Here is a 230,686-nt window from a genome sequence, read left to right on the forward strand (position 1 = left end):
TCCCCCGGACACTCCCGCACGAACCGGCCAGACCCCGACCACGCCCCATACGAACACCCCAACAACGACACCGGCGCCGACGGCTCCCCCTCAGCCCCCGCCGGAACCACCTGCACCTCAGAACCATCCAACGGCACCCGCACAAGATCCGTACTCGTCGCCACCGTCACCACATCCGCACCCGCAGACGCCTGCTGCAACACCGCCGAACCCGCCCCAGCAATCTCCGTCGAAAAACCACCCGGAGACGACACGACGCCCGCCTGCCGGTCCAGCACCACCGGAACATCACCGACCGCCGTGATCGAGGGCTTACTGTCCTTCTTCAGCCCCTCGACCGCCGTCTGCGTCGGCTCGAGAGGATCGCCCTGCGCATCCACCGGAAGCGTGAACACGGCAGATTTCGACGGAGAGACTCCGTATACCGTGCCGTCGTCGCCGACCACGACATCCGCGTTCCGCCCGAGTTCGAGCACCGGTTTCGCACTGACGAACTCGAAGCCCGAGAGGCCGGTGACCGGTTCGACCCACAGATCGCCGGACTCGCGGTCGAGGATCGCCACGGTCTTGGCTCCGAGGTCGACCTTGCCGTCACCGGGGATGGACGTGGCGTCGCCGAGTGTCACGCGGGCGGGATCGACAGCCGCGACCGTCGATTCCTCGCGGTTGACCACGATCACGTTGGCTTCGTCCTGGACGATGTCGAAGTTCTCGCCAGTCGTCCGCAGGCCGCCGTCGAGCAGCGTCGACTCGTTGTTGAAGTGCCCCACGAGAAGATTCGACGACTTCGTGACCCAGACGCCGCCATCGTTCAGATCGACCTCGGTCGTGGGGTTGCCGTCATAGGTCAGCGCGAGAGTCGTGATCGCCACCGCCACCGCAGTGACCACGGCGGTGGACGCGAGCGTCTTCGGCCGCGCACGGACCCAGCTCAGCACCTTCATTCGACGATTCCTCCTGGACGGCTCTCGGCGGATCGGGACGCAGGCGCGCCGCATTCAGCGCAGGGCGTGCCCGCGCCATCTTAACCACGTCGCCTGGATGCCACGCGATGGGGAGAACTCCCCATCGACGGCTCAGGCTGTGCGCCAGCAGCCCTCGACGTGATCGTCGACCATGCCAGCGGACTGCATGAGCGCGTACATCGTGGTCGCCCCGACGAAGCGGAATCCTCTCCGACGCAGCTCCTTGCTCATCGCGGTCGACTCCGCCGTCACCGCCGGCACATCGGCGAAGCTGCGCGGGCGCGGGCGGGGCGTCGGTGCGAACGACCACATCAGCCCGTCGAGCTCGCCGTCGGGCATCTCCGACACCAGTGCGGCGTTTCCGATCGTGGCGAGGATCTTCGCGCGGTTGCGGATGATCCCGGCATCCGCCATCAGGCGTTCCACGTCGTCCTCGGTGAACTGCGCGACGACGTCCGGCTCGAATCCGGCGAACACCTCGCGGAATCGCGGCCGCTTGCGCAGGATCGTGATCCAGCTGAGTCCGGCTTGGAAGCCCTCGAGCGCCATCTTCTCGAACAGCGCGCGGTCGCCGTGCAGCGGCCGGCCCCACTCCTCATCGTGGTAGCGCTCGTACTCGGCATCCGATCCGACCCAGGCGCAGCGGGCGCGGCCGTCTGAGCCGGTGGCGAGGGAGGTCATGATCCCAGCGTAGGCGGACCGGCCGACACGGGCGCCCGCGCGCTCAGGCCTTCTTCTTCGCCTTCAGCGCCTTCTCGGACACCGGTGCCGTGCCGGATGCCGCGAGCTCGGCGTAGTAGGCGCGGGCCTCGTCCTGACGCTGCTGCTCGATGCCACTGGCGATCGGTGCCCGCAGGTGCTCCGGCTCGTAGCCGAAGGCGTCGACGAGGTCGAGCGCGTGCGGGCGCAGCCGCCGGCACAGCCGGTCGATGTAGCTCGACACCGCAGCCGCACGCTGGGTCGACAGCCGTCCGTGGATGATGTGCCAGGCGAGGTGCTTCTCGATGAGCTGGAGCCCGAACAGGTCGCGCAGCCAGGTGAGCACCTGCTTGGTCCCGGCATCCTCTACACCGCGAACAGCATCCGTGAACGCCTCCCACTGGAGCAATTCGCCGTGCGCGCGTGCGGCTTCGATGAGCTCGGCCTGATTCTCGTTGAAGAGCCTTTCGCCGAGCACCTTGTCCTTGCCCGCCGGGCGCAGACGCCCCGCGATGTCCGCGACCATCTGCTGCACGCGATCGGCCAGCAACTCGTGCTGCTGCTCCTCGCGCAGGCCGTTCTCGACGGAACGCGCCGTCGATCCGAGGTCGGCGACGGCCTGACCGAGCTGGCGGAGCCCTGCTCCGTGGAACACCTTGCCCGCGGTCTGCGCGGCGACGAGCTTCGCCAGCGCCGCAGCATCCTTGCCCCGGAACTGCTTGGCGTAGTCGGTGAGCAGCCGCTTGCCGACCAGTTGCAGCAGGACGTTGTTGTCGCCCTCGAAGGTGACGTAGATGTCGAGATCCGCCCGGAGCCCGACGAAGCGGTTCTCGAACATGAACCCGGCACCGCCGCAGGCTTCCCGTGCCTCCTGCAGCGTGTCCAGCGCATGCCAGGTGGACAGCGGCTTGAGGGCCGCGGCCAGGGTCTCGAGGTCTTCACGATCATCGGGGGTGTCGGTTCGGCCGGAGAAGACCCCGTCGAACTTCTGCAGGAACTCGTCGTGCGCGAAGATCTGGGCATAGGTGGTCGCGAGCCGCGGAAGCAGACGGCGCTGGTGCTTGCCGTAGTCGAGCAGCACGACCTCCTGGCCGTCCGCCCCGTCGAACTGGCGGCGCTGAGTCGCGTAGGTGATCGCGATCTTCAGCGCGAGTGCGGATGCCCAGGACGCCGCGCCGTCCAGGGAGACACGACCCTGGACCAGAGTGCCCAGCATGGTGAAGAAGCGACGACCGGGGCTGTCGATCGAGCTGCTGTACGTGCCATCAGGAGCCACATCGCCGTACTTGTTCAGCAGGTTGGTGCGGGGGATGCGCACGTGGTCGAAGCTGAGACGGCCGTTGTCGATGCCGTTGAGTCCGCCCTTGAGGCCGTCGTCCTCACGGCCGATGCCGGGGAGGTCGTTGCCGTCCTCACCGCGCAGGGGCACGTAGAAGCAGTGCACGCCGTGGTTCACGCCGTTGGTGATGAGCTGGGCGAACACGGTGGCCGCGATGCCGTGCAGTGCAGCGTTGCCGAGGTATTCCTTGGTCGCCGCGCGGAACGGCGTGTGGATCACGAACTCCTCGGCCTCGGGGTCGTAGGTCGCCGTGGTGCCGACGGCGGCAACGTCCGAACCGTGCCCGATCTCGGTCATCGCGAAGGCGCCGGGGATGGAGAGGTCCATGACGCCGGGGAGCCACTTCTCGTGGTGCTCGGCTGTGCCCAGCTGGAGGATCGCGGAGCCGAACAGCCCCCACTGCACACCGGACTTGATCTGCAGGCTGGGGTCGGCCGCGACGAGCTCCTCGAAACCGGCGATGTTGGCGCCATTGTTCTCCTCGCCGCCGAACCGCTTCGGGAAGGCGCGGTGCACGGCGCGGTTCTCGACGAGCAGGTGCAACTGGCTGAGCACGCGTTCACGGTGCTCGTCCTTGCCGAGCTCGTCCTGGCGCCAGAACGCCGAGTCCTTGATCATCTCGCGCGCCTCACGACGAGTGTCGGCCCAGGTGCCGAGCAGCAGGTCGTTCACGCGGTCGATGTCGATGCGCGGAGAGTTCAGGGCCGCGGAGGCGGCGTGCGGGCGGACGGCAGCGTCAACCATGGATGTTCCTCTCAGAGGGAATCAGGATTGCTTCGATGGTAGGACTCCTCCAACAGGGTTGAAAGCCGTGTGTGACTATCCCCCAAGAGCGAGGGCTCCCGTGCCCGTATGCGGTTGTCCCTTCCCCACATTCGCCCCGCCCAGGGCGGGCGTACGGTGGAGGCATGCGTGCCAACTACCGGACAGCAGCGGTCAATCGAACGGGCGCCGATGGCGTCAGTTCCGTCCCTGGTGGCCTGTCCGTCTCCGTCGCCTCACCTCTCGGCCCGGATCCGGATGCCGCCGCGACCAACCCCGAGCAGCTGCTGGCTCTCGCCTGGGCGACATGCCTGAACGGTACGGCGCAGGTCATCGTCGCGGGGGCGCACCGAACGGCGGTGCGCGTCGAGGTGGAACTGCGCCCGGCCGCCCCTGGGCCCGGGTACGAGTTCCACGTCCACGCGCATCTGTCCGCCGAAGGCCGTTCACTGTTCGAGACGCAGGAGATCCTGGATGCCGCGCATGCACGCTGCCCGGTGTCCAAGCTGCTGCGCGATGCGGCCACGACGAGCGTGCACGCGGAGGAGTACGTTCCCGACTGACCGTTGTCAGCTCAGTGCCGCCTGCGGCGGCGGGGTCGTCTTCGCCGCGTCCCACCGTCTGACCGCTCCGGTGCTCAACCGCATCCAGGTCCGGTCCCTGATGAAGATCGAGTCGATCGCGATCATGGTGAGCGAGAACCACGGCAGCCCCATGAGCACCGCGATCCCGATGTGGAACGAGAGGATGCCGATCAGCCCGATGAGACGCGTCGGACGGGTCAGCAGCATGAGGGGGAAGGCCACCTGCAGCAGGATGGAGCCCCACGTGGCCGCGACGACCATCGGCCCCCAGGACGTGACGAGATCGCTCAGCACCGGCCAGGTGCCGAATCGAGCCGTGTGCAGCGGGTCGTAGACCGCCCACCCCTTCGCCCAGGGATCGCCCCCGGCTTTGTAGAGGGCACCGGATGCGTAGACGAAGCACACCTGCGCCGTGAGCGCGACGAGAGCGAGGTTGTGCAGCATCGTGCCGATCAATGCCGGCTGGCTGCCCGGAGCGAACCACTCGCCCTTCTTCGCCCGCCGTCGCGCGTCGATCGACCATCGTGCGGCCGGATCGGCGAAGAACAGCAGAATGAGGGCGATGCGGAACATGTTGTCGCCCTGGTCGCCGACCATGTCATTGGCCTCGATGAAGCCGACCCACAGGCAGAAGAAGATCGGCAGGACGATGCGGAACCGCCAGCCGATCGTGAACAGCACCGCGAGAGCGATCAGCAGCACGTACAGGAGCGTGTAGAGCGCGGCGTTGCCCATGACCGCGTGGAAGGCGCTGAACATCCAGATCTTCGGGAAGTCGCTCACCGGCTCGGCGAGCTCGCCGTTCCACGCCGAGCCAGGGCCGAACGTGTACAACCGGGTGCCGAAGTTCGACGCCAGCAGCCCGAGAGCGGTGATGCCGAAGAGGATGCGGGTGACGGCGAGACCGTAGAGAGCCTTCTTGCCGTTGAACAGCCAGTCGTCCACGAAGGCCGAGATACGATCGATGGCCGAGATCACCATCGCCCACAGGCCGGAGATCATGGACCCGGCGAAGGTCAGGAGGCGGGCAGGCACAGAGGCGCTCATTTCTGGGTGCTCTCGAACTGGTGGCGGAAGGTGTCGCCGAAGTCGTCGCGGCTCTGCCCCTCCTCCTCGATGGGTCCCCGCCAACCGGTCGTCGAGAACGTCGGATCAGGGCGCTGCGCGCCTGGGTCGTTGCGCTCGGCATAGGGCACGACGTTCTGGCGGCTGACGCGGTACTGGACCTTCACGACGTCGTCGCCCCAGATCGCGTAGGCGACCTGGGTCGCGTAGGCCGTGGAGAGATGCTCCTCGCGCATGTAGGCCTCGGTGGACGCGCCCTCGTCGAGTTCCTCGAACGAGCGCACCATCCACTCCTCCCAGTCCTCGGCGGCGAAGTCGAGTGCGGCGACGGCCTGCTGCTTCTCGTCGAGCTTGTTGTAGGCGTTCATCTGACCGCTCGCGACCTCGCTGGACTGGATGCCGGCGCGGGGCGGGAACAGGTTGTACCGGATCATGGACAGCTCGACGTCTGTGGCGCTGACCCATCCGGTCTCGACTTCTTCGCCGTCCTTCTCGATCACGGCACGTACGTTGAAGTGGTAGTCGCCGTTGATCGGCTCCGGCGCGAAGACACTCCACGATTGCCCGAAGAGCGGGAGCATGTAGCCGGACAGGACCTCCTGCGACGGGATCTCCCGCAGCGCCGAGTACGGCGCGATCCACAGGAACGACGCGAAGATGTGCCAGAGCGTCAACAGGCAGGCGGCGAACGCGATGAGCCTCACCCACCAGGTCGGGCGCGGTCGTGGCGCGGCCACCGCGGCATCCGTCGACGGCGCTTCCCGCGCTTCGTTCCGCTCATCGATCTTCGTGCTCATGCCTCATCCGTTTCATCACTGAAGGTCGGGGCCGTCCGCAGGACGACCCCGACCTTCACAGTGTGCCGTGCTCTTACTCTGCCGCGGCGACCGCTCGCCGTGATCGGGCGACGAGCGCTGCGCCCAGACCGAGCATGAGGAGCAGAACTCCCAGCGCGATCCAGCCGGACGGCACGTCCGAACCGGTCGTGGCGAGGCCGTCGGCGACGACCTCGAACGTGCCGGCGACGCTGCCCGATTCAGCACCCGTCAGGGTCACGGTGTGCGTGCCCAGATCGGTTCCGGCCGGGATCGTCCAGGTGAACGTCACCGTGCCCTCGGCATTGGCGACCTGGGTCCCCAGTGCGACAGTCGAGGACGACATGACACCTGTGACGGTCTCGCCCGGAGCGAAGCCCGTGCCGATGGCGGTCTGCTTGTCACCGCGCTCGAGCTTCGGAACCTTCACCGTGATTCCGAGCTGGCCGGCCGGGTCGGCGTCAGCGGAAGCATCAGCCGAAGCGGTTGCCGTGGCGCTCGCCGAGGCGGTTGCCGTGGCAGCAGCCGCAGCATCCGCCGTCGCAGTGGCCGAAGCGTCCGCCGCAGCGTTGGCCGAAGCCGCAGCCGACGAGGTCGCCGTCGAGGATGCCGAAGCAGCCGCAGCTGCGTTGGCGTTCGAATCCGCCGCAGCCGACGTGTCCGCAGCCGCGCTGGCCGAGTTGTCCGCCTGAGCCGAAGCCTGAGCGGCGACAGCCGCGGCAGCGTTGGCAGCAGAGGTCGCGTCGACCGTGGCATCCGCCGTCGCGTCCGCCGTCGCAGCGGAAGCCGCAGCGGCCTCCGCATCAGCGGTCGCAGCGGCATCGGCCGCCGTGGATGCGTCTGCCAGAGCAGCCGCGACCGCAGCAGCCTGAGCGGCGGCGTTCTGGTCGCTGTCCGCCTGCGCCGAGGCCGAAGCCGAAGCGGTGGCGTTCGTGTTGACCTCAGCAGCCGCAGCCGGGTCAGCGTCTGCCGTTGCCGACGCAGCCGGGTCAGCATCCGCCGTCGCCGACGCAGCCGGGTCGGCGTCCGCGTCGGCCGCAGCCGTCGCCGATGCGTCGTTCGACGACGTCGCCGTCGCAGCGACCGCAGCAGCGGCAGCCGTATCGGCCTCCGCAGCGGCGGTGGCATCAGCGGCCGTGCTCGCCGAGTTGTCCGCCTGAGCCGCGGCCTGAGCGGCGACAGCCGCCGAAGCGTTGGCATCGGTGGTCGCATCGGTCGACGCAGCGCTGGTCGCATCAGCCGTCGCAGCAGACGCCGCAGCGGCTTCCGCATCGGGCGTTGCAGCCGCATCCGCAGCCGTGGAGGCGTCAGCCAGAGCCGCCGCGACCGCAGCAGCCTGCGCTGCGGCGTCGTTGTCGGCGTCCGCCTGGGCGGATGCCGCAGCCGAAGCCGTGGCGTTGGTGTTGACCTCGGCCGCAGCGGCCGGATCGGCGTCCGCGTCGGCGTCTGCCGTGGCGGCCACCGATGCATCGGTGGACGAGTTGGCGATCGCCGCGGCCTCAGCTGCCGACGATGCGTTGCCATTCACCGCAGCGGAGCCTTCTGCAGCCGTGTCGGACGAGGCGTCGGCCAGAGCGGCAGCCTGAGCTGCCACCGCGGCGTTCGCATTGGCCGCCGACGTGGCGTCGGACGTCGCGGTGGCCGACGACGTCGCGGTGGCCGCTGCAGAAGCCGCGGCCTGTGCCGTGGAATCCGCAGCCGCCGTTGCGTCCGCCGTGGCGTCGGCGTATGCCGCTGCCTGCGCCGCGACGTCTGCGACAGCATCCGTGGTGGCGTCGGCGTTCGCGGAAGCGGATGCCGAAGCGGCCGCGTTCGCGTTCGTCGAAGCCTCGGAGGAGGCGTCGGTCGAGGAATCCGCCGTTGCGGCAGCCTGAGCCGCCACCGACGAGTTCGCGTTCGCGAGGGCTGTTGCCGCAGCGGCGACATCGTCGGAGGCATCCGCCTGTGCCGCCGCCTGTGCTGCGACCGAAGCCTGCGCGTTGACGTCCGTCGTCGAGTCGGCCGAAGCAGCCGTCGATGCGTCGGCGGTCGCTGCCGCCTGTGCCGCGATGTTCGCGTCGGCGTTCGCCGCCGCAGTCGCCGCGCTCGTCGCGTCCGCCAGCGCTGCGGCTTCTGCCGCCGCCTGTGCGGACGGGTCGCCGTCAGCCGTCGCGTCCGCCGACGCGGATGCCGAAGCGGCCGCGTTGGTGTTCACGTCGCCCGGGTCGCCTGCTGTGACCTCGACGGTGTCCGTGGCCGTCACGTCACCAGCAGTACCGGTGATCGTGAAGCCCGTACCCGGGGTGGTATCGGCCGGAACGGGGTACGTCGTGGTGAACGCACCGTCGCCGTCCGTCAGGACATCGACCGCCGTACCGATCGGCGCGTCATCCGCGTCCGTCAGCTGCAGCGTGACCGTCGTGTCCGCCGGCCAGCCCGTTCCGCTGACGGCGAGGTTGCCACCGGCCGGGACCGTGTCCGCCGCGTCGATCGCCGGGACCGCAGCCGCAGGTGCGACCTCGATCGTGTCCTGTGCGGTGTTGCCCGCGCCATCGTCGCCGATCACGGTGTACTGGGTGCCGGGCGTTGCGGTTGCCGGGATCGGCAGCGTTGTTCCGGCCGGGAACGCGCCGCTCGCATCCACGACGACGGGTACGACATCTCCGATCGGGGCGTTGGTCGCCGGATCGAACAGCTGAACATCCACCGTCGAGCCCGGGGCCCAGCCGCTCGAATCGATGGCTGTCGTGCCACCGGCCTCGACGGGGCTGCTCGCATCGAGCACCGGTGCGGCATCCGCGGCCTTGACCGTCGACGAACCGAGTTCGATGGCGACGTCCGCGATGTTCGGCAGAACGTTGATGGAAAGCGCGCGGACCGTGAAGCTGTCCACGCCGAGATCGCCCGTGACGGGCTGCTCGTTGATTCGAATCTGCGCCACTTCGGTGAGAACCGGGTCGAGCGCGTTGTCGAGCAGATCGGTCACGAGCGGCTGGATCACCGTCATGAGTGTCGGCTGCAGGTCGGCCAGGACATCGGTCACTACCGGCTGAAGAGCTCCGCCGATGTCTGTGACGAGGCCCGTGAGCGCGTCGATGATGGGCTGCAGCACAGTTCCGACAGGGATGCCTGCAACGTTGATTCCGCTTGTGTCCACGACGGGCTCGTCGTACTCGGCGTCGCCGAGGAAGCCGCCGATGGTCCCCGTCACTGTGACCGGCGCGTCTACCAGGGCGCCGACGATCGGCAGGCTGATGTCCGCCTGGATGTCGACGACCACCTCGACGCCGTACAGGCCGGCCGTGATGATGTCGACCACCTTCGAGACGAGGGAGTTGTCGCCTGCGCCGACGATCGCGTCGCTGACGCCGTCGAGAATCGAGTTCACGGTCGTGCTGTCGAGCACGTCCGTGTTCGCCGGCAGGTCGTTCAGGCTGGCGACCCCGTATCGATCCATCAGGATCTGGGCGAGGTCGACGTCGATGGTCCCGTTGCTCAGGTCCACCGACAAGGTGCCTTCGGTGTTCTCGAGAGGCGCGTTCAGCAGCGCGGTGCGAACTTCCGCCACCAGCGACTGCGTGTCGATGGAGAGCTCGTTCAGCTCCGCGTTGGTCAGTGGCAGCGCCCCGATGACGGACAGGACTCCACCGACCAGCGTCTCGATGTCTCCACCGTCACCGAGGAGATCCTGGATCGGCTGCAGCGCCGTTCCCAGCGTTTCGTCGACCGTGTCGACCAGGCCACCTACCAGCGGGCTGGAGATGTCGAGCTGCAGGTCGGCCACGGCGTACTCGCTCGCGGTCGTCGTCCCGTTCTTCTGCGCCGTCGAGCCGAGCGCGCCGAGCTGGATCGCGGCGTTGCTGAGCAGCGTGTCGACCGCTTCGTCACCGATCACCTGCGAGAGGAGGCTGCTCACATTCAGTTCGGCAGGGGCGAACCCCTCACCCGCTGCAGCATCGACGTTGAGCGATCCGTCTTCGTTGATGATTCCCGACGATGCAACCGAGTTCGTCAGCGTCGGGGACGCACTGCGGCTGGAGATCGTCCCGAGATCACCGAGATACAGGAGACCGTTTCCGCCCTCGGTCGGGGTGATGAGCGGAAGCGTGACCGTCCCCAGGTTCAGGTCCGCGAGACCGCCGAGAAGTGTGAGATCCAGATCATCGCCGTTCGGGCCGGCGTCGTCCGGGTTCGCCGACTGCGAATACGCCGATCCGACGACATCGAGTCCGAGCCCCTCCACGAAGATGCCATGTCCGTGCGAGGCCGAGATCTCGTCGGATTCGATCACATCGCCCATCGCTGCGGTCGGAGCGAAAGCGCCGCCCAATACGACTGCCGCGGCGGTGAGACCCCCGATCGCAACTGCTGCGACTCTGCGCTTGCGCAGAGCTATCCCCTTGTCATTCATTCAGTGCCCTCCCGTGATGCGGACGATGCCGCGTCACAAGACCCTCCCCAGGCGTCGACCCCTCGTCGACAGAGCTCGTGTACCGGTCAGTATTGCGGTATACCGGGCGACTGTCCAGCCAAAACACAGGAAACGGCTCGCTGCTCGTGAACGACGAAGGCGCATCCGCGGAACTCCGCGGATGCGCCCTGTGGCTTGTACCGAATTGTTACGGTCGGCCGACCATTCGAATCACTCCTGGGCGCCGGCCTCGACATAGCTCAGATCGTTGACCGTCTCCACCGACCACTCACCGTCGTCGTACACGAGCTCGCTCACGGCGGCATTGTCGATGCCCGAGGTGACCTCGCTCAGGTCGGCCCCCAGCATCCCGAGCGCCAGCGTGATCGTGATGCCGCTGGAGACGACGAGCACCTCGCCGTCGCCGTCCTCGGCCGCCTGTTCGCCGATGTCCTCGAGCGCGGCGACCGCTCTCTCGCCGACCTCGGCCGAGGTCTCGGCCGGCAGGTCGGTGTCCGCAGAGCCGGCGGCGACGGCATCCAGAGCTTCGGTGAACTCCACGGAACCGAACATCGCACCGACGTCGGCATAACCGAGCTCCGCCGCGGCGAACGACCACATCTCGTCGTTGCCCGCCCCTTCGAACCGACCGAACGCGGCCTCGCGCAGCCGCTCATCGCGAACCGGCTCGATCTCCTGACCGATCGCGTCCAGGACGATGGTCGCGGTACTGAAATGACGCACCATGTCGGCCGAGTACGCGGCGTCGAACTCCACGCCCGCATCGGCCAGACCGACGCCGAGGTCTTCGGCGACTTCCTCGCCGTCGGCGACGAGCGGGCTGTCGGCCCAGCCCTGAGCGCGTTCCAACTCGTTCAGCATGGTCTCGCCGTGCCGCGTCAGGAAGATCCGGGCACTGGACGAGCCCGCGGCCTCCTCGGACTCTGCCGGTGCGCTCGATGCGCAGCCGGCGAGACCGGCGACGAGCACGAGGGCCGTTGCTCCGGCCAGAACCGGGCGCAGGGGAAGACGTGAGGTCATGGAGATTCTCCTTCGAATCGATGTATGCAGAAACAGGAATGAATCGGCTACAGGTCGAGTCCGTGCCCGAAGCGGAACAGCGGATCGGCCGTGTCGAACGGCACGTCCGGCTTCGACGCCTCGACAGCCGCCATCGACCGCGGCAAGTCGAACGGCAGCCGACCCTTCGGTGCCGCGGCGCCCGTGAGCACATCCAGCAGGGCCTCGGCCGAAGCACCCCAGTTGACCGTCACGGATGCCGCGGCATCCACGATCTCGGTCAGGATCGCCGGCCGATCGACGAGCACGTCAACGATCGTCGGAACGGCGGCCGCCACCGAGCGCACGTGGTCGATCACATCCTCGCCGAACGCGAGCGACCCCGCATGGAAGAAGTTCTCGAACGCCGTAGCGCGCTCCTCGTACGGAGCCTGCAACCGCAGCACCGCGACGTCGGCCTCGGCCGGCGTCGCGACGACCTCGCCATAGGATGCCGCGACCTCCGGTGCGATCCCCTCGACGTAGAGCTTCCGGCCCCGCGCGACCGGCAGAACGCCGTCGTTCGTCAGCACCGTGAGGGACGCGCGCTGCGCAGCGTCTCCCGCGGCACGGAAGTCGGCGCGGCCCACGATCGCATCTGCGGCGTCCTCGTCCACGAACGGGTTCTCGAACAGTCCCAGCTCGAACTTCTCGCGCAGGATCCGCCGTGCCGAGGCATCCAGACGGGCTTCGGAGACGGTGCCGTCCACGACGAGCTCGATCAGCAGCTCGGGGCACGCCTCGCCGCCGAACTGGTCGGCCCCGGCATCCAGAACCTTGGCGACGCGCTCCTTGGGCGAGAGCTCCTCCACGCCCCACGCACGCGCGGGGTGGTGGTCGCCGAAGATCTCGGCATCCGTGATGAGCCCCCAGTCGGTGCAGACCAGACCGTCGAAACCGTAGCGCTCACGCAGGAGTCCCGTGATGACGGACTTGTTGAACCCGAAGCCGACCTCTTCGTACTCGGTGCCCACCGGCATCCCGTAGTACGGCATGATCTGGCGGGTGCCTGCCTCGAACGCCGCCTCGAACGGCTTCATGTGCAGTTCGAACTGCCCGCCCGGGTAGACCTGCTCGCGCCCGTAGGCGAAGTGCGGGTCCTCGCCATCCTTCTGCGGACCGCCGCCGGGGAAGTGCTTCGTCATGGTCGAGACGGAGCCGACTCCGAACGATTCGCCCTGGAAGCCGCGGATGTAGGCGGCGCCGAGGCGACCGGCCAGCTCCGCATCCTCGCCGAACGTCGCTGTCTGACGGGCCCAGCGCGGCTCGGTGGCGAGGTCGACCTGCGGGTGCAGCGCGACCCGCAGCCCGACCGCGGTGTACTCCTGGCGCGCGATGTCTCCGAAGCGCTCGACGAGTTCCTCGTCCCGGATCGCCGCGAGTCCAAGCGTTTCGGGCCACTGCGAGAACGGACCGGCCATGATCGCAGCGCCGGGGTTGTCGCTGAACGAGTGGCGCGGATCGGTCGACAGGGTCACCGGGATGCCCAGACGAGTGGATGCCGCCAGACGCTGCAGCTCGTTCTGCCACACCGCGATCTCGCGCGCGGTCGGAGCGGCCCCGAGCAGGTTGAAGTGGGACATCTTCCGCCCCTCGACGAACTCGCGCGCCGACGGCAGGCCGAACGCCGGGTTCGCCTCGTCGACGTCCGCGATCGCGATCATGGTGTGGAAGAAGAGTCCGGCCTTCTCCTCGACGGTCATCGCGTCCAGCAGCAGCTGCACGCGCTCGTCGACCGAGAGCGAGGCGTCCAGCCACGGGCGGTCGACCGCGGCATCCGCCGTGTCCTGCTGGTTCATGACGTCCGTCATCACTTGACTCCCTTGATCCGGTAGACGAGCACGGCACCGGCGAGCGCGACGATAGCGCCGAACAGATACCAGGTGGTGTAGCCGCCGAGCGGCGTCGTCGCGCCGATCGCGATGATCGTCGGCGCGATCGCCGGGGCGATCGACTGGGGCAGGGCGTTCGCCATGTTCAGGACGCCGAGGTCCTTGGCCGTGTCATCCGGGTTCGGCAGCACCTGGGTGGCGAGGGCGAGATCGACGGAGAAGAACGATCCGGCACCGAGGCCGATGATGGCCTGGCCGACGATGATGAACGCCACGCTCGGTGCGAAGGCCAGCACGACCAGACCGACGACCATGATGGCGCCGGCGATCGCGACGAACGGACGGCGCTTGCCGAACTTGTCGGACAGGATCCCGCCGAGGGGCGAGCTGATGACCATCGCGACCGTCGAGGCCACATTGGCGAGCAGAATGATGCCGATCACGTCCTGCTCGGCGAGATGGAAGCTCTCGGTGAGGTAGCGCGGAAGGAAGGCCGCGATGCCGGCGTAGCCGAACATCACGAAGAACTTCGTGAGCCAGGTCCAGCCGAAGTCCGGGTTCTTGCGCGGGTTGAAGACGAACGAGCCGAAGAACGTGCCGATGGTGAACTTGTCAGCGGGCTTTCCTGCGAGACGCCGATCCTTGAGCACGAGCACGAACAGCACGGCGAGAACAAGCGCGATCGCCCCCGGGACGACGAAGCGTTCGAAGTCGCCTGGGAGGAAGTTGACGATGAAGCTTCCCGCCAGGATGCCGAGCGGAGTGGTGATCCCGACGATGCCGGAGACGGATCCGCGGCTCTCCACGGGCACCTGATCGGGGAGTGTGGCGTTGGCCGCCGCGAGCACCGCGTTCAGCGATGCCTGCACCAGGCACCACGCGATCAGCACCATCCACACAGACGTCGCGACGCCGATCAGCGCGAGGCCGCCGAGCCCGACGATGGCGCCGCCGAGGATCCACGGTCGGCGCATGCCGAAACGGGACGTGGTGCGGTCGGAGAGGCGGCCCGCGAGCGGGTTGGCGATCAGAGCGAAGAGCGCACCGACCCCGAAGACGAGTCCGATGTTGCCGTTGATGTCCGCCGGATTCGGCGTGATGTGCTGGATCTTGAACGCCATCGACACGAGCACAGGCGTGAGCACGGCGAGGTAGACGCCGAAGTTCGCTCCGGCGAGCGCTGCTGCGAAGCCGCGCGGCGTGTTCTGCGGGGTGGTTCCCGGCGCCTTGAAACCGGTGGTGCCGACGGCCGCGGCGCTCGCGGCGGATGACATCTCTGTCATGGAAGTGGATCCTCTCGGGTGTGCCGCTTGTCCTCTGCGACGCGGCTGCATTCAGAAGAATACATGAAACCGGACCGTTTGGTAACTGAAATCCGTCTTCTTGGTAACGCGTGCTCGATAGGATGCCGGAGGGAGGACCGGATGATCGTTGCCGTACCGCGGGCTCGCAAGGCGAGCACCGAGCAGACGCGCGCGCGCATCGTCCTCGCCGCGCGAGAGCTGTTCACCGCCTACGGCTATCGCTCGACATCGCTGCGCGGAATCGCGGTGACAGCCGGCGTCAGCCACCCCGGCCTCCTCAAGCACTTCGCGACCAAGGACGAACTGCTCGCGACGGTGGTCCAGAGCCTCGAGGATGTGAACGCCGAGGTGTACGAGGATGTCGTGGCCGCCGGCGAACCCGGGGCGCTCCCGTTCATCGAGATCGCCAAGCGCAATGAGAAGACCCGCGGCTACCTCGCCATGTACGCCGCGCTCATGGGTGAGGCCTCGACACCATCGCATCCCGCGCACGACACCATGCGCGAACGCTACGCCCGCCTTACCGCGCTGACGGCGGAGGCGATGGAGGATGCCGTGCTGCAGGGCACCGTCGCCGACGACCGCGATCCGGTCGGCGAAGCGGTGCGGATGACGGCAGCGTGGGACGGCCTGCAGCTGCTCGAGCAGTATCTGCCGGAGCGCGTCGACGTCGTCACGAGACTCGAGCAGCACGAGTCGATGTGGGCGCTGCCGGTCGGCTGGCGCTCCCCCGACGACGACGCCACAACTTCCGAGACGGCGGCGTTCCGCCCGCTGGCCGAGTTCTTCCCGGCTGAGGACGATACCGGCTACGCATCCGGTCGGCTGAAGAGGGCCAGGATCGTCACCGATGCGATGACGCTGTTCGCCACCGAGGGCTACGGCGACACGAGCCTGCGCGAGATCGCGGAGAAGGTCGGAGTGTCCAAGTCGACGCTGATGCATCACTACCCGACCAAGGAAGCGCTGCTCGGCGCCGTCCTTGCCGCGCGTGATCGGACGATCCGATCACGCCCGTCGTACACGCCGGCGGCCACTGCCGCCGCGGAGCTGCGGGCGATGCCGGGCGGAGCAGCTGAGAATGCGAAGACCGCGCCCGGTCTGGTCGAGGTGTACGCCGTGCTGTCCTGCGAGGCCGTGCCGGTTTCGCACCCGGCGCACTCGTACTTCGAGCAGCGCTTCACGCGCACGATCGATCAGTTCGCCGAGCTCTTCCGTGCCGCACAGGCCGAGGGCGCGATGCCCGCGCATCGGGATCCCGAGCATGAGGCGATCTGGCTGACCGCACTCTGGGACGGCCTGCAGTACCAGTGGCTGTACGACCGGGATGCCGTCGATGTCGCCCAGCACCTCGCAGCGCACCTGGATGACGTGCTGCCGGGGACGTGACCGGCGGGCTGGTCAGGCCGCGGCGATCACCGCGAGCACGGCGTCGCCGTAGGCATCGCGCTTCTTCTCGCCGATGCCGGTGATGCCGTCGAGAGCAGCGATCGACGCGGGACGACGCTCGGCGAGCGCACGCAGCGTCGCATCGCCGAACACGATGTAGGCGGGCACGCCCTGCTCGCGCGCCGTCTCGGCCCGCCACGCGCGCAGCGCCTCGAAGAGCCCCTGATCGCCCTCGGCCACGGATGCCGCCGCCGCGGACTTGCGCACCCGCGCAGTGCTGACACGGCCGATCGTGTCCTTGCGCAACGGCACGGGAGTCTCGCCCTTCAGGACCCCTGCCGCGGCATCCCCCGGCGCGAGCGTTCCGTAGTCGCCCTGCGCGACCAGGATGCCGCGGGCGAGAAGCTGCCGGACCACGCTGCGCCAGTCCTGGTCCGACAGATCGGCGCCGATGCCGTAGGTCGTGAGCTGCTCGTGCCCGAACTTGCGGATGCGGTCGTTCGACGCACCACGGAGGATGTCGATCAGGTGACCGGCGCCGAACGCCTGGTTGCGCTCGCGCTTGAGACGCACGATCGTCGACAGCAGCTTCTGCGCGGGGATGAGGCCGTCGAAGGTCTCGGGGTGCTCGAGGCACGTGTCGCAGTTGCCGCACGGCTGGGATTCCTGCCCGAAGTAGCCGAGCAGATTCTGCCGGCGGCATTCGACCGTCTCGCACAGGGCGAGCATGGCGTCGAGGTGCTGGCCGAGGCGCATCTTGAAGGTGCGATCTCCCGGACTCTGGTCGATCATCCGCCGCTGCTGGACGACATCCCCCAGGCCATAGGCCATCCAGGCGACCGACGACTCGCCGTCGCGGCCGGCGCGACCGGTCTCCTGGTAGTAGCCCTCGACCGACTTGGGCAGGTCGATGTGCGCGACGAAACGGACATCCGGCTTGTCGATGCCCATCCCGAACGCGATCGTGGCGACCATGACGACGCCGTCCTCGCGCAGGAACCGCGCCTGATTGGCGGCGCGCACCTCGGCCGGAAGGCCGGCGTGGTAGGGCAGGGCGTCGAACCCCTGGGCGGCGAGATAGTCCGCGGTCTGCTCGACCGACTTGCGGCTGAGCGCGTAGACGATGCCGGCGGGGCGCCCGTCGGCGGGAAGCTCGTCCATCGATCGGATGAACGACACGAGCTGCTTGCGCGGGTCGACCTTGGGGACGATCCGGTACTGGATGTTGGGGCGATCGAAGCTCGCCACGAAGTGCTGCGCGCGACCGAGATCGAGCCGTTCGGTGATCTCCTTGTGCGTGGCGTGCGTCGCGGTCGCCGTGAGCGCCATGCGCGGCACTCCGGGGAAGCGTTCGCCGAGATCGCCGAGGGCGAGGTAGTCGGGGCGGAAGTCGTGACCCCACTGCGACACGCAGTGGGCTTCGTCGATCGCGATGACGCTGAGCGTTCCGCGTTGCAGCAGCGCCGTGGTCGCGGGACTGGACAGCCGTTCCGGGGCGACATAGATGAGGTCCAGCCGGCCTTCGATGTAGTCGCGCTCGACCTGTGCGCGCTCGGTCTGCGACTGCGTCGAGTTCAGGTACGCCGCGTTCACGCCGTTGGCGCGCAGCGCATCGACCTGGTCGTGCATGAGGGCGATCAGCGGGCTGATCACGAGCCCGGTGCCCTCGCGCACGAGCGCGGGCACCTGATAGGTCACCGACTTGCCGCCGCCGGTCGGCATCAGCACGACGGCGTCGCCGCCGGCGATCACCCGATCGACGATCGCGGCCTGGTCGCCGCGGAACGCGTCGTACCCGAAGACGGTGTGCAGAGCGTCGAGCGCCGTCGGAAAGCGCGACGGCGTCGCCGCGGGGGCGGAGTTCGTCGCGGGTGCCGCGCTCGCCCGGGACGCACCCACTGGAGTCGACGGCCCCGGGCCCCAGTCCAGTGGCGGCTCCCAGCCGTCCGCCGGCGGCTCGAAGTCCATGGGTTCGGGCGGGTAGGCGTTATCCCACGGCTCATCCGCGTACGGCAGATCCTCGTAGGGGTCACGGGGCGTCTGCGGCATCCCTCCAGCGTAACCGGCCGGGCCGACACCCGCCCGAGCCGTCCACAGGCGTCCTAGGGTGGACGCAGACGGAAAGGAGCCGCGATGACCGACACCGCAGTCACCCGCAACGACGAGGCCTCCCGCTACGAGATCCGCCTCGGAGACACCCTCGCCGGGTTCGCCGAGTTCGAGCGCCGCCCGGACGAGATCCGCTTCACGCACACCGAGGTCGATCCGGCGTTCCAAGGCAAAGGGCTGGCCGGCATCCTCGCCGCCGAGGCACTGGCGGATGCCGCGGCATCCGGCGAGACGATCGCACCGTACTGCCCGTACATCGCCGCCTATCTGAAGAAGCACGACGTCGAGGGCGCGTCGATCCGCTGGCCGCAGGTGCCAGGCGCATGATCGGCAGGCGCAGCATCCCGCTCGAACCGCGTGAGGTGCCGCTCGGCGGCGTCCGCGCGATGAACGTGCTGCGCACGCTGCCCCACAAGGATCTCCCCACGGTGGGCGCCTGGTGCTTCCTCGACCGATTCGGCCCAGGGCCGGTGCGCATGCGCGTCGAACCACACCCGCACATCGGCCTGCAGACGGTGACGTGGCCGCTGGTCGGCGACATGCGGCATCGTGATTCCGTCGACAGCGACGTGACGTTGCGACGCGGTCAGCTCAATCTGATGACGGCCGGCAACGGTATCTCGCACTCGGAATACTCGCTCGGCGAAGATCCCATCCCGCTCGATGCCCTGCAGCTCTGGGTGGTCCTGCCCGAGTCCGTCCGCCGCGGCGGCGGCGGTTTCGAACAGCACACGGCGCTTCCGACCGTTGCGCTGGGTCAGGATGCCGCGGCGACGGTCGTGCTCGGCGAGTTCGCCGGTGTCCGTTCCCCCGCGACCGTCCATACGCCGATCGTGGGCGCCGAGATCTCGGTGCCGGCCGGCAGCACGGTCGCGCTGCCCCTGCGTCCGGAATGGGAGCACGCCGTGGTGCTGGTGGACGGCGACGTGCAGGTCGAGGAGGTCGTTCTGGAACGCGACCTGATGCTGTATCTCGGCGACTCGCGCGACGCGGTGTCGGTCACGAGCGAGACGGGTGCGCTGCTGTTCCTGCTCGGCGGGGAGCCGTTCGAGGAGGACCTCGTGATGTGGTGGAATTTCGCCGCGCGCACGCACGAGGAGATCGTCGACGCCCGCGAGGACTGGGAGGCGGGCTCCGCGCGCTTCGGGCACGTCGTCACGCATGGGGACGAGCGAATCCCGGCGCCCGAACTGCCGCACGTGCGGCTGATGCCGCGCCGACGGCGGATCTGAAGATCCGAGACGTCCGAGCCCGCGGATCTGAAGATCTGAGACGTCCGAGCCCGCGGATCTGACCGCACGCGACCGGCAGGTCGGCCGGCCTGACCTCACCGGGCCCGACAGGCGCGGCAAGCCCGGCAGGCCCGGCAGGCGCGGCAAGCCCGGCAAGCCCGGCAGGCCCGGCGTACCGGACATCACCGGATCGGCGGACCAGATCCATGCCGCGGACCTCACACCGCTGACCGCACTGGTCCGGCAGACCTGTCCCCGCGCCGCAGATCTCCCCGGCCAGGCCGGCAGATCTGACCCCGGGACCCGAACCCCGCGGCGCCGTCAGGTGAACATGACGCGGGGTGGGGGTTCGTCGATGTAGGTGCGTCCGGTGGGGCTGGTCCAGGCGATGACGCCGTCGGGGAGTTGGGTGACGGACCATCGATGTCGATCGGGCAGGTCGGGGTGCTTCAGGGTGTGGTGGTTGACGCAGAAGCAGCACAGGTTGCACAGTTCGGTCGCCCCGCCCTTGGCGTGGTCGTGGTTGTGATCGATCTGACACCGTCGCGCGGCGCGTTGACAGCCGGGGAACCGGCAGCGCTGGTCGCGCGCCCGAAGGTACCGTTTCATCGACGCGGACGGGGTGTACGTGTCGGTGATCGTGAGCATTCCGGCCGGGTCGAGGAACAGGCGCGTCCACAGTGGGGTGCGTGCGGCGAGGGGGCGGACGTGTTCGGGGAGCATCGGGCCGAATCCGTCCAGGTGCGCCATCTTGTCGTCGTCTCCGGCAAGGGTGGTGGCGGCGATGGTGACCTGGATGGTCGCGCGGATCGCTTCGGCGGGGGTGCCGGTGGCGCTGCCCAGTTCGCTCGCGACGAGCAGTTCGAGCATGACGTCCGCGCGGATCTGGTCGAGGGTGCGGTCGTCGTTCTCCGCCGGTCCGACCGCAGGGCGTTGGGCGATGATCTGCTTCGCGGTCTCGGTCGCCCGGTCGTAGGCGGCTTGGATGATGTACTCCGGACCGGAGAGCACGAGCTGGCCGACGCCGTCATCGAGCGGATAGGTGCGCGCCTGCCGAGACGACAACGCGGCCCGGTGCCGTTGCGCGACCGTGGCCGGCGCGATCGACGCGGCGATCGCCTTCACCAGGACCAGGGTGCGGCCCGGACTCTCGGACACCGCGACCTCCAGCGCCCGCCCCTGATACTCGGTCACCTCGACATCCGACCGGGCCGACAGGGCCGATGCGCCTTTCACGATCGCGTCGGCGTGGCGGGACGTGATCGCCCCGTCCCGCAGCGCCCGCCAGACCAGCGGGAACTCGCGCGTCAACGTGTGCGCGCGGTGCAGCATCGCATTCGCGGTCCCGGTGGAGAGGTGCGAGACCGCCGCGAGCTCGGCGACCAGCGACCGCAACGAGATGTCATGATGCGCGGATCCGAACGGATCCTCGTCGAGCAGCATGTCGAACCGTTCGGCCAGCAACCGGGCCCGCTCGGCCTCCAACGACGCAATCTGCGCGTTCACCGACTCGAACGATTCCAGCAGCGCGTCCTCGCGTGCCGTTCGATCCTCAGTGATGAATGCCATACTCCAGTTTAGAACATAGATGCGATTAAAGGCAAGGGATCGGGCCGGTTTTTCTCGAACGGATCTGAGAAGCTCGGCACGTTTCGACTCCGGCGGCCCTGCGTCCTCGCTCAAGAACGGAGGGGAAGGGGCGGCTCCGCCGTCCTCGCTCAACGGACGAGCGGGCAAGCGGGCGAGCGGGCGAAGCGCGCGAAGCGGGCGAAGGCGGCGCGCGGGCGAAACGGGCGAAGGGGGCGAGCGGGCGAAACGGGCGAGCGGGCGAAGAGGGCGAAGAGGGCGAGGACGAAGAGGGCGAAGGCGAAGAGGGCGAGGGCGAAGGGCGTTCACTCGACGAAGCAGGTCGGGCGACCCCGCCGTCCGCGCTCAGCGAACGAACGGGAAGGGACAGGTCCGCCGCCCCCGCTCGACGAACGACGGAAGGCCCTCGCTCAGCGAACGACGGAAGGTCCCTGCTCAACGGACGAGAAAGGCGGGGCGGATGCCGCAGCACCCGCCCCGCCCCTCTCGTACTGCTACTGCGCGTCGACCGTGACGACAGTGCGCACCGCGGAATCGCCGTACTGCACGACGCCGAGGTAGCGCGTGCCGGCGGCCAGACCGGACCACGACACGTCGTAGCTGGTCGGCACTCCCCGCACGGCATCCAGCGGATTCGGCGTCGCAGTGAACCCGCCCTCACCGGCTGGCTGGACCGCGGCGTAGGACATGTCCCACGTCATCGGACCGGTGGTGGAGTAGATGTTCGCGACCACGCGGTACGTGCCGGCCGTCGGTGCCGCGACCGTGACCTGTTCGTCCGCGGAACCGGTCGCCGACTGCCACACCTGGTAGTAGCGCAGGTCATCCGGGCTCACGACGCGGTACACCGTGAGGTCGAGATCGCTGCCCTCGTCATCCGACGAGTCGAGGTCGAACCGCGCGAGCGTCGAGCCCTCCGGGACGTCGACGATCCACGACACGTTCTTGCTCGCGTCGCCGGAGTTCTCGTCGCCCGAGTGACCTGCGACCGGGTTCGCCTCGTCGAGCAGCAACTGGAACGGCGTCAGACCCGACAGAGCGAGCGGCAGCTCGCCGGTCAGACCCGGCGTGACCTCCACGGTGGCGCTGCCGTCGATACCGGTGCCCGCGACCTCGGCCGGAGCGTCCGCCGTCACCGGGAACACGGCGATCGGGGATCGGACCTCGCGGTCCTCGCCCGTCCAGGTCAGGGAGCCGGTGGCCCACTGCTCGACCGGGGCGTCGACGTTGTCGACGGTGACCGTGAAGGTCGCCGTCTCGCCCGCGGCGCCGAACGTGAGCGTGGACGGCTCGACGGTGACGTCGAGACCGGCGACCTCGGCGGATGCCGTGTAAGTGCCCGCCGCGGTCGACGTGACGGTCCGCGTCACGGTCTGCTCGCTGGTCAGCGTGCCGATCGAGATCGACGCGAGGTTCAGGTCGCTGCCGTCGATCGGCTCGACGCCGTCGAACTCGGCGAGCTGCTTGCCCTCGAGGAAGGCCGCCCAGTCCGCAGGTCCGTTGAGGTACAGCATCCCTGGGTCGAAGAACCGGGTCGGCTCGACCTGTCCAGCGCCCTGCTCGAACGGGTCCGTGTTCTCCGATCCGTCGGCGAGCACGGTGTTGGACGCGGTCGTCATCATCGCGGACTTGATCTCCGACGGCGCGGCATTCGGCCGCTCCGACAGGTACAGCGCCCCGAGACCCGTGATGTGCGGGGCCGCCATGGACGTTCCGGAGAGGATGCCGTAGGTCGGCGCCGCGCCGGCCGCGTTGTGCGTCGCCGCGAGGATCGCGACACCCGGCGCCGCGATGTCCGGCTTCATGACGTCGGTGCCGTCGGCGTACGTCGGGCCTCGACTCGAGAAGCCGGCGATCTGCGGCGTCGGGGTCTCCTCGCCGGTGGTGTTCTCGCCGACAAGCGTGATCGGCAGATCGGTACCGCCCTGCACGTATGCGAGCACGGCTTCGCGGTGCACCGATGCGAGGTGGACGGTCGGCACCACGTGGAAGTCGTTGTCGAGCGAGTCGGATCCGCCGGGGACGTTCACGAGCACCATGCCGATGCCACCGGCATCCTTCACGACCTGCGACTTCTCGGCACGTGCGTTCTCACCGCGGTCGCAGACCACGATGTGTCCGGCGATCTTGGCGGGATCGAGCGTGCCGGGGAGGCATAGCCCCGCGCCCTCCCCCGCAGCCGCATCCCCGGCGTAGATCGACGGGCCCGTGACGCTCTCGCCGAACGGGACCGACACACTGGCTCCGGCCTCGGCGAAGCCATCGAACGTGACGGTTCCCTCCCAGGTCGGGATGGTGGATGCCGCGACGGTCGTGTACCAGGGCGACGCGTGGTCGGCGGTCGCCGCATCCGGACCGTCGTTGCCCGCGCTCACGGAGACGAACACGCCGGCCGCAGCCGCGTTGAAGAACGAGATGTCGTCCGGCGCGAGCACGGTGGTGGCCGCCCCGCCGCCGATCGAGTAGTTGATGACATCGACGCCGTCGGCGACGGCCTGGTCGATCGCTCCGATGAGGTCGCTCAGGGCGCAGATGTCGTCGGTCGTCACGAGCGGGTCGGGCCCGACGTAGCAGGCCTTGTAGGCCGACACCTTCGCCGCCGGCGCGACACCCGAGATCGTCCCGAAGTCGACACCCGAGACGGATGCCGAGACGCCGAAGTTGCCCGCCGCCGTACTGGCGGTGTGCGAGCCGTGTCCGTCGCCGTCGCGCGGTGAGAGGTAGTCGTACTGGAAGTCGAATCCCGCGGCCTCGGCCCCTGCGGAGAAGTACTGCGCGCCGACGAGCTTGGTCGAGTAGTCGTGCTTGTCCCACTCCTGGCCGTTGACGATCGCGCTGCGGAACGTCCCGCCGTCGGACTTCTCGAAGAACACGTGCGAGCCGTCGCTGTACGGCTGACCCTTGCTCTTCTTGTGGTCCTTCTTCTTCAGCTTGTCGCCCGCGAACGACGGGTTCTCCGGCGCGATGCCGGTGTCGATCACGCCCACCACGACGCCCTCGCCTGCATGATCCACGCCGCCGGTCTGCTCCCACAGTCCGCCGGAGCCGGTGGCGTCGTCGCCGAGGCCGAGGAAGTCGGTGGACGACACCGCATCCGGATGCCGGATCTCATCCGGGAAGACACCGAGGACGTCCTTCGAGGCGCGCAGCTCATCGACCTGGGCACCCGTGAGGTCGGCACTGAAGCCGTTGAGCGTGACCTGGTAGGTCACATCCGGTGCGACACCGGCATCCTTCGCGAGCTTGCGCTGCTCGTTCTTCAGATGCGCGATGTACTTCTGCGAGTTCGCGGACTGCGCGTCGAGCTGGTCGCCCTTGTCCGGCTTGGTGGAGCGCAGCCCCGCGACATCACCGGGGTACGTGGCAAGGGGGTCGCCCTTCATCACGACGATGTAATGGCCGGGCGCGCCTCCGACGGGCGCGGGAGATGTCACCTCCTCAGTTGCGAAGCCTGCGGTGGCAGTTGATCCGACGAACAGCACGGCCAGGGTTGCGGCCGCTGCCAGTCGGAGAGGGGTTCGTCCCATGGGTCTCTCCTGATGGTCGAGGCGCGACATCGTTGCCGCACCGTCGCTCACGATAGTGAGAACCGGGGACACCGCACCAGCGACCAACGTCTACATTCGAACGGCGCCGGGCCGCCCTCGCGCAGATAGGCTGGCTCGGTGCCGAAGAGTTCCGTCCTGTCCACGCGAGTGCTGCTGGTCTGCGCGGCGATCGGGGTCGCGACGGGCATCATCGGCGGGGTCGCCGGGCTTCTCACGCCGGTCGTGCTCCTCGCCGCACCGTGGGCCTATGGACTGCTGCTCGGCTCGCACGTGCTGCCGGGCATCATCGCGCAGGAAGTGCTGCGACGCCCTCTGGTGGCCCTGCTCACCCACGTCTTCGCGGCCCTGATCTCGAGCGCCTTCGCCCCGATGTGGACGCTGCGATTCCTGGGCACCGCTCTGCTGTTCGGCGCGATCCAGGAGGGCGTGGCCGCGCTCACCCGCTACCGCGCCTGGGGCGCGTGGCGGTTCTTCATCTCGGCCGGCGCGATCGGCATCATCGTCGCCGTCGTGGTGTTCTTCGCCGTCGACCTCGGGCAGTTCCCGCTATGGGCGCAGATCTCCTACCTCGTCATCGGCATCCTGGGGCCCGTGGTCTGGACCGCGATCGGTCTCTCGATCGGTGCGGCACTGCGCCGGGCCGGCGTCGCCGAGCGGCGCTGACACCGCCCCGCGTGCGGCCCCCGGCGTTCTGCGCTACTTCTCTGCGTTTGCGACAGGTACTTTCAGTCGCATTCTCAGAGAAGTGCAGCAGAACCCTCGTGCCGACAGCGGGACGTGCGAGTCAGGTAAGGCTGGGCTAAGTTAGAGGCGTACCGATCGCCGACCCGGGGGTCATCCGTGCGCACACCAGCGCCCCTGCTTCGCGTGCGTGACCTCTCGCTCACCCACGCCGGTGCCGTGCACCCTTCGCCTCGCGACGTGTCGTTCGAGATCGACCCTGGCGAGGTCGTGCTCGTGCTCGGGCCGAGCGGGTCGGGCAAGTCGACGCTCACCCTGGCGCTGAACGGTCTCATCCCGCAATCCGTGCCCGCCGACATCACCGGCGTCGTCGAGGTGAACGGCCGCAGCACGGCGAGCACGCCCGTGGCCGAGCTCAGCACGGACGTCGCCATGGTCTTCCAGGATCCGGATGCCCAGCTCGTCACGGGCACCGTGCGGGACGAGGTCGCGTTCGGGCTCGAGAACCTGCTGCTCCCGGTACCCGAGGTGCTCGCGCGCTCCGAGGACGCGCTGCGCCGCGTCGGACTCTGGGAGCGCCGCGAGTGGAACCCCGACCGGCTGTCCGGAGGCGGACGCCAACGGCTCGCGATCGCGTCCGCGCTCGCGATGGGCTCGCCGCTGATCGTGCTGGACGAGCCGACGGCGAACCTCGATCCGCAGGGCATCGACGACGTGTACGACGCGCTCAGCGACCTCATCGCCGCGGGCGGGAGGGCCATCGTGCTCGTCGAGCACAACCTGGACGCCGCGATGCACTTCGCGACCAGGGCCATCGTGCTCGATCGCGACGGCGCACTCGCCTTCGACGGCCCGGTCGGAGAGGTCCTGCGGGAGCACACGGACGAGCTGATCGCGATGGGCGTCTGGCTTCCGGCCGCGACATTGGCGGGTCGGATGCTGCGGGACCGCGGCATCCTGAGCACCGACGTGCCGCTGCCGCTGACCCCGGAGGAGCTCTCCCGCGCGCTGAGCTCTCGCTCGGCAAGCGAGGACACCCCCACCCGCTCGTTGAGTGAGGACGACGAAGTCGACCGAGACGAAACGGACTCGATGCCGCTCGGCAGCTCAACGAACGAAAGGGGCTCAGCGAACGACGGGGCGAGCGAGATTCCCCTCATCCGGGCCCGCGGACTCACCGTCCGCCGCGGGAGGAACGAGATCCTGCACGGCGTCGACCTCGACATCCCGGCCGGATCCCTCACCGCGATCGTCGGCGCGAACGGCGCGGGCAAGACGACGCTCATCCAGGCACTCGCCGGCGTGGTGCCTCCACCGAAACGGCAGGTCGACGTCGATGGGCTCGACCCCGCCACGGCATCCCCGCGCGAGCTCGCCGGCCGCATCGGATTCGTCTTCCAGAACCCGGAGCACCAGTTCATCGCGCACACGGTCTTCGACGAGCTCGCGCACGGACTCCGCCTTCGACAGGCTCAGGGGGCGAGGGCCGACGAGTCGGAGATCGCCGAGCGCGTGGGTGAGATGCTCACGCGGTTCGGTCTCGAGCACAAGGCCGACGTGCACCCGTTCCTGCTCTCCGGAGGCGAGAAGCGACGACTCTCGGTCGGCACGGCGCTCATCACGCGCCCGAGCGTGCTCGCCCTGGATGAGCCGACGTTCGGACAGGACCGCGCCCGCGCCGCCGAGCTGCTCGGACTGCTCGACGGTCTCCGCACCGACGGAACCACGATCGTCATCGTCACGCACGACCTGCAGCTGGTCGCCGACCGCACGACGCACACGGTGATCCTCGCGGACGGTCGGGTGCACGCGGCCGGACGGACGGCCGAGCTGTTCGCGACCGACGGCGTCTTCGAATCCGCGGGGCTGCGCCTTCCTGCATTTCAGCGCGCGCTCCCCGCGCGTCTCCGGGCTCTCGTCGCCGAGGGAGTCCGATGACCATCACCGCCCCCACCCGCACGATCGATCCGTACGCTGCGGTCGCCCCCGCATCCGCTCGGCACTTCCTGCACCACCTGAACCCGCTCTCGAAGGTCGCCGCCGTCCTGCCTGCGATGCTGCTGCTCGTGTTCGTCCGCGACCTCGTCACGCCGGCCGCGTTCCTGCTCCTCGGCTACGCGCTCATCCTCGTCGGCGCCCGCCTCACCCGGCGAGCCGGCCTGCTGCTGTTCGCCGGTGTGCCTGCAGGGCTCATCGCGATCGGGTTCGGCTTCTCGCTCTGGGTGGATGCCGCGCAGGTCGACGCCACCGCGCCCGTCCTGCAGATCGGCGGATGGACGCTCTACGCCGGAGCGCTGCAGATCGGATTCGCGACCGCGCTGCGCCTGGGTGCGATCCTCGCGCTCGCCCTCATCGGCGGCCTCACCACGACCGGGCCGGATCTCGTGCGCGCCAGCGTCCAGCAGTTGCACGTCCCCTACCGGATCGGCTACACGGCGCTGGCCGCGTACCGCTTCGTCCCGCGATTCGGGCACGAGCTCGCCGTCATCCGCGCCGCGCATCGCGTGCGCGGACACCACGGCGGCCGCGGCCCGTTCGCGCGCATCGCGCGCGGCTGGGGATACGTCGTGCCGCTGCTCGCCGGCGCGATCCGGCACGCAGAGCGCGTCGCGCTCGCGATGGATTCGCGCGCGTTCGGCGCCCACCCGACGCGCACCGAGCGGCATCTCGTGCCGTTCCGCCTGCGCGACACCGTGTTCATCGTGGCGTTCATCGCGGCATCCGCTGCGATCTTCATCGCGACCTTCCCCTGGCAGTTGTACTGAGAGGAACTCATGGCCTACTCCAAGATGGTCAAGCCGGCATCGTCGGACCTCACCCACCTGACCGTGCTGCGCACCGAACGGCTGGCCCCGCACTGGATCCGCGTCACGCTCGGCGGCGGCGAGATCGGGAAGTTCCGGCCGATGGGCTACGACCAGTGGTTCCGGCTGTTCCTGCCGATCGGCGGCGAAGCCGGCCTCGAGCGCGTACCGGCGAAGGCGAACAAGGCACTCGGGTACTTGAAGTTCCTGCGCATCCCGGACGGCGAGCGCCCGGTGATGCGCAACTACACCGTCCGCGCGTATCGTCCGGCGACGGCTGGATCGGATGCCGAGATCGACGTCGACTTCGTCCTGCACGGCTCAGCGGCCGACGGCACCGCGGGTCCGGCGTCGCGGTGGGCGGAGACCTGTCAGCCCGGCGAGCACGTGCTCATCATCGACGAGGGCCTGACCTTCAACCCCGAGCGCGGCACCGACCGCGTGATGCTCGTCGGCGACGAGACCGCGCTGCCCGCCATCGCCGGGATCAGCGCCTCGCTGCCGTCGACGGCGACGGGAACCGCGATCATCGAGGTGCCCTCCGAAGAGGATGCGCTGGAGTTCCCGCATCCGGCCGGACTCGAGGTGGTCTGGATCGTCCGACCGCATGACGTCCTGCCCGGCACGCTCGCGCTGGCGAAGCTGCGCGAGACCGATCTGCCGGCCGTGCCGTTCCACGCGTACGGCGCCGGGGAACAGGCCCTCGCGTCCGGTGTGCGCAAGCAGCTCGTCTCCGAACGCGGTGTCGACAAGAACCAGGTGAGCTTCTGCGGCTACTGGAAGATCGGCGCGGCATCTCCGGCATCCAAGGCCGCGCGCGAGGCCGCCGCGGAGCCGCTGGCATGAGCGGGCAGGGTGCGGCCCCGGTCGTGAAGAAGAGATTCCCGACGGCACTGCTGCTGACGTGCGCGGCCCTGGGCGTCGCCGGAGCACTGCTGCTCGCTCCGGCGAACTGGCTCTCGACGCTGCTGAGCGGGCCGGCACCGTTCGCGAGCATGGCGTTCTCGGGGTTGTGGATCCTGCCGTCCGTCATCGCGCTGCGCCTGCTGCAGCGTCCGTTCGTCGGGCTGCTGGTCGGGCTGATCGGTGGTCTCGTACTCATACCTTTCTCGGGCGCGGGATTCTCGACCGTGCTGACGAACGTGATGTGGGCGCTGCCCGCGGAGCTGCCGTTCCTCGTCGTGCTGTACCGGTACTGGGGGACGTGGATGCACTACCTCGGCGCTGTGATCATCGGCGTCGTCTACCCGATCACGGCGTGGGCGTGGTTCAACCTCGGCGCGATGACGGTGTGGGCCCAGGTCGCGTTCTTCGCGATCACGATCGCCAGCTGCATCGGTGCGACCGCCCTCGGCATCCTCATCGCCGACCGCTTGAAGGCCGCCGGCGTCGGCCGACGGCGCTGACCCGGCACGATCCGCGCAGGAAAGAAGGAAAATGCCGGTCCTGGAGTACCAGAACCGGCATTTTCCTTCTTTGTGGAGCGTACGACACGCACTCAGCGCAGCTTCTTGCGATAGACCGCGATGGCGCCGAAGTAGGCGACCACCAGGATCCCGACGAGCCAGGCCAGCGCGACCCAGATGTCGGATCCGACGGGCTGCTCGGAGAACAGCGCCCTGATCGTGTTCACGATCGAGGTGACCGGCTGGTTCTCGGCGAACCAGGCCACCGGCCCCGGCATCGTGTCCGTGGGAACGAACGCCGAGCTGATGAACGGCAGGAAGATCAGCGGGTAGCTGAACGCACTCGCCCCGTCCACGGTCTTCGCGGAGAGTCCCGCGATCACGGCAACCCAGGTCAGTGCCAGCGTGAACAGGATGAGGATGCCGGCGACGGCCAGCCACGCCCCGAACGACGCTCCGGTGCGGAATCCCATCAGAAGCGCGACGCCGATGACGATCGCGATCGAGACGATGTTCGACACCAGGGACGTGAACACATGCGCCCAGAGGACACTGGACCGCCCGATCGGCATCGACTGGAACCGCTCGAAGATGCCGCCCTGCATGTCCAGGAACAGCCGGTACGCGGTGTACGCGATGCCGGATGCGACCGTGATCAGCAGGATGCCCGGGAGCATGTAGTTGATGTACGACTCGTCGGTGCCGGTGTTGATGGCCCCGCCGAACACGTAGGTGAACAGCAGCATCAGAGCGACCGGTGTGACCGCCGTGGTGATGATGGTGTCCGGGCTGCGCAGGATGTGCCGCAGCGAGCGACCGGTGAGAACACCGGTGTCTGCGAGGGCGTGCGAAGTCATGATGCGTTCCCTTCGGTCTGCGCTGCGGAGGCGTCCTCGCCGACGAGGGCGAGGAAGACCTCTTCGAGCGTTGGCTGCTTCTCGACGTACTCGACCTTGGCGGCCGGCAGCAGGCGCTTGAGCTCGTCGAGCGTGCCGTTCTGGATGATGACCCCCCGATGGAGGATCGCGATGCGGTCGGCGAGGTGCTCGGCCTCGTCGAGGTACTGCGTGGTGAGCAGCACCGTGGTGCCGTTCTTGGCGAGTTCGCGCACGGTGTCCCACACTTCGATGCGCGACTGCGGGTCGAGACCCGTGGTCGGCTCGTCGAGGAAGATGATCGGCGGGTTGCCGACCAGGCTCATGGCGATGTCGAGTCGGCGGCGCATGCCACCCGAGTACTCCCCCGCCTTGCGCCCACCGGCATCCGTGAGGGAGAAACGGGCGAGCATGTCGTCCGCCATCCCGCCGGGGTTCTTCAGGTGGCGCAGCTTCGCGATCAGCACGAGGTTCTCACGCCCGGTGAGCACCTCGTCGACCGCGGCGAACTGCCCGGTCAGGCTGATCGACTCGCGTACGTCGTTCGGTGCCGACGCGACGTCGAAGCCGTGGACGGATGCCGTGCCGGCATCCGCCTTCAGCAGCGTGGAGAGGATGCGGACCACCGTCGTCTTGCCTGCTCCGTTGGAGCCCAGCAGGGCGAAGATGCTGCCGCGGGCGACGTCGAAATCGACGCCGCGGAGAACCTCGAGATCCTTGAACGACTTGCGGATGCCGCGGACCTGGATGGATGCCGTGGTCATGATCGCTTCTCCTTCCCGATGGCCTCGTCGAACGCCTTGTTCAGACGAGCGCGTTCCTTGTCGATCCATTCCTTGCCCTGGTAGGACTTGGCGAACGTCTCGGTGAAGTCCACCGGGTCGTCGCCGATGATGTCCTGCACCGGGGTGCCGTCGACGGCCGCGCGCTCCCAGAGGTCGACCAGGTCGGTGAACATCTGGGTGATGGTGTCGCCGTTGGTGATGCCCCCGTAGTACATGAAGTACCGGTGCATCGCGGTCGCGGCCGTGCGGTAGGGCTCGGGGAGCGCCTCCATGCGGGCCTTGTCCTGCTTGTACTGCTTCTTCTGCTCGAGCGATCCGGTGATCGTCTCGATCCACTTCGATGCCATGATCAGTTCCCTTCGATGGTCGTGCTGTCCGTGCTGCTGATGTCGGTGTGGCGGAGCCTGTCGATGCGCTCTGCGAGGAAGCTCCAGGTCCTCCAGAACTCGGCGAGCTGCTCTCGGCCCTGCGTGTTGACCGAGTACACCTTGCGCGGCGGGCCCTTCTCGGACGGGACCTTCTCCACGTCCACGAGGCCCTTCTGCTCGATGCGGACGAGCAGCGCGTAGACGGTGCCCTCCGCGATGTCCGCGAAACCCTGGTCCCGCAACCGCGCCGTGATCTCGTATCCGTACGCGGACTGCTCGGCCAGGATCGCGAGCACGATGCCTTCGAGCGAGCCCTTCAGCATCTCCGTCATCTGGTTTGCCATGCGATCACCTCCGATCTACTCTGTGTCGCTGACTACCAGTACAAAGTAACACTGAGTACCGGTACTTGGCAACACTGAATAGCAAAAAATTCTTCGCGAAGTCCGCAGACGCGAGAACGCCCCGAGATCCGAAGATCTCGAGGCGTTCTCGTCAGGGGTGAGGCGTCAGCGTTTGCCGACGATCTGGCGGCCGACGAGATCCCGCATGATCTCGTTGGTGCCTCCGTAGATGCGGTGGACGCGGGCGTCGGTGAAGGCGCGGGCGATCGGGTACTCCATGATGTAGCCGTATCCGCCGTGCAGCTGCACTCCGGTGTCGAGCACCTCCCACTCGCGCTCGGTCGCCCAGAACTTGACCTTCGCGGCATCCTCAGCGGTGAGCTTGTTGTCCTTGTAGGCGAGCAGTGCCCGGTCGATGTAGGCCCACATCGCGTCGGTGGTCGCAGCCATGTCGGCGAGGCGGAAGCGCGTGTTCTGGAAGTCCGCGATGCGCTCGCCGAACGCCTCGCGGTCCTTCGTGTACGCGACGGTCCAGTCCAGGGCCGCCTGCGCGGCGGCGGCCGCGGCGACGCCGATCGACAGCCGCTCGAGCGGCAGGTTGAGCATCAGCTGGATGAACCCCTGGCCCTCCTTGCCGCTGATGAGGTTCTCGTCGGGGATGAAGACGTCCGTGAAGCTGAGCTCTGCGGTGTCCCAGCCGTGAAAGCCCATCTTGCTGAGTTTCTTGCCCTGGTCGAAGCCCTCCATGCCCTTCTCCACGAGCAGCAGACTGAACGCGTCGGGACGGTTGCCCTCGCCCGTCTTGACGAAGGTGACGACGACGTCGGCCGTCGTGCCGGACGAGATGAAGGTCTTCGCGCCGTTGAGGATGTAGCCGCCGTCGACCTTCTTCGCGTTGGTCTTGATGCCGCGCAGGTCACTGCCCGCGCCGGGGTCGGTCATGGCGAGCGCGCCGAGCACCTCGCCGGTGGCCATCCGCGGCAGCCACTTCTCCTTCTGCTCCTGCGTGCCCATGTGCACGAGGTACGGCACGGCCAGGTCGTCCTGGATGCCGAAGGCACCCGCGAGGGACCCGGCACCGGCCGCGATCACCTCTTCCATCACAATGGTGCGGAACCGGTAGTCCTGCAGCATCCCTGCGCCGCCGAACTCCTCGGGGACCGACAGGCCGATGAGCCCCGCTTCGCCCGCGGCGAGCATGGTGGGGCGGTCGATCTCGCCCGCGGCATCCCACCGCTCGATGGCCTCATTCGAGACGTGTCGCTTCACGAAGTCCTTCACGAGATCGCGGAATGCCTCGTGGTCCTCGTCGTAGATGTCGCGTTCCATGCCGTCCTCCCGAACGTCGTCGTTGCTGCCGCGATTCTATGCGGATGGCGGGCGCGAAGGCAGCCGATTGTGGGATGCGTTCTCACAATCAGTGGCACCGGGTTCCGCGGTTGTGGGGAGTGACCAGACGGGAGGATCAGCCCACGTAGCCCGGGGCGGCCGGAAGCCCGAAGAACTCCTCGAGCGTCGCGTATCCGCCCGCATGATAGGCGGCGGCGAGCTCGGGGCCGATGTAGCGCAGGTGCCACGGCTCGGGCGAGTAGCCGGTCACAGGCGTCTCGCCCTCGAGGTAGCGGACGATGTAGCCGTACTCCCACGCGTGCGCGTTCACCCAGTCGCTCTCGCGGGTGCCGCCGAAACCGTGGATGCCGCCGCAGCCGCTGCTGCACGCGACGACGTCGAGCGCGAGACCGGTCTGGTGCTCGCTGAACCCGGGCCGCGCGGACACCTCGTCGGCAGCGGGCTGCCCTGTTGCCTGGACGTGATCGGAGTAGGTGTTCTCCTGCATCCCATATGAGCGGTAGCCGTTGTTCATCCCCAGGACGCCGGCCCCGGCATCCGCCAGCGCGCCGGCGAGCGCGTTGATCGCCTCCGCCGGTTCCGTGCGCACGGAACCGGCTGTCGTCGTGGTCTGCAAGCGGGTGTCGACAAGCCCGGTCGGCGTGAACTCGGGTGCGAGCGGGCGGGCTTTGTTGACCACGACCCAGATGCGGTTCGGATCGTCGAGCGAGATGCAGGGCGCGTTGCTCGCTGCGACCGCCGCACGGAACGCCTCGCCGCCGCCGAAGGCGGCGATCGTCGCCTGATCGTCGCCCGCGGCGACCGCGGCCTGCACCGCGGCATCCGAACAGGGGTCGGCGGCGACGGTGGCTTCGACGGCCACGGCGGGAAGCTGCTGGGCGGCTGCCGGAACAGGCGGCTCGACCTGCACGGGAGCAGGAACGTCGGCGAGCGCCCACAGCGACCCGAGCGCCGTCACCGCGACCCCGATGGGCAGCGCGAAGGCCAGGGCACGGGGTCGCGGCGCGGCATGTCGGGGTGCCATCGCCTCGCTCATCCGTCCATTGTCTCCCGTGGAGCTGGATGCTTCGACTCGAGCGACTTCCGAGATTCGATTCTCGGTACGAAGACCTTGCGTTTCTTTCGTTGCTTTGTTCTAATGAAGTCATGCGATGGCAGGGGCAGAGGATCGACGACGCGGACGAGTCCGCGCTGCCCGGCCTGGAGAACCGCAGTGGGATCGTCCGATCGGTGACGACGCCCGAGTTCGCCGGGATGACGTTCCACGAGGTGCTCTCGAAGTCCGCACTGAACAAGGTTCCCGGCTCATCGCGGATGCCGTTCTCCTGGACGATCAACCCGTATCGCGGATGCAGTCATGCGTGCGTGTACTGCTTCGCCCGAGGGACGCATCAGTATCTCGACCTCGACGGCGGTGCGGACTTCGATTCGCAGATCGTCGTGAAGACCAACGTCGTTGAGGTGCTGCAGCGCGAACTGAGAAAGGGCAGCTGGGAGCACGAGATCGTCGCACTGGGCACGAACACCGACCCGTATCAGCGCGCGGAGGGACGCTACAAGCTGATGCCGGGAATCATCCAGGCGCTTGCCGACTCCGGCACCCCGATGTCGATCCTGACCAAGGGCACGCTCATCCGACGAGACATCCCGCAACTGATCGAAGCGGCGAAGCGCGTACCCGTCGACGTGCAGATGTCGATCGCGATGTACGACGACGACCTGCAGAGGACGATCGAGCCGGGCACCCCCACGACCCAGGCGCGCCTCGACACCGTGCGCGCGCTGGCGGATGCCGGGTTCGCCGTGACCGTCTTCCTCATGCCGATCATGCCGCACATGACCGACTCGGTCGCGGCGATCGACGCGGCCCTCGCACGCATCAAGGCAGCCGGAGCCGCGCGCGTCATCTACGGCGCCCTGCACCTGCGTCCCGGCGTGAAGCCGTGGTTCATGCAATGGCTCGGCGAGCAGCGTCCCGACCTCGTCGCCTCCTACCGCGGGCTCTATCCCGGTGTCTCCGCCGAGGCGCCGAAGGGCTACCGGCAGTGGCTCGCGAAACGGGTCCGACCGCTGATCCGGATGCACCGGCTCGACGGGCGCGACGAGGACGACCTGTACGCGGCGAGCGCTAGAGGCACGCGCACGCTGCCACCTCGTCCCGTCGTGGGGCCCGCGGCATCCTCGCACGCGGCATCCGCTCCCGCGGACCAGCCGATGCTCTTCTGAGTCGACCCCACGGCGTGCACGCTCTCATCGGGCGCGTAGGCTCGAGAGCTATGGCTATCGGCGCGATGATCCACACGTTCACGGTGCAGCTCGCCGACATGGATCGCGGGGTATACGAGGAACTGACGTTGCGGGTGGCGAAGCATCCGTCCGAGACCGACGCCTACATGCTGACGCGTGTCCTCGCCTACTGCCTGGAGTACACCGACGGGATCGGGTTCAGCGAAGGGCTCTCCTCCACCGAGGAGCCGGCGGTCGTCGTGCGCGACCTCACCGGCCGCATCACGGCGTGGATCGAGGTCGGAGCGCCGGATGCCGAGCGCATGCACTACGGCAGTCGACTCGCCGATCGCACCGTCGTCTACACGCATCGCGCCCCCGCGAAGGTGGTCGCCGCGTGGGAGGGCAAGCGCATCCACGATGCCGACGGTATCCGCGTCTACGGTTTCGATGCCGGCTTCATCGACGCCGGCACCCGCGTGCTCGAACGGCGCAACACCGCGACCCTGACCATCACTGAGGCGCAGCTCTACCTGGACCTCAACGGCACGTCGCTGTCATCGGCGGTGCACGAGCACCGGATCGGCTGACACGCGGTCGCGAGACTTAAGCTGCGGGGTGAGACTTGCCTGGGCAGGCCAAGCCTCACCCCGCAACGTAAGTCTCGCGGGGATGACGCGAGGGTCAGGCGGTGAGATCCGACGCGGTCGGAACGCGACCGGCGATCTCCTCGATGACCTCGTCGCCGACACGGGCCTGCTCGAAGGGCGCATCGATCTCGGCGCGCTGGAGGAGCTCGGTCATACGGCGCTGACGCTGACGCGTGATCAGGGTCACGACGCGACCAGAACGACCGGCACGACCGGTGCGACCGGAGCGGTGCAGGTACGTCTTGTACTCGTCCGGAGCGTCGGCCTGCACGACCAGGTCGATGTCGTCGACGTGGATGCCGCGGGCTGCGACGTCCGTCGCCACGAGGACCTGAACCTTGCCCGACGTGAGCCGAGCCAGGTTGCGCGTGCGCTTGGCCTGGTTGAGGTCGCCGTGGAGCGAGACCGATGCGATGCCGGCATCCTCGAACTGCTCGGAGAGCATGTCGGCATAGGCCCGCGTGCGTGCGAACACCAGGGTCTGCCCCTCACGATCGACCAGCGCGTTGAGCACTTCTGCCTTGTCGCGGTGCTCGATCACGAGCACACGGTGCTCGATCGTGCTGGTCTCCTGGTTCTCGCCAGCGACCTCATAGACCGCCGGGTCCACGAGGAACTCGTCGACGAGGGCTGCGACCTCGCGATCGAGGGTCGCCGAGAACAAAAGCTTCTGGCTGCCTTCGGCGGTGTGGCGGAGGATCCGCTGCACCGGCTCGACGAAGCCCAGCTCGCACATGTGGTCGGCCTCATCAAGGACGGCGATCCGGCAGTCCGACAGATCGAGCTTGCCCTGGTTGATGAGGTCCTCGACGCGGCCCGGGGTGCCGATCACGATGTCGACACCCTTCTTGAGGGCGCCGACCTGTCGCCCCTGCGGCACGCCGCCGTAGATCTGGGTCGTGAACAGGCCGACGCTGCGCGCGATGGGCTGGATCGTCCGGTCGATCTGCAGGGCGAGCTCGCGCGTCGGAGCGAGGATGATCGCCCGCGGGGAGCGGCCGAACTCGCGCTTCTTGCCGGCCTGCGATTTCAGGATGCTCTCGACCAGCGGAGCGCCGAACGCGATCGTCTTGCCGGAACCGGTACGGCCACGGCCCAGGACGTCGCGCCCTGCGAGTACCGCCGGGATGCTGGCGGCCTGGATCGGGAACGGCGATACGGCGCCCATGTTCACCAGCGTCTCGACGATGTTGGAGCCGAGGCCCAGGTCGCCGAAGGTCACATTCTCGACCTCGGCGGCCTGCACCGTCTTCGCCTCGAGACGCTCGTGGACGACGTCCTGAGCCTGCTCGGCGGACGAACCGGTCGCCGGACCCGTCGACGCGTTCCAGTTGTCACGGCTCGGTCGCTGCTCCGTGCGGCGCGGGCGGTCATCGTTCGTGCGGGGGCGCTCCTGACGGTCGCCGTTGTACCGAGGACGCTCGGCACCGCCACGGTTGTACGACGGGCGGTCGCCGTCACGACGCGGACGGTCGGCACCGCGGTCGTTGTTGTACGACGGACGGTCAGCACCACCACGGTTGTACGACGGACGGTCGCCGTCACGACGCGGACGGTCGGCACCGCGATCGCTGTTGTACCGCGGACGCTCAGCACCACCATCGCGGTTGTACGACGGACGGTCAGCACCGCCACGGTTGTAAGACGGACGATCGCCGTCACGACGCGGACGCTCCGCACCGCGATCGTTGCTGTACCGCGGACGCTCAGCACCACCATCGCGGTTGTACGACGGACGCTCAGCACCACCCTCACGGTTGTACGACGGGCGGTCACCATCACGGTTGTACGACGGACGCTCAGCACCACCACGGTTGTACGACGGACGATCGCCGTCACGACGCGGACGCTCCGCACCACCATCACGGTTGTACGACGGGCGGTCACCACCACGGTTGTAAGACGGGCGGTCACCACCACGGTTGTACGACGGACGGTCAGCACCACCACGGTTGTAAGACGGACGGTCGCCCTCACGACGCGGACGCTCGGCGCCACCATCACGGTTGTACGACGGACGGTCACCACCGCCACGGTTGTAAGACGGACGGTCGCCGTCACGACGCGGACGCTCCGCACCGCGGTCGTTGTTGTACGACGGACGGTCACCATCACGACGCGGACGGTCGTCGTTGTACCGGGGGCGCTCGCCACCACGGTCGTTGTTGTAGCGAGGACGGTCGCCGTCGAAGCGACGTTCTCCGCCGGTGAAACGCGGACGCTCTGTCGATCCGCCGCGCTCGTCGCGGTGGTGCGGAGCCTCTCGACGTCCGGACTCGGCGCGGCCACGGATCGAACGGGCCTCATCGCGGCCGGCGCGCTCCTGTGCGGTCCAGCGCCCCTTGGGCGCTCCCGACTCGGCCTCGGGGCGGTAGCCGCGGTGCTTCGGGCTCTTGTGAGCCGGGCCCGAGGGGCGCGACGAGGAACGGTCGTCACCGGCATCCGAACGCGCCGGACGTCCGTCGTTGTGACGATCGTGGAACGAGGTCTTCTTGGCGTATCGCGGCTCGAAGTTGCGAGCGGGGCGACCGCCCTTGGGCTTGCTGCTCTTGGGCATGGGGTGGGTCCTTCTGGGTTCTCGACACGAGAACAGCCATCTGGGCGCGCACGCGCAGACAGATCCGGACATCCGTCGGCCGGGGCCATTCATGTGATGGTTCATGCGCGTCGAACGACGCTCACCATCGGCCCCTGGACTCACACTTCACACAAGAATCGCCCGCGCCGATGCGCGGCTGTCCGAAGCCGACCTTCCCAGCGTACCGTGCCTGCCTGGGAAGGTCCCCCGTACGATGTCGGGGTGACCTCTCTCTCCCCCACCGGTACTCAGATCCATCTGCAGCGCGGCGCCGTCACCGCACAGATCGCCCAGGTCGGAGCATCCCTTCGGTCGCTGACCGTCGAAGGCACCGGCCTCGTCCCGACCTACCCGCTCGGCGAGCCGACACCGTCCTGCTCCGGCGTCGTCCTCGCCCCCTGGCCGAACCGAGTCCGCGACGGCGTCTGGGACGACGAGGGCAGCACCCGTCGACTCGCGATCACCGAACCCAAGTTCGGCAACGCCAGCCACGGGCTGCTGCGCTTCGCCGCCTACGACGTCTCGCAGTCGGACTCCTCCGCCACGCTGCGTGCGACGATCGTCCCGCAGACCGGGTGGCCGTACGAGGTCGGCACGAGCGTGACGTACACCCTCACCGACACCGGCATCGCCGTCGAGCACGTGCTCGAGAACCGGTCGGATGCCGCGGCCCCCGTCGCCCTCGGCACCCACCCGTTCGTCACGATCGACGACGTCGACCCGCACGATCTGGTGCTCACGGTGCCCGCCGCGACGCAGATCGAGGTCGACGATCGCATGCTGCCGACGGGCACCTCGGCCGCGCCGGCCGCGCTGCGCGACGGCGTACGCCTGGGCGACATCGTGCTCGACACCGGCTTCGCCGATCTGATCCGGGATGCCGACGGCACCGTGCGCCATACCCTCACGGCACCGGACGGTCGCCGCGTCACGCTGTGGCAGGGCGAGGGCTTCGACTACGTGCAGGTGTACACGACGACGTCGTACCCCGGGCAGCCCCTCGCCGTCGCGATCGAGCCGATGACGGCGCCGGCGGATGCGCTGAACAGCGGCCTCGGCATCCGCCGACTCCTGCCCGGCGAGAGCTGGACCCTGCGCTGGGGTATCGAGCTCGGCTGAAGCGGCACGCCCCCGGATGCGTGTCCGGGTTCATGCGGGTGCGATCCACTCGAACCCGCACCAACCCGGACGCGCCCCCGGCGACGAAGTCGCGCGCGCAGGCTCAGTGCAGCGGGTTCGCCGGCGGCAGGCCGCCCTGACGCTCACGCAGTTCGCGGCGCGTGCGCGCCTGCTCGCTCTGGTCGACCGATGCGGCCACAGCGGATGCCGCAGCAGCAGCGGCCGCAGCAGCAGCCGCCGCGGCCGAGGCGGCTGCGGCCATCGCCGAGTGCGCCGACTGGCTCGAGTAGGACGGCTCCTCCTCGTAGTGAGTGAGGTGATGAGTCCGCTCGGACCGCTCCAGCTCGGTCGACGACTGCGGCGGAACCGGAGCGGCGAATGGCAGCGCAGCGGACGGTGCAGAGGCCGATGCCTCGTCCGCCCTGGCATCCTGCGCTGCGCCTGCCCCCACGACCGCCAGAGCGCTCACCAGAGGGTCGGCGGCAGCTCCGGTCGCCGGTCCTGAGGCATCCGGGCCTGCCTCGGGCGCAGGACCCGCAGGGCCCTCGTCCCCCTCACCACGCACGACGCGCTTGGCCGCACGGCGCTCCTTCGCCCCCTCGACGAGGTTGTAGAGGGTCGGCAGCACGATCAGCGTCAGGACCGTCGAGGAGACGAGCCCGCCGATCACGACGATCGCCAGCGGCTGCGAGATGAACCCGCCGTGGCCGGTGATGCCGAGCGCCATCGGCGTGAGCGCGAAGATCGTCGCGAGAGCCGTCATGAGGATCGGACGCAGACGCTTCTCACCACCCGCCATCACGGCATCCCGTGCCGACAGACCCTTCTCGCGGTACTGGTTCACGAGGTCGACGAGCACGATGGCGTTCGTCACCACGATGCCGATGAGCATCAGCACACCGATCAGCGAAGCGACGCCGAGGGGCACACCCGTGACGATCTGCAGCAGGATCGCGCCCGTCGCCGCGAACGGCACAGACACGAGCAGCAGCAGCGGCTGACGCAGCGACTTGAACGTCGCCACCATCACGACGTACACGATGAGGATCGCCGCGAGCATCGCGAGCCCGAGCTGCGAGAACGAGTCGGCCTGCTGCGAGGCGACGCCGCCCACCTCGGCGCTGGCACCGTCGGGCAGGTCGACCTCTTCCAGCGCCGTGTTCACCGAGGCGGTCGCCACGGCGAGGTCGTCGGATGCCGGCGGCACCGTGACCGTGGCCGTCCGGCGTCCCTGCTGGGTCGTGATGGACGTCGGGCCCTCACGTTCCTCGACCGTCGCGACATCCTGCAGCTGGATCATTCCGACCGGCGTCGGGATCGCGAGCGCGCGCAGCGCCTCGACCGTTGTCGGCGGCTCAGGGTCGGCGAGGTAGATCGTCAGCGACGTGCCGTCCAGTTCGATGGATCCCGCCTGCTGCGGCTGCATCGCGCTCGACACGATCGACCCGACCGCGACCTCGCTGAGTCCCGCGGCGGCCGCGGCATCCCGATCGACGACGACGCCGATGTACGGCAGCGAAGCCGCGAGGTTGTCGGTGACGGTGCCGATGCCGTCGCGCCCGTCGAGCTCGGCGGTCACGGCATCCGTCGCCTCCTGAAGTGCGTCGGCATTCGGAGCCGAGATGTCGACCTCGATGTCGCTGCTGCCGAATCCGGCAGAGGCGGCCACCGAGATCTCGCCCACGCCGTCGAGGTCGTCGACGGCCTCCTGCACGTCGGCGCGCAGCTGCTCCTGATCGACATCCGGGTCGGTCTGGATCGAGTAGTTGATGCCGGCGCCGCCCGAGAAGGCATCACGCAGCGACGACCCGCTGGAGCCGATCGAGACCTGCACGGTCTCGATGCCGTCGACGTCCATGAGCGCGTCCTCGACGACCACGGCCGCCTCGTCCTGCGACTCCAGGCTCGCGGTCGGGCCGAGATCCTGCGTGACGGTCATGGTGTTCTGACCGGAGTCGCTGAGGAAGTTGATCTTCATCAGCGGAGCCGCCGCGAGCGTCGCGCCGAGCACGACGACGGCGAGAACGACCGTGATGCCGGAGTGCTTGAGCGTCCAGCCGAGGATCGGACGATACGCCTTCTGCAGCGCCGTCGGGGGCGCGTCCGGGTGTTCGGGGTCGATCACCTCGCCGTGCTCGTCGAGCAGCGGCTTTCCGGGGCGGAGGAACCAGTACGCCAGCACCGGCACGATCGTGAGCGCCACGAGCAGCGACGCCGCCATCGCGATCGTCACGGTCATGGCGAACGGCCGGAACAGTTCGCCGACCATGTCGCCGACGAACACGATCGGCAGGAACACCGCGACGGTCGTGATGGTGGATGCCGTGATCGCACCCGCCACCTCGCGCACGGCGAGCACGATCGCGCTCATCTTGTCGGCGTCGCCGACGTAGTGCCGCTTGATGTTCTCGATCACGACGATCGAGTCGTCCACCACGCGCCCGATCGCGATCGTCAGCGCACCGAGGGTGAGGATGTTCAGCGTGTAGCCGAACGCCTGCAGACCGATGAACGTGATCAGCACGCTGGTCGGGATCGAGATCGCCGTCACGAGGGTCGAGCGGATCGACAGCAGGAACACCAGGATGATGATGACCGCGAACACGAGACCGAGAAGGCCCTCGGTTGCGAGCGTCTCGATGGACTGCTGGATGAACGGCGCCTGATCGAACACGACGGTGAACTCGGCATCCGGGAACGCCTCCGAGATGTCGTCGAGCGCCGCGAGCACCCCGGAGGAGACCTCGACGGTGTTCGCGGAAGGCAGCTTCGTGATCGAGATCGTGATGGCGTCCTCGCCGTCGACACGGGAGATCGACGTCACCGGATCGGTGTCGAGCGCGACGCTCGCGACATCGCCGATCGTGGCATCGGTGCCCACGAGCGGCAGAGCGGCGATCTCGTCGACGGAGGTCAACTTCGCGCCCGTCTGCACCGTGAAGGTGTCATCGCCCTCGGTGATCTCACCGCCGGGGAAGAGGACGCCGTTCTGCTGCAGCGCATCGTTGATCGCCTGCGTGCTGACGCCGCGCTCCATGAGCGCCGCATCGTCCGGTGTGATGGTGACGCGCTCGCCGACGCCGCCGACGATCTCGGCCGCGTTGACGCCATCGACGTCCTCGAGGTCTGGGACCGCGACGTTCTCGAGATCGGCCTGAATGGTCTGCGCGTCGTCGAACCCGGTGACGGCCACCTGGATCACCGGCAGATCGTCGATCGACACCGACAGCACCTGCGGCTCGACCTCGTCGGGCAGCTGTTGAGATATGCGGTTGATCGCCTGCTGCATCTTCTGCTCGGCCGTCGCGAGGTTCTCGCCGTATGCGAAGGTCGCCTGCACGATCGAGGCGTTGGTCGTGCTCGTCGCGGTCGTGGATTCGAGCCCCGGCACTCCCTGGATGGCCGTCTCGATGGGCGTGGACACGTCGTTCTCGACCACCTCCGGCGACGCACCGGGGTAGCTCGTCATGACGATCAGCGCCGGCAGCTCGAGCGAGGGGATGAGCTCCTGCTTGAGGTTGTTCAGCGCGAGTCCGCCGAAGACGGCGGCGACGATCGTGATCAGTGCGATCAGTGCACGGTTCTTCAGACTCAGGACGGCGAGTTTCGACAAGGCTGTTCTCTCTCGGTCGATCAGACGGATGCTGTGGGTGACGGTGCCGACGCCGGTGAGCGGAGGATCCCGGCGAGGGCGTCGCGGATGAGCTCTTCGTCGAGCGGCTCGTCGTGGATCTGTGAGTGCCACAGTACGCCGTCGATGAAAGCGGCGGCTGCCCTGGCGCGATCCACTCCGTGAACGGGCGCGATGAATCCGACGACCTCGTCGGACCAGTGCCGCGCGAGTTCGCGCACCCGCGGATCGTGGACGGCGGCCGTGACGACGGCGCGTTCGGCCTGGATGCTGCGCGCCTCGGCCAGCGCCTGGCTGATCAGCCGCGCGAGGATGCCGGGGGTGACGCCCTCGGCGACGACGGTCTGCCGAGTGGCATCGATGCGCAGATCGACCTCGGTCGCGAGCGCGTCGAGTGCGGAGTCCCTGAGGTCGTCGAGCGTGGCGAAGTACTGGGTCGTGGCGCCGAGAGGAACGCCGGCGCGGGCCGCGACCTTCCGGTGGGTGATCGCGTCGACGCCGATCTCGACGATCAGTTCGGCTGCGGCATCGACGATCGCGCGGCGGCGCGCCTCGGGGTCGCGGCGGCGGCTGCCTGCGGTCACATCGACCCCCTGAGATCCAGTCCTGTACTTTTGTACAGTTTCACACGGCGAGGCTTGAGAGGATGCTGTGAGTCAGCGGCACTCGACCGAATGCCGCACCGAGAAGACCGCCTAGACCCAGAGCGATCCGATGGCGAGACCGGCCCCCGCGGCGAGGACCGACGATGCGAACGTCCCGAGCAGGTGCAGCACCGACACGCGTCGGGCCCCGTCGCGCCACAACCCGATGCTGTCGAGCATGGCCGTGCTGAACGTCGTGTACCCGCCGAGGAAGCCGGCGCCGACGATGAACGCGGCACCCGGCAGCGCTGCTGTCACGGCCCCCAATGCGAACGACCCCGTGATGTTCACGATCACGATGCCCCACGGGAACGCCCGTTGGATGCCGGGGCGCATCGCCTTGACCCCGGCGGTGACGCCGACGCTGACGAGATATCGCGCGGCGGCACCGAGGCCGCCGGCGAGCGTCGCGAGCAGGAAGACGAGCGGGGTCACGTCGCCGCTCCCGATCGCGCGAGGCGGATGCCGGCGACAGCCGCCGCGACGCCGAGCACCAGGCTCAGGGCGGCATACAGGAGCGCCAGGACCGGAGCATCCGTCCAGAGCTGGATCGACCCGACTGTGAAGGCGCTGTAGGTGGTGAAGCCACCCAGGACTCCGGTGCCGAGGAAGATCCTGAGATCGGCCCTGCTCGTCGGCATGTCGGCAGGCCACCCCGTCAGGATGCCGATGAGGAAGGCACCGACGACGTTCGCGGTGATGATCGCGAACGGGAAGCCCCCGGCATCCGGGATCAGCAGGGTCAGGCCGAGCCGAGCCGCGGTGCCGAGCGCACCTCCGAGCGCCACGAGCAGGGCACGGCGGAGATGGATCACGTTCGACACTGTAGTTCTCTCCCGACGGCTCGCCTCTGCGTTCCACCGACCTGCAGGAAAGTCAAGGCTGTGGAGCAGGCGCAGCCCTGCCCGTTAGCTGAACCCATGATGCCGCTGTGGAAGGTCGACCAGCCCGCACCCGGATCGGCCGCGTTCGACGCGGGCGACCGCCACGATGTCGTGATCGTCGGGGCCGGTCTGACCGGACTGACGACGGCCGTCATGCTGACCCGTGCGGGGATGGACGTGGCCGTGATCGATGCGGGCGAAGTCGCCCAGCTGGCGTCCGGCGCGAACACCGGGAAGCTCTCGCTGCTGCAGGGAGAGCGGCTGGCGTCTCTCCGGCGGCACCACCCGGCGGCTCTCGTCCGGGCGTACGTCGACGCCAACCGCGCGGGCCTCGAGTGGCTCACCGCGTTCGCCGAGCATACGGGCGTGAGCTTCTCCCGGCGCACAGACCATTCCTACGCCCAGACGCCCGCGGGGCTCGATGCCGTGCGACGTCAGCACGCCGCCGCGCGAGAAGCCGGGCTGCCGACTCGGCTTCTGGCCGCCGCGGATCTGCCCGATCCCCGGTTCCCTCTCGCTGGCGCTGTCGCCCTGGACGATCAGATCGCGATCGATCCGATGCGGCTGGCTCGGAGGCTCGCCCAGGAATTCGTCGCCGAAGGAGGCACGTTGCACACGGGCATCCGCGTGACCGGTGCGCATGCGCTCGGCTCTGCGCACGTGGACACCGGGAACGGACCGCTGTTCGCCCGCCACATCGTGCTCGCGACCGGCACCCCGATCATCGACCGCGGCCTCTACTTCGCGAAGACCCGCGGGCTGCGGTCGTACTGCGTGTCCTTCCGGCTACCAGGTGCCCCACCGCAGGGAATGTTCATCTCGGTCGACGGGCCGACGCGTTCGATCCGGCCGGTGTCGACGGCAGACGGCCCTGCCGACGCCCAGCTCGTCGTGGGCGGCAACGGCCATCCCGTCGGCCGGTCGAGCGACGAGTCGGCAGCGCTGGACGATCTCGTCGCCTGGACGCATGAGCACTTCCCCGGCGCCGAGGAGACGCACCGGTGGTCGGCGCAGGACTACGAGTCGCACAATCTCGTCCCCTTCGTCGGCGGGATGCCCCGCGGGCTCGGACGCATCCGGTTCGCGACCGGGTACGGGAAATGGGGCCTCTCGAATGCTCCGGCGGCCGCACTGCGCATCACATCGGAGATCCTCGGAACGCCGCGGCGCGAACGCCCGACGTGGATGACGATGATCGGAACGCGGCTCACAGTCCCGGCGGACATCAGTCGCGGCGCCGCCGAGGGCGGCCGAGTGGCTCGTGCCCTCGCCGGCGGGTGGCTCCGTGCCGAACGTCGGCGAACCCCCGTGCCGCGGCCGGCCGAAGGCACGGGCACGATCGCCCATCGCGGCGGCAGGCCCGTCGGCATCTCGACGGTCGACGGAGTCACCCGCGCCGTCGACGCGGTGTGCCCGCACCTGGGCGGCGTCCTGGACTGGAACGACGCCGAATGCACCTGGGACTGTCCGCTGCACGCGTCGCGCTTCCGCGCGGACGGCACTCGCATCGAGGGCCCTGCGCTGCGCGATCTGCAGCGCCTGCCCCGGTCGTCCGCCTGAGATCACCCCTGTGGACCGGCATCCCACCCGGTCTGCGGCGTCTCGCACGTCTCGCGGAAGACGAACTGCGAGGCGAGCCGGCGCTGACTGCTGGACCAGTCGATCGCAGGCCTGCGCTGTTCGGGAGGCAGGTATCCGAGTCGGTACACCGCCATCAGCTCCAGGTCGTCCGGCACGCGGAGCAGTCTGACGACCTCGTCCCAGCGTCCGGGGACCTCCATCGGGAAGGAGATGAACTGGATGCCCATGCCGAGTTCGACCGTGGTGAGCCAGACGTTCTCCATCGCCGCCCCCATGCTGAACACCGAGTAGAACGACGACAGCTGCCCCGGCCGGTACTCGCTGCGGTCGAGCATCACACCGAACAGCAGCGGCGATCCCTCGACGAGTCGGCGGTTCTCGGCGCCGAGCGTCTTGGGCACGCCGAGCGCATTCATGAGCGTCTGCCCGCGCTTGGTGAAGACCTGGCCCGTGAACGGCCGCAGCGGCGCGGGCAGCCTGTCGAACAGCATGCCGCTGCGCTTCTCGTCCATCTCGGCCTGGCTGAAGCGGAAGTACGGCTTGTACCGCTCGAAGAAGGTGCCGTTGGACATCGCCTCCGTCATGCTCTCGCCGGAGATGCGGGCGATCTCGCGGATCGTGTCACGACTCTCGATCACGACGAAGCGCCAGGGCTGACTGTTCAGCTGAGACGGCGCGCGTCCGGCCGCCTCGATGAGCAGCCTCTGATGCTCGTCCGAGACCGGGTCGGGGAGGAACGCGCCGTTCGTGGTCTTGCGGCGGCGGATCGCGTCGAGCAGTTCCATGCGGCTCACTTCCTTCTGTCGGGGTCGACCGCCAGAGCGACACCCGCCGCGAAGAACGGCGCGGCCGAGAGCGCCACGAGCGGATGCCGGCGCCCACGGGTTCCGGCGAACGGGATCGCGACCAGCGGGAGGACCGCGGGCGCGAGGCCCAGCGCCGCGCGACGACTCGATCCGCGAGGTTCACCCCAGAGCGCCGAACTGAGCGCGACGGCGGTGGACGCAGAGGTCACGATGAACAGCGCATGATGCAGCCACCGAAACCGGCTCGTATCGATGATCCTTCCGGCGACGGCCGCGCCCAGCGCGCAGTTGAGCAGGTAGCTCAGCGCGGCCATGGCGAACACCGGCGGTGTCCTGGCGCCCCGGCGGTTGTCGCGCATGACTCGACCATAAGCCTCCGTGCGCGACCAGGCATGACGCGCACGGCACGTCCTCGATTCCCATCGCGAGGTGGAACGGCGAGCGGGAAGGGCGCTGACGCGGTGTCCCGCGTATTCCCCTCCCGCTCGCACGCCTCGCCGTGCCTACAGGTTCGCCTCCGCGTATATGCGGAGCGCGTCGCGGACGAACTCGGCGCCGGCGGTGCCACCGTCGCTCGTCGCGTAGTTCGCGCCGAAGCGCGGGTCGGCGACGTACATCTCGCCGAGCCCGATCACGTAGCCCTTGACGTCACCGCCCGGTACGGCGGCCGGCGTGCCGGGCACTCCCGTCAACCACTCGACGTGACGGGCGGCGATCGCCTGAGCCTCGTCGGATGCCGGATCGATGCCGCTCTCCGCGGCGGCGATCCAGTCGCGTCCGAGATCGGACACCAGCTGCTGCCAGTCGGCCCGCTCGGCATCCGTCATGCTGCGCCACCAGCGGTCGCTGTCGGCGTAGGCCTTCTTTCCCCAACGGTCCTCGACCTCCTCCTTGTATCGGGTGTGGTCGAAGCCGTCGAACATGTTCTCTGCCATGAGTTCTTCACCTCCTTTCAATGCGTCGATGGTGGATACGACCGACGCGATCTGCCGCGTCAGCCTGGTCTGCTCCTCGCGCAGCAGCGCGAGATGCGTCTCGAGGGCGGACGCCTCGGCGCGCTTCGACGAGCTCAGCGAACCTGAGTTCGAGCTCAGGGAGCCGTCGTCGAGCACCTCGGCGATCTGCGGGAGTCCGAGGCCGAGCTCGCGCAGCAGCAGGATCCGCTGCAGCCGGACGAGTGCCTGCTCGTCGTAGTGCCGGTAGCCGTTGTGCGCGATGCGCGTCGGCGTCAGCAGCCCGATGTCGTCGTAGTGACGGAGCGTCCGGCTCGTCGTACCGGCCAGCCGTGCGATCTCCTGGATCGACCAATCGCGTGTGCCCACGGCATCCTCCTCTCGTTGCGATATCTCCACCGTAGAAGTTGACGCTACGTCAAGGTCAAGCCCATTCAGAGAGAACCTGTTGACAAACTCGAGATATATCGTGTTACTCTCTCCATACGCGATATATCTCGATATCGCATCGACTCAGGAGAACAGACATGACCGAGAAGTGGCTCATCGCCCCCGGCGAGGAACGCGTCATCGACATCGCCCAGGCGACCAAGCTGAAGATCGGCCTCGTCGGCGGGCAGGTCGACGTCGTCGCGCACGACGAACCCGGCATCCGCATCGAGGTGCACGGCGTCACGATCAAGGATCTGCGCGTCGAATCCGACGGCACGCAGATCGAGATCGACCACCCGCAGATCGGCTGGGACAACTTCCTCGAGGTGTTCCGCAACTTCGGATCCGGCGGGCCCAAGGCCGAGGTCAGCGTCGCAGTGCCACGCAGCATCGCCCTGAATCTCGGCGTCGTCAACGCCGGTGCACTCATCTCGGGTCTCACGAACGACGCGAAGCTGAACACCGTGTCCGGCGACATCATCGTCGACACGCACACCGGCGATCTGTCGGTGAACACGGTCTCGGGCGACGTGCAGATCCGCGAGCTCACCGGCTCCGTCAACGCGAACAGCGTCTCGGGCGACGTCGCGGTGACGGGCTCCGTCCGCAAGATCACGATCGACACCGTCTCCGGGGCGATCTGGGCGGATGCCACGGGCAACATCAACACCATCAACCTGAACACCGTCGCGGGCAACAGCACGATCCGTCTCGAGGAGACCCTCCCGGCGAACTACGTGATGCGCTCGATGAGCGGTCGCGTCATGGTCGACGGCGTCGACCGCGGCTCGTCCGGCCCGACCAACTACACCGGCTCGGCCGGCGAACTCGCCGGCAGCTTCGTCGACATCCGCACGAACTCGGTCTCCGGCGACATCACGGTGCTGCGTCAGCCCGTTCGGACCGTCGCCGACGACGCGGAGTGGGAATCATGAGTCCCGCGGTCTTCTCGCACGGCGATCTGCGCCTGTATCTGCTGTCGCTGCTCGCTGAGTCCCCGCAGCACGGCTACGGCATCATCCAGGCACTGACCGACCGCACCGGCGGGACGTACACGCCCAGCGCCGGCACGATCTATCCGCGGCTCGCGAAGCTCGAGGAAGAGGGCCTGGTCACCAAGACCGTCGACGGCCGCACCACGATCTACGCGATCACGGATGCCGGACGCGCCGAGCTCGCCTCCCGCGAAGACGACCTCGCCGGGATCGAGGACGACCTGGCCGACTCGGTCCGGTTGATCGCGAACGAGGTGCGCCAGAGCGTGCAGGAGGCGATGAAGAGCCTCCGCGCCGACCTCGCCGCGGCCGCGAACGAGGAGCGCAAGGGCTCCTCGTCCCGTCAGCGCTCGACAGGTCCCGACGATCCGCGCGTCGCGAGCCGCGAAGAGCTCGGCCGAGCGGATGCCGTGGTCAACGCCTTCCGGGCGCGCATCCGCAGCGATCTGCGCACGCATGTCGCGCGCGGCGGAGTGCTCTCGGCATCCGTCGTCAGCGATCTCGAGGACGCACTGGACACGGCCGCCAAAGCCGTGACCCGCGCCCTGAAGGACTGAGCTCTACTCGGTCCAGATCTCGGCCTGGTCGTCCGGCACCGGCTCATCCAGCGGGACGACCAGGATCGAGCGATGCTGCCGGTGCGCGAGGCGCGCGGCGACCGAACCGGTGAAGAACTCGCGGATCGACTCGCCGATGCCCCGCTTACGGGTGCCGATGACGATCAGCTGCGCGTCGAGCTTGCCGGCGAGCTGCTTGATCGCGAGCGCCGGGTCGCCCACGAGCTGGCGGGAGGTCCAGGTCAGCCCCGTGCCCTCGAGCGCCTTCGTGGCCGCCTCGGTGACGTGCTCGAACTCCACAGCGCCCGTCTCGATGTTCATGTCGATCGGGGCGGAGTGCACATAGCCGTCCGGGTCCTCGTACGTCACGAAACGCGTGACGTCGACGTGAACGACGACCAGGGGGGCGCCCAGGAGCGTCGCGTAGCGGATCGCCTCGTGCAGCACCCGCGGGTTCTGCTCGGGCTGCACGCCCACGATCACGGACTTCTGCAGCTCGCTGTTCTGGACGACTTCTTCGGACGACGTGGAACCGGCATCTGACATGCGGATCGTTCCCTTCCCCGGGTCTCGAACGGCCAGTGACTCTGGCCATCGTGCTATCCTGAATGCTACTCTTACCGGCCTTCAGCCGGTGTCGTGAATGCGCGGGTCTCAGCCGCCCGCAGCTTAGATCGTGAGGGGGTCTCGCGCATGGGCCGTGGCCGTCAGAAGGCGAAACACACCAAGATCGCCCGCGAACTCAAGGCGTACAGTCCTTCGGTGAACTACTCCGCGCTCGAGCGCGAACTGGGTCATCCGAGCGACTCGGACGAGAACGCCTACGTCGACAAGTGGGCCGACGAGTACGCAGACGAAGACGAGGACGAACTCGAAAAGGCATAACGCCCGAGTTCGATCATCGATGACCCCGTCGCACCGCGGCGGGGTCATCGTCGTACCCGCGAGCATCCCGTTCGGGATGGAAGGATGCTGTCATGCCCCGTGTCGTCGCCCTCTATCGTCATCCGGTCAAAGGATTCACCCCAGAACCGCGGGACGAGCTGCTGATCCAGCCCGACGGCCGGGTCGCCGGCGACCGCGTGCTCGCGTTCCGTTTCGCGGATGCCGCGACACCGGACGACCGCGACGGGCTGGACTACTGGCCGAAGTCGCAGGGCATTGCGCTGGAGTCGTTCCCCGCGCTCTCCCGGCTCCGGTTGTCCTACGACGACGCGGCGCAGCGGGTACGGATCCTGCACGAGGACGCGACCCTCGTGGACGCCGGTCTGGACGACGCCGGGCGCCGCGAACTGTCGGACGCGGTCACCGCGTTCGTCATGGAGTCCGCCGAGGCGAAGCGCCTTCGGCGTCCCGGGCGGCTGCCGATCGTCCTGGTCGGCGACGGTGCGCGTTCCCGATTCCAGGATCGTGCGCGCGGCTACGTCTCGGTGCACAGCACCGCGAGCGTGGCCGCCCTCGGCGAAGCGCTCGAGCAGGACATCGACGACCGCCGGTTCCGCTCGAACGTCGTGATCGACGGGGTCGGGGCCTGGGAGGAGCTCGACTGGATCGGCGAGGTGCGCATCGGCGACGTCCGGTTCTCGGTCGACGGCCCGATCGTGCGCTGTCTCGCCACACATGCGAACCCGGACACCGGCATCCGCGATGCGCGGGTGCTGACAACTCTGACGTCGCACATCGGTCAGGAGGAGCCGACTCTCGGCCGCCTGCTCGTGCTGCCCGGCGTCAGCGGCGCCGTCGACGACGACAGCGGCCGTGGCGGCGTCATCCGCGTGGGCGACGAGGTCGTTGCGGGCTGAGCACGAGATCTCATCGTGCACAGCTGCGAGCAGCACTGGCATGACCAAGACGGGCTCTGATCTCCGGCGGGGATTCAGGAGCCGACGAACTCCTCGGCATCGCCGAATGACGGGCGTTCGCGGATCTCGACCGCATCACCGAGACCTTCGACGTCGAACACGACGATCTCGTTGTCGCCTGCCCGCCAGAGCGGGGCAGGGGCGTACAGCGTCTCCTGCGGCCCGATCTCCCAGTAACGCCCGAGCAGGAAGCCGTTCAGCCAGACCATGCCCTTCGTGCCGCCGGGGAACGCGAGCCACGCGTCGCACGGCTCCGCGATGCCGAAGTGCGCGACCGCGATGCCGTCGCGCCCTGGGGAGCGGTCCGTGGTGTCCGGCCGCTCCTGCGGCATGATCCGGTGCCGCCATCCGTGGACCAGCCGACGCCCGATCATCACGCCGCGCATGATGCCCTTGCCCTCGCCCGTGTACGGCCCGTAGTTGATGCGGCCGAGGCTCTCCACGACGATCGTGAGCCGGGCATCCCGACGGGCCGTCGGCAGGACGAGCGACGTCGCACCATCCCTTTCCAGAGTGCCGAGCCGCTCGTCGTCGAGGTACACGACAGCGCGGTCGTGCAGCCCGTCGACCGTGAGCGTCGCGCCATCGACGAACGAGACGTCGGCCTCGTACACGACGAACCCGTCCTCCGCGCCCAGCTGCTCGAACGTCTGCGGCCGCGGAGTGCGGGCGCCGACCGTCGGCAGAGCGTGCAGGTGATCGAGCGCCGATACGATCGGCCTGAGCACCGCAGATGCCGCCGGCAGCCGCCTCGGGTCGGCGGGGATCTCCGGCAGCGCTCCGCTGTGAAGGGGCGCGAACAGGGCACGCAACACGTGGAATTTGTCGTTCAGCGTCCCGTCTTCACCGATCGGGGCGTCCGAGTCGTAGCTCGTGACGGTCGGCTGAAGGACGCGATCGTGGTTGGCACCGTTCCACAGCCCGAAGTTCGTGCCGCCGTGTGCCATGTAGATGTTCACCGAGCCGCCGGCGTCGAGCAGCTCGCGGACGACACTCCCTGTGCTGTCCGCGGACCGGACGTGATGACGCTCGCCCCAGTGGTCGAACCAGCCACCCCACAGCTCGCTGCACATCAGCGGTTCATCCGGACGACGCAGTGCGACGGCCTTCGACGCACCGGATCCGAACGTGAAGGTCGTCATCGCACCCGCAACGCTGCCGTGCTCGACCATGTCCGCGGTCGTGCCGTCCGCCGTCATCAGCATCTCGACGACTCCCCGCCTGCGCAGCCCGTCACGCAGATGAGTCAGGTACTCCGCGTCGCTGCCGAACGAGCCGTATTCGTTCTCGACCTGGAAGGCGACGATCGGCCCGCCGTGCGCGGCCTGCAGCGGAACCAGCCGCGGAATCAGCTGGTCGTACCAGCGGTCGACCGCGGCGAGATAGGCCGCGTCGCTGGTGCGCAGGGCGCTGGTCCGACCCGACAGCCAGAACGGGATGCCGCCGTTGGACCACTCCGCGCAGATATAGGGGCTCGGACGCATGTAGACATCCAGACCGATCTCGCCGGCGATCCGCACGAACCTCTCGATGTCGCGCCAGCCATCGAAACGCACATCGCCCTCCGCCCGCTCGTGGAAGTTCCACGCGGCGTAGGCATCGACGGTGTTCGCTCCCATCGCGGCCAGGCGGCGCAACCGGTCCTCCCACTGGTCGGGATGCACGCGGAAGTAGTGGACGGCACCGGCCAGGACCCGGTGCGGGCGTCCGTGGCGCATGATCGAACCGTCGTGGATGGCCAGCGCAGGGTCTGGAGAATGGGCCATGGCGCTCCTCGTCGAGTGTCTGCTCAGAGTACTCGGCGCGGAGCCCCGCATGGCTCATGCCCGGCGGCGGATCACCCCGTCACCGCGGCGCGGTCGACCGTGAACTGCTGGGCACGGCCATCCGGCGTCGTCACGGTGATCTCGGCGACACCGCTCCCGCCCGGGAAGACCCGCAACGCGAGCCCGTCGAGGTAGTCGTAGTCGGGCCGGTCGACCCGAGCACCCCACGGCAGGACCGCGCCGGGGCGGACGTAGAGCGGCAGGGTCGTGAAGTCGTGCGTCTCCCGCATCCAGCGACCGCCTTCCACGCTCTCGCCCGTGAACAGGCTGGTCCACGTTCCGGCGGGAAGGTAGAAGTCCACCTCGCCCGATTCCGTGAACACCGGCGCGACGAGAAGGTCATCGCCCAGCATGTACTGGCGATCGAGATGGGCGACGGCGGGGTCGGCCGGGAACTCGAACGACATCGGACGCATGAGCGGCACGCCGGTACGCGCGGCATCCAGGCCCGCCTGGAACAGGTACGGCATGAGACGCATCTTCAGGTGTGTGAAGATGCGCGTGACCTCGACGGCCTCCTCGTCGAAGGCCCACGGCACACGGTAGGACTTCGAGCCGTGGAAGCGAGAATGGCTGCCGAGCAGTCCGAACGCGGTCCAGCGCTTGAAGACGGCCGGATCCGGGGTTCCCTCGAACCCGCCGATGTCATGGCTCCAGAACGCGAATCCGCTCATGGCCAACGACAGCCCGCCGCGGAGCGTCTCCGCCATGGAGGGGAACGTCGACGTCGAATCGCCGCCCCAGTGGACAGGCATCGTCTGGCCGCCGGCGGTCGCCGAACGCGCGAACAGGACCGCCTCGCCCTCTCCGCGTTCCTCGACGAGCACCTCGTGCACCGCCTTGTTGTAGAGGTGCGCGTAGAGATTGTGCATGCGCGACGGGTCCGATCCGTCGAAGTAGTCGACCTCGAGCGGAATCCGCTCGCCGAAGTCGGTCTTGAAGCAGTCGACGCCCTGCCGCATCAGCCGCCGCAGGTGCTCCTGATACCACGCCGTCGCATCCGGGTTGGTGAAGTCGACGAGTCCCATGCCCGCCTGCCACATGTCCCACTGCCACACCGAACCGTCCGGCCTGGTCACGAGGTAGCCCAGCGCGGCCGCCTCCGCGAACAGCGGCGAGCGCTGGCCGATGTAGGGGTTGATCCACACGCACACGCGGAGATCCCGCTCGTGCAGACGGGACAGCATTCCCTCCGGGTCAGGGAACGTGCGCGGATCCCACTCGAAATCGCACCAGTTGAACTCGCGCATCCAGAAGCAGTCGAAGTGGAACACCGAAACCGGCAGCTCGCGCGTCGCCATCTCATCGATGAACGACGTCACGGTCGCCTCGTCGTAGTCGGTGGTGAAGCTCGTCGAGAGCCACAGACCGTAGGACCACGCCGGCACGACGGGCGGCCGGCCGGTGAGGGCGGTGTAGCGGGTGATCACATCCTTCGGGCTCGGCCCCGCGATCACGAAGTACTCCAGCGCCTCCCCCGCCACCGAGAACTGCACCCGTTCAACCGTCTCGGATCCGATCTCGTAGGAGACATGGCCGGGGTCGTTGACGAGGACGCCGTATCCGCGGTTGGAGAGATAGAAGGGGACGTTCTTGTACGCCTGCTCACTCGACGTGCCGCCATCCGCGTTCCAGACATCGACCGATTGTCCGTTCTTCACCAGCGGACCGAAGCGTTCGCCGAGACCGTGGATGAGCTCGCCCACCCCGAGATCGAGCTGCTCATGGACGAAGGTGCTCGGCCGTGCCGTCGAACCGTCCGCCTGCGGGGGGAGCACGATCCCCGGGTCGACCTGCGCGCCGGGCGCCAGGCGCACATAACCCTGCGCCTTGTGTCCGCTGCCGGTCACCCGCCGGCCGTCGATCTCGAACGACAGGTTCCAAGGGGCTCCCCGCGCGATGCGCGCGGTCAGGGCGCCGCTGGTGAGCACGCCCCCCTCGTCGGTGAGGGATGCCGTGGCGCCGGCGTCCACGCGATTCCCGGCGAGCGGGAATCCGCCGTGCCACCGGCCGCCTTCGTGGTGTGCGACGCGCACCCGGATGACCCCCTCCATCGGCGAGGAGAGCGTCACCGTCAGCACCGGCCGGTTGAGCGTGTCACCGCGCCTGCCGATGGCGGCGGTCGGAGCGGTCACGACCAGCCCCTGCCCGTCCGCTGCGACATCCGTCTGCCAGATGTCATAGGCCTCCTGCGCGTACAGCGCTGTGACACCAGGCCTCAGCTGCCAGAAACCATCGGTGAACTTCATCGCTTCTCCCCTTCGACGGGTCGGGGATCCGCATGCAGATCGACCGCAGAACCCATTTTGTCAAGTCATGAAACAATATACCGACGAGAGAAGGCCGACGCGAACCAGGGCGGCGCAGAACCTCGTCGCGTCCCGCGTCAGACGAGGAGGCGACGCATCGCCGCGACGGCCGCGCCGCGCGCGTAAAGGCCGAAGTCGAAGGCCGGCCGTTCGATGAGGACCTCGTCCGGGTAACCCTCTTCGAGGAACTCCGCGAGCGCGGCACGCACGCTCCGGGGCGCGATCTCGAGCATGTCCGTCCCCTCGCCCATCACGGCGATGACTTCCGGGTCGAACGCATTCACAGCTTCGGCGATCGCAGCGCCCAGCGCCCGACCGGCGTCCTCGAAGGCCGCGCGTGCCAGGGCATCCCCCGCGCGTGCGCGCTCCAGCACCTGCTCGTATCCATCCGCTCCCGCGTTGTGCGCGATCGCCGGCATGGTCACGAAACTGTGCACGCAGTCGACATGGCCGTTGCGGCACACGCGACCGTGGCCGCCGATCCGTGTATGTCCGACGCGACCGGCCCGACCGTTCGCCCCGAGGTGGAGGTCGCCGCCGAGGACGACACCCGAACCGATGCCCGCGCCCACACCGTAGACCACCAGCGACGAATGCCGGGCATGCGTTCCGAACCAGTGATGCGCACCGGCGAGGGCATGGACGTCGTTCACGATCGCTGCGGGCAGATGCGCCGCCGATGTCACGAGATCCGCCAGGCGGACCGCGTTCCACCCGAGGAAGTTCGAGTGATGCAGAACTCCTCCCCCCTCGTTGGTGTCCGAGACGTCACCGGCCACAGCGATCCCGATCGCGACGATCTCGCCGCCGTCGACCGGCGGAATGGACCGGGCGATGAGGTCGACGACATCGGTCACCTCGCGACTGGGCAGGGGGTGCTCGGCTTCGGCCACGACCCGCGCCTGCAGGTCGGTCACGACGAGATACATCGTGTCGGCGGTGAGCTTCACACCGGCGAAGTGGGCCGCATCAGGGCGCAGCCGGAGCATCTCGGCGGGCCTCCCCCGCGATCCGGAGATGTGCAGCGCCCCTTCCAGCACCAATCCGCCGTCGATCAGACCGCGTGTCACGCGGGTGAGACTCGTTCGCGACAGCCCGAGCCGCTCGGCGATGCGCACACGCGGCTGCTCACCGTGGAGCAGAAGCTCGAGGAGAACCCGGCGCTCGGTGTCGGGAAGACCAGGCCAGTACTCGACGGCCGGTGAGGGGACGGACACGACGACAGCCTAGCCGGGGGACGACGACGGTCGCCCGGTCGCCCCGGCGAGTGCGCTCCGCACGCGCTCGGCATGACGGTCGATCAGATCGCCGCGGCCGACCTGCGCCAACCACGCGGCATGCAGATCCCACAGCCGGATCGCGTCTTCAGGGCGCGCACCCAGCAGGTCATGCGATTCGGACGGATCGCTCCGGACGTCGAAGAGCTGGACGCCGTCACCGGGGTCGGTGTGCTCGACCACGCGGATCCCTCGTGCATTGGGGTCATCGCCGTGCGTGACGCGCAGCTTGAGATCACCGTTGCGCACGGCCGCCTGGAAGCCGCACTCCCAGTGCAGCTCGTCCCTCGTCCGCTCTCCGGAGCGCAGCTGATCCGCTTGATCGACGCCGTCGATGTCGAGCGAGGCGACGTCGTACCCGGCCGCGGCCAACAGCGTCGGATAGAGATCCATCGAGCTGATGATGCCGTCCCGAGTGCCGCCGCCGCTCCACTCCCCTGCTGGCCAGCGCACGAGGAACGGGACACGCACTCCGCCCTCCGCGAGCGTGTACTTCGTGCCGCTGAGCGGCGCGTTGCTCCCGTAGTTGCAGGTCGAACCGCCGTTGTCCGTCAGGTACACGACGATCGTGTTCTCTGCGATGCCGCGGTCCTCGAGTCGATCCAGCAGCGCTCCGATCTCCCGGTCCATCAACTCGAGCTGAGCGAGGTAGTACTCGCGCCCGCGTTCGAGGCGGGGAGAGATCGCCCCGTCGTACCAGTCCGCATACGTGACACCGCTGGACTGGTCCCAGTCATCGCGTACGGGCAGGCCGCGGCGTTCCAGCTCCTCCGGCGGCAGCTGCCAGCAGAAGTTGTGCACCGCGTTGAACGCGAGCATGGCGAAGAACGGCGCACCGTCATCGTCCGAGATGAACTCCTGCGTGCGTCGCCCGAGCTCCGCGGTCAGGAAGCCCTCCAGCTCGACCTCGTCGCGCCCCTCGAACATGGGCTGCACGGCCATGCGCCAGTTCCCTTCGGGTCCGTACTCGTCGACGGCATCCTTCGTATGACGCAGATAGTGCAGTCGTCCCTGCTGGCGGCCGGCGAGGCCGTAGTACGACACGTCGAAACCGTGCTCTGGCGGGCACGCGCGATCACCGGGTTCATCCTGACCGTAGTGCACCTTGCCGAAATAGCCGGTGCGATAGCCCTGCTCGCGGAACCGCTCCGCGAGCGTCGTCCTTTCGTCGGGGAACCGCGTGTCCAGGAACCAGGTCGATCCCCACCGTGCGGGGTGCGCGCCGGAGATCAGCGCGGCGCGTGATGGATTGCAGATCGGCGCCGCCACGTACGCGTCGGAGCAGGAGATCCCCTCCGTCGCCAGCCGATCGAGCGCGGGCGTGCGCACCTCGGGATCGTGTCCGAGGATGCCGCGGTCCGCGTACCCGTGATCGTCCGACAGGATGAGCAGGATGTTCGGTGCCGTCATCGTCACGCCACGGATTCTATGACGACGCTCGCCGCCTGATCCTCGCGCACGACGGCGACTCCACCTGGGGCGATCACGAGGCCTTCGGCCAGATCGCTCGCCGTGAGCAGATCCGTTCCGCCACCGCGCACGCGGACCGGCTCGCTGCCGTGGTGCAGGAGGAAGAGGTAGTCGGCCTCCGCTCCGCGGCGCCGAACCGCTTCCACGCCGAGTTCTGCGGAACCCGCCAGCGTCGGACCGGCGCCCACTGCTGCGGCCTGCGCCGTGAGGAACGCGTCCCGTGAGGTCTGGTCCAGGCGGGCCGAGAGGTACACGGCGACGCCGTCGCCGACCGCGGATTCGGTGACCGCGGGCGCACCGGCCAGCGGGCCTTCGGCGTAGCGGTGCACGACCGCTGCGCCGGTCGCCTCGACGCGTTCGGTCCACTCCTCTGCCGTCAGGCCGTCGCTCAGGGCGAGCTTCTCCCCTGGCGCGAGCGGCAGGATCTCATCGACACGGATGCCGAGCAGCTCGCGCAGCACGCCGGGATATCCACCGCCGAGCACATGCTGGTTCTCGTCCGCGACACCCGTGAGATAGGAGACCAGCAGTCGACCGCCGGCGTCGACGTAGGCACGCAGCCAGTCGGCGACCACGGAGTCCATGGCGTAGAGGGTGGGGACCACGAGCAGTCGATACTGCGAGATGTCCGCACCGGGGCGTACGAAGTCGGTCGGGATCCCGGCGCGCCAGAAGGACCGGTGCGTGGCCCGCGCTTCGTCGGAGTAGTTCATCGACTCGTTCGGCAGGTGCGGGGTCTCCAGCGCCCACCAGCCCTCGGCATCCCACACGATCCCCACCTGCGCGTCGACGAGGGGGCCCGACGCCGGCGGCTGGGTGACCTCGGCGATGGATTCGAGGGCGGCGCCGAGCTGCACCACGGTGTCGAACCCGCGACTCGTCCCGCCGCCGTGCGGCACGAGCGCGCCGTGCCACTGCTCAGACCCACCCGCTGCGGCCCGCCACTGGAAGAACAGCGAGCTCTGCGCCCCTCGGGCGATGTAGCCCAGGGAGTTGCGGATCATCCGATCCGGGGCCTTCGCGAACGTGCGATTGCCGACGCGGATGCCGGTCGCGTTCTGCTCCATCAGGACCCACGGCCCGCCGGCCCAGGATCGGGTGAGGTCAGAGCCGTACGCGACGTGCGCCTCGGCATCCGGGCCCACCGTGTCGAGATAGTGATCGATCGACACGATGTCCTGCGCGTCGCTCCAGGACCACTGCTCGAGGTGGTTCCAGGTGGGCAGCATGAAGTTCGTGGTGACCGGCGCCGGCGAACCCGACGCGCGGATCTCGTGCTTCTGCTCCTCGAAGGCGGCCAGCATCTCATCCGAGGAGAAGCGTCGGAAATCGACCACCTGGGTCGGATTGTGCAGATACTGGGTCGCCATCGGCGGCTCGATCTCGTCCCACGATCCGTAGCGCTGCGACCAGAAGGCCGTGTACCACGCCGCGTTCAACGCCTCGAGCGAGCCGTACCGAGCCTGCAGCCAGCGGCGGAAGGCCGCTGCCGCATGCGGACCGTAGTCGAGCGTGCCGTACTCGTTGTGCAGATGCCAGCCGCGCAGGCCGGGATGCGCGCCGTACCGGTCGGCGAGGAAGCGTGCGATCCGGCGGGATGCCTCGCGGTAGGCGGGGGCGCTCACGGCGTAGGTGTCGCGCGATCCGTGGCGCAGCCGGACGCCGTCGGGCCGCACGGGCAGCGCATCGGGATGCGCGAGGCTGAACCACGGCGGCGGTGATGCCGTCGGGGTCGCCAGGAAGAAGCCGATGCCGGCTTCGTCGAGCAACTGGATGATCTGATCGAGCCAGCCGGCGTCGTACTCTCCCTCGCGGGGTTCGAGCATCGCCCAGGAGAAGACACCGAGAGTGACGGTGTTCACCCGTGCGCGCTTCATCAGCGAGATGTCGTCGAGCCAGACCTCCCTGGACCACTGCTCGGGGTTGTAGTCCCCGCCGAAGAGGAAGCTGCGGGGTGCGAATGCGGTGCTCATCCCTTGAGCCCTCCGCTCACGAGGTCGAGGCGCCAGTAGCGCTGCAGGACGAGCATCATGATGATCAGCGGGATGATCGAGACCGCCGCTCCGATGATCGCGAGGCTGTACAGCGACGGCGTGCCCGAGCCCTTCGAGAGCAATGTGTAGAGGCCCACGGTGAGCGGGTACATCCGCTCGTCCGAGAGCATGATGAACGGCAGCAGGAAGTTGTTCCAGATGCCGACGAACTGCAGCAGGAAGATCGTGACCATGCCAGGCACCATCATCGGCAGTGCGATCGAGGTGAAGATGCGGTAGTCGTTGGCGCCGTCGATCCGCGCGGCCTCGATGGTCTCCGACGGGACAGCGGAGGACGCGTACACTCTCGCGAGGAAGATCCCGAACGGCGAGATCAGCGATGGCAGCAGCACGGACCAGTAAGTGCCGGCGAGTCCCATCTGGGACATGAGCAGGTACTGCGGGATCGCGAGGGTGATGCCCGGCAGCAGCACGCCGGCGAGGATCGCGTAGAACCAGATCTGGCGCCCCGGGAAGTCGTACTTCGCCAGCGCGTAGCCGGCCATCGTCGAGACGAGCGTGGAGAGCACGGCCCCGCCGATGGCGTAGATGGCGCTGTTGTACGCCCACATCCCGAACTGCCCACCACCGTAGGCGAACAGGTCACCGAGGTTGTCGAGCAGGCTCGTCCCCGGGATGAAGGTGAACGTCGTGAAGAGCTCGGTGTTGGACTTCGTCGACGCGATCACGACCCACAGGACCGGGACCAGGCAGTAGAGCGCGCCGAGGATCAGGACGGCGCTGGCGATGACGGGGCGCTGCTTCGCCCCGCGCCGTCCGATGCGGGAGTCGCGAGCGATGCGTGCGCCGGTGGCCGGGCGGGACGCGGTGGCGGGCGGTGCCGTTGTGGTGTTCATTCGTTCCATCCGAATGCTCGACGCTGCGTCACACGCAGCAGGATGACGGAGATGACGAGCGTGCCGAGCGCGAGGACGACCGACGACGCCGCGGCGAGCGACAGGTCATCCCGCGTGAACGCGTCACGGTAGATCTTCATGAGCGGCACCCAGGTCTGGGAGATCTCGTTGGTCATGGGGCGCAGCGTCGTCGGCTCGCCGTACACCTGGAGCGTCCCGATCAGGGAGAAGAGACCGGTCAGCACGAGCGCCGGCGCCACCAGGGGCACCTTGATGCGCCAGGCGATGTTCCACTCCGAGGCGCCGTCGATGCGTGCGGCCTCGTAGACCTCGGTCGGGATGCCGCGCAGCGACGTGTAGATGATGATCATGTTGAAGCCGATGGCGCCCCAGATCGCGATGTTCGCGACGGACGGGTACAGGCTGGCTCCGGAGAGCACCACGACGTCCGGCAGCCCGAACTGATTGAGGATCCAGTTCAGCGGGCTGGTGGAGGGCAGGTAGAGGAAGCCCCACAGCAGCGACGCGATGACGCCGGGAACCGCGTACGGGAGGAAGATCGCGATGCGCGAGAACTTCGCCGCACGCACCCGGGGCAGATCCAGCAGCAGCGCGAACAGCAGCGCGAGGCCGAGGGTCAGCGGGACGGCGATGAGGCCGTAGATCGCGAGTCGTCCGAATCCGGCGAGGAACTCGGGATCGGTGAACGTGCGGATGTAGTTCTCGAATCCGACCCAGGTCTCGGCGCGGACCCCGAACGGGCCCTCACCGCTGACGCGCATCCCGCGGAAGCTGAGGATGATCGCGTATCCGATCGGGATCGCCAGGAAGGCGAGGAAGAGGATACCTGCCGGCAGCAGGAAGACATAGGGTACGACCCATCTCGATCGAGGGGTCTTCCGCCGCGCAGGGGTTCGGACGTCTGCGGCAACACTCATTTTCGGGCTCCTTCGGGGGCGGGGTGCCGGCGGCATGACCGCCGGCACCCGCACGATCACTCCGCGGTGACGTCGAATCCGGACGTCTTCATGTCGTCGACGACGACCTTCTCCGTCTCGGTCAGCGCCCCGGACAACGGCGTCCCGTTCGTCACGGCGGCCGACATCGCGTCCTGGAAGGCGCTGGAGGCCACGTTGACGTTCGGGCCCCAACTGATCTCCGGGATGGTGTCCTCGGCGATCTGGGCTGCGATCTCCCAGTAGTCGTCCTGCTGCGGCATCAGCGCGGGCGCGTCGGCATCCAGCGTGAGCTGCTGCCCGGCGAGCGAGGCCGGGTACTGACCCTCCTCGATCTGGATCTGCGCCGCCTCCTCGGACGTGCCGATCCAAGCGGCGAACTCCGCCGCTGCTTCGGCGTGCTCGGACGAGGTGGTCACGACGGCCGCGGATCCGCCCTGGAACGCGACGGCGCTGTCGCCCTCGGTCCACTGCGGCAGCGGAGCCATCGCCCACTGGCCGGCCATGTCGGACGCGACGCCGTTGATGACGCCTGCGGCCCAGAGTCCGGCGGGCCAGGAGAGGACGTTGCCCTCGTTCAGGCGCGCGTTCCACTCGGGCGTGAGCAGCGGCTCAGCCAGCACGAGGTCGCGGTCGATGAGGTCCTGCCAGTAGTCGGCGACGGCGACGGAGGCCTCGTCATCGAAGTCGACGGTCCACTGATCGCCGTCGACGGTCCACCATTCGGCGCCGGCCTGCTGCGCGAAGCCGGCGAAGCCGCCGAACTCGGCCGGTGCGAAGGTCGTGATGTAGGCGTCTGGGTCGGCAGCACGCACCTGCTCTGCCGCGGTGGCGAACTCCGCCCATGTCGTCGGGACCTCGATGCCGAGTTCGGCGAAGCGCGCCTGGTTGTAGGTCAGCGCCTGGGGGCCGGCATCCTGCGGGACGCCGTAGCTGGTCCCGTCGAACGTCGCCTGGCTCCACACACCCGGTGCGTACTCCTCGGCGAGGTCGCCGGTGTACTCGCTGATGTCGGCGGCGACGCCGGCGACGATCATCGCCGGCAGCGTGTTGTACTCGACCAGCGCGACGTCCGGGGCGTTGTTCGCACGCTGAGCGGTGACGAGCTTGGCCGACGAGTCGCCGCCGCCACCGGCGTCGGTGTGCTTGACCTGAATGTCGGGGTGCGCCTCGTTCCAGGCATCGACGAGCGGCTTCTGGGTGGTTCCCCATGCCCAGTACTCGAGCGTGATCGGACCGTCGGCCGTGTCATCCGACCCGCTTCCGCCTGCGCAGCCCGTCAGGGCGAGAGCGGCGACGGCGACGGATGCCGTGATTGCGACCAGCTTGCTGCGTTGCATTCTCTGAATCTCCCTCGATGTGATCGCCGATGCGCGGAATCACACTCGCGGTGATGCGCCCAAGACCGGCTCCGCCATTATGTACCGCTGCGGAACAAATAGTCAATTCGCGTGCTCCGCAGGCCGATCCGCGGGTCGGAAGATGCGAAAGGAACCGCGAGAGGCGTCGCCTCCCGCGGTTCCCGTGATCGCCGGCTGAGCCGCGGCTCAGGCGTAGCGGCTGTCGTCGATCGGAGACGGTGCGGGTCCGAGCGCGTCCACTTCAGCCCAGAGCGCGTCGGGGATGGGCGTGTCGACGAGCTCGTCGGACTGCGCACGCCGCCCCGGCCTCGCGACCCCGACGACGGTCGAATCCACGAGAGGCGAACGCAGCGAGTACTGCAGGGCGACCGCGGCCAGTGGGACCGCGTGCGCGGCGCACACGCCCTCCAGCCGCTCCACCCAGGCGAGCAGGTCGGCCGGCGCGGGGCTGTAGTTGTACAGCGCGCTGCCTCGTGCACCGGTCACCAGCAGACCGGATCCGAAAGGAGCGGCGTTGAAGACCACCATTCCCCGCTGCCGCGCGTCGGCGAACACCGTCGCCGCCGACTGATCGACCAGGGTGAAGCGGTTGTGTATCAGCACGGCGTCGAAGACACCGGTTGCGACGTAGCGCGCCATGAGCGGCACGGGCGCCGCGGCCACACCGATGGCATCCACGCGTCCGGAGTCGCGCAGCTCGATCAAGCCGGCGACGGCTCCCTGCGGCCCCATCGCCTCGTCAAAAGTCACCGTGTACGGATCGTGCAGGTGCAGCAACGGCAGTCGCTGCACACCGAGTCGCGCCGTCGTCTCGTCGAAGGAACGCAGCACCCGGTCGCGATCGAACACTCCCGTGTCGGGCTCGCAGTCGACCTTGGAGATGACCTTCCCCGCCGAACCCGCACCGATCCGATCGATGGCGAGTCCGAGAACGGCCTCCGACCGTCCACCCGCGTAGTTGTTGGACGTGTCGACGAAGCCGTGGCTGCTGGTGAGCAGATCGATCGCGGTCGCGATCGCCTGCTCCTCCTCGGGCGAGCCCGGTTCCGTTCCGCGGCCGAGGCCGGAGGTACCGAGAGTGAGCGGAGTGACGGTGAGAGGCATGGCATCCGTTTCGTGTCGCAGGTCGAACTCGAACCTATCAATGACCCCGCGGCCAGGCACGCCATCCGTGGACGCACCCCGCTGCTCACCAGCGACCGTGCCTCAGCTCCCACTCGTCCTCGACCGTACGGCGACGTGCCGCGATGAGGCCGAACGGGATCACGACCACCACCACGGCCGCCAGCAGGAGGAGCGGCGCCGTCCAGGCATCCGTCGCATCGTGCAGCGTACCGACGAGGAACGGGAACGCGGCAGCCAGGAGGTACCCGATGCTCTGCACGAAGCTGCTCAGCCCGACCGCGCTCTCGGACGTGCGGGCGCGGATGCTGATGAGCACGAGCGCCAGCGGGAACATCATCGGCAGCAGCCCGAACAGCGCGACCCAGATCCACACGGTCACCGCGTTCGCGAAGAGCAGCAGCCCGGCGAGGCCGATGAGGCCGCTCACCGCGGCGACGAGGAAGATCGCCCTGGTCGCCTGGAACCGCACCACGAGCACCGGCACAAGCAGCGACGATGGCAGCCCCATGAAGGCGAACAGCGAGAGCAGCAGCCCCGCGGTCGTGGCATCCACGCCGGCGACACCCGTCACGATGCTCGGCAGCCAGGCGAACGAGACGTACGCCATGGTCGACGAGGTGCCGAACACGATCGCGATCGACCAGGCGAGCGGCAGCCGTGCGAGCCGTGCGAACACGCGCGCACCGGTCGGAGCGATCTGAATCGGGCCGGTGGCGAGCGCGACAGGGTCGAGTCGTCCGTCGGCATCCGCCGTCGACGGAGCCGACACGGCATCCGGCACGGCATCCGGCACCACCGTGCGGGCACGCACGAGCATGACGATCCAGGGGATGAGACCGGCGAGCGCGAACACGCTCCACAGCCCGAGCGAGAGCCGCCAGCTCGCGGCATCCGCGACGGGAACCGCGATCAGCGGAGGCACGAACGTCGACACGGACATCACGGTCGTGTAGAGCGTCATCATGAGCCCGAGCAGATCGGGGAAGTACTTCTTCACCAGCGGCGGAACGAGGATGTTGCCCATGCCGACGCCCGCGAAGATCAGCGCGGTCGTCAGCATCAGCGTCACCGCGTCGACAGACAGCGCGCGCAGCAGGAGGCCGACGGTGATCGCGGAGAGCGCGATGAGCATGACGCGCTCCAGCCCGAGACGTCGTTCCAGCGACGGCGTGGCCAGTCCGAAGATCGCGAAGCACACCGGCGGCGCCGTGCCGATGAGCCCGACCACGGTCGACGACAGCGGGAAGTCCGCCGCGATCAGGTCGATCAGCGGAGACAACGAGGCGACCGCGGAGCGCAGCGAGAAGGCGCACAGCACGATGCCGAGGACGGCGAGCGCCCGTCCGCGCCAGAGCGGACGTGCACTCACACCGGGATTCACGACGTCTGCGTGCTTTCCACCCAGCTGAGGTACTCGTCCGAGACGGTTCCCGTGACGTACTGGCCATCGAACGGGCTGAGGTCGAGCTCGGTCAGCGCCGAACCCTCGGTGATCGCCGCCTTGAGGTCCTCGACCTCCTGGTAGACCAGGTGGTCGCAGCCCAGCGCCTCGGCGATCTCGGGGATCGTGCGTCCGTACGCGACCAGTTCATGACGCGACGGCATGTTGATGCCGTAGACGTGCGGATGCCGGATGGGCGGAGCCGCGGACGCGAAGGTCACCGACAGCGCACCGGCATCCCGTGCCATCTGGATGATCTGCTTGCTGGTGGTGCCCCGGACGATCGAGTCGTCGATGAGCAGGACGTTCTTGCCCTGGAACTCGGTCGACATCGCGTTCAGCTTCTGCCGGACGCTCTTCTTTCGCACCGCCTGGCCGGGCATGATGAAGGTGCGGCCGACGTAGCGGTTCTTGTAGAACCCCTCGCGGTACTCGATGCCGAGTTTGCGGGCGACCTCCATGGCCGCCGGGCGCGAAGAGTCCGGGATCGGCATGACGACGTCGATCTCGTCGAGCGGGACGTGCTTGGCGATGGTGTCGGCGAGCTTGTCCCCCATGCGCAGACGCGACTCGTACACCGAGATGCCGTTCATGATCGAGTCGGGTCGGGCGAGGTAGACGTATTCGAACGCGCACGGGGCGAGCTGGGTCGCGGGGGCGCACTGGCGTGTGAAGAGCTCGCCCTCGCTCGTGATGAACACGGCCTCACCGGGTTCGACGTCGCGGACGACCTCGTAGTCGCCGTTCTCGAGCACGAGCGATTCGCTCGCGACGACCCACTCGTCTCGTCCCTCGGCACCGGGGACCGTCGACGGGCGCTTGCCCAGGATGAGAGGACGGATGCCGAAGGGATCGCGGAACGCCAGCAGACCGTATCCGGCGATCACGGCGATCACGGCATAGGCGCCCTCGATGCGCTCGTGCGTGCGGGCGACGGCTTCGAAGATGCGCTCGGGGTCGAGATCGACCAGCGACGTGGTCTCCTGCAGTTCGCCTGCGAGCACGTTCAGCAGGAGCTCGGTGTCGCTCGAGGAGTTCAGGTGGCGACGGTAGCGGTGCGCCATGTCGGCGGTGAGCTCGCGCGTGTTGGTGAGGTTGCCGTTGTGGATGAGGATGATGCCGTACGGCGCGTTCACGTAGAACGGCTGAGCCTCCTCCTCGCTCGAGGCGGTGCCCTTCGTGGCATAGCGGACGTGGCCGAGGCCGACGTTGCCGAGGAGGGACCGCATGTCACGCGTGCGGAACGCCTCGCGCACCATGCCGGAGGCCTTGGCCATGTGCATGACGCCGGTCGACTCCGCCGTGGCGATGCCTGTGGCGTCCTGCCCCCGGTGCTGCAACAGCAGCAGAGCGTCGTAGATGTCCTGGTTGACCGGGGCGTTCCCGACGATTCCGACAATGCCGCACATGGGGTGTTACTTCGCTCCGTCCGCGTATGCGCCGACCAGGCGCACAGCTCCGCCGTCGACGCCCTTGGCGCCCTGTTCGAATTCTCCGGCCGGGCGTGCGCCGGTGGAGACCGTCGCGACCTGCCAGGCCGGGATGCCGTCGCCGGCGAGCGCGCTGATCGCGGCATCCTTCTGTCCCGCGTCGACGACCGCGAGGAAGCCGATGCCGAGGTTCCAGGTGCCCTCCGCCGACTCCAGCGTCGAGCCGGCGATGTCGCTGAGCACGCGGAAGACGGGGCTCGGCGACCAGGTCGAGCGGTCGACCTCGGCCCAGCTACCCACGGGGAGCACACGCGCGAGGTTGGCGGCGATGCCGCCACCGGTGACGTGGCTGAGCGCGTGCACCGCCCCACCGATGGTCTCGATCAGACGCAGCAGCGGCAGGGTGTACAGGCGGGTCGGCTCGAGGAGCACCTCGCCCCACGTGGTGCCGAAGTCGGCGGCGTTGTCGCCGTAGCCGATGCCTGCGCCGGCGACGATGTGCCGCACGAGCGAATAGCCGTTGGAGTGCAGCCCGCTGGAACCCAGCGCCAGCACGACGTCGCCGTTCTCGACGCGCTCAGCGCCCAGCACGGCATCCGCTTCGACGATGCCGGTGGCGGCACCTGCGACGTCGTAGTCGCGGGGGCCGAGGAGTCCGGGGTGCTCCGCGGTCTCGCCGCCGACGAGCGCGGTGCCGGTGGCCTTGGCACCGTCGGCGATGCCGCGGACGATGTCCGCGATGCGCTCGGGCACCACCTTGCCGCAGGCGATGTAGTCGGTCATGAAGAGCGGCTTCGCGCCCACCACGACGATGTCGTCGACGACCATGCCGACGAGGTCCTGGCCGATCGTGTCGTGCTTGTCGATGGCCTGCGCGATCGCGACCTTCGTGCCGACGCCGTCGGTGCTCGTCGCGAGCAACGGCTTGCGATAGCTCAGCAGCGCCGACGCGTCGAAGAGGCCGGCGAATCCGCCGACACCGCCGAGCACTTCGGGGCCGTGCGTCGCGCGCACGGACGACTTCATGAGTTCGACGGCGAGATCACCGGCAGCGGTGTCGACACCGGCTTCGGCATAGGGATTGGTGGGAGAGGCAGCCACCCCTCAAGACTACCGCCGCGGACGGGCCGGGGAATCCGCGGATGCCCCGGGACTCCGAGTCCTCCTACGATGGGTCTATGTCCGAGAAGCCGCAATGGCTCATTCGCGAGGATGCGAGCGTCCCGGTGCTCGTCGCGCTCGCCCTGCGCCAGGAGCTGGGCATCCGCGTCCCGGAGGATCTGCCCGTGCTGCGCGACCTGACGGTGCGCGCTCCGGATGCCGTGGATGCCACGCCCGCGCTCGAGGAGCAGTGGCGGGCCTACTGGGACATGACGGTCGAGCCGCGTGCGCACCCGGCATCCGTTCCGCTCGAGCTGGTGGACGGATTCGACACCCTGGTGGCCCTCCCCCAGGCCGGTGCGGAAGAGCTGCGCACGGCGATCGCGCCGCACGCAGCGGCGGCGCTGACGTATGCGCGCGACGCGCACCGCCGGTACTCGGACACCATGCGCAACTCGACGGGCGGCGATGCCTATCGGGCGTATGCATCCGCGATCGCCGAGTTCGAGCGCGACATCGGGCGCCGCGCGCACTCGTTCGAATTGAACGTGCAGGTGCTGCCGTTCTCGCAGCGCGGGATCTGGTGGATCGGGGCGCTCACGGTCGCGGTGACGGACGGTCTGCGGCGGGATGTCGTGGCGTTCGACACCGCGATCCGGCCGGTGATCGCCGAACTCGCCTGAGGCTCAGGCGGTCTCGTCGTCGGTGGTCACCGTCTCGTGGTCGACCCGCACGACGCGGTCGTGGCGCCGCGCGGTGCGCTCGAGGACGAGCGCCGTGACGCCGCCGAGTGCGAGGCCGATCGGCACCGTCCACAGCAGGGCGAAGCCGAACACCTGGCCGGGAGGGTAGACGACGCCCAGCGCCGCGGACTCCTCGTAGCTGCCGACCATCGTGATGATCCCGGCCGCGATGACGCCGAGGACGATGCCGAGGCCCATGAACACACCGAACCGCGGCACGCGCCGGACGGTCGCCTCGACGGTCTCGTGGGAATCGGTGGAGTTCATGCCTCTATTCTCCCACCGTGCGGCTGTGCGCGTGCCCGCGTGCGGTTCTCACGGCCGCAGCGGCAGCAGGTCGGCGAGATCCGCCCGGATGCCGGAAGCGCTCACCCGTCCGGATGCCGCGGCATCCGCCCAGCGCTCTTGCCCGGTGGCGACGGCGATCCAGGTGGCGGCGTCCATCTCGACGACGTTCGGCGGCGTTCCGCGCGTATGCCGCGGCCCCTGCACGACCTGCACCGCGCCGAACGGCGGCACGCGCACCTCGACGCTGTTGCCAGGAGCCTTCTCGTCGAGCAGCTGCAGCAGGTACCGCACCGCGGTGGCGAGATCGGTGCGGGCGGGGGCCGTGCCCGTACCGTGCGCGGCACCGACGGCGGCGAGCGCCGCCCGCCCCGCCACGATGTCGATCTTCCGCGCCATGGTTCCCACTCTAGATTCGCGAGACTTCTTCTGCCCGGTGACACGTGCCCTGGCAGGTTCGGTCTCACCCCGCAGCACAAGTCTCGCGAGCTACGTCGAGGGGTCGCGCACGAGCCGGACGAAGCGCACGACCAGGTCGTCCGCTCCGTCGGCCAGCGAGATCCGCAGCCGGGCCGCCTCGCCCGAGACGGCGCCGTCCGGCAGCGCGACGGTCGCCGTGCGCCACGCACCGCTGCCGATGCGGTCGACCTGGGCCGACGCCCCGGCATCCGTGTCGATCGTGAACGAGCCGGATCCGGCGTCGAGGTAGGTCACCTTGAGCACCGTGTCACCGGTCGTGGATGCCGCGAATCCAGGGTCCACCTCCAGCACGAAACCCGTGTCACCGGCGGCGGTCTTCGTCGTCAGCCCTTCGTGGGCCGTGCCGTTCTCGGCTTCGACCTCGCCCGCATGGACATCGGCGTCGGTGCGGTGGGCGACCGAACCCGGTTCATCCACCTGGACGAGCCAGCGTTCGAGGTTGCGCACCCAGGGCTGAGCGTCCCATTCGCGCGGGAAGTCCTCGTCCGACCAGAAGGTGTCCTCGGCGTCGCGGAACGCCGCCCAGGCGTCGGCCGAGGTCTCGGCCGTCGCCCCGAGCGAGAGCCGCGTCCAGTCCCAGTGCTCCGGATGCTCGGCGAGATACGAATCCTCCGGCACGACGTACAGCCAGTTCACGCGCAGCTGCAGCGCCTTCAGATTCGCCTGGCGGACCGCGTAGTACGGGTCCCTCGTCGCGTACCCGCAGGCGTCGAAGCACTCGTTCTCGGTCGCGACGATCCGATTCCCGGCGTGGATCGGCAGCGATTCGTCGACCACGAGATGGCCGTCCGGCTGCACGGCGGAGCCGAAAGCGGGCGCTTCGCTCAGGTGGAAGTTCGACACCTCGGTGATGCCGTTGCGGATGCCGAGACCGTCCTCGACGGCATCTGCGGCGAGCAGGTCGTCGGCCGAACCGAACGGCCCCCAGGGGTAGTCCTCGCCGGTGAAGACGAGCTTGTCGGCGTTCGCGCCGAACAGGTCGACGAGGTCGGTCCAGGCGTGGTCGTACCAGTCGAGGTAGGTCCGCTCGTCGAGATCGCCGGCGTCCACGGCATCCGACACGATGTCGTAGTCGAACTCGGCCCAGTCGAACGCGCCTGGCACATAGACGAAGCGCAGGCGCGGATCGTCGGCGAGGCCGAGGTCGACGAAGACCGCACGATAGGTGTCGAGCAGATGGTCCCACACGCAGGCGTCCCAGATCGGCAGATGCTCCTGGCCGTCGTCGTCAGGACCATGGGTCGAAACACCGCAGGTCTCGGCGACCCAGTCCGGGGCCCACGTCTCGCCGCTCGCGAACAGCCGCATCCAGAAGTCGCCGGGCTCGGCGAGCTGGTCGTCCAGGGAAGCGAGGTCCATGCCCTGCGCCTCCCCGGTCGCCGCACGTTCGACGGGCCCGCCCTCGGTCGGCTGCAGTTGCGCCCACGTCACGTCGACCGCGTGCACGAGGACCTGGTCGACCTCGCTCGTCTCCTCGGAGAAGAATCCGGAGTTCTGCGCGGGACGGACGGATGCCGGGAGGCTCCAGTCGTCGCCGTCGACGATCGTGACGCCCGAAGGTCCGGCATCCACGAAGTCCGCTCGGGGTCCGACGTCGGCGCTCACGTCGAGCGGCGCGCCGGTGGGCAGCGGATCGGAAGTCGGTGCGCACCCGACGAGCGCCACGGCCAGGACTCCACCGGCCACGAGCATCCGAGCGGTGCGCGCGGCTGTCCGCGTCATTGCTCATCGCCGAGGACCACGACCGACCACGCACCGAGCCCGTACTCGCTCGTGCTGGTCGCATCGACGCGGAGCGCATCTTCGAGGGCGTGGGTCAGGAGATGCGGGCTGTCCGCGCAGACGAGGTCGTCGGCCCCGGTGCTGCGCGTCTCGGCTGCTCCGCGCACTTCGACGCTGACACTCATCCTCTCCTCGCCGAAGCACGAGAACTCCACAGCCGTGACGTTCACCGCCGATGCGAAGTCGACCGCGATGCCCTCGGCGTCCTCGGCCGACGGGGACGACGACGCGATCGTCGGAGCCCCGGCCATGGTGGCGAGCGAGTCCGGGCGATCGGATGCGCTCTGCTCCTGCATCCAGCTGCTCACGGCGTCCGCGTCCGGCGGCTCCGGGGTCGACTGGCACCCGGCCAGGCCCAGTGCGACGGCAGTGAGGGCGACGACGAACGACAGGCGCTTCATGCAGCGAGCCTAACCGCGCACGACCAGGTGTCGGCGCCGCGTCGTAGGCTCGGAGAATGACCGATCCGCAGCATCCCGAGGGGGCGCGCGCCCAGCTGCTGGCGGCGACGGCGGCACACGACTGGGGCGGCCCGTTCCCCCGGCTCGCCGACCCCGACGCCGCTCGCGAGGCGGCGGTGCTCATCCTGTTCGGCGTGCTCGACAGCATCCCGTCGCCGATTCCGGATGCCGCGGTCGCCCGCGACCTCGACGTCCTGCTGCAGCGGCGAGCGCCCACGCTCTCCTCCCACCCCGGCCAGGTGTCCTTTCCCGGTGGCGGGCGCGAGGACGCCGATGCGGATGCCGCGGCGACCGCCCTGCGCGAAGCGGAAGAGGAGACCGGGCTCGATCCGGCCGGTGTCGAGGTGCTCGCGACGCTGCCCGAGATCCCCTTGGCGGCGAGCAATCATCGGGTCACGCCTGTGCTGGGCTGGTGGCGTCGGCCTTCCGATGTCGCCGCCGTCGATCACGCCGAAACGGTCGAAGTGTTCCGGGTCCCGGTGGCGCAGCTCCTGGATCCGCAGACGCGGTTCACGTCGGTCATCGAACGCGGCAGCATGCGCTTCAGCGGGCCGGCGTTCGACGTCGACGGCACGATCGTGTGGGGCTTCACCGCCATGGTGCTGGATGGGCTCTTCGAGGCCTGCGGCTGGAACGTCCCGTGGAATCGCGGCGACGAGCGACCGGTCACGGTCTGACCGAAACGCGGCCGGCCCGGCTCGGTAGGCTGGAGGGGTGAAGATCCTCGTCCTCGGTTCCGGTGCCCGTGAGCACGCGATCATCCTCGCCCTCCGGGCGGAGAGCGCGGAGCATGAGATCTTCGCCGCCCCCGGCAATGCCGGCATCGCGCAGGATGCGAGCCTCGTGTCTCTCGATCCGCTCGACGGCGCCGCGGTCACGTCGTTCGCGAACACGCACGCGATCGACCTCGTCGTGATCGGCCCCGAGGCGCCCCTGGTCGCGGGTGTCGCCGATGTGCTGCGCGAGCGCGGCATCCCGGTGTTCGGCCCCGGCAAGGCTGCCGCGCAGCTCGAGGGCTCGAAGGCGTTCTCCAAGCGGATCATGGATGCCGCCGGCGTCCCGACCGGCCGCGCCGTGCGCGCGGCGACGATCGCCGATGTCGAAACCGCGCTCGACGAGTTCGGCGCGCCCCACGTCGTGAAGGCCGATGGGCTGGCCGCGGGCAAGGGAGTCATCGTGACCTCCGACCGCGCCGAGGCGCTCGCGCACGCCGCGCACTACCTGCCCGAGGGCCCGGTGCTCGTGGAGGAGTTCCTCTCCGGCCCCGAGGTCTCGCTCTTCTTCCTCAGCGACGGCGACACCGTGCGCGCTCTGAGCCCGGCGCAGGACTTCAAGCGCGCGTACGACGGCGACGAAGGTCCCAACACCGGCGGCATGGGCGCGTACACCCCGCTGCCCTGGTTGGCCGAGCAGTTCGGCAGCGAAGCGGACTTCGTCTCGCTCGTCACCGAGCAGGTCGCCCTTCCGGTCATCCGGCAGTTGGATGCCGAGGGCACGCCGTTCATCGGGCTGCTGTATGCGGGGCTCATCCTCACCTCCTCCGGCGTGCGCGTCATCGAGTTCAACGCCCGGTTCGGCGACCCCGAGACGCAGGTCGTGCTGCCGCGCCTGGTGACGCCGCTGTCCGGGCTGCTGTTCGCCGCAGCATCCGGAACCCTCGAGGACCAGCCGCAGCCGGAGTTCTCGGATGACGTGGCGATCACCGTCGTCCTCGCGAGCGAGGGATACCCGGAGGCACCGCAGACCGGTCGGCCGATCGAAGGACTGGCCGACGCGGCATCCGTCGACGGAGTGCGGATCGTGCACGCCGCGACCGCAGGACCGGACGCCCCCGGCGGTGACCTCCTGGCCACCGGCGGCCGGGTGCTGAACGTCGTCGCGACGGCATCCGATTTCGCCACCGCGCGCGCTGCGGCCTACGACGCGATCGGGCGGATCACGCTCGAGGGTGCGCACTTCCGCACGGACATCGCGGCGCGCGTCGCCGAGTAACTCCGCTCACCGCCCCGCCGCCCGGCCCGTCGGGGTTCTGCGACACTTCTCTGAGTTCGCGACAGGAACTTTGTGTCGCATCTGCAGAGAAGTGGCGCAGAAGCCGGCAGGGCCGGTGCAGGCAGGCGACAGTCGTCAGTCGGCGAGGTTGAAGCTCCGGGGCAGGATCTCGGGGCTCAGCGCATGCTCGACCGCGAGCAGACTCGCGCCCCGCACCGCGGCCTCTCCCGCCGTGACCGACTGCACGATCGCGAGATGCTCGGTCGCGAGCGGCATCGAATGCCGGTACACGACCTCGCGGACCCCGGCGATCAGGTGCTCGCCGACGCGCGCCATCGTGCCGCCGATCGTGATGACCGATGGGTTGAGCAGACTGACGGATGCCGTGAGCACCTCGCCGAGATCGCGACCCGCCTGGCGCACGGCCTGAATCGCCTCGAGGTTGCCCGCCTTGACGAGCGCGATGACGTCATCGCCGTCGGCCGCCGCGACACCGCGCTCGCTGAGCGAGCGGGCGATCGCGGGACCGGAGGCCAGTGCTTCGAGGCATCCGGTGTTCCCGCAGTGGCATGGCACGTCGGCGCCGCGTGCGACGCGCACGTGTCCGAAGTCACCGGCGATGCCCTGCGCACCGCGCAGCAGGCGTCCATCGGAGATGATGCCCGCCCCGATGCCGGTGGCGACCTTGACGAAGATGAGGTGGTCGGTGGTCGGCCAGGCTGCAGCGCGCTCCCCGAGCGCCGACACGTTGACGTCGTTGTCGACCAGCACGGGGACCTCGAGGTGCTGCTGCACCCACCCCGGCACGTCGAAGCCGTCCCACCCTGGCATGATCGGCGGCTTGGCCGGCCGCCCGGTGGCGTGCTCGACGGGCCCCGGCACGCCGACGCCGACGGCCGCGACGCGGTCGTGACTGAGACCGGCCTCGGCGATCAGCTCGGTGGCCGTTTCGGCGAGCCAGGAGAGCACGGGCTCCGGACCGAGCGATACGGCGAGCCTGCCGGTGCGCTCGGCGAGCACGGTTCCCGCCAGGTCGGTCACGGCGACGGTCGTGTGCGACGCCCCGATGTCGGCGGCGATCACGACCCGCGCCGTCGGATTCAGCGCGAACTGCGATGGGGGCCGTCCGCCCGTCGATGCCGCATCGGCCACCGGAGTGATGAGCCCCGTGCGCATGAGCTCGTCCACACGGGCGGCGACCGTCGAGCGGGCCAGGCCCGAGCTCTTCGCCAACTCGGCGCGAGTGCGCGGTTCGCCGTCGCGCAGCAGCTGGAACAGCTCTCCGACACCGGCGGTGTTGATGTTGCCTGCCATTCTCACCCTCACCGCCCGTGAATCCTGGTCATCGACCGATCACGTCAGCGCCTGTTCATTTCTGCTTCGGAACCGAGAAGTTTACGCCTCCGACTGTCATCCCCTCGCCCGGACGCGGACGGGCCCGCCCCACCCGACCGACGGCGAAGCGCTGCTGCAGCAGCACGGCGACGACGATGATCACGCCCTTCGCGACAGCCTGCGCGGAGGAGGTGAGATTATTCTGCACGAACACGTTCGACAGCGTCGCGAAGATCAGCACACCGAGCACGGTGCCGGTGATCGTGCCTCGCCCGCCCACGAGCAGCGTGCCGCCGACGACCACTGCGGCGATCACATCCAGCTCGAGCAGCGTGCCGTGCGTCGAGGTGCCTGCCGTCGTGCGTCCGAGGATCATGATGGCGGCGATCCCCACCGTCAATCCGACGAGCGCGTACAGCCACAGAGTGTGCCGCTTCACCTTGATGCCGGCAAGACGTGCGGCCTCGGGGTTTCCTCCGATCGCGACCGTGCGTCGGCCGAACGTCGTCCGGTTGAGCAGGAACCACCCGGCGATGGCGACGACGACGAAGATCCAGATGAGGATGTCGACGCCGATCAGGTCGACGTTCATGGCCTTCACGAAGTCGCGGTCGCTCAGCACGAGCGTGCGATTGTTCGCGAGGATCTCGGCGAGACCGCGGGCACCGACCATCATCGCCAGGGTCGCCATGAACGCCGCGACCTTGCCGTACGCGATCACGACTCCGTTGATGAGCCCGGCCCCCAAGCCGACGAGCAGTGCGACGATGACGATCACGATCCAGTGCGTCGAGCTCGCGATGTCCTGGATCGCCTTGAGCGACGCGACGACGGACGCGAGCGCGAGCACAGCACCCACCGACAGGTCGATGCCACCGGCGATGATGACGAACGTCATTCCGACGCTCACGACGCCGACGATCGACGCCTGCCGCAGGATCACGAGCGCATTGTCGAAGTTCAGGAAGTTCGACGACGTCGTGGCACCGACGATGATGAGCACGACCAGCGCCAGGACAAGTCCGAGGTTCCGCCCGAACGAGCCGGACAGCAGCCTGTGCATCCGCGATTCGGTTTCGACCGGGGCGCTGCCGGGCGAGGTGGGGGTCTGAACGCTCACGCGGCGACTCCTTTCATGACGAGGTCGAGCACGCCGTGCTCGTCGATCTGTGAGGCGGGAACGGTGCTGAGGACACGACCGTCGCCGATGACGAGGACCGAGTCCGACAGGCCGAGGACTTCGTCGATCTCGCTGGAGATGACGACGATGGCATGGCCGGATGCCGCGAGTCGGCGGATCAGCGCATAGATCTCGGAGCGCGCACCGATGTCGACACCGCGCGTGGGCTCATCGAGCAGCAGCACGGAGCTGCCTCGCACGAGCCAGCGTGCGAGCAGGATCTTCTGCTGGTTGCCGCCGGACAGCGTCGCCGCCGGGCGATCGGGATCGGCCGGCCGGAGCTCGAGCGCCGCGATCTGCTCCTTCGTGACGCCGCGCTCGCTGCGCTCGTCCAGCCACGGGCCCTTCGCGAAGCGGGCGAACGACGACAGCGTCACGTTCTTGAAGATCGGCTCACCGAGCACGAGGCCCTGGGATTTGCGCTCCTCCGGGCTGAGTCCGACTCCGGCGGACACGGATGCGGCGACCGATCCGCGCGGGAGCGCCTTCCCTGCGACCCTGACGGTTCCGCGTGAGGCCCGACGGGCACCGTAGATCGTCTCGATGATCTCGCTGCGCCCGGAGCCGACCAGGCCGGCGAGCCCGATGATCTCTCCCGCGCGCACCGAGAACGACACGTCCTCGAACACCCCATCCAGCGCGAGACCGTCGACCTCGAGCAGCACCGGCGCATCGGAGGCGACGGGTTCCGCCGGCGGGAAGACGTTCTGCACGGACCGTCCCGTCATGTACTTGATCAGCTCGGCAGTGGGGGTATCGGCCACGGGCAGGTTGCTCGCGACCGTCGAGCCGTCCTTCAGGACCGTGATGCGGTCGCCGATCTCGCGGATCTCCTCGAGGCGATGAGTGATGTACACGACGGCGATGCCCTGGGCCGTCACCTCCCTCACGACGGCGAACAGATTGCGCACTTCTTCGGAGTCGAGCACCGCGCTGGGCTCGTCCATGATGATGAGCTTCGTGTCGTGCGACAGGGCACGCGCCATGCTGACGATCTGCTTCTCGGCGGCGCTCAACGTGCCGACCTCGGCGTGCGGCGACATCGAACCGTGTCCGAGGCGGCGAAGCAGGGCTCGCGTCTGCTGGATGAGCTGGCGCCGCCGGGTGAACCCGAACCGATCGAACTCATGCCCGAGGAACACGTTCTCGGCGACCGTGAGTCCGTCGACGACGTCGAGCTCCTGGTACATCGTCGAGATGCCGAGTGAGATCGCGGCCTGCGGGTTCTCGATCTCGACGACATCACCCTGCCAGCGGATCTCACCGGCATCCGGCTTGTGGACCCCTGCCAGCGTCTTGATCAGCGTCGACTTGCCTGCGCCGTTCTGGCCGAGCAGGCAGTGCACCTCGCCGGGCCGCACCTCGAGCTCGACACCGCGCAGCGCGCGCACGCCGACGAAGCTCTTCTCGACACCGCGCATCTCGAGTAATGCCGAAGCATGGTCATCTTTGATCACGCGATGAACATAACACGCTCGATTGCCGAACGCGAGAGGCCAGTCGAGGGAGGCCGACTCCAGCCAGGGATCGAATCGCCCCGCCATTTCGCCGCTTTCGTCCGGCTTTTCACCATCCGACCACTTGTGCCAGTGGCTGAACAAAAGCTGTTCAAACCACGGCGGGTTCTGCTAACTTGACCCACAGCGCCGGTGCGCACCGATGGGGGTCTCGGATCCCTGCTCGCACCGCACGCATCTGCATCACATTTCAAGGAGGAAAGACATGCACGGCATGCGCAAACGCGGGCTTCGCCCGCTGATGGTCGGAGCGGCGGCGCTCTTCGCCGTCTCCCTGTTGGCCGGATGCACCAGTGACGGCACAGAGGGCGAAGAGAGCACAGGCGACCAGGGCACCACGAGCGAGGAGAACACGGCATCCGGCGACACGGTCGTCATCGGATGGTCGGGCCCTGAGGCCGACCACGGCTGGCTCGGCGCCATCAACTCGGGCGCGATCAACGCGGCGGAAGGCTTCGACGATGTCGAACTGCGCCAGGCCGAGGGCACGAACGACGCGAGCCAGCAGATCGCGGCGGTCGAGCAGTTCATCAACGAAGGCGTCGACGCGATCGTGCTCCTGCCGACGGACGGCGCGGCGCTGACCCAGGTGGCGCAGAAGGCGATGGATGCCGGCATCCCCGTCATCAACGTCGATCGCGAGTTCTCGAGCACGTTCGCGTCGCGCGCCACGATCCTCGGCGACAACTACGGCATGGGCGTCAGTGCGGGCACCTACATCTGCGAGCAGCTGGACGGTCAGAGCGACGCCGTCGTCGCCGAGATCGCCGGCATCGACTCCCTGCCGCTGACGCAGGACCGGTCGCAGGGCTTCAAGGATGCCCTGGAGGAGTGCGGCCTGGAGGTCGGCCCGCGCGTCGCCGCGGACTTCACGGTCGCCGGCGGCGAGAGCGCGACGTCGCAGCTGCTGTCGGCCAACCCGAAGATCGACGCGATCTGGAACCACGACGACGACCAGGGCGTCGGCGTTCTGGCGGCCATCGACGCGGCCGGACGCGATGAGTTCTTCATGGTCGGCGGCGCGGGCAGCGTCAACATGATGGACCACATCAAGGCCGACGACACCGTCGTCAAAGCCACCGTGATCTATCCGTCGACGCAGGCGGCCGATGGCATCGCGCTGGCACGGCTCGTCGCCCAGGGCAAGACGATGAGCGACCTCGTCACCCCCAGCGTCCCGTACCGGATCGTGCTGGATGCCCCTGTCGTGACCAAGGACAACGTCGACGAGTTCATCGATCTCGCGTTCGAGTCCTGATCCACTTGCGGGGCGAGCGCTTCGGCGCTCGCCCCGCGCTGTCCCCGGGAGGAAAGATGACCACCGAACTGCGCGTGGCGATGATCGGTCACGGATTCATGGGGGCGGCGCACTCCACCGGGTGGCGTCAGGCACCCGCTGCCTTCGACCTTCCGTCGGTCCCCCGGACGGCGGTGCTCGTCGGCCGCGATGCGCAGACGACGGCCGCGTCCGCCCTCAGTTGGGGGTGGGCGGAGACGTCCACCGATTGGCGCGCCGTCATCCACCGCGATGACATCGACGTGGTCGACATCGTCACGCCGGGTGATTCGCACGCCGAGATCGCGATCGCCGCTCTCGCCGCGGGCAAGCACGTGCTGTGCGAGAAGCCGCTCGCGAATTCGGTCCGCGAAGCCGAGGCGATGCACCAGGCCGCACGGGATGCCGCAGCCCACGGCATCCGGGCGATGGTCGGCTTCACCTATCGACGGGTGCCGGCGGTCACCCTCCTGCGCGACATGATCGCGGCGGGTCGCATCGGAACAGTCCGGCAGGTGCGCACGAGCTACCGCCAGGACTGGCTCTCCGATCCGGAATCGCCGATGACGTGGCGGCTCGACAAGGATCGCGCAGGCTCCGGCGCACTCGGCGACATCGGCGCGCACATCGTCGACATGGCGCAGTTCGTGACCGGGCAGGCGCTGACGCAGGTATCCGCCGCGCTGCAGACGATCGTCCCCGAGCGCCCGGTACTCGCCGAGGCGATCGGGCTCGGCGGCACCGCCGGTGGGGAGCGAGGGAAGGTCACGGTCGACGATCTCGCCCTGTTCCACGGGCGATTCGACTCTGGTGTGCTGGCGAGCTTCGAGGCCACCCGGTTCGCCACCGGGCGCAAGAACGCCCTCGACATCGAGATCTCCGGAGATGCCGGTGCCCTGCACTGGAACCTCGAGGACTTGAACGCCCTCGAATTCTACGACGCCACGCGTCCACCGCTCGAGCAGGGCTTCACCCGGATCCTCGTGACCGAGCCCGAGCATCCGTACCTCGAAGGATGGTGGCCGGCCGGGCACATGCTCGGGTACGAACACGGCTTCTCGCACCAGGCGAAGGACTTCATCGAAGCGATCGCGAACGGCCACGATCCGCATCCGACGTTCGCCGAGGGGCTGCACGTGCAGCGCGTGCTGGATGCCGTGGAGCGCAGCGCCTCCGCGCGTGCGGTGTGGACCGAGGTGTGAGTCCGCCGCGGTTCATCGCTCCACCCCGGGGTTTGCGACACCTCTCTGTAAATGCGCCATGTGTTTACTGTGGCAATTGCAGAGATATGCAGCAGAACCTGGTTGGCGGTGGCCCCCGAGCGGCTAGAGCTCGATCCAGTAGCGGCGCAGCCTGGGGTGTCCGGCCTCCGCGGCATCGATGACGTCTTCGAGTTCGCCGCCGGCGCCCTCGATCGTTCGGTAGGAGCCGGGGTTGTCGTCGTCGCACGTGAGCATGACGCGCTCGAACCCGTCTGCCCTCGCGATGGCGAGCACTTGGCGCAACGCGTTCTTGACGATCCCCTCACGACGACGCGACGGGATCACCGAGTAGCCGATGTGCCCGCCGAACCGGCGCAGCCAGTCGTTGAGCTCGCGCCGGAAGGCGATGAAGCCGACGACCTGATCGGCCTCGACGATCCAGAAGAAGTCGCACGGCACGTGGCCGTCCGGCAGCTGCGCGTCGGGGTCCGCGTAGCGCCGCGCCTTCTCGACGAATGCCTCGCAGGCCGCTCGGTCGGGGACGAAACCGGCCTCGTATCCGCCGCCGTCGATGTGGCCGCCGTCGAACTCGGCGACTGCGGCCGCCCAGGTCTCGAAGAGGTCGACGGTGGGGCGCACGAGTTCGATCGTCATCGCTTCAGCACACCAGATGCCACGTTCGGGCGCAAATGAGGGATGCTCAGGCGCTGATCTTGGGCCGGCCCCGCAGGAACAGCACCGCCACGACGCCGAGCAGGATGAACGCCGCCGGGAGCAGCATCGTCTGCGCCATCGCGACGCCGAACGGCTCGGCCACGGCATCCGGCAGCGCGGCGCCGCCGAAGCCGCCGGGAGCGTCGGCCGCGCCGGGAAGGTTCGCCTCGATCCGGCTCTGCATGAAGGCGGCGATCGCGGCGGACCCCAGCACAGAGCCGATCGTGCGCATCGTGTTGTAGATGCCGGCTCCGGCTCCCGCCTGTCGCGGCGGGAGGTTGCGCGTCGCCGTGGTCGCCAGAGGGCCCCACATGCCGGCGTTGCCGATGCCGAGGATCGCGGAGGGGATGAGCATCCACAGCACGTCGGTGTCGGTGTCCATCATCAGTGCGAACAGGAACAGCGATACCGAGACGAGCAGCAGACCGGGCACGAGCATGAGGCGCGGATCGATGCGATCGAGAAGCTTGCCGGCGAACGGCGACAGGAAGCCTGCCATGAGTGCCATCGGGATCATCAGCAGCGCAGACTCGGTCGGGGTGAGCCCGCGCGCGAGCTGGAGGAAGAACATCAGCGGCAGCGACTGCGCCGTCACGGTGAAGCCGACGGTGACGATCGCGATGTTCGCCCAGGAGAAGTTGCGGTCGCGGAACAGCTCCAGCGGCACGAGGGGTTCGTTCTTCGTGCGCGCCTGGTACCAGATGAACAGACCGAGGACGACGACGCCGGTGACGATCAGGCCCCACACCGAGATCGGCCCCCAGATCATGCCCCAGTCGTACGCCTCGCCCTCCTGCAGGCCGAAGACGATGAGGAAGAGGGCGATCGCGCTGAGGAAGACGCCGGGGATGTCGAAGCGGTGCGGATGCGTCTCGAGCTTGGGCACGTAGATCCACGCCAGCACGAACCCGGCGATGCCGACCGGGATGTTGATGAAGAAGATCGACTCCCAGCCGAAACCGTCAACGAGGAATCCGCCGGCCAGCGGCCCCACGAGCATCGCGACGCCTGAAGCACCGCCCCACAGCCCCATCGCGGCCCCTCGACGTTCGGGCGGGAACGTCCGGGTGATCACGGCCATGGTCTGCGGCGTCATGAACGCCGCTCCCAGCCCTTGCACGGCACGCGCCGCGATCAGGCCCTCGAGCGTCGTCGACAGGCCGCACCAGAGGGATGCCGCGGTGAACACCGCCAGGCCGATCAAGTAGATGTTCTTCGGCCCGAACCGGTCGCCGAGGCGTCCGGTGATCAGCAGCGGGACGGCGTACGCGAGCAGATACGCGCTTGTCACCCACACCACGCGGTCGAGGTTGTTCGTGTCGGGATCGAGTGCGGCTTTGATCGCCGGGTTGGCGACCGAGACGATCGTCGTGTCCACGAGGAGCATGAAGAAGCCGATGACCATCGCCCACAGGGCGGGCCACGGGCTGCGCGGCCGGTGGCCGATCGCGTACGTACCTGTGGACGATGTCTGCTCTGGGGTCACTCGGCAAAGCTACACCCGGGGTCGGACGTCGGTGCCGGCGCGGGTCACCCCAGGATCGTCCGCCGCTGCGGTTCCGTCAGCGGCCGGTCCGCATAGGCGAGCCGTACCGCCGAAGGGTTGGGATTGCCGGCATCCGGGCCCCGGTGCACCAGTGTGAGACCGAGCTTCTCGGCGACCGCGACGGAAGCGCGATTGTGCTCGACCATGAAGGCGACGACGGGTACGTCGGGCCGGACGCCGCCTGCTGCGCCGACCGCCGCGCGCGCCGTCTCGGTCGCGTAGCCGTGCCCGTGCTGGTCGGCCGAGATCCGATACCCCAAGTTCCACACGGCCGCATCTCCATGGCCGATCAGCGTGCACCCGCCGTTGCCGATGACCTCGCCGGTGTCGCGGCGCCGGATGATCCAGGACGCGAGGCCCGCGGCATCCCATCCGCTGATCCAGCGCTCGACCAGCCGTTCCGTCTTCGTACGGTCGACGTGGCGCAGACTCGGGTAGTGCTCCCACACGCGCGGATCCGAGTAGATCTCGTGGATCGCATCGATGTCGACGTCGACGGGGCGGCGCAGAATCAGGCGATCGGTGAGCATCGTGTCGTCCATCGCGTTCGAGCGTATTCGAGCGCCGACACGTTCTGGGATGATGGCCTGGTGAGCGAAGCGATGCGAATCCCCGGCTGGCGGCACGTGTACTCCGGCAAAGTCCGTGATCTGTACGCCTCGGAGGACGCCGCGGACCCGCGCATCCTCGTCGTCGCGAGCGACCGCGTCAGCGCGTTCGACTTCGTGCTCTCCCCCGGCATCCCCCAGAAGGGCGCGCTGCTGACCAGCCTGAGCCGCTGGTGGTTCGCGCAGCTGGACGACGTCCCGAACCACCTCGCCGACGGCGAGCTTCCGGCATCCGTCGCCGATCGCGCGATGCTCGCGCAGTCGCTGGAGATGCTGCCGATCGAGTGCGTCGTCCGCGGTTACATCACCGGGTCCGGATGGCTGGAGTACCAGGAGAGCGGCACCGTCTGCGGCATCCCGCTGCCGGCCGGACTCGAGAACGGCGATCGCCTGCCCGAGCCGCTGTTCACCCCCGCGTACAAGGCGCCGATGGGCGAGCACGACGAGAACATCACGTTCGAGCGGACCGTCGAGCTCGTCGGCGAGGCCCGCGCGACCGAGCTGCGCGACGCCTCGCTGCGCATCTACGCCCGCGCGGCCGAGATCGCCGAGACCAAGGGGCTGATCCTCGCCGACACCAAGTTCGAGTTCGGGACGGATGCCGAAGGCACCCTCCGCCTCGCCGACGAGGTGCTGACGAGCGACTCGTCGCGGTACTGGGATGCCGAGGCGTGGGAGACGGGCACGACGCCGTCCGAGCGCATGGCGAGTTTCGACAAGCAGATCGTGCGCGACTGGCTGGCGTCGAACTGGGACAAGCAGGGCGAGCCGCCCGCACTGCCCGAGGACATCGTCCAGCGCACCGCCGACCGCTATCGGGAGCTTCTCGAGCGGTTGACCGCGTAGGCCCGCGCTCCCAGCGAACGCCCAGGAATCGGTAGTGTTGCCCCAGCATCCCTCGCAGCCCCCGATCCCTGAGGAGCCCCCATGCCCGTGTGGAAGATCCACGGCGACGGCCGCACCGTCGCACCCGGCCAGGTCGTCAAACCCGAAGAGCGCCTGAGCTGGCCCGCGACCATCGCGATCGGCGCACAGCACGTCATCGCGATGTTCGGCGCCACCTTCCTCGTTCCGATCCTCACCGGTTTCCCGGTCTCGACCACCCTGCTGTTCTCGGGCATCGGAACCCTGCTGTTCCTGCTGCTGACGCGCAACCGCCTGCCCAGCTACCTGGGTTCGTCGTTCGCGTTCATCGCGCCGATCACCGCGGTGAACGCGGGCCAGACGCTCGAGACCGGCGCACAGATCTCGCAGGCCCTGGTCGGTGTGGCCGCGGCCGGCATCCTGCTCGCCGGGATCGGCTTCCTCGTGCAGGCCGTCGGCGCCGGCTGGATCGACAAGCTCATGCCGCCCGTCGTCGCCGGCTCGATCGTCGCGCTGATCGGCTTCAACCTGGCACCCGCGGCCTGGAACAACTTCCAGCAGCAGCCGGAGCTGGCCTCGGTGACGCTGATCGCGGTGATCCTGTTCAGCGTGCTGTTCCGCGGATTCCTCGGCCGCATCTCGATCTTCCTCGGCGTGATCGTCGGATACATCGTGGCCGCGTTCACGGGACAGGTCGACTTCTCCGCCGTCGGGGATGCCGCGTGGGTGGGCCTTCCCGACTTCCACCTCGCCGCGATCACCGACCCGGCCGCCTGGGCCCTGGTGCCGATGTTCCTGCCCGTCGTGCTCGTGCTCATCGCCGAGAACGTGGGCCACGTGCGGGGTGTGGCGACCATGACCGAGGACCCCTCGATCAACAAGCACACCGGCCGCGCGCTCATCGCGGACGGTCTCGCGACGACCATCGCCGGCGGCTTCGGCGGCTCGGGCACGACGACGTACGGCGAGAACATCGGCGTCATGGCCGCGACCCGCGTCTACTCGACCGCCGCGTACTGGGTGGCCGGCATCGTGGCGATCCTGCTCGCCTTCTCGCCCAAGGTCGGTGTCATCTTCAACACGATCCCCGCAGGCGTCCTGGGCGGCGTGACCACCGCTCTGTACGGTCTCATCGGCGTGATCGGGATCAAGATCTGGGTCGACAACCGCGTGGACTTCTCGCGCCCGGTGAACCAGTACACGGTCGCGGTGTCGTTCGTCACGGCGATCGCCGGGTTCGCGATGGGCTGGGGCAGCTTCCAGCTCGGCCCGATCGTCATCGGCACGATCGCGGCGCTGCTCATCTACCACGTGGGCAACGCCATCGCCCGCTGGCGCAAGACCGGCGCGGACGACGGCGGCCCCATCCCCGCGGTCGGCCCGCTCGGCGGCGACCCGGAGTAGCCTGCGGCCCGCGCATCGGGGCGCGCGGGCCGCGGCACACGCGGCCCGCGGCATCCGAACGGGAGGACGACCCGCGATCCGGAGGATCCGAACGGCCCTTCGGCTCCTCCGGATCGCGCATTCTCCTCCGGAACGGATGCCGGGATCAGGCCGGAATCCGGCGGATGAACGAGGTCACACCACGCGGAACCGGATGCGGGCACCGGGCGGCAGCTGGCCGGCGGTGTCCAATGCGGCATCCGTGAGCGCGGCGACGATCGGATAACCGCCCGTGATCGGATGATCCGGACCGAACAGCACCGGCTGCCCGTCCGGGGGCACCTGAACGGCACCCGTGACAGCGCCCTCGCTGGGCAGCTCACCCTGGATCGCGCGCTCCAGCGGCACGTCGCCCTGCAACCGGACGCCCACCCGATCCGAACGCGGCGTGACCAGCCATTCCTGCCTCACCAGCACGTCGAGCGCCTCCGGGGTGAACCAGTCATCACGTGGGCCGAGCGTGATCGCGAGCTCGACACGCTCGCCCGGCGCGGGAAGCTCCCGGGGCATGACGACGTCATCGACCGCCGCGACCGCGTCCCGTCCGACCGCGACCACATCCCCTTCGACCAGCGGCGCCGGTCCCAGCCCGGCCAGGGTGTCCGTCGCCCGGCTCCCGAGGACGGATGCCGCGGCCACCCCGCCGCGCACCCCGATGACGTAGCGGATGCCGCGTTCGGGGTGCCCGAGGTGCACCTCGTCGCCTTCGGCCGTCGCGAACGGGACGCCGTGCGCGATCGGATGCTCGGTTCCGTCCGCGGTCACGAGGCCGAGGTCCCCCACCGCTCCCGTGACGACCGCGACGCCGGAACCGTGCAAGCGCAACACCGCCGACCCGACGCACTCGAGAACCGCCGCGGTCGACGCATTGCCGACCGCCCGGTTCGCGTCGCGCAGTGCACGACGGTCCGCGGCCCCGGACGAGGAGACGCCGAGAGCAGCGAAACCGCGCCGACCGGCATCCTGGACGAGCAGCTGCAGCGGTGGACGCACGACCTCGATGCCCGCGATCGGACGACCGGCGTCATCCGGCGCGGCCGCCGCGCCCCGGAGCGCCTGCGCAGGACGCGGGCCTCCCGCTGCCACGACCTGTCGCCCTGCCTGCTCGAACAGCACCCGCGTGCCGGGCGACAGCAGCGCCGGCGGATCGCGATCGATGTCCCACATCACGGCATCCGTGCGCCCGATGAGCTGCCACCCGCCCGGGGTCTCCCGCGGATACACCCCCGTGAAGGGACCGGCGAGCCCCACCGCCCCCGCTGGGACACGCGTGCGCGGCGTCGACCGACGCGGCACGTCGAAGAAGGGGTCCCCGCTGACCGCGTACCCGAAACCAGGCGCGAACCCCGAGAACGCGACATGCCACTCGGCCGCGAGGTGCCGCCGCACGAGTTCATCGGGCGACACCGAGAGCAGCCGTGCGGCCTCCTCGAGATCCTCCCCGTCGTAGTGCACCGGGACCACGACCTCTCGCGTCGGCATCGCCTGCTCGGCATCCGTGATCGTCGCCTCGAGCGCGGCGACGAGCGCGTCGGCAGACGTCCGGAACGGGTCGAAGCGCACGAGCACGGTGCGCGCACCGGGAACGCGCTCGACGACGCCCGGCACGCCTGTCCACGCGAGGTTCCACCGCATCGCCTCGTCGAGGTCGCGCGCCTCGACGAGCAGCGCACGATCGGATGCCGTGAGGACGCGCATCAGCGACGCCTCCGTCCAGGTCGCGAATCGTGTCGCTCGGGCAGCGCCGAAGCGACAGAATTCGCGACCCGAACCGCCACCGCACCCGCACCTCGGACAGCGCCCATTTCACACCTCGACGAACGGCGCGATGACGACGCCGTCCGCCTCGAGCCGGCGCCGGACCTCGGCAGCCATCTCGACTGCGCCTGGGCTGTCGCTGTGCACGCAGATCGACTGCGCGGATACCGCGACATCCGTCCCGTCGACCGCGCGGATCACGCCGTCCGCGGCAAGACGCGTCATGCGCTCGGCGACGGCGGTGGGGTCGTGCAGCACGGCATCCGGTTGCGTCCGCGGCACGAGCCGACCATCCGGAAGGTACGCGCGATCGGCGAACGCCTCGGCAGCCACCGCGAGTCCCGACCGCTCCGCGACATCGAGCACGACGCCGCCGGCCGGCCCGAGCAGTACCAGCCCTCGATCGATCGCTCGGATCGCGGCGACGACGTCCCGCGCCTGTCGCTCGTCGCGCGCGATCGTGTTGTACAGCGCACCGTGCGGTTTCACGTACGCGACCGTGCCGCCCACGGCCGAGGCGAGACCGATCAGCGCGCCGAGCTGATACTCGACGTGCGCCTGCAGCGTCGCCGAGTCGACGTCCATCGGAGAGCGCCCGAAGTTCTCGTAGTCCCGATAGCCGGGATGCGCTCCGATCACGACGCCCGCGCGCACGGCCGCGGCGAGCGTGTCCCTGATCCCCTCCGGGCTCCCGGCGTGGAAGCCGCAGGACACGTTCGCACTCGTGACGATCTCCAGCATTCCCGCGTCGTCGCCGACGATCCGGTCGGGCGTGTTCTCGCCGAGATCGGAGTTGAGATCGATCGCCCTCACTCGGCATCCAACCCGTAGAGACCGAGCACCCAGCCGCGCGCCGCGTCGAGCGGGAAGGCCCCGCCTGCGGCGGCGTACTTGAGCACGACGCCTTCGAGCGTCGTGCGGAGCATGACCTCCTCCAGCAGGGGATCCGCCGCCCCCCGCTCCACGAAGATCGCGCGCACGGCCAGCTCGGCGGCTGCGACGTCCTCGGCGTTGCGGGCAGCCGCCTCGGCGAAGAAGCGCAACTGCGCCGGATCCTGCTGCATCGTCAGCACGGCACGGTGCAGAGGAAGGTTGCCGGATGCCGCAGCGAGCGAACTGTCGATGATGCCGCGCAGGCGGTCATCCGCCGTGCCGGCGCGTGCCTCGGGGAATCCGATCAGCAGGCGGAACCACCGGTCCACGATCTCGCCGACGAGTTGGTCCTTGCCGCCGAAGTGGTAGTTGACCAGGCCCTGCGCGACCCCCGCTCGGCCGGTGATCTCTGCGATCGTCGCGCCGTGCACACCGCGTTCGGCGAACAGCTCGATCGCCGACGACAGGATGCTCTCCCGTGCACGCTCACGGGCGGCACGGTTCTGCTCCACGGAGCGCGCCATCCGGCATCCTTCCGGTCCATTTCCTATTCCCCCGGCTTCCCGCTATCGTACTCACTGAATGAGTGTTCAGTGATGCGCGCGTCGTCGGGGAGGGGCGTCCCGTGCATGAGCGAGCATCGGGCTCGGGGTCGAGTCCGCGAACCGCGTCGCACGGCACGTATCGGAGGGATACCGGGCATGACGCGGTGGATGCTTCGCCGCTGACCTCATGATGAGGATGCTCGATCTCCACCGGGGGCGAGATCGAGCATCCTCGAAACCCTCACCGCGAGACGTATTCTGCGAGGCGAGACAGCGCTGGGCAAGGCAGGTGTCACCCCGCAACGGAAGTCTCGCGGGTCGGGTCAGCGCCGGATGATGCGCTGCTCGATCGCCGCGGCCACGGCACCGGCCCGCGTGTCGACGCCGAGCTTGGTGTAGATGTGCGACAGATGCGACTTCACCGTCGCCTCCGAGACGAACAGTGCTCGCGCCATCTCGCGATTGCCCTGGCCGTCCGCGAGGAGTTCGAGCACCTCGACCTCGCGCTCGGTCATCCGCGGTTCCGGCGACGCCGCGCGCCGCATGAGCGTCGCGGCCACCGACGGCGCGAGTGCGGGCTCGCCCCTCGCCACCGCTCTGATGCCGGCGAACAGCTCCGCCGGCGGGGCGTCCTTGAGCAGGTAGCCCCGGGCTCCGGCATCCAGAGCGCGCAGGATGTCGGACTCGGTGTCGTACGTCGTCAGCACCAGCACGGCAGGAGCATCATCCAGCGCTGCGACCCGGCGCGTGGCCTCGATGCCGCCCACGCCGTCGCCGAGGCTCAGGTCCATGAGGACCACATCCGGATGCTCGGCCGCGACGATGTCGACCGCACCGACCGCGTCGGAAGCCTCGCCGACCACCTGCAGGTCGTCGCTGGATTCGATCAGCGCGCGCAGGCCTGCGCGGACCACCGGATGATCATCGACCAGCACCAGCCGCAGCATCATCGCACGTCTCCCTCTCCGAACACCGACGAGTCCGACCCTGCCGCGAGCACGGATGCCGGGAACACCGCGGACAGCGTCGTCCCCTCGCCGGGCGTCGACTCGATCTCGAGGGTTCCCCCGAGCGCCGTGATGCGCTCCTCGATCCCGTCCAATCCGCGGCCGCGCCCGGACGATCGGCGCTGCCGCGCGCGATCGCGTCGGGCGATGGGGTCGGCGTCGAACCCCGCGCCGTCGTCGCGGACGTCCACGCGCAGTTCATCCGGCTGGGCCGTGATGCTCACCACGGCCCGCGTCGCTCCGGCATGCTCGGCGACGTTCGCGAGCGCGCCCCGGACCGTGCGGATCACGGCCGCGGCGACCGGGAGCGGCACATCCCCGATCACCCCATGGCTCTGGAACGACGCGTCGATGCCCGCGGCATCCGCCACGACCTGCTCGACCGCGGCCGGGAGGGAACCGGCGACACCGTCGAGTTCGGACGGAGCGAGGTCGCGAACGACGCGGCGCACCTCCTCGAGACCCGACCGCGCGGCATCGGCCGCGGTGCGCACCTGTGCCCTCGCGGCGTCGGGGCGCCGCTCCCACTGCTGCTCCGCCGCCTGCAGCAGCAGGTGGATGCTGGAGAGATCCTGCCCCACCGAGTCATGGATCTCGCGCGAGAGACGGGCCCGCTCGGCGAGCGCGCCGGCCCGATGCTCGGCCGCCGCGAGGTCGGACTGCGTCGCGGTCAGTTCATCGACCAGCTGCTGCCTGGCGCGCGCCTCACGGTCCAGCGCCCGATAGGCGACGACGGTCGCGAAGGCGATCCCGATGGGACCCGCGATCATCGTCGGATCGAACTCCTCGGCCAGCCGGAGTTCGGCGGCGATGACGACGCCCGTCATCACCGCGACCACGGCCGAGGCCGGCCAGAACGGCAGGATCTGCAGCACCGCGAACGCGAGCGGGACGGCGCACCACGCGAACGACGGCGCCGTCAGCGTGAGGACGACCCACAGTGCGACGACGACGAGCGTCCATGCGGCGGGCCACGCGCCGCGGCGCGGAACCAGGGGCCGCAGGACGGCTGCGGCGGCGAGCAGCGCAGCGCCGGCGAGCACGAGCGGCAGAGCCTCGGCGTCCTCGTGGCGCAATGCGTACCGGAGCGCGCATACGACGATCAGAGCGAGCAGGACGATCTGCAGCGCGCGCCCGAAGCGCACCGGCGCGAGGATGCCGCGGGCACCGTCCGTCTGCGCGCGGGAGGTCATGCCCTCAGCCTACGGACGACGGATGCCGCGGCACATCATCCGATCGGCTACCGATGCCGCGCCGACGCTTCACGGACAGTGCGACGTCGCCACCTCACGCCGAGCCGCGCACCACGAGCTCGGTGGACAGGATCGTCGTCCGCTCCGGCGAACCGCCGGCCAGGTGCTCCAGCAGCACCGCGGCCATCGTCTCGCCCTGCTTGTACATGGGCTGGCGGATCGTCGTCAACGGCGGGTCCGTGGTGAGCGCGACCGAGGAATCGTCGAAGCCGACGACCGCCACGTCGTCCGGCACCCGCAGGCCGGCACCCCGCAGGACGCCGATGGCCCCGCGTGCCATCAGGTCGCTGCCCGCGAAGATCGCATCCGGTGCGCCGGCGGCGAGGATGCGACGAGCGGCATCCGCCCCACCGGATTCGCTGTAGTCGCCCTCCGCCTCGGCGAACGGCGACAGGCCGGCATCCGCGAGCGCCGCACGGAAGCCCTGCGCGCGGTCCTGAGCGGCGAGCATCGTGAGCGGGCCGGTGATCGTCGCGATCCTGGTGCGTCCGGTGTCGATCAGGTGCTGAGTCGCGAGCCGGGCGCTGGCGACGTTGTCGACGTCGACGACGTAGTCGGTGTCGCGCAGGTGGAACGCCCGTCCGCCGTAGACCACCGGCACGGCATCCGCGATCCGCTCGATGTACGCGTCGCTCGAGTGGTGCGAGACGATGAGCGCGCCGTCCACGCCGCCGTTGCGCACGAAGCTCGTCATCTTGTCGCCGGGGTCGTCGCTGGCGATGAGGAGGTTGAGCAGATAGTCCGATCCGCCGAGCGCGCCGGTGATGCCCGCGACGATCGCGGCGAAGAACGGATCCCCGAAGAACCGAGTGGTGTCCTCGGGAACGATGAGCGCGATCGCATGCGTCTGCCGCGATGCCAGTGAACGCGCGGCCCGGTTGGGCACGTAGTTCATCTCGTCGATCGCCCGCTTGACCGCTTCGAGCGCCTCAGGGCTGACCGACGTCGACCCGTTCACGACGCGCGACACCGTCGAACGCGAGACGCCCGCCGCAGCGGCCACCTCTTCGATCGTCGCTCGTGACGCCGTCATCGCACGCACTCTTCCATTCGCCCATTCTCACCCGTGGCGCCGCCCGCTCGCGTTCGCGTCGCGATGTTCGCTCCGATCCGCCCGATTTCGAGCGAACATCGCGACTCGAAACCGGCGGTCGGATGCCGGCGGCTAGAGGGACCGGGCGGCGATGATCCTCTGATACTCGAGCGCCGAGTCCTTGAGGCTGCGCTCCTGCGTGTCGTAGTCCACCCGGACGATCCCGAACCGCTTGTCGTAGCCCCACGCCCACTCGTAGTTGTCGAACAGCGACCAGTAGAAGTAGCCGCGCACGTCGACCCCGGCATCCGCGGCGTCGAGGACGGCCGCCAGGTGCAGGCGGAGGAACTCGGCACGATCCCCATCGTGCACGCGCGTCTCGCCGTCCTCGACGACCGGCTCGTCGTCGTAGGCCGCACCGTTCTCGGTCATGTAGAGGACGACGCCCGCGGGCTGCGCGTACTCGGTCCACACCCGCTGCAGCAGACGTGTCAGTCCCTCGGGCTGCACCTCCCAGTTCTGAGCGGTGCGCGGCAGCCCGCGCTCGACGGAGTGGATGCCGGCATCCGACGGGTAGGGGCTTCGCCCCTGCCGTTCGGTGCGCGGGCCACCCGAGACCGGAGGAACCTCGGGTGCCGTGCCGGAGACGTAGTCTCCGTGGTAGTAGTTGACGCCCTGCGTGTCGATGCGCTCCGAGATCGTCTCGAGATCGCCCGGTTGCACGGCCGCCTCGAAGCGGGCGACCGCTTCGGCGTCGACGGCCCGGATGTCCGCCAGGATGTCGGCGGGGTATTCGCCGCGGTAGATCGGGTCGAGGAACCACCGGTTGAACTGTCCGTCGATACGACGTGCGGCGTCGACGTCGGCCGGGTTGTGCGGATCCACCGGGTCCGCGACCGTGTGGTTCAGCGTGATCCCGAGGTTGAGGGATGCGTCGCGCGAGCGCAGCTCCTTCACGGTCGCTCCGTGCGCGAGCAGCAGGTGGTGCGATGCGAGCAGCCCCTCGGCGACGCTCGTGTGCCCCGGCGCGTGCTCACCGCCCGTGTAGGAGAGGAACGACGAGCACCACGGCTCGTTGAGCGTGGTCCACACGTTCACCCTGTCCCCCAGCGCGTCGTGCATGGTGCCGGCGTACTCGAGGAAGCGGTCGACCGTGTCGCGGTTCGTCCAGCCACCGGCATCCTGCAGGGCCTGCGGCATGTCCCAGTGGTACAGGGTGAGCCAGGGCAGGATGCCGGCCCCGAGAAGCTCATCCACCAGACGGCTGTAGAAGTCCACGCCCTGCGGGTTGACGGCTCCGCCATCCGGCCGCACCCGGGACCACGACGTGGAGAAGCGGTACGTCTGCAGGCCGAGGCGCTTCATGAGCGCGACGTCCTGCGGATAGCGGTGGTAGTGATCGCATGCCACATCGCCGTTGTCGCCGCCCATGACGGCGCCGGGGACCCGGGCGAAGGCATCCCAGATCGACGCGGTGCGTCCCTCCTCGAAGGCGGCGCCTTCGATCTGATACGCCGCGGTCGCTGCACCGAAGAGGAAGTCGTCCGGGAACGGCCGAGATGTCATAGGGGTCATCCTTTCACCGCGCCCGCCATGATGCCACTGACCAGCTGCTTGCCCGCGACCACGAAGAGGATGAGCAGGGGCAGGGTCGCGAGCACCGCACCGGTGAGCACGATCGAGTAGTCGACGTAGTACCCGGACTGCAGTTGGCTGAGCGCCGTCTGCAGGGTCGGGTTCGAGGGGGAGAGCACGATCAAGGGCCACAGATAGTCGGTCCACGCCGTCATGAACGTGAACAGACCGAGGATCGCCATCGCGGGACGTGCGGCCGGGATGCCGACGGTGAGGAACGTGCGGAACTGGTTCGCGCCATCCATGCGGGCGGCCTCGATGAGCTCGTCGGGGATGACATCGACGAGGTACTGCCGCATGAAGAAGACGCCGAACGCGGTGACGAGCGTCGGAACGATGACCGCGCCGATCGATCCTGTCCAGCCGAGCTCGCGCATGAGCATGAACAGCGGGATGATGCCCAGCTGCGTCGGGATCGCCATGGTCGCGATCACGAACACCATCAAGCCGTCCCGCCCCTTGAAGCGCAGCTTCGCGAATGCGTAGCCGGCGAGCGTCGAGAACGTCACCACCGAGATCGTGATGATCGTCGAGATGATCACCGAGTTGCCCAGGGCGAGCCAGAACGGGATGGCGTCGAAGACCTTGGCCGCGTTCGTGAAGAAGTTGCCACCGGGGATCAGCGGCAGCGTCTCGCCACGGGTGGAGTTGTCGCCGGAGGCGACCACGACCGACCACCACAGCGGGTAGACGCTGCCGATGATGAAGGCTGCGAGCAGCCCGTAGGTGAGGAACCCTGGGCGGCTGCCGATGCCTGCGGTGCCGGTACTCGAACTGCGGCGGCGACGGATGCGCTCCGGAACGCTCATGGCCTGCGTGGCGGTCATCGGGCGTCCTCCTTGGTGACGGTCGTGCGGGCGGCACGGCGGGCGGCGCGGTTGCGCTTGGGCGCGTCGCCGGAGGCGATGCCGCGGGAGATGAGGAAGTTGATCACGCCGATGCCGACGATGAGCAGGAAGAGCAGGATCGCCACGGCGGATGCCTCGCCGAGATCACGGCGGAAGAACGCGAGCTCCCAGAGGAACAGCACGGTGGTCTGGAACTGACGGTCGCTGCCACCGATGCCGCCGGCGGTGGACACGTCGAACAGGCGCGGCTCGGCGAAGATCTGCAGGCCGCCGATCGTGGCGGTGATGATGACGAAGATGAGCGTCGGACGGATCGTGGGGATCGTGATCGAGAAGAACCGCCGCGCGGAGCCGGCGCCGTCGAGCGCAGCCGATTCGTACAGATCGCGAGGCACGGCCTGCATGGCGGCGAGCAGGATGAGGGCGTTGTAGCCGGTCCATCGGAAGTTCACCATGGTTGCGATCGCGATGTGCGAGAGGAAGGTGTTGTGCTTCCATTCCAGGTCGACGATGCCGATGAGGTTGAGCAGGTTGTTGGCGAGGCCGTCGGCCTCGTTGAACACGCTGGAGAAGATGATGGCGACGGCGACAGGGGTGACCACGAACGGGATGAGCACGCTCATCCGCCAGAAGGTGGGGGCCCGGAGCCCGCGGTCGAGCAGGTACGCGATCACGAGCGCGACGCACAGCTGCGGGATCGCGGAGAGCAGGAAGATGCTCAGGGTGTTGAAGATCGAGTTCCAGAACATCGGATCGCCGAGGATCGCGGAGAAGTTCTCGAACCCGACGAACGGCCCCTCCCCCTTGAGGAGGTCCCACTCGTGCACGGCGACGTACACCGTGTAGAGCAGGGGGAACAGCCCGATCAGGCCGAACAGCAGGAAGAACGGCGACACGTAGAGGTACGGCGACGCGTTCTGGTCGAACCGCGAGACGCGGTGGCGCCAGGAGGGGCGGGCGGCGGGCCTGGCGGAAGCCGAGGCGACGCGCTCCTCGGGCGGAGCGGTGAGGGTCATGGTCTTTCCCGTCTGGGGCGATCGGACGTGGTTCCGGTCGCAGTCCGTGCCGCTCAGGCGGATGCCGAGGCGACGCGAACTGCGACCGGAAGGAAGGGGTGTCAGCCGACGAGCTCGTTGAGGAGCGAGAGCGCCTGGTCCCAAGCGCCTGCGGTGTCGGTCTCACCGCGGTCGAGCGAGCTCAGCGCGGGGCCGAACACGTTCTCCTGGATGACCGAGTCGTCCGGGCCCTTGAACTGAGCGACGACGCCCTTGGCGCGCTCGGCGAGGATCGCCCCTGTGGGAGCGTCGTTGAACAGCTCGTTCGGCGTGGCCTCGGCCGCCAGGGTCTCCTGCGCCTTGACCGTCGACGGGAAGTTGCCCGCAGCGGCGGACTGCTTGACCTGCTGCTCGGGCTGCGTCAGCCAGTCGGCGAGTTCGGCAGCGGCCTCCTTGTGCTCGGAGCTCTCCGGGATCGACAGCCATGCGCCACCCCAGTTGGCCGGGCCACCGGGGAAGACGTCGGCGAAGTCCCAGCCGGTCGACGCGTCTCCGCCACCGGCCTCGAGCTGACCGGCGATCGTTCCCAGCATCCAGCCGGGGCAGACGAAGGTCGCGAAGGTGCCGTCGACGAACGACTTGCCGCCGTTCCAGTCCCAGGCGGCCTGGGCGGCGGACTGGCCGCCCTCGGTGGCCGCACCGAGAAGCTCGAAACGCTCCTTGAGCAGGTCGTTGCCCTCCACGTTCAGCTCGCCGTCAGCGGTGTAGTAGCCCTCGTCGAGCTGGTTGACCATCGAGTTCCAGACGAAGCCGGAGTGGTCGTACCAGGCCTTGCCGGTCTTGTCGGTGTACTCCTGGCCGACCTTGAAGTAGTTTTCCCAGTCCCCGTTGAGCAGCTCGGCGACCGACTCGCGATCGCTCGGCAGGCCGGCGGCCTCGAACGCGGGGCCGTTGTAGCAGATGCCGGTCGGACCGACATCGGTGCCGTAGCCGATCACGCGACCATCGGCATCCGTCGCCTGGGCGTACTTCCAGTCCAGCCAGTCGTCCTTGCGGTCCTCGATGCCGTAGTCCTTCAGGTCGACGAACGTGTCGGAGACCTCCATGATGGCGCCGAGCCAGCCCTCTTCGATCGCGACGATGTCGCTGAGGCCGGAGCCGGCCGCGATCTTGGTGAAGGCATCGGTGCGGGCGTTGCCTCCGGTGTCGATGTTGCTGGCCTCGATCGTGACGTTCGGGTGCAGCTCCTCGTACTCCTTGTAGAGGTCCTCATAGCCGAACGTGCCGAACGTGGTGACGGTCAGCGTGACCTTCTCGTCCGAGCTCCCCTCGGCGGGTTCTTCGCCGGCCGAGCAGCCGGCGAGAGCCAGTGCTGCGACGGAGGCGAGGGATGCGGTGACCAGCATCCGGCGCTTTGCGCGTGTGTTCACGGTGTCACTCCTTTGTGCGGAATCTGTTGCAGTGTGTCGTGCTTCGGGATGCCGTGGGAGCGCTCCCACGAACTGAGCAGTCACTCTATGGGAGCGCTCCCATGACTGTCAAGCCCGAAGCGGGCGTACCCTTGGGCCGTGCCTTCCCGTGCCCTCACCCCCGCCCTCGTCCGCGCCGAATCACTGATCCGCAGCGTCCCGGATTACCCGGAACCGGGCATCGTCTTCCGCGACATCACGCCGCTGCTCGCGGACGCCGAGGCGCTGCGCGTCACCACGGAGGCGATCCTGGAGCCGTTCGCCGGGCAGTTCGACGTGGTCGCCGGCATCGAGGCGCGCGGGTTCCTCCTCGCCGGAGCCGCCGCGATCCAGGCCGGAGTCGGACTGATCCCGATCCGCAAGGCGGGGAAGCTCCCCCGGCCCGCGGCATCCGTGGACTACGCGCTCGAGTACGGCACCGCCACCGTCGAGATGCACGACGACCTGCCGGCCGGCTCCCGCGTGCTGTTGATCGACGACGTGCTCGCCACCGGTGGCACCCTCGCGGCCGGTCGCCAGCTCGTGGAGCGGCTCGGCAGCCACGTCACGGGGATCTCGGTGCTGTTCGAGATCGACGGTCTCGGCGGCCGTGACGCGATCGGCGACCTGCACACGGTCTTCCACGCCTGACCCACCCGTCCATATGGCGCTGCGGCGCCCGCGACTCGGCGTGTCGCGGGCGTTCGCGCCATAGAGGCGGGTTCCGGGTGCGTCGTGCACGGGCAGTAGACTGGGCACGCCCGCCTTCCCGCGACTTCTGGAGCCTCGAATGCCCACCATCGTCGTCGACGTCATGCCCAAGTCCGAACTGCTCGACCCGCAGGGGAAGGCCGTCGCCGGCGCCTTCGCGCGCACCGGTGTCGAGGGCTTCAGCGACGTCCGCATCGGCAAGCGCTTCGAGCTCACCGTCGAGGGCGAGGTCACGGACGAGCTGCTCGCCGAGGCGAAGCGGGTGGCCGAGGACGTGCTCTCCAACTCGGTGATCGAGGACGTCGTGGGTATCGAGGTCGTCGAATGAGCATCCGGATCGGGGTCATCACCTTCCCCGGTTCCCTGGACGACCGCGACGCCCAGCGCGCCGTGCGTCTCGCCGGCGCGGAGCCGGTCGCGCTCTGGCACGGTTCGCACGATCTCGAGGGCGTCGACGCGCTCGTCCTGCCCGGTGGTTTCAGCTACGGCGACTACCTGCGCTCCGGTGCGATCGCCGCACTGTCGCCGATCATGACCGAGGTCAAGGATGCCGCGGCGAAGGGCCTCCCCGTGCTCGGCATCTGCAACGGATTCCAGATGCTCGTCGAGGCGCACCTGCTGCCCGGCGGCCTGATCCGCAACGACCACCAGCACTTCGTCCGTCGTGACCAGAAGCTGACCGTCGAGAACTCCGACACCGCCTGGACCAACGCGTTCCGCCGCGGCCAGGAGATCGTCATCCCGCTGAAGAACGGCGAGGGCGGATACATCGCCTCGGAGGAGACCCTGGATCGCCTCGAGGGCGAAGGACTCGTCGCGTTCCGATACGCGGGCGTCAACCCGAACGGTTCGCTGCGCGACATCGCCGGCGTCACGAACGAGGCGGGCAACGTCGTCGGCCTCATGCCGCATCCCGAGCACGCCACCGAGCCGGGCTTCGGCCCCGACACCGCATCTGCCATGCGCAGCGGCGTCGACGGTCTGGCGTTCTTCACGAGCGCGATCGCCGCGGTCGCCCGCGTCGCCGCGTAACGGGAACCCCCGAGGTCTCCGTTCACGCGGGGACGCCTGCACGACCGGAGAACGGATGCACGCCGCATCCGCCGATCCTGTCGAACTGGTGCCCGCGTCGTGCGGGTGCACCCGCGTCGTGCGCGTACACCCGGGAACGGGCGTTCACCGCGGGGGCCGACACGCCAGATGTCGGACCGATTCCCCGAGAACGTCCGACATCTGGCGTGTCGGCCCCCGTTTCGGGGCGAGGGGGCGACGCGGCGAGGGCGCGGGACCGCTGCGCGTCAGCCGAGCGCCGGCGGCCACACCCCGATGATGATCGCCATGATCACGATCGTGACCAGCTCGTGAGCGATGTTCAGCGTGGTCAGCTGCGTGGGCCGGCCCTCGAACGCATCGTGCGTGATGAACCGCGCGCCGGTGAACCCGCCCCAGAGCATGATCGCGGTCACGAACGTGGCCGAGAAGAACGAACCCTGATAGAAGTGCCAGGCGATCGCGGCCGCTCCGGCGAGCACCCAGGCCGTGCCGAAGCTCACCAACACCGTCGTCACGATCGGCCACAGCGCTCCCCGCGACGGGTTGTCCAGGTCGACATGCGCGAGCCGCGCCCAGCGCTTGCCGAAGACGCTCGGCGCGTACCAGATCGCGCCGACCACCATGCTCGACGCCGTCGCCAGCAGCACGGCCCAGTAGTTGATCTCGGGAATCATCTCGGCATCCTCACGTCGAAGCGTGCCCCTGACGCTACTCCGGGTCGGGGCCCCGAGGATAGGCTCGACATGTGAGTCTCGTCGTCACCGTCCCCACTGCCCGTCTCGCCGATGACATCGCCCCGATCCCCGCCGGGGTCGAGGTTCTGGTGTGGGACATGCAGGGCCCCGCGCCGCGCGAGCACCTCGACATCGTCGTGCCGCCGTACATGAACACCGGCGAGGCGCTCGGTGCGCTCGCGGGTGTGGACGTCGACCTCGTCCAGGGGCAGATGATCGGCTACGAAAGCGTCATCGACAAGATCCCGGCGGGTGCGCGCTTCGCGAACGCCGCGACCGTGCACGAGACGGCGACCGGCGAGCAGGCCCTCGCCCTCGCTCTCGCCGCGCAGCGGCGCATCCCCGAGTTCGTGCGCTCGCAGGACCGCGGCGCGTGGGAACGCCTGTGGTCCCCCGGCCTCGCCGACCGCCGGGTGCTGCTGATCGGTTTCGGAGGCGTCGGCCAGGCCGTCGCCGCTCGGCTGGCCGGCTTCGAGGTCGACCTCACCGTGGTCGCGCGCAGCGCGCGCACGGTCGAGCACGACAGCCTCGGCACCGTCGACGTGCACGCGATCGAGGAGCTGCCCGCCCTGCTGCCCGACGCCGAGATCGTGATCCTCGGCCTCCCCTACACGCCGGAGACCCGCCACGTCATCGACGATGCAGCCCTCTCGGCGCTTCCCGACGGGGCGCTCATCGTCAATGTGGGCCGCGGTGGCCTCGTCGACACCGACGCGCTGGTGGATCACGCGCGCCGCGGACGCATCCGCGCCGCGATCGACGTCGTCGACCCCGAGCCGCTGCCCGACGGCCACCCGCTGTGGAGCCTGGACGGCATCCTGATCGCCCCGCACGTCGGCGGATCGTCCGACGCCATGCATCCGCGCATCGCCCGCGTCGTCCGGACTCAGATCGAGCGGATGCGGGCGGGCGAGCCGCCGATCAATCTGGTGCGCGGCGCCTGACCTGCTTCCGCCCGGGGTTTTGCTACAGTTCTCTGAATTCGCGCCTGTTATCAGCTGTCGCATTCTCAGAGAAGTGGCGCAGAACCCCGCAGATGCACAGACGCTCGCAAAACTGTAAGCGCTTGCAGTAGGCTCTTCGCATGACTCAGCTTGAACAGTCCGCCGCACCCGGTGCCGAGTGGTGGCGCAGCGCCGTGATCTACCAGATCTACCCGCGGTCCTTCGCGGACGCATCGGGAGACGGCATCGGCGACCTCCCCGGCATCACGAGCCGCCTCGAGTCGCTCAAGGAACTCGGCATCGACGCCATCTGGCTGAGCCCGTTCATGACGTCGCCGCAGAAGGATGCCGGTTACGACGTCGCCGACTACCGCGACGTCGACCCGATCTTCGGCACGCTCGCCGACTTCGACACGATGCTCGCCGAGGCGCACGCGCGCGGCATCCGCGTCATCGTCGACCTCGTGCCGAACCACTCGTCCGATCAGCACGTCTGGTTCCAGCAGGCGCTGAAGGCCGCGCCCGGCAGCCCGGAGCGCGCACGCTACGTCTTCCGCGACGGCCGCGGCGAGAACGGCGAGCTGCCCCCGAACAACTGGGAGAGCGTCTTCGGCGGCGGTATGTGGGAGCGCATCATCGAGGCGGACGGCACGCCCGGTCAGTGGTACCTGCACATCTTCGACCCCTCTCAGCCGGACTTCGACTGGACCAACGAAGAGGTCAAGGAGGAGTTCCGCTCCATCCTGCGCTTCTGGCTGGACCGCGGCGTCGATGGCTTCCGCGTGGATGTCGCGCACGGCATGGCCAAGGAAGCCGGTCTGCCGGACTACGCGCCGGTCGCCGATGCCGACTCGATGGGCGGCGGCGAGGAGAACGTGCCGTATTGGGGCCAGGACGAGGTCCACGACATCTACCGCGACTGGCACCAGGTCATGGCGGAGTACGACGGCGACCGCGCCCTGTGCGGCGAGGCCTGGCTGCCGACCCTGAAGAAGACGGCCCTCTGGGTGCGCCCCGACGAGATGCACCAGACCTTCAACTTCCCGTATCTGATGACCCCGTGGGATGCGAAGCAGCTCGGCGCCGTCATCCGCGAGTCCCTGGACGAGTTCGGCAAGGTCGGCGCCCCCAGCACCTGGGTGCTCTCCAACCACGATGTCGTCCGTCACGTCACCCGGCTCGCGTTCACCGACGACAACCCGCAGGGCGAGGGCATCGGCCCGCTGACGCCGAACAAGCCGGACACCGCTATCGGCCTGGCCCGCGGACGCGCGGCGACGACCGTCATGCTGTCGCTGCCCGGCTCGTCGTACCTCTACCAGGGCGAAGAGCTGGGGCTCCCCGAGGCGATGGAGATCCCCGACGAGTTCCGCCAGGACCCCACCTGGTTCCGCACCGAGGGCAAGCGCTACGGCCGGGACGGATGCCGCGTGCCGCTGCCCTGGGAAGCCGACGCCCCCGCGTTCGGCTTCAACGACACCGGTGCCTCGTGGCTGCCGCAGCCCGACGAGTGGGCGCGATACGCCCGCTCCACCGAGGAGAACGACCCGACGTCGACGCTCGCGCTGTACAAGCAGCTGCTGCGTCTGCGTCGCGAGTACGCTCTCGGCTCCGGCTCGCTCGTCTGGGAGGATCTCGGAGCGGATGCCGTGGCCTTCCGCCGTGGCGACCTGCACGTCGCGGTCAACCTCGGCGCGGAGCCGATCGAGCTGCCGGCCGGGGCGACGTTCGTGGTGCGCAGCCAGCCGTTCGAGGGCACGACGCTCCCGGTCGACACCGCTGCCTGGTACACCCTGTCCTGACCGCCTGCGCCAGAACCGCACCGCGAGACTTCGCCTGCGGGGTGAGACGTACTCGCACGACGTACGTCTCACCCCGCAGGGCAAGTCTCGCGACACAGAACGAGAGAATGCACGATGACGAGCATCGACGAGGTCGCCAAGCTGGCCGGAGTCTCCACCGCGACCGTTTCGCGAGCGCTGAGCGGACGCGGGCATGTCTCGGCGGCATCCCGTGAGCGCGTGCTTTCGGCCGCCAACAAGCTCGGCTACGTCGTGTCCTCGCGCGCGTCGTCGCTGGCGTCCGGACGCACCCGCAATGTCGGTGTGGTCGTGCCGTTCCTCGATCGCTGGTTCTTCAGCACCGTGCTGTCCGGCGTCTCCAGCGCCCTCATGCGGCACGGCTACGACATCACGCTGTACAACATCACCGCCGACCGGGACGTGCGACGCGAAGTGTTCGCGACGGCGCTGCGCCGCCAGCGCGTCGATGCGATCATCGCGGTCTCGATCGAACTGGACGACGACGAGACGAGCCAGCTGCTGAGCCTGGGCCTGCCCGTGATCGCGATCGGTGGACCGAACCCGCGATTGGACACCCTCACGGTCGATGACGTCGCCGTCGCGGAACTCGCGACCCGGCACCTGCTCGGCCTCGGTCACACGGACATCGCGCACATCGGCGCGAATCCCGAATTCGACCTCGACTTCCATATCCCGACCCAGCGCCGGCAGGGATTCGAGAAGGCGCTGGCGGATGCCGGCATCCCCGCGAACCCCGCCTTCCTGGAGCCCGCCGACTTCACGGTCGAGGGTGGCTACCGGGCCGCCAAGCAACTGCTCGGGCGCCCTGGCCCGCGCCCCACGGCGGTCTTCGCGGCATCCGACGAGATGGCGATCGGGGCGATTCTGGCCGCGCGCGACCTGGGCTTCCGCGTCCCGGAGGACCTCTCCATCGTCGGCATCGACGGACACGAACTCGGCGAGTTCTTCCGTCTGACGACCGTCGACCAGTTCCCGATCGGTCAGGGCGAGCTCGCCGCCGCCGCCGTGCTCTCCGGGCTGGAGGATGCCGCGTCGGCGGCACCCCATGGCGAACTGCCCTACGAGCTGATCGTGCGGGGAACGACCTCGCGACTGCTGCCCGCCGGCTGACGCCCGGCGATCGCCGCGGCGACCACAGTCGTGTCGACCGGAGCCGCGGCCGCGGGCCGGATCCCGGACGGCTCACGGCGTGTCCGGCGTGCCCTGCCGACGGCACGCCGTGCGCGGCACGGACCGTACGGGATCCGGCACGGCACCGTCGGGGGATGATGCGCGGTTCCGGCACGCCCTCTGGTCAGGAGCGCATCCCGACCGCCATACTGACCGGATGGACGCGCTCAACGATTTCGTACTCGATGCCGGCGACAAGCTCTGGACCTGGCTCGTGCTGCCGGTGCTCGTGATCCTCGGCCTGTACTTCACGCTGCGGTCCGGCGTCGTGCAGTTCCGGATGATCCCGGAGATGTTCCGCACCCTCACCGACAAGACCCCTCGGGACGCCGACGGCGAGCCGCAGTCGGTCTCGGCGTTCCAGGCCTTCACGATCTCCGCGGCATCGCGTGTCGGCGTCGGCAACATCGCGGGTGTCGGCACCGCCATCGCGATCGGAGGCCCCGGGGCGATCTTCTGGATGTGGACCATGGCGTTCGTCGGCGGCGCCTCGAGCTTCATCGAATCCACGCTCGGCCAGGCATACAAGGTGCGCGACAAGGACGGCTTCCGCGGAGGCCCGGCGTACTACATGCAGCACGGGCTCAAGGCTCGATGGATGGGCATCCTGTTCGCCGTCATCCTCATCGTCTGCTTCCCCTTCGCGTTCAGCTCGCTGCAGGCCAACACGATCAGCGCCACGGTGTCGTCGAGTTTCGGCGGCGAGGTCGCATGGATCCCGTGGGTCGTCGGCATCGCCCTCGCCGTGCTGACCGCGCTCGTCGTCTTCGGCGGCGTGCGCCGCATCGCGAGCGTCACTCAGGCCGTCGTCCCGGCCATGGCGCTGCTGTACCTGCTCGTGGGCCTCGTGATCGTCGGCATGAACATCGAACGCCTCCCCGAGGTGTTCGCCTCGATCTACACGCAGGCCTTCGGCTTCAACGAGATCGTCGGCGCGACACTGGGCACGATCATCATGACCGGCGTCAAGCGCGGCATGTTCTCGAACGAGGCGGGTCTCGGTTCGGCGCCGAACGCCGGTGCCACGGCCGCTGTCACGCATCCGGTCAAGCAGGGGCTCGTGCAGACGCTCGGCGTCTACTTCGACACGTTCCTGGTGTGCTCGATCACGGCGTTCATCATCCTGGTGGCCACGCCGGATCTCGCGAACGCGAACCGTGGCATCGAGCTCACGCAGAACGCCATCGTCAGCAACCTCGGTTCCTGGTCCAACGTGCTGTTGAGCATCATCATCTTCCTGCTGGCGTTCAGCTCGATCCTCGGCAACTACTACTACGGCGAGTCGAACATCGAGTTCATCACCACGAGCCACACCGCACTGACGACCTATCGCACGCTCGTGGTCGTGGTCATCTTCGTCGGCTCGATCGCCTCGGCCGACCTGATCTGGAACACGGCAGACGGGATCATGGGTCTCATGGCGCTCGTGAACCTCGTCGCGATCGCCCTCCTGTCCGGCGTCGCGTTCAAGCTGTTGAAGGACTACTCGCAGCAGCGCAAGGCCGGCCTCAATCCGGTCTTCACCCGGGCGAGGATGCCGGAGGTCACCGGCATCCAGTGCTGGGAGGACGAGCTGTCGGTGACCGGCCCGATCGATCTCCCCGCGAAGAGGCGCTGACGATGCGGTTCAGCCGGCGCGCAATGCGCCGGCTGCGGCATCCAGCGCCGGCTGCACCAGCCGGAAGTAGGCCCAGCGGCCGCGCTGCTCCCGGGTGACGAGGCCCGCGTCCGCCAGCAGCTTCATGTGGTGCGAGACCGTTCCCTGCGAGAGGCCGACAGGCTCGATCAGGTCGCAGATGCAGGCCTCACCACCGTCGCTCGCGGCGATCAGCGACAGCAGGCGCACGCGCGTGGGGTCGCCCAACGCCTTGAAGACGCGCGCGACCTCCGCAGCCTCGTCGGCGGTCAGTGCATCGGCGACGCGCGGCATGCAGCAGGTTTCGGCCTCGATCGTCACGGGAAGCGTCATGCGATCACTATGCCACGTATTGACATTCTTCGATAGGTGCGCGACAGTCGTCATATCGAAGTTTTTCAATCCGAGGAGTTGCTGATGACCGAGCTGCCCGTCGCGATCATCGGAGCAGGCCCGCAGGGCCTGGCCGCCGCCGCGCACCTGATCGAACGCGGCATCCCCGTCGCGGTCCTCGAGCGCGGGAGCACCGCGGCGGCGGCGGTCTCCGAGTGGGGTCACGTCCGACTGTTCTCGGCCTGGCCCGAGCTGACGGATGCCGCGGCACGGCGCCTCCTCGAGCCGACCGGCTGGAGCGCTCCGGCCTCTGGGTACCCGACCGGTGCGCAGTGGGTGAGCGAGTATCTCGCCCCGCTCGCGGATGCTCTCGGCGATCGCATCACCTACGGCGCGACCGTGACCGGCATCTCGCGCCAGGGTCGCGACAAGGTCGTCGACGGCGGCCGCCGGAGCCAGCCGTTCGTGTTGCACATCTGTGACACCGAGGGCAGCGAGAGCCGACTGAGCGCCCGCGCCGTGATCGACGCGAGCGGCACGTGGAGCCTCCCGAATCCCGCTGGCGCAGATGGTTTCCCCGCACTCGGCGAGGCCGCGGCATCCGATCGGATCTTCTACCGCATCCCCGACGACGTGTCCGAGCTCGCCGGTTCGCACGTGGTCGTCGTCGGCGCCGGGCACTCCGCGGCCCACGCCGTGCTCCGGCTGGGCGAACTGGCCAGGCGGTCGCCGGAAACGCGAGTCACGTGGCTGTTGCGTCGCGGCAGCGCGACGAACGTCTTCGGCGGCGGGGCCGCCGATGACCTTCCGGAGCGTGCGGCACTCGGATCCCGCGCCCGCAAGATGATCGACGAGGGTTTGGTGAACCTGGTGACGGGATTCCGCGTCGCGGAGTTCCGCGCGGTCGGCGACGGCCTGACGATCGTCGCCGAGGACGGGCGGGACGTCGCAGAGGTGTCGCAGGTGTTCGCGCTCACCGGATTCCGCCCCGACACGCAGATGCTGCGGGAACTGCGCATCGATCTCGACCCCGCACTGGAGGCCGTCGCCGGAATCGCCTCCGAGATCGATCCCAACATCCACTCCTGCGGATCCGTCTCGGCGACCGGCGCACGCGAGCTCGCGCAGCCCGAGCAGGGCTTCTTCATCACCGGGGTGAAGTCCTACGGACGCGCGCCGACCTTCCTCGCGTTGACGGGATACGAGCAGGTGCGCAGCATCGCGGCGCACCTCTCAGGCGACCACGAGGCGGCCGCCCGCAACGAACTCGTCCTGCCGGACACCGGGGTCTGCGGCGGATCGGGCGGCTTCGACGAGAACGGCGGCAGCTGCTGCGCAGCACCGACCGTGCTGCAGATCGGCGCGCGACCGGTCGCCGTCGGCTGACGCGGCGGAGCCGTCAGCCGGCGAGGCGGGCCGCGAGTCCTCGGACCTGATCCGCGACCGCGTCGCGGAGTTCGCGCACGCCGTCCGCCTCCCAGTTCGATGGGTCGGGGAACGACCACTCGACGAGTTCTCCGGCGACCGGTCCCGGCAGAGCGAGTCCTGGCTTCATCAGCACGACGACATCCGCGTCCTGCAGGTCGTCTGCGGTGACCGCGCGAGGCTGAGCTGCCGAGGTGTCGATGCCGAGCTCCTGCAGCGATGCGGCGACAGCGGGATTGATCTCGTCCGCAGGGCTCACCCCGGCACTGGTCGCGACGAGACGGTCGTCGCCGACGTGCGAGAGGAGATGGACGCCGAGCTGCGAGCGCCCTGCGTTGTGGGTGCAGATGAACAGCACGGTCTTGGGATGGGACATGACGGCTCTTTCGGTTTCGGCTCAGCGGGTCTTGCTCATCCTCGCGACCGGAGGTGGCCGATCGGTGAACTCTTCCGACGAGGGTTGCCGATTGATTCGATAGATGTCAATATAGACACATGTCGATTCAAGAGGTTGAACTGGTCATCATCGGTTCCGGCCCCGCCGGTTACACCGCCGCCGTCTACGCCGCCCGCGCCGGCCTGGCGCCCGTCGTGCTCGCCGGATCTGTGACCGCCGGCGGTGCACTGATGACGACGACGGAGGTGGAGAACTTCCCCGGCTTCGTCGACGGCATCCAGGGTCCGGAGCTCATGGAGTCGATGCGCGCGCAGGCCGAGCGCTTCGGCGCCCGCATCCTCCTCGACGATGCGACGCTGGTCGATCTCGACGGACCGATCAAGACCATCGAGACCGGCTCGGGAGAGACGTTCCGCGCTCGCGCCGTCATCCTGACGATGGGATCGGCCTACCGCAAGCTCGGCGTCGCCGACGAGGAGCGCCTCAGCGGCCACGGGGTGTCCTGGTGCGCCACCTGCGACGGCTTCTTCTTCCGCGAGCAGGAGATCGTGGTGGTCGGCGGCGGCGACTCGGCGATGGAGGAGGCGCTGTTCCTCACCCGCTTCGCCGCCAAGGTCTCGATCGTGCACCGCCGCGACGAGTTCCGCGCCTCCAGGATCATGGCGCAGCGCGTGCTCGATCACCCGAAGATCGAGGTCGCCTGGAACAGCGAGATCTCGCGCCTCAACGGCGCCGAGAAGCTCGAGTCGGTCACGCTGCGCGACACCGTGAACGGCGGCGAGCGCGAACTGGCCGTCACTGGTGCATTCGTCGCGATCGGCCACGACCCGCGTTCCGAGCTCGTCACGGGACTCGTCGACACCGACCAGGACGGCTACGTCCTCGTCGACCACCCGTCGACCCGCACCAGCCTCCCCGGCGTCTTCGCGGCCGGCGACCTCGTCGACCACACCTACCGCCAGGCCATCACCGCCGCCGGCACCGGCTGCGCCGCCGCCCAGGATGCCCAGCACTACCTGGCCGCTCTCGAGAACCCGGCTCCGGCACTGTCCGAGGCCGAGGCCGAGGAGGTCTTCGCATGACCACCGCGACGACCACCACCCCCGCGACCAGGAAGCTGTCGCCGCTCGACCGGTGGCTGCCGTTCTGGATCGGCCTCGCGATGGTCGGCGGGCTCCTGCTGGCGCGCTTCGTCCCCGGTCTCTCCGCTCTCCTGGCCGCTCTCGAGGTCGGCGGCATCTCAATCCCGATCGCCATCGGGCTGCTCGTGATGATGTATCCGGTGCTCGCGAAGGTCCGCTACGACAAGGTGGCCGCCGTCACTGGTGACAAGAGGCTCCTGATCTCCTCGCTGGTGCTGAACTGGCTCGTCGGGCCCGCGCTGATGTTCACGCTCGCGTGGACGTTCCTGCCAGACCTGCCCGAGTACCGCACCGGGCTCATCATCGTCGGACTCGCGCGCTGCATCGCCATGGTCGTCATCTGGAACGACCTCGCGTGCGGCGACAGGGAGGCCGCGGCGGTGCTCGTCGCGATCAACTCCGTCTTCCAGGTGATCGCTTTCTCGTTGCTCGGCTGGTTCTACCTCACGGTCCTTCCCGGCTGGCTGGGCCTGGATACCCAGGGGCTCGAGATCTCGGTCTGGCAGATCGCCCTCAATGTGCTGATCTTCCTCGGCATCCCCCTGGTCGCAGGTTTCGCCTCACGCTACCTCGGCGAGCGCCGCAGGGGTCGCGAATGGTACGAGGAGACCTTCCTCCCCCGCGTCGGACCGTGGGCGCTGTACGGCCTGCTGTTCACGATCGTGCTGCTGTTCGCACTGCAGGGCGACCAGATCGCACAGCACCCGTGGGATGTCGCCCGCATCGCCATGCCGCTGTTGGCCTACTTCGCGATCATGTGGTTCGCCGGGCTGCTGACCGGCAAGGCGCTCGGTCTCGGATACGCACGATCCACGACACTGGCGTTCACCGCCGCGGGCAACAACTTCGAGCTCGCGATCGCCGTCGCGATCGGAACGTTCGGCGCGACGTCGGGTGAAGCGCTGGCCGGCGTCGTCGGCCCCCTCATCGAGGTGCCCGTGCTCGTCGGGCTCGTCTACGTCTCGCTCTGGACGGCGAGGCGCTGGTTCCACACCGATCCGTACACCGCAGAGAGGATGCCGAGATGAACGTCGCGCTGACCGTCGAGGACACCTGCAGCCCCGTCGCCACACACGCCATCGGTGCGGATGCCGCGGCATCCGTCGCCGCGACGCTGAAGGCCCTCTCGGACCCGCTGCGGCTGCGGATGCTGTCGGCCATCGCCTCCGATCCGCGCGGCGAATCGTGCGTGTGCGATCTCGCCGAACTCGCCGATGTGTCGCAGCCGACCGTGTCGCATCACCTCAAGGTGCTCAAGGACGTCGATGTGCTGACGTCGGAGCGCCGGGGGACCTGGGTCTGGTACAAGATCAACCCGAACCGTCGTGGTGCGGTCACCGCCCTTCTGGACTCGTTCGCGCCCGCGACGGTGGCGCCCTGGGGCGATGCCCCGGAGGATTCCGGCCGTCCCGATTTCGACGCGCGGATCACGCATCTCGCGGACGAGCTCGCCGCCGAGGTCCCGGACCTCGATCCGAACGTCGTCCTCACCATCGTCCGCGAGTCGTACACGTCGCTCGCCCGCACCGCCCGAGTGCACTCCGCACTCGTCCCGTTGACCGAGCGCTTCGCTCGTCAACGTCTGGCCGACCTCACCCGCGACCGCGACGCATCGGTGCCGCAGGTGCTGTTCGTCTGCGTCGCCAACGCCGGGCGGTCGCAGCTCGCCGCTGCGCTGGTGAACCAGATGGCGGGCGGAAAGGTGGTCGCGCGTTCCGCAGGGTCCAGCCCTGCGGACGTCATCCACCCGCACGTGCGCTCGATCCTCGCGGAGATCGAGGGTGAGCTCGCGGCCGAGCGCTTCCCCAAGCCGCTCACCGACGATGCCGTCCGCGCAGCGGACGTCGTCATCACCATGGGATGCGGCGACGTCTGCCCGATCATCCCCGGCGTCCGCTACGACGACTGGGCCGTCGGAGATCCGGCGCTCGCCTCCGACGAAGGCGTCGCCGCCATCCGCGACGACATCGCGGACCGCGTGCGCATCCTCGTCGACGACCTCACGGACTGACCCATCCCCTTCGATCAGGAGAAATGATGACCGAAACCACCACCAAGCCCAGCGTCCTCTTCGTGTGCGTGCACAACGCCGGACGCTCCCAGATGGCCGCCGGGTTCCTGCGCAACATCGCCGGCGACCGCGTCGAGGTGCGCTCGGCCGGATCCATGCCTGCCGACCAGATCAACCCGATCGCGGTCGAGGCGATGGCCGAGCTCGGCATCGACATCACCGCCGAGCAGCCCAAGATCCTCACGACCGAGGCCGTCCAGGCGTCGGACGTCGTGATCACGATGGGATGCGGCGACGCGTGCCCGTTCTTCCCTGGGAAGCGCTACGAGGACTGGACGCTCGACGACCCGGCCGGTCAGGGCATCGAGTCGGTGCGCCCGATCCGCGACGAGATCCGCGCCCGCATCGAGGCACTGGTCAGCGAACTCGTCTGACCGTTCCGCGAACGAACGACATCGCATCGAGTGAACGACCTGCGCACGTCCGCAGGTCGTTCACTCGAACGCAGATCGTGCATCCAGCGCAGACATCGCGTGCGGATTCCGTGCGGATCCGCACGCATGGATCCCGTTAGGACGCTGATCCGCGCCGTGAGGATCGCGTAGTGTCCCCTCTTGTGGTTCACACCGGCATCCCGCAGCGCCCGTCACGGCCGAAGCGTCGGCATCTCGCCCCCGCCCAGGCGATCGCAACCGGGTTCGGCGCGGCGATCGCGGTCGGCACGCTGCTGCTGATGCTCCCGGTCTCGTCGGCGCGAGCGACGGGCACCGGCTTCGTGGACGCGCTGTTCACCTCGACGTCGGCCGTCTGCGTGACCGGCCTGATCACGGTCGACACCGCCACGCACTGGAGCGGGTTCGGAAAGATCGTGATCCTGCTGCTCATCCAGCTCGGCGGCCTGGGCATCATGCTGTTCGCCTCGCTGATCGGCCTGGCTCTCGCGCGCAAGCTGTCGGTGCGCTCGCGCGTGATCGCCGGGACGGAGACCAAGACGACCAGCAGCGGCGACGTGAAGCGCGTCGCCACCGGCATCCTGCTGACGACCCTCACGATCGAGGCCGTCGTCGCCGTCCTGCTGTTCGTCCGCTTCCTCACCGCCTACGACTACGCCCCTGGCAAGGCTGCATGGCACGCGGTCTTCCATTCGGTGTCGTCGTTCAACAACGCCGGATTCGCGCTGTACACGGACAGCCTCATGAGCTTCGTGTCCGACCCGTGGATCTGCCTGCCCATCTGCGCGGCGATCATCCTCGGCGGCCTCGGCTTCCCGGTGCTGCGCCAGCTCCGCCGAGAGTTCCGCCGGCCGCTGCACTGGACCATGAACACCCGCATCGTGCTGTGGGCCACCGTCACGCTGCTCGTCCTCGGCACGGCCTACGTCCTCATCATGGAATGGGACAACCCCGCGACCCTCGGCGGGCTCGACCCGGCATCCCGGATCCTGGCCGGATTCTTCCACGCCGTCCAGGCCCGGACCGCGGGCTTCAACTCGGTGGACATCGCCCAGATGCACGACGAGACGTGGCTCGGCACCGACGTGCTGATGTTCATCGGCGGCGGTCCGGCCGGCACGGCCGGCGGCATCAAGGTCACCACCTTCGCCGTGCTGTTCTTCATCATGCTCACCGAGCTGCGCGGCGGCACGGCGGTGAACGTGTTCGGCAAGCGACTGTCGCGCGCCGTCCACCGTGAGGCGATCACGGTCGTCCTCGTGGCGATCGGCGCCATCATGGCGGGGGTCATCGCGATCCTCGCGATCACCGATCTCGATCTCGATCAGGTGCTGTTCGAGGTCATCTCCGCCTTCGGCACCGTCGGGATGTCCACGGGCATCACCGCCGATCTCCCCGCCGCCGGACAGCTCATCCTCGTCGCACTCATGTTCCTCGGCCGGATCGGCCCGCTGACGCTCGGCTCCGCCCTCGCCCTGCGCGAGCGGGCGACCGCCTACGAACTCCCCAAGGAACGTCCCGCGATCGGCTGACGCCGGCGCACGGACTCGAAAGGATCGCACATGACCAGATTCCTCTCCTTCGGACAGGATGCCCGCCGCATCGCCGAGGCCGACTCCGTGGCCGTCATCGGGCTCGGGCGCTTCGGCACATCGCTCGCGCTCGAGCTGATGGACTCGGGCACCGAAGTGCTCGGAGTGGATGCCGATGAGGCCGTCGTGCAGTCGCTCAACGGGGCGCTGACCCAGGTCGTGCGCGCCGATTCCACGCGGCTCGACGTGCTGCAGCAGCTCGCGATCGGCGAGTTCGACCGGGTCGTGGTCGCCATCGGCAGCGACATCACCGCGTCGATCCTCACAGCATCCCTGCTGCTGCAGCTGAACGTCCCGGTCATCTGGGCGAAAGCGGTCGACGAGCAGCACGGCGCCGTGCTCGAGCAGCTCGGGGTGCACAGAGTGATCTATCCCGAGAAGGACATGGGGCGGCGCGTCGCGCACCTGGTCCGCGGAGCCGCGGCCGACTACCTCGAGATCGACAACGGCTACGCCGTCGTCAAGACCGTCGCTCCGCAGTTCCTGCACGGGATCACCCTCACCGAGGGCGCCGTGCGCAAGACGCATGCCGTGACGATCGCCGCCTACCGCGGCGCAGACGGCGAGTGGCGCAACGCGCAGGCCGACACCGTGCTCGGCGAGGGCGACGTCGTCCTGGTCGTCGGCCCGACCAGGGAGGTTGAGCGCTTCGCGCAGCTGCGCTGAGGGCAACCGCCTCGGCTAGACTGGGTCGCGGAGTGTCGGGAAGTCTGGTCGACGGCCCCCTTCACGACCAGAAAGGCGCTCATGTCGCGCTCTCCGTCTCGCCTCAGCAGCATCTTCCCCTCGGCATCCCGCGCGGAATCGCGCCGCATCACCGAGATCCTCCGCAAGGAGACCGTCGGCGGCATCCTGCTCGTCGCCTTCGCCGCGATCGCCCTGATCTGGGCGAACTCCCCATTGGCCGACTCGTACTTCGCGATCCGCGACTTCGAGATCGGCTACGAGCCGTGGCACCTGAAGCTCTCGCTGGGCGCGTGGGCGGCCGACGGACTGCTGGCGATCTTCTTCTTCCTCGTCGGTCTCGAGCTCAAACGCGAGTTCGTCGCCGGCGACCTCCGCTCGCCCTCGACGGCGATCGTCCCCGTCGTCGCAGCCATCGGAGGCGTCGCGGTCCCCGCACTGCTGTACGTCGCCGTGGTCGGCGTCGGATCGAGCGAAGCGCATGGCTGGGCGATTCCGACGGCGACGGACATCGCCTTCGCGGTCGCCGTGCTCGCACTCATCGGATCCCACCTGCCGAGCGCCCTGCGGATCTTCCTGCTGACGCTCGCCGTCGTCGACGACCTCATCGCGATCGGGATCATCGCGATCTTCTACACCGAGTCGATCGAGTTCGTCCCCCTGCTGCTCGCGCTGGTCACGATCGCCGTCTACGGTGCGATCGCGCAGCGTTTCCGGCAGCTGTTCCACGTGCGTCCGGCCGCCGCTTGGCTGATCCTCCTGCCGCTCGGATTCCTCGCCTGGGCGCTCATGCACGCCTCCGGCATCCATGCCACGATCGCCGGCGTCCTGCTCGGCTTCACGATCCCGGTGCTGCACCGCAAGGCGGATCGGTCGGAGGATGCCGGACCCGGCCTCGCCGAGATCTTCGAGCATCGCTTCCGCCCGCTGTCCGCCGGGTTCGCGGTGCCCGTGTTCGCATTCTTCTCCGCCGGGGTTGCGATCGGCGGGCCGGAAGGCTTCGCGTCGGCACTCACCGACCCGGTGCTGATCGGCATCGTAATCGGCCTCGTCGTCGGCAAGCCGCTCGGCATCACCGCCGCCACCTGGCTCATCACCCGCATCCGGCGCATCAACCTCGATCCGTCGCTGCGGTGGATCGACATCGCCGGGGTCGGCGTACTCGGCGGCATCGGATTCACCGTCTCGCTGCTCGTCGCGGAGTTGAGCTTCGAGGAGGGGAGCACGCACTACGACCACGGCAAGGTGGCGATCCTGTCGGCATCCGTCCTGGCGGCAGTGCTCGCCGCCGTCGTGCTCGGACTGCGCAACCGCCGGTACCGCAAGGCCGAGGAGCTCGCCGCGCTCGACGCGTCCGAGGGCTGAGCGCGCACGCCGTCGAGATCACAGAACGACCTGGACGTTTCACCTGGACCGCTGCGAGAAGCGTGCTGTTCTGCGAGAGGCGCGAGCGCACCCGCAGCCAGACGTCAGGCGGCGGGAAGCGCGTGGAACCGACGATCGAAGTACACCACCGGACGCCCGAGCGGTCCGTCAAGGACATCGAGCACTTCGGCGATGACGACGGTCGACGAGCCGACCGGGATCGTGTGCAGCGCGCGGCTGCGCAGCGCCGCCCTGGCCGTCGGCAGGTGCGGTTCGCCGGTCTCCAGTGCACGCCACCCCTGCTCGGGGGTGAAGCGCTCAGCACCACTGGTCGCGAACGCCTGGGCGAGGTCGGCGTGCGCGTCGTCGATGAGGTGAACGACGAAGGTGTCGGCCGCGAGCAGAGCGCCGGCGCTGCCGGTCGCCCGCGTCACCGAGAACATGATGGCTGCCGGGTCCACCGCCACCGAGGAGACGCTGGATGCCGTGAGTCCCACTGGCCCGGTGTCGATGCTCGCCGTGATGATCGCCACTCCGGACGGATGGGTGCGGAATGCCGCCTTGAGCCCCTCCCCGACGGGAGTGCGCGTCGGGGCGGTGGCAGCTGTCTCTCGGGTCACCTGTCAACGATAAAACCTCAAGTATGCTTGAGGTCAAATCGGGAGGACCCATGACCGAAGCCGCACACGCACCGGACGAGCTGCTCACCGTCGGCGAGATGAGCCACCGCACCGGCGTCGCCGTGTCCGCACTGCACTTCTACGAGAAGCTCGGGTTGATCGCGTCCACCCGTACGCCCGGCAATCAGCGGCGCTACGCCAGGCACATGCTGCGGCGGGTATCACTCATCACCGTCGCGAAGCGGCTCAGCATCCCCCTGTCCGAGGTGCAGGAGGTCTTCGCCGAGGTGCCGATGACCGAGACCCCCAGCCACGAGGACTGGCAGCGCGCGTCCCGCCACTGGAAGCACGAGCTCGAGCGGCGCCGCGAGGGCATCGAGCGGCTGGAGCGCGAGCTCACCGGATGCATCGGATGCGGCTGTCTGTCGATGAAGGCCTGTCGGCTGCTGAACCCCGACGACGCGCTCGGTGCATCCGGAGCCGGCCCTCGTCGGCTGGAGGAGGACGGGGCGGCCTGATCAGGCCGGCGGGAAGCCGCCGGAGAGACGGCCGTGGAACGTCCCGCTCGCCTCGTCGAGACCCACCAGCTCGACCGTCTTGCCGTGCTGCGCGTACTTGGTCTCGATCGCATCGAGCGCAGCGACCGTCGAGGCATCCCACACGTGCGACCGCGACAGATCGATCACGACCCGGTCCGGATCCGCGGCGTACTCGAACTGCGTGGTCAGATCGTTGCTCGACGCGAAGAACAGCTCGCCGTCCACGACGTATCGCGCGGCATCCGCATCGACCGTCCGCGTGACCGCGACGACGTGCGCGACCCGGCGCACGAACAGCACCGACGCGACGAACACGCCGCCGACGACACCCACCGCGAGGTTGTGGGTGAGCAGCACGAGCACCACGGTCGAGATCATGACGAAGGTCTCGCTCTTCGGCATCCGCCTCAGCGTCGAGGGTCGCACGCTGTGCCAGTCGAATGCGCCGATCGCGACCATGATCATGACCGCGACGAGGGCTGCCATCGGAATCGTCGCGACGAAGTCGCCGAACACCACGACGAGCAGGAACAGGAAGATCCCGGCGAAGAACGTGGAGATGCGCGTGCGCGCGCCAGAGGACTTCACGTTGATCATGGTCTGGCCGATCACCGCGCATCCGCCCATGCCGCCGAGGAAGCCGGAGAGCACGTTCGCCGCCCCCTGGGCCCAGCTCTCGCGCGTCTTGTTCGAGTGCGTGTCGGTGATCTCGTCGACGAGCTTGGCCGTCATGAGGGACTCCATCAGCCCGACGACGGCGACGCCGAGCGCGAACGGCGCGATGATCGTGAACGTCTCCCACGTCAACGGCACGTTCGGCAGGAACAGCGAGGGCAGGGTCTCGGGCAGCTCGCCCTGGTCGCCGACCGTGGGCACCTGGATCGCGAACACCAGCACGACCGCGGTGACGATGACGACCGAGATGAGCGGCGCCGGGATCACCTTCGTCAGGCGCGGCATCGCGATCATCACGAGGATGCCGAGGACCACGAGCGGGTACACCAGCCAGGGCACGCCGAGCAGATGCGGGATCTGCGAACTGAACACGAAGATGGCGAGCGCGTTGACGAACCCGGTCATCACGCTGCGCGGGATGAACCGCATGAGCTTCGCGACGCCGAGCACGCCGAGCAGGATCTGGAAGACGCCGGCCAGGATGATCGTGGCGATGAGATAGTCCAGGCCGTACGTCGGCGCCACCGGCGCGACCACGAGCGCCACCGCTCCCGTGGCCGCCGTGACCATCGCTGGCCGTCCGCCGAGGAAGGCGATCGCGACGGCCATGATGAACGACGAGAACAGGCCGACCTTCGGGTCGACGCCGGCGATGACCGAGAAGGCGATCGCCTCCGGGATGAGTGCGAGACCGACGACGAGGCCCGCGAGCACTTCGCGGGTGAGCAGCCGAGGACGTTTCAGCACGGACAGCACCGACGGGTCGTCCCGGTAGCGGGCGCGGTCGTCGAGCGTCGTGGACATGGGGCTCCCCCGGTGGAGTGCGAGAAGTGGACCGTCGGGCGGATCGCCCGTCGCATCAACCCTATTCCGCACGGTGAAGCGCTTTCGTCGCCGTTCACCCGCACGACAGCCCCGTGCCACCTGGCAGCCCTAGTCTCCCCGCGGCGACGATCGCCCGAACGACGAAGGAGAACACGCATGCCCGAACGACTGCCGATCACCCGGCGAACCGTCCTCACCGCTGGTGCGGTCGGCGCCCTCAGCGCCGCCCTGCCGCTCGGCGCCGCAGCGGCCACCGCGAGCCCGCTGTCCGGCGCTGCGGCTTCCTCGTCCGGCAGCCCAAGCAGGAATGCCCCGAAGCTGCGGTTCCGCGCGGACGGCACGTTCAAAGTCGTGCAGTTCAACGACACGCAGGACGACGAGCTCACCGACCGGCGAACCGTCGAGTTGATGGAGAAGGTGCTCGATCAGGAGAAGCCGGACTTCGTCGTCATCAACGGCGACGTGATCACCGGCGGGTGCGAGACCCGACTCGCCGTCAAGCAGGCGATCAACAACGTCGTGCAGCCGATGGAGTCGCGGAAGATCCCGTGGGCGGTCACGTACGGCAACCACGACGAGGACTCCCTCCCGCAGTCGGGCGTGGACGAGGCGGGGATGCTGAAGATCTATCGCTCGTACGAGTACAACGTGAACGCCGAGAACACGCGCGGCGTAACGGGTACCAGCAACACGATCGTGTCGATCGGCTCGGCGGCGAAGAAGAACCGCGACGCGTTCACGCTCTGGCTGATGGACTCGGGTCGTTACGCCCCCGGCGAGATCAACGGTCAGGACTTCGCCGGCTACCCGACCTGGGACTGGCTGCGCATGGATCAGGTCGCGTGGTACCGGGAGCAGTCGCAGCGCCTCGAGCAGCACCGCGGACGCAAGGTGCCAGGGCTCATGTTCCTGCACATCGCCCTGTGGGAGCACCGCTTCATGTGGTGGGGCGGCGTCGACACCCGCACCGCGGCCGATGCGGCGCGCGGCAAGGCACGCCACGGCATCGTCGGCGAGCGCAACGAGGACGAATGCCCCGGTCCGTTCAACTCCGGCATGTACAACGCGATCCTCGAGCGCGGCGACGTGAAGGGCGTGTTCGTGGGACACGACCACATCAACGACTACGTCGGCGACTACTACGGAGTCATGCTCGGCTACGCGCCGGGTACCGGCTTCGGCGCCTACGGACTCTCCGGCGCGGAGCGCAATCGGATGCGCGGCGGCCGCGTCTTCGAGCTCACCGAGTCGGGGGACGACGTCGCGATCGCGACGCGCGTCGTCTATGCCCGCGACCTCGGCATCGACCTGACCGCGAACGACCAGCCCATGGAGCCGCTGCCCCTCGCCCCGCGTCAGGAGCAGGTCTGATCCGCACTCCGGACGCCGGCACATGACCCGGGTCGGATCCCGGACGCCTCACGCCCTTCTCGCCGTGTCGCCACCGTGGCGCGCCGAGCCGGCACCGAGGCGTCCGGGGTCCGGCGCACCGCCACCGCCCTCGCCGACCGAAGGTTCTGGCCGACCGGCCGATGCCGCCGCTGGCTCCCCGCCGCGACGCTGAGGGAAAGACGGTGATCTGCACGGTCGCGTGCCGACCTCCGGATGCTTCGGGCCCTGCGCGGCGTGTCACGACCGCGACACGCCGGGCGCGCCGTGCGCCTTCAGAGATTCGGCTCGCGCGCCGCCTCACCCCAGGACGAAGGATGCTTTCAGCAGCGTCTCCACGCGCGACGACGGGCCGACGAGCAGGCTGAACTCGCCGGCCTCGACGATGCGCTCGCCCGCGGCATCCACGATCGTGCACTCCGCGACCGGGATCTCGATGCGCACGCGCTGGGACTCCCCCGGGGCCAGATCGACCTGGCGGTACGCCTTCAGTTCGCGGTCCGCCCAACTGACCGACGTCACCTCGTCGCGGACGTAGACCTGCACGGTCTCGCGCACCGGCCGGTTCCCCGTGTTCGTCACGGTGACGTCGGCGATCACGACGTCGCCGACGACCGCGGCGGTCAGATCGGAATACTCGACGGTCGTGTACGACAGCCCGTCGCCGAACGCCCACGCCGGAGCCTGGGTCAGATCGGCATAGCGGTGACCGTGCTGGCCACGGATCTGGTTGTAGTACGTCGGCTGCTGCCCGGCGTGCCGTGCGAACGAGATGGGCAGGCGCCCCGAAGGCTCGATCGCCCCCGTGAGCAGCTCGGCGAGCGCGCGCCCGCCCTGCATCCCCGGGTTCGCCGCCCAGATCACGGCGGCCGCCTGCGAAACGGATGCCGGCAGCACGAGCGGCTTCGAGGCGAGCAGCACCACGATCACCGGCTTCCCTGTCGCGATGAGTGCGTCCAGCAGCGCGTTCTGACCGCCGACGAGCTCGAGCGTCGCCGTGGAGCGTCCTTCTCCGTACAGCTCGACACGGTCGCCGACGACCACGACGACGACATCGGATGCCGCGGCGAGTGCCGTGGCCTCCGCGATCTGATCGGGGTCGGCCGCCGCCGGGGTGAAAGCCCGATCCCACGGAACGGGGTTCAGCGCCTCGGCGTCGTTCTCGAACGTGACGATGTCGGCACCGCGTGCGGTGCTGACCGAAAATCCGTCGACGGCGCGCAGCCCGTCGAGCACGGTGGTGATCATGGCGCGCGGCTGCTCATCGAGCCACCCCGCCTGACCGGAGCCACCTGCCCAGTCCCCGAGCTGCTCCTGCGCGTCATCGGCCAGCGGGCCGATGACTGCCACCCGCAGCGGCGCCGACGGCGGACCAGCAGGCGCAGCCGGCGTGCCACCAGGCGCAGCCGGCCGAAGAGGACCTCCAGGCGCAGCCGGCCGAAGAGGCAACGTGCCGTCGTTCTCGAGCAGCACGATCGAGCGCCGTGCGACCTCGAGGTTGAGTTCCGCGTGCGCGGCTTTTCCGACGACGGCGTCCACGTCGCCCGGAAGCCGTGGATCCTCGAACAGTCCGAGCTCGAACTTCAGGGTGAGGATGCGAGTGACGGCCGCGTCGAAGGCGTCCTTCGGCAGGAGACCCTTCGCGACGGCATCCAGCGCTCCTTCGAAGAAGTCCGGCGTGTTCATCACCATGTCGTTGCCGGCGCGCACCGCGGCGGCCGCGGCGTGCGTGTAATCGGGCTGCACATGCTGCTCCCACACCATGCGGCCGACGTTGTCCCAGTCGGTGATGAGGGTGCCGGTGTATCCCCACTCGCCGCGCAGCACGTCGCTGAGCAGCCAGTCGTTCACGGTGATCGGCACGCCGTCCGTCGACTGATAGCCGAGCATGAACGTGCGGCATCCCTCGCGGGCGACGCGCTCGAACGGCGGCAGGAACCAGCTGCGGAGTTTCCGTCGCGAGAGGTCGCCCTCGGAGGCATCCCGGCCGCCCTGCGTCTCGGAGTATCCCGCGAAGTGCTTCGCGGTCGCGAGGATCGCGGTCGGGTCGTCGAGTCCTTCACCCTGGTAGCCGCGCACCATGGCGCTGGCGAGCTCGCCGATGAGGAACGGGTCCTCGCCGAACGTCTCGTTCACGCGCCCCCAGCGCAGGTCGCGGGCGATGCAGAGCACGGGCGAGAAGGTCCAGTGGATGCCGGTGATCGCGACCTCTTCCGCGGTCGCCCGCGCCACCTTCTCGGCGAGCCCGGCATCCCATGAGGCCGCCATCCCGAGCTGGGTCGGGTAGATCGTCGCCCCGGGCCAGAACGAGTGTCCGTGGATGCAGTCCTCGCCGACGATGAGCGGGATGCCGAGGCGCGTCTCGAGCGTCAGCTCACGCGCGCGGATGATCCGCTCGGGCGAGGTGTGCAGGATCGAGCCGGCGTGACGGCGCAGGATGTGGTCGTCCAGGTCGTCGCGGGCATCCAGTTGCAGCATCTGCCCGATCTTCTCCTCCACCGTCATACGACTGAGGAGATCGGCGACGCGGTCTGCGACGGGGAGCGAAGGATCCAGATACGGGAGGGTCTGAGTCTGCAGCGTCATTTCTTCTTTTCAGTGGTCTCGGCGACGGGACGGACGGCCGTTACGGCGTCATTGACGTTCAGCCCCTTCTTCTTCATGGCGCGGGCCCGCTCGCCCGCGGAGCGCAGCCGCGGATTGACGTACTCGTCGATGCCGAAGTTGATCAGCGCGAGCGCGACGCCGATGAACGCGATGCAGAGCCCTGGGGGCAGGTACCACCACCACTGGTTCTGCCGGAACGCGCCCTGAGCGGATGCCCAGTTCAGGATGGTTCCCCAGTTGTACGTGGTGACGGGGATCACGCCGATGTACGACAGCGTCGTGAGCGCGAGGATGGCCGCGGTGACCGTCCCGACGAAGCTCGCCGCGATCAGCGCCATGAGGTTCGGCAGCATCTCGACCGTGATGATCCGGTGCAGCGGCTCGCCGTTCGCGCGGGCCGCCTGGATGAAGTCTCGGTTGCGCAGCGACATCGTCTGCGCCCGCAGGACGCGGGCGCCCCAGGCCCAGCCGGTGAGCCCGAGCACCGCGGCGATGACCCACAGCGGCGGCTCCTCGAACATGGCGGCGACGATGATGATGAGCGGCAGGCCGGGGATGACGAGGAACACGTTCGTCATCGCCGACAGCGACTCGCTCTTCCAGCCGCGGATGTACCCGGCGATCACGCCGACCGTGATGGCGATGACGGTCGCGATCGCCGCGGCGAGGAACCCGACGACGATCACGCCGCGGGTGCCGTGGATGACCTGGCTCAGGACGTCCTCGCCGATGTGGGTCGTGCCGAGCCAGTGATCGGCGGACGGCGGTTCGAACCGGCGCGTGTTGTCAACCTGCGTCGGCGAGTACGGAGCGAGCACGTCGGCGAAGATCGCGATCAGGACGAAGACGGCGAGGATCGCGAGCCCGGTCAGCGACTTGCCGTTGCGGAACATCGCGAAGGCGCTGGAGAGCTTCGACCAGAACGAGTCGGACGGCCTCTCCAGCGGTGCCGCCGTCCGCACGGCGTACGTGTCGGCAGCAGCCGTCTCGGCTGCGGGGCTGCGGGTGGGTGTCGGTGCGTTCATGCTCAGGCCTCCGTCTGGCGCGTGCGCGGGTCGAGGAATGCGTAGGCGACGTCGGCGAGGATGTTCGCCACCAGCACCGACAGCGTGATCACCAGGAACACGCCCTGCATGAGCGCGTAGTCCTTGGCGTTCGTGGCGTCGAGCAGGAGTTTGCCGACGCCGGGGTAGCTGAACACCATCTCCATCACGATCGTTCCGCCGACGATGAAGCCGATCGAGAGCGCGAAGCTCTGGATCTGCGGCAGCACCGCGTTGCGGGCGGCGTAGCTCCACAGCACGCGCTTGTTCGTCATGCCCTTGGCCTGCGCGACGGTGATGTAGTCGTCGTCGAGGACCGTCAGCATCATGTTGCGCATGCCGAGCATCCAGCCGCCCAGCGAGGCGATGATGATGGTCACGGCGGGGAGGGTGCCGTGGTGGATGACCTCTCCGATGAACTCGAACGACCACTCCGGTTTCGTGCCGACGCCGTACGCCTTGCCGATGGGGAACCAGCCGAGGTTCACCGAGAACAGGGCGATCGCGAGCAGCCCGAGCCAGAAGTACGGGATCGTCCCGAGGAAGGTGGTGATCGGGATGAGCACGTCCGCGCGGCTGCCGCGCCGCCATCCGACCATCGCTCCGCCGATCGTGCCGATCGCGAATGAGATGATCGTCGCGAAGCCGACGAGACCGATCGTCCACGGCAGCGCCTGCGAGATCACCTCGGTGACGGGGCGGAGTCCATGCAGCAGCGAGACGCCGAGGTCGCCGCGCAGCAGCAGGCCCCAGTACTCGAGGTACTGCTGGAACATCGACTTGTCGGTGTCCAGGCCCAGCAGGGACCGGAGCGCATCCGCTGCCTCCGGCGACACGTTGCGGTTGCGGGCGAGGTACTGGTCGACCGCGTCTCCCTTCATCATGCGCGGCACGAAGAAGTTGATGGTCAGGGCCGCCCAGAGGGTGAACAGGTAGAAGGCGGCACGGCTGCCGATGAAGCGCCAGGGCACGCGTGCACGGGAGGAGACGACGCGGGTCGCGGTCGTACCCGTGGCGACGGCGTCGACCTGCGGTTCGATGCGAGGTTCGGTGACGGTCATCGGGCTGCTCCCTGGGTTCCGGATGCCGAGGCGAAGTGCTTGTCCGGATCGGGCGATGCGGCGCGCAGCTCCTGCGTGTACGGGTCCTGCGGGCGCAGGATGACGTCGTCGGCGGTTCCGCTCTCGACGATGCGCCCCTGGTTGAGGACGATGATCTCGTCGCTGAAGTGGCGGGCTGTCGCGAGGTCGTGCGTGATGTAGAGAACGCCGAGGCCCTCCTCCCGCTGCAGGTCGGCGAGCAGATTGAGCACGCCGAGGCGGATCGACACGTCGAGCATCGACACCGGCTCGTCGGCGACGAGCAGGGAAGGCCGGGAGGCGAGAGCCCTCGCGATCGCGACGCGCTGGCGCTGACCGCCGGACAGTTCGTGCGGGCGGCGGTCGATCACGGCATCCGGACTCAGGCGGACGCGTTCGAGCAGACGGCGCACCTCGGCATCCTGCTGGGCCCTCGGAACGACCCCGTGCAGGCGCAGCGGCCGTTCGATGTGGTAGCCGATGGAGTGGTACGGGTTCAGCGAGGCGAACGGATCCTGGAAGACCATGCGCAGGCGCTGGCGGTAGGTGCGCAGCCCTTTGCCGCGGCGCGGAACCGGGACGCCGTCGAGCAGAACCTGGCCCTGCGTCGGCGTCTCGAGTTGCGTGAGGATCTTCGCGATCGTTGATTTGCCGCTGCCGGACTGGCCGACCAGACCGATCGTCTGGCCGGAGCGCAGGGTGAAGCCGACGTCGTCGAGGGCCTTGATCTGACCGGCGCCGCGGACGTTGTAGACCTTCGTCACGTGCGAGAACTCGAGCACGGTCATCGTGCCACCATCCCCTTCTCTCCGGTGAGCCGCGGGAAGGACGCCAGCAGCGTCCGCGTGTAGTCGTCCTGCGGGGCGTTCCAGATCCGCTCCGCCGTGTCGAGCTCGACGATCTCGCCGTCGCGCATGATCGCGATGCGGTCGCTGATCTCCAGCAGCAGCGGCAGGTCGTGCGTGATGAAGATGACCGAGAAGCCGAACTCGTGCCGCAGCTGCGAGATCTGGCTGAGGATCTCACGCTGCACGAGCACGTCGAGCGCGGTCGTCGGCTCGTCCATGACCATCAGCTGCGGGCGCAGTGCCAGCGCCATCGCGATCATGACGCGCTGGCGCATGCCGCCGGAGAGCTCGTGCGGGAAGGAGCGGGCGCGATCCGCGCCGACCTTCACGATCTCGAGCAGGTCGGCGGCCTCGGCGCGGCGCTGGCGCGCGCTCAGTTGCGGCCGGTGGATCTCGAACACGTCCTCCAGCTGCGACCCGATGGTCGCGACCGGATTGAGGGCGTTCATCGCCCCCTGGAACACCATCGACACCTTGTCCCAGCGGAAGCGCCGCATCTGTTCTACATCCAGCGCGTTGATGTCGATGTCGCCCTCGGCGGCATCGTGGAAGACGACGGATCCGCTCGTGATCACGGCGGGTGCGCGCAACAGGCGCTGGATGCCGTAGGCGAGCGTGGTCTTGCCGCAACCGGATTCGCCGGCGAGACCGAGGATCTCGCCGCGCTGCAGTTCGAGGGTCACGTTCTTCACGGCTGCCACCGGCGGATCGACGTCGTACACGACCGAGAAGTCGTCCACGGTGAGGAGGGTGTCTGGCATGGAATTCGCTTTCGTGTTCGTCCGGCTGCGCCGACGGCGCTGCGACAGGCTCAGCGAGCCAGTGACTGAGCTCCCTGAGCCTGTCGAAGGGGATTACTTCGCGGTCAGCTTCGACAGGACCTGAACGACGCCCGGCTGGGTCGGGTCGCCCGAGGCGTACTGGTCATCCTCGCTCGGCCACCCGACGTAGTTGCGGGTGTTGAACTGCCCCAGCAGCGGGTGCGCACCCAGCGGGATCGCGGGGACGTTCTCGACGAAGGCCTGCTGCAGCACAGCACTGGCGTCATCGCGCTCCTGCTGCGTACCCGCGTTCGCGAAGGTGTTCAGCGCTTCGGTGACCGCCGGGTCCTCGAAGCGACCGAAGTTGAACTGCGCCTTCCCGTCGACGATCCACCGCGGATCCATCGTGGAGGTGTACAGGCCGTATGCGTTCCCGGTGTCCTCGAGCCAGTGGATGATCGCCTGGAACGTACCCTCCTGACGAGCGGCATCCCAGCCGCCCCAGTCGGGCTGATCGACCTTGACCTCGATGCCGAGGGCGGCGTCGAGCTCTTCGGCGATGAGCGCCTGCTCGGTGTTCCAGTCGCTCCAGCCGGCCGGAACCGAGATCGAGAAGGAGACAGGGGCACCGTCCGGGTCGATCAGCTTCTCATCCGCCCACGTGTAGCCGGCATCCGTCAGGATCTGGCGGGCCTTGTCGATGTCGACGGAGTACTCGGTGGTCGCGAACTCGTCGATGATCTCGTCGGCCAGCACATCGCCGAGGCCGGTGACGTTCCAGACCGGCTCGCTCGCGCCCTCGCGTGCCACGTCCACATAGGCCTGGCGGTCGATCGTCCACGCCAGCGCCTGACGCAGCGCCGGGTCGTCGAACGGTGCGGTCTGCAGGTTGAAGAACACCGTTGCGGATCCTGCGGTCGGTGAGACGAGGAAGTGGTTGTCCTCGTCGGCTGCGAGGTAGCTGTCCTCGATCTGCGGGATGAAGGCCTGCGCCCAGTCGGCGTCGCCGGACACGAGCGCCGTGGTCAGCGCGGCGTTGTCTCCGTATGAGACGTAGTTCAGCGCGGGGACGACGGGCTCTCCACCCCAGTAGTCCTCGTTGGCGACGAGCGTGACGGACTCGGTGGTCCAGTTGTCGAGCACGTACGGGCCGGTGCCGACGGCGAGACCGTCCTCGGTGAGCGGATCGGTGTTGGGGTCTTCGATGTTCTCCCAGATGTGCTTCGGGACGATCGGCGTGTGCAGCACGCGCGCCTGCGACGTGTACTTCGAGTTGCCGAAGGTCAGCGTGATGGTGTCGCCGTCGACGGTGGCGCCCTGGTAGTTCAGTCCCGAGGAGTCGGTCAGCTTGCCGCTCAGGAACTGATCGAACGTGAACACGATGTCGTCGCCCGTGAACGGCTCGCCGTCGCTCCAGGTGACGTCGGCACGCGGGACGACGGTGAGCTCGGTGTAGTCCTCGTTCCATTCGACGGATTCCGCGAGCCACGGGGTCGTGCCGAGATCGCCGGTCGGGTTCACGAGGGCGAGGGGCTCGAAGATGACCTTGGCGTAGCCGTACTTCGATGCGGACGAGTCGCCCAGATACGGGTTGTGCGACTCGGTCGTGATCGCGCCGTCCGGCTTGGCGATCGTCAGCGCCGGCAGGTCGCCGCCGGCGCTGCCGCCGTCGTCACCGCCGCCGGAGGCGCATCCGGCGAGAACCGAGGCGCCGAGGGCCGCGACGGCGAACCCGGCGATGAGGGACTTTCTGAGCTTCATTGCTTCTCCTTGGACACGGTCATCGTGCTGTGGCTGTTACTTACTCGCGAGAAAGTAAGTTGATGCGAGGTTACCGATGAGTAAGTAAGATGGCAAGTCACAGAACCGCAACGGAAAGAGGGACCGTGGTCAGCAGCAGCGACGATGCCGTGCGCACCCGCCCCGCGACGCGAGCCAAGCGCGAGCAGATACTGAAGGCCGCCGTGGAGATCTTCGGCAACAAGGGCTCGACGAACGGCACGCTCGCCGACGTCGCCGAGCAGGTCGGCATCACGCACGCCGGCGTCCTGCACCACTTCGGCTCGAAGCAGAAGCTGCTGCTGGAGGTCCTCGCCTATCGCGACCAGGCCGACGTGCAGGACCTCGAGCAGAAGCACATCCCCGGCGGCCCCGAACTGTTCCTGCACCTCGTGCGAACGGCCTTCGCCAACGAGAAGCGACCGGGAATCGTGCAGGCGTACACCGTGCTGTCCTCCGAGTCCGTGACGGACGAGCACCCCGGTCGCGACTACTTCGAGGATCGCTACACGACGCTGCGCCGCGAGGTGTCCGATGCCTTCGCCGACCTGTGCGCCCAGCAGGGCGTCACGGACACCGGGACGGTGGCCGCGGCATCCGCAGCGATCCTGGCCGTCATGGACGGCCTGCAGCTGCAATGGCTGCTGCATCCGGATGTCGTCGAACTGGGGGCCGCGAGCGAGTTCGCGATCCGCGCGATCGTGAACGCGGTCGTGCGCCCGGGGCCGGAGCTGGCGGACTACGTCACGGGCTGACCCGCACGGCTAGGGTGAAGCCATGACGATCGACCTCGAAGCGCTGTACATCGATCTGCACCGGCATCCGGAGCTGTCCTTCCAGGAGACCAGGACGGCCGGCATCGCCGCCCAGCACCTGCGCGATCTCGGGCTCGAGGTGGAAGAGGGCGTCGGCGTCACCGGCGTCGTGGGCCTGCTCGCGAACGGCGATGGCCCGACCGTCTGGCTGCGCGCCGACATGGACGCGCTCCCCGTCGAAGAGCAGACCGGGCTGCCGTACGCGAGCACGGCGACCGGGATCGACCCATCGGGGACGACGGTGCCGGTCATGCACGCGTGCGGTCACGACATGCACGTCACCGCGATGATCGGAGCGGTCGAGCGGCTCGTCGCCACGCGCGCAGAATGGTCGGGCACGCTCGTCATCCTGATCCAGCCGGCCGAGGAATACGGCGCCGGGGCGCGGGCGATGCTGGATGCCGGCATCCTCGATCGCTATCCGAAGCCCGACATCGTGCTCGGCCAGCACGTCACGCCGTTGCCCGCGGGCATCATCGGCGTGCGCAGCGGCACCCAGATGGCGGCATCCGATGGGCTGACCGTCACCCTGCACGGCCGTGGCGGCCACGGGTCGCGCCCCCACACCACGATCGATCCGGTGGTCATGGCGGCGGCGACCGTGATGCGCCTGCAGACCATCGCCTCGCGCGAGACCGACCCGCAGGGCGTCGCAGTCGTCACGGTCGGCTCGATCCACGCCGGCCTGAAGAACAACATCATCCCGACCGAGGCGACGCTGGAGCTCAGCCTGCGCTATCCCGACGACGCGTCCCGCGCGGCCGTGCTCGCGAGCGTCGAGCGCATCGTGCGCGCCGAGGCGCTGGCGTCCGGGGCCGAGCAAGAACCCGACATCCGCACCGATCACACGCTGCCGCCGACGATCAACGACGCGGATGCCGTCGCCCGCGTGACCTCGGCCTTCCAGCGCGAGCTGGGCGAGACCGCCGTGATCGACCCCGGCATGATCACCGGCAGCGAGGACGTCTCATGGTTCGCCAGGGATGCCGGCGCACCGCTCGTGTTCTGGTTCTGGGGCGGAGTGGACCCTGCGACGTTCGCCGCCGCCACGGCGAACGACACGGTCGCGCACGACATCCCGACGAATCACTCGCCGCTGTACGCGCCCGAGATCCACCCGACGATCGAGGTCGGCGTGACGGCGCTGGCGACCGCGGCCAGGGAATTCCTCGACTGAGCCGGGCACACCCGCACGCGCCGACGCGGGCGAACCTCGTCTTCAGACCTGGACGATGCGGGGCGGCGGGGGCGCGAGCTGGCGGTTCGGCGATCCGTGGGCCTCGCGGTGCAGCCGCTCCATGCGGACATCGAGCTCGGCGGCGGCGTCAGCGGCATCCGACAGGCTGTCGACGAGGTGCGACGGAACCTGGTTGGAGAACTTGTAGTAGATCTTGTGCTCCAGGCTCGCCCAGAAGTCCATCGCGATGGTTCGGAACTGCACCTCGACCGGGACCGAGAGCGCACCGGTGGACAGGAACACCGGCACCTCGAGGATCGCATGCAGGCTCTTGTAGCCGTTCGGCTTCGGGTTCGCGATGTAGTCCTTCACGACCCGTACGGTGATGTCGTTCTGCGCCGTGAGCAGATCGAACAGGCGGTACACGTCGGCGACGAAGCTGCAGGTCACGCGGACGCCGGCGATGTCGGTGATCTCCTCGCGGATGCGATCGAAGTCGGGCTCGGCGATGCCCTTGCGGGCGATCTTCTCGACGATGCTGTCCGGCGACTTCAGCCGGCTCTTGACGTGCTCGATCGGGTTGTAGGCGTGGTCGTGCGTGAACTCGTCCCGCAGGATCGAGATCTTCGTCTCGACCTCGCGCATGCCGAACTCGTATTCCCGCAGGAAACGCTGGAACTCATCGCGGAGCTCCTTGGTCTGGCGGATCGCATCGTCGGAGACGTCAACGGTCGTCATGCGATCGACGTTACGGGTTCGTGATCGGAATCGGCTGTGCGTTCGCGATGAGCGCGCGCCTCATCGCGACCCGGATGTCGGAGCCGCTGCTCTCGCGTCTTCCAGCTGCCGACCGGAGAGCAGCCCCGGCAGGCCGCGCCCGCCACGGGTCGTGAACAGCAGCACGCAGGCGAGCAGGATCAGCAGCGATGACAGCGCATCGAACACGCCGCCGAGCAGCTGCAGCGCCCAGAGGCCGCCGATGCCGCCGGCCCAGCGCAGCATCCTGGCGAGGGGTTCCGGCATCCGCCCGCCCCGGTAGCGCAGCTGCACCGCGTGGTCGCCGACGGACCGGCCCGTCACCAGGATCACCGCGAGCCAGGCACCCGAGGCGACGGCGATGCTCAGCGCTTCGGCGATCCGCCCGTCCAGCACCGCCTCACGGTCGCCGGCCACGTACTGCAACCACAGCTGCGCACCGACGCCGATGCCGGCCGCGACGAACCAGTACCCGAGCACGTCGCACAGCATCGCGACCGCGCGACGTCCGCGGGTCACGCGACGCGGCAGCGCGGCATCCGCCCTCGGAGCCATGCCCCGCATCGAAGGCGGGACGACGAGGGCGGCGACCGAGCCGACCACGGCACCGAGCGTGTTCGTCATGAGGTCGCCGACGTCGAAGAACCGGTACGCGCACGGGTACAGCCCCCAGACGCCGGTCAGCTGGGTCGTCTCGATCAGCAGCGAGAGCCCGAATCCGACCAGGAGGGAGGTCGGGATGCCGCGGCCGCCGAGCACTCGCAGGAACGCGCCGAGGGGAACGAACAGCAGCACGTTGAAGACGAGCTGCAGCAGTGCCGGCTGGGTGAGCGGGTTGCCTTCCGCGGTGAACGCCTTCTGCACATCGCGCACGACGGCCGCAGGATCAGTGATCGCGCCGACGCAGCGGATCGCGTCCGGGTCGGGCAGCGGCAGCAGCGTGTAGGTCCAGATCGCCCAGAAGTAGACGAGCGCTGCCAGCCACAGCAGGGTGCGTCCGAGACTCAACCGCCCGCGGCGCCGATAGCTGATGGCCACGAACGGCACGAACAGCAGGATGCCGAAGCCGACGCCGATCGCGATGGCGATGACCGCCAGCAGAACCTGATCCCCCACAGGGCGCCAGTGTATTCCCCGCGCCGTGTGAGGATTCCGTAAGGGAGCCCGTACGGGCCGTAGGGATCGCGTGAGGATCGCGCACGGATCCCGCGCGGCGGCGTAGCGTCACCGGACGTGACGAACGAGACACGTGAACCGCAGCTGGTCAAGCGCATACTGCTCGGCGACCCGCTTTCGTCGGAGGAGAGCGCCGAGCAACTGCTGCCGAAACGGCGAGCGCTGCCCATCTTCGCGTCGGATGCGCTCAGCTCCGTGGCCTATGCACCGCAGGAGCTGGTGATGATCCTGCTGATCGGCGGGCTCACGTTCCTCTCGTTCACTCCGATCGTGGCCGTCGCGGTCGTCGTGCTGCTGATCGTCGTCGTGCTGAGCTATCGCCAGCTCATCAAGGCCTACCCGTCCGGAGGCGGCGACTACGAGGTCGCGCGCAAGAACCTCGGCGAGATCCCCGGCGTCGTCGTGGCATCCGCGCTGCTGGTCGACTACGTCCTGACCGTCGCCGTGTCGGTGGCATCGGGGGTCGACAACATCATCTCGGCGCTCCCGGGGCTGGACCCGGCGCGCGTCGAGCTGGCCGTCGGCTTCGTCGTGCTCATCATCATCGTGAACCTGCGCGGTGTCCGCGAGGCGTCGTTCGCGTTCGCGATCCCGACATACATCTTCATCGGTTCTGTCGGCGTCATGATCGTCACCGGCCTGATCCGCACGCTCCTGGGCGACGCCCCGGTGGCATCGAGCGCGGAGTTCGCCGTGCACGCCGAGGACCTCAGTCAGGCGGCCGTGATCCTGCTCATTCTGCGCGCGTTCTCCAGCGGCTGCTCGGCGCTCACCGGCGTCGAGGCCGTGGCCAACGGGGTCCCGGCCTTCCGCGCGCCGAAGGTGCGCAACGCCCAGGCCACGCTCGTGCTGATGGGCTCGATCGCCATCGGCCTGTTCGCCGGTCTCACGGCGCTCGCGCTGATCAGCGGCGTGCACTACGCGGAGGATCCGTGCGCCCTCATCGGGTTCGACTGCGCGACCCCGCAGCCGAGCCTGATGGCGCAGGTCGCGTCCGCCACCTTCGGCGGGGGCACCATCCTGTTCTTCATCGTCCAGGCCGCGACCGCCTGCGTGCTGCTGCTGGCCGCGAACACCGCGTTCAACGGCTTCCCGCTGCTGGGCGCCGTGCTCGCCCGCGACGGCTACGCGCCGAAGGCGCTGAACACGCGCGGAGACCGGCTGGTGTTCTCGAACGGCATGATCCTGCTCGGCATCGCCGCGATCGCGGTGCTCATCGTCTTCCAGGCGCGGCTGACGACTCTGATCCAGTTGTACATCATCGGCGTCTTCGTCTCGTTCTCACTCGGGCAGATCGGGATGGTGCGCCATTGGCGGCGGATGCTGAGGGCCGCCGCCACCTCGGCATCCGATCGCCGTGGGGCCCGGCTGGGACTGGTGATCAACTCCGCCGGCGCGACCCTCACGGTCCTCGTGCTGGTCATCGTCACGATCACGAAGTTCACGCACGGGGCGTACCTGGTGTTCTTCGCCATCCCGGTCCTCGCGTTCCTGATGATGGGCGTGAAGCGGTACTACCGCGACGTCGACCATGAGATCGCCATCGACGACACGACGCGCTTCGGATCGACCGGCGACGTCGCGCTGGTCCTCGTCAACAAGCTGCAGAAGCCGGTCGTGAAGGCGCTCGACTACGCGATCGCAGCCAAGCACGGCAAGACCGTCGCCGTGCACGTGGCCGTCGAGGGCGACGAGGCCGCCCAGCTGCAGCAGGAGTGGGCGGACCACCTCATGCCGGTGCCGCTGATCATCCTGCAGTCGCCGTACCGCTCGTACGCCGAGCCCGTCGCGCAGTTCATCGCGCAGTACCGCGAGAAGCACGGCCCGTCGGTCGTCACCGTGTATCTGCCGCAGTACATCGTCGGGCACTGGTGGGAGACCTTCCTGCACAACCGGCGCGCCCGGCGCGTGGCCACGCAGCTCATGCTCGTGCACGGCGTGACGATCACGCTCGTGCCGTGGCTGCTGGATTCGTCCGAGATCATCTACGGGCGCCGCTCGCGGCCCCTGCCCGGACAGGAGCGCGCCGGCCGGCCGGTCGTCGCGAACGGCCGTCGTGCTCATCGGCCGGCGGGGCCCCCGGACGCCGAGGCGTGAGCATCCCGCATGGTTCCGACCCGAACACGTAGGGATGCCGTGAGGATCGATGCCGCCCCCGCGACGCAGGAGTTGTATCGGGTCTCGTGCTCGATCTTCTCTATCTCGCGCTGACTCTCGCGCTGTTCGCCGTCGTCTCGTTCGTCGCGAAGGGGGTGGAACGGCTGTGATCGTCCTCGAGATCGCGGCCGTGGCTCTCGCCCTCGCCGCCGTCGTCTACCTCGTCATCGCCCTCGTCCTTCCGGAGCGCTTCTGATGACCGCCACGATCTGGCTCGGCATCCTGCAGGCGGCGACCCTCATCGCCGTGCTCGTGGTGCTCTACCGCCCGCTGGGCGACTACATCGCCCGCACCTATGCCTCGCCGCGGCATCTGCGCGTCGAGCGGTGGACCTACCGGGCGATCGGCGTCGACGCCGAATCGGAGCAGACGTGGCGGGCGTACGCCCGCGGCGTGCTGATCTTCTCGGTCACCGGGCTCCTCCTCGTCTACGCCCTGCAGCGGGTGCAGGCGGTGCTTCCGCAGTCGCTCGGGCTCCCCGCCGTGCCGGAGGGGCTGGCCTTCAACACCGCGGCATCCTTCGTCGCGAACACGAACTGGCAGTCGTACTCGCCCGAGCAGACCATGGGGTACACGGTTCAGCTCGCCGGTCTCACCGTGCAGAACTTCGTCTCGGCCGCGGTCGGTCTCGCCGTCGCCGTCGCGCTCATCCGAGGCTTCGCGCGGCGCGGCGCGACCACGATCGGCAACTTCTGGGTGGATCTCGTCCGAGGTCTCGGACGCATCCTGCTCCCGATCGCCGCGCTCAGCGCTCTGGCGCTCATCGCCGGTGGCGTGGTGCAGAACTTCGCCGGCTTCACCGAGGTGACCTCGCTCTCGGGGGCGACGCAGGCGATCCCCGGCGGCCCTGTGGCGTCGCAGGAGGCGATCAAGCTGCTCGGCACCAACGGCGGCGGATTCTTCAACGCGAACTCCGCGCACCCGTTCGAGAACCCGACGGCGTGGACCAACCTGCTCGAGATGGTGCTGATCCTCGCGATCCCGTTCTCGCTCCCCCGTGCGTTCGGACGCATGGTCGGCGACGACCGCCAGGGATACGCGATCGCCGCGGTCATGGGTGTGATCTTCCTCGTGTCGACCTTCGCCCTGTCCGCCTTCGAACTGGCCGGCCGCGGCTCGGCACCCGAACTGGCGGGAGCTGCGATGGAGGGCAAGGAGCAGCGCTTCGGCATCCTCGGATCCGCGCTGTTCGGCAGTGCGTCGACGCTGACCTCGACCGGTGCGGTGAATTCGATGCACGACTCGTACACGGCGCTGGGCGGCATGATGCCGATGATCAACATGATGCTCGGCGAGGTCGCCCCCGGCGGCGTCGGCTCCGGTCTGTACGGGATGCTCGTGCTGGCCGTGATCGCGGTGTTCATCGGCGGGCTGCTCGTCGGCCGCACCCCGGAGTACCTCGGCAAGCGCATCGGACCGCGCGAGATCAAGCTCGCCAGCCTCTACATCCTGGTGACGCCCGTCCTCGTCCTCGGCGGCACGGCGCTGAGCTTCGCGCTCCCCGGCATCCGTGAGGATGTCGTATCGACGAGCATCCTGAACCCCGGTGTGCACGGCATGAGCGAGGTGCTCTACGCGTTCACCTCCGCCGCCAACAACAACGGCTCGGCGTTCGCGGGTCTGACCGCCAACACGCCCTGGTTCAACACCGCCCTCGGGATCGCGATGCTGCTCGGGCGGTTCCTGCCGATCGTGCTCGTACTCGCGCTGGCCGGTTCCCTCGCCGCGCAGGAGCGCATCCCGGCGACCACGGGGACCCTGCCCACCCACCGGCCGCAGTTCGTCGGCCTGCTCACCGCCGTCGCGGTCATCGTCACGGCTCTCACCTACTTCCCGGTCCTCACCCTGGGACCCCTCGCCGAAGGACTCGTCTGACATGGCACTGCTCACCTCCTCCGAAAGCCCGGCGCCGGACCTCGCCGAACCGGCATCCGATGCGTCCGCCCCGCGCCGGGCGTTCGGCTGGCGTCCCCTCGTCCAGGCCCTGCCCGGTGCGGCGCGCAAGCTCAACCCCGCGACGCTCGTGCGCAACCCCGTGATGCTGCTGGTCTGGGTCGGCGCCGCCTTCACCACGATCCTCGCCGTCGCCGAGCCGTTCCTGGCCGGTGCGGCCGAGTCCGGCGGCACGCCGGTCCCCGCCGGCTTCACGTGGGGCATCGCCGCGTGGCTGTGGCTGACGGTGTTCTTCGCGAACATCGCGGAGTCCGTCGCCGAGGGCCGCGGCAAGGCGCAGGCCGCCACACTGCGCAAGACCAGGACGAGCACCCTCGCCCGTCGCGTGGTCGGCTACGACGCGGCGACGGATGCCGATGCGCATCGCGCGCCGACCACCGATGTGGCCTCGTCGGAACTGCAGCGGGATGACGTGGTCGTCGTCGAGGCCGGGGAGCTGATCCCCGGCGACGGCGACATCGTCGCCGGCATCGCGACGGTCGACGAATCGGCGATCACGGGCGAGAGCGCACCGGTCATCCGCGAATCGGGCGGAGACCGCAGCGCCGTCACCGGCGGGACGCGCGTGCTGTCCGACCGGATCGTCGTGCGCATCACGTCGAAGCCGGGCGAGACGTTCGTCGACCGCATGATCGCGCTCGTCGAGGGCGCGAACCGGCAGCGCACGCCCAATGAGATCGCGCTGAACATCCTTCTCGCGAGCCTGTCGATCGTCTTCGTCGTCGCGGTGCTCATGCTGAACCCGATCGCGTCGTTCGCGGCCTCCCCGGTCAGCATCCCCGTGCTCATCGCCCTTCTCGTCTGCCTGATCCCGACGACGATCGGCGCGCTGCTGTCGGCGATCGGCATCGCCGGCATGGATCGGCTCGTGCAGCGCAACGTGCTCGCGATGTCCGGACGCGCCGTCGAGGCGGCGGGCGATGTCACCACGCTGCTGCTCGACAAGACCGGCACCATCACGTACGGCAACCGCCGCGCCGACGAGGTCGTGCCGCTCGACGGCGTCGACGAGGCCGAGCTGCTGCGGACCGCCGCGTTGTCGTCGCTCGCCGACCCGACCCCGGAGGGCTCATCGATCGTCGAGCTCGCCGGAGCACGCGGCATCCGGATCGACCAGCCGGCGGACGCCGTGATCGTGCCGTTCACGGCGCAGACCAGGATGAGCGGGCTGGATCTCGCCGACGGGACGCAGATCCGCAAGGGCGCCGGCTCCGCCGTGAGCGGCTGGCTCGGTCTGGGCGCTGCGGATGCCGAGCTCACCCGACGGACGGATGCCGTCGCCGGCAGCGGCGGGACCCCGCTCGTCGTCGCCGTGAAGGCTGCGGACGGCAGCGGCCGGGTGCTGGGCGTCGTGCATCTCAAGGACATCGTCAAGACGGGCCTGCGCGAGCGCTTCGAGGAGCTGCGATCGATGGGCATCCGCACCGTCATGATCACCGGCGACAACCCGCTCACGGCCGCCGCCATCGCGCAGGAGGCCGGTGTCGACGACTTCCTCGCCGAGGCGACACCGGAGGACAAGCTCGCGCTGATCCGCCGCGAGCAGGAGGGAGGGCGGCTCGTCGCGATGACAGGTGACGGGACGAACGACGCGCCGGCGCTCGCGCAGGCGGACGTCGGAGTGGCGATGAACACGGGCACGTCGGCGGCCAAGGAGGCCGGCAACATGGTCGATCTCGACTCGGATCCGACCAAGCTCATCGACATCGTCCGGATCGGCAAGCAGCTGCTCATCACGCGCGGCGCACTGACGACGTTCTCGCTGGCGAATGACATCGCGAAGTACTTCGCGATCATCCCTGCCATGTTCATGGGGGTGTTCCCCGGGCTCGCCGCGCTGAACATCATGCAGCTGCACTCCCCGGCCTCGGCGGTGACGAGCGCGATCGTCTTCAACGCGATCGTGATCGTCTTCCTCATCCCGCTCGCCCTCCGCGGCGTCGCGTACCGACCGGCGAGCGCCGCGCAGATCCTGCAGCGCAACCTCCTCGTGTACGGCCTCGGCGGCGTCATCGCGCCGTTCATCGGCATCAAGCTCATCGATCTCGTCGTCAGCCTGCTCCCCGGCTTCTGACGCTTCACACTTCTGGAAAGGCAGATCATGTCTCAGTCCCGCACCACGGTGCGCACCGTCGGCGTCGCGATCCGCGCGATGCTCGTCTTCACACTCGTTCTGGGCGTCGGCTACACGCTCGTCATCACCGGCATCGGACAGCTCGCGATGCCGTGGCAGGCGAACGGGTCCCCGGTCGCCGATGAGAAGGGCACCGTCGTCGGCAGTGCACTGATCGGCCAGTCCTTCGCGGATTCCGACGGGGAGGCCCTGCCGGAGTACTTCCAGTCCCGCCCCTCGGCGGCCGGGTACGACGGACGCGGCTCGACCGGCAGCAACCTCGGGCCGGAGAACCCAGAGCTCGTCGCCGCGATCGACGAGCAGCGGCACGCGATCGCTGAGCGCGAGGGCGTGCCCGTCGCGGACGTCCCCGCGGACGCCGTGACCTCATCCGGGTCGGGCCTGGACCCGCACATCAGCGTCGACTATGCACTCCTGCAGGTGCCTCGCGTCGCCGAGGAGCGCGGTATGGAAGAGACCGAGGTGCGCACCCTCGTGGAGTCTAGGATTCAAGGGCGGGACCTGGGGTTCCTCGGCGAGGAGCGCATCAACGTCGTGGAGCTGAATCTGGCACTCGACGGGCAGGAGGGCTCATGACGGAAGGACGCACGACGCGTCGCGGCCGCCTCCGAGTCCTGCTCGGGGCGGCCCCCGGCGTGGGGAAGACCTTCGAGATGCTCGCGGAGGGCAACCGACTCCGGGAGGACGGCGTCGACGTCGTCATCGCGTACGTCGAGGCGCACGGGCGCAGCGCCACCGCGGCGCAGGCAGCGGGGCTGCCCGTGGTCCCGCGGCATGTCGAACAGCATCGCGGCGTCGAGCTCACCGAGATGGACGTGACCGCCGTGCTCGCCCGCGCGCCGCAGATCGCACTCGTCGACGAGCTCGCGCACACGAATGCGCCGGGTTCCCGCAACCCCAAGCGCTGGCAGGACGTCGACGAGCTGTTGGATGCCGGGATCGACGTGATCACGACGGTCAACGTGCAGCACATCGAATCGCTCAACGCCGTCGTCGAGAAGATCACCGGCATCGCCCAACAGGAGACCATCCCGGATGCCGTGGTGCGCGGCGCGGACGAGATCGAGGTCGTCGATCTCGCGCCGCAGACCCTGCGCGACCGTCTGTCGGCCGGGCTCGTCTACCCCGCCGAGCGCATCGATGCGGCGCTGTCGAACTACTTCCGCCTCGGCAATCTCACCGCTCTGCGCGAGCTGGCCCTGTTGTGGCTCGCCGACGAGGTGGACAGCGCCCTGCGCACCTACCGCGCCGAGCAGGGGATCGAGGGCAGCTGGCAGGCCCGTGAACGCGTCGTCGTGGCGCTCACCGGCGGCCTGGAGGGCGAGACACTGCTGCGTCGGGGAGCGCGCATCGCGGCCCGTTCCGCCGGCGGTGAGCTTCTCGCAGTGCACGTGTACTCGCAGGACGGATTGCGGCGCGATGTGCCTGGCGCGCTGACGACGCAACGGTCGCTCGTCGATTCGCTCGGCGGCAGTTATCACCAGATCGTCTCGGACGACGTGCCCGAGGCACTGGTGGACTTCGCGCACACGGTGGATGCCACGCAGCTCGTGATCGGCGTCAGCCGGCGCGGGCGTCTCGCCGCAGCGCTGACGGGCCCCAGCGTCGGCACCGAGGTGATCCGCCGGTCCGGCGACATCGACGTGCACATCGTCACGCACGCCGCGGCCGGCGGGCGCGCAGCACTGCCGCGGATCACCGGGGGCGCTCTCGGGTGGCGCCGGCAACTGCTCGGATTCGCCGTCGCGCTGGTGTTCGGTCCTCTGCTCTCCTGGCTGCTGTTCTCACTGCGCAGTCCCGAATCGATCACGTCGGAAGTGCTCGCGTACCAGCTGCTCGTCGTGATCGTCGCCCTCATCGGCGGCATCCGACCGGCCGTATTCGCCGCGGTGCTGTCGGGCATCACACTGGATGTCCTGTTCGTCGCACCGCTGTACACCGTGACCATCGCGCATCCGCTGCACGCGATCGCCCTGCTCCTGTACGTCACGATCGCCATCCTCGTGAGTCTCATCGTCGACCAGGCAGCTCGCCGCGCTCGTGACGCGCAGCGGGCGACGGCGGAGGCCGAGCTGCTCGCCTCGGTGGCCGGGAACGTGCTCCGCGGGGAGAGCGCCGTACTCGCCCTCGTCTCGCGCACCCGCGAGGCGTTCGGCCTGAGCGGGGTGCGGCTCGTCGCGCGCGACGGCGTCGTGATCGCCCGCGATGGCGAGCCGTTGCGCGACGGGCGATCCACGACCTACCCGGTCGGCGCCGTGAACGGCGAACCCCGCGCCACGCTCGAACTGCACGGCGGGCCGCTGGATGCGCCGTCGCGGCGCCTGCTCGACGTGATCATCGCGCAGCTCACGGCGGCCATCGAGCACACTGACCTCAGCGCGACGGCCCGCGAGGCCGAGGCCCTCGCCGAGACGGATCAGGTGCGCAGCGCTCTGCTGTCGGCGCTGAGCCACGATCTGCGCCGACCGCTCGCTTCGGCGGTCGCGGCGATCGGGGGCCTGCGCGGCACCGGCCGGATGTCCGCCGCGGATCGCGCCGAGCTGCTCGCCACAGCGGACGAGAGCCTCGAGACGCTGTCGAAGCTCGTGACGGACCTGCTGGACGTCAGCCGCGTGCAGGCCGGTGTCCTGGCGGTGTCGACGACGTATGTGGACGCCGGCGGAAGCATCCTCGCCGCCCTCGATGAGCTCTCCCTGGGCCCCGCGGATGTCGAGCTCGCACTGGATGCCGAGCTGCCGCCGCTCAGCGCCGACCCCGTGCTGCTGCAGCGCGTGCTGGTCAACCTGCTCGCGAACGCGTTCCGCCACTCCCCCGATGGCGAACGCGTGCTGGTGTCGACGAGCCGGCTGGGCACGAGGGCCGAGATCCGCGTCGTCGATCGGGGCGTCGGCGTCCCGCAGGAGCGACAGGGGACCATGTTCCAGCCGTTCCAGCGCTTGGGCGACACCGACAACTCGACCGGACTCGGGCTGGGGCTCGCGCTGTCGCGCGGATTCACCGAGGGCATGGGCGGTACCCTGAGCCCCGAGGACACCCCAGGGGGAGGCCTGACCATGGTGGTCTCGCTCCCGCTGTCCGAGCCGGATATCGACGGAAGAGGAACCGCGGGATGAAGCTGCTCATCGCCGATGACGATCCGCAGATGGTGCGGGCGCTGCGCATCACGCTGGCCGCGCACGGATACGACGTGGTCGCCGCGGCGGACGGAGCCGCCGCCATCGCGATGGCGGCGCAGACGCACCCCGACATCATCCTTCTCGACCTCGGGATGCCGCGGCTCGACGGGATCGAGGTGATCCAGGCGCTGCGGGGATGGACGACCATCCCGATCATCGTGGTCTCCGGACGCACTGGTTCCGGAGACAAGGTGGATGCGCTGGATGCCGGCGCCGACGATTACGTCACGAAGCCCTTCCAGGTGGATGAGCTGCTGGCCCGGCTGCGCGCGCTCTCGCGGCGCTCGGCGTCGACCGGGGGCGAATCGACGATCGCGTTCGGCGACGTCGTCGTCGATCTGTCGGCGCGGATGGTCACCCGCGCCGGCGAGCGCGTGCATCTGACGCCGACGGAGTGGCGGATGCTGGAGCATCTGGCGCGGCATCCGGGCGCTCTCGTCACCCGGCAGGAACTGCTCAAGGAGATCTGGGGCACCGAGCAGGTCGCGGACTCCGGGTACCTGCGTCTGTACATGTCGCAGCTGCGCAAGAAGCTGGAGCGGGAACCGAGCGCTCCCGTCCACCTGCTCACCGAGTCCGGGATGGGTTATCGGCTCGTGGTGTAGCGCCCCGTAGCCTGGGGCGATGACCGAGAACGCCTGGCCCGCCCGCACCGCGCGCTTGGAGATCCGCCGTGCAGCACCCGAAGACCTCGAGGCGATATGGGAGTACCGCCGACTCCCGGAGGTGAACAACTGGCTCGGCGGCGGAGCGGGATCGCTGGAGTACTTCCAGGAGCGCATGCGGGACCCCGACCGGTTGAACACGCTCTTCGCCATCACGCTCCTGCAGGACGGCGGAGCTCCGGTCATCGGCGACATCATGGTGCGTATCGGCGACGGCTGGTCGCAGCGCGAGGTGAGGGATCAGGCGGCCGGGGTCGAAGCCGAGCTCGGCTGGGCGCTGGCGCCCGCGTTCACCGGACACGGCTACGCGACGGAGGCCGTCCGCGCCGTGATCGATGTGTGTTTCGGCCCGCTCGGGCTGCGCCGAGTGCACGCCGGATGCTTCGCCGCGAACGAGGCGTCGTGGCGACTCATGGAGCGTCTCGGCATGCGCCGAGAGGAGTTCAGCCGCAAGACGGCGCTGCACCGCTCCGGCGAATGGATGGACGGCATGAATTACGGCATCCTCGCGGAGGAGTGGTCCGACCACTGAGCGAGCCCGTTCCCCTCGTCCGGCTCCGCCGTCCTCCCTCGACGAACGAACCGCTTACGCGTCGCGCGACCGCCAGAGCAGCCACACGAAGTACGGCGCACCGAGCAGCGCGACGACGAGCCCTGCCGGCAGCTGTTCCGGCGCGATGACCGTCCGCCCGATCGTGTCGGCGGCACCAACCAGCAGCGCTCCCAGCAGCACCGCGACCGGGATCACGCGTGCGTGCCGCGCCCCCACCAGCGCGCGAGCGGCGTGCGGGGCGACGAGTCCGACGAAGCCGATCACGCCGACCGCCGTGACGCTCAGCGCCGCCAGCACCGCCGCGGTCACGAGCAGCACGAGCCGTGTGCGCTCGAGACCGATGCCGACGAGGCGCGGAGTGTCCTCATCCAGCGCGAGCACGTCCTCTTCGCGACGCAGCGCGAAGGCGAGAGGCAGAGCGACCAGCAGGACGACGGCGATCGGGATGATCTGCTCCCACACCCGCCCATAGGTGGTGCCGGAGAGCCAGGTGTAGATCTTGGGCGTGTCCCAGGGGTTCGCCTGCAGCAGTACGAACGTCGTCAGCGCGACCGCTCCGTAGGAGACGCCGATCCCGATGAGGATGAACCGGTCGGCGTTGAGTCCCCGTCGCCATGCGAGCAGGTACACCAGCGCGAAGGCCAGCAGTGCTCCCACCACGGCCGCGGCGATCATCCCCGCCGTCGAGGCGACCGCGCTGGTGACGACGATCACGGCGCCGAGGCCGGCACCGCCGGTCACTCCGAGGATGCCGGGGTCGGCGAGCGGGTTTCGGCTGACGGCTTGAATGAGAGTTCCGGAGAGCGCCAACGCGGCACCGGCGCACACGGCCGCCGCGATGCGGGGCGCACGCTCGGACAGGGCGAAGGCGATCTGCGGCGGCGCCTGCCCCTGCAGCCACAGCGACACGTCGCCAGTGCGCAGCAGGCTCGTGCCGAGCAGCAGTCCGGCGACGACGATCCCGACGACGCCGACGACGGACAGCACGAGCACTGCCCAGAACCGCCCGCGGCTGCGCACGCCGAAACGCACCTTCGGAGGCTCGCGGGTGGGCCCGGCATCCCGCAGCCTGCGCGCCATCAGCACGAGGATGACGGCTCCGAGCAGTGTCGTCGCGACGCCGGTCGGGATGCTGATGGCCGCCTCGGCCCCGAGCAGCGCGCGCAGGAGGGCATCCGAGAGGATGACCACCAGCGCCCCGATGAGTCCCGAGGCCGGCAGGAGGAAGACGTGGCGGGTCAGCCCGGGGACCACCCGAGTGAGCAGCCGTGCGAGCACCGGAGCGCACAGCCCGACGAAGCCGAGCGGACCGGCGAGGGTGACCGAGATCGCGGTCAGAGCCACGGCGAACAGGATGCCGGCGGCGCGCGTCGAGCGGATCGGCACCCCCAGCGAAGACGCCGTGTCGTCGCCGAGCGCGAGCACGTCGAAGCGGCGCCCCATCAGGATCGCGACCGTGAGCACGAGCAGGACGATCGGAGCCGCCTGCAGGAAGGCATCCAGATTCAACTGGGTGAGCGAACCGCTCCCCCAGGCGAGCAGCCCTTTGGTCTCCTCCGAGAACAGGATGAGCAGGGTCGACGTCGCCGCCTGGAACGCCATCGCCAGCGCGGAGCCGGCCAGGACGAGTCTGGTGGTCGAGGACGCCGCGCCGCCCGCGAGGCCGAGCACGATGACCGCGCCGACGAGACCACCGGCGAACGCGACCGTCCCTGATGCCCAGATCGGCACGGCGATGCCGAACGCCGCGATCACCGTGACGGCGAGGTAGGAACCGGCAGTGATGCCGAGCGTGTCCGGCGAGGCCAGTGCGTTGCGCGACAGCGACTGCAGCAGCGTGCCGGCCACGCCCAGCGCGATGCCGACCGTGACACCGGCGGCGAGGCGCGGGATGCGCGAACCCCACAGCACGGTCTCGTCGGCGAAGACGGCGCCGCTCGTACCCTGCGTCAGATGCCAGAGCGACACCAGCACGAGCAGGATGCCCAGCGCGACCAGCGCTGAGACAGGACCGAGCCGCGCGGGACGCTGAGCGGTCGCGGCATCCGCGCCGGCCGGCGTGCCGCGCGTCTCGGCGAGCGTCACTTGCTCAGCGCGTCGACGTACGCGTCGATGATCTGCTGGGCCGAGCGGGGACCGCCGAAGGTCCAGATGCCGCCAGGGAAGCTGTAGACGCGCTCCTCGGTGACGGCGGGCAGCGACTCCCAGACGGGGTTGCTCTCGAGCGCCGAGAGGAAGTCGTCCTCGACCTCGGCCTCCGTGCCGGTGTGCAGCAGATTCGCGTCGCCGACGGCGACCATGCCCTCGATGTCCGTCTGACCGAGGCCGTACGCGGCGTCGACCTCGCCGGTCCACGCGTTCGTGAGCCCGAGCTCCTCACCGATCTCGCCGATGAGCGACCCCTGCCCGAACGGACGGATCGCGACGTTGCCGCCATCGACCCAGCCGTCGAAGAAGACGAAGTCGGTGGTGGCCAAGTCGGCATCCGCGAGATCGCCCTTGGCATCGGCCAGGTAGGCGTCGAACTCGTCGGTGACGACCTGGGCGCGCTCCTCGCGACCGGTCGCCTGCGCGATGAGGTCGAACGTCGCGAGCATCTTCGCGATCGGGTCGACCGCATCGGCGCCGATCGTGGCGAGCACGGGGACGTCGTACGCCTCGAGCTGGGCGATGATCTCGTCGTCAGCGCTGGATGCCTCGACGATCACGAGGTCGGGGTTGGTGGCGAACAGCGCCTCGAGGTTCGGCTCCTGGCGCGTGCCCACATCGGTGACGCCCTCGGGGAGCACCTCTGCGGTGTCCCAGGTCGAATAGCCCTCGGCATCCGCGACGGCGACCGGCGTGACGCACAGCGTGAGGGCATCCTCGATCTGCTGCCACTCCAGAATGGCGACGCGCTCGGCCGGCTTGTCGAGCTCGACGGTGCGACCGTAGTCGTCGGTCAGCGTAACCGCGTCCGTGGAGGTCGCGGTGTCGTCGGCCGAGCAGTCGGCGCTGACGACGGACTCGGGGGCGGCGGTGTCCTCCGCTGTGACATCGGTCGTTCTGCAGCCGGACAGCGCGAGCGCGAGGACGCCGAGCGTCGCGAGCGAGGCGAGGGGAGCCTTCTTCATCATTCCTCTGTTCAGATCGTCGAGGCGGCGGCCATGGCATCGGATGCCGAGCGGCGCCGCTCTTGGTGACGCCCGCGCGGGTACACGCGGACGTGGCCTGTCTCGGCGTCGACGACGGTGTCGATGCGCAGTCCGTAGACCTCGGAGAGGTTCTCGGAAGTGAGCACGTGTTCAGGGGATCCGGCCGCGCGGACGCGGCCGCGGTGGACGAGGACGACCTCGTCGGCGACGGATGCCGCGTGGTCGAGATCGTGCAGCACGACGCCGAGCGCGGTGCCGCGGTCGGCGAGGTCGCGCACGAGTTCGAGCGTCTCGATCTGGTAGCGCAGATCGAGATGGTTGGTCGGCTCGTCCAGGAGCAGGATGCCGGTGTCCTGGGCGAGGCAGGTGGCCAGCCACACGCGCTGCAGTTCGCCGCCGGAGAGCTCGTCGACCGCGCGGTGCGCCATCTCGGTGAGTCCGGTGAGAGTCAGCGCGCGCTCGATGGCCGCCCGGTCGGCATCGCTCACGCCCGAGAAGCGGCCGCGATGCGGGTGGCGTCCGAACGCGACGACATCACGGATCTCCAGGCCGGACGGATGCGGCCGCGACTGCGACAGCATCGCGACCGTGCGCGCGAACTCGCGGGCGTTGAGCGTGCGCGACTCGGCGTCGCCGACGTGCACGGTGCCGGCGTCGATCGGGTGCAGTCTCGCGAGTGAGCGCAGCACCGTGGACTTGCCGCTGCCGTTCGGGCCGATGAGAGCGGTGACAGCGCCGGGGCGCAACTGCAGCGAGACGTCGTGGACGACCCGATCCTTGCGATACCCGAGTGCCAGATTGTCGCCGCGCAGCGCGCTGACGGGGGCGTGAGGATCGGGTGCATTCACGTTAGGAGAGCCTAACCTATAGACGGATGCGCGCCAAGCCCGTGCCTCGTCTCGTCTCGTCTCGTCCGAGGCTCGAGGGCGAAGATCAGCGGCGGGCCAGGACCAGCGCCGCCTCGGTGCGCGTCGCGACGCCGAGCTTGCGGAGGATCGCCGACACGTGCACGCTCGCCGTCTTCGTGCTGATGAACAGGCGTTCGCCGATCTGGCGATTGCTGAGTCCTTCCGCCACGAGCTCGAGCACCTGCCGTTCACGAGCCGTCAGTTCGGGATCGTGAGCGGCTGCGCCGTGCGCGCCGGTCCGTGCGACCAGCTCGGCCACGGAGCGCTGCAGCCGATCGTGACCGATCTCGGCGGCGATGCGCCCCGCGTCGTCGAGATGCACGCCCGCCGTTGGGCGGTCTCCTTCCGTGAGCAGGACTCGAGCCAGCTCCAGCCGGACGGCCACCCGCACCACGGCCGGCATGTCGTCGACGTCGCTCGCGAGCACTGCGCCCTCGAGCGCCGACCGCTCGCCCTGCAGTAGTGCGCGCATCACGTCGGTCCACCCGGCGTCTTGGAGGGACTCCGGCTGAGCCTCCCAGGCGTCGCGGATCGCTGCGCCTGCAGCATCCGATTCGGCGCCGACGGCTCGCGCCTCGGCGACGGCCCATGCCCCCTCGATCAGCAGGCGGCGCTGGTTCGCGAGCGCGGGTCCGTCGTCCGCCACCATCCGACCGATCACGCCGAGGGCACCGGTCCAGTTGCCGCGGGCGATCGCCAGCGCGAAGTCCGCCTCGATCGCGTAGTACCAGACCTGCCGTTCCATGGGTGCGGTGCGCAGCAGCGCAGGCATCCACTCGTCCCACACCTGGCCGCCGTCGTCGACGCGCCCGCGCCAGGCCAGCGCGCGGATGCGCGACGTCGACAGATACAGCCCCGAGCGCTGCACGATGTGACGATCCGGCACCGTTGCGAGCAGACGCTCGACCTGCTCGATCTCGCCGAGCGCGATGAGCGGCTCGATCATGTTCTGGGTGAGCGCACCGCCCGAACTGCGCAGCACTCCGAGCTCGCGCACGCGTTCGAGCCCCTCTTCGGCGACGCGCAGCGCCGCACGATAGTGGCCCCGCAGAGTCAGCGAGTCGGAGTAGTTCACGCGGAACTGCACGCCCGCCCGCCCGCCCTGGGCGAGATGCTCCGCCTCATCGAACGCCCGTTGGCCGGAGTCCAGCTCGCCGAGCAGCATGAGCGAACAGGCGCGCAGGTTCAGCGCGATCGAACGCTCGCTCTCGTCCGCCGCCGATGTCGCCGCGCGCTCCGCGGCGGTCGCCGCGATGACCGAGGCGACCGAGCGTCCGGCGAGCATGTGCCGGCTCGCCAGTCCGTTGAGCACCGTGGCGCGCAGGTGGCCGTCGATGATCCCGTGCTCATCGAGCAGTGCGAGGGCGAGCTCGTACCCTTGCCTTGGACCGGGCCGCCCGAGGTTCGAGAGGTACTGAGCACGGTCGCGCACGAGACGGATGTGCTGCACGGGGTCGACGGTCTGCTCGTCGAGTTCATCCAGACCGAGCTGGACGACGGCGAGCGCCCTCTCGTCGTCGCCGGCGTTGCGCAGCACCGAACCGAGGGTGATGAGCAACGAGACACGGTCGATGCCCGCGGCGTCCTCCGCGTCGGGCACCTGTTCCCACAGCTCGAGCACGAGCTCGCCGAACCGGGCGGCGCTCGCGAACGCATAGCCGGACTTGGCCTGCCGCATCGCCGCCATCGCCGACGCGAGGGCCCGCCGGCGATCCTGCGCGAGGCGCCAGTGATACGCGAGCGACGCGTGGTTGCGAGACCCGTGCTCCTCGAGAGCCTCGGCGTACGACCGGTGCAGTCGCGCCCGCTCGCCGGGAAGCAGATCGTCGTGCACGGCTTCGCGCAGCAGCGCATGGCGGAAGCGGTAGTGCTCGTCGTCGACGACAAGGATGCCGCTCGCCGTCGCCTCTCTGATCGCCGCGTCGAGGCGGTCGTCGTCGAACCCGGTCAGCCGCGCGAGAAGCGGATGCGAGAGCGCCCGTTCGGCTCCCGCCGCGATGCGCACGACGGTCCTCGCGTCGTCGGCGAGGCGGTCGAAGCGAGTGAGCAGGAGTCCGCTCAGGCTCTCCGGCAGAGGTTCATCCGAGCAGCAGGCGAGCTCCTCGATGAAGAACGGGACGCCCTCGGCGCGCTCATGCATCCGCTCCAGCGCGGCGTCGCTCAGCCGTCGCCCGGAGAGCTGCTCGGCCAGGGCGCGCGTGCCATCGGCATCCAGTCGGTCGAGCACGATCCGCTCGACCAGGCGGGCGCGCCGGACGTCCGCGATGAATCGACTGGTCGCATCCCCGCGACGGACGTCTTCTGAGCGGCAGGTGAGCAGGAGGAGGACGCGGCCATGATCGAGGGTGCGCAGCAGGAACGACAACAGCGACAGTGTCGAGTCGTCCGCCCAGTGCAGATCCTCGACGAGGATGATCTGCGGACGGCGCGTCGCCGCGGCCTCGATGAGCGTGGCGATCGCGTCGCGGAGCGCTTCGGGGCTGGTGCGGTCGCGACGCACCGCCTCGGTCGAGAGTTCCGGCAGGAGCATGCGCAGCGCCTCGCCACCGGCGCCGACCGCGGTCAGCGCGTCGTCGGGCCCGAGGACCGACACGAGCGAGCGCAGGATGCCGATCAGCGGGCCGAACGGCGTCCGGGCGGCGCCGAGGTCGAGGAACCAGCCGGCGTGCACATCAGCCTGCTCGTCGACGGACGCCTGGAACTCGCGCACCAGCCGGGTCTTGCCGATGCCCGCCTCGCCTTCGATCAGCACGGTCGTCGGCTCGCCGGCATCAGCGCGCTCGAACGCGCGCATGACGTCGGCGAGGTCGGCGTCTCGGCCGACCATCGTCGACGTGAGCGTCGCGAGGGACATGCCTTCATCGTCCCACTCCCCACGGACATCCGGGGCGGGCGCAGTGACCGCTGTCGGCGTCACCGGACCGGCAGGACGAGGATGTCGGCGTCGGCGAGCGCGCTGTCGGCGGGCATGGCGTCTTCCGGCACTCGGGCCGCACCCAGGGGGAGCAGCCGAGTACGACCCGCCGGTTCGGCGGCATCCGTGATCGTCGCGGCCGTCCTCGAGTCCGCAGCCGCGGTCGTGCTGCGCGCCGCCGCCCGCGGGGATCCGCCGCGGGCGGCGGCACGCACACGGTCGAGCCAGCTCGGCCGTGGCACGCCCTGTGTCTCCAGGCGCTCGAGAATGGCGCGACGCCGCTCGACGGCACGGTTCAGCATCTGCTGCTCCTCGAGCATGGCGGTGATCGTGAGGGACGGGTGCTCGTACATGGTGGCTCCTCGGTAGGGATGCCTCCACACTCCGCTCTAAGGCACCCGGCGGACATCGGGCGAATGCCCTATTTCTCCCGGTCCGCAAGACTTGGCCTGCGGTGTGAGACTTACCCGGGGTGACCCTGTTTCGCCCCGCAAAGTACGTCTCGCGAACTGCACCGGTCGCGAGAAAACGTTTCCCGTGCCAGACTCGATCCGTGACCTACCATCTCGCAGGCGACTCGACCGTCGCACCGATGAAACCGCAGGAAGTGCCCATGAGCGGTTGGGGCCAGTTCCTCGAAGAGACCTCAGGCGTCTCCACCCGCAACCACGCGTTCGGGGGCGCCACCACCGAGTCGTTCATCGAGTCCGGATCATGGGAGCAGCTGCTCGCCGACGTCCGACCAGGCGACACCGTGATCATCCAGTTCGGGCACAACGATCAGAAGCAGCCGGAGCTGCTCGCCTCCCGCGGCGGCTACCAGGACCGCCTCCGCCGGTTCGTCTCCGACGTGCGCGAGCGCGGAGCGGATGCCGTGCTCTGCACGTCCTGCGCCCGGCGCTGGTTCGACGGCGACCGCGTCACGCCGACGCATGGCGACTATCCCAACGCCGTCCGCGATCTCGCCCACGAGCTGGATGCGCCGCTGATCGACCTGTCGGTGTTCACCACCTGGCTGTACGAGGACCTCGGCGACGAGGGGTCGGCCCGCCTGCTGTCGCACTACGCTCCCGGCGAGACGGCGGCATGGCCGGATGGGCTGACGGACGACACGCACTTCCGCATCGAGGGCGCCCGCAAGATCGCGGCGTTCGTCGCGGCATCCCTGCGCGGGATCGAGCGCCGCGACGGCGACCTGCCGCCCCGCGGCGGCGCGCTCGTGCACTGACCCCACGCTGTCCCCCGGCATCCCAGCCGTAGATCCCGGCCGCCCGCGCGTCCAGGTCGCACTTTCCGTCGGAATCCAAGTCAGCGCGGGTGTTCAGGTCGCAGAATCTGCCGCTTCGTTCGCGTCAGAACAGCAGAATTCGCGACCTGAACGGGCTCCAGCGCGCTTCAGAGCATAGGCTTCGCGAACCCAGCCACGGCGCACGAATGCAGCGGCTTCGCGCCTCGGACCGTCGGACCGCCGGCGCACGAGAGCACCGACTTCGGACTTCAGACCGTCGGTGCGCCGCACACCGTCCCGCCCGGGCTCAGGGCGTCATCCGGTCGCCCCGCGCACCCCGCCCGACGCCGTTCACCAGCAGCAGCGCTCCGGTGTCGCTGAACTCCTGCAGGATCTCCTGCTGGCGCTCCGACCCTGCGCGGTGCGTCAGCAGACTGACGACGACGGCCGCGATCATCGCGCACACGAACGCGGGCAGCAGCTCGTACATCTCCGGCCAGGCCGCATCCCAGATGAACACGCCTGCCGCGCCGACGAACATCCCGGCGAGCGCTCCCCAGTTGGTCAGTCGACGCCAGAACAGGCTGAGCAGGATCAGCGGGCCGAACGCCGCGCCGAACCCGGCCCAGGCGAACGACACCAGGCCGAGGATCGTGTCGTCGGGGACGAGCGCCAGGATGGCGGCGACGATCGCAACGGCGAGCACGGCGATCCGCCCGAGCAGGACCATGCGCTTGCCGTCCGGCGGCGTCTTGCGCATGACCTTGTAGAGGTCCTCGACCAGCGCGGACGAGCACACGATCAGTTGGCTCGAGATCGTCGACATGATCGCCGCGAGCACGGCGGCCAGCACGAGACCGGCGACGAACGGATGCAGCAGCGTCTGCGACATGACCAGGACCACGGTCTCGGGGTTCGCCAGATCGATGCCCTGCGACGCCATGTACGCGATACCGACGAAGCCCGAGAAGACGGCCCCGATCAATGAGATGATCATCCAGGTCATCCCGATGCGACGCGCGCTCTTCGCCTCGCGGGGGCTGCGCAGCGCCATGAAGCGCACGATGATGTGGGGCTGTCCGAAGTAGCCGAGCCCCCACGCCAGCGACGAGACGATGGCGAGCAGCGTGCCGCCGGTCAACGCGGTGCCGCCGAGGAACGACATGTGGTCCGGAGCGAGCTCCTCGACGTACGCGCCGACCTCGCCGAATCCGCCGACCGCGACGACGGCTGAGATCGGCACGACGATCAACGCGATCAGCATCATCAACCCCTGCACGACATCCGTGAAGGAGGCCCCGAGGAACCCGCCGAACAGCGTGTACAGCAGCGTGACGCCGGCCACGAGCGCCATCCCGAGCAGGTAGTCCGAGTTGAACGAGCTCTCGAAGAACACGCCGCCCGCGACCATCCCGGACGAGATGTAGAGGGTGAAGAACACCAGGATGACCACGCCGGCGAGGATCCGCAGCAGCCGCGACGAGTCGCGCAGGCGGTTCTCGAAGAAGCTCGGCACCGTAATGGAGTTGCGCGACACCTGCGTGTAGGCCCGCAGCCGCGGCGCCACGAGAAGCCAGTTCAGGTACGCGCCGATCGTCAGGCCGATCGCGATCCACGCCTCGATCAGGCCGGACAGGTAAATCGCCCCCGGCAGTCCCATGACGAGCCACCCGGACATGTCGGATGCCCCGGCGCTGAGCGCCGCCACCCACGGCGGCAGATTCCTGCCGCCCAGCATGTAGTCCTCGTGATCCGTCGTGCGCTTGAAGGCCACGTAGCCGATGATCAGCATGGCTGCGAAGTACAGCCCCAGCGCGATGAAGATGAACACCTGGTCGGACATCGTCGTCCCTTCCGTCGTGCGGTGAGTCCTCCGATCCTGTCAGGGACGGATGCCGAGGACCACCCCTAGCGGACGAGAACGGTGTCGGCGCTCACCGACGAAGCGTCAGGCGAGCGAAGCCGTGATGAGCACCTCCGCGGCGCTGCGCGCTTGGACAGCGGCCTGCGGATCACCGGAGATCGCCGCAGTGCTCTGCGCCCCCTCGGCGAGGATCGACAGCTGCGCGGCGAGCGCCTCCGAACCGCCGGCATCCTCGACGAGCTGGGCCATCGATCGCTGGAACGACGCCTTGTGGTCGCGGATGATGCGGGCGACCTCCGGGTGGGTTCCGCCCAGTTCGCCGAACGCGTTGATGAAGGCGCATCCGCGGAAGTCGTCGGTGCAGAACCAGTCCTCGAGATACCCGTACACGGCGAGCAGCCTGTCGCGCGGGTCGGCCCCCGCCGCCACCACGGCGCCGGACAGCGACGACTCCCATTCGCCGTGTTTGCGTTCCAGCACGGCGGACACGATCTCATTCTTCGAGGGATACAGGGCGTACAGCCGTCGCAGCGACACGCCGGCCGCCGCGCGGAGCTCATCCATGCCGACGGCGGCGTATCCCTTGCGGTAGTAGAGGTCCTCCGCAGCGGAGAGGATGCGTTCGCGCGCTTCGTTCTCGTCCATGAGAACATCCTACTTGACACGAGAACGATCGTTCTCTATTGTCGATTCCAGCAGCGAGAACGAACGTTCTCACCGAGACAGAGGAGACATCATGGGCTACATCACCGTCGGCCAGGAGAACAGCACGTCCATCGAGCTGTACTACGAGGACCAGGGCTCCGGACAGCCGGTCGTGCTCATCCACGGCTACCCGCTCGACGGCCACAGCTGGGAGCGCCAGACCCGCGAGCTTCTGGATGCCGGCTACCGCGTGATCACCTATGACCGCCGCGGTTTCGGGCAGTCCTCCAAGGTCGGCACCGGATACGACTACGACACCTTCGCGGCGGATCTGAACACGGTCCTCGAGACGCTCGACCTCCGCGACGCCGTCCTGGTCGGCTTCTCGATGGGCACCGGCGAACTCGCCCGCTACGTCTCCCGCTACGGCCACGATCGTGTCGCCAAACTCGCCTTCCTCGCCTCGCTCGAGCCATTCCTGGTCGCACGCGACGACAACCCCGAGGGCGTGCCCCAGGCGGTCTTCGACGGAATCGCCGCCGCGGCCAAGGGCGACCGCTACGCCTGGTTCACCCAGTTCTACAACGACTTCTACAACCTCGGCGAGAACCTCGGCAGCCGCATCAGCCAGGAGGTCGTCACCGCCAACTGGAACCTCTCGGTCACCAGCGCCCCCGTCGCGGCCTACGCGGTGGTGCCGGCCTGGATCGAGGACTTCCGCGCGGACGTGGATGCCGTCCGCGATGCGGGCAAGCCCACGCTGATCCTGCACGGCACGAAGGACAACATCCTTCCGATCGACGCGACGGCCCGCCGATTCCACCAGGCGGTGCCGGCCGCCGACTACGTCGAGGTGGAGGGTGCGCCGCACGGCCTGCTCTGGACGCACGCCGACGAGGTCAATGCCGCGCTGACCGCGTTCCTCGCGAAGTGAGGCGAGCCTCCGGCATCCGGATCGTGGATCGGATGCCGGGGCCACGGCCGGCGAGCCGGGCGTCACGGCGTCCAGGTCGCGAATTCTGCCGCTTCGGCCGCGTCAGAACGACAGATTTTGCGACCCGAATGTGCGGTTCGCGGGCGGAACAGCAGAAAGTGCGACCTGGGACGCGGGAACCGCCGACAGCCGTTCGCACCGGATGCCGGGGGCGACGCCCGTCAGCCCCGGACGCGCACCGTGAGCGGCTTGCTCTCGGTGACACCGGCTGCGTTCACGAACTCGACCACGTACGTGTGCGTGCCGACCGCGCGGTCGCCGATGCTCATCTCGACGTGCTGCGCTCCCGGCGTCTTCGCGACCAGGTCGCCCGCCGTCAGCAGTTCGCCGTCCTCGTAGAGGCGGTATCCGGTCGCGTTGGTGCCCCACCACAGGTCCGCGGTCACCGTGTAGTTCCCGTCGCCGTCATGATTGTCCGCTGCGAGCGCCGGGACACCCGGAGCGGCATCCTTCACCGTCACGGTCACGGGCTTCACGACCGTCGATCCCTGCGAATTGACCAGCTCGCCGGTGTATTCGTAGGTGCCGTTCGCCTTTCCGCTCACCGCGACGGTCGCGGTCTGGGCCGCGGTCCCGCCGTACGCGAGCGGGACGGTCGCGACGAGCTCGCCGTTCTCGAACACTCGCAGCTTGGTCGCGTTCTCGCCCCACCACAGGTTCATCGTGACGGTGAAGTCGCCGTCGCGCAGGCCGGTGTCGTGACCGTTATCGTGCGAGAGCACCCCGCGCGCCGGCGCGCCGGTCGCTGCGTCGCGGATCACGAGCGCGTCGAGGGCATCGTTCACGGCCTTCAGCGCACCGGTCACGGCGTCCGCGGTCGGCGACGCGGCGCTCAGCACGATGTCCGCGCGGGCGATCGCGCCGGCGAGGCCGGCCGTGGAGGACTCGACGTAGTCGGCCGGGTCGACGGATGCCGCGGCATCCCGTTGCGTCTTCAGCCGCGTCGTGTCGGCACCGGGCTCCGGCATCCGCACGAGCTCGAGGTCGTCCAGGGTGCCCCACGCCCCGGCGGGCAGGTCGGCGGTGACCCGCACGGTCGCCGTCCCGCCCTCGGCCACCTGCACGGCGGTCGTCGTCGGGGTCGACCACGCACGCCACCCGTCGAGGCCGAACGCGACGGGTTCCGGCGCGACCTCGGTCGAGGACAGCGCGAGCACGACCCGCCCCGCTTCGCCTTCGCCGTCGCCCTGCAGAGCGGCCCGCGCGACGTAGGCGCCCTCGGCGAGTCCCGTCACGCTCTGGCTCAGCTCGAACGTGTACGCGGCATCCGCATAGAAGTGAGCCGAATGCGTGCCGGAGTGCGGGTCATCCCAGGACCACAGAGTCAGCCCGGTGCCTGCCGTCGTCCACGCACTGGTGTCAGCATCCTCGAATCCCGGGTTCACCAGGAAGTTGCGCGGCGAGATCGTGATCGTAGCGGATGCGGTGAGTCCGGCGCTCGTCGTACCGGTGACCGCGTACTCGCCGACGCCCTCGATGTACCGCACCGCGTCGGACCAGATCACCGACTGCGCCTCGGATGTGCCGTCGGTGTAGCGCACCTCGACCTCGTCCGGCAGCGCCACGGCGTCGCCCTCGGTCAGCTGCAGGGCGACCGGTCGCACCGCCTCGACCTCGCGCGGAGCGACCGCGCCGGTGCGCACGTAGGAGAAGATTTTCAACGCATCGGAAGCGGTGCCGTCGAACGCGAACAGCGCCTGGTTGTCCCACGCGGAACCGCCGTACCACTGGCCGGCGTCGTGCGGGTCGTACTCGCCCGCGAAGCTCGACGCCCAGCCGGATCCGTCGCGCTCCCACAGAGCCTGGTTGGCCTCCAGCTCGTCCGACGTGCCGACCGGCAGCCAGGCCGGCTCCCAGTAGAAGACGCCGATACCGGCATCCCCCACGTCGGCGACCGCCTGCACGACGTCGCGCACCGCGTTCGCCTGACCCTGCATGCTGAGCGGATACTGCGTCGCCTCGGAAGCCAGATCGATCACGTTGCCGTGGCCGTCTCCGTCCTCCAGCGTGTACGCCCACGAGGTCTCGGCGACCATCACCTTCTTGCCGTAGGCCTGCGCCACCTGCGAGAGCACGCTGGTGAGATTCTCCGGGGTGCCGTGCCAGAACGGATAGTACGACGATGCGAACACGTCGTAGTCGACGTTGCGGCTGTCCAACTGCGCTGCGACGTTCGCGTAGAAGCCGGCCCGCTCGGGGTTGGTGAAGTGCAGCGCGACGAGGGCATCGGGCGCCTCCGCCCGCACCGCGGCGGATCCTGCGGAGAACACCTGCGCCATGCCGTCCCATCCGGTGATGCCCGCGACGCCGTTGTTCGTCTCATTGCCGATCTGCACCATCCGCACATCGACCCCGGCGGCCACGAACTCGCGCATCGCATCGCGCGTGAACACGCCGACCTGCTCGGCCGTCTGCGCGGCATCCATCCCCGCCCAGGCCTTCGGCGCCTGCTGCTTGGCGGGGTCGGCCCAGAAGTCGGAGTACTGCAGGTCGACGAGCACGCCGAGCCCGGCATCCGTCGCCCGCTCGCCGATCTCGACCGCACGGTCGACGTCGACGTTGCCGCCGCCGTAGCCGTTGCCGTCGGCATCGAACGGGTCGTTCCAGACGCGCACGCGCACGTCGGTGACTCCGGAGTCGGCGAGGATCTCGAACAGGTCGCCCGGTTCACCCGCCTCGTCGCGGAAGACGACGCCTGATGCCTCCAGCGACAGCACCGACGACACGTCGACCCCGCCGATGAAGTCGTCGGAGAGGTTCTCGACGCGGGGCACGGTGATCTCGGCATCCACCGGAGCGGATGCCGCGGCGACGGCGGTTTCGACCGGAGCCGCCGCGGCGGCCGGCGCCGAGCCGCCGAAGACGGCGAGCGCGGCGACGGCGGCGATGACCGCGGGGAGCAGGGGGCGTGTGCGACGGTGCATGACGGCCTTTCGGGTGGGAGTGTGCGGGCGTTCAGCCCTTGACGGCGCCCTGGGTGAGGCCGCCGACGATGTACTTCTGCAGCGAGAAGAACAGCGCGAGCACGGGGATGGCGGCCACCACGACACCGGCGGCGAACAGTCCCCAGCGCGAGGTGAGCTGGTTCGAGACCCACTGGTACATGCCGACCGCGAGGGTCCAGTTGTCCTCGCTGGTGAGGATGATCTTCGACAGGATGAAGTCGCCGAATGCCGCGAGGAAGGCCAGCAGTCCCACCACGGCGAGGATCGGCACGACGAGCGGCATGATCAGACGCCAGAAGATCTGCGCGTGCGTGGCACCGTCGATCTTCGCCGACTCGTCGATCTCCACGGGGATCGTGTTGAAGAAGCCGTACATGAGGAACGTGTTCGCCCCGAGCGCTCCGCCGAGATAGACGCAGATCAGGGCGATCTTCGAGTTGATCCCGAGCGCGGGCACGACCTCGCCGAGGGTCAGCAGCATGAGGAAGATCGCGATGAACGCGAGCGCCTGCGGGAACATCTGCAGCACCAGCAGCGTGGTCAGGCTCGCCCGCCGGCCGGTGAAGCGGAACCGCGAGAACGCGTATGCGCCTGCCGCCCCCATCAGCACCGAGCCGATCGCGGTCACGACGCCGATGAGCAGCGTGTTGCCGAACCACACCCAGTACCTTGACTGCCCGAGCTCGACGTAGTTCGTGACGTCGAATGCCGAGAACAGGGCACTGGATGCCGCGAGCGACCCGTTCGGATTCAGCGACGACGACAGCACGTACACGAGCGGGAACGCGGCGAAGAAGAGAATGCCGACGGCCAGGATGTACTTCCAGCCGACCTCGCTCCACCAGCGGCGTCGGCGGGCTCCGGCTCGGGATGCCGCGGCATCCGCGGATCCGGTGACGACGACCTTGGTCTGCATGGACATCACTGGTACTCCTCGAGCTTGCGGGTCTGGCGGAAACTCAGCGCCGAGATCACACCGACCACGATGAAGGCGATGATGGAGAGCGCACTCGCGAGGCCGTAGTCGCTGGCGCCGCCCGAGACACCGGAGACGTCGTAGATGGCGGACACCAGGATGTCGGTCGAGCCGAGCGCGTACGGCGCCCCGGCGATCGCCGGCCCGCCGTTGTTGAACGTGTAGATGACCGTGAAGTTGTTGAACGCCACCGCGAACGAGGCGATCAGCAGCGGAGCGGTCGACACCAGCAGCAGTGGCAGCACGATCGAACGGAACCGCTGCATCTTGTTCGCACCGTCGATCTCGGCCGCCTCGAGCGTGTCGCCCGGAAGGGACTGCAGCGCGCCCGTGCACACCAGGAACCAGTACGGATAACTCAGCCAGACGTTGACGAAGATCACCGCTGCCCTGGTCAGCCACGGGTCGCCCAGCCAGTTGATCTGCTGCCCGAAGAAGAACAGATCGTTGATCACGCCGAACTCGGCGTTGAACATGCCGCGGAACAGCAGCGCTGCCATGAACGCCGGGAAGGCGTACGGCAGGATGAACAGCGCCCGCAGCACGCGGCGCCCTCGCACTCGCGGATCGTTGTAGACGATCGCGAGGCCGAGCCCGACGGCGAAGCTCAGCACGACCGACAGGATCGCGAACGCGAACGTCCACACCGTGACGCTGCCGAGCGTCGAGGCCAGCAGCGGATCGGTGAACAGCCGCAGGAAGTTCTCGAACCCGACGTTCACGTACCAGCCGGTCGGCAGCGCGGTGCCGTCCTCGGCGACGAAGGACCCGCGGTCGTCCGCGCTGTACACCGTCCCGGTGGTCGTATCGGTGATCGTCTCGGCCTCGGCATCCCACACCAGGGTGGACTCGTAGATCGCACCGGACGAGCCGTCACGCGTGCGGACCGAGCCGTCGTTCGGGTCGTCCGAGACCGGCACGCGCAGTTCGGCGATCTGCGCCTGCAGCTCGGTGTCGCTGAGCACCGTGGCACGCGGGACGACGGTCCAGCCTGGGACCTCGTCGGGTGCGCCGCCGGTTCCGACGGAGGCTCCGGATGCTTCGGCGAGCGGCTCGAGAGCCGAGCCGACCTGCACGTCGCCGTCCTCGTCGACGATCGCGAAGCCCATCTCGCCCGTGCGCTCGACGACGGACAGCGGATAGGTGGGTGATCCCTCGACGCGGCGCTCGCCCTGGATGAGGGCCGCCTCGACCGCCTGCTCCTGGGAGCCGATGTGGCCGGAACCGTAGTTCGTGAAGGCGATGTAGGCGGTGTATCCGAAGATGAACACCTGGAAGACGAGGAGGAAGACGAGACCGGGGAGCAGGTACTTCAGAGGCAGCGCCTTCTTGGTGAAGTACACCCAGTCGGCGATCGCGACGAGCACGACGATCGCGCCGAGGACGATCCAGGATTCCACGCGCCAGGCGGCGATCGCGGTCATGATCCCGAAGGCGTTGATCAGCGCCATCAGGGCGAGCTTGACCAGGAAGCCCCAGCCGAGCCCGCGGAATCCGCGGGCGTGCGATTCGCGCTGTTCCGACGCGGGCGTCTCCTGCGTCGACGTTGCCGGTGACGGCATCCTGTCCTCCTGTCTGCGGGGTGCGGGACGCGGGCCGGGAGACGAAGGGCCTCCCGGCCCGCGACGGATCAACCGGCGGTCGCGGCCTCGACGTCGGCGACCATCGTGTTCCAGGTCGACACCGGGTCGGCGCCGTTGATGATCTGCACCTGCGCGGCGTTCCACAGGTCCCAGACCGAGCCCATCTCGGGGATCGACGGCATCGGGACGCCGTTCTTCGACGATGCCACGAACCCGGCGATGATCGGGTCGGAGGAGACCTCCTCGGCCAGCGCGGTCCACGCGGGGATGCGCGGGTCGGCCTCGTAGAGGGCGCGCTGCGCATCCTCCGTGCCGAGGTAGTTCACCAGGAACTCCTGCGCGAGCAGCGCGTTCTCGCTCTGGCTGGACAGGTAGAAGCCCTGAACACCCACGAACGGGGCGGCCGTCTCGCCACCGGCGGACGGGATCGGGTTCACGACGACGTTGACGTCCGGGTAGGCGCTGATGGCCCACGGCCCCTGGATCGTGTACGGCGCCTTGCCGGAGTTGAACAGCTCGTTGTTGATGTCGTAGTCGACGGTCGTCGAGAGGTAGCCAGTGCCGTTCGCGCCGTTCGCTCCCAGCCAGGTCGCGAAGGCCTCGCCGTTCGCGCCGCCCATGCCGACCTCGCTCGTGTACGAACCCGTCTCGTCCTGGACGAACACGGGAGCACCGAAGGACGTCTGGAACGGGTACATCGTGTAGCCGTCACCCGTCTCGCCCTCGGTGTTGATGACGAACGGACGCTCGGCGCCGGACTCGATGCCCTTCTGGATCATCTCGTCCCAGGTCGCCGGGGCCGCGTCGCCGACGAGGTCGACGTTCTGCACGAGCGCGATCGACTCGAGCGAGTACGGCAGCGCGTACAGCTGCCCGTCGTACGTCATGGCCTCGATCGAGACCGGCTCGAATTCGGATGCCGTGTCGCCGAGGTCGATCGTGTCCACGACGCCGGCGGCCACGAGCGCGCCCAGCCAGTCGTGCGCGCCGACGGTGATGTCGGGGCCCTCGCCGGTGGGCACCTGGGCGATGAAGTCGTCTCGGAGGTCCTCGAAGTTCTTCTGGACGAGCGTGACGGTCGCGCCGGTCTCCTCCTCGAACGCTTCAGCGGCGGCGGTGATCGCCTCTTCGCGCTCGGCGTCGGTCCAGATGACCAGTTCGGCGCCCTCGCCCGTCGGTTCTTCGGACTCCGGCGTGCTCGATCCGCAACCGGTCAGACCCAGGACGACGGCGGCGGTCAGCGCGAATGCGCCGACTGCGATGTGCTTGCGCATGCGGTGTTCCTCTCTGTTGTGGCCGCCGACGCGCTTCGCTGAGCGAGTCGCATCGTCACGACCGGGGTATGTGCGACGGGCGGGAGCCCGTCGGTGTGGAGTTGTCAGTCGGTGGTGGTGCGGATCACGGCGACGCCGCCGGCGGGCACCGTGGCGGTGCCGTCGACAGCGGATCCCGTGACCAGGTCGATGCCGGTGGCGGCGAACGAGGCGTCGTCTTCGTTGTGGTTGACGGCGATGAGGTAGGTCGCGTCGTCCTTGCGGCGTGCGATCACCTCGAGGCCTTCGCGGTGGGATGCCGCGGCGACCCCGGCATCCGCATACACCGAGCTCAGCAGGGTGCGCATGCCGGCGGCATCCAGTCGGGTGCTCACGTACCAGCCGAAGCCGTCGCCGTGCGCGTGGCGCGTGACGGCCGGGCCGTCCTGGCCTGGCCCGTCCGCAAGGCGGGCGACGACCTCCGCACCTTCGAGGCGGATGTCCTCCTGCCAGATGTCGACACGGACCGCGTCGTGGCCGGGCCAGACGACGTCGTGGCTCGCGCCTTCGCGCAGCGGCAGGAACTCCTCGACCGACAGGCCGAGCGCCTCGCGCAGCCCGGGGGCGAAACCGCCGGGGTGCACCGCGTCGTTCTCATCGACGACGCCCGAGAAGAACGAAACGAGAAGCGTCCCGCCGCCGGACACGTAGCGCGCCAGGTTCTCGGCATCCGCAGCGCTCAGCATGTACTGGGCCGGAGCGACGACGAGCTTGTAGCCGGACAGATCGTGACCGGGGAGGGCGAAGTCGACCGTGATGCCGTCACGCCAGAGCTGCTCGTAGAAGTGCCGGACCTGGGCCGCGTGCGTGACGTCCTCGGAAGGGCGCCACTCGAGATCCTGCGCCCAGAACGACTCGAAGTCCCAGAGCACGGCGACATCGGCCTGCACGACAGAGCCCTGGACCTCTTCGATCCGCTGCAGCGTCGCGCCGAGATCGACGACCTCGCGGAAGACGCGCGAGTCGGTGCCGGCGTGCGGGAGCATCGCGGAGTGGAACTTCTCGGCGCCGGATCGGCCGGCGCGCCATTGGAAGAACAGGATGCCGTCGGCACCGCGCCCGACGTGGGTGAGCGAGTTGCGCTTCATCTCGCCCGGGCGCTTGGCGATGTTGCGCGGCTGCCAGTTCACGGCGGAGGTGGAGTGCTCCATGAGGATCCACGGCTTGTTGCCGCCGACCGAGCGGGTGAGATCGGCGGCGATCGCGAGCCCGATGTGCCCGTCCTCGTCGGCGGCCCACAGGTAGTGGTCGTCCGAGACGATGTCGACTTCCTGCGCCCAGGCCCACAGGTCCGTCGTCCAGCTCTGGTTCGCCATGAAGTTCGTGGTGATCGGCTGGTCGGCGTGCGCGCGGATCGCATCGCGCTCGAGGATGAAGCACGCGCGCAGCTGGTGGTCCGTGAAGCGGGCGAAGTCCAGGCGCTGGGCCGGGTTCACGACGCTGGGGGCGATGGCGGGGGCGCCGATGTGCTCCCAGTCGGTGTAGTGCTGGCTCCAGAAGGCGGTGCCCCACGCGGCGTTGAGCGCGTGGAGGCTGCCGTACTTCTCCTGCAGCCAGAGCCGGAAGGCGGCGACGGATGCCGGAGAGTAGTCCTCCCCGACGGGAACGCCGTACTCGTTGTGGACGTGCCAGAGCACGACGGCCGGGTGCTTCGCGTAGCGCGCCGCGAGCGTGTCGGCGTAGCGGACGATCGCCTCGCGGTAGGCGGGCGACGCGTGCGATGCCATGCCGCGCGAACCGAAGCCCATGACGCGGCCCTCGCGGTCGATGACGCGCGCCTCGGGGTGGTTCGCGAAGAACCAGGCGGGCGGGGATGCCGTGGGTGTGCCCAGGTCGACCTTGATGCCGTTGTCGTGCAGCAGGTCGAGCAGCTCGTCGAGCCATTCGAAGTCGAAGACGCCTTCGGCCACCTCGATGAGCGCCCAGGAGAAGATGCCGACACTGACGAGATTCACCTCGGCCTCGCGCATGAGGACGACGTCCTCGCGCCAGGTCTCACGGGACCACTGCTCGGGGTTGTAGTCGCCGCCGTAGGCGATTCCCTCGAGGGCGGGCCAGGCGTGGGGGGAGGTCATCGGCACTCCATCGGGTCGGTGCAGGTGGTGCAAGTGGAACTGGGACCGGTCTCAGCCTGTCGCATACCTGAACGACTGGGACCGGTCTCAGTTCTACCCGATGGGCACGCCGGGACACAACCGCCGTTACCGAACTGAGACCGGTCCCAGTGTCGGCTACGCGGAAGCGCCGGAAGTGGGTAGAGTCGCTCCGATGAGTGATCTGACGGCGAAGCGGAAGCCGACGATCCGCGACGTGGCGGTGCAGGCCGGGGTTTCCCGCAGTACGGTCTCGCGCGTGATCAACGGCGGGCACTGGGTGTCCCCCGATGCGCGTGTCGCCGTTGAAGAGGCGATCGTCGCCACCGGTTACACCGCGAACCACCACGCGCGCAGTCTCGCGACGGGCCGCGCCGGTTCGATGGCATTCCTGCTCACCGAGCCGCAGCAGCTGCTTTTCGACGACCCGACCTTCGCCCTGCTGCTGCGCGGTGCCGCCGAGGCGCTGGCCCAGCGTTCGATGACACTCGTGCTGCTCGTGGCGGGATCCGCCGCCGAACGCGAAAGCGTCGCGCACTTCATCAGCGCCGGTCACGTGGACGGGGTCATGCTGATCTCGTCCCACGAATCGGAGCCGCTGCTGGAGGAGCTCATCGACACCGGCATCCCGACGGTGTGCTGCGGCGCGCCGCTCGGGCACGAGGGCGAGCTGTCGACCGTCTCGGTCGACGAGGTGGGCTCGGCGCGGATCATGGCCGCGCACCTGCGCGCGCAGGGTCACAAGCGGATCGGCATGATCGCCGGGCCCGACGACACCCCAGGCGGGCGCTATCGGCTCGTCGGCTTCCGCGAAGAGCTCGGTTCGTCGTTCGACGAATCGCTCGTCGAGACCGGCGACTATTCGTTCGAGTCGGGTCAGGTCGCGATGAGCCGGCTGCTCGAGCGCGGAGTGGATGCCGTGTTCGCCGCGAGCGACCGGATGGCGGCCGGCGCGGCGGCGGCGGTGCGGAAGGCCGGACTGCGCGTACCGGAGGATGTGGCGATCGCCGGGTTCGACGACTCCGGCCTCGCGGCGACGCACGAGCCGCCGCTGACGACCATGCGCCAGCCGTGGGATCAGATCAGCGCGCAGATGGTGGGTGTCCTGCTGGACGTCATCGCCGGCGCCGAGCCGCGGTCGGTCATCCTGGACACCGAGCTCGTGGTGCGCGCGAGCGCCTGATCGGTTCGCCGCGGTTCAGCGATTGCGGAGCGTCGGACGCGCCGACGGACGCGATTGCTCTGGCGACAGCACGGCGAGGATGCGCACGAGCGTCGTCATCCAGAGCAGGCCGAGCCCGACCGCGATCACCTCGAGCACCGTGAGCGAGTAAAGACGGAACGGATCGCACAGAACGAACGCGATGACCAGCGAGGCGCCGACCACGACCGTCGTGAACACCAGCGGCTTGGGCGGCCCTGGCATCACGATGGTCGTCACGACGGCGGCCGCGATGAACAACGCCAGCGTCGCGAACGCCGCGATGTTGTGCGCGACGACGATGCGGTGGATCGGGAAGATCCCGACGCAGGCCAGCGCGATACCGGCTCCAGCCCACAGCGCCACGACCCAGAGGATCTGCCGGAACGCTCGGTCGCCGCGGATGCGGTGCAGGTCGCGCCCGATGTACGCGCCGACGGTCGCGACGAGGAGGCCGGCGACGACGAGCGTCCCGTTGAACGCCCAGGATCCGGCGCCGATGCCGAGCTGGGAGAAGTTCAGCGACCACCAGTCCGGGTCGGCCGCCGTCAGCATCGCGAACAGCGTGCCGATCACGAGATAGCTGAACAGCAGACCTGCCAGATCGCCGGTCTCCAGCCCGACCCCGGCCGCGAAGGCGAGGCGCCCGCCGACGGCTGCGGCGACACCGGTCAGCAGGCCGCCGCCGATGGCCGGGAGCTCGAGGCCCTGAAGACCGACCCCCAGGATCTCGCCTGCCAGCAGCACGCCCAGCGCTGTGACGCCGGCGAACGCGATCGTCAGCGCGACGGCCGAGACATCGGACACGATCGCCTGCCAGCGCGGCATCGGCTTGGTCTCGCCGCGACGATGCAGGAACGTGCTGAGGACGAATGATGCCGCGGCGACCAGGCCCGCGATGACGGCCGCGGGGATGCCGACGGAACCGTCCCCCGCGATCGGCCGCGGATTCCCCCACAGCACGATCGTGCCGACGACGGTTCCGACGAGGAAGCTGATGGCGGTGGCCCAGATCGCGCGGGTCTCCTGCAGCATCCGCTTCCCTTCGTCCATGCCTCCATCGAACCATGGCCCGCCGACGTCACCGGCCGCGGGGAGAGTCCGCATCGGCGACGCCGCCCGCCGCCCGCGCGAACCTCGCCGCAAGGCGGTCGAACGCGGCGGCGAGCTCGGCGCCCTCGATGATCTCGACGTCGACGTCGAGCTGCGCGATCCACAGCGCGAGCCGGTCTGGATCATCCGCGCCCAACTCGGCGCGGCACGTGACATCGTCGACTGCCTCGATCTCGACGGGGATGGGAACGACCTTCGCCGCGAACTCCGCCGCTGACGCGTGCACGAGCAGTCGGGCGCGATATCGCCACGCCGCCCTGCTCACGCGCGCGACGACGAACCGGACGACGTCGTCCTCCGCGATCACGCGCGCTCGGAACGTCACGCCGGTCGGCGCGCGCGGCACCATGCGATCGACCCGGAAGACCCGCCAGTCGTCGCGATCGAGGTCCCACGCGAGCAGATACCAGAACGGACCCCAGCTCACGAGCCGCTGGGGTTCGGTGTGGCGCGACTCCTCGGCACCGCCGGGCTTGGTGTATCCGAACCGCAGCCGTTCATGACCGCGGATCGCCGTGGCCACCGCGCCGAGAGCCGACAGGTCGAGGGGAGGTTCGATGCCGGGCACCGCGCTCGTCGCCTCGCGAACCGCTGCGACCCGAGGCCGCAGGCGCGAAGGCAGCACCTGCTCGAGCTTCGCGAGCGCGGTGAGCGCGGTCTCCTCGATTCCGCTGCGCCCGGTGGCGAGCGAACCCAGCCCGACCGCGACGGCGACCGCCTCCTCGTCATCGAGCAGCAGCGGTGGCATCGCCGATCCAGCCGCCAATCGGTAGCCGCCCGCGACGCCAGGACGCGCATCGACCGGATACCCGAGCGACCGCAGCTTTCCGACGTCGGCGCGCACGGTCCTCGTGCTCACCGAGAGCCGCTCGGCGAGCTCGACGCTCGTCCAGTCGCGCCGGACCTGCAGCAGCGACAGCAGCTCCAGCAGCCGTGCCGAGGTCTCCAACATGCATCCGATCATTCCACCGATTGCGGAAGCGAACCTGCCGCAATCCCAGCGAGTGTTGATGCCATGACCGACACCACCGCCCTCACCCCCTTCCGCATCGACATCCGACAGGCCGATCTCGACGATCTGCGCACTCGGCTGGCTCACACGCGCTGGCCACTCCCCCTGCCCGGTCGTGATGACCGAGAGGACTTCAGCCGCGGCATCCCGCAGGCCTACCTGACCGAACTCGCCGAGTACTGGCGCGACGGATTCGACTGGCGCGCGCAGGAGGCGCGGCTCAACGCGCACGAGCAGTTCACGACCGTCATCGACGGCCAGACCTTCCATGTCGTGCAGGTGCGCTCCGCGAATCCGGCGGCCACGCCGCTGCTCCTTGCCCACGGGTGGCCCGGCTCGTTCGTCGAGTATCAGCGCCTGATCCCGCGGCTGACCGACGACTTCCACCTCGTCATCCCGGCGCCGGCGGGCTTCGGCTTCTCCACTCCACTGTCGGGCACGGGCTGGGAGCTCGCGCGGACGACGGATGCGTATGCCGAGATCATGACGCGCCTCGGCTACGAGCGCTTCGCCGTCCACGGCAGCGACATCGGTTCGGGCATCGCCGGCCGCCTGGCCGGGGTCCACCCCGAGCGCGTGATCGGCACGCACGTCGCCATCGACCGCGCCGTGCTCGGACTCGTCGGCACGGTCTTCCCGGCGCCGGACGGGCTCTCCGACGACGAGACCGAGCAGCTCGCCGCAGTGCAGGCCTCGAGCGCCGAGGAGCGCGGATACCTCGAGATGCACAACCACCGCCCGGACACGATCAGCCCGGCGCTGACCGATTCACCGGTCGCGCTGCTCGCGTGGATCGCCGAGAAGTTCAAGACCAGGACGGATGCCGGGCACCGGCCGCCCTCCGTCGATCGCGACCAGCTGCTGACCGGCATCAGCCTCTACTGGTTCACCCGCAGCGGCGCATCCAGCGCGCAGTTCTACTACGAGGGCGAGCACGCGGAGCTCGACTTCGTCATGGCTCAGGTGCCGTCGGCGTGGGCGGCGTTCGACACGCATCCGCTGCTGCGGCGGACGATGGACCCGTGGGGCGCGGTCACTCGATGGAGCGATTTCACCGAGGGCGGTCACTTCCCCGCGATGGAGGAGCCGGCGCTGCTGGCGGACGATATCCGCGCATTCTTCCGCTCGCTCGCCTGACGGCCCCTCCTTCCCTTCTCCCCAGCCGTCGGCGAAGCCGGCGCTGTCTCCCTCGCGCGCAGCGGAGGGCGGAGGGGTGCTGGCTTCGCGAGCGTCGGGAGGGCCCCAGCGGAGCTGGGAGGGACCCTCGGCGAGCGAAGCCAGCACCCCGCAGCCCGCAGCGTCTCCCCCGCAGAACCTCAGCCGCGCATCGCGACGCCGCGGCGCCAGTACCCCATGAACGCGACCTGCGATCGATCGATCCCGAGGTCCTTCACGAGGTGGCGCCGCAGCGTCGTGACGACGCCGCTCTCCCCGGCGATCCAGAAGTAGCGCTCGGCGGAAGCGCCGGTGTTCTCGAAGTCCTCCCCGAGCCCCGAGTACACCGGCGTCTCCCACACGAGATCCTCGCCATCGATGTCGGTGACGACGATCTCCTCCGCCGAGGCATCCCCCAGGTAGTCCAGCACCGTCGGGATCAACCGCAGGCCGTGGTTCGCGCCCCCGCGCGGCAGCCAGTGCACCTCCACCCCCGCCGGTGCGTCGACCGGGAGGACGTCCTCGGCATCCGGAACCTCGATGAACGCGTGACCGCGGAGATCCCGCGGGGCGTCCTCGAGGATGCGGGCGATCGCCGGCGCGGCCGTCTCGTCCCCCGCGAGCAGCACCGAAGACGCGCCCCCCGGTGCGTATTCGATGCCGCCGCGGTCCTCACGGCCGCGCCGCGGTCCGATGAGGAAGAGCTCTTTGCCGACCGCGGCCGAGCTCGCCCACAGGGATGCCGGGCCGGTGAGCCCCGGCGCCAGGTGCAGCACGAAGTCGATGACGACCTCGGTCTCCCCGGCATCCGACACCCGCAGCTCCCTGATCGAGTAGGTGCGCATCGATCCGCGCTCGTCCTCCGGGACGGCCAGGTACGACCCCCACCAGTCGTCCGTCTCGCGATCGATCGGAGGGAGGATGCCGGAGGCCGGCGGGAAAATCAGCTTGATGCGCGCGTCGTAGACGTCGCCGGGGGTGCCGAAGTCGGCGATCTCCTCACCGCCGAACGTGATCCGCACGAAGTTCGGCGACACCCGTTCGACCGAGCGCACCTCGGCGCGTCCGAGGACGTACGACGACTTGGCCTTGGTGGTGGTCTCAGCGGACATGGTGCCTCCCGATTGGTGTGACCATCGGCTTGCCTGAAACCGGGTCGGTGGTGATCTGATTGGCCATGCCGAACACGGACTCGACGAGGTCGCTGGTGACGACCTCGGTCGGGGTTCCGGTGGCATGCACGCGTCCGCTCTTCATCGCGACGAGTTCGTCGGAATAGCGGGCGGCGAGATTGAGGTCGTGCAGCACCATGACGATCGTGGTGCCGCGCGAGACGCTGAGGTCGGTGAGCAGGTCCAGCACCTCGACCTGGTGGGCGACGTCGAGGAACGTGGTCGGCTCGTCCAGCAGCAGGATGTCGGTCTCCTGCGCGAGCGCCATGGCGATCCAGACGCGCTGGCGCTGGCCGCCGGACAGCTCGTCGACGCTGCGGTCGGCGAGTTCGGCCGTCCCGGTGGCGGCGAGCGCATCGGCGACGGCCTCGTAGTCGCGCGCGCTCCAGCGCGACAGCACCTTCTGGTGCGGATGCCTTCCGCGACCGACGAGGTCGGCGACCGCGATCCCCTCCGGCGCGACCGGCGACTGCGGCAGCAGCCCGAGGATGCGCGCGACCTCCTTGGTCGGACGGGAGTGCACAGAGGTGCCGTCCAGCACGACCTGACCGGCGCTCGGCGACAGCAGGCGCGCGAGCGAGCGCAGCAGCGTCGACTTTCCGCATCCGTTGGCGCCGACGATCGTCGTGATCTTCCCCGGAGCGATCGCCAGGTCCAGCCCGTCGATGATGGTGCGGTCGCCGTAGGCGAGAGTGACGCCTTCTGCGCTCAGCTGGTGGGTCGCGGTCACAGCGAGGCCCCCTGTCGGTTCGTGCGGATGAGCAGGTAGATGAGATACGGAGCCCCGAGGATGCCGGTGATCACCCCGACCGGATAGCGACCGGGCAGCAGGAACTGCCCGATCAGGTCGCCGCCCAGCACGAGCAGAGAACCGATCAGCGCGGAGGGCAGCAGGAGGTTCGCGCCCGGCCCGGTGATGCGGGACGCGATGGGTCCTGCCATGAACGCGACGAACGCGATGGGCCCGGTGGCCGCGGTGGCGAACGCGAGCAGCGCGACGGCGCCGACGATGAACAGCATCCGCGTGCCGGTCACCCGCACGCCGAGGCCCGCGGCCGAATCGTCGCCGAGCCGCAGCATCCCGAGCGAACGCGCCTGTGAGAACATCAGCGGCAGGATGACGAGGCTCGCGAGCGCGAGGGGCGTCACGCGCTCCCACGAGGCGTTGTTCAGGCTGCCGGTCATCCACTGCATGGCCGTCTGGATGTCCCATTGCGCGGCACGCGACAGCAGGTAAGAGATCACGCTCTGCAGCATCGCGGCGACACCGATGCCGATGAGGATCAGCCGGGTGCCGGCGAAGCCGCCCTTGTTCGAGAGCAGATAGATCGCGAGCGCCGTGATGAGCGCGCCGGCGAGCGCCAGTGCGGAGACGACGGGGCCGTCCAGCGAGAGCACGATGATGCCGATGACCGCCGCGACGCTCGCACCTTCCGTGATGCCGATGATGTCCGGCGAAGCCAGCGGGTTGCGCAGCAGCGTCTGGAACGAGACGCCGGCGATGCCGAACGCGACTCCGGCGAGGATCGCCAGCGCCGTCCGAGGCAGTCGCAGCTCGCCGACGGTGAACGACGCGCCGGGGACGGTCTCGCCGAGCATGACGCGGACGATCTCGTTCGGCGTGTAGAACGTGTCGCCGAACATGAGGGCGACGGCGGCCAGGACGAACACCGCGACGGCCAGCGCGATCACCGCCACCGCGTGGCGTCGGTGGCGTGCGCGGCGCCCGGCAATGACGGCGGCGACGTCGCGGCGCCCTTCGACGGGCTCAGGCCGCAGGTCGGTGTCCATGACGCTCACAGTTCGCGCACCTTCTGCCTGCGGACGATCCAGATGAAGAACGGGGCGCCGACGAGCGCGGTGATGATGCCGACCTGGATCTCCTCGCCCGACGGGGCGATCACGCGGCCGATGATGTCGCTCGTGAGCAGGAGCACGGAACCGGCGAGCGCCGAGAAGGGCAGCAGCCAGCGATGGTCGGTGCCGAGCAGCATCCGGCAGAAGTGCGGCACGACGAGGCCGACGAAGCCGATGGGACCGGCAACGGCCGTCGCGGCGCCCGCGAGGACCACGGCGCCGATCGCCGAGAGGAGCCGGGTGCGGAACACGTGCTCGCCGAGCCCCTTGGCCATGTCGTCGCCGAGGGCGAGCGAGTTCATGCCGCTGGCGGAGGCGAAGCAGATGATCGCGCCGATGGCCAGCACAGGGACCGTGAGCGCGATGCGCGACCACTCCGCGCCGCCGACGCCGCCGACCTGCCAGGACTGGAACGACTGCAGCAGATCGACGCGGGGCAGCATGATGGCGCTGATCAGCGAGGCGAACGCCGCCGATGTCGCAGCTCCTGCGAGCGCAAGTTTGAGGGGGGTCGCACCGCCCCGGCCGAGGGAGCCGACCGTGTAGACGAACGTCGCGGCGACGGCCGCACCGAGGATCGCCACGAACAGGGTGCCCGTCGCGTCGGCCATGCCGAGGAACGCGATGCCGATGACGACCGCGAGCGATGCACCGGTCGTGACACCCAGGATGCCGGGGTCGGCGATGGGATTGCGGGTGACGGCCTGCATGGTCGCGCCAGACAGGGCGAGAGCCGCGCCGACGAGGATGGCCAGCACGGTACGCGGCATCCGCTTGATGACCGCCGCCTGGGCGATCGTGTCGTCGTGCCCGGCGAGGGCGGCAGCGATGTCGTCGATCGTCACGGCCTTGACCCCGAATGAGAGCGACAGGATGGAGAGCACGACGATCGCACCGAGCCCGGCGAGCAGCCAGAGCACGCGCACCACCACCGGGCGCCGCAGATCGACGGCGCCCGGTGGTGCGGTGACGGCTGCTGAGGTCACTCGGAGACGAGCGGTGCCTCGAGGATCGCGAAGTACTCTTCGATCCCCCACGGGATGGACAGCGGCGACGGGTTGGCCGATGCCGCGAGCGGCGTCGCGTCGCCGAGGACGGCGATGTCGCCGGCGGCGATCGCCGGGATCTTCGACAGCAGCGGGTCGGCCTGCAGCACCGGGATGATCGACTCATCACCGTACGAGACGAAGACGTCGACGTCGGCGAGCGCCTGGGCGTTCTCCGCGCTCGTGGTCAGGTAGAACTCCGTGCTGTCGGCGGTCTCCTCGACGATGGCCGGCAGCGGCAGCCCGTTGTCACGCAGGAAACCGGGGCGCGTGTCGGCCGCGGTGTAGTAGCCGATCTGACTGAAGTCGCTCGGGTCGATGTACGCGAACAGCAGCTTCGCGTCCTTGAGCGCGGGGTGCGCCTCGAGCGCGGCATCCGTCTGCGCCTGCAGGTCGGCGTTGAGCGCCTCGCCCTCGTCGGCAAGACCGAGCGCCGTCGAGTTCATCGTGACCATGTCCTCGACCGAGGTGCTCCAGGGGATGCCCGGCGGCGCCACGACCGGCGCGATCTTGGAGAGCGTGTCGTACTCCTCCTGCGTGAGGCCCGAGTACGACGCCAGGATGACGTCCGGCTTCGTGTCCGCGACGGCCTCGTAGTCGATGCCGTCGGTCTCGTCGAAGAGCACCGGGGTCTCGGCATCCAGCTCCTCGAGCTTGTCCTCGACCCACGGCAGGATGCCGTCGCCGTCGTCATCGCCCCACGTGGCCTTGCTCATGCCGACCGGGACGATACCGAGGGCGAGTGGGACCTCGTGGTTGGCCCACGCGACGGTCGCGACGCGCTCGGGCTTCTCCGCGATCGTGGTCTCGCCGTACACGTGCTCGATCGTGACGGGGAAGACGCCGTCGGATGCGGCGGCGTCTGCGCCCGCGTCGGTGCTGGTGGGGGCGGATGACGAGCAGGCAGCGAGGCCGACGGCCAGCACTGCAGCGGCGCCGAGGCCGAGAAGTCGAGAGGTGCGCACGGGAATCCCTTTCGGGTCGGGGTTCGGGGTCGTGTTCTGTAAGGCTCTGACGAGCGGATGCTTTGGTAAGCCTGCCCTAATTTATCAGAGAGTTAGGGTCGCCTCACTTCGAGACGTGCTCATGTGACGCGACGTTGCGCCGGGACAGCCCACGCCGGGCGCCGCGCTCGCGGACTACCGTGGGACTCATGCGGATGACGGCGGCAGTGCGCAGCGCGAAGCGCGGACCCCTGCTGCAGGTCGTGAAATCAGCGGTCGCGACGATCGCCGCATGGCTCATCGCGGGCTGGCTGATTCCCGGCCCGCTCCCGGTGTTCGCGGCCATCGCGGCCCTGCTGGTCGTGCAGCCGAGTGTGAACCAGTCGCTGGCCAAGGCGCTCGAACGCAGCATCGGCGTGATCGCGGGCGTCCTGATCGCCGTCGGGCTGAGCCTGCTGCTCGGTCCGCAGAGCTGGGTCGTGCTGCTGGCGATCGTCGTGGCGATGCTCGTCGCCTGGTCGTTCCGCGCGACGCCTGGGACGGGGAATCAGGTCGCCATCTCGGCGATGCTCGTGCTGGCGCTCGGGTCGGACAGCCCGGAGTACGCAGTGGATCGGATCGTCGAGACGCTCATCGGCGTCGCGATCGGCATGATCGTCAATGTGGCGCTCGTGCCGCCCGTGCTGGTCGCTCCCGCGCGGCGCGATATCGGGCTGCTCGGTGCAGAGGTCGCGGCGAGCCTCGACCGGCTCGCCGACGCCCTGCCCGCCGCGCGGACGCCGGCGCAGTTGCAGGAGCTCATGCTCCAGGCGCGCCTGCTGCGGCCCATGCAGGTGTCGGCCGAAACAACCATCGCAGCCGGCGAGGAGTCGCTGACGCTCAACCCGCGGCGGTCATCGCACCGCGACGAGCTGCGCGAGATGCGCGAGCTGCTGACCCGGCTCTCCCCCATCGTGACGCAGGTGATCGGGATGACCAGGGCCTACTTCGACCACTACGACGATTCGCTCGGCGACGAACCGACCGTGCACGCGATCGCCGAGCAGCTGCGTCGTGCCGGCCACGATGTGCGCCTGGCCGTGCAGATCGCCGACGTCGCGCCGGAGCCGGAGGCCCTGACCTCGGCGATCCCGGCGTTGACGGCACCGCTGGAGGTGGCGCCCCCGGCATCCGCGCACTGGATCCTGATCGGATCGCTGCTCGAGGATCTCCGCCGCATCCGCGGGGAGCTCGTCGGGGAGGAGTGACCGTTCAGCGGCGCTTGTCGTCGTACATCGCGGCGTCGGCGCGGTGCAGTGCCGCCTCGACGGGCTCATCCGGTTCGACGAGGATCACACCCCACGACCAGGGATGGGTTGCGTATGACCGCAGGCGGCGCATGACCGCGGCAGCCTCGTCGGCATCCGTCTCTGGAAGCACCATAGCGAATTCGTCCCCGCCCAGCCGACCGACGATGTCGGTGCTGCGCGACAGCGACATCCACTGCGCCGTCAGCACCCTGAGCACGTCATCGCCCGCCGCGTGGCCGGCTTCGTCGTTCACCTCTTTGAACTTGTCGAGATCGAGCACCGCGATCGCCACCGGTCGCGTGTGCCGAGCGGCACGACGGAACTCCATCTGCGCCTTCGCGAGGAACCCGCGCCGGTTGAGGACACCCGTCAGTTCGTCGGTGTTCGATTCGAGGCGGATGCGGTGGCGGACGTAGAGCCCGGCTTCCAGGCACAGCCAGGTGAAGCATGCCGCGCCGATGAGGTTCGCGGGTCCGATCGGTCCCGCAGCGCCGCCGATCTCACCGGTGAAGGGCCCGGACACGGCAGCCGTGCCGACGGCGAGGAGGATCGCGAGCTCGCCGATCCTGGCGATGCGGGCTCCGTAGAACCACGAGAAGTACATCGCCATGATCGGCAGTTCCTGCAGCGCCGCGATCGCGTTCTGGCGCTCGTCGGAGAAGCCGAGATAGTAGACGGACACGATCGCGTGCAGCCCGACCAGCGCGAATCCGAGCCAGTGCGGCAGTTCGACCCCGCCGAAGACGACGATCCCGGTGACGCTCAGTCCTGCGACCAGGATGCCGATGGACAAGCCGACCTCGAACACGGTGAGGTCCGTCTCGAAGAGCTCGAGCGCGCCGAGCAGCGAGAACAGCAGCGTCAACCCCGCCGTGACGACCGAGTAGATGGATGTGCGTTCACGGGCCTGCCTCAGCCAGCCCGTCCGCAGCCAGCGGAGCTCCTCAGCGTCCGAGGCCTTGATGCCCTGTACGACCATGATGGCGTCCTCTCACAGGACCCTCCCCAGAGCCCCTCCCCTCCTCTAGAGTACGGGTTTTCCGCAGGGCTACACTGAACCGTGACCAGACCGCTGTCCCCCCAGGACGATCCGACCGCGCAGATCGTCTTCCAGCCCATCGTGGATCTCGCATCCTGGTCGGTCGTCGGCTTCGAGGCGCTGGCCCGATTCCGGGACGGCACCGCGCCTCTCGTGCGGCTGGCCGATGCCGAAGCCGCCGGACGGCGCGAGTGGCTGGAACTGCATCTCATCGAGCTCGCGGTCAAGGAAGCCGCGCCGCTGCCTGCCGGGCTGTTCATCACGTTGAACGCCTCGGGGACGACGATGCTGCACGCACAGCTCCCGCCCCTGCTCGCCGCTTCCGACCGCCCGTGGGGGATGGAGTTGTTCGAGGGCGAGACGCCCGCGGATCTCACGGTGATCCGAGAGCTCATCACGCGGCTCGGCGGCCAGCTGCTCGTCGATGATGCCGGCGCAGCCCAAGCGGACGAAGCCCGGATCGCCACGCTGCGCCCCGACGTCGTGAAGATCGACCGCGCTCTGTTCTGGGAATTGCGCTCCGATCCGGGCGCCCGCGAACGGCTCCGCCCGCTCGTCGCCGCGGCGCGAGACGCACAGGCCAGCCTGCTCGTGGAAGGCGTGTCCGAGCCCGATCACGTCGATCTCGCCCGTGAGATCGGAGCGGATCTCGCCCAGGGCTTCCACCTCGGCAAGCCGGTGCCGGCAGCCGAGATGGCCGAAGCGCTGCGCGCCCTACGCCGGAGCATCGGGGTGGATGCTGCGGGTCTCTGACCTCCTGCTCGCACCGCCTCTGCTGCGGCGCCGCACCTTCGGCAGCACCTTGATGACGCCGAGGACGACGTAGATCACGGTGTTGATCGCGACGAACGTCGCGAAGACGCTGAACCAGTCGCTGTACAGCACGGACTCGGGCAGCAGGAATCCGGTGCGCACGACATCCGTCGCCAGCACGATCATGCGGTCGCCCCCTTCCCCGAGCCGTGTTCGACGTGCTTCCACGTCGCGCTGCGACCGAATGCGATCTCGAACACGCCCCTGAGGAAGGCGAGATTGAGGAAGCAGTCGTAGACGAGTTCGGGGAACACCAGAGCCGCGACGATCCGGGCGCGCCATCCGCCCCGCCACACCGTGATGACCCGCTCGGCGGCGAACAGCACCCCGATCCCGAGCCAGAACGGGAACCACACCCAGGTGTCCATCGACACGATCATCAGCAGGATGAGGACGAAGTAGGAGAACAGCGCGAGCACGCCGTATCCGATGCCGATCTGCTGAGCCCAGTAGCGCAGAGTCTGAGGCGTGACGCCGTACGCCCCGAGGTTCTCGAGCGCTCCGCGCTGCCAGCGCAGGCGCTGAGCCCACAGCATCCGCCAGGAGGGCATGAGCTCGGTGACGACGCTGCACTCCCGCGGCGAGATCGTCAGTCCGCCCAGCGACTTGATCGCGATCGTCAGCTCGTTGTCCTCCGTGAGCGCGAAGGTGTCGTAGACGTCGCCTGCCCGGCCGGGCAACTGCGTGCCGCGCGCCTCGGCGATGGCCCGCAGTGCGGACGCACGGAACACCGAGGCGGTACCGGTGAGCACGAACACGCGACCGTCCCGGCGCTGGATCTCGCGCTGATACCGGAAGTACTCGTTGCGCTGGAACTGCCCGAGCAGACCGTGGCCCTCTTCACCCTCGAAGAGCCCTCCGACCGACATGAGCGCACGGTCGTCCGTGAAGCGGCGAACGGCCTCGGTGAGGAAGCCGGCACCGATCTGGCTGTCCGCGTCCATCACCATGACCGTGTCGTTGTCGCCGAGCACCGGCAGCAGATCGGCGAGCGCCTGGTTGAGCGCGCCGCCCTTCTTGTGCGTGTTGCCGACCGTCTCGAAGACGTCGGCGCCGTGCTCACGCGCGACGCGGACCGTGCCATCCGTGCAGTTGTCGGCGACGACGACCACCCGCGTCGGCGGCGTGGTCTGCTGCTGAAGGGAGCGCAGCGTCTCGGGGAGCGAGGCCTCCTCGTTGTGCGCCGGGATGAGGACCGTGACCGTGACCTCACCGGCGAACACGCCGCGAGTCCGGTCCATGACCGCGCGGGGTGCGAGCGTCAGCTTGGTCACCTCGGCTCCGGCGCGACGGTACCGACTGGCCACGACGCGCTCACTGACCACGACGAACAGCACCAGCAGCAGCGCGATGCCGAGGGCCGTCGCGAGCACGGCGAGGTTCGGCAGCTCGGTGCTGTACATCACCTGCCACACCCCCGCGAGCGTGAGGTGCGCCGGGTCCCACAGCGTCGGCGGGTCGGTCACCGCGATCCCCCACCACAGCAGCCCTGCGGCGAGCAGAACGATGACGATCACGGCGAGCCCGACGGTTCGCTGGAAGATCCTGTTCACAAGCGCCCCCTCCGGCGTCTGTCCCCTGCCTCACACCTTGCCATACGTGCGCGCCGGGCGTGCCCTGGACGGCGACGTACCCTGGAAGCATGACCCGACTGGATCAGGCGCTGGCGGATCTCGCCGCCCTCGAAGACCCGAAGATGCGCGCGGCGAACGAGAAGCGCGGCGACGATCACGGGATCAACCTGTCGCAGATGCGCGCGCTCGCGAAGCAGATCAAGACCGATCACGACCTCGCGGTTCAGCTCTGGGCGACGGGTGAAACGGCGCCGCGTCTGCTGTCAATGCTCATCTGCCGGGTTAAGGACTTCTCGGCCGACCAGCTGGATGCCATGGTCCGCGAGACCGAGGTCCCGAAGGTCAACGACTGGTTCGTGAACTACCTCGCGAAGAAGTCGCCGCACGCGGAAGAGCTCCGGCTGCGCTGGTTCGCGGATGCCGATCCGACGGTGGCGGCGGCTGCCTGGTCGCTCACGAGCGTGCGGGTCGCGAAGGACCCCGAGGGCCTGGATCTGTCGGCTCTGCTGGATCTGATCGAGCGCGACATGAAGGATGCGCCGTCACGACTGCAATGGGCGATGAACGAGACGCTCGCGCAGATCGGAATCTTCCACCCCGACCTGCGCGACCGCGCGCTGGCGATCGGCGATCGTCTGCAGGTGCTGGCCGACTATCCGACGGCGCCGGGGTGCACGTCGCCGTTCGCGCCGATCTGGATCACCGAGATCGTTCGGCGTCGCGAGGGCTGAGCGCCGCGGTCACGCCGAGGTCGCGCCGGATTCGGGGTCGGGAGCCGTCTGCGCGCCGTCCCATCCGAGCCCGCGGGTGCCCTGTTGACCGATGAGGGTCTGCAGGTCGGCGTGGATGGCGTCCAGACGATCGCAGATGGCTTGCCCGTCGGTGGTAGCGGCTGGGGTGAAAGTGTCGTTGGTGGTCATGAGGCGACTCTTCGCCTGGTCCGGCCCGACGCACAGACCGTTGAAACGCGGGCGGGGCCGTGGTAGCGACCGCTGAGTAGGGGATGATCGAAGGACCATGACTTCCTCTCCACGGCTCGACCCCGCCGTCCTCCCGGACGGGTCCGATCCGGATGCCGTGTACCTGGCGTTCGTCGAATGGGCGGAGTCCACCGGCATCCGCCTCTATCCGGCGCAGGACGAGTCCGTGATCGAGATCGTGTCGGGCAACAACCTGATCCTTTCGACACCGACCGGCACCGGGAAGTCGCTCGTCGCCATCGCCGCGCACTTCGCCGCGCTCGTCGACGGTCGGCGCAGCTATTACACGGCTCCGATCAAGGCGCTCGTCAGCGAGAAGTTCTTCTCCCTCGTCGACGTCTTCGGTCCCGAGAACGTCGGCATGGTCACCGGCGACTCCGCTGTGAACGCGGACGCGCCCATCATCTGCTGCACCGCGGAGATCCTCGCGAACCTCTCGCTGCGTCAGGGGACAGTTGCCGAGGTCGGTCAGGTCGTGATGGACGAGTTCCACTTCTACGGCGACCCCGATCGCGGCTGGGCGTGGCAGGTGCCGCTGCTCGAGCTGCCGCAGGCGCAGTTCATCCTGATGTCGGCGACGCTCGGCGACGTCACCTCGCTCGCGGAGGACCTCACCCGTCGCACCTCACGCGAGACCGCGACCGTCACGGGCGTCGAGCGCCCCGTGCCGCTGCACTACTACTACGAGACGACGCCGATCCACGAGACCGTCGAAGAGCTGCTGTCGACCGGTCAGGCTCCGATCTACGTCGTGCACTTCTCGCAGGCGGCCGCCATGGAGCGGGCGCAGGCGCTGTCGAGCACGAAGCTCGCGACCCGCGAGCAGCGCGACGAGATCGCCGAGCTCATCGGCGAGTTCCGGTTCACGACCTCGTTCGGAAAGACCCTGTCCCGGTTCCTCCGCGCGGGCATCGGCGTGCATCACGCCGGGATGTTGCCGAAATACCGTCGCCTGGTCGAGCAACTCGCCCAGCGGGGGCTCCTGCGGGTCATCTGCGGAACCGACACGCTCGGCGTCGGCATCAACGTCCCGATCCGCACGGTGCTGCTCACGGCGCTCACGAAGTTCGACGGCACGCGCATGCGTCAACTCAATGCCCGCGAGTTCCACCAGATCGCCGGGCGAGCGGGACGCGCGGGCTTCGACACGGCCGGCACGGTCGTCGCGCAGGCTCCCGAGCACGAGTCCGAGAACGTCGCGGCCGTCAAGAAGGCCGGCGACGACCCGAAGAAGAAGCGCAAGATCGTCCGCAAGAAGGCACCGGACGGCTTCGTTTCCTGGGGCGAGCCGTCGTTCCTCAAGCTCGTCGCCGCCGAGCCCGAGACTCTGACCTCGCACATGCAGATCACCAGCGCCATGATGCTCAACGTCATCGGCCGCGGTGGAGACGTGTTCGCGAACATGCGCTCGCTCATCTTCGACAACCATGAGCCGCGCGCCAAGCAGCGCGTGCTGGCGATCCGAGCGCTCGGGATCTACCGGACGCTGCGGGAGTCCGGCATCGTCGAGGACGACTCGGACGGCATCCGCCTGACCGTGGACCTCCAGCCGAACTTCGCGCTCAATCAGCCGCTGTCCCCGTTCGCCCTCGCCGCGTTCGAGCTACTCGACACCGAATCGGCGACGTTCGCCCTCGACATGGTCTCGATCGTCGAGTCCACGCTGGACGACCCCCGTGCGATCCTCAGCCAGCAGGAGTTCCTCGCTCGCGGCGAGGCCGTCGCGAGCATGAAGGCCGAGGGCATCGAATACGACGAGCGCATGGAGCTGCTCGAGCAGATCACCTACCCGAAGCCGCTCGAAGAGCTGCTGGATGCCGCGTTCGAGACGTTCAGCGCGGCCCAACCGTGGATCCGCGACTTCGAACTGCGGCCGAAGTCCGTCGTCCGGGACATGTACGAGCGGGCCATGTCGTTCGGGGAATACGTCGCCCAGTACAAGATCGCCCGCTCCGAGGGCGTCGTCCTGAGGTATCTGTCCGACGCGTATCGCGCGGCATCCCAGACGATCCCCGAGGACCTCAAGACCGAGGATCTGCGCGATCTCATCGAGTGGCTCGGCGAACTCGTGCGGCAGGTCGACTCGAGCCTGCTCGACGAATGGGAGGAGCTGCGCGCGGGTACAGACAACGGCATCATCGACCTGCATCGCCCCGATGACGAGCCGATCGTCCCGCCGGCGCCCAAGCGGCTGACCTCGAATGTGCGCGCCTTCCGGATCCTGGTGCGCAACGAGATGTTCCGTCGGGTCCAGTTGGCAGCCCGCGAGGATGTGGATGCTCTCGCCGAACTCGATCCCGACTTCGGCGCCGCCGCGTGGAATGCCGCCCTCGACGGCTATTTCGCCGAGCACGATGAGATCCTCACCGGCGGCGACGCCCGCAGCTCGAAGCTGCTGCTCATCTCCGAGGGACGCGCCGAGTGGGCCGTCCGTCAGATCCTCGACGACCCCGCCGGCGATCACGACTGGGGCATCGCCGCGACGATCGACCTCGCCGCCTCGGATGAGGCAGGCGAGGCCGTCGTCCGGGTGACGGCGGTCGACCGGCTGTAGTCCGGCCGTTCAGACGGCGGAGCCCACGGCGCGCACCGTCGGAACCCGCGCGCCGGCCACGAGGCGCCCCACCAGGTCCTCGTAGCCGACGCCCGCCGCGGCGAACATCCGCGGCACTTGGGATGCCGCTGTCATCCCAGGCATCGTGTTCACCTCGTTGAGCACCGGGCCGTCTGCGGTGAAGAAGAAGTCGATCCGCGCGACCCCGGAGCAGCCGAGCGCGTCGAACATCGCCAGCGCCGCCTGCACCAGAGCCGCGTGCTCAGCGGCATCCAGAACAGCCGGCACCGTGAACTGCGCGGAGCCGTCGTACTTGGTCTCGGTGTCGAAGAGGCCGCTCGTCCGGATCTCGAGCGGCGGCGCGGCCCAGCGCGTGCCGTCGGCCTCGCGGAGCACGGCGACGTCGATCTCGCGACCATGAACGACCTCCTCGATGAGGATCCGGCGGTCGAACTCGGCGGCGGTGTGCAGCGCGTGACGCAGCTCACCGGCATCCGAGACCGACGACACTCCGAAACTCGACCCGGCCGACACCGGCTTCACCACCACCGGCCCGTCGTACTCCTCGTCGCCGATGTCGGATGCCGAGATCAGCCGCCCCCGCGCCACCCGGATGCCGATCGCCTCGGCGACCAGCTTCGTCGCCCACTTGTCCATGCCGATCGCGCCGGCCCCCAGCCCCGACCCCACCACGGGTGTGTGAGCGAGCGCGCACAACGCGGCCAGCGCACCATCCTCTCCGAGACTTCCATGCACGGCGGGGAATACGGCATCCGCCCGACCGATGAGCGCGACCGCAGCGGCCAGTGAATCGGCCACCCCGAGCCCGAGCGGGCCGGACTCGACGCACCAGATGCCGTCGCGTCCGATCGTCAGCGCGTCCACCGCCCATCCGCGTGCGCGCAGTGCCTGCGCGACTCCGGCCGCCGACGCGATCGACACGTCGTGCTCCGCGTTCTCTCCTCCGCCGATGACGACGACGTGCTGATTCATCCGATGCTCCTTCTCACACGCGGCCCGATGCCGGTGACGATGGTGTGCGGGATCGTTCCCGCCCAGCGGGCCCACTCCTGAATCGTGGGTGCAGCCGTGCCGGCGGGGCCGAACACGGTCGCGGTGGCACCGCGCTCGATCGGGACGCGACCGGTGTCGACGACGATCTGATCCATCGACACGCGTCCGACGATCGGATGCCGCTCCCCGCCGATCGCGACGCAGGCGCCGGATGCCAGCTCGCGCGGGATGCCGTCGGCATACCCCACCCCGACGACGCTGAGATGCGTGTCGACGCTCATGACCATGTCGTGTCCATAGCCGACGGCGGTTCCGGCGGGCACGCGCGCGGAGTGCACGACCGGGGCGGTGAACGTTCCGGCTCCGGTCAGTTGGGTCGTGTCTGACGGATCGATCCCGACCAGCCCAGCGCCGATCCGGACGAGATCGAAATTCGTCGCGGGGTCGGTGAGCGCCCCCGCGGTGGCCCCGAGATGCACATTGAGCGGGCCGAATCCCGCGCGCAGCACGGCATCTCGCGCGTGCCGCATGCGCAGCACCGCAGGCGCGTTGATCGCAGGATCCGCACGGTCGGCGAGCGGCAGATGCCCCATGACCCCGACCACATCGATGTGTCCGCGACCCTCTCGCGCCACTCGGAGCAGCTCCGGCCATTCGGCCAGAGGGCTGCCTCCGCGCGCCATCCCGGTGTCCATCTGCAGATGCACTCGGACCGGCCGGTCGGCGTCGGCGATCAGCTGACGCAGCTCGTCGACCGATCCGACGGCCACGTCGACCCGCAGCTCGGCGGCGAGTGCGGCATCCGCTCCGACGGGGTTCAGCCAGGCGAGAATCGGCGCGTCCAGCCCGGCATCCCGCAGCGCGACGGCGTCGGCGACGTCCGTGATGCCGAGCCAGCCGGCGCCGGCGTCGACAGCGGCCTCGGCCACCGCGACGGCACCATGACCGTAGCCGTCGGCCTTGACGACGGCCATGATCGTGGACGCGGTCGCAGCCCGCACCGCGGAGATGTTCGCGGCGACGGCTGACCGGTCCAGGCGCAGCGTGGGCATGCGGGGCCGGGACCCGGTCGCCGACGTTGTGATCGTGGGTACGGATGCACGACTCGGGAACGGATGCGGATCGGTCGTGCAACCGTTCCCCGGTCGTGCATCTGACCCAGCCGATCGAGACTTCCCGTCCGCGAGGGCACTGGTACGGCCGGGGGATGGATGCACGGCAGCACGTCCAGGAACGGCTGTCGTGCCGCCCCCTTGCAGAGCGACTGCGTCGTTCTGCGGAACGGCACCCCCTGGGACGGACCTGCCGTGCTCGACGAGGCTCATGACTGCATCCTCGGGTCGTCGGTCGGATCGCCGTACATAGACGGGCAGCCGTTCGCCTCGGCATCCGCTCGCAGCTCGTAGTGCCAGCGCTCGTTCGCGTAGATCTGACACAGGCCGAAGCGGTCGCCGTGCTGCGTGAGCCAGTCCAACGCGGCGTCGGGACCCAGATCGACGGCGTCTCCGGTGACGTGAGCGGACGTGTCCGGTGTCGCCACCCAGCGTGCGGCCTCGTCCTCCGATCCGTACTCGGCGGTCGCGTTGTCGAGCAGCCACTGCTGGTACCGCGGCGTCCGCCACCCGCTGTTCACGCGGAACTCGACGCCGTCGCGCTCTGCGCGTTCGGCCGCGGCTCGCAGCGCCGCGAGAAGATCGGGATTCAGATTGGCCACGGCCGGCACTGTGTCGTCGAAGACGGTCGGCCGTTCGTTCTCCGGGATGAGTCCATCGGCCGCAGCGGGCTGGAACGCCGCCGTGTCGATCGACGCGCCGCGAGGGGCCGTCACGGAACCGTTCGCCGCCGGAATCGCCTGCAGCACCACGACCGTCGCGACCGAGGCGACGGCGAGGGCGGCGAGGAGGGCGACTGCGCGCCGACGGACGCGGCGCGGTGCAGAAGGATCGTTCATGCTCACCAGTGAACGCACTCCCGTGTTGCGAGGGCGTATGCGGTTTCTCATATGCTCCCGATATGCGCGTCTGCGTAGGATGCAGAAATGCGCGTGCTGATCGTCGAGGACGAGCCCTACCTCGCGGAAGCCGTCCGAGACGGCCTCCGCCTCGAAGCGATCGCTGCGGACATCGCCGGCGACGGCGACACCGCGCTCGAGCTGCTGAGCATCAACGCCTACGACATCGCGGTGCTCGACCGCGACATCCCCGGCCCGTCGGGCGACGAGGTGGCACGGTGGATCGTCTCGTCGGGCAGCGGCATCCCGATCCTCATGCTGACGGCGGCGGACCGTCTCGACGACAAGGCATCCGGGTTCGAGCTCGGCGCCGATGACTACCTGACCAAGCCGTTCGAGCTGCGTGAGCTCATCCTGCGGCTGCGGGCTCTGGACCGCCGACGTGCACATGTGCGACCGCCCGTGCTCGAGATCGCGGGGTTGCGGCTCGATCCGTTCCGGCGCGAGGTGTTCCGCGACGAGAAGTACGTATCGTTGACCCGGAAGCAGTTCGCGGTCCTCGAGGTGCTCGTCGGCGCCGGCGGCGGGGTCGTGAGCGCCGAGGAGCTGCTCGAGCGCGCGTGGGACGAGAACGCCGATCCGTTCACGAATGCCGTCCGCATCACGGTCTCGTCCCTGCGCAAGCGGCTGGGCGAACCGCAACTCATCGTCACGGTTCCGGGTGTCGGGTATCGGATCGGAACGGATGCCGATGCGTAGGCCGCGGGGCATGAGCGCCCGCCTCAAACTCACCCTCAGTTACGCGGCCGTCGTCGTGACGTCCGGCGTGCTGCTGCTGGCGGCGGTCTATGTATTCCTGTTGCGGTATGTACCCGACGCGGTCGACTTCTTCCCCAATCGCGGCGATCTCACCCGCGCTTTCATCCCGTCGGCCGTCTTCGTGATGCTGGTCCTGCTCGCGATCGGCCTGGGCGGAGGATGGTGGCTCGCCGGTCGGATGCTCGCACCACTGGATCGGATCGGCGCCGTCGCCCGTGCGGTCGCGCAGGGCTCGCTGTCGCAGCGCGTCGGGATGGAGGGACCGGGCGACGAGTTCCGCGACCTCGCCGATGTGTTCGACTCCATGCTCGACCGACTCGAGGCCGACGTCGCCGAGCAGCAGCGCTTCGCCGCGAACGCTTCCCACGAACTGCGGACGCCGCTGGCGATCTCGCAGACGATGCTCGAGGTGGCCCGCACCGATCCCGACCGAGACGTCGACGGGCTGATCGATCGGCTGCGGCAGGTCAACACGCGCGCGATCGAGCTGACAGAGGCGCTGCTGGTGCTCAGCCGAGCCGAACGGCGCGCGTTCGCGCGGGAGAGCGTCGAGGTATCACTGCTCTCCGAGGAGGCCGTCGAGACGCTCGCCCCACTGGCCGACCGGCACGGGGTCACGATCGACGTCGGCGGGGATGCCGGGACCGTGATCGGCTCCCCGGCATTGCTGCAGCAGCTGGTGACGAATCTCGTCCACAACGCGATCGTGCACAACGTTCCGGCCGGTGGGATCGTGGCGGCGCGCACGCATGCGCGGCCCGGCGCGATGGCGCTCGTGATCGAGAACACCGGGCCACTGCTGTCGCCGATGATGATCGAGACGCTCACCGAGCCGTTCCAGCGCGGCGCCGAGCGCGCGCGGACCGACGATCACGTGGGAGTCGGACTCGGGCTGGCCATCGCCCGCCGGATCGCCGAGGCGCACGACGGCGAGCTCGTGCTGTCGCCGCGCGAGGGCGGCGGGCTCGTCGTGACGGTCTGGCTGCCGCAGGCGGTCATCTGACCCCGGGGTCACCGCGGCCTGGTCAGCGGGTGCCACCCTCGCCGGTCTGAGGTGCTCGCATCGCCGGACGGCGGGGCCGGGCGCCACCGATTCGGGGGCCGACACGCCACTTGTCGGACGCGTTCGCCCCGAATGTCCGACATCTGGCGTGTCGGCCCCCGCTCTGGCGCGTGACAGTCGCCTCACGCACCACGGCCGCAGGTCAGGCGGCGGTGCCGCGCTTGGCCGCGATCTCGCGACCGTACGTGCGAGCGGACTCCTCCGCGGCCTGCTTCAGCTCCTGAGCGGCGTCGGCGAAAGCATCCATCGCCGGGTTCACGCCCACCAGGGTGAACGGGCGCTGCACGACGCGCAGATCGAGGCCCCACACATCCGCGAGGACGCGGCGCAGCCAGCCGGTGGAGTGGTCCCAGCCCTCCTTGGGGGTCCCTGGCGCGTAGTTTCCGCCGAGAACGGTGACGAGCGTGGCCGGCTTGCCGTTCAGTGCCGTGCCGGTCGGGTCGATGCGCGGGTCGGTGTAGGCCAGGTCGAACCAGGTCTTGAAGTGCTGGGAGACGCCGTAGTTGTACAGCGGGACCGCGAACAGCAGCGCGTCGGCGCCGATGAGCTCGTCGGCGAACGTCGTCGCCAAGTCACGGGCGGCGTTCTGAGCATCCGTCCGGTCTGCGGGCTCGACGAATCCACCCGTCACGGCATCGGCCCACGCGGTCGAGGGCACCGGATCGAGGGTCAGATCGCGACGCGTGACGGTCGAATCCGGGTGCGCGGCGGTCCACTCGGCCTCCACGAGGTCGGCGAGCGAGCGGCTTGCGGAGCTCGCGGGCAGGATGCTGGCATCCAGACGGAACAGCGACATGAGGGGCAGTCCTTTCTCTTTTCGTAGTCACTTTGTTTTTCTTAGCGACTGCGGACAGACTAGCACCGTTAGACTGAGGGCATGGCCGAGACCGAGGTGAGCGTCCAGATCTGCGACGCCGCAGTCACCCTCGCCTTCAGCGTGCTCGGCAAGCGCTGGAACGGCATGATCGTCGCCACGCTCGGCGGCGGAGCGGCGTCGTTCGCCGCACTGCGCCGCGCCGTCGACGGCATCAGCGACACCGTGCTGTCCGACCGGCTGTCCGAGCTCGCGCACGCAGGACTCGTCGTGCGCACGGTCGATGCCGGCCCTCCCGTCTCGGTGTCCTACGAGCTCAGTGAGAGCGGTCGCGGGTTGCTGCCGATCCTCGATCAGCTCGGCCGATGGGCATCGGCGAATCTGGGCGCACAGGCGCACTGACCGCGTCGCTCAAGGCGAGCGGCAGTCCGACGTGCGTGCGGGCCAACGGACGAGCGACTCCGGCCCGGGGGCCGACACGCCACTTGTCGGACCGTTCGCGCGGGAACGTCCGACATCTGGCGTGTCGACCCCCAGCGTGGTGAGCGCCACGCCGGACCTCACCAGGGGTTCGGCTTGTAGTCCTTGAGGAAGACGCCGTACAGATCGTTGCCCGCCTCGCCCTGCACGATCGGGTCGTACACGCGCGCGGCGCCGTCGACGAGGTCGAGCGGAGCGTGGAAGCCCTCTTCGGCGAGACGCACCTTCGTGTAGTGCGGGCGCTCGTCCGTGATCCAGCCGGTGTCCACGGCGGTCATGAGGATGCGGTCGGTCTCGAACATCTCCCCCGCACTCGTGCGCGTGAGCATGTTCAACGCCGCCTTTGCCATGTTCGTGTGCGGATGCCCCGGCCCCTTGTACCGGCGTGAGAACTGTCCCTCCATGGCGGAGACGTTGACGATGTACTTCTTGTCGAATTCGGATGCCGTCATCGACGCCCTGAGCCTGCTGATGAGCAGGAACGGCGCGGTCGTGTTCGCCAGCTGCACCTCGAGCATCTCGAGCGGGTCGACCTGATCGACCGACTGCACCCAGCTGTTGCTTCGGTTGACGTCGGGGACGAGTCCGCCGGCGTCGATCGCGGTGCCGTCCGCGTGCTTCTCGAGCGACGATGATCCGGGAGCCATGGCGAGGTTCGCGAGCTCTTCGGCGGTGAGCGCCCGACCGCCCCGCTCGGCGACGGTTCCGGCGAGGGCGGCGACCGAGAGCAGCGGGTGCGCGTCGACCGACGCCTGCAGCGCCTGAGGGTGCGGGTCGGCGGTGTGCCCGAAGGTCTCCATCTCGGGCAGCGGCCCGTCGGGGAGCGGCTGCAGCTCGGCATCCGCCAGCAGCGAGTACGCGCCCGGCGAGCGACGCACCGTCTGTGCCGCGTTGTTGATGAGGATGTCCAGCGGCCCCTGGGCCGCGACCGAGTCGGCCAGGCCGATCACCTGGGCGGGGTCGCGCAGATCGATGCCGACGATGCGCAGTCGGTGGATCCACTCGCTCGAGTCCGGCAGAGAGGTGAACCGGCGGACCGCGTCGCGCGGGAACCGCGTCGTGATCGTCAGGTGCGCGCCGTCGCGCAGCAGCCGCAACGCGATGTACATGCCGATCTTGGCACGTCCTCCGGTGAGCAGAGCACGGCGTCCGGTCAGGTCGGTGCGCGCGTCGCGACGCGCGTGACTGAACCGAGCGCAATCGGGGCAGAGCTGGTGATAGAACGCGTCGACGACCGTGTACGGCTGCTTGCAGATGTAGCAGTTGCGCGGTTTGAGCAGCGTCCCGGCGGTCGGCGCCTCGGAGGATGCCGCGAGCGGAATGCCTCGTGTCTCGTCGTCGATCCGGTCGGGGGCACCGGTGGCGGTGTTGGCGACGACCGCCTTGTCCGCGTCGGCGATGGCGTCGCGGATCTCCTTCCGACGCACCCGCTTGGCCGCCTTGAACATCGCGGCCGTCGCACGGCGGACCGTGATGAAGTCGGGGTGCTCCTGGTCGATCTCGTGCAGCGCACTCAGCACGCGCAGAGTCGTCTCGAGGTCCGCGGGGTCGATGCCGGAATCCAGCACGGGGTCAGGGGCATCGGTCATTGGGCCGATTTTACGCGAGCGACCTGGGGAACCACCGCGCGTGATGGGCGACGTCGGCGGCCCGGCGTAGTGTCGTGGACATGAGCAGCAGCCACGACGGATCCCCCGGAATCATCCCCTCCTACCTGCTTGCGCGCTTGGCCGAATCGGGGCGGTTCCCCCACGCTGCGGATGCCGCGCGGCAGACGCTCCTCGCCGGGCGCCCCGCCTTCCGCGGGCGCATCGATCTGTCGATCGATGCCGACGGCTCGCTCGTCGCCGAGCTCTCGGACGCTCCCAACCGCACGATCAGCGACGCGCAGAACACCGAGACGCTGCCCGGTGCGATCGTGCGCGCCGAGGACGACGCCCCGGTCGAGGATGCCGCGGTGAACGAGGCCTTCGACGGCCTCGGCGCGACGTTCGAGCTGCTCCTCGCCGGTTTCGCCCGCAACTCGCTGGACGATGCCGGCGCCCCGCTCGATGCCACGGTGCATTACGGCGTCGATTACGACAACGCCTTCTGGGACGGCGAGCGCATGGTGTTCGGCGACGGCGACGGCGAGGTGTTCCGCGGTTTCACGGGTGCGCTGTCCGTGATCGGGCACGAGCTGGCCCACGGAGTCATCCAGCACACGGCCGACCTCGCCTATCAGGGGCAATCCGGCGCACTCAACGAGTCGATCGCCGACGTCTTCGGGGCCCTCACCGAGCAGTACGCCTCCGGGCAGACTGCGGATCAGGCATCCTGGCTGGTCGGCGCCGGCATCTTCACCGACGAGGTCCAGGGCGACGCGTTGCGCAACATGCTCGAGCCGGGCACGGCGTATGACGACGACGAGCTCGGCAAGGATCCGCAGCCGGCGCACATGCGCGATTTCGTGACCACGACCGAGGACAACGGCGGAGTGCACATCAACTCGGGCATCCCCAATCGCGCATTCGCGCTGACCGCGAAGGCTCTCGGCGGTCACGCCTGGGAGCGGGCCGGCCAGGTCTGGTACCGCGCGCTGACCAGCGGGCTGTCCAGCACGGCGGACTTCCGGACGTTCGCAGATGCCACTGCGGATGCCGCGACCGAGTTGTACGGTGAGGAATCGGAGGTGACGACCGCGGTCCGCACGGCGTGGAGGACGGTCGGCGTATACGAGGATGAGCGCTCAGCACCACGGTGACCAGGTGACCATCGTCGTCGTGCGCTCCGGCGGATTCGCCGGCCTTCGGCGCGAGTGGCGGGTGGATGCCGGGGACGACGATGCCGACCGATGGCGCGTGCTCGTCGAGGCGTGCCCGTGGGACGACGATTCTGCGGCGTCGGAGCCGACTCCGGCACCGGGCCCTCCGCCACGCGCAGCAGACCGCTATGTCTGGATCATCCGAGCCCTGACTCCCGAGCAGCGCCTCGAAACCGAGCTCCCGGAGCCGGCACTGACCGGGCCATGGCGTGAACTCGTCGATGCCGTCCGATCTGTGAGCTGAGCAGCAGACGCCCTTGCACACGCGATGTCCGAGGCCCACTGTTGAATCAGTGCCAACACCCCATGCATCCAGGAGGTCGCGATGTCGCAGAAGATCGTCCCCAATCTCTGGTTCACCCGCAACGCCGACGAGGCGGGCGGCTTCTACAGTGAGGTGCTGCCGAAGACGAGCTCGACGGTGAGCGCGCGGTATCCCGACGAGGTGCCCGACTGGCAGTCCGAGTTCGCCGGCGAGACCCTCGTGGTCGACCTGGATGTCGACGGCTACCGGATCGCCCTCATCAACGCGGACGAAGGGTTCCGTCCGAATCCCTCGATCTCGTTCATGCTGAACTTCGACCCGCTGGCCTTCGACGACGACGCGGATGCGGCGCGACGCGCTCTCGATGAGACCTGGGAGGGACTGTCGAGCCAGGGCCGGGTCCTGATGGAACTCGGCGAGTATCCGTTCAGCCGCCGCTACGGCTGGGTCGAAGATCGCTTCGGCGTCAGCTGGCAGCTCATCCTGACCGACCCGGAGGGCGAGCCGCGGCCGTTCGTCATCCCGCAGCTGATGTTCGCGGGTCCCGTGCAGGGCAAGGCGCAGGAGGCTGCGGAGTACTACGTCTCGCTGTTCGACGACGCACGCCTCGGCTTCATCGCCGAGTACCCGGCACCGACCGGGCCCGCCGCCGCAGGAGATGTCATGTTCGGCGAGTTCCACCTCGCCGGGCAGCCGTTCGCGATGATGGACTCCGCAGTCGAACAGGACGTCACGTTCGGCTACGGCGTCTCGCTCGAGGTGCGCTGCGCCGATCAGGCCGAGATCGACCGGCTGTGGGAGGCCCTCAGCGCGGTGCCCGAGGCCGAGCAGTGCGGCTGGCTCGCCGACCGCTACGGCGTCAGCTGGCAGATCGTGCCCGCGAACATGGGCGAGCTCATGGAGCGGCCGGGCGCCTACGACACGATGATGCGGCAGAAGAAGATCGTCATCGCGGACTACTGATCCGTCGATCGAGCGGACAATAGTCGCATGGGAATGTTCTCGCAGCGCCCCGAAGAGAAGAGCACGTGGGCGGCCCTGCCCGGCGAACCGCTGGAGTCGGATGTCGCAGACGCGCTCCCCTCCGCCTACATCGATCCGCTGAGCATCGGCCTCGGCGCGTCCGTCGAATCGATCGTCTTCCCTGTCGCACCGCCATCGCCCGAGGCATCCGATCACAGCGACGGCGAGCCTCCGACGCCCTGATCCGCCGTCGTCTCATGTGTACACTCGTACGCATGCAGGACTACTTCCGTGGAGACCCCCGGACCAACCACGAACGGATGCTGGCCGGAGACCTCTACATCGCCGACGATCCGGAGATCGAGAAGCGGTCGGCTCGAGCAGCACGATTGGCGGATCTGTACCACCGTCAGGTGATCTCGGGAGACCCGGCCGCCCGCGGCTGGCTCGAGGACCTCATCGGCGAGCTCGCTCCGGATGCGGTGATCCGCCCTCCGCTGTTCGTCGACTACGGCGAGCACATCTCGATCGGCGCGCGCACGTTCATCAACTTCAACCTGACCGCACTCGACGTGGCCAAGATCGTGATCGGGGCCGACTGCCAGATCGGACCGAACGTCCAATTGCTGACGCCGACGCATCCGGTCGACCCGCAGCCCCGACGCGACAAGCTGGAAGCAGCGCAGCCGATCACGATCGGCGACAACGTCTGGCTCGGCGGCGGGGTCATCGTGTGCCCCGGCGTCACGATCGGCGACAACAGCGTGATCGGCGCCGGAGGGGTCGTCACAAAGGACATCCCGGCGGACGTCGTCGCCGTCGGCAACCCGGCCAGGGTCATCCGGAGCATCTGATGGCGACGAACCCGCGTTACGACCCTGCCCGTCGCGACCGCATCATCGACGCGTGCCTCGACGTCATCGCCGAACGCGGTGTCGCCGGCACGACGCATCGCCGCGTGGCCGAAGCGGCCGGGGTCCCGCTGGGGTCCATGACCTATCACTTCGATGGCATGGACGAACTGCTGCGCGCAGCGTTCACGCGCTTCTCGCACGAGATCGCCGACGGCTTCGAGGCCAGACTCGGGCAGGACATGACCCGCGAAGAGGCGAAGGATGCCGTCGTCGACCTCATCCAGCAGGATGTCTTCGCCGGGCATCGCGAGCTCGTCCTGTCGCACGAGCTGTACACGCTCGCGGCGCGCGACCAGCGTTATCGAGAACTGACCAGTGCGCGGATGACGCGCAGCCGGGTCGCGCTCGAGCACCACTTCGACGCGATGACCGCACAACTGCTCGACGCGCTGATCGAGGGCCTCAGCATCCACAGCGCGCTGGACGTGACTCCGACCGATCGGGCCCTCATCCGCGAGGCGGTCGATCGCGTCGTCGGGCCGTGACGCGCAGGGCGTGCCGGCGGCGGCACCGATCCGTGGTCTGATGTTCCTGTGACGCGCGACTCGACCCGAATGCTTCTGCTCCTCCTCCCGGCGCTGGCCGTCACCGTGACGGGATGCGGTGCCCTCGGCATCCCGGAGTCCCTGGACGACGAAGCGCTGGTTCAGATCTCGGATCGCATCTCCGAGGCGCAGGAAGGACTGGACGCGAGCGTCCGCGCCGATGCCAAGCCCTGCGAGGGCCTGTGCCAACGGATCTTCATCGACCTCGTGCCGCGCACGCCGGACTACACCGCTGTCGACATCGCACTGGCGATCCATGAGGCGGACACTGCTCTCGAGGAGCGGTCGATCTCGGCGTTCGAGTACTGCTTCCACTCGAACAGCTGGGACCTCGCAGACGCCCAGTACCTCGATTCGCTTCTCCTCGAGATCCCGGCCCTCGGATACGCCGACGCGTTCCGCGATGAGGAGGAGAGCCGGCCGCTCTACGACTGCCGTTCGTTCGCCGCGATCGACGGCCGCGACCTCCTGGAGTCGTTCCTCGCAGAGCAGGGCGCACCGGGATTCTGATCCGCACCGGCCTCCGCCCGCAGCGACGGCGAACCGTCGCGCGACTGTCAGTCGAGGCGCTCCGGCCGGGCCCCCAGCCCGACGAACCGGCCGGCGATGCGCGCGAGAGCGGGATGGTCACGCAGGAACCGCAGCGGCACCGGCATCGCCGTGCCGGCATCCGGCGTCGACAGCAGAGGCCGCTGCAGCAGGCGCTGCACCCGCTGGGTGACCCGAACCGGCCAGACGCGACGGCGCTGCACCCGACGCAGTTCCCGCGCACTCGGCGCCCGTTCCCGCAGCACCGGAGCAAGGATGCGCGCGGTCGCCACCGCATCCTGGATCGCAAGGTTGATGCCGACGCCACCGGCGGGCGACATCGCGTGCGCGGCGTCGCCGATGCAGAGCAGCCCGTCGGCGTACCAGCGGCGCAGCCGTTCGAGGCGCACACGCAGCAGGTGCACGTCATCGCGTGCGACCCTCGCAACCGGGCCGGTCATGCGCGGTGAGATCCGGGCGATGCGCTGTCTCATGAGAGCCAGATCCTCCTCCGACCCTGTCCACGTCCCCGCGGGGATCACGTGCGCGATCTGGAAGAAGTCTCCCCGGTCGATCGTGATGATCATGCCTGCACCGGCCTGGATGAACGGATAGGCGTCATCCGGCGCCTTCGCCAACCGGAACCACAGGACGTCCATGGCCGCGGCGACGCCGACAGGGATCAACCCGGCTGCCGATCTGAGATCCGAATCACGACCGGACGCATCGACGACCAATCGCGCCCGGACATCGGTGGTCCCGTCCGGCCCCTCGCCGGAGATGCCGATGATGCGATCACCGTCGTGGATCACTCCGGTCACGCGCGTCGAGCGCAGCAGCCGGAAGTTCGTGTAAGCCTCCGCCGCATCGGCCAGCAGATCGAGGAAGTCCCACTGGGGCATGAAGGTCATGACCTTGCGTCGAGTGGGCAGCCGAGTGAAGTCAGCCAGCGTCAGCTCCTCGCCGTGCCAGCTGAGCCGCACCCGGGGCATGTCGGCATGAGGCCGTGCCAGGAACGCGTCGAGGAGCCCGAGCTCGGCCAGCACGTCCTGCGTCGAAGGATGGATCGTGTCCCCTCGGAAGTCACGGAGGAAGTCCGCGTGCTTCTCCACGACCACCACGTCGATGCCTGCGCGAGCCAGCAGCAGCCCGAGCATGAGTCCGGCGGGTCCGCCGCCGGCGATCACGCAGTCCGTGTCGATTCGGATGTCCATGCCCCCAGCTTCCTGCGGCCGGTGCGAACATACGAGCATGGTCAATAAACGCCCTGGCCGTCCGCGCGGCGTCGCATCCGCGCACGACCGCCTGCTGTACGCCGCCCAGGCTCACTTCGAGCGCGGAGATCTCGCGAACGTCTCATCCCGTGACCTCGCGGCGGAGGTCGGGGTGAGCCACACCCTGGTCAATTACCATTTCGGCTCTCGCGACGGTCTGATCGCAGCGGCGGTCGCGTTGCGCGCCGCCCCGCATGACGTCATCGCACTCAGTCGCGACAGCCGAGGACACATGGATCTCGCACGGCTCGCCCACGGGATCCTGGCGGTATGGGAGCATCCGGAGCACGGCGCGCATCTCGCGCATTTCGCACGCCGACTGGCGAGCGGCGATGCGAGCGCCGCCACGATCGGGTCGTACCTGCAGAACTCGGTGTACGAGCCGTTGTCCGATGAGTTCGGTCGCGAACACGCCCACCGCATAGCGACCGCCATCGTGGGGTTTCTCTTCGGCCGCTATGTCCTCGCCCTTCCGATGTTCACCGCACTCTCCCGCGCGGATGCCGGCCAGCTCCTGCTCTCGATGCTCCGGTGACGCGACCGGAAATCATCGGCGCTGCGTATCGCAGCAGGCAGAATGGCCCCATGAGCGACGCCGATCCCGACGCCCACCTGCTCGGACCAGGACTCCTGCCGACCCCGTTCACGGCGGACGAGATCCGCCGTGCGACCGGCGGCGGCAAGACCATCCGCATCCAGGTCGAGAACCCGGACGGAACGCGGACGATCCGCGTGAACAGGTTCCGCGAGACCGATGCCGACGGCGCCACCCTCGATCGTTGGACGGCGGGCGCGACCGGGATCGTCGACGGCGAGATCGCCAGCAGTCGCGTCGCATGGACCGACCTGCAGCGGCACGCGGCGTTCCCGTCCGACGGCACCGTGCTCTCGACGGAAGCACTCGACCTGCCGATCGGCCGGGTCGACTGCCTGCGCTACGACGTGCGCGAGGCGCCGGATGCCGAGCCCTCCACGTTCTGGTTCTCGGTCGCTCACCCCGGGATGCCGGTGCGCTACGAGACGGCGCTCGATCACGGCATCCAGCGCACCACCGTCGTCGCGATCGAGTGGGGCTGAGCGGATACGCTGGTGCCGATCGCGACCGATCGGATCGAGACCGAGGGGGACTCATGCCCACAGCCGACGCGGCCAATAGCCTTCTGCAGCACGCCAAGGATGCCCGCGCACGCGGCGACCTGCTGCTGCACCTGCAACTGGATGTGAGTCTGCTCACCGGCGAATCGTCGTCGTGGGGGTCGGCCGGCAACATGATGTCGACGGATGACACCGTCGGCTACTTCCTCGGCGAGGTCGAGAAGATCGGCTGGCGTCTCGAGCACACCGGGTACACGTTCGTGGAGAGCGGGGCGACGACGTCCGCGCGCATCTTCGGCACCGGCGAGGGTGTCGTCAATCACGGCGCCGTGGCCGGTTACTACACGTTCCGCCGCGCCTGATCCGGCGCGCCCGAGTCGCACCCCGCGCGCGGCTACGCTCGAAGGATGACGATCACCGCCGCCGCAGACGGCTCCGCCCTGGGCAACCCCGGTCCCAACGGCTGGGCCTGGTACATCGACGACGCGAACTGGGCGGCCGGCGGGTCTCCGCACGGCACCAACAACCAGGGGGAGCTGCAGGCTGTGCTCGAACTGCTGCGCGCCACGGCCGGCACGGACGAGAAGCTCGTCATCGAATGCGACAGCAAGTACGTCATCGATTCGATCACCAAGTGGATGCCGGGATGGAAGCGCCGAGGATGGCGCAAGTCGGACGGCGGCCCCGTGCTCAACCGCGACCTCATGGAGGCGCTGGATGAGGCGATGCGCGGGCGGGACGTGTCGTTCTCGTGGGTCAAGGGGCACGCCGGGCACGCCCTGAACGAAGCGGCCGACGAACGCGCGAACGCGGCGGCGAAGGCGTATCAGGCCAAGGTCGAGCCGCGCCGTGGGCCCGGCTTCACCCGAGCCTCGGATGCCGGGGCCGCCGTCGCGGGCTCGGCGGCGGTCGCCGCCGGGGCGACGCGAGCGGCATCCGCTCCGGCTGACGGCGAACCCGGCACGCCGGCCGACTCGCCGCGCCGCTCCACCACGGCCGCAACCGCCACGGCCTCCGCGGCTGCGGCCTCTGCCCCGTCGCCTGCTGCAGCGGCATCCCTCGCGGCCCCGCTGTGGGCCGAGGCGTCCGACCTGCTTGCGGGGCTCGATGCCCCCGCCGCAGAGGCGATCGACCTGCACCTCTCGCTCACGCCGGATGAGCACGCACGGCTGCGCGACAGAGCCGATGCGCAGGGCGTATCCCTGGAGGAGGCGCTGCGCCGTCTGATCTGACGGCGCAGCCGGGCGTCGGAGGCTGTCGTCACTCGGTCGTCGACGCATCGACCAGCACGCGCGTGCGCGGCAGCGCCTCCGGGTGATCCTGCTGCAGCCACGTCATCATGCTCTCGCGCACGTGGCAGCGCAGATCCCACTGGTCGGAGGAATCCTTCGCCGACATCACGAACCGCACGGTGACATTCCCGCCCACGGAATCGGTCACGACCGCGCTGGCGGAGCGACCGTCCCACGCGGGGGACGCCTCGACGACCTCGAGGAACTTCTCACGCACGGCATCCATCGGAACGCGCCAGTCGAGCTCCATGTAGACCGTGCCGAGGATCTTGTCGGAGCGCCGTGTCCACGTCTCGATCGGATGAGTGGTGAAGTAGCTGCACGGCACGACGAGCCGGCGCTCGTCCCAGATGTAGACGACGACGTAGGACAGATTGATCTCGCCGATGCGCCCCCATTCGCCCTCGACGACGACCACGTCGTCGACACGGATCGCGTCGGTGAAGGCGATCTGGATGCCCGCGATGAGGTTCCCGAAGATCGACTGGGCAGCGAGGCCGGCGATGATGCTGACGATTCCGGCGGATGCGAGCAGGCTGGTGCCGACCACGCGCAGCTCGGGGAAGCTGAACAGGGCGGTCCCGACGGCGGTGACGCCGATCAGCACCAGCACCAGGCGATGGATCACGATGACCTGAGTGCGGCGTCGGCGCATGTCGGCACCGACGAGCGTGGCGTCGTTGCGGAGCAGCAGCCGCTCGAACCCGAACGAGACGAGAGCCGCGATCAGCCAGGCGCCGAAGAGGATCGTGAGGACGAGGAAGAGCCTCGAGACCGCCGGCCACCAACGCTCTTCCAGCGGTTGCGAGATCGCACAGGCGGTCCAGAGCGCGACGACGCTGCACACCGCGGTCCACGCGCGGCGGATGCGGCGATCCAGGTCGGCGACCCAGGGCACTTTGCGGCTCACGATCGCCGCGATGAGACGCGTCAGCACCACGGCGATGACGGCGGCGAGCAGAGCGATGGCAATGGCGACGGCTGTTCCGGTCCAGGAGGTCCAATCGATCATCGGTCCACCGTACGTCGCTCCGGATGCCGGATGCGAGCCGGGCGCAACGGTCCGTCCGACGCGTACACTCGCACCATGTCGTCTCCCGCGCGGACCATCGGCCGCCTCTTCCTCGGATCCGCGCTGGCGTTCGCGGGCGTCTCGCATCTCACGTTCGCCCGTCGCGAGTTCCGCGCACAAGTGCCCGAGTCGCTGCCGCTGGATCCGGACACGACGGTCGTCGCATCCGGTGCGGTCGAGATCGCGCTGGGTGCGGCGCTGCTGTTCGCCCGTCGGCGTCGCAGGCTCGTCGGCACGGTCGCGGCGCTGTTCTTCGTCGCCGTGTTCCCCGGCAACGTGTCGCAGTGGATGCATCACCGCGACGGCTTCGGTCTCGACACCGACATGAAGCGGTTCGTGCGGCTGTTCTTCCAGCCGGCCCTCGTCGTGCTCGCGCTCTGGTCGACACGGGAGCCGCGCGGCTGAGCTCATTGCGGCCCAGCCGCCCAGCCGCGCAACCGGCGCTCAAGGAGGGCGTCCTGCGCGACGACGACCATCCCGGACGCCGAGACCGGCCGCCCCGCGTAACGGGACGACCGGCCTCTGAACCCCTCCGGGTCAGACGGCGAGCAGTGTGCTCTCCAGCCGTGCGTAGGACGCCTCCATGCCGTCGGCCATGCCGGTGGCGAGGATCATGTCGCGGGTGTCCTTGTCCGGATACTCGATGAACACCGTGATGAGCGTGGCGCCGTCTTCCTCGTAGAGGTTGAGGTCGTTGAGCGTCTCGGTCGGCATCCCCTGCATGCGCTCGGTCGTGACCGAACGACGCGGCGGGTCGAACACGAGCACTTCGCCTTCGAAACCGAAGGGCTCGCCCTCGGTGTCGCCGACCGGGGCCCAGGAGTTGCGGTACGAGGCGCCCGGCTCCGTGCCGACGACGCACTCCGTCATCTCCCAGCCGTCGGGTCCCAGCATCCACTTCCGGATCAGTTCCGGATCATGGTGCGCACGCCAGACGAGCTCGCGCGGCCCGTTCACGAGGCGCGTGATGCGGACGTGCGTGTCGTCGAGGAGCTCGACCCGCGTACCCTTGCCCTGCGCGTACTCGCGGAGGTCCTGCAGGACGACATCCAACTGGCTCATCGCGAGCTTCAGGCCTTCGACCATGCCCATTCCGACGAGCTGCTCGAGCGCTTCCACCGAGGGGAAGTGGCTCGTGGTCACCATCCGGGTGCCGTCGTCGGTCGATGCGAACTCGAACGTCATCCGCGTCGCCGGGGGCTCGTCGACCGGCGCGCCGTTCTCGTCGGCGAAGCTGTCGAGCACCTCGAAGCGGTGCGGCTCCTCGATCGCGAGGAACTCCCACAGACCGCCCGGGGTCTCACCGTGCGGGCCGTTCATCCGGTAGTGCGCGCGACCGCCGACGGCGTGGTCCCAGGCGGTGAAGGTCGCCGGCCATCCTGGGGGACCCCAGAAGCGCTCGAGCTGGCGAGGGTCGCTGTAGGCGTCCCAGAGACGCTCGACCGGGGCTGCGAAGTCCGCGATCACGGTCATGGTCAGGTTGTCTGCGTCGGTGATGACGTCGGTGACGGGCATGGTCATTCTCCTTCGTTGTCTGGTGCCGGCTCGGCCAGCAGGTCGTCGAGGCGGGCGACGCGCGCCCGCCACAGTGCTTCGTATCGAGCGAGGAGCGCCCTGGCGCGGGCGATCATCGCTGGGTCGGCGCGGACGAGCCGCTCGCGTCCCTCGGCGCGCTTGATGATGAGGTGCGCAGCTTCCAGCACCGCGACGTGCTTCTGGACAGCCGCGAACGACATGTCGTACTCGGCGGCCAGTGTCGAGACGGACTGCTCCTGCTCGATCGTCCTGCGCAGGATGTCACGCCGAGTCGACGTCGCCAGTGCGTGGAACACACGGTCGATCTCCGCTTCGCTCAGTTCTGTTTGTGCAACCATTTGGTTGTACGTTATGGCAGAGCGGATGCCGTGTCAAGAGGTTCGTCCTCGCTTGTGTACGTCTAAACACTGTCCAGAGGGCAGGGTCGAGGCCCGCAGGCGTCATCGAGTTGCTATTAGTCCTGTCTCACGGAGTGTCGGAGTCTCACGAAGCTGCCGAAGTGCATCACGGGAGTGTCGGATCTCACGAAGCGCGTCGGATGAGGCGCGTTCGGTCAGGAGCGGTGGCCAAGTCGTCTCTCAGCCGAAAACGATCGTTTTCGGTGGAGCGCATCGCGCTGCTCAATCGCCCGGCGTCATGGGGCCGCAGCAGGGGCCGCGGTGCGGCTTGCTGTACTCCTCCCTCTGGCCGTGGAAAGTGCGAAGCAGCCGAGACGCACGCCGGATCATCTCCGGATCTGCGCGCACGAGCCGCTCCCGCCCGCGCGCGCACTTGACGATGAGTCCCGCACGCTTGAGCACCGCGACGTGCTTCTGCACGGCCGCGAAACCCATGTCATAGTGACGCGCGAGCTCGGTCACGGACTGACCCTCGACGAGCGTGCGGGCGAGGATGTCGCGCCGAGTGCCGTCGCCCAGGGCTCGGAAGACCCGGTCTGCCTCGCTGCGACTGAGTTCTCCGGGAATCACGAATGGCGGGATTCCGCGGCCGTCGGGATCACGGGAGGACCTCGCCGAGAAAGGGCACGATCGAAGGCATCAGCGCGGCCGGTTTCATCATCGGCGTCGCGTGATGTGCGCCCTCGATCGTCGCGTGTCGGGCTCCGATCAACGTCGACAGCTCTCGCCTCCCGCTATCCATGAACGGCGCACTCTTGCTTCCGAGGAGCACGAGAGAGGGCGCCCGGAGCCCGCTCCACCGGTCACGGGTGAGAGGCGTTCCGTCCTGCAGCCCTGCGCAGAGGCGCGTGTCATAGACGGCCGTCTGGGCCATCGCGACCATGGTCCGCCACGGGCCGATCATGAGTCGCATGGCGTGGATCATGAAGGAGGGTGCACCGAGGGCGACACGGTGGAACTCGCGAACCGCGTCCGACCCCCGCCCCTCGTCGACCAGCTGCTGAAGTTGGTCGGCGAGGTCGCGGGGGACGGGTGCGCGTCGATCGTCCACGATCACCGGGGGCTCGAAGGCGATGACGCCCGCGACCTTCTCGGGAAGAGCTGCCGCGGCGTCCACCGCGAGGATTGCGCCGGATGACGCTCCGAAGAGAGCAGCCCTGCCTCCGTGCGCATCGATGAGCGCCTCGATATCGGAGATCTCGCGAGCGATGCGCCAGGCGCCGGCGTCCCCGCTGTTGCCGCGTCCCCGACGGTCATAGTTCACGACCGTGTGGCTGGCGGCGAGCAGGGCCGCGAGGCGACGGTTGTCGCGGAGGTCCGACAGCGCCTGCGCGACGAGGATGACGACCGGCCCGGCTCCGTGGCGTTCATACGAGATCTCCGTGCCATCCGCGGACATGACCTGGTGCAGGGAGGGCTTGGGAGAAGGGTTCTTCTTCGGCATGGTGATTCCGCGCTCTTCGAGAAGTGGGTGGTGTCAGCGGCGGGTCATCGTGGACGAGTATCCGCCGTCACCGGGGTAGACCCAGGCGCCGTCGAGGACACGATCGTCGTCGCTGAAGGTGCCGGTGAAGGAGGCCGGGCTTCCCTTGGCTCCGGCCCAGATGGTGAGCGTGTCTCCCTCCAGCTCGTAGACGTAGTCGAGTGTGTTGCCCATTGAGTCGTAGAACCGGGAAACGATGTCCGTGCCGGTGGGCTCACCGAACGGTCGGAGCTGACCGATGACCTCGATGCCGGTGATGGCCTGACCGAACTGCTCCAGCTCGACGTGCTGGAGCAGGAAGAACCGTCCACCCGTCCACTCGTACCGCACGACTCCCTCGGCACCGCCCGTCACCGTCCATTCCCCGACGAGCCTGTCGAGCGCCGTGACGGCGCTGCTGGGCGTGGGCTGCTCACCGAGGCCGTAGCCGTCGATCTGCTCGGCAGTGACGTTCTCCAACGTGTTCTCGTTCATGAGGTGTCCTTTCACGTGCAGCCCGGCGGGCCGCTCTTGCAGATACCTCGGAGCCGAACGCTGCGGATTGACATCTGCGCGCGAATCCGTCGGAAGCGATCCGCCGGGCGCCCCCTCACCCGTCGCGACCGCACGATGTCAAGATTCTTCGCGCGGCTCCGAGGTATCAGTGCAGAAACACTCGACCCAGAAGAGGAGCTCACAGTGACAACGAACTCAGCACCACGCCTCGCGCACAGGGAGATCAGCGCACTCCCTCGTTCGACCCGCCCCTTGCTGCTCGCGGGCGCATTCGCGGGACCGCTGTTCTATCTGTCCGCACTCGTGCAGATGCTCACGCGCCCCGGATTCGACATCCGCGTCCACCCCCTCAGCCAACTCTCCACGGGAGAGTTCGGCTGGATCCAGATCCTCACCTTCGTCCTGGTCGGACTGGGACTGATCTGCCTGGCGGTCGGTCACCGGCGGGTCGTGACCGACGGGCTCGGCCGCGCCGCCATCCCGGTCCTCATCATCATCAGCGGGGCAGGCTTCATCGCCGCCGGCCTCTTCCCGCAGGACCCCGCGAACGGTTTTCCGCTCGGCGGGGCCGACGGCCCCGCGGTCGAACCCACCTGGCACGCGCTCATCCACATGGGAGCAGCGATCATCGGCTTCACCGGGCTGGCCGTGGCGGCCATCATCGCGCTCATCCGTGCCACCCGCGAGCGGCGTGCGGCCGCAGCAATCGGGAGCGGCATCGTCGCGATCGCCCTCCTCGCTCCCGTCGCCCCCAACATCGCCAGCATTCAGGTGGCGATCACGGGGCTCTTCGCCTTCGGATGGTGCACCGCGACGGCCATCTCCCTGCTGAAGTCACCGCGCGTGTCTCGCTAGCCTGGACACTCGCCCACTCAAGGAGATGAGATCATGAAGTTCCTCATTCTCGGCTACACGCCGAGCAGCAGCTGGGACGCCGCCACCGCGGACGCACCCACGGAGGAAGCGCTGGCCGCCTTCGCCGCGTATCAACAGTTTGAAGCTGAGTTGCGTGCCAGCGGGGAGTTCGTCAGCACCGAAGGGCTCGGACACCCAGCGGTGTCGACGACCGTGCGCAGGGTCGACGGAAACATCGTCATGACCGACGGTCCGTTCGTCGAGCTGAAAGAGGTCCTCGCGTCGTTCGCCGTGATCGAAGTGTCCGGCGTGGAACGAGCGAAGGACATCGTCGCGCGAATGGTCGAGATGCTCGGCGAGCCGATGGAGATCCGTCCCATCATGGGTGACGACTTCGCGTGACGGCTCGACCCGACGCCATCGAGGACCTGCTGCGCACGGAAGCGCCGCAGGTCCTTGGGGCTTTGGTGCGCCGCTTCGGCCACTTCGACATCGCCGAAGAAGCCACGCAGGACGCGCTTCTCGCCGCAAGCCAGCAGTGGCGCCCAGATGCGATCCCCGCACAGCCCCGCTCCTGGCTGATCCGCGTCGCCTACCGCCGCATGGTCGACGCGCTGCGCGCCGAATTAGCCGACCGCCGCCGCGAAGAGCAGTACGTGGCCTCCGAACCGCACGCGTCCTTCTCACATCCGACCCCGGCCGACCACGACGACAGCCTGAACCTCTTGCTGTTGTGCTGTCACCCCGCCCTATCGTCCGCCTCCCGCATCGCCTTGACGCTGCGCGCAGTGGGCGGGTTGACCACCGCGGAGATCGCGCATGCCTACGGAGTAACGGAGCAGACGATGGCCGTGCGGATCAGCCGCGCGAAGCAGCAGATCCGCAAGAGCGGCGCGCGCTTCGAGTTCGCGGCCGATGGCGATCTGCCCGGCCGCGTGTCCGCGGTGATGCGGGTGCTGTACCTGATCTTCAACGAGGGATACACGGTGACCACCGGAACCGAGCTCATCCGGACCGACCTGACCGGCGAGGCGATCCGACTTGCGCGACTCCTCCACGCCCTCGTTCCTGATGACCCGGAGTCGACAGGACTTCTCGCGCTCATGCTGCTGATCGATTCGCGGCGCGCGACGCGCTCCACCTCGAATGGCGACCTCATTCCTCTGCGTGACCAGGACCGCGCTCGATGGGATCAGGAGTCCATCCGAGAGGGATCAGACCTCATCCGTGCGGCGTGGTCCCAGGGGAACGTGGGAACCTACCGGCTGCAGGCCGCGATCGCCGCCGTCCATGCCTCCGCTCCCGTCGCCGAGCAGACCGACTGGGCACAGATCGCGGCCCTGTACCTGGCGCTCGAGCAGGTCGAACCCAGCGGACCCGTCAGGCTCGCACGAGTCGTCGCCGTGGCACACGCTTTCGGGCCCGCGCGCGCCACCGCCCTGCTCGAGGAACTGGATCGCGAGCACGGACTGCTCCAACATCCCCTGACCCGGCACCGTGCCCACGCGATCCGCGCCCACCTCCGCGAAGCGGAGGGGGATCCCACTGCGGCGAGAGAGGACTTCCTCGCCGCCGCCCACATGACGACAAACGAACCCGAATCCCGCTACCTCTCCCGAAAGGCATTCGGCGAGTGACACCTCCCCGGTGCAGCACTCGGCGCACTGTAAGCATCGGGATCAGAAAAGTGTCACGACAAACCACGATCGGAGAAGGCCAGACTTGCCCAACCGAATGACGTTCGGTGTCATCTCAATCCGTTTCCGACAGTTCTCTTGTGTGTCGCTGTCCGGGCTGCACGCTCGCCCGGATCAGACGCCGATGCGGTCCAGCGCCTCGGCGAGCCGGGCGACCGTGCCCTCGACGTCACCCAGCTTGTCGAGGCCGAACAGCCCGACGCGGAACGTGGAGAACGACGCCGGCTCGTCGCAGTGCAGCGGGACGCCCGCTGCGACCTGCACGCCGGCTTCGCGCAACCGGGCTCCGGTGCGGAGCCCCGGGCCGTCCGCGTGCACGACCACGACACTCGGCGCCGCCCACTCCGGCGCCGCGACGGAAGGCAGTCCGCGCGCGGCGAGCAGCTCGCGCACACGGCTGCCGAGTTCGATCTGGGCGTCCCGAAGCGCGGCGAAGCCCCGTTCACGCGTCTCGACCATCGCGACGAGGTTGTGCGCGATCGCATCCGTGGGCATGGTCGCGTGGTACGCCGCTCGCCCGCCGGCGTAGGCGTCGGAGAGCGACAGCCAGGTGCGCAGGTCGAGGGCGAAGCTGGTGGACGGACGCGACTCCACGGCGGCGCGGCCCGCAGCGCTGAGCAGGACGTACCCGATGCCGGGGCTGCCGCTCCAGCCCTTCTGCGGTGCGCTGATCAGCACGTCGACGCCGAGCGCCGCCATGTCGACCCACATCGCCCCGGACGCGACGCAGTCCAGCACGAGCAGGCCACCCACCTCGTGCACCGCGTCCGCGAGCGCCCGCACGTACTCGTCGCTGAGCTGCATGCCCGCGGCCGTCTCGATGTGCGGAGCGAACACGACCTCGGGTCGCCGCGCCCGGATGACCTCGACGACCTGTTCGACGGGCGCGGGACTCCACACTGACTGATGCGCGTCGGACTCCGGCCGCGCCTGGCACACCGTCACGTCGGTGGCGATGTCGCCGGCATCCAGTATCTGCGACCAGCGGTACGAGAACAGCCCGTTCCGCACGACCAGGGCGCGGCGGCCGGTGGCCAGATGCCGGGCGACCGACTCCATGGCGTAACTGCCGCCACCGTTCACGAGGGCGACGCTGTGCGCGTTGTACGCCTCGCGCAGGATGCCCAGGGTCTGCTGCATCACGCCGATGAAGCGGTCCGACATGTGATTCAGCGACCGGTCGGTGAACACGACCGAGTACTCCAGCAGGCCGTCGGGATCGATGTCAGCATGGGGAAGGCTCATGCTCACAGCTTCGCATGACAGCCGGAGCGGTGTCAGGACCTGGCATTCCGCTGCGCGAGGGACGTAGCGTGGAACAGTGAGCACCCCCTTTGCGACGCACCGCGACACCGAGCGCACTCTCGCCGATGCCGGCTGGACACCCTGCGGCGCCGGAGACTGGGCCGTCGCACTGCTCTCGCCGGACGGGCGGACCGTCGCCCGCATCAGCCCGTTCGACCCGACAGGCCCGTACACCGCCGAGCTGTACGGCCGCGCCGCGCACACGCTTCTGGTGCCGCAGTTGTTCGCGCATCATCGGCTCGTCGGCGGCGGAGACCTCATGCTCATGGAGCGCCTGCATCCCGTCGATCCCGCGGATGCCGCAGGCCTGCACCGTCTCATCGCAGACGAGGACGAGAGCGTCGCCGAGCTGACCGGCATCCTGCACGAGATCCACACGCGCGCCATCGCAGAGCTGCCGTGGTGCGGGCCGATCGACGAGAATCCATCGAACGTCATGCGCGGCTCCGACGGCCGGCTCGTCCTCACCGATCCGTTCTACGCGGATGGCCCCGCGCTCTACGCGACAGCCGGGTCGGATCCGGATGCCGTGGCCGCCCGCATCCCCGAGGATCAGCGCCGCTTCATGACCGAGATCCCCCTGGCCGCATCCGGTCCCTGGGCCGCCGAGGATCGCGAAGCCATGCGGGCCGGTCTGGCTGTCGCCGACGCCCGCCGCTGATCCGCCCGGACGCGGTCAATATCTCCTCACCGATCGCGCTCGAATCGCCTTGTCCGCGTGGAATCGCGCCATCATGGCGGCCCGAACGCGAGGCGACCGCGATTTCTGACGAGTTGTGAACCGCGCCGCCCGCGTCCGCGCTGGCACCACACAGTCCAGTCCCCCCGGCATCCGGGACAGATGTCAGGACGATGCGCGGATGCCGGGCGAAACGGGCTCGAATCTCCCGACATCCGGGAATTCTCCCGACATCCGTCCCCGCGTTCAGCCGCGCGCGGGCCGTTTCTCCAGCACGCCGGCGAGCGCGAACGCGACGAGCCCGGCGATCGGGGCCACGAGCAGACCGGCCCGCAGGCTGACCGTTTCGGCGATGAAGCCGACGAACGGCGGCGACAGCAGGAACCCGAGCCGCAGCAGCCACGACACCACCGTGAGCCCGACGCCGTGCCGCAGCCCCGGCAGTTCGTCGGCGGCGTGCATCGCGGCCGGGATGAGCGTCGCGATGCCGAAGCCGACGGCGGCGAATCCGGCGATCGTCCCCGGCACACTCGGGAAGGCCAGGGCGAAGCCCATGCCGACCGCGGCGATGAGGCCGCCGACCCTGGCGACGGCACGCTGTCCGAAACGGTCGACCAGTCCGTCGCCGAGGAGCCGGCCGATGAACTGCGCGCCCACGAGCGCGATGAAGCCGAGCGAGGCGATCGCGGCCGGTGCCCCGAGCGATTCGGACAGATAGAGCGTGGCCCAGGTGTTGCCCGCGTCCTCCGCGACGGCGCCGGCCATCGCGATCAGGGTGAGGGCGACGAGCATCCAGATCGTGCGCGGGCTGACGCCGCGACGCACGGCACCCTCGATCTCCGGGACGTCGGCGACGGCATCCGTGGTCGTCTCCTCGTCGCGACCGGGCAGGCAGAACTTCAGCGCGACGAGGGCGACGATCGCGAACACGGCCGTGGAGATCGACAGATGGATGCCCACCGGAATGCGCAACGCGATCGCACCCGCCGCCATCGCTCCGCCGAGGACCGCGCCGATCGACCAGATGGCGTGGAAGGAGTTGATGATCGAACGCCCGTACCGCTTCTGGACGCGCAGGCCGTGGGCGTTCTGCGCGACATCGGTGATGGCATCCGACGCCCCTCCGAGGAACAAGGCCAGCGCGAACAGCAGCGCGGACGGGGCGACAGCCGCGCTGAGCAGACCGAGACTGGTGAGCACTGTGCCGACCACGGCCACGCGCGCCGAGCCGAGCCGCCGGATCAGGACGGCGGCGGCCAGACCCGCGACGATCGCCCCGGCCGGGAAGGCGGCGACCGAGACGCCGTACGCGATGTTGTCGAGCTCGAGCGCGGCCTTGATCTCGGGGTAGCGCGGCAGGATGTTCGCGAACAGGGCGCCGTTGGTAAGGAACAGCGCGGAGACCGCGATGCGGGCACGCCGGGTCGCGAGATCCGGGCCGGGTGCAGAAGTCATGCGTACAAGCGTACACGTGCGAGGAGGCCTGCTCCGCGCACGCGGCGCGGAGCAGGCCCTTCGCCCTCAGTCGCGCGGCCAGAGAGCGACGACGGCTGTCGCGACGAGCGCCAGCGCGGCGGTTCCGATGAACAGCCAGGAGAATCCGCCGGTCAGCGCTTCGGCTGCCGTGGCTCCGGATGCCTCGAGCGTCGCCGTGCGCAGTCCGGCGATCGTGCCGAGCACGGCGAGCCCGACGGCGCCGCCGATCTGCTGACTCGTGTTGACGAGCCCTCCGGCGAGCCCCGCCTCCCCACCTTCGACGCCGTCGACGGCGAGTTGCGTCGTCGCCACGAAGGCGCCGCCCATGCCGACGCCGATCAGCAGCGACGGTCCGAGCAGGTGCGCCAGGAACGCGGCATCCGCAGGCGCGAACGCCAGCCAGACCAGTCCGACCGCGAGCACGACGAGCGATCCGCCGAGCACGAGGCGCGTGCCGTGCCGACCGATCAGCGCGGGCACGACTCCGGCGACGACGACGAGCGCACCGGCGAGCGGCAGCTGCGCGAGCCCGGCCTCGAGAGCGCCGTAACCGAGCACCTCCTGCATGAAGACCGACAGCGCGAAGAACAGGGCGACCATCGCGGCGCCGACCAGCAGCATCACGATGTTGCCGAGCGAGAGGTTGCGGTTCGCGAACACCGACAGCGGCACCAGCGGCTGCGCGGCCCGTCGCTCGACGGCTGCGAAGACCAAACCGAGGAGGATGGCCGCGATGAGCAGGATGATCGGAAGCGGGTGAAGGAATCCGACCTGCTCGATCGCGCTGAACGCTCCGACCAGCGCGACGAGCGCGGCGGTCACGGTGAGCGCCCCTGCGGCATCCAGTCGGCCGCTGACGCGTGCGCCATCGCGCCCCACGAGGAACGGGATCGCGATCAGGACGACGAGACCGACCGGAACGTTGACGAAGAACACCGACTGCCAGCCGAGGGATGCCGTGAGCACCCCGCCCAGCAGCACGCCCGCCGCGGACCCGATGCCGGCGACACCGCCCCACACTCCGAGCGCCTTCGCGCGTTCCCGCGCGTCCGGGAACAACCCGGTGAGCAGAGCGAGCGCGGCCGGGGCGAGCAGTGCCGCCGACGCACCCTGCAGCGCCCTCGCGGCGAGCAGCATCTCACTCGAGAACGAGAGGCCGGCGAGTGCGGATGCCGCGACGAAGCCGGCCGTGCCAACCAGGAAGACGCGCCGATGTCCGAAGCGATCCGCGAGTCGTCCGCCGAGGAGGAGCAATCCGCCGAACGCGAGCACGTACGCGGTGATGACCCAGGCGAGGGCGGCGGTGGTCATGTGCAACTGCTCACCGAGGACGGGGAGAGCGATGTTGACGATGGAGGCGTCGAGAACGACGAGGAACTGCGCGAGCGCGAGCACGCCGAGGGCTGCCCAACGGCGCGAGCGAGGCGCCGCATCCGTCGCGCTCGGAGAAGCGAGAAGAGTCATGAGTGGTCCTTTCAAAGTGAGAGCATCAGCACGATGCTCAGAGTGATGACGCCGAGGACGATCCACCAGATCGTCTTCTCGGCCGTGGTGCCGTCGGGCTGGGATTCGGTGGTCATGCGGTTCTCCTGGTACGTCGTTTCTCGAGCGGGGCGGGTCAGTTCCAGGCCCAGAACATGGCGATGGCGATGGCGATGAGCGCGAGCGGCACGAGGGCCGCCCAGCGCACGGCGATCTCTTTCTTCATCTCTCCTCCTCTCATAAATAGAGTGACTAGTCACTCACTCTTACGGGCACACGGAAACCACTCCGACGCGAAGACACTTAGACGGGGTGGCTCATGCCGGCGGTGAGGATCGAGGCCCACTCCTCGGGGCGGCCATCGATCTGGGCCGTGACGATCAGGTGGCACAGCTGCCCGTAGGCGATGAACCGCTGCACCTGCTCATCCGCCCCCCGCGAACGGCTCTTCGCGAAGGACGTCACCCGGGCGATGCCGGCGCGCAGCGCCGTTCCGATGTCGGGGACGTCGGCGACCGACTGCGCGTGCACCTGCAGCATGAGCAGCGTGCGATCGGCGATGAGACGAGCGTACGCATCACCCATCGCGTCGAGCACCTGCTCGGGACGAGCGGCGTCGGCCGCATCGGCCCCCTCCTCCAGCGTCTCGATGATCGCGTCGAAGCATGCTTCGATCGCAGCGACGAAGAGCGCCTCCTTGCCGGGGTACAGCTTGAAGACGTATGCCGGCGAGATCTTCGCCACGCGTGCGACCTCGGCGACCGTAGTGCCGTGATACCCCTTCTGCGCGAACGCGCTCATGGCTGCGGCCGCGACGAGCGGACGCCGAGCGTCGGCCGTGGAGAGGATCGAGCTGCGCGTCGGAGACATATGAGTGACTGTACACTCACTCTTCCGATCCGGCAACCACAGTTCCCCCTCGAGCGCAACCGCTTCGCCGTCTCACCGGCCGCCCCGTACTCTCGGGGGCATGACCGACCTCACCCAGCCGACCGGCCGCGAGAGCGCCTTGCGTGCCCTCCCCCGCGAGGACGGCAGCGCTCCTCGGGCGCTCGTGCTCGGCGCGACGGGGTACATCGGCGGGCGCCTGACTCCCCGCCTGCTGAACGCCGGCTACCGGGTGCGGGTGCTCGCGAGGGATGCCGCCCGCGCCTCGTCCTTCCCCTGGGGAGCCGACTGCGACATCATCGAGGGCTCCGCGGACGATGCCGATGCCGTCCGCACCGCCATGGCGGACGTCGACGTCGTCTACTACCTCATCCATTCGATGGGCGCCGGGAAGGGCTTCGAGGATGCGGACCAGCGCGCCGCCACGACGATCGCCGAGGCCGCGAAGGATGCCGGAGCGCGCCGGATCGTGTATCTCGGCGGCCTGCATCCGGACGATGTGAAACTCTCGCCGCACCTGCGCTCCCGCGTCGAGGTCGGCGAGATCCTCCTCGACTCAGGGGTGCCGACGCTCGTCCTGCAGGCCGGCGTCGTGATCGGGTCCGGTTCGGCGTCATTCGAGATGATCCGGCACCTGACCGAGGTGCTGCCCTACATGCCGGCACCGAAGTGGGTGCGCAACCGCATCCAGCCGATCGCGATCCGCGACGTCCTGCACTATCTGCTGGGTGCAGCGCACGTCGGCGACGATGTGAATCGCACGGTGGACATCGGCGGTCCGGACGTGCTGCGGTACGGGCAGATGATGAACGGGTACGCCGTCGAAGCCGGTCTCCCTCAGCGCGGCATCGCCGCACTCCCCGTGCTGACGCCGGAACTGGCATCGCACTGGGTGAACCTCGTCACGCCGGTGCCCCGCTCGATTGCGCGCCCCCTCGTCGCCTCCCTGCAGAACGAATGCGTCGTCAAGAACGACGACGTCGACGCATTGATCCCGCCGCCGGAGGGCGGGCTCACACCGTATCGAACGGCGGTGCGGCTCGCGCTCGGACGCGTCGATGCCGACAGCGTGGAGACGAGCTGGCAGGATGCCGAAGTCTCCGGCGCTCCGAGCGATCCGCTGCCGACCGACCCGGAGTGGGCGGGCCGGACGGTCTTCACCGATGCCCGCTCCCTGCAGACGGAGGCCTCGGTGGACGAGCTCTGGCGCGTGATCGTCGGCATCGGCGGACAGAACGGCTGGTATTCGTCACCGTTCCTGTGGGCCGTGCGCGGCTGGATGGACCGCCTGATGGGCGGCGTCGGGCTGCGCCGAGGGCGCCGCAGCCGCAGTCATGCGCGGGTCGGCGACGCGATCGACTTCTGGCGGGTCGAAGCAGTCGAGGAGCCCGATGCCGAGATCGGCGGCCTGCTGCGCCTGCGCGCCGAGATGAAGGTCCCCGGTGCCGCGTGGCTCGAGTTGCGTGCGGTGCCGGACGGGGCGGGCGCCCGTTACGAGCAGCGGGCGATCTTCTTCCCGCGCGGGCTGACGGGACGCCTGTACTGGTTCGCCGTCCTGCCGTTCCACGGATCGATCTTTGCCGGCATGGCCGCCCGGATCACCGGCGCGGCCGAGGGCGCGAAGCCCTGACTCGTTCGAATCGGACTAGGTCCGGCGTCGACCGCCGAACAGCGCGTGCAGCAGCGGCAGGGCGGAGGCGCCGATCAGGATCCAGGCGAACACCGGTGCCGCCGGCAGCAGCAGAGCGCCACCGACCACGAGTGCCATGAACAGCACGGCCGAGACGACGCGCCTGCCGATGCCGACGAGGACGTCGAGGCGCCGCTCGAGTCGCGACGTGTCGAACGACAGAGTCCCGCCGTCGGCGCGGGAGATCACGTCATCGAGACGCTTGGGCAGTCGCCACAGGATGCCGACGTTCGCCGCCGCCTGCTTGCTGAAGTCCTGCACGAGATTGCCGCCCTCGTCCTGGATCAGCTTCGTCGCATACGGCTCGACCGGGTCCCAGATGTTGAAGGCCGGATCGAGCGCGCTGCACACTCCCGATGTCAGCGAGACGGCCCGGATGAGCAGCAGCAGGTTCTCGGGCAGCTGGATGGGCAGCTCTCGCACGGTGTCCGTGAACTCGGTCGCGAACCCCGTGAACTCGCGCGGGTCGACGTCGCGCAGTTCGGCGAAGCCCATGCCGCCGAAGCGGGCGAACAGCGTCGTCAGCGCCCGTTCCAGTTCGCGGGTGTCCGCGGAGGGCAGCAGCACGCCGATCTCCTGCGCGGCCGCCACGAGGCCCTTGCTGTCGCGCCCGGCGACGGCGATCACCAGCGTCCGCAATCCTGCGCGCAGCGAATCGGGAACCTCGGTCATCATCCCGAAGTCGACGAAGGTCAGGCGCCACGCCGGCCCCCCGGCATCCGAGGATAGCGGGGTCACGAAGATGTTCCCCGGGTGCGGATCCGCGTGCACGAACCCATGTGTGAAGACCTGGTCGAGCATGACGTCGGCGAACGCGTTCGCGACGTCGGTCGGGTCGATGCCGGCAGCGCGCAGCGCCACGGTGTCGTTGATCTTGATCGCGGTGACATCCGACAGAGTGAGCACGCGGCGCGTCGTGCGCTCCCACACGACCTCCGGCGCGGCGACGCGCGGGTCAGCGGCGAAGTCGGCGGCGAACCGCTCGGCGCCGGCCGCCTCGTGCAGGTAGTCGATCTCCTCGCGGCACGTCTGCGCGAATTCCTCGACGAGCGCGGGAGCATCGACGCGGTTGGACACCACTCGCACGCGGCTCGCCCAGCGCGCGACCCTCCGCAGAGCGGCGAGGTCCGTCGCGACGATGCCGTCGATGCCCGGTCGCTGCACCTTGACGACGACGTCGCGCAGGCCGGTATCCGCGGCATCCTGGTCCGACAGACGAGCGCGATGCGCCTGGCCGAGGGATGCCGCGGCCAGCGGCACCTCGTCGAACCAGGCGTAGGCGCGGGCGAGCGGCACGCCGAGCTCGGCCTCGGCGAGCGTGCGGATCTCGGCGAACGGGACAGCGGGGACCTCGTCCTGCAGTCCCTCGAGCTCGGCAGTGATCTCGGGAGGGAGGACGTCGAGGCGCGACGACATGAACTGGCCGACCTTGATCATGAGTCCGCCGAGTTCGACCGCGAGGTCGTGGAAGCGGCGTGCGAAGCGCTGCATGCGCGCCGCGCGGTTCCGCTCGCCGACGGCCGCGAGACCGAACCGCGGAAGCACGAGCTCGTACCACCAGACCGTCAGGAACTCTCGCGCCGCGAAGCCGACGATGCGGCGATAGCGGGCACGATGTGCCGGGTTGCCTCGCCCGACCCCCTCCGCGAACGGCGCCGCATCCGCCTGCCTCGGCGCGTTCTCGGCCACGGCATCCGACGTCGAATCCATGCGCGCTCCGATCAGCTGTCGGCGAGGATCGCGTACAGCTTACGTCGGGCGTCGTCGAGGACGTCCACCGCCTTCTGGATCTGATCGGGCGTCCCGGTGCGGGTGACCTGCGCGGCGACGCCGGCGAGTTCCATGCCGGCCTTGGGCAGCGCGGTGAGGTTCGCGGCGGTGCGTCCGCCGAAGGCTTCCCACGGGGCGGCCTTGTCAGCGGCGGCCTCGGCCTCGGCGATACCCGCCTCGGTGAGCGAGTAGGTCTTGCGTCCGTTCTGCTCCTCGGCACTGATGAGGCCCTCGTCGGCGAGCAGTTGCAGCGTCGGGTACACCGAGCCGGCGCTGGGCTTCCAGGCGCCGCCCGTGCGGTCCGAGATCTCGCTGATGATCTGGTAGCCGTGCATCGGCTGCTCGGCGAGCAGCGCGATGACAGCCGCACGGACGTCTCCGCGCGCCATCCGCGAGGCGCCACCGGGGCGCTGCTGCTCGAAGGTCTGACGGAGCTGCTCGAACGCGTCGAAGATCGATCCGCCTGGGCCGTTGGGTCCGAAGCCGAAACCGCCGGTGGGGAATGAACCGTTCATGATGCCTCCTCGTAGGTGAGCGATAGTCAACGATATATCGTTAGCTGCACGTGCGGAAGCGCCCGTGCATGTTCGCAGGTTCTTCCCAGATCGAACGATTAACGATAGATTCCTATTGTTCTTCGATGAGAGGCTGATCCATGGGAAACGTGACGATCGTCGTGCTGAAAGTCGTGATCGCCCTGGCGCTGCTGGGTTCCGTGGCGGTGCAGGCGCTCATCGTGCCGGCGCTGTGGCTCGACCTGGCCGACGAGGAGCTCTGGGGGCGGATCGTGTTCGTGGGCATCGCCGTGCTCGGCATCCTGACGATGCAGGTGTTCGCCGTATCCGTCTGGATGCTGCTCACCAAGATCCGGCGCGGATCGATCTTCTCGGCATCCTCGTTCGGGTGGGTGAATGCGATCGTCGCGTCGTTCGCGGTGGCGGCCGTCCTGGCACTCGTGCTGGCGATCATCCTGGCCCCGGGGTCTACGGCGCCGGGCCTGGTCGGGCTGATCTGCGGAGCGTCCCTGGTGCTCGGCGGGATCGCGTTGCTGGTGGTCGTCATGAAAGCGCTGCTGCGCCAGGCGATCGCCAGGGAGGACGAAGCGCAGGCACTGCGATCCGAGTTGGGCGAGGTGATCTGATGCCGGTGATCGTCGACATCGACGTCATGCTCGCCCGTCGCAAGATGGGCGTCGGCGAGCTCGCCGACCGGATCGGGATCACACCCACGAACCTCGCCGTCCTCAAGAACGGGCGGGCGAAGGCCGTGCGCTTCACGACACTGGATGCACTGTGCGCGGTGCTCGAGTGCCAGCCGGGCGACCTGTTGCGCTGGGTGCCGGAGGACTAGCGGTCCCGGGTGGTTCGCTGCGTCGGAGAAGTCCCCGGCGTCGGACCGGATCCCACGAACGCCTCCGACGGACGGGGTATCTCCGGCCTCGGAGCCCGACCGGATCGGATGCCGCGGCTAGGCGCACGCCCCGATCGCTGCCCAGGATCCGCGGAGGTCGACTCCGGGCTCTGCTCCCCGCGCCCACCACTGCGCACGATAGGTGACATCGCCGTGCGACACGGTGTCGCCGGAATCGTAGTCCGCCGCAGCATCCCACCCGGCGACGCACGGACTCACCGCCGGACGCGCCTGGATCGGCCCGACCTCGACCCAGGGGGTGCGCTTGACCGCGGCGCCCGGTTCGGAGTTCCGCGTCCACCACTGCGCCTCGTATACGACGCCGTCGTGCTGCACGAGATCGCCGTCGTCGTAGGCGGCGCTCGGGTACCAGGCATCCGGTCCGGGCTCGCCCGGAACCGCCGGGAGCAGCACGATCGTGGTCGGCGACGGATTCGAGGCCAGGCGCGCCCCCGTATCGGCCGGCGCCGCGTCGGTCGGCTCGAACAGGCCGCCCATGTCGATCGATCCGTCTTCGGCGATCCGCGGCACGATCGAGGTGTCGGTCGAGACGAACCAATCGGCGCCGACCTGGGCTGGTCTGCCATCCGACGCATCCGCCGTGGCGCCGTTGAAGTAGTTCGACGGCGCGACCAGCAGCGACGTGTCGGCCTGCTTGAGTCCCAGGACATCGGCCTGCGGGTTGTTCCACGAGATGATGCCGGATGCCTCGTACGCCGTCGCCTTGGCATTCGTCTCGAGTCGGATGCCGCGGTCGTTGCCGACCGAGGTCACGCCCTGCAGCCGGACGTCCGGCCCGGAGTTCGACGTCGCACCCGTGCCGAGGTTGCCGAAGCTGATCGAGTTGCGCAGCAGATGGTCGCCGGGGATCGACTCCCCGCCGAGCTTGAATCCGTTGCCCTCGCCGCGCAGGGTCGGGTTCTCGCTGAGGAAGCCGTTCTCGTAGGCGACCGAATCCTCGACGATCACCGTGCCGATCGGGCCGGTCGTCGACTTCGCGTACAGATCCCAGCCGTCGTCGATGTTGTGGTGCGCGACGTTGTACCGCAGCACGTTGCCCTCGCCGACGGTGAGCTTGACGCCGAAGCCATCGGCGTCGTTGCCGCCCGGGTCGGCGTTGTGGTGCGATTCGGACGACAGCACGAGGTTGTGGGAAGGCCACATCGCCGGCTTCTCGGCGGACGATCCGGAGATCTGGATGCCGGAGTCGGCGTTGTGATGCGATTCGACGCGTTCGATGACGTTGTGGTGGCCTTCGATGAGCAGCGGCTTGGCCTTGTCGCGGGACCCGGTGATCTCGAGGTCGTACACGTGCCACCAGTCCCCGCGGAGCACGAGCCCGCCGTCCGGCGAGTTCTGCAGGTCGAGCACCGCGCGGCCGCCGGGTTCGGACATCAGCGTGATGGGCTGCTCCGCGGTGCCGTCGCGGCCGCGGTCGATCTCGAGCTTCCGGGTCAGGCCGTAGGTGCCGGTCTTCAGCACGATCTGCTGGCCGGGTTGCCCGAACGCGACCGCGGTATGGATGTCGAGCGGGTTCTGCGGGGTTCCGGTGCCGTCCGCCGTGCCGTCCGGCGCGGCCCACAGCGACTGCCCCGGCAGGCCGTACTCCTGCACGGTGATCGTGACGTCGGTGTCGACCGGATCGGTGGATTCGAGCTGTTCGCGCTCCCCGAGCTGCGGCTGATCCGGACCGGGCGTGGCCCGGGCGGTGAAGCGATTCTCGCCGGGCTTCAGGGGGACGGTCGCGAGGGCCTGTTCGCCGGGGACGAGCGGCAGCGCGTCGACGATGACGGTGCCGGCGGCATCCAGAACCTGGCCGGTGCCGTGGAAGTCGGCCACGAGCGGCAGGGCGATCTCGCGCTCCGGAGTCGTCGCCGTGATGTCGACCTTGAGGTTGGTGGGGACGTACGTGATCGGAGGCTCCTGCGCCGGCTCGTCGTCCGCGGGGGCGATGGTGGTGAAGTCCCAGTCCGTGACGGTCACGACGATCTTGCGGGCGACGGCCATGCCGACGTAGAACGTGTCGGGATTCTGCTGCAGCAGCAGTTCGGGGTCGTACTCGATGACCTCGATCGGCTGCCCGTCCTGGTGCCAGATGGCGTGGAAGCCGGTGTTCGACTTGCGCAGCGTCAGCTCGTACACGTCACCGGTGAGGAACTTCGGGCCTGCCGCATCGGCCCGGTACGTCGGATCGAACGCCTGCGAATGGCTGCTGTCGCGGGCGCCGGCGGTGTTGTCGTTCGGGGCCCCGGTGTATCCGCGCACGAAGCGCGCGCCGGGGGTTCCGTCCTGGGTGCCGACCGGTGTGGAGTACCGGGTGATCATGGCGCCGGCGGAGTTGAAGTATCGGTCGGCGGACGAGCCGGCGACGAGATCGTCGACCGCGATGATGCCGAATCCGGACTGGTTGTCCTTCGTGGATGCGTCGTCGACGCGGAAGGTCGCGTTGAGCGTGAAGTTCTCGGATGCCGGGTCGACCGCCGTGTAGAAGTACTGGAATCCGTCCTCCGAGGTGGCGATCTTCGTGCCGCTCGTCTTCGCGTCGAACGTGATCGTGCCGTCGCCGTTGTCGGTGATCGAGCCGCCGGTGCCGGCACCGGAGCCGATCACGGCGCTCTGCCAGCGCGGGTCGGCGGCTTCTTCGGCGGTGGCGGCGGTGGCGCCGGAGAACATGAGCGCGGTGGCGGCGAACACGGCGGCGGTCGCGCGCAGGCGCGGGGCTTTCAGGGGCAAGGCATCTCCTCGTCGAGATTCCGGCGCCGGCTCACGGCGTGAGAAAGCGTTTTCTGGGATGAGCCTAGGACTGAGCCGGATGCCGCGTCAAGCGTTTTCCGCGGGGTGCGGTGGCCACTGCGTCGGCGGAATCCCGTTCATCCGACTGAAGGGCCGAGGGATGCTGGAGAGCGCCTCAGCCGCGCAGCACCGAGTCCAGCAGCCCGGGGAAGCGGGCGTCGAGATCGTCGCGCCGCAACGACAGCAGCCGGCGGCGCCCGTTGGGCTCGTTGCGGATGACCCCGGCCTCGCGGAGCACCTTCATGAAGTGCGACTTGGTCGACTTCGGCAGGTTTGGATCCGTCATGCTGCATTCGGCCATGTCGAGGGGCCCGTCGACGAGCTGGCGCGCGACGGCCAGGCGCTCGGGATCGCTGAGCGCGAAGAGCACGTCGGTCAGCTGGATCTCAGCGCGCGAAGGATGCGGCAGGCTTCCGGGCATAGTTCGATAATAATTGAACTATTACTCCCTGTCGACTACGCTTCGATTGTTCGAGGATTTTCGAACGTTCACGCGCACATCGTCAAGGAGCCGCCTTGTCCGCCACCGACTCGATCGTCGTGCCCCAGCGCACGGCGTCCGCCCTCCCCGTACTGTCGCGCGGACGCTTCGGATTCGCCCTCGCGGTCACCGCCCAGATCCTGATGACGGTGGCCGCGAGCGCACCGTCGCCGTTCTACCCTGTGCTGGCGCAGCAGATCGGATTCAACGCCTCCGTGATCAGCGCGGTCTTCGCCGTGTATGCGATCGCTCTGCTGCTGACACTGCTCACGACCGGATCTCTGTCCGACCACATCGGACGCCGCCCCGTCGCGATCGTCGGGTTCGCGCTGCTCGCCGTCAGCACACTGCTGTTCTGGCACGCGGATGCGGTGGCGATTCTCGTCGTCGCGCGTATCGTCCAGGGCATCGCGAGCGGCCTGCTGCTCTCGGCATTGTCGGCGACCGTGCTGGATTTCGCCCCCGCCGGCCGCACCGAGACCGCGGCGCTGTGGAATGCGCTCAGCCCCGGCATCGGCCTGGCCGTCGGCGCTCTCGCCTCCGGCATCCTGCTCGACCTCACCCGCGATGCGCTCGCCGATGTGTTCGCCGCGCTCACCGTGATCTTCGTCGCGATCGCGGTGCTCCTGTTCTTCCTGCCCGAGACCGCACCGCGCCGGCCGGGGGCGTGGGCGTCGCTGAGCTTCCGGATCTCCCTTCCCCCGAGCATCCGCGCCGACTTCTGGCGCAACGCGCCGGCCGTGATCGCGGGATGGGCGACCGGCGGATTCTTCCTCTCCCTGGGAGCGAACGTCGTGGGCGGCGAGCTCGGCGGCACCGCGCACGTCTGGCAGGGCCTCGTCGTCGCGCTGCTCGCGGGCGTCGGCGCGGTCGCGGCATTCGTGCTGCGCCGGCGATCGGCACGCACGGTGACGATCTTCGGCACGACGGCGCTGGCCACCGGAACCGCGCTCTCGCTCGTCGCGCTCGGCAGCGGATCGCTCGCCTTCTATCTCGTCGCGGCCGGCATCACCGGCATGGGGTTCGGCACCGCGTTCTCGGGCGTCGTCGGCTCGCTCGCCCCGCGCATCCCGTCCGCCGACCGCGCAGACACCTTCGCTGTGATCTATCTGCTCGCGTACCTCGCGTTCGGCGTTCCCGCAGTCGTCGCCGGCCTGCTCGTCGGAGTGTTCGGACTCGGCGCGGTCTGCGTTGGCTACGGCGCGGTCGTCATCGTGCTCGCGCTCGTCGCGCTCGTGCTGCGGGTCCGCCGGGCCGAGTGATGGTGCGGGCCACGGCGCCCGCACCACTGCGTCGGAGAAATCCCCCCCCCCCCGTCGGACCGGATGCCGCGACAGCACCCGACCCGCGGGATAACTCCGCCCGACGGGATGCCGCGGACCCGGCCGCCGCCCGACGGGATGGGTCAGCGCGCCGCGAGCAGCTCCGCGAGCCGCTCAGCCTCGCCGGCCGCCATCGCGTACGTGTGCTCGGGCGCGGGATAGGCACCGCTGCGCACCTCGTCGGCATACGCCGCGACACCTTCGAGCGCAGAGTCGCGCAGGTCGGCATACCGACGCACGAAGCGCGCTGCCGCTCCCCGGTGGATGCCGAGCAGATCGTGGAACACCAGCACCTGTCCGTCGGCAGCCGCCCCGGCCCCGATGCCGATGACCGGGATGTCCATCCGAGGCATGAGCGCGGCGGTAACCTCGGCAGGCACGGCTTCGACGACGAGCATCGAGCATCCGGCATCCTGCAGCGCGAGGGCGTCCTCGATGACGGCCAGCGCTGCGTCGGCCGACCGGCCCTGCGCGCGATAGCCGCCGAGAGACGCGGCGGTCTGGGGTGTGAGCCCGACGTGCCCGACGACCGGGATGCCCGCCGATACCAGCGCGCGGGCGCGATCGACCGATGTCCCGCCGCGCTCGATCTTCACGAGATCGACGCCGGCCTCCTTGACGAAGCGCCGCGCCGTGGAGATGGCCTCGGCATCCGATGCCTCGTACGAACCGAACGGCAGGTCGCCGACGAGCAGCGGACGATCCAGGCCTCGGCGAACAGCGCGGGTGAGCATGAGCATCTCGTCGACCGTGACCGGGACGGTGCTGTCGTAGCCGAGGACGGTCATCGCGGCGGAGTCGCCCACGAGGACGACGTCGACTCCGGCGGCCTCGACGATCTGCGCGCTCGGGAAGTCGTAGGCGGTGACCATGACGATGGGCGTCCCGGCATCCTTCGCGGCAGCCAGGTCGTTCAGTGTCAGGCGCTTCGCCGGGCCGGGGTGCGCGCTCACGCCGTCACCAGCTCGCCGACGGCATCGTCGACCCGGACGATCGTGTTGGACCGGTCGACGTGCACGACGACGGGTTCGTACGACGCGAGATCCTTGCGCGAATACTCGGCATAGGAGATGACGATGATCGTGTCGCCGGTGTGCACGAGGCGGGCGGCGGCGCCGTTGACCTGGACGACACCGGATCCGCGCTCGCCGACCAGCGTGTAGGTGACGAAGCGGGCGCCGTTGTTCACGTCGACGACGTGCACCTGTTCGTGCGGCAGGATGTCGGCGGCCTCGAGCAGGTCGGGATCGATCGTGATGGATCCGACGTAGTTCAGGTCGCTGCCCGTGATGGTCGCGCGATGGATCTTCGACTTCAGCATGGTGCGTCGCATCAGGCCTCGCCCCTCAGGGTGTGGTTGTCGATCAGGCGGGCCGCGCCCACGCGGGCGGCGACGGCGATCAGGGTGTCGCGTTCGGTGGTCGCCACCGGGGCGAGGGTCTCGGCGTCGCGGAGTTCGAGGTACTCCGGGGTGATGCCGGCTTCCTCGAGGACGGCGATGGCCGCGGCGCGGATCGCCGCGGCATCCCGCTCCCCGGCGTCGTGCCGGGCGTGCGCGGCGTCGAGCGCGCGACTGAGCGCAGTGGCCTGTGCGCGGGCATCCGGGTCGAGGTAGACGTTGCGTGAGCTCATCGCGAGCCCGTCCGGTTCGCGCACGATCGGACACGATTCGATGCGCACGTCGAGGTTCAGATCGTGCACGACCCGGCGGACGACGAGCATCTGCTGGGCATCCTTCTGCCCGAAGTAGGCGACGTCAGGTCGGACGATCCCGAACAGCTTGGTGACGACGGTCGCGACGCCGTCGAAGTGATGGATGCCGCGACTCGCGCCGTCCAGCACCTCAGTGATTCCGGCGACATGGACGGTCGTGGCGAAGCCGTCGGGATAGATCTCGGCGGGCTCGGGCGCGAAGAGGATGTCGACGCCCTCGGCTTCGGCGAGGGCGGCATCACGGGCTTCGTCGCGCGGGTAGGTGCTGAGGTCCTCGTTCGCGGCGAACTGGGTCGGGTTGACGAAGAGCGAGACGACGACGAGGTCGTTGTTCTTCCTAGCCTCGCGCATGAGCGAGAGGTGACCCTCGTGGAAGGCTCCCATCGTCGGGACGAGGCCGACGGTCCGGTGGCTTGTGCGGGCGGCGACGACGGCGGCGGCGCGGATCTCGGGGATCGTGCGGAGGATCTTCATGGGGTCTCCTCCGTCGAGCCATCCGCTCGTTGAGCGCGGGAGCGCAGCGACCGAGTCGAAACGCCGTCCCCCGATGCTTCGCCCGCACGCAGGATCTCCCCCGTCGAGTCCGCGAGCACGTCGAACAGCACGCCGAGGTTCTCGCGTGCTGCGGCATCCCGCTGCCGCTCCACCGTCGTGACGTCGCCGCGGACGATGGGCCCGGTCAGCGCCGCACGCGCTCCCCTGGCCTGCCAGTTGTCGACGCTCTGCCGCACCAGCGGGCCGAGCAGCTCACGGGGTTCCGAGACGCCAGCGGCCCGAGCGAGGACCTCTGCGGCATCCAGCACGGCGAGCAGGTAGTTCGACGCGAAGGATGCCGCGGCGTGATAGCTCGCCCGATGCACCTCGTCGATCTCGAACGGGCGCGCGCCGAGGGCGCGGGCGAGATGCTCGGCCGCCTCGCGGGCGACGGGTGTGCGCCCGGCGATCGCGGCGCCGATGCCGTGGAAGACCTCGGGCGGCTCGGTGCCGGTGAAGGTCTGCAGCGGGTGGATGGTGAAGTCGACGTCCGTCAGCGGCGTCGCGCCCGAGACGTGGCCGACCAGCCGTGCGTGCGGGCGGACGCGGGCGGCGGCCTCGGGGATCACGGCATCCGGGACGCACAGGACGGCGATGTCGCTCTGCGGGATCTCCTCCCTGCGCCCGAGTGGCCCGCGGACGTCGAACTCCGCAGCACGCAGCGCGCGTGCGAGGACGGCGCCGAGACGGCCCGCGCCGACGACGGCGATGATCGCGTCCGGCGTGAGAGCAGCGGCAGGATGCATGGCGGATTCCGGTCGAGAACGGAGAGCGGGGACGCCCCGAGTATCCGCCCGGGACGGCATCTGTTCCAAATCTGAGAGCAGATAGACAAGTCGATGACCCACGTCATTTGTGTATATGACATGGATATCGCATTTCACCCTGCCAATTGGATTCCGCGGACGCAAGGAGGCCCTGCGGCAGTGCACGCGCGCACCGCCCCAGGGCCTCCGTCGTCCGCCTGGCACTCAGCGCAGCACGAACTCCACCGTGGTGGCGTTGCCCGCGACGTCGTAGGCGACCAGCGTGTTGGCTCCCGCGACCGCGCCGAAGGTGCCCGGCTTCACGTGATTCAGGTCGGACCACGCGTCGTTCGTCAGGTCCTTCGCGACGCCGTTGAGCTCGACGCGATCGATCCTGCCCGCGTCGTTGAGCTTGAAGCTCACGGTCTCGTATCCGGTCTCGTCGCCGATCGTGAACGACGCACCCTCCTTCACCGTGACCTTGGGAGCCGTCGCGTCGACGGTCACGTCGAACGTCGACGTCTTGGATGTGTTGCCTGCGGCATCCCGTGCGTTGTACTTCACCGTGTACGTGCCGTCCGGGAGGTCGACGGTGGTGATGTGCGATGCGCTGGTTCCGGTCACTGCGGACTGCGTGCTCTTGATGAGTTCGCCGTCCTGGTAGATGTTCGCCACGATGCGGGCGAGGGCCGCGTCGTCGGTCGCATCGACCTGGATCTGGAGGTTCGACGCGGGTCCGGCCGTGGACGGGCTGGCCAGGGCGACCTGGGGTCGCGTCGTGTCCGGCGCGGTGTAGGCGGCGACCACGCTGCGGGTGGCAGTGTCCCCGTCGACCGCTGCGCTGAGTTCGGTGACGGTGACGCCGTCAGCGATGCTCTCCTGCTTGGTCGGGAAGGTCTGCGATACGGTCTCCCCCGGCTGCACCTCCGCGAAATCGTGCACGCCGAACGCCGTGAGCACCTTCGCCGAGACAGGGACGCTGTCCGTGTTGTCCACCGTGACGATGAGCTGGACGCGTCCGCCGGTCTGCTTCGTGGCGGTGGTGACGTTCGCCGCCGGGCGAGGCGCCGCCTGGTGACCGAGCGGCGTCAGCTCCGCGGCCGCACCGAACCCGAGACCGTTCTGCGCGCTGAGCCCAGTCAAGCGGATGTACCGGCCCGTAGTCTCGGCGAAATCGACCTGCTTGGCGTCGGTGCCGGCGCTGAACGAGCCGGTGGCGACGGGCTCACCCCACTCGACGCTGTCGTTCGACACGTGGATCTCGTACCCCTTGAGATTGCCGTTCGTGCCGGTCTGGCGCGGCAGGTAGCGCAGCCCGTCGAGGACGTGCTCGGACCCGAGATCGAGCGTGACCCAGTGCGGGAACGTCGCCGCCGGCGCGACGGCGTACTGGCTGTGCCAAAGCGAAGCAGGGTCGCCGTCGATCACGTTGGCGGCTGCTTCGGATGCATCGGCGCCCTCACTGGAGACACCGGCGATCGACAGTCGTGAACGCGGCACGGCATCCTCGGCAAGGGTCGTGAGCGTCGTGCGACGGGTGATCGACCCGGCGCCCTCGACCGAGGTGAAGGCGGCGTCGGCGGTCACGGTGTAAGAACCCGCGGCGGTTCCGGCAGGGGGCACGACGACCCATTCGATCACGCGCTCCTCGCCGGCGGCGAGCTTCTTGACGGTCGTGGCGCCGGTCGCGAAGACATGCCAGCCCTCCGGTGCGTTCAGCGTGACGGACGCCTCCGTCATCTTCGCGTCCGTCTGGTTGGTCAGGGTGGTGCTGATCCTGGCCGCTTCACCCGGGAGCGTCTCGGATGCCGAGGCGGACAGCTTCAGCCGCGCGGGGAGAGCTGCGGCATCCTCTCCGGCGACGAACTCGACGGACTTCGTCTGCGAGCGGTTGCCATACATGTCGACGGCGGTGGTGTCCGCCACGTAATCCGTACCGGCCGTCAGACGGATGAGCGGTGCGTCGACCTGGCGTCCGTTGCGGATGGCGAGCGGGATTTCGAGGATGCTGGGGCGCGGCGCGACCTGGAAGTCGGAGAGCACCTTGGCTCCGGTGCGGATCGGGAGGGCGAGCGCACCGGTCGCGGCATCCTTCACGCGCACGTCGTAGCCGTAGACGGTCTGGTCGTCGGTCGCGGCCGGCACGCGGAGCACATCGGCGCCATCGACCAGGGTGTGCGCCGGTGTGCCCTCGAAGATCGGGGCCGTGGTGTCACGGGACGCCGTCGTGTAGTCGAAGTTCGCACGGACCTCTTCGGGTGTGCTGCCGTCGAGGCGGACCGTCCAGGTGGGGCCGGCGAGAGTTCCAGCGCTCGCGAACGGATACTCGGACTTGGAATCGCCCCAGACGCCATTCTTGTACGTGCGGTCCTGCTCGGCGGCGAAGTTGATGCGGTCGATCTCGGTGCGGTCGTCGTATACCTCGACGTACAGCGCCTGCGCGGTGGGAATGGTGAACTCGTCCCAGAGGGCGTTGCCGTAGATCTGGTAGGCGTCGTGCGGCGTCTCGGTGTACGACATCGAGCCGTCGTTGACGGCCGTGAAGCCGCCCTGCCAGATCGAGCGCTCGTCATTGAGGTGCAGGTGCGAGTGGCCCGAGAAGTAGACGACCTGCGGGTAGGCGGCGAGGTCCTGGGTCAGGTTCGCGTTGGATGCCTGGGCGCCGCTGTTGACGGTGTTGGCGGCGGGGCGGTGTCCGACGACGAAGATCGGCTTCTCGAGTGCACCGTCCTCGGCCGCGAGCGCGGCGAGACGCTGCTGCAGCCAGGTGCGCTGCGCGCCGGAGTAGGCCTCGGTGTCGATGACGAGGAAGGTGCTGTCGTCGATCGTCTTCTCGTAGTACCCGCCGGCGGCGTTGGGGAACCAGTCGCTGTAGTACTCGGCCATGTCGGCGTTGCCGACGTCGTGGTTGCCGTGCGACATGAGGATCGGGGTGTCGTCGAGACCGAGCCGGCTGATGTTCTCGTCGAAGATCGTCTTGACGACCTGGTGGTCCGGCGCGGTGTTCCAGTTGTTGTCGTTGATCTGGTCTCCGTTGGAGATGATCAGGTCGGGGTCGTCGTTGATCGCGGCGAGGGTGTCGAAGTGTGTGGACCAGATGCCCCGGCTGGTCTCGTCGAGCGTGGAGGTGTGGACGTCGCTCAGCACGAAGAACGACAGCAGGGGCTTCTCATCCGTCTTGATGATGTAGCCCTCGATCTCGGCAGGCGAGACGGTGCCGTCCTGGATCGCGACAGCGGCGACGTTCGTCGTCTCGTCGATCGTGAGGGGTTCCTCGTAGAGGGCGCTGTCGGACGTCGGGGTCGAACCGTCGAGCGTGTAGCGGATCTCCGCACCAGCCGGAGCACTGAGCTCGACGGTCGTGGGCTCGCTGAAACGTCCGCCATCCTGGCTGAATGTCAGCGCGGTCGGGGCGTCGGCGGCGCTTGCTGCCGTGGGCACAGCCACGGCAGCGGCGACCACAGCGAGCGCGCACGCGCCCGCGATCTGTCTCTTCATGTCCACTCTTTCCACATGTCTATCCATGAGCCGCGGGTTCGGCATCATGAGCGACGCTAGGCAGACAGAAGGGACGCAACAGGACGGAATCGGGAACGTCAGGTGAACAAGTTGTGTGCCGAGGTCGGCACGTAATGAAAAAGAAGTAAATACAAGATCACGGACGCACCGCTGGGCGCCTCAGCCGAGTTCACGGAGCGGCGAGGTGCGGTCGCCTCGGGCATCCCCCGTATTGACCGTGCCCTGCGGCTCGAACAGGAGCGCGTGCACCTCGGCGTCGGCCTTCGGGCAGTGCTCGACGCCCTTCGGGACGACGAACACGTCGTTCGGTCCGAGGACGACATCGCGGTCGCGGAGCTGGATCGTCAGCTCGCCGCTGAGCACCAGGAACAGCTCGTCGGTGTCCGGGTGCGTGTGCCAGACGAACTCGCCCTGAAGCTTGACCACCTTGACGTCGTAGTCGTTCACGCTGGTCAGGCGGTGCGGCTGCCAGTGCTCGGTGATCGCGGCGAGGGCGGTGTCGATGTTGCGGGGGTCGGTGGTCATGGTTCGAGGGTATTCGGGTTCGATGTCGGGGCGTCCTGCTACAGTCCATCTCAGGTTCAAGAGCTGCAGTCATCGGTACCTGGCCGGCTGCACGGCAACCCTCCTCCATCGAGCGGGGTGCCCCGGGGGAAGAACCGGTCCGGCGCGAACGCGTTCGGGCAAGTCGATGGGTCCGCGTCGTCCGACGCGGTGGCGCGGGCCCTTCCTCGGAAGGAGCACACCATGAACGCCGACCACACCCCTCGCCCCACAGGCGGATGGCCGAACGACGAGAACCGTCCGGTCTTCGCGGAACCGCCCCGCGACGCCTGGTGGCGCCGCCTCGGTCTCGCCGCCCCGTCGCCGCGAGAGCGCGACGGCTCATGCGCACCGAGCCGTGCTCGCCTCGCTGACGCCGCAGGGTTTCGTCCGCCGGATGGATGCCGGTGAGCAGCGCCTCTCGCTCGACGACGTCGTCGCCGAGCTCGATCTGGTCGCGGAGACCGTCGGACTCGGCATCCGGGATGCCGCGGACGAGCGCCGCCGGTACGGCTGGGAGCGAGTGCGCGCAGCGCTGTCGGCACCCGACGCTTCGGTGCTCATCGCAGACGGGCCCTGGGCCGGGTTCACGCGCGGCCAGGCCGCAGCGTGGTGCTGGAATCTGTTCCAGTACGAGCCACACGGGTTCGTCAGCCCGGGTGCGCAGGCGCGGGCCGAAGCGCTTCGGGCGCTCGAGGCTGGCGGGCTGCCGACCGTGTTCGGCTACCCAGCCCGGGCGGCCGAGCTCGAGCGGGCCGGGCTCACGCCGGAGTCGTACCGACAGGCGCAGGAGGCGCTCGGGAAGCCGACGTTCAGTCCGGACGACGTGCGGCGCTGACGTGATGTCGGGCCCACGGCGTACGCTGAGCTCACCCTCATCGACGAGGCAGTCTCGACACGAGATGAAGAACATACGGAACCGGAGTGAAGAACATGAACGAGACGATCATCACCGTCGTGGGCAACCTGACCGCCGAACCCGAATTGCGCCAGACGCAGGGCGGGGTCGCGGTCGCCAGCTTCACGATCGCCAGCACGCCGCGCAGCTTCGACCGTCAGGCGAACGAGTGGAAGGACGGCGACGCCCTCTTCATGCGCTGCTCGGCCTGGCGCGATCTCGCGACGAACATCACGGGCTCGCTGACCAAGGGCATGCGCGTGATTGCCAGCGGACGCCTGCAGCAGCGCGAGTATCAGGACCGCGAGGGCAACAACCGCGTCAGCATGGAACTGCAGATCGACGAGATCGGTCCGTCGCTGCGGTACGCGACCGCGCAGGTGACGCGGGGGGAGCGGTCGGGCGGGAGCTTCGGCGGTGGGCAGGCGCGGGATGCGGCGGTGGCGGCACCGGCCGGCGCCGCGGCGAGCCCGAGCACGGCGGAGGGCTGGGCCGCACCCGGGCAGAGCTGGTCAGGGGCGGACGAGACGCCGTTCTGACTTCATCCGAGGGCCGCGCCGCAGCTACGCGCAACGCGCGGCGTCCACCAGGTTTTCGGCAGTCTCGAGGATCCGGTCGGCCTCCCGCGGGTTCGTGAACGCCTTGGGCGCCAGGCGCTCGCGCGGCGCACCCGACAGTTCGAAGACCGCGGACGGCACGTAGTACTGTCCGGGCACAGCGTCGGACTCCAGCGCGACGAGGGCGGTCTCCGCCGCCTGCCGCGGCGTGCTGCCGAGGCGTTCGACGAGCCGGCTGGTGGCGCCGGACGCCCGTTTCCGAGCATCCGCCGCGATCCCCGTCCCCGGCGCGACACCTGGATGGCACAGCTGCACGTTCGTCCCCCAGATGCCTGCGATGCTGGACTGCGCGAGCGCATAGGCGTAGATCCCGAGTACGCGCTTGGATGCCGCGTAGGCACGCAGTGGGTGATACCGGCGCTCGGACTGCAGGTCATCCAGTCGCCCGTGCGAGGCGGCAAGGCTGAGCTGCACGGCGATGCGTGCACGGCTGCGTCGAAGCAGCGGCAGCAGCAGTTGCGTCAGCGCGTAGTGGCCGAGGAAGTTGGCCTGGAAATGCAGCTCGAGCCCCTGCTCGGTCAGGTGACGCTCGGCATCGCCGAGTAGTACGACGCCGGCGTTCATCACGTAGCGATCGACGGCCTCGCCCTCGGCGCGCAACGCCATCGCGAGCGCCGTCACGGTCTCCGGACGGGCGAGATCGAGATCCCGGATGTCGATCTCGGCATCCGGGACCGATGCGAGGATGCTGCGGGCTGCGGCGTCTCCCCTGAGCCGGCTGCGCACCGGGAGGATCAACCGTGTGCCTTCCTCCGCCAGGCGGCGGGCGATCTCGAGTCCGACGCCGTTGCTGGCGCCTGTCACGAGAGCGCGTTTGCCCGTCCACCGACCCGACATGGCAACTCCGATGCGCGCAGATGATCCATTCAATGATCAAGAGCGCGCGGAGTCCTGCCTGATACATCGTCCAAGGCTGCACACGCCGTCAGCAGTAGTCGCAGACGCCGCTCGGGGGCAGCACCATCCCACAACCAGGAGTAGTGCAGATGCGCCTTTCGGCTTCTTCTCGTCGTCGCTGGACCGGTGTGCGCCCGCCGTCGCGACACCCGCGCGCGAGGAAGTCGATCAGTCGCGTCGTCCGACACGATCGTTCGGGCCCTTCCCATGCAATGAACACACATATGAATACTGATCACGCGCCTCGGACCACTGGCGGATGGCCGAACGACGAGACCCGTCCCGTCTTCGGTAAGCCACCTATAACGCCCGACTGCTCGTGACGACGGGCCGCAACGGGCACGGCTAGGATCACGATTAATTGATCACAGGCATGGAGTTATGGATGTCCCTAACATCGCAAGACCGATTGCGAAAGATGATTCTCCTCACCCTGGCTGAGTCAGCAGACGGTGAAATGACGCGCGCAGATACGCTCGACGCCATCAATCGGACATGGAAAGCTCATTGGAGCGAAGAGGACCTGACGCCACCGCGCACGCGCCCGCACGAGCCCAATTGGCGGAATCGAGCGAGCTATGAGCGGGCGCGCATGATCCGCGAGGGGCTTCTCGACGACCGCGCTGACGGAACATGGAGCCTGACCGCGCAGGGCTATGCCGCAGCCACAGGAACGCTACGCCCCGAAGATGAGTTGCGCGAGTTTTATCGTTCGATTGGGAAACCACGCCGATAGTCGATTGTGGCACCGGCGTAGTGAACTGCCGGTTGACCAGATCGCTCGGCAACACCGTCGCCCTATCGAAGCGCGTGCTAACGCCCGCTCCGACTTCCGGAGCCCGCGGACCCCGTCGATACGCATGAGGCGTTCGATCTGATCGCGACCGATCTTCCACCCTTACCGGCGCAGGAGCGCGGGCATCTTCCGGCGCCCGTAGACGCCATAGTTCTCCGCGCGCAACCGCATCACCGCCGGAACGAGCAGCTCGTCCTTCAGCCGCCGCCGGACTGCGCCCGACCGACGGCGGCACCATAGCCGCGGGAGGCGAGGAATCCTCTAACTGCCGGTCGGAGGACCTGGCAAATGAGCTCGACCCCGAAACGATCCGGTGTTTGTTGATGATCATCTCGTTGAGGGGTGGTCGAGCCCCTTCGCGAAAAACGCTCACAGCCTTGAGGAGCCTCGTTCGCCTTCCGCAAATCCGAGACCTCCTCTTGCAAGCGCTTGATCTCGCCGTCGCTTCGGTAATGACGCCGGGCTTCACCCCGGCGTCTACCTTGTAGCTGGGTTGCCACAGCCGCAACGTCTCCGGACTCATCCCCAGCAGACCGGCGACATGCCGGATCGCGCTCATCAGCGCGGGGTGCGCCGGCCGCTACCAAAACGCGCCACACCTGCTACGCGCAGGCAGATCATATCGCCCTGGCACCCGGGACGAGAACTGCTGAGATGATGGGCCGGTGAACGATCGGCCGCCCTTGAAAGCTACTGACCTCACGACCGATGAAGACGCATCGGTCGTGGAGGACAAGACGACTCCCGCATGGCGTCAGTTCGAACTCGATGTCGTGAGGACCATTGCCAATCTCGATCCCGCCGCGGAGGTGGTGCACAACGAACACGTCAAGGGTCATTACTCCGGAACGATGCGCCAACTGGACGCCATTGCGAGGAAGTCATTGGCGGGAGCGCCCGCCGAGGTGGTGATCGAATGCAAGCAGTACAAGCGAAAGCTCGGCATCGGGAAGATCGATGAGTTTGTCGGCAAGCTGATCGACATCGGGTGTGGCCACGGCATCCTG

The 230,686-nt window shown here is 68.9% G+C and carries 207 protein-coding genes, 1 pseudogene and 1 riboswitch (1 of these 209 cut by a window edge); of the genes and pseudogenes, 86 read left to right on the top strand and 122 right to left on the bottom strand.

Annotation, left to right across the window (positions count from 1 at the left end; genetic code table 11):
- From M2317_RS15290 to M2317_RS15300, 3 genes and pseudogenes are all read right to left on the bottom strand, one after another.
- A pseudogene (locus tag M2317_RS15290) lies at nt 1-944 on the bottom strand (Ig-like domain-containing protein); the annotation flags it as partial.
- 132 nt (nt 945-1,076) lie between these two features.
- Entirely contained in the window at nt 1,077-1,646 is a 570-nt protein-coding gene (locus M2317_RS15295) for a DNA-3-methyladenine glycosylase I (RefSeq protein WP_429461605.1), read from the bottom strand.
- Nucleotides 1,647-1,689: 43 nt separating this feature from the next.
- Entirely contained in the window at nt 1,690-3,747 is a 2,058-nt protein-coding gene (locus tag M2317_RS15300; RefSeq protein ID WP_429461607.1) for an acyl-CoA dehydrogenase, read from the bottom strand.
- 164 nt (nt 3,748-3,911) lie between these two features.
- Here M2317_RS15300 and M2317_RS15305 point away from each other — a divergent pair, with 164 nt between their 5' ends.
- Entirely contained in the window at nt 3,912-4,328 is a 417-nt protein-coding gene (locus M2317_RS15305; protein ID WP_429461609.1) for an OsmC family protein, read from the top strand.
- Nucleotides 4,329-4,334: 6 nt separating this feature from the next.
- Here M2317_RS15305 and M2317_RS15310 read toward each other — a convergent pair whose 3' ends face one another.
- From M2317_RS15310 to M2317_RS15335, 6 genes are all read right to left on the bottom strand, one after another.
- Nucleotides 4,335-5,396, bottom strand: coding sequence for an HTTM domain-containing protein (locus M2317_RS15310; RefSeq protein ID WP_429461611.1), 1,062 nt, complete (start codon nt 5,394-5,396; stop codon nt 4,335-4,337).
- The gene (locus tag M2317_RS15315) at nt 5,393-6,211 is read right to left on the bottom strand and encodes a DUF5819 family protein (RefSeq protein WP_429461613.1); all 819 of its coding nucleotides are present in this window, start codon (nt 6,209-6,211) and stop codon (nt 5,393-5,395) included. The genes M2317_RS15310 and M2317_RS15315 overlap by 4 nt, the downstream gene beginning before the upstream one ends.
- A gap of 73 nt (nt 6,212-6,284) precedes the next feature.
- Complete coding sequence (locus M2317_RS15320) at nt 6,285-10,619, bottom strand: choice-of-anchor G family protein (protein WP_429461615.1); 4,335 nt, start codon at nt 10,617-10,619, stop codon at nt 6,285-6,287.
- 231 nt (nt 10,620-10,850) lie between these two features.
- Nucleotides 10,851-11,660 (bottom strand): histidine phosphatase family protein, encoded by an 810-nt coding sequence (locus tag M2317_RS15325; RefSeq protein WP_429461617.1) that lies wholly within the window; start codon nt 11,658-11,660, stop codon nt 10,851-10,853.
- Nucleotides 11,661-11,707: 47 nt separating this feature from the next.
- A complete protein-coding gene (locus M2317_RS15330; RefSeq protein WP_429461619.1) occupies nt 11,708-13,489 on the bottom strand; it encodes a glycoside hydrolase family 3 protein in 1,782 nt (593 codons plus the stop codon).
- Nucleotides 13,489-14,793 carry an MFS transporter gene (locus M2317_RS15335; protein WP_429461620.1) on the bottom strand — a complete coding sequence of 435 codons (1,305 nt, stop codon included), beginning with the start codon at nt 14,791-14,793 and terminating at the stop codon, nt 13,489-13,491. Before M2317_RS15335 ends, M2317_RS15330 begins: the two co-directional genes overlap by 1 nt.
- Before the next feature lie 141 nt (nt 14,794-14,934).
- On the opposite strand from M2317_RS15335, the gene M2317_RS15340 reads away from it, so the two are divergent.
- On the top strand, nt 14,935-16,203 hold the full coding sequence (locus tag M2317_RS15340) for a TetR/AcrR family transcriptional regulator (RefSeq protein WP_429461622.1): 1,269 nt from the start codon (nt 14,935-14,937) through the stop codon (nt 16,201-16,203).
- A 12-nt stretch (nt 16,204-16,215) separates the two neighbouring features.
- On the opposite strand, the gene recQ is transcribed toward M2317_RS15340, so the two are convergent.
- Nucleotides 16,216-18,252, bottom strand: coding sequence for a DNA helicase RecQ (recQ, locus tag M2317_RS15345; RefSeq protein ID WP_429461624.1), 2,037 nt, complete (start codon nt 18,250-18,252; stop codon nt 16,216-16,218).
- A gap of 84 nt (nt 18,253-18,336) precedes the next feature.
- Here recQ and M2317_RS15350 point away from each other — a divergent pair, with 84 nt between their 5' ends.
- A complete protein-coding gene (locus M2317_RS15350; RefSeq protein ID WP_429461626.1) occupies nt 18,337-18,639 on the top strand; it encodes a GNAT family N-acetyltransferase in 303 nt (100 codons plus the stop codon).
- Nucleotides 18,636-19,544 (top strand): pirin family protein, encoded by a 909-nt coding sequence (locus M2317_RS15355; protein WP_429461628.1) that lies wholly within the window; start codon nt 18,636-18,638, stop codon nt 19,542-19,544. The genes M2317_RS15350 and M2317_RS15355 overlap by 4 nt, the downstream gene beginning before the upstream one ends.
- A gap of 321 nt (nt 19,545-19,865) precedes the next feature.
- Here the strand turns inward: M2317_RS15355 and M2317_RS15360 are convergent, their stop codons facing one another.
- Both M2317_RS15360 and M2317_RS15365 read right to left on the bottom strand, forming a co-directional pair.
- Entirely contained in the window at nt 19,866-21,113 is a 1,248-nt protein-coding gene (locus tag M2317_RS15360; RefSeq protein WP_429461631.1) for a DUF222 domain-containing protein, read from the bottom strand.
- A 512-nt stretch (nt 21,114-21,625) separates the two neighbouring features.
- Nucleotides 21,626-24,658, bottom strand: a complete 3,033-nt coding sequence (locus M2317_RS15365) for a S8 family peptidase (protein ID WP_429461633.1) — start codon at nt 24,656-24,658, stop codon at nt 21,626-21,628.
- Nucleotides 24,659-24,796: 138 nt separating this feature from the next.
- Between M2317_RS15365 and M2317_RS15370 the strand changes: the two genes are divergently transcribed.
- From M2317_RS15370 to M2317_RS15390, 5 genes are all read left to right on the top strand, one after another.
- A complete protein-coding gene (locus M2317_RS15370; protein ID WP_429461635.1) occupies nt 24,797-25,342 on the top strand; it encodes an ECF transporter S component in 546 nt (181 codons plus the stop codon).
- A gap of 177 nt (nt 25,343-25,519) precedes the next feature.
- Nucleotides 25,520-27,298, top strand: coding sequence for an ABC transporter ATP-binding protein (locus tag M2317_RS15375; RefSeq protein WP_429461637.1), 1,779 nt, complete (start codon nt 25,520-25,522; stop codon nt 27,296-27,298).
- Nucleotides 27,295-28,125 (top strand): energy-coupling factor transporter transmembrane component T, encoded by an 831-nt coding sequence (locus M2317_RS15380; RefSeq protein WP_429461638.1) that lies wholly within the window; start codon nt 27,295-27,297, stop codon nt 28,123-28,125. Before M2317_RS15375 ends, M2317_RS15380 begins: the two co-directional genes overlap by 4 nt.
- A gap of 9 nt (nt 28,126-28,134) precedes the next feature.
- Nucleotides 28,135-29,010 carry a siderophore-interacting protein gene (locus M2317_RS15385; RefSeq protein ID WP_429461640.1) on the top strand — a complete coding sequence of 292 codons (876 nt, stop codon included), beginning with the start codon at nt 28,135-28,137 and terminating at the stop codon, nt 29,008-29,010.
- A complete protein-coding gene (locus tag M2317_RS15390) occupies nt 29,007-29,570 on the top strand; it encodes an ECF transporter S component (protein WP_429461642.1) in 564 nt (187 codons plus the stop codon). The genes M2317_RS15385 and M2317_RS15390 overlap by 4 nt, the downstream gene beginning before the upstream one ends.
- A gap of 92 nt (nt 29,571-29,662) precedes the next feature.
- On the opposite strand, the gene M2317_RS15395 is transcribed toward M2317_RS15390, so the two are convergent.
- The 6 genes from M2317_RS15395 to M2317_RS15420 form a co-directional block, all read right to left on the bottom strand.
- Entirely contained in the window at nt 29,663-30,427 is a 765-nt protein-coding gene (locus M2317_RS15395; RefSeq protein WP_429461644.1) for an ABC transporter permease, read from the bottom strand.
- Complete coding sequence (locus tag M2317_RS15400; RefSeq protein ID WP_429461645.1) at nt 30,424-31,209, bottom strand: ABC transporter ATP-binding protein; 786 nt, start codon at nt 31,207-31,209, stop codon at nt 30,424-30,426. Before M2317_RS15400 ends, M2317_RS15395 begins: the two co-directional genes overlap by 4 nt.
- Entirely contained in the window at nt 31,206-31,577 is a 372-nt protein-coding gene (locus M2317_RS15405) for a DUF1048 domain-containing protein (protein ID WP_429461647.1), read from the bottom strand. Before M2317_RS15405 ends, M2317_RS15400 begins: the two co-directional genes overlap by 4 nt.
- A gap of 2 nt (nt 31,578-31,579) precedes the next feature.
- Complete coding sequence (locus tag M2317_RS15410) at nt 31,580-31,942, bottom strand: PadR family transcriptional regulator (protein WP_429461649.1); 363 nt, start codon at nt 31,940-31,942, stop codon at nt 31,580-31,582.
- Between the two features lie 165 nt (nt 31,943-32,107).
- Nucleotides 32,108-33,271, bottom strand: a complete 1,164-nt coding sequence (locus tag M2317_RS15415) for an acyl-CoA dehydrogenase family protein (protein WP_429461651.1) — start codon at nt 33,269-33,271, stop codon at nt 32,108-32,110.
- 136 nt (nt 33,272-33,407) lie between these two features.
- On the bottom strand, nt 33,408-34,328 hold the full coding sequence (locus M2317_RS15420) for a M15 family metallopeptidase (RefSeq protein WP_429461653.1): 921 nt from the start codon (nt 34,326-34,328) through the stop codon (nt 33,408-33,410).
- Nucleotides 34,329-34,438: 110 nt separating this feature from the next.
- On the opposite strand from M2317_RS15420, the gene M2317_RS15425 reads away from it, so the two are divergent.
- Both M2317_RS15425 and M2317_RS15430 read left to right on the top strand, forming a co-directional pair.
- Nucleotides 34,439-35,518: an Rv2578c family radical SAM protein gene (locus M2317_RS15425; RefSeq protein WP_429461654.1), complete on the top strand. Its 1,080-nt coding sequence runs from the start codon at nt 34,439-34,441 to the stop codon at nt 35,516-35,518.
- A gap of 50 nt (nt 35,519-35,568) precedes the next feature.
- Nucleotides 35,569-36,108, top strand: a complete 540-nt coding sequence (locus M2317_RS15430) for a YaeQ family protein (RefSeq protein ID WP_429461656.1) — start codon at nt 35,569-35,571, stop codon at nt 36,106-36,108.
- Nucleotides 36,109-36,202: 94 nt separating this feature from the next.
- Here M2317_RS15430 and M2317_RS15435 read toward each other — a convergent pair whose 3' ends face one another.
- Complete coding sequence (locus M2317_RS15435) at nt 36,203-38,725, bottom strand: DEAD/DEAH box helicase (RefSeq protein ID WP_429461658.1); 2,523 nt, start codon at nt 38,723-38,725, stop codon at nt 36,203-36,205.
- A 243-nt stretch (nt 38,726-38,968) separates the two neighbouring features.
- Between M2317_RS15435 and M2317_RS15440 the strand changes: the two genes are divergently transcribed.
- Complete coding sequence (locus M2317_RS15440; RefSeq protein WP_429461659.1) at nt 38,969-39,865, top strand: aldose 1-epimerase family protein; 897 nt, start codon at nt 38,969-38,971, stop codon at nt 39,863-39,865.
- A gap of 103 nt (nt 39,866-39,968) precedes the next feature.
- Here the strand turns inward: M2317_RS15440 and M2317_RS15445 are convergent, their stop codons facing one another.
- The 4 genes from M2317_RS15445 to M2317_RS15460 form a co-directional block, all read right to left on the bottom strand.
- Nucleotides 39,969-43,478 (bottom strand): efflux RND transporter permease subunit, encoded by a 3,510-nt coding sequence (locus M2317_RS15445; protein WP_429461661.1) that lies wholly within the window; start codon nt 43,476-43,478, stop codon nt 39,969-39,971.
- 20 nt (nt 43,479-43,498) lie between these two features.
- Complete coding sequence (locus tag M2317_RS15450) at nt 43,499-44,080, bottom strand: TetR/AcrR family transcriptional regulator (protein WP_429461662.1); 582 nt, start codon at nt 44,078-44,080, stop codon at nt 43,499-43,501.
- Between the two features lie 111 nt (nt 44,081-44,191).
- Nucleotides 44,192-44,575, bottom strand: coding sequence for a fluoride efflux transporter FluC (locus tag M2317_RS15455; RefSeq protein ID WP_429461664.1), 384 nt, complete (start codon nt 44,573-44,575; stop codon nt 44,192-44,194).
- On the bottom strand, nt 44,572-44,955 hold the full coding sequence (locus M2317_RS15460) for a fluoride efflux transporter FluC (protein ID WP_429461666.1): 384 nt from the start codon (nt 44,953-44,955) through the stop codon (nt 44,572-44,574). Before M2317_RS15460 ends, M2317_RS15455 begins: the two co-directional genes overlap by 4 nt.
- 105 nt (nt 44,956-45,060) lie before the next feature.
- On the opposite strand from M2317_RS15460, the gene M2317_RS15465 reads away from it, so the two are divergent.
- Entirely contained in the window at nt 45,061-46,584 is a 1,524-nt protein-coding gene (locus M2317_RS15465; RefSeq protein WP_429461668.1) for an FAD-dependent oxidoreductase, read from the top strand.
- Between the two features lie 2 nt (nt 46,585-46,586).
- Here M2317_RS15465 and M2317_RS15470 read toward each other — a convergent pair whose 3' ends face one another.
- The 3 genes from M2317_RS15470 to M2317_RS15480 form a co-directional block, all read right to left on the bottom strand.
- A complete protein-coding gene (locus tag M2317_RS15470) occupies nt 46,587-47,390 on the bottom strand; it encodes a nitroreductase family protein (RefSeq protein WP_429461670.1) in 804 nt (267 codons plus the stop codon).
- Nucleotides 47,391-47,395: 5 nt separating this feature from the next.
- Entirely contained in the window at nt 47,396-47,770 is a 375-nt protein-coding gene (locus M2317_RS15475) for a hypothetical protein (protein ID WP_429461672.1), read from the bottom strand.
- A gap of 144 nt (nt 47,771-47,914) precedes the next feature.
- Nucleotides 47,915-48,733, bottom strand: a complete 819-nt coding sequence (locus tag M2317_RS15480) for a MerR family transcriptional regulator (protein ID WP_429461673.1) — start codon at nt 48,731-48,733, stop codon at nt 47,915-47,917.
- 158 nt (nt 48,734-48,891) lie between these two features.
- Between M2317_RS15480 and M2317_RS15485 the strand changes: the two genes are divergently transcribed.
- Nucleotides 48,892-49,731, top strand: a complete 840-nt coding sequence (locus M2317_RS15485; RefSeq protein WP_429461675.1) for a DUF4097 family beta strand repeat-containing protein — start codon at nt 48,892-48,894, stop codon at nt 49,729-49,731.
- Nucleotides 49,728-50,348: a PadR family transcriptional regulator gene (locus M2317_RS15490; protein ID WP_429461676.1), complete on the top strand. Its 621-nt coding sequence runs from the start codon at nt 49,728-49,730 to the stop codon at nt 50,346-50,348. Before M2317_RS15485 ends, M2317_RS15490 begins: the two co-directional genes overlap by 4 nt.
- Nucleotides 50,349-50,351: 3 nt before the next feature.
- Here M2317_RS15490 and M2317_RS15495 read toward each other — a convergent pair whose 3' ends face one another.
- Nucleotides 50,352-50,894: a universal stress protein gene (locus tag M2317_RS15495; RefSeq protein ID WP_429461678.1), complete on the bottom strand. Its 543-nt coding sequence runs from the start codon at nt 50,892-50,894 to the stop codon at nt 50,352-50,354.
- 147 nt (nt 50,895-51,041) lie between these two features.
- Between M2317_RS15495 and M2317_RS15500 the strand changes: the two genes are divergently transcribed.
- Together M2317_RS15500 and M2317_RS15505 are read left to right on the top strand one after the other, a co-directional pair.
- Entirely contained in the window at nt 51,042-51,233 is a 192-nt protein-coding gene (locus M2317_RS15500) for a DUF3073 domain-containing protein (RefSeq protein WP_429461679.1), read from the top strand.
- Between the two features lie 92 nt (nt 51,234-51,325).
- Entirely contained in the window at nt 51,326-52,150 is an 825-nt protein-coding gene (locus M2317_RS15505; RefSeq protein WP_429461681.1) for an MOSC domain-containing protein, read from the top strand.
- A 74-nt stretch (nt 52,151-52,224) separates the two neighbouring features.
- Here M2317_RS15505 and M2317_RS15510 read toward each other — a convergent pair whose 3' ends face one another.
- The 12 genes from M2317_RS15510 to purM form a co-directional block, all read right to left on the bottom strand.
- Nucleotides 52,225-53,976 carry a beta-galactosidase gene (locus M2317_RS15510; RefSeq protein ID WP_429461682.1) on the bottom strand — a complete coding sequence of 584 codons (1,752 nt, stop codon included), beginning with the start codon at nt 53,974-53,976 and terminating at the stop codon, nt 52,225-52,227.
- A 71-nt stretch (nt 53,977-54,047) separates the two neighbouring features.
- On the bottom strand, nt 54,048-56,285 hold the full coding sequence (gene yicI, locus M2317_RS15515; RefSeq protein WP_429461684.1) for an alpha-xylosidase: 2,238 nt from the start codon (nt 56,283-56,285) through the stop codon (nt 54,048-54,050).
- 137 nt (nt 56,286-56,422) lie between these two features.
- Nucleotides 56,423-57,562 (bottom strand): ROK family protein, encoded by a 1,140-nt coding sequence (locus M2317_RS15520; RefSeq protein ID WP_429461685.1) that lies wholly within the window; start codon nt 57,560-57,562, stop codon nt 56,423-56,425.
- Nucleotides 57,563-57,571: 9 nt separating this feature from the next.
- The gene (locus M2317_RS15525) at nt 57,572-59,032 is read right to left on the bottom strand and encodes a sulfatase family protein (protein WP_429461960.1); all 1,461 of its coding nucleotides are present in this window, start codon (nt 59,030-59,032) and stop codon (nt 57,572-57,574) included.
- A 2-nt stretch (nt 59,033-59,034) separates the two neighbouring features.
- Nucleotides 59,035-61,065 (bottom strand): beta-galactosidase, encoded by a 2,031-nt coding sequence (locus tag M2317_RS15530; RefSeq protein ID WP_429461686.1) that lies wholly within the window; start codon nt 61,063-61,065, stop codon nt 59,035-59,037.
- Nucleotides 61,062-61,982 (bottom strand): carbohydrate ABC transporter permease, encoded by a 921-nt coding sequence (locus tag M2317_RS15535; RefSeq protein WP_429461688.1) that lies wholly within the window; start codon nt 61,980-61,982, stop codon nt 61,062-61,064. The genes M2317_RS15530 and M2317_RS15535 overlap by 4 nt, the downstream gene beginning before the upstream one ends.
- A complete protein-coding gene (locus M2317_RS15540) occupies nt 61,979-62,920 on the bottom strand; it encodes a carbohydrate ABC transporter permease (protein ID WP_406247160.1) in 942 nt (313 codons plus the stop codon). Before M2317_RS15540 ends, M2317_RS15535 begins: the two co-directional genes overlap by 4 nt.
- A 56-nt stretch (nt 62,921-62,976) precedes the next feature.
- Nucleotides 62,977-64,278 carry an ABC transporter substrate-binding protein gene (locus tag M2317_RS15545; protein WP_429461689.1) on the bottom strand — a complete coding sequence of 434 codons (1,302 nt, stop codon included), beginning with the start codon at nt 64,276-64,278 and terminating at the stop codon, nt 62,977-62,979.
- A 207-nt stretch (nt 64,279-64,485) separates the two neighbouring features.
- Complete coding sequence (locus M2317_RS15550; RefSeq protein WP_429461691.1) at nt 64,486-65,403, bottom strand: aldo/keto reductase; 918 nt, start codon at nt 65,401-65,403, stop codon at nt 64,486-64,488.
- An 85-nt stretch (nt 65,404-65,488) separates the two neighbouring features.
- A complete protein-coding gene (locus M2317_RS15555; RefSeq protein ID WP_429461693.1) occupies nt 65,489-66,793 on the bottom strand; it encodes an MFS transporter in 1,305 nt (434 codons plus the stop codon).
- Between the two features lie 8 nt (nt 66,794-66,801).
- A complete protein-coding gene (gene purF / locus M2317_RS15560) occupies nt 66,802-68,274 on the bottom strand; it encodes an amidophosphoribosyltransferase (protein WP_429461694.1) in 1,473 nt (490 codons plus the stop codon).
- Nucleotides 68,275-68,280: 6 nt separating this feature from the next.
- Nucleotides 68,281-69,396, bottom strand: a complete 1,116-nt coding sequence (gene purM / locus M2317_RS15565) for a phosphoribosylformylglycinamidine cyclo-ligase (RefSeq protein ID WP_429461696.1) — start codon at nt 69,394-69,396, stop codon at nt 68,281-68,283.
- A gap of 77 nt (nt 69,397-69,473) precedes the next feature.
- On the opposite strand from purM, the gene M2317_RS15570 reads away from it, so the two are divergent.
- Nucleotides 69,474-70,079 (top strand): zinc-binding alcohol dehydrogenase, encoded by a 606-nt coding sequence (locus tag M2317_RS15570; RefSeq protein ID WP_429461698.1) that lies wholly within the window; start codon nt 69,474-69,476, stop codon nt 70,077-70,079.
- Between the two features lie 3 nt (nt 70,080-70,082).
- Here M2317_RS15570 and M2317_RS15575 read toward each other — a convergent pair whose 3' ends face one another.
- The 4 genes from M2317_RS15575 to M2317_RS15590 all read right to left on the bottom strand — a co-directional run bounded on the left by M2317_RS15575 (nt 70,083) and on the right by M2317_RS15590 (nt 73,087).
- Nucleotides 70,083-70,406, bottom strand: coding sequence for a potassium transporter Trk (locus M2317_RS15575; RefSeq protein ID WP_429461699.1), 324 nt, complete (start codon nt 70,404-70,406; stop codon nt 70,083-70,085).
- A gap of 48 nt (nt 70,407-70,454) precedes the next feature.
- Entirely contained in the window at nt 70,455-70,823 is a 369-nt protein-coding gene (locus M2317_RS15580) for a sterol carrier family protein (RefSeq protein WP_429461700.1), read from the bottom strand.
- Nucleotides 70,824-70,913: 90 nt separating this feature from the next.
- Complete coding sequence (locus M2317_RS15585; RefSeq protein WP_429461702.1) at nt 70,914-72,626, bottom strand: hypothetical protein; 1,713 nt, start codon at nt 72,624-72,626, stop codon at nt 70,914-70,916.
- Complete coding sequence (locus M2317_RS15590) at nt 72,623-73,087, bottom strand: hypothetical protein (RefSeq protein WP_429461703.1); 465 nt, start codon at nt 73,085-73,087, stop codon at nt 72,623-72,625. The genes M2317_RS15585 and M2317_RS15590 overlap by 4 nt, the downstream gene beginning before the upstream one ends.
- A gap of 56 nt (nt 73,088-73,143) precedes the next feature.
- Here M2317_RS15590 and M2317_RS15595 point away from each other — a divergent pair, with 56 nt between their 5' ends.
- Nucleotides 73,144-73,824: an NUDIX hydrolase gene (locus M2317_RS15595; protein ID WP_429461705.1), complete on the top strand. Its 681-nt coding sequence runs from the start codon at nt 73,144-73,146 to the stop codon at nt 73,822-73,824.
- 37 nt (nt 73,825-73,861) lie between these two features.
- On the top strand, nt 73,862-75,139 hold the full coding sequence (gene purD, locus M2317_RS15600) for a phosphoribosylamine--glycine ligase (protein ID WP_429461707.1): 1,278 nt from the start codon (nt 73,862-73,864) through the stop codon (nt 75,137-75,139).
- 135 nt (nt 75,140-75,274) lie between these two features.
- Here purD and M2317_RS15605 read toward each other — a convergent pair whose 3' ends face one another.
- The 3 genes from M2317_RS15605 to M2317_RS15615 are packed head-to-tail and all read right to left on the bottom strand — an operon-like array spanning nt 75,275 to nt 79,075.
- The gene (locus M2317_RS15605; RefSeq protein WP_429461709.1) at nt 75,275-76,453 is read right to left on the bottom strand and encodes an ROK family transcriptional regulator; all 1,179 of its coding nucleotides are present in this window, start codon (nt 76,451-76,453) and stop codon (nt 75,275-75,277) included.
- Between the two features lie 55 nt (nt 76,454-76,508).
- Nucleotides 76,509-77,537: an ABC transporter permease gene (locus M2317_RS15610; protein WP_429461962.1), complete on the bottom strand. Its 1,029-nt coding sequence runs from the start codon at nt 77,535-77,537 to the stop codon at nt 76,509-76,511.
- Nucleotides 77,538-77,590: 53 nt separating this feature from the next.
- A complete protein-coding gene (locus M2317_RS15615; protein ID WP_429461964.1) occupies nt 77,591-79,075 on the bottom strand; it encodes a sugar ABC transporter ATP-binding protein in 1,485 nt (494 codons plus the stop codon).
- Between the two features lie 301 nt (nt 79,076-79,376).
- Between M2317_RS15615 and M2317_RS15620 the strand changes: the two genes are divergently transcribed.
- Together M2317_RS15620 and M2317_RS15625 are read left to right on the top strand one after the other, a co-directional pair.
- Nucleotides 79,377-80,429 carry a substrate-binding domain-containing protein gene (locus M2317_RS15620; protein WP_429461711.1) on the top strand — a complete coding sequence of 351 codons (1,053 nt, stop codon included), beginning with the start codon at nt 79,377-79,379 and terminating at the stop codon, nt 80,427-80,429.
- A 56-nt stretch (nt 80,430-80,485) separates the two neighbouring features.
- Complete coding sequence (locus tag M2317_RS15625; protein WP_429461713.1) at nt 80,486-81,649, top strand: Gfo/Idh/MocA family protein; 1,164 nt, start codon at nt 80,486-80,488, stop codon at nt 81,647-81,649.
- Nucleotides 81,650-81,772: 123 nt separating this feature from the next.
- Here the strand turns inward: M2317_RS15625 and M2317_RS15630 are convergent, their stop codons facing one another.
- The 3 genes from M2317_RS15630 to M2317_RS15640 form a co-directional block, all read right to left on the bottom strand.
- Complete coding sequence (locus M2317_RS15630; protein WP_429461715.1) at nt 81,773-82,303, bottom strand: GNAT family N-acetyltransferase; 531 nt, start codon at nt 82,301-82,303, stop codon at nt 81,773-81,775.
- 46 nt (nt 82,304-82,349) lie between these two features.
- Nucleotides 82,350-83,768, bottom strand: coding sequence for an MFS transporter (locus M2317_RS15635; RefSeq protein WP_429461965.1), 1,419 nt, complete (start codon nt 83,766-83,768; stop codon nt 82,350-82,352).
- Nucleotides 83,769-83,893: 125 nt separating this feature from the next.
- Nucleotides 83,894-84,451, bottom strand: coding sequence for a GNAT family N-acetyltransferase (locus tag M2317_RS15640; RefSeq protein ID WP_429461717.1), 558 nt, complete (start codon nt 84,449-84,451; stop codon nt 83,894-83,896).
- A 60-nt stretch (nt 84,452-84,511) separates the two neighbouring features.
- Between M2317_RS15640 and M2317_RS15645 the strand changes: the two genes are divergently transcribed.
- Nucleotides 84,512-85,363, top strand: coding sequence for a phosphoribosylaminoimidazolesuccinocarboxamide synthase (locus M2317_RS15645; protein WP_429461967.1), 852 nt, complete (start codon nt 84,512-84,514; stop codon nt 85,361-85,363).
- Nucleotides 85,364-85,444: 81 nt separating this feature from the next.
- A complete protein-coding gene (locus tag M2317_RS15650; protein WP_429461718.1) occupies nt 85,445-86,785 on the top strand; it encodes a uracil-xanthine permease family protein in 1,341 nt (446 codons plus the stop codon).
- A 174-nt stretch (nt 86,786-86,959) separates the two neighbouring features.
- Here the strand turns inward: M2317_RS15650 and M2317_RS15655 are convergent, their stop codons facing one another.
- The 10 genes from M2317_RS15655 to M2317_RS15700 all read right to left on the bottom strand — a co-directional run bounded on the left by M2317_RS15655 (nt 86,960) and on the right by M2317_RS15700 (nt 98,201).
- Nucleotides 86,960-88,522, bottom strand: a complete 1,563-nt coding sequence (locus tag M2317_RS15655) for a carboxyltransferase domain-containing protein (protein WP_429461720.1) — start codon at nt 88,520-88,522, stop codon at nt 86,960-86,962.
- A 108-nt stretch (nt 88,523-88,630) separates the two neighbouring features.
- The gene (locus M2317_RS15660; RefSeq protein WP_429461722.1) at nt 88,631-89,395 is read right to left on the bottom strand and encodes a LamB/YcsF family protein; all 765 of its coding nucleotides are present in this window, start codon (nt 89,393-89,395) and stop codon (nt 88,631-88,633) included.
- Nucleotides 89,392-89,979, bottom strand: a complete 588-nt coding sequence (locus tag M2317_RS15665; RefSeq protein ID WP_429461724.1) for a TetR/AcrR family transcriptional regulator — start codon at nt 89,977-89,979, stop codon at nt 89,392-89,394. The genes M2317_RS15660 and M2317_RS15665 overlap by 4 nt, the downstream gene beginning before the upstream one ends.
- A gap of 344 nt (nt 89,980-90,323) precedes the next feature.
- Nucleotides 90,324-90,947: a response regulator gene (locus M2317_RS15670; protein ID WP_429461968.1), complete on the bottom strand. Its 624-nt coding sequence runs from the start codon at nt 90,945-90,947 to the stop codon at nt 90,324-90,326.
- Complete coding sequence (locus M2317_RS15675) at nt 90,947-92,200, bottom strand: sensor histidine kinase (protein ID WP_429461726.1); 1,254 nt, start codon at nt 92,198-92,200, stop codon at nt 90,947-90,949. Before M2317_RS15675 ends, M2317_RS15670 begins: the two co-directional genes overlap by 1 nt.
- A 94-nt stretch (nt 92,201-92,294) precedes the next feature.
- Entirely contained in the window at nt 92,295-93,293 is a 999-nt protein-coding gene (locus M2317_RS15680) for a LacI family DNA-binding transcriptional regulator (protein ID WP_429461727.1), read from the bottom strand.
- Nucleotides 93,294-93,425: 132 nt separating this feature from the next.
- Entirely contained in the window at nt 93,426-94,859 is a 1,434-nt protein-coding gene (locus M2317_RS15685; protein WP_429461730.1) for a GH1 family beta-glucosidase, read from the bottom strand.
- A 5-nt stretch (nt 94,860-94,864) separates the two neighbouring features.
- Nucleotides 94,865-95,755: a carbohydrate ABC transporter permease gene (locus M2317_RS15690; RefSeq protein WP_429461731.1), complete on the bottom strand. Its 891-nt coding sequence runs from the start codon at nt 95,753-95,755 to the stop codon at nt 94,865-94,867.
- Nucleotides 95,752-96,792 (bottom strand): carbohydrate ABC transporter permease, encoded by a 1,041-nt coding sequence (locus M2317_RS15695; protein WP_429461733.1) that lies wholly within the window; start codon nt 96,790-96,792, stop codon nt 95,752-95,754. Before M2317_RS15695 ends, M2317_RS15690 begins: the two co-directional genes overlap by 4 nt.
- A gap of 101 nt (nt 96,793-96,893) precedes the next feature.
- Nucleotides 96,894-98,201: an ABC transporter substrate-binding protein gene (locus M2317_RS15700; RefSeq protein WP_429461735.1), complete on the bottom strand. Its 1,308-nt coding sequence runs from the start codon at nt 98,199-98,201 to the stop codon at nt 96,894-96,896.
- Nucleotides 98,202-98,339: 138 nt separating this feature from the next.
- On the opposite strand from M2317_RS15700, the gene M2317_RS15705 reads away from it, so the two are divergent.
- From M2317_RS15705 to purQ, 3 genes are all read left to right on the top strand, one after another.
- Nucleotides 98,340-98,870, top strand: coding sequence for an adenine phosphoribosyltransferase (locus M2317_RS15705; RefSeq protein ID WP_429461737.1), 531 nt, complete (start codon nt 98,340-98,342; stop codon nt 98,868-98,870).
- A gap of 139 nt (nt 98,871-99,009) precedes the next feature.
- Nucleotides 99,010-99,258 (top strand): phosphoribosylformylglycinamidine synthase subunit PurS, encoded by a 249-nt coding sequence (gene purS, locus M2317_RS15710; protein WP_429461739.1) that lies wholly within the window; start codon nt 99,010-99,012, stop codon nt 99,256-99,258.
- Between the two features lie 2 nt (nt 99,259-99,260).
- Entirely contained in the window at nt 99,261-99,962 is a 702-nt protein-coding gene (gene purQ / locus M2317_RS15715) for a phosphoribosylformylglycinamidine synthase subunit PurQ (protein WP_429461969.1), read from the top strand.
- 266 nt (nt 99,963-100,228) lie between these two features.
- Here the strand turns inward: purQ and M2317_RS15720 are convergent, their stop codons facing one another.
- On the bottom strand, nt 100,229-100,657 hold the full coding sequence (locus M2317_RS15720) for a DUF1761 domain-containing protein (protein WP_429461741.1): 429 nt from the start codon (nt 100,655-100,657) through the stop codon (nt 100,229-100,231).
- A gap of 71 nt (nt 100,658-100,728) precedes the next feature.
- Here M2317_RS15720 and M2317_RS15725 point away from each other — a divergent pair, with 71 nt between their 5' ends.
- The 4 genes from M2317_RS15725 to M2317_RS15740 all read left to right on the top strand — a co-directional run bounded on the left by M2317_RS15725 (nt 100,729) and on the right by M2317_RS15740 (nt 106,272).
- The gene (locus tag M2317_RS15725; protein WP_429461743.1) at nt 100,729-101,661 is read left to right on the top strand and encodes a 2-hydroxyacid dehydrogenase; all 933 of its coding nucleotides are present in this window, start codon (nt 100,729-100,731) and stop codon (nt 101,659-101,661) included.
- Between the two features lie 140 nt (nt 101,662-101,801).
- Nucleotides 101,802-103,463 (top strand): glycoside hydrolase family 13 protein, encoded by a 1,662-nt coding sequence (locus tag M2317_RS15730; RefSeq protein ID WP_429461745.1) that lies wholly within the window; start codon nt 101,802-101,804, stop codon nt 103,461-103,463.
- A gap of 114 nt (nt 103,464-103,577) precedes the next feature.
- Nucleotides 103,578-104,594 (top strand): LacI family DNA-binding transcriptional regulator, encoded by a 1,017-nt coding sequence (locus M2317_RS15735; protein WP_429461747.1) that lies wholly within the window; start codon nt 103,578-103,580, stop codon nt 104,592-104,594.
- A 217-nt stretch (nt 104,595-104,811) separates the two neighbouring features.
- Nucleotides 104,812-106,272, top strand: a complete 1,461-nt coding sequence (locus M2317_RS15740; RefSeq protein ID WP_429461749.1) for an alanine/glycine:cation symporter family protein — start codon at nt 104,812-104,814, stop codon at nt 106,270-106,272.
- 9 nt (nt 106,273-106,281) lie between these two features.
- Here M2317_RS15740 and M2317_RS15745 read toward each other — a convergent pair whose 3' ends face one another.
- Entirely contained in the window at nt 106,282-106,623 is a 342-nt protein-coding gene (locus M2317_RS15745; RefSeq protein WP_429461751.1) for an ArsR/SmtB family transcription factor, read from the bottom strand.
- Nucleotides 106,624-106,707: 84 nt separating this feature from the next.
- On the opposite strand from M2317_RS15745, the gene M2317_RS15750 reads away from it, so the two are divergent.
- Nucleotides 106,708-108,009 (top strand): NAD(P)-binding domain-containing protein, encoded by a 1,302-nt coding sequence (locus tag M2317_RS15750; RefSeq protein WP_429461752.1) that lies wholly within the window; start codon nt 106,708-106,710, stop codon nt 108,007-108,009.
- A 13-nt stretch (nt 108,010-108,022) separates the two neighbouring features.
- Here M2317_RS15750 and M2317_RS15755 read toward each other — a convergent pair whose 3' ends face one another.
- Nucleotides 108,023-108,424: a low molecular weight phosphatase family protein gene (locus M2317_RS15755; RefSeq protein WP_429461754.1), complete on the bottom strand. Its 402-nt coding sequence runs from the start codon at nt 108,422-108,424 to the stop codon at nt 108,023-108,025.
- A gap of 119 nt (nt 108,425-108,543) precedes the next feature.
- Between M2317_RS15755 and trxB the strand changes: the two genes are divergently transcribed.
- From trxB to nhaA, 7 genes are all read left to right on the top strand, one after another.
- The gene (gene trxB, locus M2317_RS15760) at nt 108,544-109,527 is read left to right on the top strand and encodes a thioredoxin-disulfide reductase (protein ID WP_429461755.1); all 984 of its coding nucleotides are present in this window, start codon (nt 108,544-108,546) and stop codon (nt 109,525-109,527) included.
- Complete coding sequence (gene arsB / locus M2317_RS15765) at nt 109,524-110,615, top strand: ACR3 family arsenite efflux transporter (RefSeq protein WP_429461757.1); 1,092 nt, start codon at nt 109,524-109,526, stop codon at nt 110,613-110,615. The genes trxB and arsB overlap by 4 nt, the downstream gene beginning before the upstream one ends.
- Nucleotides 110,612-111,598 (top strand): metalloregulator ArsR/SmtB family transcription factor, encoded by a 987-nt coding sequence (locus tag M2317_RS15770; RefSeq protein WP_429461758.1) that lies wholly within the window; start codon nt 110,612-110,614, stop codon nt 111,596-111,598. Before arsB ends, M2317_RS15770 begins: the two co-directional genes overlap by 4 nt.
- 26 nt (nt 111,599-111,624) lie before the next feature.
- A complete protein-coding gene (locus M2317_RS15775) occupies nt 111,625-112,032 on the top strand; it encodes an arsenate reductase ArsC (RefSeq protein ID WP_429461760.1) in 408 nt (135 codons plus the stop codon).
- 170 nt (nt 112,033-112,202) lie between these two features.
- Nucleotides 112,203-113,582 carry a TrkH family potassium uptake protein gene (locus M2317_RS15780; protein ID WP_429461761.1) on the top strand — a complete coding sequence of 460 codons (1,380 nt, stop codon included), beginning with the start codon at nt 112,203-112,205 and terminating at the stop codon, nt 113,580-113,582.
- Between the two features lie 30 nt (nt 113,583-113,612).
- On the top strand, nt 113,613-114,308 hold the full coding sequence (locus M2317_RS15785) for a potassium channel family protein (RefSeq protein ID WP_429461763.1): 696 nt from the start codon (nt 113,613-113,615) through the stop codon (nt 114,306-114,308).
- Between the two features lie 81 nt (nt 114,309-114,389).
- A complete protein-coding gene (nhaA, locus tag M2317_RS15790; protein ID WP_429461764.1) occupies nt 114,390-115,691 on the top strand; it encodes a Na+/H+ antiporter NhaA in 1,302 nt (433 codons plus the stop codon).
- A 104-nt stretch (nt 115,692-115,795) separates the two neighbouring features.
- Here the strand turns inward: nhaA and M2317_RS15795 are convergent, their stop codons facing one another.
- A complete protein-coding gene (locus tag M2317_RS15795) occupies nt 115,796-116,311 on the bottom strand; it encodes a flavin reductase family protein (RefSeq protein WP_429461766.1) in 516 nt (171 codons plus the stop codon).
- A gap of 50 nt (nt 116,312-116,361) precedes the next feature.
- Here M2317_RS15795 and soxR point away from each other — a divergent pair, with 50 nt between their 5' ends.
- Complete coding sequence (gene soxR, locus M2317_RS15800; protein WP_429461767.1) at nt 116,362-116,829, top strand: redox-sensitive transcriptional activator SoxR; 468 nt, start codon at nt 116,362-116,364, stop codon at nt 116,827-116,829.
- On the opposite strand, the gene M2317_RS15805 is transcribed toward soxR, so the two are convergent.
- Nucleotides 116,830-118,329 (bottom strand): SulP family inorganic anion transporter, encoded by a 1,500-nt coding sequence (locus M2317_RS15805; protein WP_429461769.1) that lies wholly within the window; start codon nt 118,327-118,329, stop codon nt 116,830-116,832.
- A gap of 177 nt (nt 118,330-118,506) precedes the next feature.
- Between M2317_RS15805 and M2317_RS15810 the strand changes: the two genes are divergently transcribed.
- On the top strand, nt 118,507-119,721 hold the full coding sequence (locus tag M2317_RS15810; RefSeq protein WP_429461770.1) for a metallophosphoesterase: 1,215 nt from the start codon (nt 118,507-118,509) through the stop codon (nt 119,719-119,721).
- 318 nt (nt 119,722-120,039) lie between these two features.
- On the opposite strand, the gene M2317_RS15815 is transcribed toward M2317_RS15810, so the two are convergent.
- The 6 genes from M2317_RS15815 to M2317_RS15840 all read right to left on the bottom strand — a co-directional run bounded on the left by M2317_RS15815 (nt 120,040) and on the right by M2317_RS15840 (nt 127,838).
- A complete protein-coding gene (locus tag M2317_RS15815) occupies nt 120,040-122,325 on the bottom strand; it encodes a glycoside hydrolase family 3 N-terminal domain-containing protein (protein ID WP_429461772.1) in 2,286 nt (761 codons plus the stop codon).
- Entirely contained in the window at nt 122,322-123,239 is a 918-nt protein-coding gene (locus tag M2317_RS15820) for an ABC transporter permease (RefSeq protein ID WP_429461970.1), read from the bottom strand. Before M2317_RS15820 ends, M2317_RS15815 begins: the two co-directional genes overlap by 4 nt.
- 134 nt (nt 123,240-123,373) lie before the next feature.
- A complete protein-coding gene (locus tag M2317_RS15825; protein ID WP_429461774.1) occupies nt 123,374-124,450 on the bottom strand; it encodes an ABC transporter permease in 1,077 nt (358 codons plus the stop codon).
- Nucleotides 124,447-125,256, bottom strand: coding sequence for an ABC transporter ATP-binding protein (locus tag M2317_RS15830; RefSeq protein WP_429461776.1), 810 nt, complete (start codon nt 125,254-125,256; stop codon nt 124,447-124,449). Before M2317_RS15830 ends, M2317_RS15825 begins: the two co-directional genes overlap by 4 nt.
- The gene (locus tag M2317_RS15835; protein ID WP_429461777.1) at nt 125,253-126,077 is read right to left on the bottom strand and encodes an ABC transporter ATP-binding protein; all 825 of its coding nucleotides are present in this window, start codon (nt 126,075-126,077) and stop codon (nt 125,253-125,255) included. Before M2317_RS15835 ends, M2317_RS15830 begins: the two co-directional genes overlap by 4 nt.
- Nucleotides 126,078-126,170: 93 nt before the next feature.
- Entirely contained in the window at nt 126,171-127,838 is a 1,668-nt protein-coding gene (locus tag M2317_RS15840) for an ABC transporter substrate-binding protein (RefSeq protein ID WP_429461779.1), read from the bottom strand.
- Between the two features lie 125 nt (nt 127,839-127,963).
- On the opposite strand from M2317_RS15840, the gene M2317_RS15845 reads away from it, so the two are divergent.
- On the top strand, nt 127,964-128,611 hold the full coding sequence (locus M2317_RS15845; RefSeq protein WP_429461782.1) for a TetR/AcrR family transcriptional regulator: 648 nt from the start codon (nt 127,964-127,966) through the stop codon (nt 128,609-128,611).
- Nucleotides 128,612-128,633: 22 nt separating this feature from the next.
- The gene (locus tag M2317_RS15850; RefSeq protein ID WP_429461784.1) at nt 128,634-129,848 is read left to right on the top strand and encodes an amidohydrolase; all 1,215 of its coding nucleotides are present in this window, start codon (nt 128,634-128,636) and stop codon (nt 129,846-129,848) included.
- Nucleotides 129,849-129,890: 42 nt separating this feature from the next.
- Here M2317_RS15850 and M2317_RS15855 read toward each other — a convergent pair whose 3' ends face one another.
- Nucleotides 129,891-130,586, bottom strand: a complete 696-nt coding sequence (locus tag M2317_RS15855; RefSeq protein WP_429461786.1) for a GTP pyrophosphokinase — start codon at nt 130,584-130,586, stop codon at nt 129,891-129,893.
- Between the two features lie 60 nt (nt 130,587-130,646).
- On the bottom strand, nt 130,647-131,720 hold the full coding sequence (locus tag M2317_RS15860; protein ID WP_429461788.1) for a VanZ family protein: 1,074 nt from the start codon (nt 131,718-131,720) through the stop codon (nt 130,647-130,649).
- 117 nt (nt 131,721-131,837) lie between these two features.
- Between M2317_RS15860 and M2317_RS15865 the strand changes: the two genes are divergently transcribed.
- The 8 genes from M2317_RS15865 to M2317_RS15900 all read left to right on the top strand — a co-directional run bounded on the left by M2317_RS15865 (nt 131,838) and on the right by M2317_RS15900 (nt 142,397).
- Nucleotides 131,838-133,877, top strand: a complete 2,040-nt coding sequence (locus M2317_RS15865) for an APC family permease (protein WP_429461789.1) — start codon at nt 131,838-131,840, stop codon at nt 133,875-133,877.
- A gap of 166 nt (nt 133,878-134,043) precedes the next feature.
- Nucleotides 134,044-134,133: a potassium-transporting ATPase subunit F gene (locus M2317_RS15870; RefSeq protein WP_429461791.1), complete on the top strand. Its 90-nt coding sequence runs from the start codon at nt 134,044-134,046 to the stop codon at nt 134,131-134,133.
- Complete coding sequence (gene kdpA / locus M2317_RS15875; RefSeq protein ID WP_429461792.1) at nt 134,133-135,812, top strand: potassium-transporting ATPase subunit KdpA; 1,680 nt, start codon at nt 134,133-134,135, stop codon at nt 135,810-135,812. Before M2317_RS15870 ends, kdpA begins: the two co-directional genes overlap by 1 nt.
- Nucleotide 135,813: 1 nt before the next feature.
- Nucleotides 135,814-137,964, top strand: a complete 2,151-nt coding sequence (gene kdpB / locus M2317_RS15880) for a potassium-transporting ATPase subunit KdpB (RefSeq protein ID WP_429461794.1) — start codon at nt 135,814-135,816, stop codon at nt 137,962-137,964.
- Nucleotides 137,965-137,991: 27 nt separating this feature from the next.
- Complete coding sequence (kdpC, locus tag M2317_RS15885; RefSeq protein WP_429461796.1) at nt 137,992-138,600, top strand: potassium-transporting ATPase subunit KdpC; 609 nt, start codon at nt 137,992-137,994, stop codon at nt 138,598-138,600.
- Nucleotides 138,597-141,137, top strand: coding sequence for an ATP-binding protein (locus M2317_RS15890; RefSeq protein ID WP_429461798.1), 2,541 nt, complete (start codon nt 138,597-138,599; stop codon nt 141,135-141,137). The genes kdpC and M2317_RS15890 overlap by 4 nt, the downstream gene beginning before the upstream one ends.
- Nucleotides 141,134-141,805: a response regulator gene (locus M2317_RS15895; RefSeq protein ID WP_429461800.1), complete on the top strand. Its 672-nt coding sequence runs from the start codon at nt 141,134-141,136 to the stop codon at nt 141,803-141,805. Before M2317_RS15890 ends, M2317_RS15895 begins: the two co-directional genes overlap by 4 nt.
- A gap of 19 nt (nt 141,806-141,824) precedes the next feature.
- Nucleotides 141,825-142,397 (top strand): GNAT family N-acetyltransferase, encoded by a 573-nt coding sequence (locus M2317_RS15900; RefSeq protein ID WP_429461802.1) that lies wholly within the window; start codon nt 141,825-141,827, stop codon nt 142,395-142,397.
- A 54-nt stretch (nt 142,398-142,451) separates the two neighbouring features.
- Here M2317_RS15900 and M2317_RS15905 read toward each other — a convergent pair whose 3' ends face one another.
- The 5 genes from M2317_RS15905 to M2317_RS15925 all read right to left on the bottom strand — a co-directional run bounded on the left by M2317_RS15905 (nt 142,452) and on the right by M2317_RS15925 (nt 149,727).
- Nucleotides 142,452-144,503, bottom strand: a complete 2,052-nt coding sequence (locus M2317_RS15905) for an iron ABC transporter permease (protein WP_429461804.1) — start codon at nt 144,501-144,503, stop codon at nt 142,452-142,454.
- Entirely contained in the window at nt 144,500-145,534 is a 1,035-nt protein-coding gene (locus tag M2317_RS15910; protein ID WP_429461806.1) for an ABC transporter substrate-binding protein, read from the bottom strand. The genes M2317_RS15905 and M2317_RS15910 overlap by 4 nt, the downstream gene beginning before the upstream one ends.
- 8 nt (nt 145,535-145,542) lie before the next feature.
- Nucleotides 145,543-146,400 (bottom strand): ABC transporter ATP-binding protein, encoded by an 858-nt coding sequence (locus M2317_RS15915; RefSeq protein WP_429461808.1) that lies wholly within the window; start codon nt 146,398-146,400, stop codon nt 145,543-145,545.
- A gap of 85 nt (nt 146,401-146,485) precedes the next feature.
- The gene (locus tag M2317_RS15920) at nt 146,486-149,314 is read right to left on the bottom strand and encodes an ATP-binding protein (RefSeq protein WP_429461809.1); all 2,829 of its coding nucleotides are present in this window, start codon (nt 149,312-149,314) and stop codon (nt 146,486-146,488) included.
- Between the two features lie 59 nt (nt 149,315-149,373).
- Nucleotides 149,374-149,727, bottom strand: coding sequence for a hypothetical protein (locus M2317_RS15925; RefSeq protein WP_429461811.1), 354 nt, complete (start codon nt 149,725-149,727; stop codon nt 149,374-149,376).
- Nucleotides 149,728-149,927: 200 nt separating this feature from the next.
- On the opposite strand from M2317_RS15925, the gene M2317_RS15930 reads away from it, so the two are divergent.
- Nucleotides 149,928-150,602: a rhamnogalacturonan acetylesterase gene (locus tag M2317_RS15930; RefSeq protein ID WP_429461813.1), complete on the top strand. Its 675-nt coding sequence runs from the start codon at nt 149,928-149,930 to the stop codon at nt 150,600-150,602.
- Between the two features lie 307 nt (nt 150,603-150,909).
- On the opposite strand, the gene putP is transcribed toward M2317_RS15930, so the two are convergent.
- Both putP and M2317_RS15940 read right to left on the bottom strand, forming a co-directional pair.
- Nucleotides 150,910-152,445: a sodium/proline symporter PutP gene (putP, locus tag M2317_RS15935; RefSeq protein WP_429461815.1), complete on the bottom strand. Its 1,536-nt coding sequence runs from the start codon at nt 152,443-152,445 to the stop codon at nt 150,910-150,912.
- Nucleotides 152,446-152,550: 105 nt separating this feature from the next.
- A complete protein-coding gene (locus M2317_RS15940) occupies nt 152,551-153,111 on the bottom strand; it encodes a TetR/AcrR family transcriptional regulator (protein WP_429461817.1) in 561 nt (186 codons plus the stop codon).
- A gap of 91 nt (nt 153,112-153,202) precedes the next feature.
- On the opposite strand from M2317_RS15940, the gene M2317_RS15945 reads away from it, so the two are divergent.
- Complete coding sequence (locus M2317_RS15945) at nt 153,203-154,045, top strand: alpha/beta fold hydrolase (protein ID WP_429461819.1); 843 nt, start codon at nt 153,203-153,205, stop codon at nt 154,043-154,045.
- Between the two features lie 221 nt (nt 154,046-154,266).
- On the opposite strand, the gene M2317_RS15950 is transcribed toward M2317_RS15945, so the two are convergent.
- The 5 genes from M2317_RS15950 to M2317_RS15970 form a co-directional block, all read right to left on the bottom strand.
- Nucleotides 154,267-157,029 (bottom strand): glycosyl hydrolase 53 family protein, encoded by a 2,763-nt coding sequence (locus tag M2317_RS15950; protein ID WP_429461821.1) that lies wholly within the window; start codon nt 157,027-157,029, stop codon nt 154,267-154,269.
- Between the two features lie 31 nt (nt 157,030-157,060).
- The gene (locus tag M2317_RS15955) at nt 157,061-157,966 is read right to left on the bottom strand and encodes a sugar ABC transporter permease (RefSeq protein WP_429461971.1); all 906 of its coding nucleotides are present in this window, start codon (nt 157,964-157,966) and stop codon (nt 157,061-157,063) included.
- 5 nt (nt 157,967-157,971) lie between these two features.
- On the bottom strand, nt 157,972-159,588 hold the full coding sequence (locus M2317_RS15960) for an ABC transporter permease subunit (RefSeq protein WP_429461823.1): 1,617 nt from the start codon (nt 159,586-159,588) through the stop codon (nt 157,972-157,974).
- A 68-nt stretch (nt 159,589-159,656) separates the two neighbouring features.
- Nucleotides 159,657-160,883, bottom strand: coding sequence for a sugar ABC transporter substrate-binding protein (locus M2317_RS15965; protein WP_429461825.1), 1,227 nt, complete (start codon nt 160,881-160,883; stop codon nt 159,657-159,659).
- Between the two features lie 104 nt (nt 160,884-160,987).
- The gene (locus M2317_RS15970; protein ID WP_429461826.1) at nt 160,988-162,997 is read right to left on the bottom strand and encodes a beta-galactosidase; all 2,010 of its coding nucleotides are present in this window, start codon (nt 162,995-162,997) and stop codon (nt 160,988-160,990) included.
- A gap of 193 nt (nt 162,998-163,190) precedes the next feature.
- On the opposite strand from M2317_RS15970, the gene M2317_RS15975 reads away from it, so the two are divergent.
- Nucleotides 163,191-164,198, top strand: coding sequence for a LacI family DNA-binding transcriptional regulator (locus M2317_RS15975; RefSeq protein ID WP_429461828.1), 1,008 nt, complete (start codon nt 163,191-163,193; stop codon nt 164,196-164,198).
- Between the two features lie 15 nt (nt 164,199-164,213).
- Here the strand turns inward: M2317_RS15975 and M2317_RS15980 are convergent, their stop codons facing one another.
- Complete coding sequence (locus tag M2317_RS15980; RefSeq protein WP_429461830.1) at nt 164,214-165,269, bottom strand: DUF998 domain-containing protein; 1,056 nt, start codon at nt 165,267-165,269, stop codon at nt 164,214-164,216.
- A 28-nt stretch (nt 165,270-165,297) separates the two neighbouring features.
- Entirely contained in the window at nt 165,298-166,281 is a 984-nt protein-coding gene (locus M2317_RS15985) for a helix-turn-helix transcriptional regulator (RefSeq protein ID WP_429461832.1), read from the bottom strand.
- 63 nt (nt 166,282-166,344) lie between these two features.
- Between M2317_RS15985 and M2317_RS15990 the strand changes: the two genes are divergently transcribed.
- The gene (locus M2317_RS15990; RefSeq protein ID WP_429461834.1) at nt 166,345-167,478 is read left to right on the top strand and encodes an epoxide hydrolase family protein; all 1,134 of its coding nucleotides are present in this window, start codon (nt 166,345-166,347) and stop codon (nt 167,476-167,478) included.
- 179 nt (nt 167,479-167,657) lie between these two features.
- Here M2317_RS15990 and M2317_RS15995 read toward each other — a convergent pair whose 3' ends face one another.
- From M2317_RS15995 to M2317_RS16015, 5 genes are read right to left on the bottom strand one after another with little or no spacing between them, the layout of a single operon-like run.
- Nucleotides 167,658-168,608 (bottom strand): siderophore-interacting protein, encoded by a 951-nt coding sequence (locus tag M2317_RS15995; RefSeq protein ID WP_429461835.1) that lies wholly within the window; start codon nt 168,606-168,608, stop codon nt 167,658-167,660.
- Nucleotides 168,598-169,398: an ABC transporter ATP-binding protein gene (locus M2317_RS16000; RefSeq protein WP_429461837.1), complete on the bottom strand. Its 801-nt coding sequence runs from the start codon at nt 169,396-169,398 to the stop codon at nt 168,598-168,600. Before M2317_RS16000 ends, M2317_RS15995 begins: the two co-directional genes overlap by 11 nt.
- The gene (locus tag M2317_RS16005) at nt 169,395-170,459 is read right to left on the bottom strand and encodes a FecCD family ABC transporter permease (protein ID WP_429461972.1); all 1,065 of its coding nucleotides are present in this window, start codon (nt 170,457-170,459) and stop codon (nt 169,395-169,397) included. Before M2317_RS16005 ends, M2317_RS16000 begins: the two co-directional genes overlap by 4 nt.
- 5 nt (nt 170,460-170,464) lie before the next feature.
- Nucleotides 170,465-171,511 carry a FecCD family ABC transporter permease gene (locus M2317_RS16010; protein WP_429461839.1) on the bottom strand — a complete coding sequence of 349 codons (1,047 nt, stop codon included), beginning with the start codon at nt 171,509-171,511 and terminating at the stop codon, nt 170,465-170,467.
- A complete protein-coding gene (locus M2317_RS16015) occupies nt 171,508-172,536 on the bottom strand; it encodes an iron-siderophore ABC transporter substrate-binding protein (RefSeq protein ID WP_429461841.1) in 1,029 nt (342 codons plus the stop codon). Before M2317_RS16015 ends, M2317_RS16010 begins: the two co-directional genes overlap by 4 nt.
- Nucleotides 172,537-172,724: 188 nt before the next feature.
- Here M2317_RS16015 and M2317_RS16020 point away from each other — a divergent pair, with 188 nt between their 5' ends.
- Nucleotides 172,725-173,762, top strand: coding sequence for an FUSC family protein (locus tag M2317_RS16020; RefSeq protein WP_429461843.1), 1,038 nt, complete (start codon nt 172,725-172,727; stop codon nt 173,760-173,762).
- Between the two features lie 4 nt (nt 173,763-173,766).
- On the opposite strand, the gene M2317_RS16025 is transcribed toward M2317_RS16020, so the two are convergent.
- Nucleotides 173,767-174,783 carry a diguanylate cyclase gene (locus M2317_RS16025; protein WP_429461845.1) on the bottom strand — a complete coding sequence of 339 codons (1,017 nt, stop codon included), beginning with the start codon at nt 174,781-174,783 and terminating at the stop codon, nt 173,767-173,769.
- An 81-nt stretch (nt 174,784-174,864) separates the two neighbouring features.
- Here M2317_RS16025 and M2317_RS16030 point away from each other — a divergent pair, with 81 nt between their 5' ends.
- The gene (locus M2317_RS16030) at nt 174,865-175,596 is read left to right on the top strand and encodes an EAL domain-containing protein (protein ID WP_429461846.1); all 732 of its coding nucleotides are present in this window, start codon (nt 174,865-174,867) and stop codon (nt 175,594-175,596) included.
- Here the strand turns inward: M2317_RS16030 and M2317_RS16035 are convergent.
- Together M2317_RS16035 and M2317_RS16040 are read right to left on the bottom strand one after the other, a co-directional pair.
- Nucleotides 175,558-175,782, bottom strand: a complete 225-nt coding sequence (locus tag M2317_RS16035) for a hypothetical protein (protein ID WP_429461848.1) — start codon at nt 175,780-175,782, stop codon at nt 175,558-175,560. The genes M2317_RS16030 and M2317_RS16035 overlap by 39 nt on opposite strands.
- Nucleotides 175,779-177,209, bottom strand: a complete 1,431-nt coding sequence (locus tag M2317_RS16040) for a glycosyltransferase family 2 protein (protein ID WP_429461850.1) — start codon at nt 177,207-177,209, stop codon at nt 175,779-175,781. The genes M2317_RS16035 and M2317_RS16040 overlap by 4 nt, the downstream gene beginning before the upstream one ends.
- 89 nt (nt 177,210-177,298) lie before the next feature.
- On the opposite strand from M2317_RS16040, the gene M2317_RS16045 reads away from it, so the two are divergent.
- Entirely contained in the window at nt 177,299-177,961 is a 663-nt protein-coding gene (locus M2317_RS16045) for a DNA alkylation repair protein (protein ID WP_429461852.1), read from the top strand.
- 9 nt (nt 177,962-177,970) lie between these two features.
- On the opposite strand, the gene M2317_RS16050 is transcribed toward M2317_RS16045, so the two are convergent.
- Entirely contained in the window at nt 177,971-178,150 is a 180-nt protein-coding gene (locus tag M2317_RS16050) for a hypothetical protein (RefSeq protein WP_429461854.1), read from the bottom strand.
- A gap of 97 nt (nt 178,151-178,247) precedes the next feature.
- Between M2317_RS16050 and M2317_RS16055 the strand changes: the two genes are divergently transcribed.
- Nucleotides 178,248-180,764, top strand: coding sequence for a DEAD/DEAH box helicase (locus M2317_RS16055; protein ID WP_429461856.1), 2,517 nt, complete (start codon nt 178,248-178,250; stop codon nt 180,762-180,764).
- A 9-nt stretch (nt 180,765-180,773) separates the two neighbouring features.
- On the opposite strand, the gene M2317_RS16060 is transcribed toward M2317_RS16055, so the two are convergent.
- The 3 genes from M2317_RS16060 to M2317_RS16070 form a co-directional block, all read right to left on the bottom strand.
- The gene (locus M2317_RS16060; protein ID WP_429461859.1) at nt 180,774-181,757 is read right to left on the bottom strand and encodes a D-alanine--D-alanine ligase family protein; all 984 of its coding nucleotides are present in this window, start codon (nt 181,755-181,757) and stop codon (nt 180,774-180,776) included.
- Nucleotides 181,754-182,830, bottom strand: a complete 1,077-nt coding sequence (gene alr, locus M2317_RS16065; RefSeq protein WP_429461861.1) for an alanine racemase — start codon at nt 182,828-182,830, stop codon at nt 181,754-181,756. The genes M2317_RS16060 and alr overlap by 4 nt, the downstream gene beginning before the upstream one ends.
- 269 nt (nt 182,831-183,099) lie before the next feature.
- The gene (locus tag M2317_RS16070; RefSeq protein WP_429461863.1) at nt 183,100-183,729 is read right to left on the bottom strand and encodes a M15 family metallopeptidase; all 630 of its coding nucleotides are present in this window, start codon (nt 183,727-183,729) and stop codon (nt 183,100-183,102) included.
- Nucleotides 183,730-183,816: 87 nt separating this feature from the next.
- Between M2317_RS16070 and M2317_RS16075 the strand changes: the two genes are divergently transcribed.
- Both M2317_RS16075 and M2317_RS16080 read left to right on the top strand, forming a co-directional pair.
- Entirely contained in the window at nt 183,817-184,488 is a 672-nt protein-coding gene (locus M2317_RS16075; RefSeq protein ID WP_429461865.1) for a response regulator transcription factor, read from the top strand.
- A gap of 10 nt (nt 184,489-184,498) precedes the next feature.
- The gene (locus M2317_RS16080) at nt 184,499-185,551 is read left to right on the top strand and encodes a sensor histidine kinase (RefSeq protein ID WP_429461867.1); all 1,053 of its coding nucleotides are present in this window, start codon (nt 184,499-184,501) and stop codon (nt 185,549-185,551) included.
- Nucleotides 185,552-185,753: 202 nt separating this feature from the next.
- On the opposite strand, the gene M2317_RS16085 is transcribed toward M2317_RS16080, so the two are convergent.
- Complete coding sequence (locus M2317_RS16085; RefSeq protein WP_429461869.1) at nt 185,754-186,407, bottom strand: FMN-dependent NADH-azoreductase; 654 nt, start codon at nt 186,405-186,407, stop codon at nt 185,754-185,756.
- Nucleotides 186,408-186,488: 81 nt separating this feature from the next.
- Between M2317_RS16085 and M2317_RS16090 the strand changes: the two genes are divergently transcribed.
- Complete coding sequence (locus tag M2317_RS16090) at nt 186,489-186,827, top strand: winged helix-turn-helix transcriptional regulator (RefSeq protein WP_429461871.1); 339 nt, start codon at nt 186,489-186,491, stop codon at nt 186,825-186,827.
- A 158-nt stretch (nt 186,828-186,985) separates the two neighbouring features.
- Here M2317_RS16090 and M2317_RS16095 read toward each other — a convergent pair whose 3' ends face one another.
- Nucleotides 186,986-188,494 carry an SDR family NAD(P)-dependent oxidoreductase gene (locus M2317_RS16095; RefSeq protein WP_429461873.1) on the bottom strand — a complete coding sequence of 503 codons (1,509 nt, stop codon included), beginning with the start codon at nt 188,492-188,494 and terminating at the stop codon, nt 186,986-186,988.
- Nucleotides 188,495-188,574: 80 nt separating this feature from the next.
- Between M2317_RS16095 and M2317_RS16100 the strand changes: the two genes are divergently transcribed.
- The 7 genes from M2317_RS16100 (at nt 188,575) to M2317_RS16130 (ending at nt 192,905) form a co-directional block, all read left to right on the top strand.
- A complete protein-coding gene (locus tag M2317_RS16100) occupies nt 188,575-189,648 on the top strand; it encodes a M4 family metallopeptidase (RefSeq protein WP_429461874.1) in 1,074 nt (357 codons plus the stop codon).
- 4 nt (nt 189,649-189,652) lie between these two features.
- On the top strand, nt 189,653-189,952 hold the full coding sequence (locus M2317_RS16105; protein WP_429461876.1) for a protealysin inhibitor emfourin: 300 nt from the start codon (nt 189,653-189,655) through the stop codon (nt 189,950-189,952).
- Between the two features lie 81 nt (nt 189,953-190,033).
- The gene (locus M2317_RS16110) at nt 190,034-190,936 is read left to right on the top strand and encodes a VOC family protein (RefSeq protein ID WP_429461878.1); all 903 of its coding nucleotides are present in this window, start codon (nt 190,034-190,036) and stop codon (nt 190,934-190,936) included.
- A 27-nt stretch (nt 190,937-190,963) separates the two neighbouring features.
- A complete protein-coding gene (locus M2317_RS16115; RefSeq protein WP_429461880.1) occupies nt 190,964-191,179 on the top strand; it encodes a hypothetical protein in 216 nt (71 codons plus the stop codon).
- A gap of 32 nt (nt 191,180-191,211) precedes the next feature.
- Nucleotides 191,212-191,790 (top strand): sugar O-acetyltransferase, encoded by a 579-nt coding sequence (locus tag M2317_RS16120; RefSeq protein ID WP_429461881.1) that lies wholly within the window; start codon nt 191,212-191,214, stop codon nt 191,788-191,790.
- Complete coding sequence (locus M2317_RS16125) at nt 191,790-192,335, top strand: TetR/AcrR family transcriptional regulator (RefSeq protein ID WP_429461883.1); 546 nt, start codon at nt 191,790-191,792, stop codon at nt 192,333-192,335. Before M2317_RS16120 ends, M2317_RS16125 begins: the two co-directional genes overlap by 1 nt.
- A gap of 69 nt (nt 192,336-192,404) precedes the next feature.
- A complete protein-coding gene (locus tag M2317_RS16130; RefSeq protein WP_429461885.1) occupies nt 192,405-192,905 on the top strand; it encodes a hypothetical protein in 501 nt (166 codons plus the stop codon).
- Nucleotides 192,906-192,952: 47 nt separating this feature from the next.
- On the opposite strand, the gene M2317_RS16135 is transcribed toward M2317_RS16130, so the two are convergent.
- The gene (locus tag M2317_RS16135) at nt 192,953-194,137 is read right to left on the bottom strand and encodes an FAD-dependent oxidoreductase (protein ID WP_429461887.1); all 1,185 of its coding nucleotides are present in this window, start codon (nt 194,135-194,137) and stop codon (nt 192,953-192,955) included.
- 37 nt (nt 194,138-194,174) lie between these two features.
- Here M2317_RS16135 and M2317_RS16140 point away from each other — a divergent pair, with 37 nt between their 5' ends.
- Genes M2317_RS16140 through M2317_RS16155 form a run of 4 tightly spaced genes read left to right on the top strand, consistent with a single transcriptional unit; the run spans nt 194,175 to nt 196,524 of the window.
- Nucleotides 194,175-194,732 (top strand): TetR family transcriptional regulator, encoded by a 558-nt coding sequence (locus M2317_RS16140; RefSeq protein WP_429461889.1) that lies wholly within the window; start codon nt 194,175-194,177, stop codon nt 194,730-194,732.
- Nucleotides 194,733-194,782: 50 nt separating this feature from the next.
- Nucleotides 194,783-195,274, top strand: coding sequence for a hypothetical protein (locus M2317_RS16145; RefSeq protein WP_429461891.1), 492 nt, complete (start codon nt 194,783-194,785; stop codon nt 195,272-195,274).
- Between the two features lie 53 nt (nt 195,275-195,327).
- On the top strand, nt 195,328-195,654 hold the full coding sequence (locus M2317_RS16150) for a hypothetical protein (RefSeq protein ID WP_429461893.1): 327 nt from the start codon (nt 195,328-195,330) through the stop codon (nt 195,652-195,654).
- A 45-nt stretch (nt 195,655-195,699) separates the two neighbouring features.
- A complete protein-coding gene (locus M2317_RS16155; RefSeq protein ID WP_429461895.1) occupies nt 195,700-196,524 on the top strand; it encodes a ribonuclease H family protein in 825 nt (274 codons plus the stop codon).
- 28 nt (nt 196,525-196,552) lie between these two features.
- On the opposite strand, the gene M2317_RS16160 is transcribed toward M2317_RS16155, so the two are convergent.
- Nucleotides 196,553-197,596 (bottom strand): mechanosensitive ion channel family protein, encoded by a 1,044-nt coding sequence (locus M2317_RS16160; RefSeq protein WP_429461897.1) that lies wholly within the window; start codon nt 197,594-197,596, stop codon nt 196,553-196,555.
- 75 nt (nt 197,597-197,671) lie between these two features.
- On the opposite strand from M2317_RS16160, the gene M2317_RS16165 reads away from it, so the two are divergent.
- Nucleotides 197,672-198,061, top strand: coding sequence for a DoxX family protein (locus M2317_RS16165; RefSeq protein WP_429461899.1), 390 nt, complete (start codon nt 197,672-197,674; stop codon nt 198,059-198,061).
- A gap of 132 nt (nt 198,062-198,193) precedes the next feature.
- Here the strand turns inward: M2317_RS16165 and M2317_RS16170 are convergent, their stop codons facing one another.
- From M2317_RS16170 to M2317_RS16190, 5 genes are all read right to left on the bottom strand, one after another.
- Entirely contained in the window at nt 198,194-199,171 is a 978-nt protein-coding gene (locus M2317_RS16170) for an SRPBCC family protein (RefSeq protein ID WP_429461901.1), read from the bottom strand.
- A gap of 2 nt (nt 199,172-199,173) precedes the next feature.
- A complete protein-coding gene (locus M2317_RS16175; protein WP_429461902.1) occupies nt 199,174-199,530 on the bottom strand; it encodes an ArsR/SmtB family transcription factor in 357 nt (118 codons plus the stop codon).
- A 282-nt stretch (nt 199,531-199,812) separates the two neighbouring features.
- Nucleotides 199,813-200,160 carry an ArsR/SmtB family transcription factor gene (locus tag M2317_RS16180; RefSeq protein WP_429461904.1) on the bottom strand — a complete coding sequence of 116 codons (348 nt, stop codon included), beginning with the start codon at nt 200,158-200,160 and terminating at the stop codon, nt 199,813-199,815.
- A gap of 28 nt (nt 200,161-200,188) precedes the next feature.
- A complete protein-coding gene (locus M2317_RS16185; RefSeq protein WP_429461906.1) occupies nt 200,189-201,034 on the bottom strand; it encodes an alpha/beta fold hydrolase in 846 nt (281 codons plus the stop codon).
- Nucleotides 201,035-201,067: 33 nt separating this feature from the next.
- Nucleotides 201,068-201,547 carry a hypothetical protein gene (locus M2317_RS16190; protein WP_429461908.1) on the bottom strand — a complete coding sequence of 160 codons (480 nt, stop codon included), beginning with the start codon at nt 201,545-201,547 and terminating at the stop codon, nt 201,068-201,070.
- Nucleotides 201,548-201,751: 204 nt separating this feature from the next.
- Here M2317_RS16190 and M2317_RS16195 point away from each other — a divergent pair, with 204 nt between their 5' ends.
- The 3 genes from M2317_RS16195 to M2317_RS16205 are packed head-to-tail and all read left to right on the top strand — an operon-like array spanning nt 201,752 to nt 204,060.
- A complete protein-coding gene (locus M2317_RS16195; protein WP_429461910.1) occupies nt 201,752-202,423 on the top strand; it encodes a DUF998 domain-containing protein in 672 nt (223 codons plus the stop codon).
- A gap of 33 nt (nt 202,424-202,456) precedes the next feature.
- On the top strand, nt 202,457-202,825 hold the full coding sequence (locus M2317_RS16200) for a YciI family protein (protein WP_429461912.1): 369 nt from the start codon (nt 202,457-202,459) through the stop codon (nt 202,823-202,825).
- Nucleotides 202,822-204,060 (top strand): RNA polymerase sigma factor, encoded by a 1,239-nt coding sequence (locus tag M2317_RS16205; protein WP_429461914.1) that lies wholly within the window; start codon nt 202,822-202,824, stop codon nt 204,058-204,060. The genes M2317_RS16200 and M2317_RS16205 overlap by 4 nt, the downstream gene beginning before the upstream one ends.
- A gap of 174 nt (nt 204,061-204,234) precedes the next feature.
- Here M2317_RS16205 and M2317_RS16210 read toward each other — a convergent pair whose 3' ends face one another.
- Entirely contained in the window at nt 204,235-205,365 is a 1,131-nt protein-coding gene (locus M2317_RS16210; RefSeq protein ID WP_429461916.1) for an aminotransferase class V-fold PLP-dependent enzyme, read from the bottom strand.
- Between the two features lie 76 nt (nt 205,366-205,441).
- Between M2317_RS16210 and M2317_RS16215 the strand changes: the two genes are divergently transcribed.
- Nucleotides 205,442-206,086 (top strand): hypothetical protein, encoded by a 645-nt coding sequence (locus tag M2317_RS16215; RefSeq protein ID WP_429461919.1) that lies wholly within the window; start codon nt 205,442-205,444, stop codon nt 206,084-206,086.
- A gap of 264 nt (nt 206,087-206,350) precedes the next feature.
- Here the strand turns inward: M2317_RS16215 and M2317_RS16220 are convergent, their stop codons facing one another.
- From M2317_RS16220 to M2317_RS16230, 3 genes are all read right to left on the bottom strand, one after another.
- The gene (locus M2317_RS16220; RefSeq protein WP_429461921.1) at nt 206,351-207,559 is read right to left on the bottom strand and encodes an MFS transporter; all 1,209 of its coding nucleotides are present in this window, start codon (nt 207,557-207,559) and stop codon (nt 206,351-206,353) included.
- A 66-nt stretch (nt 207,560-207,625) separates the two neighbouring features.
- Nucleotides 207,626-209,044: a DHA2 family efflux MFS transporter permease subunit gene (locus tag M2317_RS16225; protein ID WP_429461923.1), complete on the bottom strand. Its 1,419-nt coding sequence runs from the start codon at nt 209,042-209,044 to the stop codon at nt 207,626-207,628.
- Nucleotides 209,045-209,365: 321 nt separating this feature from the next.
- Nucleotides 209,366-209,932: a TetR/AcrR family transcriptional regulator gene (locus M2317_RS16230; RefSeq protein WP_429461925.1), complete on the bottom strand. Its 567-nt coding sequence runs from the start codon at nt 209,930-209,932 to the stop codon at nt 209,366-209,368.
- Between the two features lie 100 nt (nt 209,933-210,032).
- Here M2317_RS16230 and M2317_RS16235 point away from each other — a divergent pair, with 100 nt between their 5' ends.
- A complete protein-coding gene (locus M2317_RS16235; protein WP_429461927.1) occupies nt 210,033-211,580 on the top strand; it encodes an SDR family oxidoreductase in 1,548 nt (515 codons plus the stop codon).
- 15 nt (nt 211,581-211,595) lie between these two features.
- Here M2317_RS16235 and M2317_RS16240 read toward each other — a convergent pair whose 3' ends face one another.
- Nucleotides 211,596-213,350 (bottom strand): ABC1 kinase family protein, encoded by a 1,755-nt coding sequence (locus M2317_RS16240; protein WP_429461929.1) that lies wholly within the window; start codon nt 213,348-213,350, stop codon nt 211,596-211,598.
- Between the two features lie 11 nt (nt 213,351-213,361).
- Entirely contained in the window at nt 213,362-213,925 is a 564-nt protein-coding gene (locus M2317_RS16245; protein ID WP_429461931.1) for a PadR family transcriptional regulator, read from the bottom strand.
- A gap of 140 nt (nt 213,926-214,065) precedes the next feature.
- On the opposite strand from M2317_RS16245, the gene M2317_RS16250 reads away from it, so the two are divergent.
- Nucleotides 214,066-214,551: a DUF2975 domain-containing protein gene (locus M2317_RS16250; protein ID WP_429461933.1), complete on the top strand. Its 486-nt coding sequence runs from the start codon at nt 214,066-214,068 to the stop codon at nt 214,549-214,551.
- A complete protein-coding gene (locus M2317_RS16255) occupies nt 214,551-214,760 on the top strand; it encodes a helix-turn-helix domain-containing protein (protein ID WP_429461935.1) in 210 nt (69 codons plus the stop codon). The genes M2317_RS16250 and M2317_RS16255 overlap by 1 nt, the downstream gene beginning before the upstream one ends.
- Before the next feature lie 117 nt (nt 214,761-214,877).
- Here M2317_RS16255 and M2317_RS16260 read toward each other — a convergent pair whose 3' ends face one another.
- Together M2317_RS16260 and M2317_RS16265 are read right to left on the bottom strand one after the other, a co-directional pair.
- Entirely contained in the window at nt 214,878-217,553 is a 2,676-nt protein-coding gene (locus M2317_RS16260) for a carbohydrate-binding protein (RefSeq protein WP_429461937.1), read from the bottom strand.
- Nucleotides 217,554-217,728: 175 nt separating this feature from the next.
- On the bottom strand, nt 217,729-218,034 hold the full coding sequence (locus tag M2317_RS16265) for an ArsR/SmtB family transcription factor (RefSeq protein WP_429461938.1): 306 nt from the start codon (nt 218,032-218,034) through the stop codon (nt 217,729-217,731).
- A gap of 56 nt (nt 218,035-218,090) precedes the next feature.
- On the opposite strand from M2317_RS16265, the gene M2317_RS16270 reads away from it, so the two are divergent.
- Entirely contained in the window at nt 218,091-219,356 is a 1,266-nt protein-coding gene (locus tag M2317_RS16270) for an MFS transporter (protein ID WP_429461973.1), read from the top strand.
- 143 nt (nt 219,357-219,499) lie between these two features.
- On the opposite strand, the gene panB is transcribed toward M2317_RS16270, so the two are convergent.
- The 6 genes from panB to M2317_RS16300 form a co-directional block, all read right to left on the bottom strand.
- Entirely contained in the window at nt 219,500-220,369 is an 870-nt protein-coding gene (panB, locus tag M2317_RS16275; protein ID WP_429461939.1) for a 3-methyl-2-oxobutanoate hydroxymethyltransferase, read from the bottom strand.
- Nucleotides 220,366-220,749, bottom strand: a complete 384-nt coding sequence (gene panD / locus M2317_RS16280; protein WP_429461940.1) for an aspartate 1-decarboxylase — start codon at nt 220,747-220,749, stop codon at nt 220,366-220,368. The genes panB and panD overlap by 4 nt, the downstream gene beginning before the upstream one ends.
- Nucleotides 220,749-221,603, bottom strand: coding sequence for a pantoate--beta-alanine ligase (gene panC / locus M2317_RS16285; protein ID WP_429461942.1), 855 nt, complete (start codon nt 221,601-221,603; stop codon nt 220,749-220,751). Before panC ends, panD begins: the two co-directional genes overlap by 1 nt.
- Nucleotides 221,600-222,409, bottom strand: coding sequence for a DUF2520 domain-containing protein (locus M2317_RS16290; protein WP_429461943.1), 810 nt, complete (start codon nt 222,407-222,409; stop codon nt 221,600-221,602). Before M2317_RS16290 ends, panC begins: the two co-directional genes overlap by 4 nt.
- 225 nt (nt 222,410-222,634) lie before the next feature.
- Nucleotides 222,635-225,907, bottom strand: a complete 3,273-nt coding sequence (locus M2317_RS16295) for a discoidin domain-containing protein (RefSeq protein ID WP_429461945.1) — start codon at nt 225,905-225,907, stop codon at nt 222,635-222,637.
- A gap of 180 nt (nt 225,908-226,087) precedes the next feature.
- On the bottom strand, nt 226,088-226,453 hold the full coding sequence (locus M2317_RS16300) for a cupin domain-containing protein (protein WP_429461947.1): 366 nt from the start codon (nt 226,451-226,453) through the stop codon (nt 226,088-226,090).
- Between the two features lie 54 nt (nt 226,454-226,507).
- Nucleotides 226,508-226,624: riboswitch (SAM riboswitch) on the top strand.
- A 205-nt stretch (nt 226,625-226,829) separates the two neighbouring features.
- Here M2317_RS16300 and M2317_RS16305 point away from each other — a divergent pair.
- Both M2317_RS16305 and M2317_RS16310 read left to right on the top strand, forming a co-directional pair.
- Nucleotides 226,830-227,309, top strand: coding sequence for a hypothetical protein (locus tag M2317_RS16305; protein ID WP_429461948.1), 480 nt, complete (start codon nt 226,830-226,832; stop codon nt 227,307-227,309).
- A 95-nt stretch (nt 227,310-227,404) separates the two neighbouring features.
- Complete coding sequence (locus M2317_RS16310; RefSeq protein WP_429461950.1) at nt 227,405-227,908, top strand: single-stranded DNA-binding protein; 504 nt, start codon at nt 227,405-227,407, stop codon at nt 227,906-227,908.
- A gap of 24 nt (nt 227,909-227,932) precedes the next feature.
- Here the strand turns inward: M2317_RS16310 and M2317_RS16315 are convergent, their stop codons facing one another.
- Nucleotides 227,933-228,823, bottom strand: a complete 891-nt coding sequence (locus tag M2317_RS16315) for an SDR family NAD(P)-dependent oxidoreductase (RefSeq protein ID WP_429461952.1) — start codon at nt 228,821-228,823, stop codon at nt 227,933-227,935.
- A 478-nt stretch (nt 228,824-229,301) separates the two neighbouring features.
- Between M2317_RS16315 and M2317_RS16320 the strand changes: the two genes are divergently transcribed.
- Nucleotides 229,302-229,619, top strand: coding sequence for a winged helix-turn-helix domain-containing protein (locus M2317_RS16320; RefSeq protein ID WP_429461954.1), 318 nt, complete (start codon nt 229,302-229,304; stop codon nt 229,617-229,619).
- A 725-nt stretch (nt 229,620-230,344) separates the two neighbouring features.
- A protein-coding gene (locus M2317_RS16325; protein WP_429461956.1) for a restriction endonuclease crosses the window boundary here: on the top strand, nt 230,345-230,686 show its start. Its footprint extends 468 nt past the window's final position; only the first 342 of its 810 coding nucleotides appear in the window; its start codon is at nt 230,345-230,347; its stop codon lies off the right edge, out of view.

The sequence above is a fragment of the Microbacterium sp. ZKA21 genome (genome assembly GCF_050434165.1).
Lineage (GTDB): Bacteria > Actinomycetota > Actinomycetes > Actinomycetales > Microbacteriaceae > Microbacterium.

Coding starts and splice junctions, on each gene's coding strand:
- M2317_RS15990 (WP_429461834.1), top strand. CDS start 166,345: ATGACCGACACCACCGCCCTCACCCCCTTCCGCATCGACATCCGACAG.
- M2317_RS15950 (WP_429461821.1), bottom strand. CDS start 157,029: ATGCACCGTCGCACACGCCCCCTGCTCCCCGCGGTCATCGCCGCCGTC.
- M2317_RS16245 (WP_429461931.1), bottom strand. CDS start 213,925: ATGAACGGTTCATTCCCCACCGGCGGTTTCGGCTTCGGACCCAACGGC.
- M2317_RS16155 (WP_429461895.1), top strand. CDS start 195,700: ATGACGATCACCGCCGCCGCAGACGGCTCCGCCCTGGGCAACCCCGGT.
- M2317_RS16130 (WP_429461885.1), top strand. CDS start 192,405: ATGCTTCTGCTCCTCCTCCCGGCGCTGGCCGTCACCGTGACGGGATGC.
- M2317_RS16020 (WP_429461843.1), top strand. CDS start 172,725: ATGCGGATGACGGCGGCAGTGCGCAGCGCGAAGCGCGGACCCCTGCTG.
- M2317_RS15890 (WP_429461798.1), top strand. CDS start 138,597: ATGACGGAAGGACGCACGACGCGTCGCGGCCGCCTCCGAGTCCTGCTC.
- M2317_RS15390 (WP_429461642.1), top strand. CDS start 29,007: ATGAGCGGGCAGGGTGCGGCCCCGGTCGTGAAGAAGAGATTCCCGACG.
- M2317_RS15645 (WP_429461967.1), top strand. CDS start 84,512: ATGCGAATCCCCGGCTGGCGGCACGTGTACTCCGGCAAAGTCCGTGAT.
- M2317_RS16300 (WP_429461947.1), bottom strand. CDS start 226,453: ATGACCACCGACCCCCGCAACATCGACACCGCCCTCGCCGCGATCACC.
- M2317_RS16140 (WP_429461889.1), top strand. CDS start 194,175: ATGGTCAATAAACGCCCTGGCCGTCCGCGCGGCGTCGCATCCGCGCAC.
- M2317_RS15300 (WP_429461607.1), bottom strand. CDS start 3,747: ATGGTTGACGCTGCCGTCCGCCCGCACGCCGCCTCCGCGGCCCTGAAC.
- M2317_RS16075 (WP_429461865.1), top strand. CDS start 183,817: ATGCGCGTGCTGATCGTCGAGGACGAGCCCTACCTCGCGGAAGCCGTC.
- M2317_RS15525 (WP_429461960.1), bottom strand. CDS start 59,032: ATGACGGCACCGAACATCCTGCTCATCCTGTCGGACGATCACGGGTAC.
- M2317_RS16265 (WP_429461938.1), bottom strand. CDS start 218,034: ATGCCCGGAAGCCTGCCGCATCCTTCGCGCGCTGAGATCCAGCTGACC.
- M2317_RS16310 (WP_429461950.1), top strand. CDS start 227,405: ATGAACGAGACGATCATCACCGTCGTGGGCAACCTGACCGCCGAACCC.
- M2317_RS15580 (WP_429461700.1), bottom strand. CDS start 70,823: ATGGCGCGGAAGATCGACATCGTGGCGGGGCGGGCGGCGCTCGCCGCC.
- M2317_RS15655 (WP_429461720.1), bottom strand. CDS start 88,522: ATGCGCGTCCTCACGGCATCCGATCGTGCGCTGCTCGTCGAGGCGCGC.
- M2317_RS16255 (WP_429461935.1), top strand. CDS start 214,551: ATGCCGGTGATCGTCGACATCGACGTCATGCTCGCCCGTCGCAAGATG.
- M2317_RS15495 (WP_429461678.1), bottom strand. CDS start 50,894: ATGTCAGATGCCGGTTCCACGTCGTCCGAAGAAGTCGTCCAGAACAGC.
- M2317_RS15945 (WP_429461819.1), top strand. CDS start 153,203: ATGGGCTACATCACCGTCGGCCAGGAGAACAGCACGTCCATCGAGCTG.
- M2317_RS16110 (WP_429461878.1), top strand. CDS start 190,034: ATGTCGCAGAAGATCGTCCCCAATCTCTGGTTCACCCGCAACGCCGAC.
- M2317_RS15975 (WP_429461828.1), top strand. CDS start 163,191: ATGAGTGATCTGACGGCGAAGCGGAAGCCGACGATCCGCGACGTGGCG.
- M2317_RS15970 (WP_429461826.1), bottom strand. CDS start 162,997: ATGACCTCCCCCCACGCCTGGCCCGCCCTCGAGGGAATCGCCTACGGC.
- M2317_RS15840 (WP_429461779.1), bottom strand. CDS start 127,838: ATGAAGCTCAGAAAGTCCCTCATCGCCGGGTTCGCCGTCGCGGCCCTC.
- M2317_RS15305 (WP_429461609.1), top strand. CDS start 3,912: ATGCGTGCCAACTACCGGACAGCAGCGGTCAATCGAACGGGCGCCGAT.
- recQ (WP_429461624.1), bottom strand. CDS start 18,252: ATGCCGCAGACGCCCCGTGACCCCTACGAGGATCTGCCGTACGCGGAT.
- M2317_RS15625 (WP_429461713.1), top strand. CDS start 80,486: ATGACCACCGAACTGCGCGTGGCGATGATCGGTCACGGATTCATGGGG.
- M2317_RS15775 (WP_429461760.1), top strand. CDS start 111,625: ATGACCGAAACCACCACCAAGCCCAGCGTCCTCTTCGTGTGCGTGCAC.
- trxB (WP_429461755.1), top strand. CDS start 108,544: ATGTCGATTCAAGAGGTTGAACTGGTCATCATCGGTTCCGGCCCCGCC.
- M2317_RS15995 (WP_429461835.1), bottom strand. CDS start 168,608: ATGTCCGCTGAGACCACCACCAAGGCCAAGTCGTCGTACGTCCTCGGA.
- M2317_RS16090 (WP_429461871.1), top strand. CDS start 186,489: ATGGCCGAGACCGAGGTGAGCGTCCAGATCTGCGACGCCGCAGTCACC.
- M2317_RS15360 (WP_429461631.1), bottom strand. CDS start 21,113: ATGGCATTCATCACTGAGGATCGAACGGCACGCGAGGACGCGCTGCTG.
- M2317_RS15545 (WP_429461689.1), bottom strand. CDS start 64,278: ATGCAACGCAGCAAGCTGGTCGCAATCACGGCATCCGTCGCCGTCGCC.
- M2317_RS15830 (WP_429461776.1), bottom strand. CDS start 125,256: ATGACCGTGCTCGAGTTCTCGCACGTGACGAAGGTCTACAACGTCCGC.
- M2317_RS16295 (WP_429461945.1), bottom strand. CDS start 225,907: ATGAAGAGACAGATCGCGGGCGCGTGCGCGCTCGCTGTGGTCGCCGCT.
- M2317_RS15435 (WP_429461658.1), bottom strand. CDS start 38,725: ATGCCCAAGAGCAGCAAGCCCAAGGGCGGTCGCCCCGCTCGCAACTTC.
- M2317_RS16150 (WP_429461893.1), top strand. CDS start 195,328: ATGCCCACAGCCGACGCGGCCAATAGCCTTCTGCAGCACGCCAAGGAT.
- M2317_RS15680 (WP_429461727.1), bottom strand. CDS start 93,293: ATGACGGCGTCACGAGCGACGATCGAAGAGGTGGCCGCTGCGGCGGGC.
- M2317_RS15575 (WP_429461699.1), bottom strand. CDS start 70,406: ATGAACTCCACCGATTCCCACGAGACCGTCGAGGCGACCGTCCGGCGC.
- M2317_RS15385 (WP_429461640.1), top strand. CDS start 28,135: ATGGCCTACTCCAAGATGGTCAAGCCGGCATCGTCGGACCTCACCCAC.
- M2317_RS15755 (WP_429461754.1), bottom strand. CDS start 108,424: ATGTCCCATCCCAAGACCGTGCTGTTCATCTGCACCCACAACGCAGGG.
- M2317_RS16320 (WP_429461954.1), top strand. CDS start 229,302: ATGATTCTCCTCACCCTGGCTGAGTCAGCAGACGGTGAAATGACGCGC.
- M2317_RS15965 (WP_429461825.1), bottom strand. CDS start 160,883: ATGCGCAAGCACATCGCAGTCGGCGCATTCGCGCTGACCGCCGCCGTC.
- M2317_RS16125 (WP_429461883.1), top strand. CDS start 191,790: ATGGCGACGAACCCGCGTTACGACCCTGCCCGTCGCGACCGCATCATC.
- M2317_RS15500 (WP_429461679.1), top strand. CDS start 51,042: ATGGGCCGTGGCCGTCAGAAGGCGAAACACACCAAGATCGCCCGCGAA.
- M2317_RS15320 (WP_429461615.1), bottom strand. CDS start 10,619: ATGAATGACAAGGGGATAGCTCTGCGCAAGCGCAGAGTCGCAGCAGTT.
- M2317_RS15590 (WP_429461703.1), bottom strand. CDS start 73,087: ATGAAGCGCCTGTCGTTCGTCGTCGCCCTCACTGCCGTCGCACTGGGC.
- M2317_RS15685 (WP_429461730.1), bottom strand. CDS start 94,859: ATGACATCTCGGCCGTTCCCGGACGACTTCCTCTTCGGTGCAGCGACC.
- M2317_RS16220 (WP_429461921.1), bottom strand. CDS start 207,559: ATGACTTCTGCACCCGGCCCGGATCTCGCGACCCGGCGTGCCCGCATC.
- M2317_RS16005 (WP_429461972.1), bottom strand. CDS start 170,459: ATGGACACCGACCTGCGGCCTGAGCCCGTCGAAGGGCGCCGCGACGTC.
- M2317_RS16135 (WP_429461887.1), bottom strand. CDS start 194,137: ATGGACATCCGAATCGACACGGACTGCGTGATCGCCGGCGGCGGACCC.
- alr (WP_429461861.1), bottom strand. CDS start 182,830: ATGCCCACGCTGCGCCTGGACCGGTCAGCCGTCGCCGCGAACATCTCC.
- M2317_RS15615 (WP_429461964.1), bottom strand. CDS start 79,075: ATGCGCGGTGTCGAGAAGAGCTTCGTCGGCGTGCGCGCGCTGCGCGGT.
- M2317_RS16025 (WP_429461845.1), bottom strand. CDS start 174,783: ATGGTCGTACAGGGCATCAAGGCCTCGGACGCTGAGGAGCTCCGCTGG.
- M2317_RS15595 (WP_429461705.1), top strand. CDS start 73,144: ATGACCGATCCGCAGCATCCCGAGGGGGCGCGCGCCCAGCTGCTGGCG.
- M2317_RS15610 (WP_429461962.1), bottom strand. CDS start 77,537: ATGCACAGGCTGCTGTCCGGCTCGTTCGGGCGGAACCTCGGACTTGTC.
- M2317_RS16085 (WP_429461869.1), bottom strand. CDS start 186,407: ATGTCGCTGTTCCGTCTGGATGCCAGCATCCTGCCCGCGAGCTCCGCA.
- kdpC (WP_429461796.1), top strand. CDS start 137,992: ATGTCTCAGTCCCGCACCACGGTGCGCACCGTCGGCGTCGCGATCCGC.
- M2317_RS15690 (WP_429461731.1), bottom strand. CDS start 95,755: ATGACCGCCACGCAGGCCATGAGCGTTCCGGAGCGCATCCGTCGCCGC.
- M2317_RS15530 (WP_429461686.1), bottom strand. CDS start 61,065: ATGAGCACCGCATTCGCACCCCGCAGCTTCCTCTTCGGCGGGGACTAC.
- M2317_RS15485 (WP_429461675.1), top strand. CDS start 48,892: ATGACCGAGAAGTGGCTCATCGCCCCCGGCGAGGAACGCGTCATCGAC.
- M2317_RS15900 (WP_429461802.1), top strand. CDS start 141,825: ATGACCGAGAACGCCTGGCCCGCCCGCACCGCGCGCTTGGAGATCCGC.
- M2317_RS15425 (WP_429461654.1), top strand. CDS start 34,439: ATGCGATGGCAGGGGCAGAGGATCGACGACGCGGACGAGTCCGCGCTG.
- M2317_RS15630 (WP_429461715.1), bottom strand. CDS start 82,303: ATGACGATCGAACTCGTGCGCCCCACCGTCGACCTCTTCGAGACCTGG.
- M2317_RS15400 (WP_429461645.1), bottom strand. CDS start 31,209: ATGACCACGGCATCCATCCAGGTCCGCGGCATCCGCAAGTCGTTCAAG.
- M2317_RS15785 (WP_429461763.1), top strand. CDS start 113,613: ATGACCAGATTCCTCTCCTTCGGACAGGATGCCCGCCGCATCGCCGAG.
- M2317_RS15510 (WP_429461682.1), bottom strand. CDS start 53,976: ATGGCCCATTCTCCAGACCCTGCGCTGGCCATCCACGACGGTTCGATC.
- M2317_RS15325 (WP_429461617.1), bottom strand. CDS start 11,660: ATGACCTCACGTCTTCCCCTGCGCCCGGTTCTGGCCGGAGCAACGGCC.
- M2317_RS16170 (WP_429461901.1), bottom strand. CDS start 199,171: ATGCCCGTCACCGACGTCATCACCGACGCAGACAACCTGACCATGACC.
- M2317_RS16095 (WP_429461873.1), bottom strand. CDS start 188,494: ATGACCGATGCCCCTGACCCCGTGCTGGATTCCGGCATCGACCCCGCG.
- M2317_RS16175 (WP_429461902.1), bottom strand. CDS start 199,530: ATGGTTGCACAAACAGAACTGAGCGAAGCGGAGATCGACCGTGTGTTC.
- M2317_RS16235 (WP_429461927.1), top strand. CDS start 210,033: ATGACCGACCTCACCCAGCCGACCGGCCGCGAGAGCGCCTTGCGTGCC.
- M2317_RS15420 (WP_429461653.1), bottom strand. CDS start 34,328: ATGAGCGAGGCGATGGCACCCCGACATGCCGCGCCGCGACCCCGTGCC.
- M2317_RS16120 (WP_429461881.1), top strand. CDS start 191,212: ATGCAGGACTACTTCCGTGGAGACCCCCGGACCAACCACGAACGGATG.
- M2317_RS16160 (WP_429461897.1), bottom strand. CDS start 197,596: ATGATCGATTGGACCTCCTGGACCGGAACAGCCGTCGCCATTGCCATC.
- M2317_RS16210 (WP_429461916.1), bottom strand. CDS start 205,365: ATGAGCCTTCCCCATGCTGACATCGATCCCGACGGCCTGCTGGAGTAC.
- M2317_RS16200 (WP_429461912.1), top strand. CDS start 202,457: ATGAAGTTCCTCATTCTCGGCTACACGCCGAGCAGCAGCTGGGACGCC.
- M2317_RS15960 (WP_429461823.1), bottom strand. CDS start 159,588: ATGCCGTCACCGGCAACGTCGACGCAGGAGACGCCCGCGTCGGAACAG.
- M2317_RS15620 (WP_429461711.1), top strand. CDS start 79,377: ATGCACGGCATGCGCAAACGCGGGCTTCGCCCGCTGATGGTCGGAGCG.
- M2317_RS16190 (WP_429461908.1), bottom strand. CDS start 201,547: ATGAACGAGAACACGTTGGAGAACGTCACTGCCGAGCAGATCGACGGC.
- yicI (WP_429461684.1), bottom strand. CDS start 56,285: ATGAAGTTCACCGATGGTTTCTGGCAGCTGAGGCCTGGTGTCACAGCG.
- M2317_RS15340 (WP_429461622.1), top strand. CDS start 14,935: ATGATCGTTGCCGTACCGCGGGCTCGCAAGGCGAGCACCGAGCAGACG.
- M2317_RS15430 (WP_429461656.1), top strand. CDS start 35,569: ATGGCTATCGGCGCGATGATCCACACGTTCACGGTGCAGCTCGCCGAC.
- M2317_RS15745 (WP_429461751.1), bottom strand. CDS start 106,623: ATGACGCTTCCCGTGACGATCGAGGCCGAAACCTGCTGCATGCCGCGC.
- panC (WP_429461942.1), bottom strand. CDS start 221,603: ATGAAGATCCTCCGCACGATCCCCGAGATCCGCGCCGCCGCCGTCGTC.
- M2317_RS15910 (WP_429461806.1), bottom strand. CDS start 145,534: ATGATGAAGAAGGCTCCCCTCGCCTCGCTCGCGACGCTCGGCGTCCTC.
- purS (WP_429461739.1), top strand. CDS start 99,010: ATGCCCACCATCGTCGTCGACGTCATGCCCAAGTCCGAACTGCTCGAC.
- soxR (WP_429461767.1), top strand. CDS start 116,362: ATGACCGAAGCCGCACACGCACCGGACGAGCTGCTCACCGTCGGCGAG.
- M2317_RS15355 (WP_429461628.1), top strand. CDS start 18,636: ATGATCGGCAGGCGCAGCATCCCGCTCGAACCGCGTGAGGTGCCGCTC.
- M2317_RS15415 (WP_429461651.1), bottom strand. CDS start 33,271: ATGGAACGCGACATCTACGACGAGGACCACGAGGCATTCCGCGATCTC.
- M2317_RS15825 (WP_429461774.1), bottom strand. CDS start 124,450: ATGACCGTCACCGAACCTCGCATCGAACCGCAGGTCGACGCCGTCGCC.
- purF (WP_429461694.1), bottom strand. CDS start 68,274: ATGTGCGGCATTGTCGGAATCGTCGGGAACGCCCCGGTCAACCAGGAC.
- M2317_RS15665 (WP_429461724.1), bottom strand. CDS start 89,979: ATGGCGCGCTCCGTGGAGCAGAACCGTGCCGCCCGTGAGCGTGCACGG.
- M2317_RS15750 (WP_429461752.1), top strand. CDS start 106,708: ATGACCGAGCTGCCCGTCGCGATCATCGGAGCAGGCCCGCAGGGCCTG.
- M2317_RS15605 (WP_429461709.1), bottom strand. CDS start 76,453: ATGGCAGGCAACATCAACACCGCCGGTGTCGGAGAGCTGTTCCAGCTG.
- M2317_RS15650 (WP_429461718.1), top strand. CDS start 85,445: ATGCCCGTGTGGAAGATCCACGGCGACGGCCGCACCGTCGCACCCGGC.
- M2317_RS15640 (WP_429461717.1), bottom strand. CDS start 84,451: ATGGACGACACGATGCTCACCGATCGCCTGATTCTGCGCCGCCCCGTC.
- M2317_RS15635 (WP_429461965.1), bottom strand. CDS start 83,768: ATGGTCATCGGCTTCTTCATGCTCCTCGTGGACACGACGATCGTCTCG.
- M2317_RS15720 (WP_429461741.1), bottom strand. CDS start 100,657: ATGATTCCCGAGATCAACTACTGGGCCGTGCTGCTGGCGACGGCGTCG.
- M2317_RS16240 (WP_429461929.1), bottom strand. CDS start 213,350: ATGGATTCGACGTCGGATGCCGTGGCCGAGAACGCGCCGAGGCAGGCG.
- M2317_RS15535 (WP_429461688.1), bottom strand. CDS start 61,982: ATGAACACCACAACGGCACCGCCCGCCACCGCGTCCCGCCCGGCCACC.
- M2317_RS16045 (WP_429461852.1), top strand. CDS start 177,299: ATGACCCGACTGGATCAGGCGCTGGCGGATCTCGCCGCCCTCGAAGAC.
- M2317_RS16290 (WP_429461943.1), bottom strand. CDS start 222,409: ATGCATCCTGCCGCTGCTCTCACGCCGGACGCGATCATCGCCGTCGTC.
- M2317_RS15980 (WP_429461830.1), bottom strand. CDS start 165,269: ATGGACGAAGGGAAGCGGATGCTGCAGGAGACCCGCGCGATCTGGGCC.
- M2317_RS16315 (WP_429461952.1), bottom strand. CDS start 228,823: ATGTCGGGTCGGTGGACGGGCAAACGCGCTCTCGTGACAGGCGCCAGC.
- M2317_RS16115 (WP_429461880.1), top strand. CDS start 190,964: ATGGGAATGTTCTCGCAGCGCCCCGAAGAGAAGAGCACGTGGGCGGCC.
- M2317_RS15730 (WP_429461745.1), top strand. CDS start 101,802: ATGACTCAGCTTGAACAGTCCGCCGCACCCGGTGCCGAGTGGTGGCGC.
- M2317_RS15835 (WP_429461777.1), bottom strand. CDS start 126,077: ATGCCAGACACCCTCCTCACCGTGGACGACTTCTCGGTCGTGTACGAC.
- putP (WP_429461815.1), bottom strand. CDS start 152,445: ATGTCCGACCAGGTGTTCATCTTCATCGCGCTGGGGCTGTACTTCGCA.
- M2317_RS15550 (WP_429461691.1), bottom strand. CDS start 65,403: ATGCCTCTCACCGTCACTCCGCTCACTCTCGGTACCTCCGGCCTCGGC.
- M2317_RS15350 (WP_429461626.1), top strand. CDS start 18,337: ATGACCGACACCGCAGTCACCCGCAACGACGAGGCCTCCCGCTACGAG.
- M2317_RS16100 (WP_429461874.1), top strand. CDS start 188,575: ATGAGCAGCAGCCACGACGGATCCCCCGGAATCATCCCCTCCTACCTG.
- M2317_RS16225 (WP_429461923.1), bottom strand. CDS start 209,044: ATGACTCTTCTCGCTTCTCCGAGCGCGACGGATGCGGCGCCTCGCTCG.
- M2317_RS15735 (WP_429461747.1), top strand. CDS start 103,578: ATGACGAGCATCGACGAGGTCGCCAAGCTGGCCGGAGTCTCCACCGCG.
- M2317_RS15810 (WP_429461770.1), top strand. CDS start 118,507: ATGCCCGAACGACTGCCGATCACCCGGCGAACCGTCCTCACCGCTGGT.
- M2317_RS15405 (WP_429461647.1), bottom strand. CDS start 31,577: ATGGCATCGAAGTGGATCGAGACGATCACCGGATCGCTCGAGCAGAAG.
- arsB (WP_429461757.1), top strand. CDS start 109,524: ATGACCACCGCGACGACCACCACCCCCGCGACCAGGAAGCTGTCGCCG.
- M2317_RS15505 (WP_429461681.1), top strand. CDS start 51,326: ATGCCCCGTGTCGTCGCCCTCTATCGTCATCCGGTCAAAGGATTCACC.
- M2317_RS15410 (WP_429461649.1), bottom strand. CDS start 31,942: ATGGCAAACCAGATGACGGAGATGCTGAAGGGCTCGCTCGAAGGCATC.
- M2317_RS16070 (WP_429461863.1), bottom strand. CDS start 183,729: ATGAACGATCCTTCTGCACCGCGCCGCGTCCGTCGGCGCGCAGTCGCC.
- nhaA (WP_429461764.1), top strand. CDS start 114,390: ATGTCGCGCTCTCCGTCTCGCCTCAGCAGCATCTTCCCCTCGGCATCC.
- M2317_RS15675 (WP_429461726.1), bottom strand. CDS start 92,200: ATGACCTCCCGCGCGCAGACGGACGGTGCCCGCGGCATCCTCGCGCCG.
- kdpA (WP_429461792.1), top strand. CDS start 134,133: ATGACCGCCACGATCTGGCTCGGCATCCTGCAGGCGGCGACCCTCATC.
- M2317_RS15805 (WP_429461769.1), bottom strand. CDS start 118,329: ATGTCCACGACGCTCGACGACCGCGCCCGCTACCGGGACGACCCGTCG.
- M2317_RS15540 (WP_406247160.1), bottom strand. CDS start 62,920: ATGAGTGTTGCCGCAGACGTCCGAACCCCTGCGCGGCGGAAGACCCCT.
- M2317_RS15380 (WP_429461638.1), top strand. CDS start 27,295: ATGACCATCACCGCCCCCACCCGCACGATCGATCCGTACGCTGCGGTC.
- M2317_RS15310 (WP_429461611.1), bottom strand. CDS start 5,396: ATGAGCGCCTCTGTGCCTGCCCGCCTCCTGACCTTCGCCGGGTCCATG.
- M2317_RS15895 (WP_429461800.1), top strand. CDS start 141,134: ATGAAGCTGCTCATCGCCGATGACGATCCGCAGATGGTGCGGGCGCTG.
- M2317_RS16250 (WP_429461933.1), top strand. CDS start 214,066: ATGGGAAACGTGACGATCGTCGTGCTGAAAGTCGTGATCGCCCTGGCG.
- M2317_RS15740 (WP_429461749.1), top strand. CDS start 104,812: ATGGACGCGCTCAACGATTTCGTACTCGATGCCGGCGACAAGCTCTGG.
- M2317_RS16060 (WP_429461859.1), bottom strand. CDS start 181,757: ATGAATCAGCACGTCGTCGTCATCGGCGGAGGAGAGAACGCGGAGCAC.
- M2317_RS15920 (WP_429461809.1), bottom strand. CDS start 149,314: ATGTCCCTCGCGACGCTCACGTCGACGATGGTCGGCCGAGACGCCGAC.
- M2317_RS15855 (WP_429461786.1), bottom strand. CDS start 130,586: ATGACGACCGTTGACGTCTCCGACGATGCGATCCGCCAGACCAAGGAG.
- M2317_RS15985 (WP_429461832.1), bottom strand. CDS start 166,281: ATGTTGGAGACCTCGGCACGGCTGCTGGAGCTGCTGTCGCTGCTGCAG.
- M2317_RS15820 (WP_429461970.1), bottom strand. CDS start 123,239: ATGTTCCGCAACGGCAAGTCGCTGACCGGGCTCGCGATCCTCGCCGTC.
- M2317_RS15955 (WP_429461971.1), bottom strand. CDS start 157,966: ATGCAGACCAAGGTCGTCGTCACCGGATCCGCGGATGCCGCGGCATCC.
- M2317_RS16230 (WP_429461925.1), bottom strand. CDS start 209,932: ATGTCTCCGACGCGCAGCTCGATCCTCTCCACGGCCGACGCTCGGCGT.
- M2317_RS16035 (WP_429461848.1), bottom strand. CDS start 175,782: ATGATCGTGCTGGCGACGGATGTCGTGCGCACCGGATTCCTGCTGCCC.
- M2317_RS15670 (WP_429461968.1), bottom strand. CDS start 90,947: ATGCTGCGGCTGGTGCTGGTCGATGATCATCCGGTGGTCCGCGCAGGC.
- M2317_RS16185 (WP_429461906.1), bottom strand. CDS start 201,034: ATGCCGAAGAAGAACCCTTCTCCCAAGCCCTCCCTGCACCAGGTCATG.
- M2317_RS15330 (WP_429461619.1), bottom strand. CDS start 13,489: ATGACGGACGTCATGAACCAGCAGGACACGGCGGATGCCGCGGTCGAC.
- M2317_RS15365 (WP_429461633.1), bottom strand. CDS start 24,658: ATGGGACGAACCCCTCTCCGACTGGCAGCGGCCGCAACCCTGGCCGTG.
- M2317_RS15470 (WP_429461670.1), bottom strand. CDS start 47,390: ATGGAACTGCTCGACGCGATCCGCCGCCGCAAGACCACGAACGGCGCG.
- M2317_RS15335 (WP_429461620.1), bottom strand. CDS start 14,793: ATGACAGAGATGTCATCCGCCGCGAGCGCCGCGGCCGTCGGCACCACC.
- M2317_RS15395 (WP_429461644.1), bottom strand. CDS start 30,427: ATGACTTCGCACGCCCTCGCAGACACCGGTGTTCTCACCGGTCGCTCG.
- kdpB (WP_429461794.1), top strand. CDS start 135,814: ATGGCACTGCTCACCTCCTCCGAAAGCCCGGCGCCGGACCTCGCCGAA.
- M2317_RS15315 (WP_429461613.1), bottom strand. CDS start 6,211: ATGAGCACGAAGATCGATGAGCGGAACGAAGCGCGGGAAGCGCCGTCG.
- M2317_RS15295 (WP_429461605.1), bottom strand. CDS start 1,646: ATGACCTCCCTCGCCACCGGCTCAGACGGCCGCGCCCGCTGCGCCTGG.
- M2317_RS15465 (WP_429461668.1), top strand. CDS start 45,061: ATGATGCCGCTGTGGAAGGTCGACCAGCCCGCACCCGGATCGGCCGCG.
- M2317_RS16050 (WP_429461854.1), bottom strand. CDS start 178,150: ATGACCACCAACGACACTTTCACCCCAGCCGCTACCACCGACGGGCAA.
- M2317_RS16055 (WP_429461856.1), top strand. CDS start 178,248: ATGACTTCCTCTCCACGGCTCGACCCCGCCGTCCTCCCGGACGGGTCC.
- M2317_RS16145 (WP_429461891.1), top strand. CDS start 194,783: ATGAGCGACGCCGATCCCGACGCCCACCTGCTCGGACCAGGACTCCTG.
- M2317_RS15850 (WP_429461784.1), top strand. CDS start 128,634: ATGACGATCGACCTCGAAGCGCTGTACATCGATCTGCACCGGCATCCG.
- M2317_RS15770 (WP_429461758.1), top strand. CDS start 110,612: ATGAACGTCGCGCTGACCGTCGAGGACACCTGCAGCCCCGTCGCCACA.
- M2317_RS15570 (WP_429461698.1), top strand. CDS start 69,474: ATGTCCGAGAAGCCGCAATGGCTCATTCGCGAGGATGCGAGCGTCCCG.
- M2317_RS16080 (WP_429461867.1), top strand. CDS start 184,499: ATGAGCGCCCGCCTCAAACTCACCCTCAGTTACGCGGCCGTCGTCGTG.
- M2317_RS16165 (WP_429461899.1), top strand. CDS start 197,672: ATGTCGTCTCCCGCGCGGACCATCGGCCGCCTCTTCCTCGGATCCGCG.
- panD (WP_429461940.1), bottom strand. CDS start 220,749: ATGCGACGCACCATGCTGAAGTCGAAGATCCATCGCGCGACCATCACG.
- M2317_RS15940 (WP_429461817.1), bottom strand. CDS start 153,111: ATGGACGAGAACGAAGCGCGCGAACGCATCCTCTCCGCTGCGGAGGAC.
- M2317_RS15815 (WP_429461772.1), bottom strand. CDS start 122,325: ATGACGCTGCAGACTCAGACCCTCCCGTATCTGGATCCTTCGCTCCCC.
- M2317_RS15585 (WP_429461702.1), bottom strand. CDS start 72,626: ATGACGCGGACAGCCGCGCGCACCGCTCGGATGCTCGTGGCCGGTGGA.
- M2317_RS15475 (WP_429461672.1), bottom strand. CDS start 47,770: ATGCGCGACAACCGCCGGGGCGCCAGGACACCGCCGGTGTTCGCCATG.
- M2317_RS15490 (WP_429461676.1), top strand. CDS start 49,728: ATGAGTCCCGCGGTCTTCTCGCACGGCGATCTGCGCCTGTATCTGCTG.
- M2317_RS15925 (WP_429461811.1), bottom strand. CDS start 149,727: ATGTACGAGCACCCGTCCCTCACGATCACCGCCATGCTCGAGGAGCAG.
- M2317_RS15695 (WP_429461733.1), bottom strand. CDS start 96,792: ATGACCCTCACCGCTCCGCCCGAGGAGCGCGTCGCCTCGGCTTCCGCC.